The 227,736-nt window shown below is 63.3% G+C and carries 204 protein-coding genes, 1 other RNA gene and 1 riboswitch (1 of these 206 only partly in view); of the genes, 124 read left to right on the forward strand and 81 right to left on the reverse strand.

Annotation, left to right across the window (positions count from 1 at the left end; genetic code table 11):
• The first annotated feature begins 230 nt into the window (after positions 1–230).
• The 3 genes from ABDW57_RS09765 to ABDW57_RS09775 are packed head-to-tail and all read left to right on the forward strand — an operon-like array spanning position 231 to position 2,172.
• Positions 231–1,046 carry a crotonase/enoyl-CoA hydratase family protein gene (locus ABDW57_RS09765; RefSeq protein ID WP_343730015.1) on the forward strand — a complete coding sequence of 272 codons (816 nt, stop codon included), beginning with the start codon at positions 231–233 and terminating at the stop codon, positions 1,044–1,046.
• A gap of 32 nt (positions 1,047–1,078) precedes the next feature.
• On the forward strand, positions 1,079–1,615 hold the full coding sequence (locus tag ABDW57_RS09770; protein WP_343730016.1) for a dihydrofolate reductase family protein: 537 nt from the start codon (positions 1,079–1,081) through the stop codon (positions 1,613–1,615).
• Positions 1,612–2,172 carry a TetR family transcriptional regulator gene (locus ABDW57_RS09775; RefSeq protein WP_343730017.1) on the forward strand — a complete coding sequence of 187 codons (561 nt, stop codon included), beginning with the start codon at positions 1,612–1,614 and terminating at the stop codon, positions 2,170–2,172. The genes ABDW57_RS09770 and ABDW57_RS09775 overlap by 4 nt, the downstream gene beginning before the upstream one ends.
• Here ABDW57_RS09775 and ABDW57_RS09780 read toward each other — a convergent pair whose 3' ends face one another.
• A complete protein-coding gene (locus ABDW57_RS09780) occupies positions 2,173–5,235 on the reverse strand; it encodes a diguanylate cyclase (protein ID WP_343730018.1) in 3,063 nt (1,020 codons plus the stop codon).
• Positions 5,236–5,325: 90 nt separating this feature from the next.
• Positions 5,326–5,428: riboswitch (TPP riboswitch) on the forward strand.
• 74 nt (positions 5,429–5,502) lie between these two features.
• On the opposite strand from ABDW57_RS09780, the gene thiC reads away from it, so the two are divergent.
• The 11 genes from thiC to ABDW57_RS09835 all read left to right on the forward strand — a co-directional run bounded on the left by thiC (position 5,503) and on the right by ABDW57_RS09835 (position 17,972).
• Positions 5,503–7,386, forward strand: coding sequence for a phosphomethylpyrimidine synthase ThiC (gene thiC, locus ABDW57_RS09785; protein WP_343730019.1), 1,884 nt, complete (start codon positions 5,503–5,505; stop codon positions 7,384–7,386).
• A gap of 5 nt (positions 7,387–7,391) precedes the next feature.
• Positions 7,392–7,595, forward strand: coding sequence for a sulfur carrier protein ThiS (gene thiS, locus ABDW57_RS09790; RefSeq protein WP_343730020.1), 204 nt, complete (start codon positions 7,392–7,394; stop codon positions 7,593–7,595).
• Between the two features lie 11 nt (positions 7,596–7,606).
• Positions 7,607–8,386 (forward strand): thiazole synthase, encoded by a 780-nt coding sequence (locus ABDW57_RS09795; RefSeq protein WP_343730021.1) that lies wholly within the window; start codon positions 7,607–7,609, stop codon positions 8,384–8,386.
• On the forward strand, positions 8,383–9,252 hold the full coding sequence (locus ABDW57_RS09800) for a hydroxymethylpyrimidine/phosphomethylpyrimidine kinase (RefSeq protein ID WP_343730022.1): 870 nt from the start codon (positions 8,383–8,385) through the stop codon (positions 9,250–9,252). Before ABDW57_RS09795 ends, ABDW57_RS09800 begins: the two co-directional genes overlap by 4 nt.
• Before the next feature lie 18 nt (positions 9,253–9,270).
• The gene (gene thiE, locus ABDW57_RS09805) at positions 9,271–9,888 is read left to right on the forward strand and encodes a thiamine phosphate synthase (protein WP_343730023.1); all 618 of its coding nucleotides are present in this window, start codon (positions 9,271–9,273) and stop codon (positions 9,886–9,888) included.
• Between the two features lie 70 nt (positions 9,889–9,958).
• The gene (locus ABDW57_RS09810; RefSeq protein WP_343730024.1) at positions 9,959–10,591 is read left to right on the forward strand and encodes a response regulator; all 633 of its coding nucleotides are present in this window, start codon (positions 9,959–9,961) and stop codon (positions 10,589–10,591) included.
• A gap of 203 nt (positions 10,592–10,794) precedes the next feature.
• Positions 10,795–11,244: a response regulator gene (locus tag ABDW57_RS09815; protein WP_343730025.1), complete on the forward strand. Its 450-nt coding sequence runs from the start codon at positions 10,795–10,797 to the stop codon at positions 11,242–11,244.
• Between the two features lie 101 nt (positions 11,245–11,345).
• Positions 11,346–12,278: a Gfo/Idh/MocA family oxidoreductase gene (locus ABDW57_RS09820; RefSeq protein ID WP_343730026.1), complete on the forward strand. Its 933-nt coding sequence runs from the start codon at positions 11,346–11,348 to the stop codon at positions 12,276–12,278.
• A gap of 37 nt (positions 12,279–12,315) precedes the next feature.
• The gene (locus tag ABDW57_RS09825; RefSeq protein WP_343730027.1) at positions 12,316–13,422 is read left to right on the forward strand and encodes an S-(hydroxymethyl)glutathione dehydrogenase/class III alcohol dehydrogenase; all 1,107 of its coding nucleotides are present in this window, start codon (positions 12,316–12,318) and stop codon (positions 13,420–13,422) included.
• A gap of 81 nt (positions 13,423–13,503) precedes the next feature.
• Complete coding sequence (locus ABDW57_RS09830; RefSeq protein WP_343730028.1) at positions 13,504–15,504, forward strand: M56 family metallopeptidase; 2,001 nt, start codon at positions 13,504–13,506, stop codon at positions 15,502–15,504.
• Positions 15,505–15,677: 173 nt separating this feature from the next.
• Positions 15,678–17,972, forward strand: a complete 2,295-nt coding sequence (locus ABDW57_RS09835; RefSeq protein ID WP_343730029.1) for a UvrD-helicase domain-containing protein — start codon at positions 15,678–15,680, stop codon at positions 17,970–17,972.
• Here the strand turns inward: ABDW57_RS09835 and ABDW57_RS09840 are convergent.
• From ABDW57_RS09840 to ABDW57_RS09850, 3 genes are read right to left on the reverse strand one after another with little or no spacing between them, the layout of a single operon-like run.
• Positions 17,969–18,742, reverse strand: a complete 774-nt coding sequence (locus ABDW57_RS09840) for a BPSS1780 family membrane protein (RefSeq protein ID WP_343730030.1) — start codon at positions 18,740–18,742, stop codon at positions 17,969–17,971. The two genes, ABDW57_RS09835 and ABDW57_RS09840, sit on opposite strands and share 4 nt — an antisense overlap.
• Entirely contained in the window at positions 18,742–19,698 is a 957-nt protein-coding gene (locus ABDW57_RS09845) for a homoserine kinase (RefSeq protein WP_343730031.1), read from the reverse strand. The genes ABDW57_RS09840 and ABDW57_RS09845 overlap by 1 nt, the downstream gene beginning before the upstream one ends.
• 26 nt (positions 19,699–19,724) lie before the next feature.
• Positions 19,725–20,129 (reverse strand): hypothetical protein, encoded by a 405-nt coding sequence (locus ABDW57_RS09850; protein WP_343730032.1) that lies wholly within the window; start codon positions 20,127–20,129, stop codon positions 19,725–19,727.
• Positions 20,130–20,236: 107 nt separating this feature from the next.
• On the opposite strand from ABDW57_RS09850, the gene polA reads away from it, so the two are divergent.
• The 3 genes from polA to ABDW57_RS09865 all read left to right on the forward strand — a co-directional run bounded on the left by polA (position 20,237) and on the right by ABDW57_RS09865 (position 24,811).
• Positions 20,237–23,002, forward strand: a complete 2,766-nt coding sequence (gene polA / locus ABDW57_RS09855; RefSeq protein WP_343730033.1) for a DNA polymerase I — start codon at positions 20,237–20,239, stop codon at positions 23,000–23,002.
• A 96-nt stretch (positions 23,003–23,098) separates the two neighbouring features.
• Positions 23,099–23,980, forward strand: a complete 882-nt coding sequence (locus tag ABDW57_RS09860) for a dienelactone hydrolase family protein (protein WP_343730034.1) — start codon at positions 23,099–23,101, stop codon at positions 23,978–23,980.
• A 78-nt stretch (positions 23,981–24,058) separates the two neighbouring features.
• Entirely contained in the window at positions 24,059–24,811 is a 753-nt protein-coding gene (locus ABDW57_RS09865) for a ZIP family metal transporter (protein ID WP_343730328.1), read from the forward strand.
• Between the two features lie 40 nt (positions 24,812–24,851).
• Here the strand turns inward: ABDW57_RS09865 and ABDW57_RS09870 are convergent, their stop codons facing one another.
• From ABDW57_RS09870 to ABDW57_RS09880, 3 genes are read right to left on the reverse strand one after another with little or no spacing between them, the layout of a single operon-like run.
• Positions 24,852–25,706: a sulfurtransferase gene (locus ABDW57_RS09870; RefSeq protein WP_343730035.1), complete on the reverse strand. Its 855-nt coding sequence runs from the start codon at positions 25,704–25,706 to the stop codon at positions 24,852–24,854.
• Between the two features lie 10 nt (positions 25,707–25,716).
• Positions 25,717–26,640, reverse strand: a complete 924-nt coding sequence (locus tag ABDW57_RS09875) for a DMT family transporter (RefSeq protein WP_343730036.1) — start codon at positions 26,638–26,640, stop codon at positions 25,717–25,719.
• A gap of 9 nt (positions 26,641–26,649) precedes the next feature.
• Complete coding sequence (locus ABDW57_RS09880) at positions 26,650–27,750, reverse strand: aromatic ring-hydroxylating dioxygenase subunit alpha (protein WP_343730037.1); 1,101 nt, start codon at positions 27,748–27,750, stop codon at positions 26,650–26,652.
• Between the two features lie 301 nt (positions 27,751–28,051).
• On the opposite strand from ABDW57_RS09880, the gene ABDW57_RS09885 reads away from it, so the two are divergent.
• Genes ABDW57_RS09885 through dxs form a run of 3 tightly spaced genes read left to right on the forward strand, consistent with a single transcriptional unit; the run spans position 28,052 to position 31,086 of the window.
• Complete coding sequence (locus ABDW57_RS09885; protein ID WP_161057402.1) at positions 28,052–28,315, forward strand: exodeoxyribonuclease VII small subunit; 264 nt, start codon at positions 28,052–28,054, stop codon at positions 28,313–28,315.
• Positions 28,312–29,214: a polyprenyl synthetase family protein gene (locus tag ABDW57_RS09890; RefSeq protein WP_343730038.1), complete on the forward strand. Its 903-nt coding sequence runs from the start codon at positions 28,312–28,314 to the stop codon at positions 29,212–29,214. Before ABDW57_RS09885 ends, ABDW57_RS09890 begins: the two co-directional genes overlap by 4 nt.
• A complete protein-coding gene (dxs, locus tag ABDW57_RS09895; RefSeq protein ID WP_343730039.1) occupies positions 29,215–31,086 on the forward strand; it encodes a 1-deoxy-D-xylulose-5-phosphate synthase in 1,872 nt (623 codons plus the stop codon). It abuts the gene before it with no gap.
• On the opposite strand, the gene ABDW57_RS09900 is transcribed toward dxs, so the two are convergent.
• On the reverse strand, positions 31,073–32,266 hold the full coding sequence (locus tag ABDW57_RS09900; protein WP_343730040.1) for an SGNH/GDSL hydrolase family protein: 1,194 nt from the start codon (positions 32,264–32,266) through the stop codon (positions 31,073–31,075). The genes dxs and ABDW57_RS09900 overlap by 14 nt on opposite strands.
• Before the next feature lie 102 nt (positions 32,267–32,368).
• Here ABDW57_RS09900 and ABDW57_RS09905 point away from each other — a divergent pair, with 102 nt between their 5' ends.
• Positions 32,369–33,274 carry a LysR family transcriptional regulator gene (locus ABDW57_RS09905; protein ID WP_343730041.1) on the forward strand — a complete coding sequence of 302 codons (906 nt, stop codon included), beginning with the start codon at positions 32,369–32,371 and terminating at the stop codon, positions 33,272–33,274.
• 60 nt (positions 33,275–33,334) lie between these two features.
• A complete protein-coding gene (locus ABDW57_RS09910; protein WP_343730042.1) occupies positions 33,335–34,075 on the forward strand; it encodes a M48 family metalloprotease in 741 nt (246 codons plus the stop codon).
• Here ABDW57_RS09910 and ABDW57_RS09915 read toward each other — a convergent pair whose 3' ends face one another.
• Positions 34,076–34,630, reverse strand: coding sequence for a cob(I)yrinic acid a,c-diamide adenosyltransferase (locus ABDW57_RS09915; RefSeq protein WP_343730043.1), 555 nt, complete (start codon positions 34,628–34,630; stop codon positions 34,076–34,078).
• 6 nt (positions 34,631–34,636) lie between these two features.
• Positions 34,637–35,194, reverse strand: coding sequence for a suppressor of fused domain protein (locus tag ABDW57_RS09920; RefSeq protein WP_343730044.1), 558 nt, complete (start codon positions 35,192–35,194; stop codon positions 34,637–34,639).
• A gap of 101 nt (positions 35,195–35,295) precedes the next feature.
• Between ABDW57_RS09920 and ABDW57_RS09925 the strand changes: the two genes are divergently transcribed.
• Genes ABDW57_RS09925 through glcF form a run of 3 tightly spaced genes read left to right on the forward strand, consistent with a single transcriptional unit; the run spans position 35,296 to position 39,042 of the window.
• The gene (locus ABDW57_RS09925; protein ID WP_343730045.1) at positions 35,296–36,774 is read left to right on the forward strand and encodes an FAD-linked oxidase C-terminal domain-containing protein; all 1,479 of its coding nucleotides are present in this window, start codon (positions 35,296–35,298) and stop codon (positions 36,772–36,774) included.
• A 2-nt stretch (positions 36,775–36,776) separates the two neighbouring features.
• Entirely contained in the window at positions 36,777–37,826 is a 1,050-nt protein-coding gene (glcE, locus tag ABDW57_RS09930; protein ID WP_343730046.1) for a glycolate oxidase subunit GlcE, read from the forward strand.
• Positions 37,816–39,042 carry a glycolate oxidase subunit GlcF gene (gene glcF, locus ABDW57_RS09935; RefSeq protein ID WP_343730047.1) on the forward strand — a complete coding sequence of 409 codons (1,227 nt, stop codon included), beginning with the start codon at positions 37,816–37,818 and terminating at the stop codon, positions 39,040–39,042. The genes glcE and glcF overlap by 11 nt, the downstream gene beginning before the upstream one ends.
• Here glcF and ABDW57_RS09940 read toward each other — a convergent pair.
• From ABDW57_RS09940 to ABDW57_RS09955, 4 genes are all read right to left on the reverse strand, one after another.
• Positions 39,034–41,529, reverse strand: coding sequence for an EAL domain-containing protein (locus tag ABDW57_RS09940; protein WP_343730048.1), 2,496 nt, complete (start codon positions 41,527–41,529; stop codon positions 39,034–39,036). The genes glcF and ABDW57_RS09940 overlap by 9 nt on opposite strands.
• A 163-nt stretch (positions 41,530–41,692) precedes the next feature.
• Complete coding sequence (locus ABDW57_RS09945) at positions 41,693–42,178, reverse strand: glutathione peroxidase (protein WP_343730049.1); 486 nt, start codon at positions 42,176–42,178, stop codon at positions 41,693–41,695.
• Positions 42,178–43,314, reverse strand: a complete 1,137-nt coding sequence (locus ABDW57_RS09950; RefSeq protein ID WP_343730050.1) for a PilT/PilU family type 4a pilus ATPase — start codon at positions 43,312–43,314, stop codon at positions 42,178–42,180. The genes ABDW57_RS09945 and ABDW57_RS09950 overlap by 1 nt, the downstream gene beginning before the upstream one ends.
• Positions 43,315–43,420: 106 nt before the next feature.
• Positions 43,421–44,464: a type IV pilus twitching motility protein PilT gene (locus tag ABDW57_RS09955; RefSeq protein WP_343730051.1), complete on the reverse strand. Its 1,044-nt coding sequence runs from the start codon at positions 44,462–44,464 to the stop codon at positions 43,421–43,423.
• A 61-nt stretch (positions 44,465–44,525) separates the two neighbouring features.
• Between ABDW57_RS09955 and ABDW57_RS09960 the strand changes: the two genes are divergently transcribed.
• Both ABDW57_RS09960 and proC read left to right on the forward strand, forming a co-directional pair.
• Positions 44,526–45,230 (forward strand): YggS family pyridoxal phosphate-dependent enzyme, encoded by a 705-nt coding sequence (locus tag ABDW57_RS09960; protein WP_343730052.1) that lies wholly within the window; start codon positions 44,526–44,528, stop codon positions 45,228–45,230.
• Between the two features lie 3 nt (positions 45,231–45,233).
• Positions 45,234–46,055, forward strand: a complete 822-nt coding sequence (gene proC, locus ABDW57_RS09965) for a pyrroline-5-carboxylate reductase (protein WP_343730053.1) — start codon at positions 45,234–45,236, stop codon at positions 46,053–46,055.
• Here proC and ABDW57_RS09970 read toward each other — a convergent pair.
• The 6 genes from ABDW57_RS09970 to ABDW57_RS09995 all read right to left on the reverse strand — a co-directional run bounded on the left by ABDW57_RS09970 (position 46,052) and on the right by ABDW57_RS09995 (position 51,330).
• On the reverse strand, positions 46,052–47,182 hold the full coding sequence (locus tag ABDW57_RS09970; protein ID WP_343730054.1) for an SO2930 family diheme c-type cytochrome: 1,131 nt from the start codon (positions 47,180–47,182) through the stop codon (positions 46,052–46,054). The two genes, proC and ABDW57_RS09970, sit on opposite strands and share 4 nt — an antisense overlap.
• Positions 47,179–48,441, reverse strand: a complete 1,263-nt coding sequence (locus ABDW57_RS09975; protein ID WP_343730055.1) for a parallel beta-helix domain-containing protein — start codon at positions 48,439–48,441, stop codon at positions 47,179–47,181. Before ABDW57_RS09975 ends, ABDW57_RS09970 begins: the two co-directional genes overlap by 4 nt.
• Before the next feature lie 68 nt (positions 48,442–48,509).
• Entirely contained in the window at positions 48,510–49,013 is a 504-nt protein-coding gene (locus ABDW57_RS09980) for a hypothetical protein (protein WP_343730056.1), read from the reverse strand.
• 59 nt (positions 49,014–49,072) lie between these two features.
• Positions 49,073–49,411, reverse strand: coding sequence for a DUF883 domain-containing protein (locus ABDW57_RS09985; RefSeq protein ID WP_343730057.1), 339 nt, complete (start codon positions 49,409–49,411; stop codon positions 49,073–49,075).
• 73 nt (positions 49,412–49,484) lie between these two features.
• Positions 49,485–50,339, reverse strand: a complete 855-nt coding sequence (ubiA, locus tag ABDW57_RS09990; RefSeq protein ID WP_343730058.1) for a 4-hydroxybenzoate octaprenyltransferase — start codon at positions 50,337–50,339, stop codon at positions 49,485–49,487.
• Positions 50,340–50,394: 55 nt separating this feature from the next.
• The gene (locus tag ABDW57_RS09995) at positions 50,395–51,330 is read right to left on the reverse strand and encodes a hydrogen peroxide-inducible genes activator (protein WP_176646145.1); all 936 of its coding nucleotides are present in this window, start codon (positions 51,328–51,330) and stop codon (positions 50,395–50,397) included.
• 109 nt (positions 51,331–51,439) lie between these two features.
• Between ABDW57_RS09995 and ABDW57_RS10000 the strand changes: the two genes are divergently transcribed.
• Genes ABDW57_RS10000 through ABDW57_RS10020 form a run of 5 tightly spaced genes read left to right on the forward strand, consistent with a single transcriptional unit; the run spans position 51,440 to position 55,217 of the window.
• On the forward strand, positions 51,440–52,621 hold the full coding sequence (locus ABDW57_RS10000) for a PilT/PilU family type 4a pilus ATPase (RefSeq protein ID WP_343730059.1): 1,182 nt from the start codon (positions 51,440–51,442) through the stop codon (positions 52,619–52,621).
• Between the two features lie 2 nt (positions 52,622–52,623).
• A complete protein-coding gene (gene rfaE2, locus ABDW57_RS10005) occupies positions 52,624–53,103 on the forward strand; it encodes a D-glycero-beta-D-manno-heptose 1-phosphate adenylyltransferase (protein WP_343730060.1) in 480 nt (159 codons plus the stop codon).
• The gene (locus tag ABDW57_RS10010; protein ID WP_343730061.1) at positions 53,100–53,387 is read left to right on the forward strand and encodes a hypothetical protein; all 288 of its coding nucleotides are present in this window, start codon (positions 53,100–53,102) and stop codon (positions 53,385–53,387) included. Before rfaE2 ends, ABDW57_RS10010 begins: the two co-directional genes overlap by 4 nt.
• 59 nt (positions 53,388–53,446) lie before the next feature.
• A complete protein-coding gene (locus ABDW57_RS10015; protein ID WP_343730062.1) occupies positions 53,447–54,184 on the forward strand; it encodes an AraC family transcriptional regulator in 738 nt (245 codons plus the stop codon).
• A gap of 58 nt (positions 54,185–54,242) precedes the next feature.
• Entirely contained in the window at positions 54,243–55,217 is a 975-nt protein-coding gene (locus ABDW57_RS10020; RefSeq protein ID WP_343730063.1) for a DMT family transporter, read from the forward strand.
• Between the two features lie 108 nt (positions 55,218–55,325).
• Here ABDW57_RS10020 and trmL read toward each other — a convergent pair whose 3' ends face one another.
• Together trmL and ABDW57_RS10030 are read right to left on the reverse strand one after the other, a co-directional pair.
• Positions 55,326–55,796 carry a tRNA (uridine(34)/cytosine(34)/5-carboxymethylaminomethyluridine(34)-2'-O)-methyltransferase TrmL gene (gene trmL, locus ABDW57_RS10025; protein ID WP_343730064.1) on the reverse strand — a complete coding sequence of 157 codons (471 nt, stop codon included), beginning with the start codon at positions 55,794–55,796 and terminating at the stop codon, positions 55,326–55,328.
• A 16-nt stretch (positions 55,797–55,812) separates the two neighbouring features.
• Positions 55,813–56,622, reverse strand: coding sequence for a ComF family protein (locus ABDW57_RS10030; RefSeq protein ID WP_343730065.1), 810 nt, complete (start codon positions 56,620–56,622; stop codon positions 55,813–55,815).
• 96 nt (positions 56,623–56,718) lie between these two features.
• Between ABDW57_RS10030 and ABDW57_RS10035 the strand changes: the two genes are divergently transcribed.
• From ABDW57_RS10035 to ABDW57_RS10065, 7 genes are all read left to right on the forward strand, one after another.
• Entirely contained in the window at positions 56,719–57,642 is a 924-nt protein-coding gene (locus ABDW57_RS10035; RefSeq protein WP_343730066.1) for a methyltransferase domain-containing protein, read from the forward strand.
• Between the two features lie 341 nt (positions 57,643–57,983).
• Complete coding sequence (coxB, locus tag ABDW57_RS10040; RefSeq protein ID WP_343730067.1) at positions 57,984–59,207, forward strand: cytochrome c oxidase subunit II; 1,224 nt, start codon at positions 57,984–57,986, stop codon at positions 59,205–59,207.
• A gap of 16 nt (positions 59,208–59,223) precedes the next feature.
• Positions 59,224–60,813, forward strand: coding sequence for a cytochrome c oxidase subunit I (gene ctaD / locus ABDW57_RS10045; protein ID WP_176646155.1), 1,590 nt, complete (start codon positions 59,224–59,226; stop codon positions 60,811–60,813).
• A 2-nt stretch (positions 60,814–60,815) separates the two neighbouring features.
• Positions 60,816–60,923, forward strand: coding sequence for a cytochrome oxidase small assembly protein (locus ABDW57_RS10050; protein WP_218106232.1), 108 nt, complete (start codon positions 60,816–60,818; stop codon positions 60,921–60,923).
• 1 nt (position 60,924) lies between these two features.
• Positions 60,925–61,461: a cytochrome c oxidase assembly protein gene (locus ABDW57_RS10055; protein WP_343730068.1), complete on the forward strand. Its 537-nt coding sequence runs from the start codon at positions 60,925–60,927 to the stop codon at positions 61,459–61,461.
• Positions 61,461–61,655, forward strand: coding sequence for a DUF2970 domain-containing protein (locus ABDW57_RS10060; protein WP_176646157.1), 195 nt, complete (start codon positions 61,461–61,463; stop codon positions 61,653–61,655). Before ABDW57_RS10055 ends, ABDW57_RS10060 begins: the two co-directional genes overlap by 1 nt.
• Before the next feature lie 21 nt (positions 61,656–61,676).
• The gene (locus ABDW57_RS10065) at positions 61,677–62,546 is read left to right on the forward strand and encodes a cytochrome c oxidase subunit 3 (RefSeq protein WP_343730069.1); all 870 of its coding nucleotides are present in this window, start codon (positions 61,677–61,679) and stop codon (positions 62,544–62,546) included.
• Positions 62,547–62,587: 41 nt separating this feature from the next.
• Here ABDW57_RS10065 and ABDW57_RS10070 read toward each other — a convergent pair whose 3' ends face one another.
• Positions 62,588–62,794 (reverse strand): twin transmembrane helix small protein, encoded by a 207-nt coding sequence (locus ABDW57_RS10070; RefSeq protein ID WP_176646159.1) that lies wholly within the window; start codon positions 62,792–62,794, stop codon positions 62,588–62,590.
• 33 nt (positions 62,795–62,827) lie between these two features.
• On the opposite strand from ABDW57_RS10070, the gene ABDW57_RS10075 reads away from it, so the two are divergent.
• The 4 genes from ABDW57_RS10075 to cyoE are packed head-to-tail and all read left to right on the forward strand — an operon-like array spanning position 62,828 to position 66,230.
• Positions 62,828–63,559: an SURF1 family protein gene (locus ABDW57_RS10075; protein WP_343730329.1), complete on the forward strand. Its 732-nt coding sequence runs from the start codon at positions 62,828–62,830 to the stop codon at positions 63,557–63,559.
• Positions 63,531–64,160, forward strand: a complete 630-nt coding sequence (locus ABDW57_RS10080; RefSeq protein ID WP_343730070.1) for a cytochrome C oxidase subunit I — start codon at positions 63,531–63,533, stop codon at positions 64,158–64,160. Before ABDW57_RS10075 ends, ABDW57_RS10080 begins: the two co-directional genes overlap by 29 nt.
• A 5-nt stretch (positions 64,161–64,165) precedes the next feature.
• Entirely contained in the window at positions 64,166–65,320 is a 1,155-nt protein-coding gene (locus ABDW57_RS10085; protein WP_343730071.1) for a COX15/CtaA family protein, read from the forward strand.
• Between the two features lie 13 nt (positions 65,321–65,333).
• The gene (gene cyoE / locus ABDW57_RS10090; RefSeq protein WP_343730072.1) at positions 65,334–66,230 is read left to right on the forward strand and encodes a heme o synthase; all 897 of its coding nucleotides are present in this window, start codon (positions 65,334–65,336) and stop codon (positions 66,228–66,230) included.
• A 326-nt stretch (positions 66,231–66,556) separates the two neighbouring features.
• Here the strand turns inward: cyoE and ABDW57_RS10095 are convergent, their stop codons facing one another.
• Positions 66,557–66,823 (reverse strand): hypothetical protein, encoded by a 267-nt coding sequence (locus ABDW57_RS10095; protein ID WP_343730073.1) that lies wholly within the window; start codon positions 66,821–66,823, stop codon positions 66,557–66,559.
• Between the two features lie 76 nt (positions 66,824–66,899).
• On the opposite strand from ABDW57_RS10095, the gene ABDW57_RS10100 reads away from it, so the two are divergent.
• The gene (locus ABDW57_RS10100) at positions 66,900–67,493 is read left to right on the forward strand and encodes an SCO family protein (RefSeq protein ID WP_343730074.1); all 594 of its coding nucleotides are present in this window, start codon (positions 66,900–66,902) and stop codon (positions 67,491–67,493) included.
• A 3-nt stretch (positions 67,494–67,496) separates the two neighbouring features.
• Positions 67,497–68,534 carry an AI-2E family transporter gene (locus tag ABDW57_RS10105; RefSeq protein WP_343730075.1) on the forward strand — a complete coding sequence of 346 codons (1,038 nt, stop codon included), beginning with the start codon at positions 67,497–67,499 and terminating at the stop codon, positions 68,532–68,534.
• On the opposite strand, the gene ABDW57_RS10110 is transcribed toward ABDW57_RS10105, so the two are convergent.
• The 3 genes from ABDW57_RS10110 to nhaR all read right to left on the reverse strand — a co-directional run bounded on the left by ABDW57_RS10110 (position 68,531) and on the right by nhaR (position 71,743).
• A complete protein-coding gene (locus ABDW57_RS10110; protein WP_343730076.1) occupies positions 68,531–69,331 on the reverse strand; it encodes a transporter substrate-binding domain-containing protein in 801 nt (266 codons plus the stop codon). The genes ABDW57_RS10105 and ABDW57_RS10110 overlap by 4 nt on opposite strands.
• 29 nt (positions 69,332–69,360) lie before the next feature.
• Entirely contained in the window at positions 69,361–70,698 is a 1,338-nt protein-coding gene (locus ABDW57_RS10115) for a hemolysin family protein (RefSeq protein WP_343730077.1), read from the reverse strand.
• Between the two features lie 142 nt (positions 70,699–70,840).
• Positions 70,841–71,743 (reverse strand): transcriptional activator NhaR, encoded by a 903-nt coding sequence (gene nhaR / locus ABDW57_RS10120; RefSeq protein WP_343730078.1) that lies wholly within the window; start codon positions 71,741–71,743, stop codon positions 70,841–70,843.
• 101 nt (positions 71,744–71,844) lie between these two features.
• Here nhaR and ABDW57_RS10125 point away from each other — a divergent pair, with 101 nt between their 5' ends.
• The 4 genes from ABDW57_RS10125 (at position 71,845) to ABDW57_RS10140 (ending at position 74,873) form a co-directional block, all read left to right on the forward strand.
• Complete coding sequence (locus tag ABDW57_RS10125; RefSeq protein WP_343730079.1) at positions 71,845–72,894, forward strand: DUF475 domain-containing protein; 1,050 nt, start codon at positions 71,845–71,847, stop codon at positions 72,892–72,894.
• Positions 72,895–72,977: 83 nt separating this feature from the next.
• Positions 72,978–73,553: a TerD family protein gene (locus ABDW57_RS10130; protein WP_343730080.1), complete on the forward strand. Its 576-nt coding sequence runs from the start codon at positions 72,978–72,980 to the stop codon at positions 73,551–73,553.
• Positions 73,554–73,577: 24 nt separating this feature from the next.
• Entirely contained in the window at positions 73,578–74,276 is a 699-nt protein-coding gene (locus ABDW57_RS10135) for a TIGR00266 family protein (protein ID WP_343730081.1), read from the forward strand.
• 15 nt (positions 74,277–74,291) lie between these two features.
• Positions 74,292–74,873, forward strand: a complete 582-nt coding sequence (locus tag ABDW57_RS10140) for a TerD family protein (RefSeq protein ID WP_155463832.1) — start codon at positions 74,292–74,294, stop codon at positions 74,871–74,873.
• Between the two features lie 64 nt (positions 74,874–74,937).
• Here the strand turns inward: ABDW57_RS10140 and ABDW57_RS10145 are convergent, their stop codons facing one another.
• The gene (locus ABDW57_RS10145; RefSeq protein WP_343730082.1) at positions 74,938–76,257 is read right to left on the reverse strand and encodes a porin; all 1,320 of its coding nucleotides are present in this window, start codon (positions 76,255–76,257) and stop codon (positions 74,938–74,940) included.
• 195 nt (positions 76,258–76,452) lie between these two features.
• Here ABDW57_RS10145 and ABDW57_RS10150 point away from each other — a divergent pair, with 195 nt between their 5' ends.
• From ABDW57_RS10150 to ABDW57_RS10180, 7 genes are all read left to right on the forward strand, one after another.
• On the forward strand, positions 76,453–77,871 hold the full coding sequence (locus ABDW57_RS10150) for an MFS transporter (protein WP_343730083.1): 1,419 nt from the start codon (positions 76,453–76,455) through the stop codon (positions 77,869–77,871).
• Between the two features lie 15 nt (positions 77,872–77,886).
• Complete coding sequence (locus tag ABDW57_RS10155) at positions 77,887–78,705, forward strand: HDOD domain-containing protein (RefSeq protein ID WP_343730084.1); 819 nt, start codon at positions 77,887–77,889, stop codon at positions 78,703–78,705.
• Positions 78,706–78,793: 88 nt separating this feature from the next.
• Positions 78,794–79,531 (forward strand): FadR/GntR family transcriptional regulator, encoded by a 738-nt coding sequence (locus ABDW57_RS10160; RefSeq protein ID WP_343730085.1) that lies wholly within the window; start codon positions 78,794–78,796, stop codon positions 79,529–79,531.
• 133 nt (positions 79,532–79,664) lie between these two features.
• Positions 79,665–80,576 (forward strand): 5-dehydro-4-deoxyglucarate dehydratase, encoded by a 912-nt coding sequence (kdgD, locus tag ABDW57_RS10165; protein WP_343730086.1) that lies wholly within the window; start codon positions 79,665–79,667, stop codon positions 80,574–80,576.
• An 81-nt stretch (positions 80,577–80,657) separates the two neighbouring features.
• Positions 80,658–82,235 carry an aldehyde dehydrogenase (NADP(+)) gene (locus ABDW57_RS10170; protein ID WP_343730087.1) on the forward strand — a complete coding sequence of 526 codons (1,578 nt, stop codon included), beginning with the start codon at positions 80,658–80,660 and terminating at the stop codon, positions 82,233–82,235.
• A complete protein-coding gene (locus ABDW57_RS10175) occupies positions 82,223–83,101 on the forward strand; it encodes an SMP-30/gluconolactonase/LRE family protein (RefSeq protein WP_343730088.1) in 879 nt (292 codons plus the stop codon). Before ABDW57_RS10170 ends, ABDW57_RS10175 begins: the two co-directional genes overlap by 13 nt.
• Positions 83,102–83,103: 2 nt before the next feature.
• Positions 83,104–84,660: a glycoside hydrolase 43 family protein gene (locus ABDW57_RS10180; protein WP_343730089.1), complete on the forward strand. Its 1,557-nt coding sequence runs from the start codon at positions 83,104–83,106 to the stop codon at positions 84,658–84,660.
• Here the strand turns inward: ABDW57_RS10180 and ABDW57_RS10185 are convergent, their stop codons facing one another.
• From ABDW57_RS10185 to ABDW57_RS10215, 7 genes are all read right to left on the reverse strand, one after another.
• Positions 84,661–85,143, reverse strand: coding sequence for a hypothetical protein (locus tag ABDW57_RS10185; protein WP_343730090.1), 483 nt, complete (start codon positions 85,141–85,143; stop codon positions 84,661–84,663).
• A 41-nt stretch (positions 85,144–85,184) separates the two neighbouring features.
• The gene (locus ABDW57_RS10190) at positions 85,185–86,597 is read right to left on the reverse strand and encodes a pectinesterase family protein (protein WP_343730091.1); all 1,413 of its coding nucleotides are present in this window, start codon (positions 86,595–86,597) and stop codon (positions 85,185–85,187) included.
• A 71-nt stretch (positions 86,598–86,668) separates the two neighbouring features.
• Positions 86,669–88,507: a glycoside hydrolase family 28 protein gene (locus tag ABDW57_RS10195; protein ID WP_343730092.1), complete on the reverse strand. Its 1,839-nt coding sequence runs from the start codon at positions 88,505–88,507 to the stop codon at positions 86,669–86,671.
• 10 nt (positions 88,508–88,517) lie between these two features.
• Complete coding sequence (locus ABDW57_RS10200) at positions 88,518–91,097, reverse strand: pectinesterase family protein (protein ID WP_343730093.1); 2,580 nt, start codon at positions 91,095–91,097, stop codon at positions 88,518–88,520.
• Entirely contained in the window at positions 91,094–91,876 is a 783-nt protein-coding gene (locus ABDW57_RS10205) for a rhamnogalacturonan acetylesterase (protein WP_343730094.1), read from the reverse strand. Before ABDW57_RS10205 ends, ABDW57_RS10200 begins: the two co-directional genes overlap by 4 nt.
• A gap of 65 nt (positions 91,877–91,941) precedes the next feature.
• A complete protein-coding gene (locus tag ABDW57_RS10210; protein WP_343730095.1) occupies positions 91,942–94,665 on the reverse strand; it encodes a TonB-dependent receptor in 2,724 nt (907 codons plus the stop codon).
• Positions 94,666–94,874: 209 nt separating this feature from the next.
• The gene (locus ABDW57_RS10215) at positions 94,875–95,579 is read right to left on the reverse strand and encodes a FadR/GntR family transcriptional regulator (RefSeq protein ID WP_343730096.1); all 705 of its coding nucleotides are present in this window, start codon (positions 95,577–95,579) and stop codon (positions 94,875–94,877) included.
• 279 nt (positions 95,580–95,858) lie between these two features.
• Between ABDW57_RS10215 and garD the strand changes: the two genes are divergently transcribed.
• On the forward strand, positions 95,859–97,421 hold the full coding sequence (garD, locus tag ABDW57_RS10220) for a galactarate dehydratase (RefSeq protein WP_343730097.1): 1,563 nt from the start codon (positions 95,859–95,861) through the stop codon (positions 97,419–97,421).
• 20 nt (positions 97,422–97,441) lie between these two features.
• The gene (locus ABDW57_RS10225) at positions 97,442–98,248 is read left to right on the forward strand and encodes an NAD(P)-dependent oxidoreductase (protein ID WP_343730098.1); all 807 of its coding nucleotides are present in this window, start codon (positions 97,442–97,444) and stop codon (positions 98,246–98,248) included.
• Here the strand turns inward: ABDW57_RS10225 and ABDW57_RS10230 are convergent.
• Positions 98,236–99,144, reverse strand: coding sequence for a LysR substrate-binding domain-containing protein (locus ABDW57_RS10230; protein ID WP_343730099.1), 909 nt, complete (start codon positions 99,142–99,144; stop codon positions 98,236–98,238). The genes ABDW57_RS10225 and ABDW57_RS10230 overlap by 13 nt on opposite strands.
• A gap of 105 nt (positions 99,145–99,249) precedes the next feature.
• Here ABDW57_RS10230 and ABDW57_RS10235 point away from each other — a divergent pair, with 105 nt between their 5' ends.
• On the forward strand, positions 99,250–99,648 hold the full coding sequence (locus tag ABDW57_RS10235) for a RidA family protein (protein WP_343730100.1): 399 nt from the start codon (positions 99,250–99,252) through the stop codon (positions 99,646–99,648).
• Here the strand turns inward: ABDW57_RS10235 and ABDW57_RS10240 are convergent.
• The 3 genes from ABDW57_RS10240 to lepB are packed head-to-tail and all read right to left on the reverse strand — an operon-like array spanning position 99,641 to position 103,453.
• The gene (locus ABDW57_RS10240) at positions 99,641–101,980 is read right to left on the reverse strand and encodes a type II CAAX endopeptidase family protein (RefSeq protein WP_343730101.1); all 2,340 of its coding nucleotides are present in this window, start codon (positions 101,978–101,980) and stop codon (positions 99,641–99,643) included. The two genes, ABDW57_RS10235 and ABDW57_RS10240, sit on opposite strands and share 8 nt — an antisense overlap.
• Complete coding sequence (locus tag ABDW57_RS10245; RefSeq protein WP_343730102.1) at positions 101,977–102,717, reverse strand: ABC transporter ATP-binding protein; 741 nt, start codon at positions 102,715–102,717, stop codon at positions 101,977–101,979. Before ABDW57_RS10245 ends, ABDW57_RS10240 begins: the two co-directional genes overlap by 4 nt.
• 58 nt (positions 102,718–102,775) lie before the next feature.
• Positions 102,776–103,453, reverse strand: a complete 678-nt coding sequence (gene lepB / locus ABDW57_RS10250; protein WP_343730103.1) for a signal peptidase I — start codon at positions 103,451–103,453, stop codon at positions 102,776–102,778.
• 91 nt (positions 103,454–103,544) lie between these two features.
• On the opposite strand from lepB, the gene ABDW57_RS10255 reads away from it, so the two are divergent.
• Positions 103,545–104,339 carry a hypothetical protein gene (locus tag ABDW57_RS10255; protein WP_343730104.1) on the forward strand — a complete coding sequence of 265 codons (795 nt, stop codon included), beginning with the start codon at positions 103,545–103,547 and terminating at the stop codon, positions 104,337–104,339.
• Here the strand turns inward: ABDW57_RS10255 and ggt are convergent.
• The 7 genes from ggt to ABDW57_RS10290 all read right to left on the reverse strand — a co-directional run bounded on the left by ggt (position 104,336) and on the right by ABDW57_RS10290 (position 111,501).
• On the reverse strand, positions 104,336–106,060 hold the full coding sequence (ggt, locus tag ABDW57_RS10260) for a gamma-glutamyltransferase (RefSeq protein ID WP_343730105.1): 1,725 nt from the start codon (positions 106,058–106,060) through the stop codon (positions 104,336–104,338). The two genes, ABDW57_RS10255 and ggt, sit on opposite strands and share 4 nt — an antisense overlap.
• 11 nt (positions 106,061–106,071) lie before the next feature.
• On the reverse strand, positions 106,072–106,572 hold the full coding sequence (locus tag ABDW57_RS10265; protein ID WP_343730106.1) for a hypothetical protein: 501 nt from the start codon (positions 106,570–106,572) through the stop codon (positions 106,072–106,074).
• A gap of 153 nt (positions 106,573–106,725) precedes the next feature.
• Positions 106,726–107,607, reverse strand: coding sequence for an RNA polymerase sigma factor RpoH (rpoH, locus tag ABDW57_RS10270; protein ID WP_343730330.1), 882 nt, complete (start codon positions 107,605–107,607; stop codon positions 106,726–106,728).
• Positions 107,608–107,855: 248 nt separating this feature from the next.
• Positions 107,856–108,776 carry a permease-like cell division protein FtsX gene (ftsX, locus tag ABDW57_RS10275; RefSeq protein WP_343730107.1) on the reverse strand — a complete coding sequence of 307 codons (921 nt, stop codon included), beginning with the start codon at positions 108,774–108,776 and terminating at the stop codon, positions 107,856–107,858.
• Positions 108,773–109,429 (reverse strand): ATP-binding cassette domain-containing protein, encoded by a 657-nt coding sequence (locus ABDW57_RS10280; RefSeq protein ID WP_343730108.1) that lies wholly within the window; start codon positions 109,427–109,429, stop codon positions 108,773–108,775. The genes ftsX and ABDW57_RS10280 overlap by 4 nt, the downstream gene beginning before the upstream one ends.
• A 19-nt stretch (positions 109,430–109,448) precedes the next feature.
• The gene (ftsY, locus tag ABDW57_RS10285; RefSeq protein WP_343730109.1) at positions 109,449–110,486 is read right to left on the reverse strand and encodes a signal recognition particle-docking protein FtsY; all 1,038 of its coding nucleotides are present in this window, start codon (positions 110,484–110,486) and stop codon (positions 109,449–109,451) included.
• A gap of 70 nt (positions 110,487–110,556) precedes the next feature.
• The gene (locus tag ABDW57_RS10290) at positions 110,557–111,501 is read right to left on the reverse strand and encodes a MerR family transcriptional regulator (protein WP_343730110.1); all 945 of its coding nucleotides are present in this window, start codon (positions 111,499–111,501) and stop codon (positions 110,557–110,559) included.
• Between the two features lie 216 nt (positions 111,502–111,717).
• Here ABDW57_RS10290 and ABDW57_RS10295 point away from each other — a divergent pair, with 216 nt between their 5' ends.
• From ABDW57_RS10295 to ABDW57_RS10320, 6 genes are all read left to right on the forward strand, one after another.
• Positions 111,718–112,260 (forward strand): chalcone isomerase family protein, encoded by a 543-nt coding sequence (locus tag ABDW57_RS10295; RefSeq protein WP_343730111.1) that lies wholly within the window; start codon positions 111,718–111,720, stop codon positions 112,258–112,260.
• Positions 112,257–113,483: an MFS transporter gene (locus ABDW57_RS10300; protein WP_343730112.1), complete on the forward strand. Its 1,227-nt coding sequence runs from the start codon at positions 112,257–112,259 to the stop codon at positions 113,481–113,483. Before ABDW57_RS10295 ends, ABDW57_RS10300 begins: the two co-directional genes overlap by 4 nt.
• A 13-nt stretch (positions 113,484–113,496) precedes the next feature.
• Positions 113,497–114,057: a DUF3833 domain-containing protein gene (locus ABDW57_RS10305; protein WP_343730113.1), complete on the forward strand. Its 561-nt coding sequence runs from the start codon at positions 113,497–113,499 to the stop codon at positions 114,055–114,057.
• Positions 114,054–114,482, forward strand: coding sequence for a nuclear transport factor 2 family protein (locus ABDW57_RS10310; protein ID WP_343730114.1), 429 nt, complete (start codon positions 114,054–114,056; stop codon positions 114,480–114,482). Before ABDW57_RS10305 ends, ABDW57_RS10310 begins: the two co-directional genes overlap by 4 nt.
• A gap of 703 nt (positions 114,483–115,185) precedes the next feature.
• A complete protein-coding gene (locus ABDW57_RS10315) occupies positions 115,186–116,259 on the forward strand; it encodes a porin (RefSeq protein WP_343730115.1) in 1,074 nt (357 codons plus the stop codon).
• A gap of 71 nt (positions 116,260–116,330) precedes the next feature.
• On the forward strand, positions 116,331–116,864 hold the full coding sequence (locus tag ABDW57_RS10320; RefSeq protein WP_343730116.1) for a hypothetical protein: 534 nt from the start codon (positions 116,331–116,333) through the stop codon (positions 116,862–116,864).
• Here ABDW57_RS10320 and ABDW57_RS10325 read toward each other — a convergent pair whose 3' ends face one another.
• Positions 116,865–118,568: a thiamine pyrophosphate-binding protein gene (locus ABDW57_RS10325; RefSeq protein WP_343730117.1), complete on the reverse strand. Its 1,704-nt coding sequence runs from the start codon at positions 118,566–118,568 to the stop codon at positions 116,865–116,867.
• A gap of 118 nt (positions 118,569–118,686) precedes the next feature.
• Here ABDW57_RS10325 and rnpB point away from each other — a divergent pair.
• The 21 genes from rnpB (at position 118,687) to ABDW57_RS10430 (ending at position 141,829) form a co-directional block, all read left to right on the forward strand.
• Positions 118,687–119,020: RNase P RNA component class A (gene rnpB, locus ABDW57_RS10330), an RNA gene on the forward strand.
• Positions 119,021–119,031: 11 nt separating this feature from the next.
• On the forward strand, positions 119,032–120,516 hold the full coding sequence (gene glpK, locus ABDW57_RS10335) for a glycerol kinase GlpK (RefSeq protein WP_343730118.1): 1,485 nt from the start codon (positions 119,032–119,034) through the stop codon (positions 120,514–120,516).
• 597 nt (positions 120,517–121,113) lie between these two features.
• Complete coding sequence (gene mraZ, locus ABDW57_RS10340) at positions 121,114–121,542, forward strand: division/cell wall cluster transcriptional repressor MraZ (RefSeq protein WP_343730119.1); 429 nt, start codon at positions 121,114–121,116, stop codon at positions 121,540–121,542.
• A gap of 11 nt (positions 121,543–121,553) precedes the next feature.
• The gene (rsmH, locus tag ABDW57_RS10345; RefSeq protein ID WP_343730120.1) at positions 121,554–122,522 is read left to right on the forward strand and encodes a 16S rRNA (cytosine(1402)-N(4))-methyltransferase RsmH; all 969 of its coding nucleotides are present in this window, start codon (positions 121,554–121,556) and stop codon (positions 122,520–122,522) included.
• A complete protein-coding gene (gene ftsL, locus ABDW57_RS10350) occupies positions 122,519–122,794 on the forward strand; it encodes a cell division protein FtsL (RefSeq protein WP_343730121.1) in 276 nt (91 codons plus the stop codon). The genes rsmH and ftsL overlap by 4 nt, the downstream gene beginning before the upstream one ends.
• The gene (locus ABDW57_RS10355; protein WP_343730122.1) at positions 122,791–124,566 is read left to right on the forward strand and encodes a penicillin-binding protein 2; all 1,776 of its coding nucleotides are present in this window, start codon (positions 122,791–122,793) and stop codon (positions 124,564–124,566) included. Before ftsL ends, ABDW57_RS10355 begins: the two co-directional genes overlap by 4 nt.
• A complete protein-coding gene (locus tag ABDW57_RS10360; protein ID WP_343730123.1) occupies positions 124,563–126,119 on the forward strand; it encodes a UDP-N-acetylmuramoyl-L-alanyl-D-glutamate--2,6-diaminopimelate ligase in 1,557 nt (518 codons plus the stop codon). Before ABDW57_RS10355 ends, ABDW57_RS10360 begins: the two co-directional genes overlap by 4 nt.
• A complete protein-coding gene (gene murF / locus ABDW57_RS10365) occupies positions 126,119–127,504 on the forward strand; it encodes a UDP-N-acetylmuramoyl-tripeptide--D-alanyl-D-alanine ligase (RefSeq protein WP_343730124.1) in 1,386 nt (461 codons plus the stop codon). The genes ABDW57_RS10360 and murF overlap by 1 nt, the downstream gene beginning before the upstream one ends.
• 2 nt (positions 127,505–127,506) lie before the next feature.
• Positions 127,507–128,676, forward strand: coding sequence for a phospho-N-acetylmuramoyl-pentapeptide-transferase (mraY, locus tag ABDW57_RS10370; RefSeq protein WP_343730125.1), 1,170 nt, complete (start codon positions 127,507–127,509; stop codon positions 128,674–128,676).
• The gene (murD, locus tag ABDW57_RS10375) at positions 128,676–130,292 is read left to right on the forward strand and encodes a UDP-N-acetylmuramoyl-L-alanine--D-glutamate ligase (RefSeq protein ID WP_343730126.1); all 1,617 of its coding nucleotides are present in this window, start codon (positions 128,676–128,678) and stop codon (positions 130,290–130,292) included. Before mraY ends, murD begins: the two co-directional genes overlap by 1 nt.
• 2 nt (positions 130,293–130,294) lie before the next feature.
• The gene (gene ftsW / locus ABDW57_RS10380; RefSeq protein ID WP_343730127.1) at positions 130,295–131,515 is read left to right on the forward strand and encodes a putative lipid II flippase FtsW; all 1,221 of its coding nucleotides are present in this window, start codon (positions 130,295–130,297) and stop codon (positions 131,513–131,515) included.
• Entirely contained in the window at positions 131,512–132,579 is a 1,068-nt protein-coding gene (gene murG / locus ABDW57_RS10385; RefSeq protein ID WP_343730128.1) for an undecaprenyldiphospho-muramoylpentapeptide beta-N-acetylglucosaminyltransferase, read from the forward strand. The genes ftsW and murG overlap by 4 nt, the downstream gene beginning before the upstream one ends.
• On the forward strand, positions 132,576–133,967 hold the full coding sequence (murC, locus tag ABDW57_RS10390; RefSeq protein ID WP_343730129.1) for a UDP-N-acetylmuramate--L-alanine ligase: 1,392 nt from the start codon (positions 132,576–132,578) through the stop codon (positions 133,965–133,967). The genes murG and murC overlap by 4 nt, the downstream gene beginning before the upstream one ends.
• Positions 133,968–133,970: 3 nt before the next feature.
• Entirely contained in the window at positions 133,971–134,930 is a 960-nt protein-coding gene (locus ABDW57_RS10395) for a D-alanine--D-alanine ligase (RefSeq protein WP_343730130.1), read from the forward strand.
• 7 nt (positions 134,931–134,937) lie between these two features.
• Positions 134,938–135,735: a cell division protein FtsQ/DivIB gene (locus tag ABDW57_RS10400; protein WP_343730131.1), complete on the forward strand. Its 798-nt coding sequence runs from the start codon at positions 134,938–134,940 to the stop codon at positions 135,733–135,735.
• Positions 135,736–135,749: 14 nt separating this feature from the next.
• The gene (gene ftsA, locus ABDW57_RS10405; RefSeq protein WP_155462700.1) at positions 135,750–136,982 is read left to right on the forward strand and encodes a cell division protein FtsA; all 1,233 of its coding nucleotides are present in this window, start codon (positions 135,750–135,752) and stop codon (positions 136,980–136,982) included.
• 125 nt (positions 136,983–137,107) lie between these two features.
• Entirely contained in the window at positions 137,108–138,334 is a 1,227-nt protein-coding gene (gene ftsZ, locus ABDW57_RS10410; protein ID WP_343730132.1) for a cell division protein FtsZ, read from the forward strand.
• Positions 138,335–138,411: 77 nt separating this feature from the next.
• Positions 138,412–138,915, forward strand: a complete 504-nt coding sequence (locus ABDW57_RS10415) for a peroxiredoxin (protein WP_176646224.1) — start codon at positions 138,412–138,414, stop codon at positions 138,913–138,915.
• 41 nt (positions 138,916–138,956) lie between these two features.
• Entirely contained in the window at positions 138,957–139,646 is a 690-nt protein-coding gene (locus tag ABDW57_RS10420; protein ID WP_343730133.1) for a response regulator transcription factor, read from the forward strand.
• Complete coding sequence (locus ABDW57_RS10425) at positions 139,639–140,859, forward strand: HAMP domain-containing sensor histidine kinase (protein WP_343730134.1); 1,221 nt, start codon at positions 139,639–139,641, stop codon at positions 140,857–140,859. Before ABDW57_RS10420 ends, ABDW57_RS10425 begins: the two co-directional genes overlap by 8 nt.
• A gap of 67 nt (positions 140,860–140,926) precedes the next feature.
• Positions 140,927–141,829 carry a PHB depolymerase family esterase gene (locus tag ABDW57_RS10430; RefSeq protein ID WP_343730135.1) on the forward strand — a complete coding sequence of 301 codons (903 nt, stop codon included), beginning with the start codon at positions 140,927–140,929 and terminating at the stop codon, positions 141,827–141,829.
• Here ABDW57_RS10430 and ABDW57_RS10435 read toward each other — a convergent pair.
• Positions 141,823–142,599 carry a methyltransferase domain-containing protein gene (locus ABDW57_RS10435; protein WP_343730136.1) on the reverse strand — a complete coding sequence of 259 codons (777 nt, stop codon included), beginning with the start codon at positions 142,597–142,599 and terminating at the stop codon, positions 141,823–141,825. The two genes, ABDW57_RS10430 and ABDW57_RS10435, sit on opposite strands and share 7 nt — an antisense overlap.
• Positions 142,600–142,691: 92 nt before the next feature.
• Between ABDW57_RS10435 and ABDW57_RS10440 the strand changes: the two genes are divergently transcribed.
• On the forward strand, positions 142,692–143,468 hold the full coding sequence (locus ABDW57_RS10440) for a helix-turn-helix transcriptional regulator (RefSeq protein ID WP_343730137.1): 777 nt from the start codon (positions 142,692–142,694) through the stop codon (positions 143,466–143,468).
• Here ABDW57_RS10440 and ABDW57_RS10445 read toward each other — a convergent pair whose 3' ends face one another.
• Positions 143,469–145,475: a LamG-like jellyroll fold domain-containing protein gene (locus tag ABDW57_RS10445; RefSeq protein ID WP_343730331.1), complete on the reverse strand. Its 2,007-nt coding sequence runs from the start codon at positions 145,473–145,475 to the stop codon at positions 143,469–143,471.
• Between the two features lie 315 nt (positions 145,476–145,790).
• On the opposite strand from ABDW57_RS10445, the gene ABDW57_RS10450 reads away from it, so the two are divergent.
• Positions 145,791–146,633: a DMT family transporter gene (locus ABDW57_RS10450; protein ID WP_343730138.1), complete on the forward strand. Its 843-nt coding sequence runs from the start codon at positions 145,791–145,793 to the stop codon at positions 146,631–146,633.
• A gap of 18 nt (positions 146,634–146,651) precedes the next feature.
• Positions 146,652–147,587 carry a UDP-3-O-acyl-N-acetylglucosamine deacetylase gene (lpxC, locus tag ABDW57_RS10455; protein WP_343730139.1) on the forward strand — a complete coding sequence of 312 codons (936 nt, stop codon included), beginning with the start codon at positions 146,652–146,654 and terminating at the stop codon, positions 147,585–147,587.
• Between the two features lie 11 nt (positions 147,588–147,598).
• Here the strand turns inward: lpxC and ABDW57_RS10460 are convergent, their stop codons facing one another.
• The gene (locus ABDW57_RS10460) at positions 147,599–148,084 is read right to left on the reverse strand and encodes a DciA family protein (protein ID WP_343730140.1); all 486 of its coding nucleotides are present in this window, start codon (positions 148,082–148,084) and stop codon (positions 147,599–147,601) included.
• Between the two features lie 178 nt (positions 148,085–148,262).
• On the opposite strand from ABDW57_RS10460, the gene secA reads away from it, so the two are divergent.
• The 5 genes from secA to ABDW57_RS10485 all read left to right on the forward strand — a co-directional run bounded on the left by secA (position 148,263) and on the right by ABDW57_RS10485 (position 155,897).
• Entirely contained in the window at positions 148,263–151,046 is a 2,784-nt protein-coding gene (secA, locus tag ABDW57_RS10465) for a preprotein translocase subunit SecA (RefSeq protein ID WP_343730141.1), read from the forward strand.
• 45 nt (positions 151,047–151,091) lie between these two features.
• Entirely contained in the window at positions 151,092–151,247 is a 156-nt protein-coding gene (locus ABDW57_RS10470; protein WP_343730142.1) for a hypothetical protein, read from the forward strand.
• A 199-nt stretch (positions 151,248–151,446) separates the two neighbouring features.
• Entirely contained in the window at positions 151,447–151,947 is a 501-nt protein-coding gene (locus ABDW57_RS10475) for a SidA/IucD/PvdA family monooxygenase (RefSeq protein WP_343730143.1), read from the forward strand.
• A 407-nt stretch (positions 151,948–152,354) separates the two neighbouring features.
• Positions 152,355–154,967, forward strand: coding sequence for a glycoside hydrolase family 3 C-terminal domain-containing protein (locus ABDW57_RS10480; RefSeq protein WP_343730144.1), 2,613 nt, complete (start codon positions 152,355–152,357; stop codon positions 154,965–154,967).
• A gap of 18 nt (positions 154,968–154,985) precedes the next feature.
• The gene (locus ABDW57_RS10485) at positions 154,986–155,897 is read left to right on the forward strand and encodes an alpha/beta hydrolase (RefSeq protein ID WP_343730145.1); all 912 of its coding nucleotides are present in this window, start codon (positions 154,986–154,988) and stop codon (positions 155,895–155,897) included.
• Here the strand turns inward: ABDW57_RS10485 and ABDW57_RS10490 are convergent.
• From ABDW57_RS10490 to ABDW57_RS10500, 3 genes are all read right to left on the reverse strand, one after another.
• Positions 155,894–157,879: an ATP-binding protein gene (locus tag ABDW57_RS10490; protein WP_343730146.1), complete on the reverse strand. Its 1,986-nt coding sequence runs from the start codon at positions 157,877–157,879 to the stop codon at positions 155,894–155,896. The genes ABDW57_RS10485 and ABDW57_RS10490 overlap by 4 nt on opposite strands.
• Before the next feature lie 84 nt (positions 157,880–157,963).
• Positions 157,964–158,365 carry a hypothetical protein gene (locus ABDW57_RS10495; protein WP_343730147.1) on the reverse strand — a complete coding sequence of 134 codons (402 nt, stop codon included), beginning with the start codon at positions 158,363–158,365 and terminating at the stop codon, positions 157,964–157,966.
• 16 nt (positions 158,366–158,381) lie between these two features.
• Positions 158,382–159,599, reverse strand: a complete 1,218-nt coding sequence (locus ABDW57_RS10500) for a porin (protein WP_343730148.1) — start codon at positions 159,597–159,599, stop codon at positions 158,382–158,384.
• Between the two features lie 308 nt (positions 159,600–159,907).
• Here ABDW57_RS10500 and argJ point away from each other — a divergent pair, with 308 nt between their 5' ends.
• From argJ to ABDW57_RS10515, 3 genes are read left to right on the forward strand one after another with little or no spacing between them, the layout of a single operon-like run.
• Positions 159,908–161,146 carry a bifunctional glutamate N-acetyltransferase/amino-acid acetyltransferase ArgJ gene (argJ, locus tag ABDW57_RS10505; protein ID WP_343730149.1) on the forward strand — a complete coding sequence of 413 codons (1,239 nt, stop codon included), beginning with the start codon at positions 159,908–159,910 and terminating at the stop codon, positions 161,144–161,146.
• A 1-nt stretch (position 161,147) separates the two neighbouring features.
• Positions 161,148–162,017, forward strand: coding sequence for an ATP-binding protein (locus ABDW57_RS10510; protein WP_343730150.1), 870 nt, complete (start codon positions 161,148–161,150; stop codon positions 162,015–162,017).
• Positions 162,014–162,430 carry an NUDIX domain-containing protein gene (locus ABDW57_RS10515; RefSeq protein ID WP_343730151.1) on the forward strand — a complete coding sequence of 139 codons (417 nt, stop codon included), beginning with the start codon at positions 162,014–162,016 and terminating at the stop codon, positions 162,428–162,430. The genes ABDW57_RS10510 and ABDW57_RS10515 overlap by 4 nt, the downstream gene beginning before the upstream one ends.
• A 53-nt stretch (positions 162,431–162,483) precedes the next feature.
• Here the strand turns inward: ABDW57_RS10515 and ABDW57_RS10520 are convergent, their stop codons facing one another.
• The 4 genes from ABDW57_RS10520 to ABDW57_RS10535 form a co-directional block, all read right to left on the reverse strand.
• Positions 162,484–162,657 carry a DNA gyrase inhibitor YacG gene (locus ABDW57_RS10520; protein ID WP_176646248.1) on the reverse strand — a complete coding sequence of 58 codons (174 nt, stop codon included), beginning with the start codon at positions 162,655–162,657 and terminating at the stop codon, positions 162,484–162,486.
• 8 nt (positions 162,658–162,665) lie between these two features.
• Entirely contained in the window at positions 162,666–163,421 is a 756-nt protein-coding gene (gene zapD / locus ABDW57_RS10525) for a cell division protein ZapD (protein WP_343730152.1), read from the reverse strand.
• Positions 163,422–163,527: 106 nt separating this feature from the next.
• Positions 163,528–164,136, reverse strand: coding sequence for a dephospho-CoA kinase (coaE, locus tag ABDW57_RS10530; protein ID WP_343730153.1), 609 nt, complete (start codon positions 164,134–164,136; stop codon positions 163,528–163,530).
• On the reverse strand, positions 164,133–165,005 hold the full coding sequence (locus ABDW57_RS10535; RefSeq protein WP_343730154.1) for an A24 family peptidase: 873 nt from the start codon (positions 165,003–165,005) through the stop codon (positions 164,133–164,135). The genes coaE and ABDW57_RS10535 overlap by 4 nt, the downstream gene beginning before the upstream one ends.
• Positions 165,006–165,160: 155 nt before the next feature.
• Here ABDW57_RS10535 and ABDW57_RS10540 point away from each other — a divergent pair, with 155 nt between their 5' ends.
• Complete coding sequence (locus ABDW57_RS10540; protein WP_343730155.1) at positions 165,161–165,943, forward strand: histidine kinase; 783 nt, start codon at positions 165,161–165,163, stop codon at positions 165,941–165,943.
• On the opposite strand, the gene ABDW57_RS10545 is transcribed toward ABDW57_RS10540, so the two are convergent.
• The 7 genes from ABDW57_RS10545 to uraH form a co-directional block, all read right to left on the reverse strand.
• Positions 165,940–166,593, reverse strand: coding sequence for a response regulator transcription factor (locus tag ABDW57_RS10545; RefSeq protein ID WP_343730156.1), 654 nt, complete (start codon positions 166,591–166,593; stop codon positions 165,940–165,942). The two genes, ABDW57_RS10540 and ABDW57_RS10545, sit on opposite strands and share 4 nt — an antisense overlap.
• Positions 166,594–166,667: 74 nt before the next feature.
• Entirely contained in the window at positions 166,668–167,882 is a 1,215-nt protein-coding gene (locus ABDW57_RS10550; protein ID WP_343730157.1) for a type II secretion system F family protein, read from the reverse strand.
• A 10-nt stretch (positions 167,883–167,892) separates the two neighbouring features.
• Entirely contained in the window at positions 167,893–169,629 is a 1,737-nt protein-coding gene (gene pilB / locus ABDW57_RS10555) for a type IV-A pilus assembly ATPase PilB (protein WP_343730158.1), read from the reverse strand.
• Between the two features lie 131 nt (positions 169,630–169,760).
• Positions 169,761–171,041, reverse strand: coding sequence for an HlyC/CorC family transporter (locus tag ABDW57_RS10560; RefSeq protein WP_343730159.1), 1,281 nt, complete (start codon positions 171,039–171,041; stop codon positions 169,761–169,763).
• Between the two features lie 204 nt (positions 171,042–171,245).
• Complete coding sequence (locus ABDW57_RS10565; RefSeq protein WP_343730160.1) at positions 171,246–171,995, reverse strand: APH(3') family aminoglycoside O-phosphotransferase; 750 nt, start codon at positions 171,993–171,995, stop codon at positions 171,246–171,248.
• A gap of 1 nt (position 171,996) precedes the next feature.
• The gene (locus ABDW57_RS10570) at positions 171,997–173,490 is read right to left on the reverse strand and encodes a tetratricopeptide repeat protein (RefSeq protein WP_343730161.1); all 1,494 of its coding nucleotides are present in this window, start codon (positions 173,488–173,490) and stop codon (positions 171,997–171,999) included.
• A 20-nt stretch (positions 173,491–173,510) separates the two neighbouring features.
• On the reverse strand, positions 173,511–173,864 hold the full coding sequence (gene uraH, locus ABDW57_RS10575) for a hydroxyisourate hydrolase (RefSeq protein ID WP_343730162.1): 354 nt from the start codon (positions 173,862–173,864) through the stop codon (positions 173,511–173,513).
• A gap of 109 nt (positions 173,865–173,973) precedes the next feature.
• Between uraH and puuE the strand changes: the two genes are divergently transcribed.
• From puuE to ABDW57_RS10625, 10 genes are all read left to right on the forward strand, one after another.
• A complete protein-coding gene (gene puuE / locus ABDW57_RS10580; RefSeq protein WP_343730163.1) occupies positions 173,974–174,927 on the forward strand; it encodes an allantoinase PuuE in 954 nt (317 codons plus the stop codon).
• 7 nt (positions 174,928–174,934) lie between these two features.
• A complete protein-coding gene (gene xdhA, locus ABDW57_RS10585; RefSeq protein ID WP_343730164.1) occupies positions 174,935–176,404 on the forward strand; it encodes a xanthine dehydrogenase small subunit in 1,470 nt (489 codons plus the stop codon).
• Positions 176,405–176,415: 11 nt separating this feature from the next.
• Complete coding sequence (xdhB, locus tag ABDW57_RS10590) at positions 176,416–178,749, forward strand: xanthine dehydrogenase molybdopterin binding subunit (protein ID WP_343730165.1); 2,334 nt, start codon at positions 176,416–176,418, stop codon at positions 178,747–178,749.
• A complete protein-coding gene (gene xdhC / locus ABDW57_RS10595; RefSeq protein WP_343730332.1) occupies positions 178,749–179,717 on the forward strand; it encodes a xanthine dehydrogenase accessory protein XdhC in 969 nt (322 codons plus the stop codon). Before xdhB ends, xdhC begins: the two co-directional genes overlap by 1 nt.
• A gap of 31 nt (positions 179,718–179,748) precedes the next feature.
• Positions 179,749–181,056, forward strand: coding sequence for a guanine deaminase (gene guaD, locus ABDW57_RS10600; RefSeq protein WP_343730166.1), 1,308 nt, complete (start codon positions 179,749–179,751; stop codon positions 181,054–181,056).
• Between the two features lie 14 nt (positions 181,057–181,070).
• Positions 181,071–182,501 (forward strand): adenosine deaminase, encoded by a 1,431-nt coding sequence (locus ABDW57_RS10605; RefSeq protein ID WP_343730167.1) that lies wholly within the window; start codon positions 181,071–181,073, stop codon positions 182,499–182,501.
• A gap of 588 nt (positions 182,502–183,089) precedes the next feature.
• Positions 183,090–186,503, forward strand: coding sequence for a TonB-dependent receptor (locus ABDW57_RS10610; RefSeq protein WP_343730168.1), 3,414 nt, complete (start codon positions 183,090–183,092; stop codon positions 186,501–186,503).
• Positions 186,504–186,581: 78 nt separating this feature from the next.
• The gene (locus tag ABDW57_RS10615) at positions 186,582–188,261 is read left to right on the forward strand and encodes a bifunctional metallophosphatase/5'-nucleotidase (protein ID WP_343730169.1); all 1,680 of its coding nucleotides are present in this window, start codon (positions 186,582–186,584) and stop codon (positions 188,259–188,261) included.
• A 14-nt stretch (positions 188,262–188,275) separates the two neighbouring features.
• On the forward strand, positions 188,276–189,499 hold the full coding sequence (locus ABDW57_RS10620) for a phospholipase D-like domain-containing protein (RefSeq protein ID WP_343730170.1): 1,224 nt from the start codon (positions 188,276–188,278) through the stop codon (positions 189,497–189,499).
• Positions 189,496–190,533, forward strand: coding sequence for a S1/P1 nuclease (locus ABDW57_RS10625; protein WP_343730171.1), 1,038 nt, complete (start codon positions 189,496–189,498; stop codon positions 190,531–190,533). Before ABDW57_RS10620 ends, ABDW57_RS10625 begins: the two co-directional genes overlap by 4 nt.
• Before the next feature lie 15 nt (positions 190,534–190,548).
• Here the strand turns inward: ABDW57_RS10625 and ABDW57_RS10630 are convergent, their stop codons facing one another.
• Together ABDW57_RS10630 and ABDW57_RS10635 are read right to left on the reverse strand one after the other, a co-directional pair.
• Positions 190,549–191,463 carry a hypothetical protein gene (locus ABDW57_RS10630; protein WP_343730172.1) on the reverse strand — a complete coding sequence of 305 codons (915 nt, stop codon included), beginning with the start codon at positions 191,461–191,463 and terminating at the stop codon, positions 190,549–190,551.
• 25 nt (positions 191,464–191,488) lie between these two features.
• Positions 191,489–192,244: a DeoR/GlpR family DNA-binding transcription regulator gene (locus ABDW57_RS10635; RefSeq protein ID WP_343730333.1), complete on the reverse strand. Its 756-nt coding sequence runs from the start codon at positions 192,242–192,244 to the stop codon at positions 191,489–191,491.
• A gap of 68 nt (positions 192,245–192,312) precedes the next feature.
• Here ABDW57_RS10635 and ABDW57_RS10640 point away from each other — a divergent pair, with 68 nt between their 5' ends.
• Both ABDW57_RS10640 and ABDW57_RS10645 read left to right on the forward strand, forming a co-directional pair.
• Entirely contained in the window at positions 192,313–192,888 is a 576-nt protein-coding gene (locus ABDW57_RS10640; RefSeq protein WP_343730173.1) for an NUDIX domain-containing protein, read from the forward strand.
• Complete coding sequence (locus ABDW57_RS10645) at positions 192,885–193,241, forward strand: cytochrome c family protein (RefSeq protein WP_343730174.1); 357 nt, start codon at positions 192,885–192,887, stop codon at positions 193,239–193,241. Before ABDW57_RS10640 ends, ABDW57_RS10645 begins: the two co-directional genes overlap by 4 nt.
• On the opposite strand, the gene ABDW57_RS10650 is transcribed toward ABDW57_RS10645, so the two are convergent.
• The 4 genes from ABDW57_RS10650 to ABDW57_RS10665 form a co-directional block, all read right to left on the reverse strand.
• Positions 193,238–194,209, reverse strand: a complete 972-nt coding sequence (locus ABDW57_RS10650) for an ABC transporter permease (RefSeq protein WP_343730175.1) — start codon at positions 194,207–194,209, stop codon at positions 193,238–193,240. The two genes, ABDW57_RS10645 and ABDW57_RS10650, sit on opposite strands and share 4 nt — an antisense overlap.
• Positions 194,210–194,216: 7 nt before the next feature.
• Entirely contained in the window at positions 194,217–195,296 is a 1,080-nt protein-coding gene (locus ABDW57_RS10655; RefSeq protein WP_343730334.1) for an ABC transporter permease, read from the reverse strand.
• Positions 195,290–196,819 carry an ABC transporter ATP-binding protein gene (locus tag ABDW57_RS10660; RefSeq protein WP_343730176.1) on the reverse strand — a complete coding sequence of 510 codons (1,530 nt, stop codon included), beginning with the start codon at positions 196,817–196,819 and terminating at the stop codon, positions 195,290–195,292. Before ABDW57_RS10660 ends, ABDW57_RS10655 begins: the two co-directional genes overlap by 7 nt.
• A 73-nt stretch (positions 196,820–196,892) precedes the next feature.
• A complete protein-coding gene (locus ABDW57_RS10665) occupies positions 196,893–197,888 on the reverse strand; it encodes a BMP family ABC transporter substrate-binding protein (RefSeq protein WP_343730177.1) in 996 nt (331 codons plus the stop codon).
• A gap of 423 nt (positions 197,889–198,311) precedes the next feature.
• Here ABDW57_RS10665 and ABDW57_RS10670 point away from each other — a divergent pair, with 423 nt between their 5' ends.
• The 4 genes from ABDW57_RS10670 (at position 198,312) to pcp (ending at position 203,013) form a co-directional block, all read left to right on the forward strand.
• The gene (locus ABDW57_RS10670; protein ID WP_343730178.1) at positions 198,312–200,612 is read left to right on the forward strand and encodes a TonB-dependent receptor; all 2,301 of its coding nucleotides are present in this window, start codon (positions 198,312–198,314) and stop codon (positions 200,610–200,612) included.
• A gap of 68 nt (positions 200,613–200,680) precedes the next feature.
• Entirely contained in the window at positions 200,681–201,370 is a 690-nt protein-coding gene (locus ABDW57_RS10675; RefSeq protein ID WP_343730179.1) for a DUF969 domain-containing protein, read from the forward strand.
• On the forward strand, positions 201,367–202,323 hold the full coding sequence (locus ABDW57_RS10680; RefSeq protein ID WP_343730180.1) for a DUF979 domain-containing protein: 957 nt from the start codon (positions 201,367–201,369) through the stop codon (positions 202,321–202,323). Before ABDW57_RS10675 ends, ABDW57_RS10680 begins: the two co-directional genes overlap by 4 nt.
• Before the next feature lie 39 nt (positions 202,324–202,362).
• Positions 202,363–203,013: a pyroglutamyl-peptidase I gene (gene pcp, locus ABDW57_RS10685; RefSeq protein ID WP_343730181.1), complete on the forward strand. Its 651-nt coding sequence runs from the start codon at positions 202,363–202,365 to the stop codon at positions 203,011–203,013.
• Between the two features lie 4 nt (positions 203,014–203,017).
• Here the strand turns inward: pcp and ABDW57_RS10690 are convergent, their stop codons facing one another.
• From ABDW57_RS10690 to ABDW57_RS10705, 4 genes are all read right to left on the reverse strand, one after another.
• On the reverse strand, positions 203,018–206,857 hold the full coding sequence (locus ABDW57_RS10690; RefSeq protein WP_343730182.1) for an Ig-like domain-containing protein: 3,840 nt from the start codon (positions 206,855–206,857) through the stop codon (positions 203,018–203,020).
• Between the two features lie 89 nt (positions 206,858–206,946).
• Positions 206,947–207,846: a LysR family transcriptional regulator gene (locus ABDW57_RS10695; protein ID WP_343730183.1), complete on the reverse strand. Its 900-nt coding sequence runs from the start codon at positions 207,844–207,846 to the stop codon at positions 206,947–206,949.
• Positions 207,847–207,896: 50 nt separating this feature from the next.
• Positions 207,897–208,808, reverse strand: a complete 912-nt coding sequence (locus ABDW57_RS10700; RefSeq protein WP_343730184.1) for a pseudouridine-5'-phosphate glycosidase — start codon at positions 208,806–208,808, stop codon at positions 207,897–207,899.
• A gap of 3 nt (positions 208,809–208,811) precedes the next feature.
• Positions 208,812–209,942 carry a carbohydrate kinase gene (locus tag ABDW57_RS10705; RefSeq protein ID WP_343730185.1) on the reverse strand — a complete coding sequence of 377 codons (1,131 nt, stop codon included), beginning with the start codon at positions 209,940–209,942 and terminating at the stop codon, positions 208,812–208,814.
• Between the two features lie 214 nt (positions 209,943–210,156).
• Here ABDW57_RS10705 and xapA point away from each other — a divergent pair, with 214 nt between their 5' ends.
• From xapA to ABDW57_RS10740, 7 genes are all read left to right on the forward strand, one after another.
• A complete protein-coding gene (gene xapA / locus ABDW57_RS10710) occupies positions 210,157–210,996 on the forward strand; it encodes a xanthosine phosphorylase (protein WP_343730186.1) in 840 nt (279 codons plus the stop codon).
• 143 nt (positions 210,997–211,139) lie between these two features.
• Positions 211,140–212,333 (forward strand): phosphopentomutase, encoded by a 1,194-nt coding sequence (locus ABDW57_RS10715; RefSeq protein ID WP_343730187.1) that lies wholly within the window; start codon positions 211,140–211,142, stop codon positions 212,331–212,333.
• Complete coding sequence (gene deoC / locus ABDW57_RS10720) at positions 212,330–213,283, forward strand: deoxyribose-phosphate aldolase (protein WP_343730188.1); 954 nt, start codon at positions 212,330–212,332, stop codon at positions 213,281–213,283. The genes ABDW57_RS10715 and deoC overlap by 4 nt, the downstream gene beginning before the upstream one ends.
• Before the next feature lie 44 nt (positions 213,284–213,327).
• Positions 213,328–215,682 carry an aldehyde dehydrogenase family protein gene (locus ABDW57_RS10725; RefSeq protein ID WP_343730335.1) on the forward strand — a complete coding sequence of 785 codons (2,355 nt, stop codon included), beginning with the start codon at positions 213,328–213,330 and terminating at the stop codon, positions 215,680–215,682.
• A 108-nt stretch (positions 215,683–215,790) separates the two neighbouring features.
• A complete protein-coding gene (deoA, locus tag ABDW57_RS10730; protein ID WP_343730189.1) occupies positions 215,791–217,116 on the forward strand; it encodes a thymidine phosphorylase in 1,326 nt (441 codons plus the stop codon).
• Positions 217,117–217,223: 107 nt separating this feature from the next.
• Positions 217,224–217,631 (forward strand): cytidine deaminase, encoded by a 408-nt coding sequence (locus ABDW57_RS10735; RefSeq protein ID WP_343730190.1) that lies wholly within the window; start codon positions 217,224–217,226, stop codon positions 217,629–217,631.
• Positions 217,631–218,860: a nucleoside deaminase gene (locus ABDW57_RS10740; RefSeq protein WP_343730191.1), complete on the forward strand. Its 1,230-nt coding sequence runs from the start codon at positions 217,631–217,633 to the stop codon at positions 218,858–218,860. The genes ABDW57_RS10735 and ABDW57_RS10740 overlap by 1 nt, the downstream gene beginning before the upstream one ends.
• Here ABDW57_RS10740 and ABDW57_RS10745 read toward each other — a convergent pair.
• The 5 genes from ABDW57_RS10745 to ABDW57_RS10765 all read right to left on the reverse strand — a co-directional run bounded on the left by ABDW57_RS10745 (position 218,812) and on the right by ABDW57_RS10765 (position 223,438).
• Positions 218,812–219,276 carry a VOC family protein gene (locus tag ABDW57_RS10745; RefSeq protein WP_343730192.1) on the reverse strand — a complete coding sequence of 155 codons (465 nt, stop codon included), beginning with the start codon at positions 219,274–219,276 and terminating at the stop codon, positions 218,812–218,814. The genes ABDW57_RS10740 and ABDW57_RS10745 overlap by 49 nt on opposite strands.
• 174 nt (positions 219,277–219,450) lie before the next feature.
• A complete protein-coding gene (locus ABDW57_RS10750) occupies positions 219,451–221,412 on the reverse strand; it encodes a PQQ-binding-like beta-propeller repeat protein (RefSeq protein ID WP_343730193.1) in 1,962 nt (653 codons plus the stop codon).
• 90 nt (positions 221,413–221,502) lie between these two features.
• On the reverse strand, positions 221,503–222,264 hold the full coding sequence (locus tag ABDW57_RS10755; protein WP_343730194.1) for a LytTR family DNA-binding domain-containing protein: 762 nt from the start codon (positions 222,262–222,264) through the stop codon (positions 221,503–221,505).
• Positions 222,261–223,190: a histidine kinase gene (locus ABDW57_RS10760; RefSeq protein WP_343730195.1), complete on the reverse strand. Its 930-nt coding sequence runs from the start codon at positions 223,188–223,190 to the stop codon at positions 222,261–222,263. Before ABDW57_RS10760 ends, ABDW57_RS10755 begins: the two co-directional genes overlap by 4 nt.
• Positions 223,187–223,438, reverse strand: coding sequence for a hypothetical protein (locus ABDW57_RS10765; RefSeq protein ID WP_343730196.1), 252 nt, complete (start codon positions 223,436–223,438; stop codon positions 223,187–223,189). Before ABDW57_RS10765 ends, ABDW57_RS10760 begins: the two co-directional genes overlap by 4 nt.
• Positions 223,439–223,650: 212 nt before the next feature.
• Between ABDW57_RS10765 and ABDW57_RS10770 the strand changes: the two genes are divergently transcribed.
• The gene (locus tag ABDW57_RS10770) at positions 223,651–224,583 is read left to right on the forward strand and encodes a choice-of-anchor A family protein (protein WP_343730197.1); all 933 of its coding nucleotides are present in this window, start codon (positions 223,651–223,653) and stop codon (positions 224,581–224,583) included.
• Here ABDW57_RS10770 and ABDW57_RS10775 read toward each other — a convergent pair.
• On the reverse strand, positions 224,546–225,202 hold the full coding sequence (locus ABDW57_RS10775) for a TetR/AcrR family transcriptional regulator (RefSeq protein WP_343730198.1): 657 nt from the start codon (positions 225,200–225,202) through the stop codon (positions 224,546–224,548). The two genes, ABDW57_RS10770 and ABDW57_RS10775, sit on opposite strands and share 38 nt — an antisense overlap.
• Complete coding sequence (locus ABDW57_RS10780) at positions 225,190–226,617, reverse strand: PLP-dependent aminotransferase family protein (protein ID WP_343730199.1); 1,428 nt, start codon at positions 226,615–226,617, stop codon at positions 225,190–225,192. Before ABDW57_RS10780 ends, ABDW57_RS10775 begins: the two co-directional genes overlap by 13 nt.
• A gap of 177 nt (positions 226,618–226,794) precedes the next feature.
• Here ABDW57_RS10780 and ABDW57_RS10785 point away from each other — a divergent pair, with 177 nt between their 5' ends.
• Positions 226,795–227,736, forward strand: the 5' portion of a protein-coding gene (locus ABDW57_RS10785; protein ID WP_343730200.1) for an aspartate aminotransferase family protein. Its footprint extends 375 nt past the window's final position; 942 of the gene's 1,317 nt are visible here — the first part of the coding sequence; it begins with the start codon at positions 226,795–226,797; the stop codon falls past the right edge of the window.

Below are 227,736 nucleotides of genomic sequence, written 5' to 3' on the forward strand. Positions count from 1 at the left end.
CAGCTGGATGCTGAAAGAAGGTTTGCCGGCGTCGAGGGTGGCGGTGTAGTAACCGCGCGCTTCCCACTCGCTGCGCCAGAACTGTTCAATGTCGGCAGGCTCGAAAGACTTGGCTAATTCCATGATAGGGCAGATTTAATTTGCGAAAACAGCCATTATAGATGACGCAGCCCCTGCTGCGCATTATTGTGGCAGTGACAAAATGTTCGTAATGACAAGGAGGAGACCCTATGTCCAGCTTTGAAACGCTTACCTTGAGTATCGAGAACCATGTTGCGACGGTGCGCCTGAATCGGCCGGAGAAGTTGAATGCGATGAATGCGGCGATGTGGCACGATATCCGTGCCGCGTTCCGCCATGTCGACGAGACGCCGGAGATCCGCGTCGCCATCCTGGAGGGCGAGGGCAAGGCCTTCACCGCCGGCATCGATCTGCAGATGATGATGGGCGTCGGCGCGCAGGTGCGCGACGCGTGCGATGGCCGCACACGCGAAAACCTGCGCCGCGTGATTCTGGATTTGCAGGATACCCTGACCAGCCTGGAACGCTGCCGCAAGCCGGTGCTGGCCGCCGTTCATGGCGCGTGCGTCGGCGGCGGCATCGATTTGATCTGCTGCGCCGACATGCGCTATTGCTCGTCCGATGCGTGGTTCAGCATCAAGGAAATCGATATCGGCATGGTGGCCGACGTCGGCACCCTGCAACGCCTGCCGCGCCTGATCGGCGATGGCATGGCGCGTGAATTGGCCTACACGGCCCGCAAGTTCGATGCCGCCGAGGCCAGAGACATCCGCCTGGTGAACCGCGTGTTTGATACGCCGGAAGCGTTGCGTGCAGGCGTGCGCGAAATCGCCGCGACGATTGCGGCCAAGTCGCCGCTGTCTGTGCGCGGCACCAAGGAGATGATCAATTACGCGCGCGACCACTCGGTGGCCGATGGCCTGAACTACGTTGCCACCTGGAACGCCGCCATGCTGATGTCGGCCGACCTGCAAGCGGCCATGATGGCCGGCATGAGCAAATCCACGCCGACGTTCAAGAACTGAGGTAATATACGCTGTATATTATTGAGGTTGATATGACTACCGCCCACGTTTTCATCGCCACCAGCCTGGATGGCTACATCGCCCGGCACGACGGCGATATCGGGTGGCTGCTGCAGCGCGACGATCCCGCCGAGGAGCATGGCTACAACGACTTCATCGCCGGCAAGGATCTGATCGTCATGGGGCGCGGCTGCTATCAGAAGGTGCTGACCTTCGACCGCTGGCACTACGCGCTGCCGGTGCTGGTGTTGTCCCGGCAGCTGGCGGGCACCGCGGTGCCGCCGGCGCTGCAGGGCAAGGTGCGCTTTGCCGATCTGACCCCGCGCCAGGCTATGGCGGAATTGGCTCAGCAGGGCGTGCGCCGCATCTATCTTGATGGCGGACAGCTGGTGCAGTCCTTCCTGCGCGAAGGACTGGTGACGGACATGGTGATCACCACCGTGCCGGTGCTGATCGGTGGCGGGCGGCCCTTGTTTGGCGCGCTGCCGAACGATATCGACCTGAAGCTGGTGTCCAGCCGGGCCTTTCCCTCCGGCCTGGTGCAGTCGACTTATCTGGTGGCGCCGTGACCCGTCCGCGCGGGCGGCCGACGCCGGGCAGCGGCGTGTCGCGCGACGCGATACTGGCGGCGGCACTGGTGCTGCTGGATGAAGGCGGCGGCCAGGGCTTGACCATGCGCGCGCTGGCCCAGCGGCTGGGGGTGACGGCAATGAGTTTGTACCGCCATGTGGGTGATCATGCCGGTCTGCTGCGCATGCTGTCCGACCGGGTGTATGCGGCGGTGCTGGAGCAGCCGGCCGGGGAGGCCGGCGCCCTGGCGCACCTGCGCGGATTGCTGACACGCTACCACCAGGCAATCGCCAGCCACCCGCAACTGACGCTGGCGATCTTTGCCACGCCGGCGGCGTTTGCCGGCGTGACGCGCCAGATCACTGAGCAGTTGACGGCGCTGCTGGCCGTCATGACGGATCAGCCCGAGCTATGGCGCGACATCCTGGTCGATCATGCCCACGGCGCCGGCCTGGCGCTGGTATCGGCGCGCGGCGACGCCGCACAGGCCGAGTCCATGGCCGCGCGTTATCAGCAGGCGCTGGATGGTTTGCTGACGCGCCTGACGGCACCCTGATCAGGCGTCGTCGCTGGCCAGGCGCCAGGTGTTGCGGCCGGCGGCCTTGGCATGGTACAGCGCCACGTCGGCCCGCTTGTAGAGTTGCTCGTGGCTGTCGCCAATGCGGTGGATGGCGGCGCCCACGCTGGCGCTGATTTCGATCACGCTGGCACCGTGCGCCAGCGGCGCGGCCAGATTGACCAGGATGCGATCGCACACCGCGGCCGGCGTGCCGCTCTCCAGCGGCTGGTGCAGCAGCACGGCAAATTCGTCGCCGCCCAGCCGGAACACGCGGTCCGATTCGCGCACCGCTGCCCGCAGGCGCTCGGCGGCTGCCACCAGCAGGGCGTCGCCGGCGTCGTGGCCGAGGGTGTCGTTGATTTGCTTGAAGCGGTCGAGGTCGATCAGCAGCAGGGTGAAGGCAGCGCCGCCGCGTTCGGCCTGCGCCACCAGATGGCGCAGCTGGTCGTTGAACAGGCGGCGGTTGGCCAGGCCGGTCAGCGGGTCGCCATACGCCAGGGTCTCCAGCTGCGACTGGATGGTGCGCAGCTCGGAGGTGCGCGCTTCCACCATGCCTTCCAGTTCGCGCTGGCGGCGGCGCAGGTAGGCGGTGCGCATGTGCAGCAGGCCGGCGCCCAGCAGGATGGCGGCCGCGCCCATGGCCAGCCGCGCCAGCGGCTGCTGGTGCCACGCCGGCAGCACATGCACCGGCACCGCGATCGGCGCCGACCAGTCGCCATGGCGGTTGGTGCCGCGCAGCTGCAGCACATAGTCGCCGGGCGGCAGGTTGTTGTAGCTGGCGCGGCGCGCGCTGGCGTCGGTTTCCACCCAGTTGGAGTCGAAGCCCTTGAGCTGGTAGGCGTAGCGGTTGCGCTCCGGCGTGGCATAGTCGAGGGCGGCAAATTCCAGCGAGAAGCCGCGTTCGCGCGCGGCGGTGGTCACCGTCACCGGCGGCGCCTTGCTGCCCAGGCCGTTGTTGTAGATGGCGGCCGGGATTTCCTTGTCATTCAGCAGCAGGCGCGTCACCACCACCGGCGGCGCGTAGTGCGACACGCTCAGCGCCTGCGGCTTGACCACGCTGACCCCGGACAGGCCGCCAAATACCAGCTCGCCTTCCGCAGTGGCGGCGCCCGAGTTGGTCCAGTAAGTGGGGACCTGCACGCCATCGCTGGCGCCCAGCGCGCGGATGGTCAGCGCTTCCGGATCGATGCGCGCCAGGCCGGCGTCGGTGCTGGCCCACAGCATGCCCTCGCGGTCGAGCAGCAGCTTGTTGGCGCCGCTGTCGGGCAAGCCCTGCTGCATGCCGAGCCGGCGGAAGCGGCGCCGGCCGTCCGGGTCGGTGCGTTCCAGCATCACCACGCCGGTGCCGAAGTTGGACATCCACAACCGGCCGCGGCGGTCCAGCGCCAGGGAGGAAACATAGCCGGGCGGCAGCCGGTCCGGCGCGGCCAGATCGGTCGGGATGCGTTCGACCGCGTCCGGCGTGATCCGGGTCAGGCCGCTGCGCGTGCCGACCCACACATCGTCGCCGACCGGCAGCAGGGCGGTCACGCGGGTGTCGCCCAGTTGCTGATCTTCATGGCGCAGCAGGCGCGGTGCGGCGCCGGCCGGCAGGTCCAGCACCCACAAGCCGTCCAGTCCGCCCACCCACAGCGTGCGGCCGCTCTGCGCCAGCGCCCAGACTTCTTCCTCGTCGCCGCGGGTGGGCACCGGCACACGCTGAAGGTGGCGGCCATCGATGCCGGCGCGGTACAGGCCGTGCTGGGTGCCGATGTAGACTTCGCCGTCCGGTCCCGGGGTCAGCGCCAGCACGCGGCCAGGCAGGCCGGCGGCGGCCAGGCGGCCGGTGAGACCGCGGTAGGGATCGATGATGTCGATGCCGCCGCTGGTGTTGCTGAGCCAGAGCTGGCCGTCGGGCGCGGCCATCACGCTGGGCACGCTCAACACGTTGCCGCGGCCGGGTTCGGCGTGACGGATGGTGGTGATGGCGCGCGGCTGCGGATCGTGCTGGCTGATGCCGGACATGTAGGAAACAAAGATGATGCCGCTGCGTTCGCGCAACAGCGCCATGATGTCGTTGTCGGGCAGGCTGTCGGGGGCGTCGGCGCGGTGGCGGATGCGGCGCGTGGTATTGCTGCGCACATCGAGCACCACGATGCCGCCGTTGGCGCCATTGGTGCCCAGCCAGATTTCTTCCGGCCCCGCCTGGACGATGGCCGACACGCGTTCCGATTGCAGCGTCGGCTGGGGGCCGCTCTCGCGCACCGCCGCCGCGTCGCGCGCGTCGGTGCCGACCGCCAGGCTGAAGGCGCCGCTGGTGCGGGTGCCGACCCACAGCCGGCCGGCGCTGTCGCGCAGCAGCGCGGTGATGGCCAGGCCGGTTTTGCCGCCCAGCGCTATCTGCTGCGCGGGCTGGCCCGGCTTGCGCTGGAACAGGCCGCGGCGGGTGCCCAGCCACAGCGTGCCGTCGGTGTCGCGCAGCAGGGTATCGATGCCGCCGTCCGGCACGCTGGCGATATCTTCCATGCCTTGGCGGTTGAAACGGCCGTCGGCGCCCAGATGGTCGAGGCCGCGCCCGGTGGCCAGCCACAAGCCGCCCTCGCCGTCGTCGGCAATGGCGCTGACGCGCGGATCGCGCAGGCCGCCGGCGCCGGTACGGTAGCGCACAAAACTGTCGCGCGCGGCGTCATAGCGCGCCAGGCCGCCGGAACTCATGCCGACCCACAGGCGGCCCTGGGTGTCGATGTGCAAGCTCATGATGTAGCCGTCGGGCAGGGCTTCTTCGCGGGCGGCGTCGGCCGCATATTTCACCGGGCGGTTGCCGTCCCAGCGTACCAGCCCGGCCTGGGTGCCGAGCCAGAGAAAGCCCTGGCGATCCTGGGCCAGGCACACACCGCTGCTGACGTCGATGTGCATATTGTGCTTGAAGCTGGTATTCGCCTGGGCGGCCCAGCGCTCGCCATTGGCCGCCTGGCCCGGTGCCATCGACATGAACAGACACAGCAACAGGCACAGGGCGGCGGCGGCACGCGGCAGGCGCGCCCGGGAGGCGGGGCAGGGTGGAAAATTGCTGTGTGGCATGAAGACACTATACCTGAGTAGTCTGGCAAGCATGTGGGTTTTTTGCTACTGGAACCGGATGCGGTTATAATCGGCGCGCTGCCGCAAGGCGGCACACGCTAGGGGTCCTGCTGCGCATCTGCGCCGCGGGTGAGAAATACCCTCCGAACCTGATCTGGATAATGCCAGCGAAGGGAAGCTTAGGATAACGCCGCGCCACCGATCCATCTGCGCGCGGCGGTTGTCCAACCTCCTTTGCTGGCTCCTGTAGCCAAACAAAGGAGCCAAATGAACGCCAATCCGAAATTCATGTCCGCCACCGCCACGGTGGATGAGGCAGCCATCAAGCCGCTGCCCAATTCCCGCAAGATCTATGTGCCAGGCAGCCGTGCCGATATCCGCGTGCCGATGCGGGAAATCTCGCAGGCCGATACGCCGGCGTCGTTCGGCTTTGAGGCCAATCCGCCGGTCTATGTCTACGATACTTCCGGTCCGTACACCGATCCGCAGGCGCAGATCGATATCCGTTCCGGCCTGGCCGAAACGCCGCGCCTGCCGTGGATACTGGAGCGCGGCGATACCGAGGAGCTGGACGGCCCGACCTCGGACTACGGCAAGGCGCGCCTGGCCGATCCGGCGCTGGAAGAGCTGCGCTTCAATCTGCACCGCAAGCCGCGCCGCGCGCGCGAAGGCAGCAACGTCACGCAGATGCACTATGCGCGCCAGGGCATCATCACGCCCGAGATGGAGTTTGTCGCCATCCGCGAGAACCTGCGTCGCAAGGAGTACATCGAGAGCCTGAAGGCGTCCGGGCCGACTGGTCAGCGCCTGGCCGACCTGATGGGCCGCCAGCATCCGGGCCAGGCGTATGGCGCCAGCATCCCGGCCGAGATCACGCCGGAATTCGTGCGCGATGAAATCGCCCGTGGCCGCGCCATCATTCCCGCCAACATCAATCACCCGGAAGTGGAGCCGATGATCATCGGCCGCAATTTCCTGGTGAAGATCAACGCCAACATCGGCAACTCGGCGGTGACCTCGTCGATCGGAGAAGAGGTGGAAAAGATGACTTGGTCGATCCGCTGGGGCGGCGACACGGTGATGGATCTCTCGACAGGCAAGCACATCCACGAAACGCGCGAATGGATCATCCGCAATTCGCCGGTGCCGATCGGCACGGTGCCGATTTACCAGGCGCTGGAAAAGGTCAACGGCAAGGCCGAAGACCTGACCTGGGAGATTTTCCGCGACACGCTGATCGAACAGGCGGAGCAGGGCGTCGATTACTTCACCATCCACGCCGGCGTGCTGCTGCGCTATGTGCCGCTGACAGCCAAGCGCATGACGGGCATCGTCTCGCGCGGCGGCTCGATCCTGGCCAAGTGGTGCCTGGCGCATCACAAGGAGAACTTCCTGTACACGCATTTCGAAGAGATCTGCCAGATCATGAAGGCGTATGACGTGTCGTTCTCGCTGGGCGATGGCCTGCGTCCAGGCTCGATCTATGACGCCAACGACGAGGCCCAGCTGGGCGAGCTGAAAACGCTGGGCGAGCTGACGCAGATCGCCTGGAAGCATGACGTGCAGGTGATGATTGAAGGTCCGGGCCATGTGCCGATGCAACTGATCAAGGAGAACATGGATCTGCAACTGGAGCAGTGCCACGAGGCGCCGTTCTACACGCTGGGGCCATTGACCACCGATATCGCTCCGGGCTATGACCACATCACATCCGGCATTGGCGCCGCGCAGATCGGCTGGTATGGCACGGCCATGCTGTGCTATGTGACGCCGAAGGAGCACCTTGGTTTGCCGGACAAGAATGACGTCAAGGACGGCATCATCACCTACAAGATCGCGGCGCATGCGGCGGATCTGGCCAAGGGCCACCCGGGCGCGCAGATTCGTGACAATGCGTTGTCCAAGGCGCGCTTCGAGTTCCGCTGGGAGGATCAGTTCAATCTTGGCCTGGACCCGGACAAGGCACGCGAATTCCACGACGAGACGCTGCCCAAGGATTCGGCCAAGGTGGCGCATTTCTGCTCGATGTGCGGCCCGCATTTCTGCTCGATGAAGATCACGCAGGAGGTGCGTCAGTATGCGGAGGAGGGCATGCAGGTGAAGGCGGTGGAGTTCATCAAGAACGGCGCTGAGTTGTATAGCAAGGCCTGACGATCATGATTGAAATTGAATTGAACGGCGCACCGCATCAGGTGCCGCCGCAGCAAACCTTGCATCAGCTGATCGATGCCCTGGAGTTGACGGGGCAGGCGCTGGCGCTGGCGGTCAATCGCACCGTGGTGCCGCGCCAGCAGTGGCCTGAGCGTGTCCTGCGGGCGCAGGACAAGGTGGATATCGTGCGCGCCATCGGCGGCGGTTAATGGAGACGGATATGAGTGATGTGTTGAAAATCGCAGGCAAGGAATACCAATCGCGCCTGCTGGTCGGTAGTGGCAAGTACAAGGATTTGCAGCAGACGCGCGAGGCGACCGACGCGGCGGAGGCGGAGATCATCACGGTGGCGATCCGCCGTGTGAATATCGGCCAGGACCCGAAGGCGCCGTCGCTGCTGGATGTGCTGCCGCCTTCGCAGTACACGATTCTGCCGAATACGGCCGGCTGTTATACGGCCAGGGATGCGGTCTACACGCTGCAGATGGCGCGCGAGCTGTTGAACGGCCATAAGCTGGTGAAGCTGGAGGTGCTGGGCGACGAGAAGACCTTGTTCCCCAATATGCCGGAGACGCTGGTGGCCGCGCGCGAGCTGGTGAAGGATGGCTTTGATGTGATGGTGTACTGCAGCGACGATCCGATCCAGGCGCGCATGCTGGAGGATATCGGCTGCGTGGCGGTGATGCCGCTGGCGTCCCTGATCGGTTCCGGCATGGGGATACTGAATCCGTGGAATCTGTCGCTGATTATCGAGCAGGCCAGGGTGCCGGTGCTGGTGGATGCCGGCGTAGGCACGGCGTCCGATGCGGCGATTGCGATGGAGCTGGGCTGCGATGGCGTGTTGATGAACACCGCGATCGCCGGCGCGCAGGACCCGGTGCGCATGGCGCGCGCCATGAAGCTGGGCGTGCAGGCGGGGCGCGAGGCTTATCTGGCCGGGCGCATCGCGCGCAAGTTTGCGGCGTCGCCGTCGTCGCCAATGGCGGGCCGGCTGGCATGACCGAGGTTGCTGCCTCGCTGCCCGGTGGCCAGGCTGGCGGTTTCGCCGCAGGCACAGGCGCGGCGGATGCGCGGCCGTGCGTGCTGGTGTTCGCCGGCCTCGATCCGTCTGGCGGCGCCGGGCTGTCGGCGGATCTGCAGGCGGTGGCGGGGCAGGGGGCGCATGCGCTCACGGTCTGCACGGCGCTGACAGTGCAGGACAATGATCGCGTCTATGGCGTGCAGCCGGTGGCGGCGGACATGGTGCTGCGGCAGGCGCAGGCGCTGATCGACAAGTGCGCCATCAGCGCGGTGAAGATCGGGATTACCGGCAGCGCCGCCAATGCGCTGGCGATTGCGCAGGTGATCATGTGCCTGCGTGAGCGTCAGCCGGAGTTGCCGGTGGTGCTGGACCCGGTGCTGGCCAGCGGCCATGGCGATGTGCTGTCGCGCGATGATGCGGCAGCGGCGCTGGCGCCCTTGCTGCCGCTGGCGACGGTCATCACGCCAAACGGGCCGGAGGCGCGGACGCTCAGCGACGCCACGCTGCCGGACGCGCAAGCACAAGCCCTGCGCGCACGCGGCTGCCGCCATGTCCTCATCACCGGCGGTCACGGCGAGGGCGAGGAAGTCCTCAACCGCTGGTATGGCCCTGGCGCAAACCTGCCAGTGGCCGCCGTGCCGGCGGCTGGGGCGCGCGAGTGGCGCTGGGCGCGCCTGGCGGGCGAGTTTCATGGCAGCGGTTGCACGCTGGCTGCCGCCATCGCTGGCCAGCTCGCACTGGGCATGCCGACCGCCGTCGCGCTGGAAAACGCCCAGCTCTACACCTATCACGCGCTGCGCGACGCTTACGTCATTGCCGCCGGCCAGCGCATTCCTTTGCGATAAACAAAAGAGAGACACACCATGCAAGGACTTTACCTTGTCACCCCCAACTGGGACGACACCAGCCGCCTGCTGCAACTGACCGAACAAGCCATGCAGGCCGCGCCGATCGCGCTGCTGCAGTACCGCCACAAGGAAGCCGGCGCCGTGCTGCGCCACGAGCAGGCCGCCGCGCTGCAGGCCCTGTGCCGCCGTCACCGCGTGCCCTTCATCATCAATGACCACGTCGACCTGTGCGTGGAACTGGACGCCGACGGCGTCCACCTCGGCGGCACCGACGCCGAGGTGGCACAAGTACGGGCGCGGCTCGGCAAGCGCAAAATCATCGGCGCCTCCTGCTATGGCGACATGCGGCGGGCGCTGACCGCGCAGGACGCCGGCGCCAGCTATGTCGCCTTTGGCGGCTTCTACCCTTCGCGCGTCAAGCAGTACGCGGTCACCACACCGCCCACCATCCTCGACCAGGCGCGCGAGGTGATCCGCGTGCCCAACGTGGTGATCGGCGGCATGACGCCGCAGAACGCCGCACCGCTGGTGGCGCGCGGGGCGCACATGGTCGCCGCCATCAGCAGCGTCTATCAAGCTGAAAGTGTGGCGCAGGCGGTAAGGCAATTTCAATCGCTTTTCACGCAGCAATAAAAACGCTTGAAATCAGGGGGGATTTCAGTCTTATAATGGGGCGTTAGTATTAGCCCAAGGTTTCCGCCCCATGACTGCATCCACTCCTGCACAGAAGCGCCTGATCCTGATCGTTGACGACGACCCGCTGCTGCTCGACTTCCTCGGCGAAGTACTGGGCCATGCCGGCTATGACGTAGCCAAGGCTTCCTCGGCGGAACAAGCCCTGCAGTCCATCGCCCAGCGCGAACCGGACCTGGCTTTGCTGGACATCCACATGCCCGGCATGAACGGCCTGGAACTGGCCAAGCAGCTGCACGCCACCAGCTCGGTGCCGTTCATGTTCCTGTCCGGCCGCGGCGATGCTGACGCCGGCAAGCAGGCCGCCTCTTACGGCGCGGTCGGCTTCCTGGTCAAGCCGGTCGATGAAAAACACCTGATGCCGGCCTTTGCCGCCGGTCTGGCGCGCGCCGACGAGATCCGCCAGCTGCGCCGCACCGAACTCAACCTGAACGCCGCGCTGGCTGCCGGCCGCGAAACCAGTCTGGCGGTGGGGCTGTTGATGTGCAAATTCCAGACCGACCGCAACACCGCGTTCGAGGTGCTGCGCGACCACGCCCGCTCCAACCGCCGCAAGGTCAACGAGGTGGCGGACCAGCTGCTGGCGGCCGAGGAAACATTGAACAGTCTGCATGCGGCCTTCAACAACCGTCTGAAAAAGTAAACGTTCGGGGTAATTTTTCTTGTCCTAGAGCATTTTTGTTATACACTATCAACTGAGCGGCGGATCACGCGATCCGCCCGCCTCAACTGCGGCAGGGCCTCCAATCTGCATCTGCCGCTTCAATGGCCGCCTGCACCCTGCGCCAGACCGACCCTTCGGCCCAACTCCGCCGAGCTTATTCAGCTTTTCGAGCGGAGAATTCCATGACCAATGATTTCCCTGGCGGCCCCTATCGCCCATTTTCCGAAAACGGCGGCGCCATCGGCTTTTCCATTTTTGCCACGGCGCCGCGCGTGCTGCACGTCGACAGCGACCACGACGCGGCACTGGTGCTGGCTGCGCTGCTGGTGCCGGAAACCCAGGTGACCCATGTGCCGACCCTGGCGGCGGCCCAGGAATTGCTGCAAGCCGAAAAATTCGCGCTGGTGGTGCTGGACCCGGACCTGCCGGACGGCGACGGCGTCGATCTGCTGGCCGACCTGCGCGCCGGGCAGCACAATGCGCGCGTGCTGATGTATTCGGCGCGCCATCCGGAGCAGCATCACGCCGGCCACGCCTTCCTGCCCAAGCCGTGGACCTCGCCGCGCCAGCTGTGGCGCACCGTGTCCGACCTGCTGGGCATCGGCCCTGCGATGCCGGTTGAACCCCAATAATCGCAATATTGATAATAAATACTCGGTGACGCCGGTCCGCGCTTGTTGCGCGGCTGGTTGAGGTGATAGGCTGCCGGATCAACTCAATCAGGACCTCCAAGATGACGTCACCAATCAAACTGGCTATCGTTGGCGTGGGCAAGATCGTCTACGATCAGCACGTGCCGGCGATTCACGCCAACGCCGCCCATTTCACGCTGGTCGCCACCGCCAGCCGCAACAACACCATCGAAAACATCCCGAGCTTCCCGACCATCGAGGCGATGCTGGAAGCCCGTCCGGATATCGAAGCCGTGTCGCTGTGCATGCCGCCGCAGTACCGCTATGCCGCCGCGCGCAAGGCGCTGGCCGCCGGCAAGCACGTGTTCATGGAAAAACCGCCGGGCGCCACCCTGTCGGAAGTGGCCGACCTGGACGCCTTTGCGGCTGAAAAGGGCGTCAGCCTGTTCGCCAGCTGGCACTCGCGCTATGCGCCCGGCGTGCAGCCGGCCAAGGCCCACCTGGCCGCCAACGCCCCCACCGCCATGCACGTGATCTGGAAAGAAGACGTGCGCCAGTGGCACCCGAACCAGGACTGGATCTGGCAAGCGGGCGGCCTGGGCGTGTTCGATCCGGGCATCAACGCGTTGTCGATCGTCACAGAAATCCTGCCGTCGGCGGTGTTCCTGACCAAGGCCGCGCTGGAATTCCCGGAAAACCGCGATGCGCCGATCGCCGCCGACCTGCACTTCCAGGATGCTGCCGGTATCAGGGTGCATGCCGAGTTCGACTGGCGCCAGACCGGCCCGCAAAGCTGGGACATCATCGTCGCCACCGCCAGCGGCGAAGTGCGCCTGGCGAATGGCGGCGCGCGCCTGTGGATCAATGGCGCCGAGCAGGCGCTGGAGAAAGAAGCCGAGTACCCGTCGCTGTACCAGCGCTTTGCCGACATCATCCGCGCCGGCAAGTCGGACGTGGACGTGGCGCCGCTGCGCCACGTGGCCGATGCCTTCATGCTGGGCCAGCGCAAAGTGGTGGACGCCTTCCACGATTGATTTGTTATCATGATGTTCCCTCGCGAAAGGAACACTCATGAAAACCAAAGCAGCCGTTGCATGGCAAGCGGGCCAGCCCCTGACGATTGAAGAAGTCGAACTGGGCGGCCCGCGCGAAGGCGAAGTGCTGGTGGAAATCAAGGCCACCGGCATTTGCCATACCGATTACTACACCCTGTCCGGCGCCGATCCGGAAGGGATTTTCCCGGCGATTCTGGGCCACGAAGGCGCGGGCATCGTGGTGGACGTCGGTCCCGGCGTCAAGTCGCTGAAAAAAGATGACCACGTCATTCCGCTGTACACGCCGGAGTGCCGCCAGTGCAAATTCTGCCTCTCGCGCAAGACCAACCTGTGCCAGGCCATCCGCGGCACCCAGGGCAAGGGCTTGATGCCGGACGCCACCAGCCGCTTCTCGCTCGACGGCAAGCCGATCTTCCACTACATGGGCACCTCCACCTTCTCCAACTACATCGTGGTGCCGGAGATTGCGCTGGCCAAGATCCGTTCCGACGCGCCGTTCGACAAAGTCTGCTACATCGGTTGCGGCGTCACCACCGGCGTGGGCGCGGTGCTGTTCACCGCCAAGGTGGAAGCGGGCGCCAATGTGGTGGTATTCGGTCTCGGCGGCATCGGCCTGAATGTGATCCAGGCCGCCCGCATGGTGGGCGCGGACAAGATCATCGGCGTCGATATCAACCCGGCGCGCGAAGCAATGGCGCGCCAGTTCGGCATGACGCACTTCATTAATCCCAATGAAGTCGAGAATGTCGTGGACCACATCATCCAGCTGACCGACGGCGGCGCCGACTACAGCTTCGAGTGCGTCGGTAACACCACCCTGATGCGCCAGGCGCTGGAGTGCTGCCACAAGGGGTGGGGCAAGTCCATCATCATTGGCGTGGCGGCCGCGGGGCAGGAGATTTCCACCCGTCCGTTCCAGCTGGTGACCGGGCGCGAGTGGAAGGGCTCCGCGTTTGGCGGCGCGCGCGGCCGTACCGATGTGCCGAAGATCGTCGACTGGTACATGGAAGGCAAGCTCAACATTGATGACCTGATTACCCATCGCCTCAAGCTGGAAGACATCAACCAGGGCTTCGACCTGATGAAAAGTGGCGAGTCCATACGTTCAGTCGTGCTGTACTAAGCCCGAATGGATGTAGAAAAAAAGTTCTAGACAACGCGATCTAGATAATTTATTCTACATCCATCATTTGGGAGTGCGGCAATGGAACTACAACTCGCGACTTTAGTGCCGGCTACCGGCTGGGCGCTGCTGCACTTCGTGTGGCAGGGCCTGCTGATCGGCTGGGGTGTCACGCTGGCCATGCATGTGTTGCGCAAGGCGCGTCCGCAGACGCGTTACGCCGTCGCCTGCGGCGCCATGCTGCTGTGCCTGGCGTTGCCGTTGTCGGGCATCCTGATGCAGCTGGCCGATGCGCGCACGGTCCACGAGACTATTACCACCACCATCAGCAGCGATGCCGACGGCCAGCGCTCGGTGGCGTTGACGATCGCCGCCCCGGCCGCGCAGGCCGTCATCGGCAGTGCCACGCTGGAGGCGGCGTATGGCGTGCTGCGCCGGCAACTGCCGTGGATCGTCGGCCTGTGGCTGGCCGGCGCCGCGCTGATGGCGCTGCGGCTGGCGATCGGCCTGAAATGGGTTGCCGACCGCACCCGGCCGGACCAATACAGCACCAATCCCTACTGGCAGCGCCGCTTGTCCGAGCTGGCGCGCCGCTTCGGCATCGCGCAGCATGTGCGGCTGGGCGTGGCCGACAAGCTCGACAGCCCGATCACCGCCGGCTGCTGGAAGCCCGTGGTGCTGGTGCCGGTCGCGCTGGTCACCGGCATGCCGACCGATTTGCTGGAAGCGCTGCTGGCGCATGAACTGGCGCACATCAAGCGGCACGACTACTTCGTGAACCTCATACAAAGCGCGATCGAGATCGTGCTGTTCTATCACCCTAGTGTTTGGGCTATATCGCGCAGGATACGGATCGAGCGGGAACAAATCGCCGACGACCTGGCAGTCGAGATGGTCGGCCAGCCGCACAAGCTGGCGCAAGCCCTGTCGCAACTGGACCGCTTTCAGTTCGACACCACACAACTAGCCCATGCGGCTCACGGAGGAAATCTCATGTCTCGTATCAAACGCCTGCTGCGTCCCGATGTTGAACCGGTCAGCTGGAAGGTGGCCATGCCGCTGGCCGGCCTGCTGGCGGCCGGCGCCGTCCTGTATGCCCACGCCGCGCCGCAGCCACCTGAACCGCCAGCGCCGCCTTCGCCGCCAGCCGTGGTGGAGCCGGCCGCACCTGCGGCGCCACCGGCGCCACCGGCAGCGCCGGCCAAGGAGGCACGCGCCATCCCAGCCATCCCGGCAGTGCCGGCCACCCCGGCGCTGCCGGCGATTCCGGCGCCCCCCGCCGCGCCTGCGGTGCCGGCAAACGTGAAATTTGACCACGCCGTCATCAACGACGGACCGGACCGGGGCGGCAGCTACGCCATCGTGCGCAGCAATCAGGAAGCGATCACCGTTTCGGCCACGACCCAGGATATCCGCAAGGTGGCGGCGCTGCGTGAGAAGGTAAAAGGGAACTTCCTGTGGTTCCGTGATGGCGACAAGAGCTATCTGATCCAGGACCCGGCCGTGCTGGCCCAGATTGATGCGGTCTGGGTGCCGGTCAACGGCCTGGGTGAGCAGATGGATGCGCAAGGCAAGAAAATGGAAGCACAGGGCAAGATCATCAACGCCATCGGCGCCCAGATGGAAGCGGCCGCCAACCAGTTCAGCAAGCAGGCCGAGCGCGACGCCTCGGGCCAGCAGCGCCAGATGGAGCAGGTGGCGCGCGAGCAGGAAAAAGTGGTGCGCCGCATCGACCTGGCGGCGCGCGAGATTGCCGCGGACAACACCCCTGAAAAAGCCGCCGAGTTCCAGAAAAAAATGGCGCTGCTGCAGGCGGAGCTCGCCCCGCTGCAGAAGCAGATGGCGGAACACCAGCGCGCGCTGGCGACCAACAGCGCCAAGCTGCGCGAGCTGAACGGCCCGATGCAGTCGCTCAACCAGAAGATGGCCGAGGCCAGCCAGCCGATGGGCGATCTGAACCTGCGCATGGGCGAACTCAGCCGGAAACACGCCGACGCCGTGCGCGAAGCCGAGCGCGTGATGAAATCGCTGATGCAGCAAAGCCTGCAAAACGGCAAAGCCATCCCCGCCCCGTCCGCCTAAACTCCGGGGTCAAAACTCCGGGGTCAGGTCCGCCATTTCTACACGACCTCAGCTGTAGCGTCCCGCTACAGCTGAGGTCGTGTAGAAATGGCGGACCTGACCCCGGAGGCTGACCCCGGAGGTAGTCGAAATGGCGGACCTGACCCCGGAGGTAGTCCCGGTATAATCACGGGATGCAAAATCTTCTTCATAACCTCAACGACGAGCAGCTGGCCGCTGTTACCTTGCCGGCCCAGAGCGCCCTCATCCTGGCCGGCGCCGGCTCCGGTAAAACCCGCGTTCTGACGACCCGTATCGCCTGGCTGATTCAAACCGGTCAGGTGTCGCCTTCCGGCATCCTGGCGGTGACCTTTACCAACAAGGCCGCCAAGGAGATGCTGACCCGTTTGTCCGCCATGTTGCCGATCAATACGCGCGGCATGTGGATCGGCACCTTCCACGGCCTGTGCAACCGCCTGCTGCGCACCCATCACCGCGACGCCGCGCTGCCGCAGACTTTCCAGATTCTCGACTCGCAAGATCAGTTGTCCGCCATTAAGCGTCTGCTGAAGGCCCATAATGTCGACGACGAAAAGTTCCCGCCGAAAGATGTGATGTATTTCATCAACGGCGCCAAGGAGCAGGGGCTGCGCGCGCACGACATCGAGCCGTACAACGCCGACGAGCGCAAGAAGGTCGAGCTGTATCAGCTGTACGACGATCAGTGCCAGCGCGAAGGTGTGGTGGATTTTGCCGAACTGCTGCTGCGCACCTACGAGCTGCTGCTGCGCAACCAGCCACTGCGTGAACATTACCAGCAACGCTTCCAGCATATCCTGGTCGATGAGTTCCAGGATACCAACGACCTGCAGTACAAGTGGCTGAAGCTGCTGGCCGGCCACGGCGGCCAGAATGGCGGTGTGCTGTTTGCGGTGGGCGACGATGACCAGTCGATCTACGCCTTCCGCGGCGCCAACGTCGGCAATATGAGCGCTTTCGAGCGCGAGTTCAATGTTAAGAATCTGATCAAGCTGGAGCAGAACTACCGCTCGCATGGCCACATCCTGGACGCCGCCAACGTGCTGATCGCCAACAACAGCAAGCGCCTCGGCAAGAATTTGCGCACCGACGCCGGTCACGGCGAGCAGGTGCGCGTGTACGAGGCCAATTCGGACCTGTCCGAAGCGTCCTGGATTATCGAGGAAACCAAGAACCTCATCCACGACGGCGCCTCGCGCAGCGAAATCGCTGTGCTGTACCGCTCAAACGCGCAATCGCGCGTGATCGAGCACGCGCTGTTCTCGGCCGGCATTCCGTACCACGTGTATGGCGGCCTGCGCTACTTCCAGCGCGCCGAGGTCAAGCATGCCATTGCCTATCTGCAGCTGATGGACAATCCGCACAATGATTCGGCCTTCCTGCGCGTGGTGAATTTCCCGGCGCGCGGCATCGGCGTGCGTTCGATCGAGACCCTGCAGGCGGCGGCCGATCAGTACGGCATTTCGCTGTATGCGGCCGTGCCTTACGTCACCGGCAAGGCCGGCACCGCGCTGGCCGGCTTCGTCAAGCTGATCGAGGGCACCCGCTTTGAAACGCAGCAGATGTCGCTGCCGGAGCTGGTGCGCGTGGTGCTGGAGCAGTCCACGCTGCTGTCGCATTACGCGACCGAAAAAGAAGGCGCCGACCGCATCGAGAACCTGGAGCAGATGGTCAGCGCCGCCACCCAGTTCCTGTCGGAAGAGGGCTATGGACAGGGCGCGCCGGCGCATCTCGGTCCGCAGGCGCAGGCTGCCGCCGGCGCGGCGGTGGTCAACCAGGATGGCGTTGAGATCCTGGACGCCGATGCGCCGCTGTCCACCGTGATGTCGCCGCTGTCGGCGTTCCTGTCGCACGCCTCGCTGGAGGCCGGCGACAACCAGGCCACCATCGGCCAGGAAGCGGTGCAGATGATGACGGTGCATTCGGCCAAGGGCCTGGAGTTCAACAATGTTTTCATCACCGGCCTGGAGGAGGGCTTGTTCCCGCACGAGAGCAGCTCGCGCGAGCATGATGGCGTGGAAGAAGAACGCCGCCTGATGTACGTGGCGATCACGCGCGCGCGTCAGCGCCTGTACCTGAGCTTTGCGCAGACCCGCATGCTGCACGGCCAGACCCGCTACAACATGAAGTCGCGCTTCTTTGACGAGCTGCCGGAAGATGCACTGAAGTGGCTGACGCCCAGGGTGCAGCCAAGCTGGTTTGGTGCGAAGAAGTCGGCATGGGACGAGGCGCCGCTGGTGGGTTTGGACCGGGCGCTGGCGCAGCAGATTGCCAACAAGTCGTCCGGCAGCGGCTGGCGGATCGGGGAGTCGGTGGCCCATCCCAAGTTTGGCGAGGGCGTGATTGTCAATATCGAGGGCAGCGGCAACAACGCGCGTGCGCAGATCAATTTTGGCAGCGCCGGCATGAAGGTGCTGGACCTGAGCATCGCCAAACTGGATCGTATTTAAGGCTTGTCGAGATCGACCGTCGTCGGCGCGTCCGACGGCGCGCCGAACAGCTGGCGGTAGCCGGCGTACAGGCTGCAGTGCATCACCACCACCAGCATCAGGATGATGCTGAACACAGCGGCAAATGCCAGTTGCGGCGAACCAAACAACAGCAGCGGGATCACCCCCAGCAGCTGGCAGATCAGGTACAGCGACACCATCATGGTGGCAAAGGCCTTGAACTCGCGCAGCACCGTCATCACGCTGAAGAACAGCGCCTTGCCCAGCGCCATTTTCTGCCAGAAGATCAGCGGCGCGGCCAGGCAGGTCAGCATCCAGCCGCCCATGTAGATCAGCGTGGAGGCAAACACCGCACCGCGCATGCTGTCCAGCAGTCCGGGGTCCAGCTTGCCCGGGCTTTCATTGATCTGGCTGATGGCATCGGCGCCCAGCAGGTGCAGCACGATCAGCGCCAGTTGCAGCACCACCGCGTACACCACGCCCAGTTTCAGCAACTGGTTGCGCTGCGCCGACCTGAAGCCCGCCAGCAGCAGGTTGGGCAAGGCGCGCTTGCCGCTGTCGATGTCGGCGCAGCCCTGCAGCAGGGCCACGCTGAACAGCGGGGCCAGCAGGGCCGGCAGCAATACCCCCACCAGCGGCAGGATCGAGGACAGCAGCGATACGAACATGCAGCTGAACAGGATGGCCATCAGCGCGCCCGGCTGTTTGCGGAAGACCGCAAAGCCTTGCTTGACCCAGTGCCAGCCTGCGCGTGCGGGAAGCTTACTCATCAGAACAATCCCGGCGCCGGGGTGGCGATGCGTTCGCGCAGAATGCGCTCGAAGTGGGTCGGATCGTGCGGGGTCAGCATCTCGGCCTCGCGCGGACGGTAGTAGTCATACAGACGCGACAGCCAGAAGCGCAGGGCGCCGGCGCGCAGCATGGTCTGCCAGGCGTGCGTTTCCGCTTCGGTGAACGGGCGCACGGCGTGGTAGGCGTCCAGCATGGCGCGCACGCGCGCTTCGTCCAGCACGCCGGTGTCGAGGTCGATGCACCAGTCGTTGACGGTGACCGCCACGTCGAACAGCCAGGTGTCGCAACCGGCAAAGTAAAAGTCGAAGAAGCCGGTCAGGCGCTCGCCATCAAACATCACGTTGTTGCGGAACAGGTCGGCGTGCACCGGCCCGACCTGCAGTTGCTTGTAGTGGTCGCAGGCGGCAAAGGTTTCCTGGTAGTGCACTTCCGACTTCAGCAGTTGGGCCTTGTCTTCCGGAATGTAAGGCAGCACCAGCGGCGTGGTTGCGTGCCACCATGCCAGGCCGCGCAGATTCGGTTGCTGCAGCTTGTAGTCGAGGCCGGCCAGGTGCATGCGCGCCAGCATGGCGCCCACTTCGGCGCAATGCACCGGCTGCGGCTCCAGCTGCGAGCTGCCTTCCAGCTTGGTGACGATGGAGGCCGGCTTGCCGTGCAGCGCGGTGATCAGCTCACCCTGGTCGTTGGCGACCGGCGCCGGCACCAGCACGCCGCGGTCGGCCAGGTGGCGCATCAGGTTGAGGTAAAACGGCAGTTGTTCAAACGACAGGTTCTCGAAGATGGTGAGCACGTACTCGCCGCGCTCGGTCGTCAGGAAAAAGTTGCTGTTCTCGATGCCGGAACTGATGCCTTTGAGCCCGAGCGCTTTGCCGAGCGGGAATTGGGTGATCCACTGGGTGACATCTTCCAGCGATACCGGGGTAAAGACTGCCATGTGAAAGTGTAAAGAGTTCGGTCTGGTTATTTAACGGTGGGCGGAGGTGGCGGCGGCGCGTTGTTGTCCTGCGCGGCGTCTTCTTCCGGGGTTTTCTTTTTCTTCTTACCGATGTCGAATTCCAGCACGGTCCACTGCGGGCCGCGGTTGTTGCCGCTCATGGCGTCGCCGGGCAGGGCGGTGCCGACCGGGTGGTTGGGACGCAGGGTGTAGGTGCTGGGGCCGCTTTTGACGGTTGCTTCAACGACATTGCCGCTGTTGTCGCGTTTTTCGGTGATTTTGCCTTCCGCCCCGGGTTTGGCGGTGACAGTGATCGGATCGTCTGCGATTTCCTCGATTTTCTCCAGTTTCGGCGGCGCCTGGCTCGGGGTCGACTGGGCAAAGGCCGCGTGGGCGACCAGCGTCAGGAGGAGGAGTGAGATGCGCTTCATGATGGCTCGCCTTTAGCAGAGAAAAAGCTTTGGATTTTTTGTGTATGATCCATTGTAACACCTGCGATAATGTTGCATTAACGCGTCAGTTTTCTCTTATAGCATCTATGCAAAATACCCTCCTGTTAGTCGACGGCTCCAGCTACCTTTACCGCGCTTTCCACGCCCTGCCCGACCTGCGCAGCCCGGACGGCCACCCCACCGGCGCCATGCACGGCATGGTCAACATGCTGCGCCGCCTGCGCGCGGATTACCCGGCGGCCTACATTGCCTGCGTGTTTGACGCCAAGGGCAAGACTTTCCGTGATGATATGTATCCGGAATACAAGGCCACCCGCGCTTCGATGCCGGACGACCTGCGCCTGCAGATCGAGCCGATCCACGAGGCGGTCAAGGCCATGGGCTGGCCGATCCTGATGGTGGAGGGGGTGGAGGCGGACGACGTGATCGGCACCCTGTCGGTGGAGGCGTACAAGGCCGGCATGAACGTGGTGGTGTCCACCGGCGACAAGGACCTGGCGCAACTGGTCAATGACAAGGTCATGCTGATCAACACCATGACCAACGAGAAAATGGACGAGGCCGGCGTGCTGGCCAAGTTTGGCGTGCCGCCCAACCGCATCATCGATTATCTGACCCTGATCGGCGACACCGTCGACAACGTGCCGGGCGTGAGCAAATGCGGCCCGAAGACGGCGGTGAAATGGCTGAGCGCTTACGAGTCGCTGGACGGCATTATCGCCAACGCCGACAAGATTACCGGCGCGGTGGGCCAGAACCTGCGCGACGCGCTGGAGTGGCTGCCCAAGGGCCGCGAGCTGATCACCGTCAAGCTCGATTGCGACCTGAGCGGCCACATGGTGTCGATCACCGAATCGCTGATCGCGCGCGAGGAAGACAAGGAAGGCTTGCTGGCCTTCTTCAGCAAATACGGCTTCAAGACGCTGCTGCGCGAACTGGGCTCGGCGGCGGCCACCGGTGGCCCGGCTGCCACCGTCAAGGTCTCGCTGGATGCGCCGGTAGGCGGCGCCGCCTCCGCCAACGGCGACCTGTTTGCCGAACCGGTCGTGGCTACCTATGAAACGGTGTACACCGAGGAACAGCTGGACAAGTGGATAGAACGCATCAATGCCGCCGAACTGACCGCGGTCGACACCGAAACCACCTCGCTGGAACCAATGACGGCGCAACTGGTCGGCATTTCGTTGTCGGTGAAGGCCGGCGAGGCCTGCTACATCCCGGTGGCGCATGCCTACCAGGGCGTGCCGCAGCAGCTGGAGCGCGAGCATGTGCTGGCCAGGCTGAAGCCGTGGCTGGAAGACGCCACCAAGCTGAAAGTCGGCCAGAACCTCAAGTACGACAGCCATGTCTTCGCCAATCACGGGGTGTCGCTGCAGGGCATCCACCACGACACCCTGCTGGAATCGTATGTATTTGAATCGCACCGCTCGCACGACATGGATTCGCTGGCGCTGCGCCACCTGAACCACACCACGATTCCGTTCTCGGACGTGTGCGGCAAGGGCGCCAGCATGATCACCTTCGACCAGGTGGCGATCGAGCGCGCTACGGAATACGCGGCGGAAGATGCCGACATCACCCTGCGCCTGCACCAGAACATGATCGGCGAGGTGGAGAAGGACGAGAAGCTGAACTTCATCTACCGCAATATCGAGCTGCCGACCGCCGTGGTGCTGCAAAAGATTGAACGCAACGGCGTGCAGATCGACGCCGCGCTGCTGGAGCAGCAGTCGGGCGAGCTGGGCGCGCGCATCGCGGAACTGGAAGCCAAGGCCCATGAGCTGGCCGAGCAGCCTTTCAATCTGGGCTCGCCCAAGCAGATCGGTGAAATCTTCTTCGAGAAACTGAAGCTGCCGGTGGTGAAGAAGACCCCAAGCGGCGCGCCGTCTACCGATGAAGAGGTGCTGCAAAAGCTGGCCGAGGATTATCCGCTGCCAAAAGTGCTGCTGGAATACCGCAGCCTGTCCAAGCTGAAGTCGACCTACACCGACAAGCTGCCGAAGGGCATCAACAAGCAGACCGGCCGCGTGCACACCAACTACGCGCAGGCGGTGGCGGTGACCGGGCGTCTGGCGTCCAATGATCCCAACCTGCAGAACATTCCGATCCGCACCAAGGAAGGCCGCCGCATCCGCGAAGCCTTCGTGGCGCCGGCCGGTTCACACATCGTCTCGGCCGACTATTCGCAGATCGAGCTGCGCATCATGGCGCACATCTCGGAGGACGCCAACATGCTGCGTGCGTTTGCCGAAGGCGTGGACATTCACCGCGCCACCGCCGCCGAAATCTTCGGCGTGGCGCCCGAAGCGGTGGAGAGCGAACAGCGCCGCTACGCCAAGGTGATCAACTTCGGCCTGATCTACGGCATGAGCGCATTTGGACTGGCCAGCAATCTCGGCATCGAGCGCGGCGCGGCGCAGAGCTACATCGAGCGCTATTTCGCGCGCTTCTCGGGCGTGAAGCAGTACATGGACGACACCCGCCTGCAGGCGAAAGCGCGCGGCTATGTGGAAACCGTATTCGGCCGCCGCCTGTGGCTGCCGGAGATCAATTCGCCCAACGGTCCGCGCCGCCAGGGCGCTGAACGCGCGGCCATCAACGCGCCGATGCAGGGCACGGCGGCCGACCTGATCAAGCTGGCCATGATCGCCGTGCAGGGCTGGCTGGAGGCCGAGAAGCTGGGCACGCGCATGATCATGCAGGTGCACGACGAGCTGGTGCTGGAGGTGCCGGATGCCGAGCTGGAGCTGATCAAGCAAAAACTGCCGGAACTGATGGCCGGCGTGGCGAAATTGAAGGTGCCGCTGATTGCCGAAGTCGGCGTTGGCGCAAATTGGGATCAAGCACATTAACCCGTCGTCCCGGCGGGAGCCGGGACCCCTGCTGAGCGTGCTGAGTATGGACTCCGGCATTCACCGGCGTGACGTAACTTACTACGGAGGTAATGGATGAATGATTTGATGCGGGATGCGGAGAGTTTATTGGGCAAAGCGTTGTCGGACGGCGTGGACCGCCGCGACTTCCTCAAGACCGCCCTGGGCACCGGCTTTGCGGCCGCCACCCTGCCGGTGGTCGCACAAAACGTCATCAAAACCGATACCGCCGGCCTCACTGCCGGCACCATCACCATCCAGGTCAATGGCCAGAACGTGCCGGTGTACCGCGCCCAGCCGGAAGGCAAGACCGATCTGCCGGTGATCCTGGTGATCTCGGAAATCTTCGGCGTGCACGAGCACATTGCCGACGTCGCCCGCCGCTTCGCGAAGCAGGGCTACCTGGCGCTGGCGCCGGACCTGTTCATCCGCCAGGGCGATCCGACCAAGGTGGCCTCGATCGCGGACCTGCAGCGCGACATCATCTCCAAAACGCCGGATGCGCAGGTGTTTGCCGACCTCGACGCCGTGGTGGCCTGGGCCAAGGCCAACGGCGGCAATGGCGACAAGCTGGCCATCACCGGTTTCTGCTGGGGCGGCCGCATCACCTGGCTGTATGCGGCGCACAATCCTGCCATCAAGGCCGGGGTGGCGTGGTACGGACGCCTGAAGGGCGACGTCAACGCCAACTTTCCCAGGCACCCTATCGATGTTGCTGGCATTCTGAAGGCGCCCATCCTTGGCCTGTATGGCGCCAAGGACACCGGCATCCCGCTGGATTCGGTGGCGGCCATGGAAGCGGCGCTGGCCCTCGGCCCGAGCAAATCGCAGATCGTGATCTATCCGAACTCCGGCCATGCCTTCCATGCCGACTACCGCCCGAGCTACGTCGAGGCCGACGCGCGCGACGGCTGGAAGCGGACTTTGGCCTGGTTAATGCAACACAATGTCATTTGAGGGTACAATAACGGCCCGGCCTGTGGGGCCGGTTTCAGTACCAGAGGCTATAACATCGATCCCGTACTCGTTTCCATCATCCTGGCGACCACACTGGCTGGCGTAGTGAGCATCACTGCGGCGGCCGTGTTCTCGTTTACGCTGCTGTCCAAGGTGGTGGAGCGCATGGTCAGCCTGTCTGTCGGTATCATGTTGTCAACCTCCTTGCTGCACGCCTTGCCGGAAGCGTTTGAATCGCAGGCCAGCGCGCGCAGCCTGTTTGCCACCCTGCTGGGCGGCTTGCTGGCGTTCTTCCTGCTTGAAAAACTGGCCATCTTGCGTCATTCGCATCATCACGAGCATGACGGCCATCACCACCACCACGGCCACGACAAGCGCGAAGCCGGCAAGGCCGGCTGGATGATCCTGGTGGGCGACGGCATGCACAACTTCACCGACGGCATCCTGATCGCGGCGGCCTTCCTGGCCAATCCCGAGCTGGGACTGGTGACCGGCCTGGCCATCATCGCGCACGAGATCCCGCAGGAGATCGGCGACTTCATCGTGCTGCTGAACGCCGGCTTCTCGCGCACGCGGGCTTACGTCTACAACCTGCTGTGCAGCCTGCTGGCGATCGCCGGCGGCCTGCTCGGTTACTACACCCTGGACCGCGCCAGCAGTCTGATTCCTTACGTGCTGGTGTTTGCCTCATCGGGCTTCATCTACATCGCCGTGAGCGACCTGATGCCGCAAATGCAGCGCCGCGCCACGCTGCGCGAGTCCATTCCTCAGGTGCTGCTGATCGCTGCCGGCGTGGCCATCGTCGTCTTCCTTACCGGCGGCCGCCACTAAGCCTGTGCCGCCTCAGCGCCGCGCGCCGCCGCAAAGCGGCTTAGTTGGGACCGGTGGCGACCGGACGCGCCGGGTCGCCGACCCACTCGCTCCACGAGCCGGGGTAGAGGGCGGCGCCGGGCAGGCCGGCCACTTCCAGGGCCAGCAGGTTGTGGCAGGCGGTGACGCCGGAGCCGCATTGCATGATCGCCTTCGACGGCTCGGCAAACAGCGGCGCGAAGTCGGCCTTCAGCTGTGCGGCGTCCTTGAAGCGGCCTTCGGCGGTCAGGTTGTCCTTGAAGAAGCGGTTTTTGGCGCCCGGGATGTGGCCGCCGACAGGGTCGATGGTTTCATTTTCGCCGCGATAGCGGTCGTTGGCGCGGGCGTCCACCACGGTGCGCGCTTGCGTCGCCAGGTTGGCCACCACGTCGTCCACCGAGACCGTGGCCACCAGCGATGGCTTGTCGCTGATCGACCCGGCCGGGCGGCTCGCGGTCTGCGTCACCATGGCCTGGCCGGCCGATTGCCATGCCACCAGGCCGCCATCCAGCACCGCCACCGCCGGATGGCCCACCCAGCGCAGCAGCCACCACAGGCGCGCGGCAAACATGCCGCCGTGGGCGTCGTAGGCCACCACTTGCGTATCGTCATTGATGCCCCAGCCGCGCAGGGTGGCGATCAGCGCCGCGCGTTCCGGCAGCGGATGGCGGCCGCGGAATTTGCCGTCCGCACCCAGCTTGGCGCCCGACAGGTCCGTGTCCACATTGGCAAACTGCGCGCCGGCGATATGACCGATGGCGTAGCTGTCGCGCCCCGCGTTCGGATTCATCAGATCGTGGCGGCAATCGAGGATGACCCAGTTCGGATCGTCCAGATGCTGGGACAGGGTGGGGGCGTCGATCAGGGTGGTGTGCATGAATGGTTCCTTATACTTCGCTGGCGATAGGATCGGTAGAGGCAATGGCCTTACCGCGTTCGGTATTGCGGGTATTGTAGAACGTTGCGGCCATGCCCGACGCGAGAATGATGGCGATGCCCGCCCAGCTGTGCCAGTCGAACACATCACCGAAGATGAACACGCCCCAGATACTGGAGAACACGATGCCGGTGTACTGCAGGTTGGCCACCACCAGCGTGTTCCCAAGGCGGTAAGCGCGCGTCATGGCGATCTGCGCGCTGGTGGCGCACACGCCGATGGCCAGCAGCAGCAAGCCGCTGCGCCAGCTGGTGATCGGATGGAATTCGGGGCCGTTGCTGCCGCCGCTGAGGAACACGCCGACGATGCCGGCCGCCAGATTCATCACCGTGAAGTAGAACACCACGCGGTTCTCGGGCTCGCCGGCCAGGCCCATTTTGCGGACCTGCATGTAAGCGGTGGCGGTAATCATGCTGGAACCGAGCGCAATCAGGGCCGGCGTCAGCTGGTTGGCATTGAAGGCAGGGCGCAGCAGCAGGGTGACGCCGACAAAACTCAGCCCCACCGCCACCATCAGCGGCCATTTTACATCGCCGCGCGCATGCCACCAGCCCATGGCAAACAGCCACACGGCGATCCAGATCGGCGACATGTAATTGAGCGTCATGGCGGTGGCCAGCGGCAGCTGGCCGATCGAGTAGTACCACAGCCACAGCGAGATCACGCCGATGATGCCGCGCCACAGGTGGGCGCCCGGCATGGTGGTGCGGAAGGTTTCGCCAGACACTTTGATCATCGTACCGAGGGCGATCACACCGACCACGCCCCGGTACAAAACCAATTCAGATGTTGAGAATTCCACCGAGGCCAGTTTCACACACACACCCATGACGGCAAACATGAAACTGGCAAACAACATCCAAAGTGACTGCATCGTAAAACCTTATAAAGCCATTTTTCTACTGTACCACTCGTGGAAGTGCTGCATGCCGTCTTCCATCGGTGACTGGTACGGACCGCCGTCCGTTTCGCCGCGCGCCATCAGGGCTTTGCGGCCGGCGTCCATGCGCTGGCCGATTTCATCGTCCTCGATGCAGGTTTCCATGTAGGCCGCGCGTTCGGCCTCGATGAATTCGCGCTCGAACAGCACGATTTCTTCCGGATAGTAAAACTCCACCACGTTCTTGGTGCGCTGCGGGCCTTCCGGCCACAGGGTCGACACCACCAGCACGTGCGGATACCACTCGACCATGATGTTCGGGTACAGGGTCAGCCAGATGGCGCCATAGGGCGGCGGTTCGCCGCCGCGGAACTTCAGCACCTGCTCCTGCCAGTGCTTGTAGACTTCCGAGCCGGATTTCTTCAGGCCCTTGTGCACACCCACGGTCTGCACGCTGTACTCGCGGCCGAACTCCCAACGCAGGTCGTCGCAGGTGACGAAGCTGCCCAGGCCGGGGTGGAACGGCTCGACGTGATAATCCTCCAGGTAGACCTCAATGAAGGTCTTCCAGTTGTAATCGCAGTTGTGGACTTCCACGTGGTCCAGCATATAGCCGCTGAAATCCAGATCCTTGGTGACCGACAGGTTGTTCAGCTCCTGCATGACGTTGTAGCCGTTTTGCTCGAACAGCAAGCCATTCCAGCTTTGCAGCTGGGTCTTGGGCAGGTTCAGGCAAGGCGTTTCGGGGAAATGCGGCGCGCCGATCAATTCACCCTTGAGGTCATAGGTCCAGCGGTGCAGCGGGCACACAATGTTGTTAGCATTGCCACGACCATTGAACATCAGCGCCTGGCGATGGCGGCAGACGTTGGAGAGCAGTTCCAGGCCATTGGCGTTACGCACCAGCATGCGGCCTTCATTCTCGGCGGCAAGGGTGGCAAAATCGCCGACATTCGGCACCATGAGCTCATGTCCGACGTAGCGCGGACCGGCTTTGAAGAGTTGCTGCATTTCGCGCTGCAGTAGCGCTTCGTCGAAATAGACGTTAACCGGAAGTTGCGCGGTTGGCCGCGCTAGCTTGGCGTGGGTACCCAGATCGGACATCCAAACCCCCCTTAATTAAAAATTCAAACCAAGAAGAGACAGAATCCGTAAAGACGACCCGCATTCTTATGCGTTGAGGTGGTATTTAGGACAGAACCGGCGATTATACCGTCTTTTCAGCAATTCGGGGTCAGCTCTGTCATTCGGACACGACCTCAGCCGTAGGCGCGCCTACGGCTGAGGCCGTGTCCGAATGACAGAGCTGACCCCGAATTGCGATAAAATCCACTGTTGGCCTCTAATGTCCCACCGGATAAGGTGGTTTGTTCTAAAATATCGGGCTAAGATAACTGAGTGACCTATGTCTAAGAAATTAACCGCCGACGCGACAGCCGCCGCCCTTGCTCCCGCTTCGTTTGAGGAAGCGATGGCGGAACTGGCACAGCTGGTTGCACAAATGGAAGCTGGCCAACTGCCGCTGGAAGCCTCGGTCGCCGCCTATGCGCGCGGCTCGGAGCTGGTGAAGTTTTGCGCCGCCCAGCTGGAAAAAGTGGAGTCGCAAGTCAAAGTGCTGGAAGGCGAGATGCTCAAGCCATTCGTGGTCACCGGCGAGGGCGAACAATGAACGCCGCTTTCGAAGACTGGATGAAAACCGTGCAGGCCCGGTCGGAAAACGATTTATCCGCTTATCTGCCCGCCGCTGACGTTATCCCGGCCAAGCTGCACGAAGCCATGCGCTACGCGCTGCTGGGCGGCGGCAAGCGCGTGCGCCCGCTGCTGGTGTACGCCGCCGGCGCCCTGTTTGGCGCCGATCCGGCGATCCTGAGCCGCGCGGCGGCGGCGGTGGAAATGATTCACGCCTATTCGCTGGTGCACGACGATATGCCGTGCATGGACGATGATGAACTGCGCCGCGGCAAGCCGACGGTGCACGTGGCCTACGACGAGGCCACCGCGCTGCTGGTTGGCGACGCGCTGCAGTCGCAGGCTTTCCTGGTGCTGTCCGAAGCGCAGGGCGACGCCAACCCGGTGCCGCCTGCGCGTCTGGTGGCGATGCTGCGCCTGTTGGCGCATGCCTCCGGCTCGGCCGGCATGTGCGGCGGCCAGGCGATCGATCTGGATAGCGTCGGCATCAGCCTGACTTTGGAACAGCTGGAGCAGATGCATCAGCTGAAAACCGGCGCTTTGCTGCGCGCCTCCGTGGTGCTGGGCGCACTGGCTGGCAAGGAGTTGAGCGACGAGGAATTGAATGCGCTGAATGTCTACGCGCGCGCCATCGGCCTGGCGTTCCAGGTGGTGGATGATGTGCTCGACGCGACCGCCGATTCGGCAACGCTGGGCAAGACCGCCGGCAAGGACGCCGCCGATAACAAGCCGACCTATGTGTCGATTCTGGGTCTGGAACCATCGCGCGCACTGGCAGAAAAATTGCGGCTCGACGCGCACGCAGCGCTCGCGCCGTTTGGAGAAAAAGCTCTGCGATTACGCGAACTCGCGGATTTGATCGTGCAGCGGAAGGCTTAAATGAACTTGCTCGAAAAAATAGATTCCCCGGCCGATGTACGCAAACTGCCGTACAGCCAACTGACGCCACTGGCGCATGAACTGCGCGCTTATCTGCTCGATTCCGTGTCCAAGACCGGCGGCCACCTGTCGTCCAATCTGGGCACGGTGGAGTTGACGGTGGCGCTGCATTATGTGTTCAACACGCCGCATGACCGCATCGTCTGGGACGTGGGCCATCAGACTTATTCGCACAAGATCCTGACCGGCCGCCGCGACAAGATGTCGACCCTGCGTCAGCTGGGCGGCATTTCGGGCTTCCCGAAACGCGACGAATCCGAGTACGACACCTTCGGCACCGCGCACTCGTCGACCTCGATTTCGGCGGCGCTGGGCATGGCGCAGGCGGCCAAGATCAAGGGCGAGCATCGCCACGCGATCGCGGTGATCGGCGACGGTTCGATGACGGCCGGTATGGCGTTTGAAGCGCTGAACAACGCCGGCGTGCAGGACGACGTCAATCTGCTGGTGATCCTGAACGATAACGATATGTCGATTTCGCCGCCGGTGGGCGCGCTGAATCGCTATCTGGCGCGGTTGATGTCGGGCCAGTTCTATGCCGCCGCCAAGAACGTCGGCAAGTCGATGCTGCCTGGCCCGGTGCTGGAGCTGGCGAAGAAGCTGGAAGAACATGCGAAAGGCATGGTGGTGCCGGCCACGATGTTCGAGGAATTCGGCTTTAACTACATCGGTCCTATCGATGGTCACGATCTGGATTCGCTGATCCCTACGCTGCAGAACATCAAGCAGCTGAAAGGCCCGCAGTTCCTGCATGTGGTGACCAAGAAGGGCCAGGGCTACAAGCTGGCCGAGGCCGAGCCTATCCTGTACCACGGCACCGGCAAGTTCAATCCGGCCGAAGGCATCAAGCCGGCCGCCACGCCGGCCAAGAAGACTTACACCGAGGTGTTTGGCGACTGGCTGTGCGACATGGCCGCCGCCGACAAGAAGCTGGTCGGTATCACGCCGGCCATGCGCGAGGGTTCGGGCATGGTGCGCTTCGATCAGGAATATCCGGATCGTTATTTTGACGTCGGCATCGCTGAGCAGCACTCGGTGACCTTTGGCGCCGGTCTGGCGTGCGAAGGCCTGAAGCCGGTGGTGGCGATTTATTCAACCTTCCTGCAACGCGCTTACGATCAGCTGATTCACGACGTGGCGCTGCAAAATCTGGACGTGACGTTTGCGCTGGACCGCGCGGGGCTGGTCGGCGCGGATGGCGCCACGCACGCAGGCAACTACGATCTGGCTTATCTGCGCTGCATCCCGAATATGGTGGTGATGGCGGCGTCGGATGAAAACGAATGCCGTCAGATGCTGACCACCGGTTATCGCTACAACGGCCCGGCAGCGATCCGCTATCCACGCGGCGCCGGCGTTGGCGCGGCGATTGCGAAGGAGTTGACGTCGATTGAAATCGGCAAGGGCGAGATCAAGCGTCGCGGCCAGAAGATCGCGATCCTGGCATTTGGTTCGATGGTGGCGCCGTCGGTCGTTGCTGGCGAGACCCTGAACGCGACCGTGGCGAATATGCGGTTCGTGAAGCCATTGGACGTGGAGCTGGTGAAGCAGCTGGCCGCTGATCACGATTACTTCGTAACGGTGGAAGAGGGCTGCATCATGGGCGGCGCCGGTGCGGCTGTGGCCGAAGCGCTGGCCGCCGAGGGCATCGTCAAGCCTGTGTTGATGCTTGGCCTGCCGGACAAGTTCATTGATCACGGCGATCCTGCCAAGCTGCTGGCCAGCGTGGGCCTGGATGCCGCCGGCATCACCGCTTCGATCAAACAGCGGTTTGCCAGCGACGAGCCGCGGCTGGTCGTTAATAACGGCTGATGATCCGCGCTGCTTCGGCGGCGATTGCTTCGTAGCCGGCGTCGCCGGGGTGCAGGTGGTCGCCGCTGTCGTAGCGTTGCTGCATGCGTGACGGCTGGTCCGGGTCGCGCAGCAGTGCATCCAGATCGACTACTGCGTCGAATTCTCTGCTCTCCCTGATCCATTGATTGACTTGCCGGCGCACCGCGTCCTTGGCTGGCGTGTAGTAGCCGTCGATCTGCGTGCCTTCGAACGGCAGCAGCGTCGCGCCGATGATGCGGACCTTGCGCGCGTGGGCTTGGGCGATCAGTTGGCGGTAGGCGGCGATCATGCGATCGGCGGTCATCAGCGGCTCGTGTGGGGCAAAGATGGATTGCGGCCAGCCGATATCGTTAATGCCGATCAGGACGATGGCGGTGTGGACGCCGGGTTGCGACAGCACGTCCAGCTCAAACCGTGCGACGGCGTTGACGCCCATGCGGTTGCCCAGCAAGCGCGCGCCTGAGATGCCAGCGTTGACGATCGCCGTGCCGTGCAAGCGCGCCGCCAGATAATCCGGCCAGCGCCGATCAGCGTCCGGCGTCGAGCCATTGCCATCAGTGATCGAGTCTCCAAACGCCACCACCGCGCCGCCTGCCGCGGCATCGACCCAGATCGCGCTCAGCAGGGCGCGGCCGTGCAGCGCTTGTGCATCGGGCAGCGTGGCGGCGGCGGTCTGGTTGCCGGCGGCGATGCGGCCGGTTTGCTGCGCGCCCCAGTGGAACGTCGCCAGCGGTGCGCGCTCTGGCAGATACACGCTGATCGCCAGCTTTTCAAGCGCCGCCACCGGCATCTCGACCGCATCGCTTACCAACGGCGCGCCCGCCGGAATCACTGCGCCGTGCTGCCCGCCGAAAGTCAGCGCGATGTCCGCACTCGCCATGTCGCCCAAGTCGCGCGCGATACGCGCCTCACCGATCACGATCGGCTGCGCTCCGTAACGATTCGACAGCACCACCCGCACGCGCCGCCCGCCCACACTGATGCGCGCCGTTTCACGCACCGTCTGCCGCTCCAGCGCCGCAGGCACGCCAGTCGGCAGCACAAAAAACTGATCGCCCCAGGCCGCGTGCGGACTGGCCTGCCACGTTGCCACCCAATTCTCCGCCTGCACAGCCGAGACCACAACCGCGAACACGGCTGCAAAGACATATCGCTTCATGACGCTCTCCTTGATCTGAAAAACGCACGATAGGCCATTCCATATCACGGCGGAAGAGGGTAAAAATGACTATACTTCATTCAAATATGGAATGAGAAAAACATGGACACCATCCGATCACTACGCTGCTTCGTCCGCGCCATAGAACTGGGCAGCCTGTCAGCTGTCGCGCGCGAAGAGGACACAACCCAGCCCACCATCAGCAAACTGATGGCCTCCCTGGAGCGCGAACTCGGCGTGCGCCTGCTTGAACGCAGCACCACCAGCCTGCAAGCCACACCGCAAGGCATGCGCTTCTACCAGCGCGCTCTCGGCGTGTTGGCCGAGTACACCGAAGCCGTGGCCGAAGCACGCGGCCAGACCGAAACCCCGGCAGGCCTGATACGCATCAACGCTCCCGCCGCCTTCGGCCAATTCCGCCTCAATGCCTTGCTCGCGCCATTCCTGGCCGATCATCCCAAAGTCGACATCGAACTCATACTGGACGACCGCATGGTCGATCTGGTGAAAGAAGGCGTCGACATCGCCCTCCGCCAGGGCCACGATCTGCCGCCTGATGCAATCGCACGCCTGGCCGGCATCTCGCCGCGCCAACTGGTGGCCGCACCTGCCTACCTCAAAGCACACGGCACACCACGCCGGCCGCAGGACTTGTCGCGCCACGACTACATCCGTTTTGCCTGGCTGGCCGACGGCGACATGCTCACCCTGCACAACGGCGAACAAACCGAAACCATCCAGACCAAGGGCCGCTACCGCGTCAACAACGCACTGGCCATCCGCGAAAGCCTGGCTGCAGGCGGCGGCATCGGCCTCTGTCCGTTATGGCTGGTGCAAGACCTGCTCGACAAAGGAAAACTGGTGCGCGTGCTGCCAAAATGGCACGGCCAACCGCAGCCGCTGCACCTGCTGTCGCCATCGCGCCGCTACCAGCCTGTGCGCGTGCGCCTGCTGCTGGACTATCTCACTCAACAGATCGCGCTGCTGCCGGGATACAACGCCAGCTGATTTTCCTTGCTCCCGGCTCCAGGTGGCCTATATTGGTATAAACAGTTTATATCAAAGGCCATGATGAAACCGCTCCTTGCAAGCCTGCTATTGTTGGCAGCCAGCGCCTCGGCGCAGGTGCCGGAATCCGGCCGCTGGCAGGAGCTGACCTTCAACCCGGATGAGGTGGACGCCAGCATGGAAGACCGCTACATCGACCGCACTGTCGACCTGGCGGCAGCCGGCAAGCTTGATGAAGACCGCAAACTGCTGGCGCGCGTGCGCTACATCAGCGCAGAACTGATCCGCGTCGCTATTGAACTGAAACCGGAAGCCGCGCAATGGCAATGGGAAGTCCACACCACCAGCGATCCAGAAATCGATGCCATCTGCATGGCGGGCGGGAAGATATTGGTTGGCAGTGCCTTCGTGCGCCAGTTGGCGCTTACTGACGGTGAACTGGCCACCCTGCTGGCGCATGAAGTAGCCCATGTGGTGGCCGAACACCCGCGCGAAACCCTGTCCGAAGCGCTACTGCTCAACCGTTTCCCAGCCGTGCCGCTGGACGTGGTGGTGGCGCGGCTGGACAGCGACCTGTCGCTGCAAATCCGCTTGTCGCAATTATCCAGCCTGCAGGAATCCGAGGCCGATCAACTGGGTATGGTGCTGGCGCACCGCGCCGGCTGGGCGGCGGACGACATGGTCAGCTTTTATCGCAAGCTCGGAGAGGGTGAGCGGGCGGCGCTGGTGTCCAGCGCCTATCCCGCCAGCGCGTCACGCCTCAGCATGGCCAAGGGCATGGCACGCCTGTTCGGGGACTGATCAGCCGCGCTTGCGCTCATGCTGCCACAGCACGTCGCTGCCGCCGGCGTAGCGGTTCAAGACGCGCGACAGCACAAACAACAGATCCGACAAGCGATTCACATACTGGCGCGGATGCTGGTGGATGGTCTCCGCTTTGCCCAGCGTGACAATCGCGCGCTCGGCGCGACGGCACACGGTACGGCAGACATGCGCCTGCGCCGCCGCGCGCGAACCGGCCGGCAGAATGAATTCCGTCAGCGGCGGCAAAGTGGCGTTGTACTTGGCCAGCAGCTCGTCCAGACGCTCAACGTGCGCTTCCTTGATCATCTGATAGCCAGGGATGCACAACTCGCCGCCCAGATCGAACAGATCATGCTGGATGGTGACCAGTTCCTCGCGCAGATCGGCCGGCATATCCTCGCACAGCAGCAGGCCGATATGCGAATTCAGTTCATCCACTTCGCCAATCGAAGTGATGCGCACGCTGTCCTTGTCGGTGCGGCTGCCGTCACCGAGACCGGTGGTGCCGCCATCGCCGGTACGCGTGGCGATTTTTGAGAGTCGATTGCCCATGATGGATCAGCCTTTCGGTGCGATGCTGGCGCGGCGCGGGTTGTAGGGATCGAAGCCCGGCGTGTTCCAGAAATCCTGGATGCCCTTGGATTCGTACATCGGCACTTCCTCGTCGTACATCGGGAACAGGCCGGCTAGGAAGATGGTGCGGTCGGGTAGCTCGAACCTGATCTGCTCCTCGTTCATGAACTGGGGGCGATATACGAAGCAGGCGTTCATGGCGCTGTCCTTGGACATCGGCTGATCCAGCTTGAACGAGGCCTGGTAGTGGAACGAGCTATCGTTAAAGAACGATTGCGCGATGTAGGCGGCGGCGCTGCCCCAGCCGGTATCCTTGGTGTGCAGCGTGAAGCTGAGTTCCGGCTTGCCGTGCTTCCAATTCGGGTGGTTGGCATTGGAAAGGCCGCAGGTGACGGCAGTGAGCATGCCCTGCGCCGGGAAATCCTCAAAATAAAAGATCAGCATGCGCGGACGGTTATCCAGCGCCACCTGACCGATCCTGGCCTGTACGCCGAACCGTTCTTCCAGCGCCAGGAGCCAAGCCTTCTCGAAATTGTATTCCATACTCGTGTTCCAGTGGTTGTAGTAGCTGCGCCCGAAAGAATACAACAAATCAGCGTTTGTGCTTACAATTGTCTCAATCTGTGTTTTCAGGCGACTAACCCATGAACACTGTTTCGGATCTTGCTGCGCGGCGCGAGCGGGTGGCGGCGGCTTTGCTGCAGGTGCTGCCGGCGCGCGCTGTTTTGTCGGCGGTGGAGGATACCCGTCCGTATGAGTGCGACGGCCTTGCCGCTTATCGCCAGCTTCCCATGATTGTGGTGCTGCCCGATAGTGAAGAGCAGGTGGCGGCAGTGCTGAAGGTCTGCCGCGAGCTGGGCGTGCCGGTGGTGCCGCGTGGTGCCGGCACCGGCCTGTCCGGTGGCGCGATGCCGATTGCGGATGGCGTGGTGCTGTCGACTGCGCGCCTGAACCGCATCGTGCGCATGGATGCGTTTTCGCGGACGGCGGTGGTGCAGCCGGGCGTGCGCAATCTGGCGATTTCGGAAGCGGCGGCGCAGCATGGTTTGTACTACGCCCCCGATCCCTCCTCGCAGATCGCCTGCACCATTGGCGGCAATGTGGCCGAGAACTCCGGCGGCGTGCATTGCCTGAAATACGGCCTGACGGTGCACAACGTGCTGCGCGTTCGCATGGTGACGATCGACGGCGAGGTGGTGGAACTTGGCAGCGAGGCGCTGGATGCGCCGGGGCTGGATTTGCTGTCGGTATTTATCGGTTCCGAGGGCATGCTGGGCATCGTCACCGAAGTGACGGTCAGGCTGGTGCCCAAGCCTGCCACCGCGCGCGTGATCATGGCCTCGTTCGATGAGGTGGTGAAGGGCTGTCACGCAGTGGCGGCGCTGATCGCTGCCGGCATCATTCCGGCAGGCCTGGAGATGATGGACCAGACTTCCTCGCGCATGGTGGAGCCGTTTGTGAAGGCGGGCTATGACACCGATGCCGCCGCCATCCTGCTGTGCGAGGCCGATGGCACGGTGGAGGAGGTGGAGGAGGAAATCGCCCGCATGTCGGCGGTGCTGAATACGGCTGGTGCGATCGCCATCGCCGTGTCGCAGTCGGAGACGGAGCGGCTGAAATTCTGGTCCGGCCGCAAGAACGCCTTCCCGGCCGCCGGTCGCATCTCGCCGGATTACTACTGCATGGATGGCACGATTCCGCGCAAACGCCTGGGCGAAGTTTTGGCCGGCATTGCGGCGATGGAGGCCAGGTTCGGCCTGCGCTGCGCCAACGTATTCCATGCCGGTGATGGCAATCTGCATCCGCTGATTCTGTTCAATGCGAATATTCCGGACGAGTTCCATCGTGCCGAGGCGTTTGGCGCGGAGATTCTGGCACTGTGCGTGGAAGTCGGCGGCACCATCACCGGCGAGCATGGCGTCGGCATCGAGAAGATCAATTCGATGTGCGTGCAGTTCAAGCCTGCCGAATTGCAGGCGTTCTTCTCGGTGAAGCGCAGTTTCGATCCGCATGGTTTGCTAAATCCCGACAAGGCTATTCCCACGCTGAACCGCTGCGCCGAATTTGGCAAGATGCGCGTCAGCGGCGGCGTGCTGCCGTTCTCCAACCTTCCGCGTTTTTGAAGATGACTGTCTACGACGATTTCGCCGCCCGTATCCGCACTACGCAAACGCCGCTGCGCATACGTGGCGGCGGCACCAAGGACTGGTATGGCCAGGCGTTGAACGGCGAGGTACTGGATACGCGCGTCAACAGCGGCATTGTGTCTTATGAGCCGACCGAGCTGGTGATCACCGCGCGCTGCGGCACGCCGCTGGCCGAGATCGAGGCATTGCTGGCGCAGCACAACCAGATGCTGGCATTTGAGCCGCCGCGCTACGAGGGATCGACTATCGGCGGTGTGGTGGCCAGCGCGCTGTCCGGCCCGCGTCGAGCCTATGCCGGTGCGGTGCGCGACTTTGTGCTGGGTGCGGTGCTGATGGATGGCCGAGGCGAGATTCTGCGCTTCGGCGGGCAGGTGATGAAGAATGTGGCTGGCTACGATGTTGCGCGCTTGCTGGCCGGTTCGCTCGGCACACTGGGGTTGATACTGGAGGTGTCGCTCAAGGTGCTGCCGGTGCCGCTGCGCGAGGCCAGCCTGCGGTTTGAGATGAGCGAGATCGACGCGCTGCGCCGCTTGAACGAGTGGGCCGGGCAGCCATTGCCGGTGTCTGCCAGTTGCTGGCATCAGGGTGTGTTGTCGCTGCGCTTGTCGGGCGCGGATGCGGCAGTGGAAGCGGCGCAGCGCAAGCTGGGCGGCCAGGCGCTTGCCGATGGCGAGGCTGCGGCTTTCTGGGCATCCCTGCGCGATCAGACGCACGCCTATTTTAATGGCGGCTGCTTGTGGCGCATGTCAGTGCCATCGCATGCCAGTGCGATCATCCTGCGCGGCGAGCAGCTGATGGAATGGGGCGGTGCACAGCGCTGGCTCAAGGTGGATGACGCCGCGCAGGCAGACAGCATACGCCGTACAGTCGCTGCTGCGGGCGGGCATGCGACGCTGTTCCGTGGCGGCGGCAAGAATGTGGGCGTGTTCCATCCACTGGCGCCGGCGGTGGCGAAAATTCACGAACGGCTCAAGCAGTCGTTCGATCCGAACGGCATCTTCAATCCCGGGCGCATGTATGCAAACTAATCTGGCGGACTTCATCAAGAACACCCGTGAAGGTGAAGAGGCCGACGCCATCCTGCGCGCCTGCGTGCACTGCGGCTTTTGCACAGCGACTTGTCCGACCTATCAACTGCTGGGCGATGAGCTGGATGGGCCGCGTGGCCGCATCTATCTGATCAAGCAGGTGCTGGAAGGCGCCGAGGTGACTGCGAAAACGCAGACGCATCTGGATCGCTGTCTCACCTGCCGCAATTGCGAGACTACCTGTCCGTCCGGCGTGAAGTATGGACGGCTGGTGGATATCGGCCGCAAGGTGGTGGAGGATCGGGTGGCGCGTCCGCTGGGTGAGCGGATCAAGCGCAAGGTGCTGGTGGAAGGCCTGACGCGCAAGACCCTGTTTGGCGCGGCGTTGAGGGCTGGGCAGATATTCCGTCCGCTGTTGTCGCCGGCCTTGCAGGACAAGGTGCCGCAGCGTCAGGATGCCGGCGTGTGGCCGGCGCGCGAGCATGCGCGCAAGATGCTGGTGCTGGATGGCTGCGCGCAGCCGGCCATGGCGCCCAATATCAACGCCGCCACCGCGCGCGTGCTGGATGCGCTGGGCGTGCAGCTGATCGTCGCCTCACGGGCTGGCTGCTGCGGCGCGCTGCGTCATCATATGAATGAGCAGGAGGCAGCGCTGGATGACATGCGCCGGAATATCGACGCGTGGTGGCCGTATGTGCAGAACGGTGAAATCGAAGCGGTTGTCATGACCGCCTCTGGCTGTGGCGCCACCGTCAAGGAGTATGGTCATTTGCTGGCGCACGATCCCGCGTATGCGGACAAGGCGGTGCGCATTTCGGCGCTGACGAAAGACCTGAGCGAGATCATGCCGCAGTTTGAGGCGCAGCTGGCGCAGCGTGTGCATGTTGGCGACAAAGGGCGCGTCGCCTATCATCCTCCCTGCACGCTGCAGCACGGCCAGCAGATCCGGGGCAAAGTCGAAGGCGTGTTGCGTGCGGCCGGTATCGATGTGGTGCTGTGTGCAGAGAGCCACCTGTGCTGCGGTTCGGCCGGCAGCTACTCGCTGCTGCAGCCGGAGCTGTCGCTGCAACTGCGCGACCGCAAACTGGCCAACCTGCAAGACACTGGCGCGCACACCATCGTCTCGGCCAACGTCGGCTGCACCGCACACCTGCAATCGGGTACCGACACGCCGGTCATGCACTGGATCGAATTGATCGACAAAGCCTTAAATTAAAGCCAGCTGCGACGTGCCGCCCGCCGGTTCGGTATGCAGATTGAGGATGGGCGGCAGGGTGGCTGCAGCCTGCCACACCGAAGCCGTATCGAAGCTGGCTACCCACGACAGTACGTCATCCGCCGGCATCGGCCGCGCGATGCCATAACCCTGGGCCAGATCGCAGCCCAGCCGCATCAGCATGGCGCCGTGCTCGATGGTCTCGACGCCTTCCGCAATCACGCCAAGGCCAAACGAACGCGCTAGGCCAATCACCGCGCTGACCAGGTACAGATCATCGCGATCCACCAGCATATTGCGTACAAAGCTCTGGTCGATCTTCAGCACATCGGCCGGCAGGCGCTTGAGGTAAGACATGGACGAATAGCCGGTACCAAAATCATCCAGCGCAAAGCTGATGCCCAGCGCCTGGCAGTCCAGCATGATGCTGCGCACATGGGCGATATCGCTCAGCGCCGAGGACTCCAGGATCTCCAGCTCCAGCATGTGCGGCGGCACGTCCGGATATTCGGCCAGGATCGCCGTCAGGCGCTCGACAAAGTCATGACGCTGGAAATGGCGCGCGGCGATATTCACGCTGATGACCCAGTTGGCATCAAACGTGCGCCATGACTGCAGCTGGCACAGCGCCTCGCGCAGCACCCATTCTCCGATATCGACAATCACATCGCTGTGCTCAACGATCGGCAGGAACTCGCCCGGTCCGATGGTGCCGCGTTGCGGATGCTCCCAGCGCAGCAGCGCCTCCATGCCGATGATGCGGCCCTTGCGCATATCCAGTTTGGGCTGGTAGTACAGTACCAGCTCATTGGCGCGCACCGCGTTGCGCACCTCGGTGCGGCGGTTGTGATGGGTGCGTACCTGCTCATCCAGATCGGCGTCGAAGAAGTGATAACGGTTGCGGCCCGTGATCTTGGCCTGGTACAGCGCCTGGTCAGCGTGGCGCAGCAGCGAGTCCGCGCTGATGTCATTGCCGGTATAAACCGCGATGCCGGCACTGGCCGACATGTTGACCGCTTCGCCGTCGCAGACATAGTCGCGCGACAGGGCGGCCATCAGCTTGCCCATGGCGTAATCGATGGCGGCGCGGTCGTTCAGCTCCGGCAGCAGCAGCACGAATTCATCGCCCCCGAGGCGTGCCACGTAGTGGCGCTGTCCGGCGAAATCGTGCAGGCGGCTGGCGGCCTGCTTCAGGATCTCGTCGCCCACCGCCTGGCCCAGCGACTGGTTCACATGCTGGAAGTGATCAAGGTCGAACAGGCATACCGCCAGCAGGTGATTCTGTTCGCGCGCGCGCGCCACCTCCTGCTCGAAACGCATGGCCAGCGCCGCGCGGTTGGGCAAGCCGGTCAGGATGTCGTGATTGCTCTGCCAGGAAATCTGCTGCATCAGCTGGCGGCGCTCGGTCACATCGCGGAACACCAGCACCGAACCCTGAACCTCACCCAGCGGCGTGCGGATAGCGTTGGCGGTGTACTCCACAATGCAGGTCTGGCCCATGCGGTTGCGCAGGCTCTGGTTGCCCACCTTGACCACTTCGCCGCCGGCATAAATCGCCTTCATCGATTTCAACAGCGAGTGCTGGCCGAAGTTATTCGCCAGGACAAAGACCTGATGCAGCTCCATGCCGCGCGCGCTGGACGCCGGCCAGCCGGTCAGCTTCTGCGCCACCTCGTTAATGGTGTCGATCCGTCCGGTCAGGTCGGTGGTGATGACGGCGTCGCCGATCGACGTCAAGGTCACCTCGATGCGGTCCTTCTCCACCTGCAGCTGCTGCTGCGCCAGCAGGGTGCGCGTCAGCTGCGTGCTCAATTCGTTCTGGCTTTGCTGCAGCTTGTGCACCAGCGCCTGCACCCGTTGCGCCATGTTGTTGAAGGTACTGGCCAGCATGCGCGCTTCCAGCGTGCCGCTCACCGGCAGGCGCACATCGTGGTCGCCGTTCTGGAAGCGGTTGGTGGCATCGGCCAGGCGGCGCAGCATGCGCTTGTTGGCGAAGATGATAATCCCCAGCAGCGTATAGATGATGGTGACGTTGACCGCGGAGATCACTGCCTGCTGATGCACGCTGCGCCATACCTGGCCGATGGGCAGCGTGGGCTCAAAGCTCAGCGCCAGCGTGGCGTTACCCAGATCGATGCTGCGGTGGATGGCGCTGATGCGGCTGAAGCGCGGGAACCAGTCAGGATACTCCGCTGCCGCACGCACGCTGCGCAGTGCTTCAAGATGGCCGCCGGCGTAATCCAGGCGCGCCGCCGTGAGATCGGGATTGAGCAGCAGGGACGCCGACAGCGCCGCATCCATGGCGCCGCGATTCGGCGCGGCCAGGATCGGCAGCAGCGTCTTTTGCAGGTGTGCCGCCAGCTCGCCGGCGTCGCGCTGGTAGCGGGTCTCGGCGTAACTGGTTTCGGACTTCAGCATCAGGTGATAGCGCACGCCCACCACCACTGCGATGATGACGAAGATGGGCAGGAACAAGCGCGAATACATCCCCATCCGAAGCCACGGCGAGACTATTTTTCCTAACAAGGACATAGGCAACTGATGTGATAGGAACCAAAGCCCATTATTACGTAAAAGTTAAACTTTTTGACGTTTTTTGGAAAACGTTTTCAATTTTTTTCCCGTTGTCGTGGACATTTTGTTGCGGCGATTATTCCGCCAGCAGCTTTTCAATGTCCGCGATCAGCTCTTCCGGTTTGGTGGACGGGGCGTAGCGGTCGTAGACCGTGCCGTCCTTGCGGATCAGGAACTTGGTGAAGTTCCACTTGATGCCCTCGGTGCCGAGGATGCCGGGCGCGTCCTTCTTCAGTTTCTGGAACAGCGGGTGGGCATTGTCGCCGTTGACGTCGATCTTGGCAAACAGCGGGAAGGTCACGCCGTAATTCTTTTCGCAGAAAGCGCCGATTTCCCCGGCCTGGCCCGGCTCCTGTGCGCCAAACTGGTTGCAGGGGAAGCCCAGCACCTCGACGCCGCGGTCCTTGAACTGCTGGTACACCGCTTCCAGCCCCTTGTACTGCGGCGTGAAGCCGCACTTGCTGGCGGTGTTGACGATCAATAGCACCTTGCCCTGGTACTGGCTCAGGTTGACGGGTTGGCCGGACAGGCTGTCGGCGGAGAAGTCGAAAATAGTGTTCATTAGACGATACCCAAATGTTCGGTGCCGGCCGACAGGTCGCGGTTCTTCGCGGCCTTGCCTTCCAGCTTGATAGCCAGCCGCAGGTCGTTGACGGAGTCCGCGTTGCGCAAGGCGTCTTCGTAGGTGATGAGGTCGGCCTCGTGCAGGTCGAACAGCGACTGGTCGAAGGTCTGCATGCCGAGCTCGCGGGATTTCTTCATCAGCTCCTTGATCTCGTGCACCTGGCCCTTGAAGATCAGGTCCGAAATCAGCGGCGAGTTCAGCATGATCTCGATTGCCACCGCGCGGCCCTTGGATTCCTTCTTCGGAATCAGGCGCTGGGAAATCATGCCCTTCAGGTTGAGCGACAAATCCATCAGCAGCTGCTGGCGGCGTTCCTCGGGGAAGAAGTTGATGATGCGGTCGAGCGCCTGATTGGCGCTGTTGGCGTGCAGGGTGGCCAGGCACAGGTGGCCGGTCTCGGCAAAGGCGATGGCGTGGTCCATGGTTTCGCGGTCGCGGATCTCGCCGATCTGGATCACGTCGGGCGCCTGGCGCAGCGTATTCTTCAGCGCCACCTCCCAGTCGTCGGTATCGACGCCGACTTCGCGCTGGGTGACGATGCAATTCTTGTGCGGGTGGACGTACTCGACCGGATCCTCGATCGTGATGATGTGGCCGTAGCTGTTTTCATTGCGGTAGCCGAGCATGGCGGCCAGCGTGGTCGACTTGCCGGAACCGGTGGCGCCGACCATGATCACCAGGCCGCGCTTGGCCATCACCACATCCTTGAGCACTTCCGGCAGGCCGAGGTCTTCCAGCCTGGGGATCTCGGAGGTGATGGTCCGCAACACCATGCCGACCGAGCTCATCTGCACAAACGCCGAGACGCGGAAGCGGCCGATATCGCCGGGGCTGATGGCGAAATTGGCTTCCTTGGTCAGCTCGAAGCTGGCGGCCTGCTTATCGTTCATGATGGAGCGGGCCAGATCCAGCGTATGGGCGGCGGTCAGCACCTGTGACGACACCGGCGTCATCTTGCCATCGATCTTGATTGCGGGCGGGAAGCCGGCGGTGATGAACAAGTCCGAGCCCTTCTTCGCCAACATCAGGCGCAGCAGATCGAACATGAATTTGGAGGCCTGATCGCGTTCCATAATAATCCTTTCAATCCGGGGTCAGGTCCGTCATTTCTACACGGCCTCTGCTGTAGCGTACGCTACAGCAGAGGCCGTGTAGAAATGACGGACCTGACCCCGGAGTTTAGCCGGGGAAGTTTTCCGGGGTTTTGGCGGCGCTGCGGGCGGCGGCGGCGCTGATGATGTTGCGGCGGACCAGGTCGGTCAGGTTCTGGTCCAGGGTCTGCATGCCAACCCCGCTGCCGGTCTGGATCGCGGAGTACATCTGCGCCACTTTCGCTTCGCGGATCAGGTTGCGGATCGCCGGCGTCGCCACCATGATTTCGTGCGCCGCCACGCGGCCGGCGCCATCCTTGGTTTTCAGCAGGGTTTGCGAGATCACGGCCTGCAGCGATTCCGACAGCATGGCGCGCACCATTTCCTTTTCATCGGCCGGGAACACGTCGACGATACGGTCGATGGTTTTCGCCGCCGACGAGGTGTGCAGGGTGCCAAACACCAGGTGGCCGGTCTCCGCCGCCGACAGCGCCAGGCGGATGGTTTCCAGGTCGCGCAGCTCGCCCACCAGGATCGCGTCCGGGTCTTCGCGCAGCGCCGAGCGCAGCGCGTTGTTGAAGGACAGCGTGTGCGGCCCCACCTCGCGCTGGTTGATCAGGCATTTCTTGGATTCGTGCACGAATTCGATCGGGTCTTCAATCGTCAGGATGTGGCCGTACTCGTTTTCGTTGAGGTGGTTGATCATCGCCGCCAGCGTGGTCGATTTGCCGGAGCCGGTCGGACCGGTCACCAGCACCAGGCCGCGCGGTTTGAGCGCGAAGTCGGCAAAGATCTTGGGCGCGTTCAGGTCTTCCAGGCTGAGGATCTTGGACGGGATGGTGCGCAGCACCGCCGAGGCGCCGCGCTCCTGGTTGTAGGCGTTGACGCGGAAGCGCGCCAGCCCCGGAATCGCAAACGAGAAGTCGATCTCCAGCATTTCCTCGTACACCTTGCGCTGGCCATCGTTCATGATGTCATAGATCATGCCGTGCACGTCTTTGTGCTCCAGCGGCGGCAGGTTGATGCGGCGCACGTCGCCGTGCACCCGTATCATCGGCGGCAAGCCGGCCGACAGGTGCAGGTCCGAGGCCTTGTTCTTGACAGAGAATGCGAGTAGTTCGGAGATGTCCATTTATAATCCCTGCTGAATATTGCCCGAGTGGCCCAGTTTTAACGCTTTTGACTCGATGATTATGTCCCCGATCCGCCAGAACTTGCAAGCAATCACCGCGACAATTGTTGCCTCAGCCCAAGAATCGGGCCGGCAGCCGGATACGGTGCGGTTGCTGGCCGTGTCCAAAACCTTTGGCCCGGAGGCGGTGCAGGAAGCCGTGGCGGCCGGCCAGCGCGCCTTTGGCGAGAATTATCTGCAGGAGGGCCTGGACAAGATCCGCGCACTGAATGATGCCGGCGCGCCGCCGCTGGAGTGGCATTTCATCGGCCCGATCCAGAGCAACAAGACGCGCCCGATCGCCGAGCATTTCGCGTGGGTGCACACCGTCGAGCGCGAAAAGATTGCCGCGCGGCTGTCCGAGCAGCGGCCGGCCGGCATGCCGCCGCTGCAGATCTGCCTGCAGGTAAATATCAGCGGCGAGGCCAGCAAGAGCGGCGTCGCCCCGCAAGCAGTGGCGCAGCTGGCCCATCAGGTCGCCGCGCTGCCGAATCTGACCTTGCGCGGCCTGATGGCGATCCCCGAGCCGGCCGTGGCATTTGAGCAGCAGCGCGCGGCTTTCGCCCGCCTGCGCGCTCTGTACGAACAACTGCGGGCCGACGGGCTGGCGCTCGATACGCTGTCGATGGGCATGTCGGCCGACATGCGGGCGGCGATCTTCGAAGGCGCAACCATTGTGCGCGTCGGCAGCGCGATTTTTGGCGCACGAAACTACAACAAGGCTTGAGACATGAACATTGCATTTATCGGCGGCGGCAACATGGCCGCCGCCCTGATCGCCGGATTGGCCAACAAGTTGACCGATGGGGCCAACATCCATGTGGTCGATCCGAACGCGGACGCGCTGGCGCGCCTGCACCAGCAGTACGGCGTGACCACGGCGCCCGCCACCGACGCGGCAGTGTCGGCCGCCGATGTGATTGTGCTGGCGGTGAAACCGCAGAGCATGCGCGAGGTGGCGGCACAGTTGCTGCCGTTTATCGATCCGGCCAGGCAGCCGCTGCTGGTCTCGATCGCGGCCGGCATCCGCGGCGCCGATCTGTCGCGCTGGCTCGGCGGCTATGGCGCCATCGTGCGCTGCATGCCGAACACGCCGGCCCTGATCGGCATGGGCATCACCGGCATGGTCGCCATGCCGGGCGTGAGCGAAGCGCAGACCCGGGCCGCCGACGACATCCTGCGCGCGGTGGGCGAGACTGTCTGGCTGGATGACGAAGGCAAGATCGATGTGGTGACGGCGGTATCGGGCAGCGGCCCGGCCTATGTGTTTTACTTCATCGAAGCGATGCAGCAGGCGGCCGGAGAAATGGGCCTGAGCGCGGAGCAGGGCACGCAGCTGGCGCTGGCCACCTTTGCCGGCGCGGCGCAACTGGCGACCCGCAGCAGCGAACCGGTGTCCTTGCTGCGCGAGCGCGTCACCTCCAAAGGCGGCACCACCTATGCCGCCCTGACCAGCATGGAGGCCAGCGGCGTCAAGGCCGCCATCGTCACCGCCCTGAAAGCCGCCGCCGCCCGCGGCAAGGAGCTGGGCGACGAGCTCGGCGCCGCCTAGGTTTTGCTGTCGCAGCCTTGCTTCATGGCTGCGATCCATGCGCGGATCAGGGCTACGCCTTCCTTGTGGACTGAGCTGCGGCCCAGTTCCGGCATCATGACGCCCGGCTCGGCCGAGTTCAGGCGGTACAGCATGATGGAGTCGTCCGGCAGGCCGGGGGTAATGTCGTGGCTGCGGCCGCCCGTGCCGGCGCCCGCGGCGACCGGCGGTTTGCACAGGCCCAGATGCAGGTCGGCCGGTGCGCCCATTTGCAGATGCAGCGCGGTGGTGTTGGCCGCGCCTTTGTCGTTGTGGCAGTGGGCGCAGTTGATGTCGAGGTAGGCGCGGGCGCGGGCATCGACGCTTTGCGTGCTGTCATGCCAGTTGGCGTTGCGCGGCACGCCGTCTGCCGGCACGCCTTTCAGATAGCCCACGCGCACCAGGTAGTCCAGCTGGTTGGTGCTGACGCCGTCATACGTGTAGTTGCGGTTCAGGTGGCGCGCCTTTGGCCCGATCGGCTGGAACTGGCGCGACTTCACATCCGCCACATGGCAGGACGCGCACTGGTTGACGTTCGGCACCACGTAGGTCAGCTTGTTGCTGCGCTTGTCTTGGTGGATCACCTCCAGCGGAATCTGGTCGCCGGTGCGCGACAGCACGGCGTCGGTCTGCTCGGCATTCCACACGTAGGGCAGGGCGATCCAGCCGCTGGCGCGCTTCACCAGCAGGCGTGTTTCGATCAGGCGCACTTTGCTGGTGTCCAGCCGGTCGCCGTCGCTGTCGTAGGTGGCCAGCACGGTCTTGCCATCGGCGCCTTTGGGATAGTAGAAGGTCTTGCTGATGATGGTGCCGACCGGGAAATCAAAGGTGGCGTCGGCGTGGTAGGCCGCGCTCTGGCCTTTCGGCATCCACACCGTGCGCAGCTTGTGCGCGTAGTCGGTGAACAGCGGCGTGTTCAGGTCGTACGGCACCACATCCTTGTTGAGGTTCAGCTTGCCGCTGGCGACCGCCATCAAATGCCAGTCGCTGAGTTTGTCCGGATTGCCCGCGGCGATGAAGCTGACCGGCGCCTGGCTTTGCGTGCATGCCGTCAGCGCGAGCACGCACGCCGCCCCCAGCAGCGGACGCGTGAGGAAGGTCGGCATCATGACTGGGCGCCGAGTTGGGCGATGGTGACCGGCGGCAGCTTGGCCAGCGCGCAGCGGAACGGCGCGCTGTCCTTGCTTGGATTCTTGTATTTGTTGGGACCGTCGGCATTCAGCACGTCGGCATCTTTTTGCACGCAGATGCGCTGCTCGGCCGGCAGCACGCCTTTGACCATCAGCCTGGTATCGACGTAGCCGTCCCACAGCACGTCCGGCAGATGGCCGCTCAGGCCGTACATGGCGATCTTCAGCGCTTTCAGGTCCAGGCCATCCGGCGAATCGCCACCGCCCTTGAAGCGGTTGTCGTAGACATAGATCGCTTTCGGATACGGATCGTAGCCGGCCGCCACGCCTTTTTCGGTGTAGTAGCCGGTGGAGTGGTAGCTGGAAATGATGACGTTGGCGGTCTGGTTGTCGATCACGTCGTTGTCGAAAATCTCCACCTTGGAATTGGAGTTGATGACGATGCCGGAACCGGCCGGCACGCTGGCCACGGCCGTGCCCTTGGCGGCAAAGTTGCCGAGATTGTTTTTCTCGACCTTGTTCTTGTACACGCGCGTGCTGTGGCCGGCCTGCGACAGGTTGGGCATGTTGAACACCAGGATGCCGCCGGTGTTGTTGGTGGCGACGTTCTCGTAGACATCGGCATTGACGGTGTTTTCGATCTCGATCCCTGCCACATTGCCCTCGGCGCGCGAGCGGCGCACGATCACGCCGTTGGACTGGCCGACATAGATGCCGGCGTCGGACGCGCCGATCGCCACGCTGTCCTCGATCAGCACGTTTTTGGTCTTGACCGGATAGATGCCGTAGGCGCCATTGGTCACTTTCGGGCCACCGGTCCATTGCACCTTGACCTTGCGTACGGTGATGGTGTCGCCGTCATTGATCTTCAGGCCGTCGCCCTTGGAGTCTTCAATGGTGAGGTTTTCGATGGTGAAGCCGTTGCCATACACCAGCAAGCCTTCCGGCCCGGTGACCTGGCCTTTGAACGACAACACGGTTTGGTCCATGCCGGCGCCGCGGATGGTGACGCCGTCGCCGCGCAGGGTGAGGCCGGAGGTGAGGTGGTAGTTGCCGGCCGGGATGTCGATCACGCTGCCGGGCTTGGCGTCCAGCAGCTGCTCCTGCAGTTGCTTCTGGAAGGCCGCATCGGCGCTGACCTTTTCCGCCGATGGCGCCGGGCCGTCGGTCTTGGTGCAGGCGCTCAACAGCACGCCGATGGCACCATACAGTGCAATGACGCGTAACGCTCCGTTCATCTGCTGCCTCCCCTTCATTTTGGTTTTATGAAACGAGTATAACAGTATGTTTTGCGCGGTTACTTCAACTACATGCTGCCGCTTTTGCCGCGTTTGAGGTCGAGCGCGAGCGCCGCCTGGCGCAGCCGGCCGTTGCGGCGCAGGTAGGCAAATGCGGCGCGGGTGTCGTACATCAGCTGGTAATGGTAGTAGTTGATCTGCTCGGCCGCGACCAGGGCCAGCACACAGCCGGCCCACCACAGATCTTCCGTGGTGACCGCCGCGCTGCGCTGCGTGATCAGGGCCAGCACGGCGCCGATGCCGATCACATTGGAATATTTGAAGATCTGGTAAAGCCGTTGGAAACATCCCGGCAAGGGCTGATGCCGGGTCACGGTCTGCAGCTTCAGATGCCAGTACAGCGCGCCCTGCAGCAGGACATAGCTCATCAGCGCCGCGGCTGCGATGCGCAAGTCCCACGCCACCGGCCCCTCGGTCCTGCGCCAGTCGTTCCAGAACAGCAGCGGCAGGAACACGGCGCAGAAAGTCTCCGCATTGCGCAGATACTTTATCCGGGATTGTAGTGCGTGCATGTTTGCATCCTCGCTGTGTTGGTGCAGCGAGGATAGCATATTGGCAATATTGTGAGGGGTTATTTGCGGGACAGCAGCATGCCAACCACAACGCCCAGCGCGACGCCGATGCCGGCGGCTTGCCACGGATGCTCGCGCACGAAGAGATTGACGTTGTCGGCGGCGTCGCGGCTGTGGGCCAGGAAGCTCTCTTCCAGCTTGCGCAAGTCGCTGCGGGCGGTGCGCAGGGTGTCGTCAAAGCGGGCGCGGGTTTCGCTGCGGACGCCGGTTTCTTCGCCGGCGCTGTCCTGCAGCCATTTTTCCGCTTCGCCGATGGTGTGCTGCAGATCGTCCATCAGACGGTCGCGCACGGTCGCGCTGGCGGCCTGGGTTTCTGCGATGGTGTTGTTATGTTCCATGGGGGTGACCTCGTTAAAAATTAGCCAGTGTAAGTATCGACGATGTCACCGTTTTGCGCCTGCTCAATTGTGCTCAGCGTAGCGCGTAGTCCAGCGCCACGCCGGCAAAGATCACGCCGCCCAGCCAGTTATTGTGGCGGAAGGCGTAGAAGCAGGCGTCGCGCTCGCGGTTGCGGATCAGGGTGTAGTGGTAGCAGGCGATGCCGGCCGCCGCCGCCAGGCCGGCCACGAACCAGAAGCGCAAGCCCTGCTGCCAGCCGCACACCAGCAGAATCGCCAGGTGCAGCGCGTAGCACAGCATGATGATGGCGACGTCGTAGCGGCCAAAGGTGATGGCCGAGGTCTTGATGCCGATCTTCAGGTCGTCATCGCGATCGACCATGGCGTATTCGGTGTCATAGGCCAGGGTCCAGAAGATGTTCCCGATCAGCAGCAGCCACGCCAGCGGCGGCACCTGGTTCTGGATGGCGGCAAACGCCATCGGGATGCCGAAGCCGAAGGCAATGCCCAGGTAAGCCTGCGGGATGGCGAAAAAGCGCTTGAAGTAAGGATAGGTGCCGGCAATGATCAGGGCCGCCACCGACATCTGCTTGGTCAGCGCGTTCAGCGGCAGGATCAGGCAGAAGGCGATGATGGACAGGATGGCGGCAATTGCCACCGCTTCCTTGCCGCTGATGCGCCCGCTGGTGATGGGACGCTGCGCGGTGCGCTTGACGTGCTTGTCGAAGTCCTGGTCGGCATAGTCGTTGATGGCGCAGCCGGCCGAACGCATCAGCAAGGTGCCGAGCGTGAAAATCACCAGCAGGCGCCAGTCCGGCACGCCGTCGGCCGCCAGCCACATGGCGTACAGCGTGGGCCACAGCAGCAGCACGGTGCCGATGGGTTTGTCCAGCCGGATCAGGCGGAAATAGAGCTGCAGCTTGTTCATAGACGGCTTCAGAAGACAGGAAAGCGCTGATTATCGCAAATCCTGACGCCGGCCGTCACTGATCGGCGCAGAGCGTGGTGATGCCGGGCAGGTTGCACGATGCCACCACCTCGCACACGGCGTCGATGGCGGCCTTGCGGGTGAAGCTTTTCCGCCACACGATCACCACGCGGCGCGAAGGCACCGGTTCGTCGAAGGGGCGGAATTGCAGCATGCCGTCCTTGGCCGCCATGTCCGGCACCGAGGCGCGCGGCAGCACGGTCAGGCCGATGCCGCTGGCCACCATGTGGCGGATGGTCTCCAGCGACGAGCCTTCGAAGGTGCGCTGCATGCCATTGCCGGGCGCCGAGAAGCGTGCCATTTCCGGGCACACTTCCAGTACCTGATCGCGGAAGCAGTGGCCGTTGCCGAGCAACAGCATGTTCTCGGTCTTGAGGTCGTCGGCCGGAATGGTCTTGCGCTTGGTCCAGGGGTGGGCCGAGGGCATGGCCACCACGAACGGTTCGTCATACAACACTTGCATCGCCATACCGTGCTCCGGCAGCGGCAACGCCATGATGGCGGCATCCAGCTCGCCCTGGCGCAGCATCTCCAGCAGCTTGACAGTGAAGTTCTCCTGCAGGATCAAGGGCATCTGCGGCACTTTGTCGATCATGCCCTTGACCAGCGGCGGCAGCAGGTAAGGGCCGATGGTGTAGATCACGCCCAGACGCAGCGGGCCGGCCAGCGGGTCCTTGTTCTGCTTGGCGAGTTCCTTGATGGCGGCGGTCTGTTCGAGCACGCGCTCGGCCTGGGCGACGATTTGCGCGCCCAGCGGCGTGACCGAGATTTCGGCGCCGCCCCGCTCAAACAGGACCACGCCCAGTTCATCTTCCAGCTTCTTGATGGCGACCGACAACGTCGGCTGGGCGACGTAACAAGCTTCGGCCGCGTGTCCGAAGTGCTTCGCCCTGGCTACGGCGACGATATATTTCAGTTCGGTCAATGTCATGAATGTATTTGAACACACTCGATGCTGGGATGCAATAATGGTACGCCAAGTTGAGCTATTGTAGCGGAATGCTGTCGATATAATGCAGCGTATTCCTGAAAGGCGATGTATGTCCTCCACATTTGGTCCGGAAGAAGCGCAGGCGTATCTGCACAAGCTGCTCAAGGTCATGCACCATACCGGCGGCTCGGATTTGTTCATTTCCGCGGATTTCCCGCCCAGTATGAAGTCGCAGGGCGCCATGAAGCCGCTGAGCCAGCAGAAGCTGACCGGCAGCGTGACGCGCGCGCTGGCGCTGTCGATCATGAACGCCAGGCAGCAGGCCGAGTTCGAGACTGAACTGGAATGCAACTTTGCCATCTCGCTACCGGATGTCTGCCGCTTCCGCGTCAACGTCTTCGTCCAGCAGCAGAACGTGGCGATGGTGATCCGCACCATCGCCTCCGAGATCCCCTCGCTGGAAAAGCTGGCACTGCCGGAGGTGCTGAAGGACATCATCATGACCAAGCGCGGGCTGGTGCTGGTGGTGGGGGGCACCGGTTCCGGCAAGTCGACCACGCTGGCGGCGATGATCGACTACCGCAACGCCAATTCGGCCGGCCACATCATCACGGTGGAAGACCCGGTCGAGTACGTGCACAAGAACAAGGGCTGCCTGATCACCCACCGCGAGGTCGGCGTCGACACGCGCTCCTGGCACAACGCCCTGAAAAATACCCTGCGCCAGGCGCCGGACGTGATCCTGATCGGCGAAATCCGCGACACCGAAACCATGGAGCACGCCATCGCGTTTGCCGAGACCGGCCACCTGTGTCTGGGTACGCTGCATGCCAACAACGCCAACCAGACTATGGACCGCATCATCAACTTCTTCCCGGAAGAGCGGCGCAACCAGCTGCTGATGGACTTGTCGTCGAATCTGCGGGCCATCGTGTCGCAGCGCCTGATCCGCACCGAGGATGGCAAGGGGCGCAAAGCGGCGATTGAAATCCTGCTGAATACGCCGACCATTGCCGAGATGATCTTCAAGGGCAACTTCCAGTCGATCAAGGAAATCATGCAGAAGTCGCGCGAGCTGGGCATGTGCACCTTCGATCAGGCGCTGTACGAACTTTATAATAAAGGCTACATCGCCTACGAAGAGGCGCTGCGCAATGCCGATTCGGCCAACGGCCTGCGCCTGCAGATCAAACTGCACGGCGGGCGGCCGGAGCCGGGCGAGGGCGGCGGCGCGTTTGGCGCGCTGAGCATCGAAGAAGACCAACCTGAAGACGAAGACCCCAAGACCTGACTATGCCTCAATTTGAAGACAAAATTTGCACCCGCGCCGAACTGGCCGCACGTGTGGCTGCGTTGCCGAAGCCGGTGGTGCTGACCAACGGCGTGTTCGACATCCTGCATCGCGGCCATGTGACCTACCTGGCGCAGGCGCGCGCGCTGGGCGCGTCGCTGGTGGTGGCGGCCAACACCGACGCCTCGGTCAAGCGGCTGGGCAAGGGCGACGACCGGCCGCTGAACACCTGCGGCGACCGCATGGCGGTGCTGGCGGCGCTGGAGTCGGTCAGCCTGGTGGTGGACTTTGACGAGGACACGGCGCTGGAAGTGGTGCAGGAAGCGCGGCCGGACATCTACGCCAAGGGGGGGGATTACCAGATGGACGCCATCCCCGAAGGCAAGGCCGTGATTGCCTACGGCGGCGAAGCGGTGGCGATCGACTTCGAGCATGAGCGCTCGACCACCAAGCTGCTGGCCAAGGTGCGGTCGTTCAAATGAGGATCATCCTGATCCTGGTGGCGGTGCTGGCGTTCCTGGTGGCGCTGTGGGGGCCGCCGCTGATGGTGGCGCGCAGATACTGGCTGCGCGAGAACCCGTGGGCGTTCCGCAATCTGCGGTTCGTGCTGCCGGCGCAGTTGATCGCGGCGGTGACGCTGGCGTTTGCCGCCGAATTCTCCGGTCTGCGCAATCCGGCCGCGCTGATGGCGGGCGCCACCATCCTGGTGGGCCTGCTGGGCGCCGGCCTGCTGGCGCTGCTGGCCGTCTGGTCCGCCCGCCGCTAAATCCGGGGTCAGGTCCGTCATTTCTACACGAGCTGAGCTTTGGCGTTACACTGACCGGCATGACTTCCACCGAAATCGATCTGCGCAGCTACGGCCTTCCGTTTTCGGACGCACACGATTTCGCCCAAATGGTATTGCCGCTGAGCGGCAAGCTGACGCTGGATATCAACGGCAGTGGCGAGGTGCTGCACCCGTTGCGCGCCGCCTTCATCGCGCCCGGCCTGGTGCACACGCAGTTTTCGCACGAGCCGAATGCATCGCTGATCCTGGACTTTGACCTGGCCGCCGTGCCGGCCGAAACGGCGGGCCTGCTGGCGGCGCGGCCGTTCGCGCCGGTGAGCGCGGCCACGGCCAAACTGATCGACTTCATGGGCCTGCTGCAGGGGCAGGGCGCGGCCAGCGCCAGCGTGCTGGCCAACTGGACGCCGTTGCTGCTGGAATCGCTGACACAGCAGCCCCTGCGCCCGGCCTCGCGCCTGCAGGCGGCGCTGACGCAGTTTGAAGCCGCGCCCGGCCGTCCGTGGAATACCGGCAGCATGGCGCAGGTGGCCTGCCTGAGCGTAAGCCATCTGCACCGTGTGTTCCGTGAAGAACTCGACACCACCCCGCTGGCCTGGCTGAACGCCATGCGCCTGCGCTTCGTTTGCCGGCAGTTGGTGGAATCCTCGCTGCCGATCGCGCAACTGGCGACGCTGGCCGGCTACGCCGACCAGAGCGCGCTGACGCATGCCATGCGCCGCGCCATGGACACCACGCCGCTGGCTTACCGGCAGCAGAATCAGACAAAAATCCGCTAGTCCTGCACAATCCTTGCTAGCCGCCTGGCGCCACACTGTCTGCCGAAAGGAGACTGACATGTGGTACGGAGTTTTATGCGGCCTGACGGCCGGCGCCTTCTGGGGCATGATTTTTGTGATGCCGCGCTGGCTGGCGGAATTCTCGCCGGTGGAGCTGGCGCTGGGGCGCTATCTGGCGTATGGCCTGATCACGCTGGTGCTGCTGGCGCCGCGTTTGCGCCCGTTGCTGCGCCGGCTGACGCGCAATGACTGCCTGGTGCTGCTGCGGCATGCGCTGGCCGGGAACATCGTCTACTACCTGCTGCTGTCGACCGGGGTGCAACTGGCTGGCGTGGCGGCGGCGTCCCTGATTATCGGCTTGCTGCCCTTGAGCGTGACCTTGCTGGGGCGGCGTGATCACGGCGCGCTGCCGCTGCGCGCGCTGGCATGGCCGCTGGCGCTGGTGGTGGCGGGCATCGTCTGCATCAACATCGACGTCTTCAGCCATGCGAAAGCCGGCGGCCAGCCGTGGCCGATGGTCGCGCTGGGCATGCTGTGCGCGTTCGGCGCGCTGCTGTGCTGGACCTGGTACGCGGTCGACAACGCCCGCTTCCTCAAGCGCAATTTGCATTTCAGCGGCGCCGAGTGGTCCGGCCTGTATGGCATCAGCACGGGCGTGGTGGCGTTGGCGCTGGGCGCGGTGGTGCTTGCGCTGGGGGGCACTGGCGGGCCGGGCGAAGGCGGTGCGCAGCGCGACTGGCTGCGTTTCTGGATGATCGTCTCGGTAGTCGCGCTGGGTGCGTCGGTGATTGGCAACCAGCTGTGGAACATCGCCAGCCGGCGCGTGCCGGTCACGTTGTCCGGCCAGCTGCTGCTGTTTGAAACCCTGTTCGGCCTGCTGTACGGCTTTATCTACCAGCATCAAGCGCCACGTCCACTGGAACTGCTGGCGATCGTGCTGCTGATCGCCGGTGTGGCCGGCGCCGTGTGGCTGCACGCGCACCCCAAAATCGGGGTCAGCTCTGACATTCGGACACGCACGCAAGATGTTTGATGTATCTCAATACGTCAGGAGACGGCTGCAGCTGAGCGGGCGGTGAGGCGTTTTGCGCGCGATCAAACTTACACGCTGCGTGTCCGAATGTCAGAGCTGACCCCGAATTCAGGCACCGCCGGCGTAGCCGTTCTGGCGCCAGGCTTCGAACACGACGACGGCGACGGTGTTGGACAGGTTCATGCTGCGGTTGTCCGGACGCATCGGCAGGCGGATGCGCTGGGCCGGCGGGAAGCTTTCGCGCAGCGCCACCGGCAGCCCGGCGGTCTCGGAACCGAACACGAACACGTCGCCCGGCTGGAAGCTGCATTGCGCGAATGGCGACGACCCGTGCGTGGTCATGGCGTACATGCGCGCCGGATCGGGTTGGGTGTCGGCCAGGAAGGCGTCCCAGTCCTTGTGCACTTTCATGCGCGCGTACTCGTGGTAGTCAAGGCCGGCACGCTTGAGCTTGGAGTCTTCCAGCGGGAAGCCCAGCGGTTCGATCAGGTGCAGCTGCGCGCCGGTGTTGGCGCACAGGCGGATGACGTTGCCGGTGTTCGGCGGGATTTCTGGATGGACCAGGACGACGTGAAACATGCTCTTTTCTCTTTCTCTAATGTGGCGGCGTGCGCGCGAACACGAGGTTGCTCACGCACGCGGCGCCGTGGCGCTTCAATGTGGCCGCCAGTTCATGCAATGTCTGGCCGCTGGTCATGACGTCGTCAACGACGCCGATATGGCGGCCAGCCACCAGCGCAGCATCCGGCACCACGAAGGCGCCGGCGATGTTTTGCCGGCGCTGCTCGGGCGTGACGCTGCTCTGGGCGGCGGTTTCATTCACGCGCATGACCAATTGCGCATGCAGGGCGACACCCATGCTGCGCGCCAATGGCCGGGCGATTTCCAGCGCCTGGTTGTAGCCGCGTTCCGCCAGCCGCCGCGGCCCCAGCGGCACCGCACACAGCAGGGCGGGCAGGGTGTAGTCCGGGTGCGACAGCACGGCGTCGCGCAGCAGCCGGGCGCACAGCGGGGCCAGTGCCAGGCGGTGGCCGAATTTTAGCTGCAAGACCAGTTGGTCGACAGGTAAAGCGTAATCAGCCGCGACCAGCGTGCGGTCGAACGCCGGCGGATCGGCCAGGCACTTTCCGCACAGTCTACTGTCGGGGCCGTGTAGAAATGGCGGACCTGACCCCGGAGTACTGTCGAGGCCGTGTCCGAATGACAGAGCTGACCCCGAATCTGGCAGCGGGTTGGCGCAGCGCGGGCAGCGGACGAGGGCGGCGGCGGGGCCGAAGATTTGGGCCTCGCAGCCCGCGCACAACGCGTCGTCGCTGGCGCCGCCGCACAGGGCGCAGCTGTTCGGCAGCAACTGCCGCAGCAGGGCGCGGCCCCAGCTTGCCGCTCGGGCTATCTTGTCATTCATGCCACGCGGCCACGCCGAAAACCAGACCGGCAGCCGTCGCGATCGCGTGCAACCATGTACACTGCCGACATTATCGCATTACATTGATTCATCACCATGCAAGTCCCCGCTAATCCGCCCAAATTGAGCGCGCCCATCGATCTGGAGCGCGTCCGCCAGCTGTTTTCCCGCCCTGAACGTGTCGCGCCCGCCGATTTCCTGCGTCGTGAGGTATCTTCCCGCATGTTCGACCGGCTGGAATTGATTAAAATAGCGCCTCAGCGCGTTTTGGATGCCGGTTGCGGCACCGGCGCCGATCTGCCGTTGTTGCAAAAAGCTTATCCCGCCGCCCAGATCCTGGGCCTGGACGCCGCCCCAGCCATGCTGCGCGCCGCCCAAGCTCCCGGCGCCAGGTCGTCCTCGCTGAATCAGTTGCTGAGCAAGCTGTTGCCGTCCAAAAGCGGCGTCGATCTGCTGTGCGGCGATTTTGCTGACTTGCCACTGGGACCGAACTCGCTGGATCTGGTCTGGTCCAACCTGGCGCTGCACTGGCACCCGCAGCCGGACCGCGTATTTGCCGAATGGCGCCGCGTGCTGCGCGTGAACAGCCTGCTGATGTTTTCCTGCTTCGGCCCGGATTCGCTGCGCGAGCTGCGCAGTGCCTTTGCCGAGGCCGATCTGGCGCCGCATGTGCTGCCTTTCGTCGATATGCATGATTTCGGCGATCAGCTGGTGGAAGCCGGTTTTTCCACCCCGGTGCTGGACATGGAAACCATCACGGTGACCTATGACACGCCCAAAGCGTTGTTGTCCGACGTGCGCGCCCTGGGCGGTAATCCGCTGACGACATTGCGCCGCAGCATGATGGGCAAGGCGGCCTGGCAGCGTATGCTGGACACGCTGGAGCGTGGTCGTCGTTCCGATGGGAAACTCGGCCTGACCTTTGAAGTTATCTACGGTCACGCCTTCCGGCCCGCCCCCAAGCTGACTTCCAAGGGCGAAGCCATCATCCGTTTCGATCCGCCGCGCAAGCCGCGCTGAGAGGGGACGGTATGTTGCCATGCGGCGTAAGGTCCTGTGGCACACCCTAGTTGTGAAATCGATTATTTCTTGATGTGGCTCGTTTTTGTTCTATATAATCATTCACTAATTTTGCCAGCATGTCACGTCGCCAGCTATAAACCCGCGACGCCAGGCAAAATCAGGTTACATCGAGCACGAACGAGCAGTTGAATTAAGCAGAATCGAGCGTCGGCGTTGTCCCGTGGCAGGTTGCGGCACACACTGGCGTCAGTTGTTTAAGGAGCGTCGCCGGTTCAGTTCACCGATAGCCGGTAAGACGTTAAAAAAATATTTTAATTTCTTGGGCAGTTGGGGAAAACATGAAACATGCGAAGCGACTTCAAGCGTTGATGCTCGGATTGTCGATGCTGGCGGCCGGTCTGCCAGCGTGGGCAGCTGAGACCGCAGCAAGCACTGGCACCTACGCCGCCGCCACCGGCGGCACTGGCGGACCGGTCGCCAATGAACTGAACCTGCAACCTCCCGCCACCCAAATCGCTACCGAAGTCTATAGCCTGCACAACTGGATGATGGGCGTCTGCCTGGTCATTTTCATCGCTGTGTTTGGCGTGATGTTCTATTCCATTTTCAAGCACCGCAAGTCGCTCGGCCACAAGCCCGCCACCTTCCACGAATCCACCGCCGTCGAGGTGGCCTGGACCATCGTGCCGTTCCTGATCGTGATCGGCATGGCGCTGCCCGCCACCCGCACCGTGGTCGGCATGAAGGACACTTCCAACGCCGACATCACCATCAAGGTCACCGGCATGCAGTGGAAGTGGGGCTACGATTATCTGAAGGGCGAGGGCGAAGGCATTTCCTTCCTGTCCAACCTGTCCACCCCGCGCGCGCAAGTGGGCGCGCCGGGCTTTGCGCCGACCGAGAAGCGCGGCGACAACTATCTGATGGAAGTCGATAATGAGGTGGTGGTGCCGGTGCACCGCAAGATCCGCCTGATCACCACCGCCAACGATGTGATCCACTCGTGGTCGATCCCGGCCTTTGCCGTCAAGCAGGATGCGATTCCGGGCTTCGTGCGCGACACCTGGTTCAAGGCCGAGCACACCGGCACCTTCCGCGGCTATTGCTCGGAACTGTGCGGCAAGGAGCACGCCTTCATGCCGATCGTGGTGCGCGTGGTGACCGACGCCGAGTACAAGACCTGGGTCGACGGCAAGAAAAAAGAAATGGCCGCGCTGGCCGATGATCCTAACAAGACCTGGACCATCGATGAGCTGAAAACCAAGGGCGAAAAAGTCTACAACACCAACTGCGCGGTGTGCCACCAGGCCAACGGCAAGGGTGTGGCCGGCGCCTTCGCGCCGCTGGACGGCTCGGAAGTGGTGAATGGTCCCAAGGCGGAACAGATCAACGTTCTGCTGCACGGTAAGAAGAGCGGGAAATATCCCGCCGAAATGCCAGCTTGGAAGCAACTGTCGGATACGGATATCGCGGCTGTGATCACTTACACCCGCAATAGCTGGTCGAACAAGGCCGCCGAGAACATCGTTCAACCAGCCGAAATCGTGGCTGCACGTAAGTAATCAGGAGCGTTACAACATGAGCACGAGCACTTTGGATCACGCACACGACCACGATCACGCACACGACCATCCGCATGGCCTGTCGCGCTGGCTGTTCGCTACCAACCACAAGGATATCGGCACGCTGTACCTGTGGTTCTCCTTCGTCATGCTGCTGTCGGGCGGCGTGCTGGCGCTGGGCATCCGCACCGAGCTGTTCAAGCCGGGCCTGCAGTTCTTCCAGCCGGAGTTCTTCAACCAGCTGACCACCATGCACGGCCTGGTGATGGTGTTTGGCGCCATCATGCCGGCCTTCGTCGGCTTCGCCAACTGGATGATCCCGCTACAGATCGGCGCCTCGGACATGGCGTTTGCCCGCATGAACAACTTCTCGTTCTGGCTGCTGCCGCCGGCGGCGCTGCTGCTGGCCACCTCGTTCCTGGTGCCGGGCGGCGCCACCGCGGCCGGCTGGACGCTGTACGCGCCGCTGTCGACGCAGATGGGGCCGGGCATGGACATGGGTATTTTCGCCATGCACCTGATGGGCGCGTCGTCGATCATGGGCTCGATCAACATCATCGTCACCATCCTCAACATGCGCGCTCCCGGCATGACGCTGATGAAGATGCCGATGTTTTGCTGGACCTGGCTGATCACCGCCTACCTGCTGATCGCCGTGATGCCGGTGCTGGCAGGCGCCATCACCATGACCCTGACCGACCGCCACTTCGGCACCACCTTCTTCAACGCGGCCGCCGGCGGCGACCCGGTCATGTACCAGCACATCTTCTGGTTCTTCGGCCACCCGGAGGTGTACATCATGATTCTGCCGGCGTTCGGCATCGTGTCGCAGATTCTGCCAGCCTTTGCCCGCAAGCAGCTGTTCGGCTACGCCTCGATGGTGTACGCCACCGCGTCGATCGCGATCCTGTCGTTCATCGTCTGGGCGCACCACATGTTCACCACCGGCATGCCGGTGACCTCGCAGCTGTTCTTCATGTACGCCACCATGCTGATCGCGGTGCCGACCGGCGTCAAGGTATTCAACTGGATCGCCACCATGTGGCGCGGTTCGATGACCTTTGAAACCCCGATGCTGTTCGCGGTCGGCTTCATCTTCGTGTTCACCATCGGCGGCTTCACCGGCCTGATCCTGGCGGTGACCCCGATCGACATCCAGCTGCAGGATACCTACTACGTGGTGGCGCACTTCCACTACGTGCTGGTGGCCGGCTCGCTGTTCGCGCTGTTTGCCGGCTTCTACTACTGGTCGCCGAAATGGACCGGCCACATGTACAACGAGACCATGGGCAAGGCGCACTTCTGGCTGTCGCTGATCACCTTCAACATCACCTTCTTCCCGATGCACTTCCTGGGTCTGGCCGGCATGCCGCGCCGCTACGCCGACTACTCGGCGCAGTTCACCGACTTCAATATGATTGCCACCATCGGCGCGTTTGGTTTCGGCCTGTCGCAGGTGTTCTTCCTGTTTGGCGTGATCATCCCGACCATCCGTGGCGGCAAGAAAGCCGAAGCCAAGCCATGGGAAGGCGCGGAAGGCCTGGAGTGGACCGTGCCGTCGCCGGCGCCGTTCCACACCTTTGAAACACCACCGCAGTTCAAATAATCATGGCCAGCCGGAATAAACCGAACAATGTGCGCACCGCCCTGATCCTGGGCGGGCTGGCCTTGTTCTTCTTTGTGTCAGTGTTTGTCAAACGGATCTGGCTGAGCTGACATGGAAAATCGCGTCCTGCTGCGCAAGCTGATCATCATCGCGGTCGTGATGTTCGGCTTTGCGTATGCGCTCAACCCGTTCTACCGCCAGATCTGCGAAGCGCTGGGGCTGAACGTGCTGACGCAGAAGGATGGCACGGTGGAATTCGACAAGAACACGCAGGTGGATACAACCCGCGATGTGACCATCGAGTTCGACGGCAATGCCCAGGGACCATGGCGCTTCCGCCCCACGGTCAACAGCATGAAGGTGCATCCGGGCGAGCTGACCACGGTGATGTATGAAGTGGTCAACACGCAAAAGCGCGAGATGCATGCGCAAGCCATTCCCAGCTACGCGCCGCAAAGCGCGACGCCGTATTTCCTGAAAGTGGAGTGTTTCTGCTTCAAGCAGCAAACGCTGAAAGCGAATGAAGCGCGGCAGATGCCGGTGGTGTTTTACATCGATCCGAAACTGCCGAAGGACGTCAAAACCATCACGCTGTCGTACACCTTCTTCGAGGTGGGCGGCGGCCTGGTCAAGACGGCGGCCAACTGATGAGCAAGAAGCCCGGCTTCCTGTATTCGGTCAAGGCCGTGCTGTGGTCGTTTGTCGGCCTGCGCCGCAAGCGCGATTTCGATGAGGACCAGCAGGGCATGAACCCGCTCCACATCATCGTCGCGGCCTTGCTGGCGGTGGCTGTGTTCATAGGTTTACTGATAACTATCGTCAAACTCGTAGTAGCTCAATAAAAGTTGATTAGGGAGATGAAGATGAGTTCCACACATACGCACGGCGGCACTGCACCGTATTACTTCGTGCCCGGCCCATCGCGCTGGCCGCTGCTGGCGGGCATGTCCCTGCTGGTGACCATGGCCGGCGCTTCCGGCTGGGTCAATGACGCCGCGTGGGGGCCGGCCGCCAATCTGCTTGGCATCGTGGCCACGCTGATTGTGCTGTACTTCTGGTTTGGCGACGCCATCAAGGAATCCGAGGGCGGCTTGTACAGCCAGCGCATCGACCATTCCTACCGCTGGTCGATGGGCTGGTTCATCTTCTCGGAGGTGATGTTCTTTGGCGCCTTCTTTGGCGCGCTGTTCTACGCGCGCACCATCACCATGCCGTGGCTGTCGGACCTGGACCACAAGTTCATCTGGCCGGACTTCGCCGCCCATTGGGGCAATGTCGGCCCGGCCGGCACGGTGGAAGAGTTCAAGACCATGGGGCCGTTCCCGATTCCGACCATCAACACCGCGCTGCTGCTGACCTCGGGCGTGACGCTGACCATCGCCCACCACGCGCTGCGTGCCGGCCACCGCGCGCAAACCGCGATCTGGCTGTTTGCCACCATCCTGCTGGGCGCGGTCTTCATGGGTTTCCAGGCGTATGAATACCACCACGCTTACACCGAACTGAACCTGAAACTGACCTCGGGCATCTACGGTTCCACCTTCTTCATGCTGACCGGCTTCCACGGCTTCCACGTGACCATGGGCGCGATCATGCTGTCGGTGGTGCTGTACCGCGTGCTGCGCGGCCACTTCACGCCGGACCACCACTTCGCGTTTGAAGGCGCGGCCTGGTACTGGCACTTTGTGGACGTGGTCTGGCTGGGCTTGTACGTCGTGGTGTACTGGCTGTAAACTCCAGAGACACCAAAGCCGCACTCCGGTGCGGCTTTTTTTTATCCGGTGCGGATGCCGGTCGGGTGGATGTAGCCGAGCCGGTAGGCCAGCAGGATCAGCAGGAACAGGGTGATCGACAGCGCCACGCGCACCGCCAGCGCGCGCACGGTGTTGTTGCTGCGGCCCTTGTCGCGCATCAGGAAAAAGAATGCCGCCCCCAGGCTGCCGATGATCAGGATGAACGCGATGGCAACGGCAATTTTCATGGCATGAAGGAGCGGTGATTTGATCGAGGTTCCATTGTAATGGCGTTCCGCTTTAAATTGATTCCTTTCGTGGCCACGGTGCTGGTGGCGGCCCTTGGCATACAACTCGGCAACTGGCAAACCCGCCGTGCCGAACAGAAAATCGCGTTGCAGGAAAAGCTGGCGCAGGGCGCCCAGGCCGCGCCGCTGGTGCTGGACGGTGCGCCACTGGCGGCCGACGCGGTGGCCTACCGCCGCGTGACCGCGCGCGGCACCTTCGTGCGCAACTGGCCGGTCTATCTGGACAACCGTCCATATCAGGGCCGGGCCGGTTTCTACCTGCTGATGCCGTTTAAAATATCAGGCTCGAATATGCATGTGCTGGTGGCGCGCGGCTGGCTGCCGCGCGATCCGGCCGTGCGCGACAGGCTGCCGGCCTATGCCACCCCGGACGGCGAGGTGACGCTGCAGGGCGTGGCGCGCCTGAATGCAGGCCATGTGATGCAATTGGGCAGCGCACCGCCGCTGACGCCAAATGCCATCGTGCAAAATGCCGATCCCCTGCAACTGGCCAAGGACAGCGGCCTGACCATGCAGCCGTTTGTGCTGGAGCAGGGCGCCCCGGCCCAGCCGTCCGGCGACGATGCGCAGATGGTGCGCGACTGGCCGGCGCCGGCGCTGGGCGTGGAAAAACATCAAGGCTACGCCTTCCAGTGGTATGCGCTGGCGGCGATGGCGGTTATCTTTTTTGTAGCGAATGGATTCAGACGTGGAAAAACCAAGTAAGCAAGGCCGTGGGCGCTGGAAACTGTTCGCGGTGCTGGCCGTGTGCGCGGCGCCGCTGATTGCGTCATACTTCACTTATTACGTGATCAAGCCCAAGGGCGGCGTCACCAATTACGGCGCGCTGATCGATCCGCGCCAGTATCCGATCCCGGCCATGGCCAGCACCACGCTGGACGGCAAGCCGGCCAGGCTGGAGGACTACAAGGGCAAGTGGATCATGCTGAAGGTGGGGCCGTCCGACTGCCAGCAGGAGTGCCAGGACCAGCTGTTTGCCATGCGCCAGTTGCGCACCATGCAGGGCAAGGAAATGGGCCGCATCGAGCGGGTCTGGCTGATCACCGACGATCAGCCGCTGGACACCATGCTGCTGCGCGTCAACGACGGCACCCGCATGCTGCGCGCGCCGGCCGGCGTGCTGGAGAAGTGGCTGCCGCTGGAAAGCGGCGTGGCGGACAAGGCCGCTGATCATGTGTACCTGATCGACCCGCTGGGCAATCTGATGATGCGCTTCCCGAAAGGGGCGGTGTCCAGCGATATTGAAAAAGTGAAGCGGGTCCACAAGGACATCGCCAAATTGTTGAAGGCTTCGGCCATAGGTTAATTTGTATGCACCTCACTCTTGCACAAATGGCGGTCACGGCGCTGCTGATCGCGCTGCTGCCGGCCACCATCGTCTGGACTTCGTCGGACGCCAATAAATACCGCAAGCTGGTGTGGGTGAGCGTGTTTCTGACGTTTGACCTGATCGTGTTTGGCGCGTTTACGCGCCTGACCGATTCCGGACTCGGCTGTCCGGACTGGCCGGGCTGCTATGGCGCCGCCAATCCCTTCCTGGCCCATGAGCAGATTGTTGCCGCCGAAACCCTGATGCCGACCGGCCCGGTCACCGTGGTCAAGGCCTGGATCGAGATGATCCACCGCTACCTGGCCATGTGCATCGGCGTGCTGATCGTGGCGATGATGGCGCAGTCCTGGTATCAGTGGCGCAAGACGCGGCGCGTCGAATACGCGCCATGGATGCCGACCGCGCTGTTTTTCTTTGTCTGCCTGCAGGGCGCGTTTGGCGCCTGGACCGTGACCCTGAAGCTGCAGCCGGTGATCGTCACCATCCACCTGCTGCTGGGCATGGGCTTGCTGTCCATGCTGGTGTGGTACGGCGGCCGCCAGAACCACCTGATCGCGCCGCGCACGCTGGTGAGCGCCTCGCCGCCGGCCATGCGCAAGATCCGCATCCTGGCCGGCGTGGCGGCAAGCTTGCTGTTGGTGCAACTGGCGCTGGGCGGCTGGACCAGCACCAATTACGCCACCCTGGCCTGCACCGATTTCCCGCTGTGCGGCGGCAAGGTGGTGCCGGAGATGGACTTCGAGCACGGCTTCACCCTGTGGCGCGAGCTGGGCAAGACCGCTGCCGGCCACTACCTGCCATTCTCGGCGCTGACCGCGATCCACTGGGTGCACCGCAATTTCGGCTTCATCGTGGCGCTGGTGGCGGGCTATGCGGCCTGGCGCGCGTGGGGGCACGATGCCCTGCACAAAACCGCCCGTTACATCGCCCTGACGCTGGCGGCGCAGCTCCTGACCGGCGTGGCCACCATCTACCTGAGCTTCCCGCTGACCATCGCGGTGCTGCACAATGCCGGGGCGGCGCTGCTGGTACTTTTGCTGACCATGTTAAACTACAAGGCTAAGTACCAGTACGACATTGCAAAAAAAGCAGCTTCAGGCGCTTCGCATCCTCCCGCGTCGACGGTACGGCATTGAATAAGTTTCCCTCATGACCACGCAAACCGTAACCACCAAACACCAGAACCGCGCCTCGCAATTTTGGGCGCTGACCAAACCGCGCGTCACCATGATGGCCGTGTTCTGCGCCGTCATCGGCATGTTCCTCGGGACTGCGGATGGCTTGCCGTCGTTGTCGCTGGTGTTGTACGCCACCGTGGGCATCTGGCTGCTGACCGGCGCGGCGTTTGCCGTCAACTGCCTGGCCGAGCGTGAAATCGATGCGCGCATGGCACGTACCGCGCGCCGGCCGATGGCGCTGGGCGATATTTCCGTGCCGCAGACCGTGGTGTTTGCGCTGGTGATCGGCGGCGCCGGCATGTGGGTGCTGTACACGCTGGTCAATCCACTGACCATGTGGCTGACCTTTGTCACCTTCCTTGGCTACGCGATTATTTACACCATGATTCTGAAGCCGGCCACGCCGCAGAATATCGTCATCGGCGGCCTGTCGGGCGCGATGCCGCCGGCGCTGGGCTGGGCGGCGGTGGCCAACGATGTGCCGATGGAAGCCTGGCTGCTGGTCTTGATCATCTTCGTCTGGACCCCGCCGCACTTCTGGGCCCTGGCGCTGTACCGCCGCGATGACTACGCCAAGTCCGGCCTGCCGATGCTGCCGGTCACGCATGGCATGAAATTCACCCAGTTCCACGTCTGGCTGTACTCGATCGCCCTGGCGGCCACCACGCTGCTGCCGTACGCCGTGCGCATGAGCGGCCTGATCTATCTCGTCAGCGCCATCGTGCTGAACGCCGTGTTCCTGCGCCACGCCTGGAAAGTCTACCGCCACTACACCGACCTGATCGCCCGCAAAGCCTTCGCCTGGTCCATCATCTACCTCGGCCTCCTGTTCCTGGCCCTGCTGATAGACCACTACTTCAAAATCTGACGCGGAGCAGGGCAGCTTGGACAGTATTACTCCGATGTTGATTTCGGCGGTTGGCCTGGAACGGTCGCAGACCTTGAAATCATCGCCTGCAACGTGGCGGGAGCGCTAAGGCCGACTGAGAAAGCTAAAAGCGGGCGTAGCGTGGCCAGGCCTGCTCCCGCGAGCGGCCAGAAAATGAAGAATATCCAGAAGGCCAGGTTTTTTTGCGTTCGATCTGCCTTAAGTTTTTTGCTGTCCTCCCATAAGTTCATCATGTCCAAAATAAAACCTCCTGCTCCCGCAATTAGGACGAGCTGGGTGGTGGTAATGGGATCATGGGAAGCATGTCATACTCCGACTTTATTCGTGAGTGCGTCCATTAGCTTTTGAGTCCAAGGGGCGTCTCTCCGATATTTTTCTGTCGTTGTATAGAGCGTTTGCCCCTTTGGGTTGGGACGATAAGCGCGCAAAAAACCGTCGGCTGTCTCAAGGAGATGCACAATGGTTTCTGGCGTTATCCCAGTATCATCAGAGATGCCTTTCACCGTGCGCCACACGTATTTGGATTCGCGGATGGCGGTGAGAATTTTTTCTTTGGCGTCGCGTTCGTCCATGATGGCCCCCTCTAGCGGTATCATGCTGGTCAGACTCAGTTCAAGCTCAACAAGTTCAACCGAAAGACCATCGCAGATGAAAAAAGTTCTCGCCTTTGCCTTGATTGCTGTGTCCCTGCTTGCCGCTTGCGGCGAGAAGAAGGGGGAGGCGCCCAAGCCGGCGTTTCAAAGCACCGACCTGACCGGCGCGACATTTGCCAGGGACTTTGCGCTCACCGACCACAACGGCAAGCCGCGCACCATGGCGGATTTCAAGGGGAAAGTCGTGGTGATGTTCTTCGGCTATACCCAGTGCCCCGACGTCTGCCCCACCACCATGGCCGAAATGTCGGAAGTCATGACCCAGCTCGGCCCGCAAGCCGATCAGGTGCAGGTGCTGTTCGTTACCGTCGATCCTGAGCGCGATACGCAAAAGTTGCTGGCCGAATACGTGCCGGTGTTCGACAAGCGCTTCCTCGGCCTGTACGGCACGCCGGAGCAGACCGCCGCTGTCGCCAAGGAATTCAAGGTGATGTACAACAAGGTGGAAGGCAGCACCAAGGGCGGTTATACCATGGACCATACCGCGGCCAGCTATGTGTTCGACAAGCAGGGCAAGCTGCGCCTGCTGCTGCGCTCCGGCCAGGGCGTGGCGCCGGCTGTGCATGACATCAAACTGTTGCTGGGCTGATCCATGCAGCAGCGCTTCCAGCCCTTTACCCGTCTGGCCGCCATCATCCTGCTGGTGATCGGCTGCCTGATCGTGCTGCGGCCGTTCCTGGCCGCGATCCTGTTTGCGGCCGCCATCACCATCTCCAGCTGGCCGCTGTACCTGCGTCTGCTGGCGCGCCTGAAGCAGCGCCGCACCATCGCCGCGCTGGTGATGAGCATCGGCCTGACCCTGCTGATCATCGTGCCGCTGACGCTGGTTACCTGGAACATTGCCGACAACGCCTCCGATTTCTACGACCAGGTCAAGGCCGGTCTCGGCAGCGGCACGCTCGATCCGCCGGCCTGGCTGCGCGATATCCCGGTGGTGGGCGAGGCCGCCTACACCTACCTCGGCAAGCTGCTGCACAGCCGTGAGGAACTGCTGAACGCCGCGCGCAACCTGCTGGAGCCGGGCCGCCGCGTCCTGCTGGGCGGCGGCATGGTGCTGGGCAGCGGCGTGGCGCAGGTCAGCCTGGCCGTGTTCGTCAGCTTCTTCCTGTACCGCGATGGCGCGGCCATCCTGCAGGCGCTGGCCACCGGCATGGACAAGCTGATCGGCCAGCAAGCCGTTACCGTGGCCGACACCGTCAGCCGCACGGTGCGCGGCGTGATGTATGGCCTGCTGGGTACCGCGCTGGCGCAAGCCGTGGTGGCCGCCGTCGGCTTCCTGATTGCCGGCGTGCCGGCGGTGGCGCTGCTGTCGGTGGCCACCTTCCTGTTCTCGCTGATACCGGTCGGTCCGCCGCTGATCTGGGGCGGCGCCACCATCTGGCTGTTCAACCATGGCGACACCGGCTGGGCCATCTTCATGCTGGTGTGGGGCATGTTTGTGATCAGCGGGGTCGACAATGTGGTCAAGCCGATGCTGATCTCGCGCGGCAGCAGCCTGCCCTTCATCCTGGTGCTGCTGGGCGTGATGGGCGGCGTGCTGGCGTTCGGCTTTGTCGGCCTGTTCATCGGCCCGACCCTGCTGGCGGTCGGCCTCGGCCTGCTGCGCAACTGGACCGCCAACGAACTTTAAAAGTTCAGCAGCCTGGCGGCCAGTTCGGCGTCCAGATGGCGTTCGAAGATGCGCTTGAGCGTGCCATCCTCGCGCATGGCGCGGATGGTCTGGCGGAAGCGCATGGCCAGCGCCTCGTCGACGTGCTGGCGCGACAGGATCAGGCCGCCCACCACGGCATCCTTGGGCGGCGCCCAGTCCATGATGCGGTAGTTGCCGCTCATCTGCTCCTGCTTGAGCAGTGGATACCAGCCGGAGCTGATCGCCATCATGGCCTGCACCCGGCCTACCTTGAACAGGCGCAGCATGGCCTCGTAATCGGGCGCCTCGTACACCCGGCCCTTGGCGCGCAGGCGCTCCAGCCAGGCATCGTAGGCCTTGCCATGCTTGAAGGATTTGATCACGCCGATCTTGATGGCGGGATCGGCCAGGAAGTCGTCCATGCTGCGGATGTGGGCACTGACATCCTTTTGCAGCAGCACGTAATTGCGCTCGGACAGGTAGGGGATCACCCGGCCGATCTTTTCCCGCTCCGGCGTCGACACCGCCGACACCGACATATCGATGGTGCCGCCGCTCAGTCCGGCCCAGATGCGCACCCGCGAATCGGTGGAGGCCTCAATGGTGCAGCCCATGCGGCGCGCCACCTCGTCCACCACATCCTTGTCGATGCCGGTCCAGCGGCCATCGGCGGCCTTGTAGTACAGGGCGCCATATTCATAGAAAGCGCTGCGCAGGTGGCCGCAGGCCTGCTGTTCGGCGGCCGCCGTGGCGCTCAGGCCGAGCAGGGCGCCGCACAGGATCAATCGGGCTAACATGTCTCCTCCCTGGCGCCCCAGGGCGCCGGTCAGTCCTGATCGGCGTTATCCTCGGTATCGTCTTTCGGGATGACCTTGACCAGCAGGATACGCGGACCGTTCATTTTCTTGGCGACGATGTCAAAACCGCGGAAACTGATGCGTTGTCCCTGTTTCGGGATATCGCCCAGTTTCAGCATGATCAGGCCGCCCACCGATTCTACCTCTTCCAGGCCCAGTTCCTCATTTTCGATGTCGATGCCCAGGGTGCGCTCCAGCGAAAAGATCGGCAGGCTGGCCTTGCCGATCAGGGTGCCGTCCGGCTGCTTGAGCCAGTCGTTCTCGTTGAGGCGGAATTCGTCGTGGATCTCGCCCACCATGGCGCCCAGCAGATTGTCCAGCGTGATGAAGCCGACCGGGCGCTTGCCCTTTTCGCCGATCAGGGCAAAGTGCGGCGCGCCGTCGCGGAAGCGGCGGAACTGTTCCAGCGCCGGGGTGCGGGCGGAAATCGTCTCGACCGGGCGCAGGAAAGGCACCAGATCGGTAATCGGCTTGCCGGATTGCATGGCAAAGAACAGGTCTTTCAGGTGCACCACACCGAGCACCGTCTCGCCATCCTTGTCATAGTAAGGATAGCGGCTGAAGCGGTTGCGCAGCATGGTGGCCAGATTGTCGTTGAGCGAGCGCGCCGCATGCAGGCTGATCACCTCGTTAATCGGGCGCATCAGATCGGACACCGACAGGTCGCTGAAGTCCAGCGAGTGGGCCAGGATATTGCGTTCGTCCTGATTGAATTTTTCGCCCGGCTGGCTGGTGCGCAGGATCAGCTTCAATTCTTCCACCGAATAGTGGCTGTCATGGCCGCCTTTGCCGGCCAGGCCGGCCAGGCCCAGCACCATATTGGCGCTGGCGTTCAGCAGATAGATGAAGGGGTACATGGCCCAGTAGAAAGCGTACAGCGGGATTGCGCTCCACAGGCCGACCACTTCCGGCATGCGGATCGCCATCGACTTCGGCGCCAGTTCCCCGACCACGATGTGCAGGAAGGAAATCACGCCAAACGCGAAGATGAAAGCGATGCCGTGCACCAGCTCGGGCGAGGTGATGCCGGCCAGGGTCAGCAGCGGCTCCAGCAGGCTGGCGAAGGCTGGCTCACCGACCCAGCCCAGGCCCAGCGAGGCCAGCGTGATGCCCAGCTGGCAGGCGGACAGATAAGCATCCAGTTCGCCGTGCACCTTGCCGAGTATCCGCCCCTTGAGTCCCTGTGTCTTGGCGATGGCGCGCACCCGCGTTTTTCGCAATGTGACGATACCGAATTCGGCAGCGACGAAGAAACCGTTCAAAGCAACCAAAAAGATGGCGAGAACGACAAGCAGGAAGTTTTGCATAGGGGCCGAGCGGCGTGTTTCCGTAGTTGAAACCTGCATCTTAAACGATAATCCGGGGTCAGGTCCGCCATTTCTACACGTGCTCTGCCGTAAGCCCGCTTACGGCAGAGCACGTGTAGAAATGGCGGACCTGACCCCGGAGTTAGGCGAACAGGCCGCTGTGCACTTCGTTGAGGATGGCTTCAATCGCCGGGTGGGTGATCTTGCGGGCGTTGGAGATGGCGTAGAAGTGTTCGCGCAGTTCAGGGGCGTTGCCGACCAGTACGGCGCCAAACTGGTCTTCAATGTCCTGCGCCAGCGCGGACGGCGCAAAGAATAACCCTAAGCCGTTGCGGCCGAAGGTGTTGAGCATGGCGTTGTCTTCAAATTCTCCAACGATTTCCGGCCGCACTTCATGCTGCACCAGCCAGGCGTCGATGCGGCCGCGCAGGGCGTTGTTGCGGGTCGGTACCAGCAGCGGCGCGCCATCCAGACTGGCCGGGAAGTTGCGCCGGTATTTGCGCGCCAGGCGCGGCACGCCAAACAGTTGCATGTCGCTCTCGCCCAGCAGGTGGCTGAAGACTTTCAGGCTGCCGCCAGCGCGCACGGTGCGGTCGGTCAGCACTACGTCCAGCTTGCCCAGCGCCAGATCGGCCAGCAGGCTTTCAAATTCATCTTCCATGCACACCAGCCGCACTTGCGTGCCCATGCGCTGCGTCGCCTGCAGCAGGCGGTAGGCGATCAGCTTGGGCAGCGAGTCGGAGATGCCCACCGTCAGCCGCATTTTGCCGGTCTCGGCTTGCTCCAGCGCATCCTGCAACTGGCCGCCCAGCGCGAAGATCTGGTCGCAATAGCTGAGCGCCAGCTTGCCCGCTTCGGTCGGCACCAGCCGCCGTCCCTGCGGTTCCAGCAGCTGCTTGCCGATCGCTTGTTCCAGCAAGGCCAGTTGCATGCTGATGGTCTGCACCGCCAGCCCCAGACGCTCGGCAGCACGCGTGACACCGCCTTCTTTGGCCACCATCCAGAAGAAATACAAGTGCCTGAAATTGAGTCCGCTGTTTTTCATAGTTCGATTTTTACGAAGTAATACTTCAATTATCTTCTATTTTTCAAAGTGACGGTTTTCTTTACACTGCGTCCATCGATTGATAACAACGAGAGAAAACGATGAAGCATTTCAGGATTTCTTTCCTCGTCAGTTTTATCTGCCTTGGTTTGGCAGGCTGGTGGGGCTATGAGCTGGCAGGGTGGGGCGGCGCTTTGTCCGCCTTTGGCGTGGCGCTGATTCTGGCCGCCATGGAAGTGTCGCTGTCCTTCGACAACGCGGTGGTGAACGCCTCGGTGCTGAAGAACTGGGATGAATACTGGCAGAAGCTGTTCCTTGGCGTCGGCATCATCATCGCCGTGTTCGGTATGCGCCTGGTGTTCCCGCTGGTGATTGTGGCGGTGGCTGCCGACATGAATGTGTTGGATGTGTGGACCCTGGCGCTGAATGATCCCAAGACGTATTCGACGCACCTGACCAATCACCACGCCGAGGTGGCGGCATTTGGCGGCATGTTCCTGCTGCTGGTGTTCCTGAACTTCCTGCTGGATTCGGAAAAGGAAACGCACTGGCTGGGTAACTTCGAGAAGAAGCTGGGCTCGCTGGGCCGCATCTCCTCGATCTCGGTGATGCTTTCGATCGGCGTGCTGCTGGCCTGCATGGGCCTGGTGGAAGAAGGCCAGAAGCTGGTGGTGCTGATTTCCGGCCTGTGGGGCATCCTGATCTACGTCGGTGTCGACGGCATCAGCAGCCTGCTGGAGAAGGAGGAAGAGGGCGGCGGCAATGTCGGCGAGATGGTCAAGCGCGGCGGTATCGGCGGCTTCCTCTACCTTGAAGTGCTGGATGCCTCGTTCAGCTTTGACGGCGTGATCGGCGCCTTCGCGATCACCACCGACGTTGTGATCATCATGCTGGGCCTGGCGATTGGCGCGATGTTTGTGCGCTCGATGACGATTTATCTGGTGAAGAAAGGCACGCTGGACAAGTTCCTGTACCTGGAACACGGCGCCCACTACGCGATCGGTATCCTGGCCGCGATTATGTTGGCCAGCATGAAGTTCCATGTGCCTGAGATCTTCACCGGCCTGATTGGTGTGGCGTTTATCGCGGCTTCGGTGTGGTCCTCGGTGCGCCACCGCCGTCAGCAGGAAGCGATCGCCGTCACGGCGTAAAGAATCCGGCGGGCCGTTTTATACGGACAACGGCCCGCCCCTTGTAGTACCCAAGTCCGGTTTTCATTTAAGGAGCATTACAAATGGCAATCAGTCTGCAAAAAGGTGGCAACGTTAATCTGAGCAAGGAAGCGCCCGGCCTGACCAAAATTGTGGTCGGCCTGGGCTGGGACGTGCGCAGCACGGACGGCAGCCCGTTCGACCTGGATGGCTCGGCCTTCCTGCTGAAAGTCGATGGCAAGGTGCGCAATGACAGCGACTTCATCTTCTACAACAACCTGAAATCGTCCGACCAGTCGGTGGCCCACTCGGGCGACAACCGTACCGGCGCCGGCGATGGCGACGACGAAACCGTCACCATCGACCTGACCAAGGTGCCGGCCGATGTGGAGCGTATCGCGATCTGCGCCACCATCCACGAGGGCGACGCCCGCCGTCAGAACTTCGGCATGGTGCAGAAGGCTTTCATCCGCACGGTCAACGGCGCTAGCAACACCGAGATCGCCCGCTACGACCTGTCGGAAGACAGCTCGACCGAGTCGGCCATGATCTTCGGCGAGGTGTACCGCAACAACGGCGACTGGAAGTTCAAGGCCGTCGGCCAGGGCTTCAAGGGCGGCCTCGGCCCCCTGGCCGGTTCGTTCGGCGTCGGCGTTTAATGCACAGGAAAGGACTCGTTAATCATGCCTGTATTTACGATCACTGGTGACTTCGATCCCTTCCTCCATGTGTCGCTGCGTCAGGGAGAAAAAATCTACTGCGAATCGAACGCCATGGTGATGATGGAAGAGGCGCTGGAACTCAAGGGCAAGATGACCGGCGGCATCGGCGCCGCGCTGATGCGGCGCTTTGCCAACGGCGAGTCCTTTTTCCAGCAGCACATCGAGGCGGTGCGCGGCAACGGCGATTGCCTGCTGGCGCCGACCTTGCCGGGCGCGCTGCAGATCCTCGACGTCGGCCACAACCAGTACATGCTGAGCGACGGCTGTTTTGTGGCCGCCGCCGACAGCGTGGAGCTGAAGGTGCGCACGCAAAATGTCGGCAACGCGCTGTTTGCGCAGAGCGGCGGTTTCTTCATCACGGAAACCAGCGGCGTCGGCCAGGTGGTGGTGTCCGGCTTCGGCGGCATCTCGGAACTGGAAGTCGAGCCGGGGCGCGACGTGATTATCGACAACGCCCACGTGGTGGCCTGGGACAGCCGGCTGCGCTACGACATTTCGATGACGACCAGCAGCAGCGGCGGCTTCCTCAGCAATCTGGTGAACAGCCAGACCAGCGGCGAGGGCATGGTGCTGCGTTTTTCGGGCAAGGGCAAGATCCTGATCTGCTCGCGCAACAGCGCGGCGCTGCAATCGTTCCTGATGCGCCAAAGCGCACAGTAATCAATAGGAGTAACTATGTCAGTCAATTTAAGCAAGGGCCAGAAGATCTCTCTGGAGAAGGAAGCCGGCGGCGCACTGGGCCGCGTGACCATGGGCCTGGGCTGGGACGCCATCAAGAGCAAGGGCTTCCTCGGCTTTGGCAGCAAGACCGAAGCGGTCGATCTGGACGCCTCGTGCGTGCTGTTCGACGAAGGCCACCGTCCGGTGGATGTGATCTTCTTCCGTCAGCTGAAGAGCAAGGACGGCAGCGTGGTCCACACCGGCGACAACCGCACCGGCGCCGGCGATGGCGACGATGAGCAGATCAACGTCGACCTGAATGCGGTGCCGTCGAATATCAAGAGCCTGGTGTTCACGGTGAATAGCTTCACCGGCCAGACCTTCGCCCAGGTGGAAAACGCCTACTGCCGTTTGCTGGATGCCGCCAATGGCCGCGAAGTGGCGCGCTTCAACCTGTCGGTGCAGGGGCCGCACTCGGCACAGATCATGGCGAAGGTCTATCGCCACAACGGCGAGTGGAAGATGCATGCAATCGGTGAGAACGGCAATGGCCGTACCTTTGACGATCTGCTGCCGCAGATAGCCACTCACCTGTAAAACAAGTTTCGCGCTGTGTGTTTTAAGCGGAGCACTGTACCGGCAGTGCCCCGCTTTTTTTTCGTCAGAAGGAGTGACGGATGCCCAGGCTGAGCATGGTGGTGCGGGCGTCGATGTTCTGACCGGCGCCGGAGAACAGCGGCACTTCCTGGGTGCCAAGCGGGATCAGGATGGCGCCAGGGCCGCCGGCCAGCGGCAGCGGGGTAGCGCTGCTGACCACCACGTTGCCGCGTTTGTCCTTGATGCCGCCGAAGCGGGTGTACAGCGCGGTGCGCTTGGAGAAGTTGTAGTCCACGCCCAGCATCAGGCCGCGATCCTTGCCCTTGGTGTAGTTGGTGAAGTAGGTGTGCAGGAAGGCCGCGGTCAGGTCGAACGAGCCGACCGGATGCTTGATGGTGGCGGTCCAGGTGCGCACTTCCGGATCGGTGTTGCCGCGCAGCGAGAACTGGGCGTTGTGGCCCGCCACCGCGATCGAGGTGCCGACGCCGGGGAAGGTGTACTTGGCCGCCGCCATGAAGGAGGTGAAGCGCTCGCCGAAGAACAGCGGCACCAGGGTGGTGCCCGACACCACGCCGATCGGCACGCCGTCGAAGTTGTTGCGGTGGTAGGACGCCAGTGCCACCAGTTCGTCGCTGCGGTAGGCGACCATGGCGCCGGCAGTCTTGCCGCGGCCGCTGGCGGTTTCGGCGCCGGCCGTCAGGCCGCCGACGATCTGGCCGGTGGTGCCGCTGGCAACCGGGGTCGACGAGGTGGCCACCGAACGCGCCGCGCTGATGCCGCTGCCGATGCCGGAGTTGGTGGCGTAGGAAGCGATCGCGGTCCACGGGCCTTGCTTGATGGCGTAGCTGATCTGGTTGTCCTGCCAGGTCTGCACCGTGTTGACCACCAGGCCGGCGGCCAGCAGGTCGGTGCTGCCGATCGCTTCCGGCGTCACCAGATAGTAGGAGATCAGCATCGGGCTGGCCTGGCGGCCCAGCTTGACTTCACCGACCGGCGTGGTCAGGCCGACATAGGCCTGGCGGCCGAACAGACGGTTGTCGTTGGCCTGGCCGCCGTTGTCGATGGTGACGCCGCCTTCCAGCACGAACAGGCCGCGGTAGCCGCCGCCCAGGTCTTCCACGCCGCGGAAGCCGATATTGCTCTGGCGCGTGTGCGATGGGGTCAGGCGGGTGGTGACGGTGGCCGGGGCGGCAATGCGGTTCGGCACCGGCGTGGTGCCGCTGACGCCAAACAGGGTGCCCTGCACATTGCCCTCGCCCTTATCAATACGATCGAGGCCTACGTCGAGCGTGCCGTAAATTGTGACCGAAGATTGCGCGACAGCGTGACCCGAAAGGAAGGCAAGCGCGGACAGGCACGCTGCGTAGGCGGCAGTTCTCTTCATGTGGTTGTCTCCGATGTTAGTGTTGTAGCTCGACTCTATAGCAGTGGGCCGAAAATAGCACGAGTGTTCATCTCAAACGTGGCATGAAATACACACTTGCCTATCCGTACGCGCGCTAGCGTTTTGCTAGTCAGCGTGCGGAAACTTCCGCCGTGCGTCACAATGCGCGTTCGGACAACGCGGCAAGGGCAGCTTATGCAAGGCAGTACGCGCACGCCGGCTGACAGCAAGTGGATTGCCTTGCTGGTGGCGGGCGCCTTCTTCATGGAGAACCTGGACGGCACCGTCATCACGACGGCAGTGCCGGACATGGCGCATGCGTTTGGCGTGGCGCCGCTGGCGCTCAACGTCGGCGTCAGCGCCTATCTGCTGACCTTGGGGGTGTTCATCCCGATCAGCGGCTGGGTGGCCGAGCGCTTTGGCGCACGCCGCGTGTTTGCCGCCGCGCTGGCCATCTTCACGCTGGCCTCGGTGCTGTGCGGGATGGCGCACGGCCTGACGGAATTTGTCTGGCTGCGCGTGCTGCAGGGCGCGGGCGGCGCCATGATGGTGCCGGTCGGCCGCCTGGTGGTGCTGCATAACACGCCCAAGGAAAAGCTGATCGGCGTGATTGCCACGCTGACCTGGCCGGCGCTGGTGGCGCCGGTGCTGGGGCCGCCGGTGGGCGGCTTCATCACCAGCTATGCCTCGTGGCGCTGGATTTTTTATCTCAACCTGCCGCTGGGCCTGATCGCGCTGGCGCTGGCGTGGCGGCTGATTCCTGATCAGCGCGCAGCGCAGCAGCGGCCGTTCGACTGGCCCGGCTTCCTGCTGAGCGGCAGCGCCTTGCTGCTGCTGACCTGGGGCGCGGAAGTGACCGGCGGCCAACATCCGGACTGGCGCGAGGCCGGCGCCTGCCTGGCGCTGGGGACGCTGCTGCTGGCGGCGCTGGGCTGGCATTTGCGGCGCGCCGCGCATCCGCTGATCGATCTGTCGTCGTTCGCAATTCCCACCTTTGCCATCACCATCGTTGGCGGTTCGCTGTTCCGCATGGCGATCGGCGCTGTGCCTTTCCTGCTGCCGCTGATGTTCCAGTTGGGCTTCGGCCTGGACGCCTTCCATGCCGGCCTGCTGGTGATTGCCGTCTTTGCCGGCAACCTGATGATGAAGCCGGCCACCACGCCGATCCTGCGCCGCTTCGGCTTCAAGCCGGTGATCCTGGTGAACGGCTTGGCCAACGTCAGCGCGCTGGCCGCCTGCGCCTTGCTGACGCCGTCCACGCCGGTGTGGCTGATCGCGGCCGTGCTGTTTGCCGGCGGCCTGACGCGCTCGATGCAGTTCAGCGCCCTCAACACCATTGCCTTTGCCGATGTGCCGCAGCCGCGCATGGCGGCGGCCAACACGCTGTTCAGCACCGCGTTCCAGGTGGCGCTGGGCCTCGGCATCGCCCTCGGCGCGAGCGGCGTGCGGCTGGGGCACTGGGGCGCGCAGGCGCTGGGCATCAGCCACTGGCCGGCCATCGATTACCGCCTGGCTTTCCTGCTGGTGGCGCTGGTCAGCCTGCTGGGTCTGGCCGATGCATTGCGGCTTGCTAGCAACGCCGGCGAACAAGTTGCCAAAGGCGCGGCGCGTTAGCGCTATAATGTTGCCATGGAAAAACTAAAAGACTTCTCGGAAATCGTCAGCCAGGCCGCACGTGGCGAGCTGGTTTTTCCAACCAGCGTCAATGCGGCCTTGCGCCTGCAACTGGCGCTGGCCGATCCCGATTGCGAAACCGACGATGTGATCCGCAAGGTGCTGGGCGAGCCGCTGCTGGCCGCGCGCACCGTGGCGCTGGCCAACGCGGCCGTGTTCAACCGCAGCGGCGTGCCGGTCACCAGCGTGCGCGCGGCGGTGCAGCGGGTCGGATATCGCAACCTGTACACCATGGCCGCGGCGATGGTGGTGCGCCAGTTCGGCGCCCGCCTCCGCGACGAGCAACTGCGCCGCCAGGCTGACCAGCTGTGGCGCCACACGGCCCACGTGGCGGCGCTGGCGCGCGTGATCGGCGCCAGACTGACGTCCACCGATCCCGACACCGCGCTGTTTGCCGGCATCGTGCACGAGGCTGGCGGCTTCTATCTGCTGTCGCGCGCCGACGAGATGCCGGGCCTGCTGGACGACCCGGCCGAGTGGATGGGCGCGGCGCAGGAAATCATCTCGCGCGAGATGATGAAGAAAATGAACATTCCCGAGCCGGTCAGCCAGGCCATCGTCTCGCTGCGCGGCGCCACCCTGACGCCGCCGCCGCTGGGCCTGCGCGACACGCTGCTGCTGGCCAAGCGGCTGGCGCCGGTGCGCTCGCCACTGGCGGCAGGGCAGGACAGCCCGTCGCTGAGCGGCTTTATCGACGACAACGCGCTGCTCGACCAGATCCTGCTGGAATCCGCCGACGAGGCTGCCTCCATGAGCGCGGCGTTGCTGGTATAAGGCCGATTTGTGGCAAAAATGATGTTGTAGATATAATCCACGCGCCAATGCGTGTATTCTATCGTCGTCATACAACAAACTATCGCCCATGAATCAGCTCGTCCCAGCCGCCGCCCCCAAGAAAAAGCATCGCAACCTCGCCCAGGGCGTGGTGGAGAGCTTTACCGCCAGCATCCAGGCCGGCACGTTGAAACCGGGCGAGAAGCTGCCGACCGAATCGGTGATCATGGAAATGCATGGCGTCAGCCGCACCGTGGTGCGCGAGGCCATCTCGCACCTGCAGGCCGCCGGGCTGGTGCAAACCCGCCACGGCATCGGCACCTTTGTGCTGGAGCCGCAGCCGGCCAATATCTTTGCCGCCGACACCATCCGCACCATCGGCGATGTGTTGTCGATACTGGAGCTGCGCATCAGCCTGGAGACCGAGGCGGCCTGGCTGGCCGCCACCCGCCGCAGCGATGAGCAGGTCGAGCAGATGGATGCCGCGCTGAAACGCATCGTCGCCTCGCAAAACCGCCAGGGGGCAGTGGAGTCGGACAAGGCGTTCCACCTGCTGATCGCCCAGGCCACCGGCAACCGCTATTTCGTCGATATCCTGAGCGATCTCGGCAATACCATCATCCCGCGCGCGCGGCTGGACTCGGCGCAGCTGGCGCATGACGATCCGGTGGCTTACCAGGAACGCGTCAACCGCGAGCATGACGACATTTATAACGCCATCCTGCGCAAGGATGCGGAAGCGGCCCGTGCCGCCATGCGCACCCACCTGAGCAACAGCCGCGAACGCCTGCGCCGCGCCCAGCAAGAGGCCAGCACCGCGCAGTAACGTTAAAGCAACGCGATTCGACGGTTGTGGTTAAATCGCTTGCTTCCAATCGCATCTAGTTGTACGATGTCATACAACACGACACGCAATGTCGTCCTCATCCTCACCCCAGACGTCAATATTGGAGACTGTAATGCAACCGAATGACCTGAAAAAAATCCTTTCCTCCGGCCTGCTGTCTTTCCCGGTCACCGACTTTGACGCTGAAGGCAACTTCCGCAAATCGACCTACATTGAACGTCTGGAATGGCTGGCGCCGTACGGCGCCAGCGCGCTGTTCGCCGCCGGCGGCACCGGCGAGTTCTTCTCGCTGACCCCGCAGGAATACCCGGAAATCATCAAGACCGCGGTGGACACCTGCCGCGGCCAGGTGCCGATTCTGGCCGGCGTCGGCGGCCCGACCCGCGTGGCTGCCGCTTATGCGAAAGAAGCAGAAAAAGCCGGCGCGCAAGGCCTGCTGCTGCTGCCGCACTACCTGACCGAAGCGTCGCAGGACGGCCTGATCGCCCACGTGCAAGAGGTCTGCAAGGCCACCAACCTCGGTGTTGTGGTCTACAACCGCGCCAACTGCCGCCTGAGCCCGACCTCGCTGGCCATCCTGGCCGACCGTTGCCCGAACCTGATCGGCTTCAAGGACGGCATTGGCGACATCGAACTGATGGTGTCGATCTGGCGCAAGCTGGGTGACCGCTTCAGCTACCTGGGCGGCCTGCCGACCGCGGAAGTGTACGCAGCGGCCTATAAGGCGCTGGGCACCCCGGTGTATTCGTCGGCGGTGTTCAACTTCATGCCGAAACTGGCGATGGACTTCTACCACGCGGTGGCCTCGGACAACCACGCCGAACAAAACCGCATGATCGACGAGTTCTTCCTGCCATACCTGGAGATCCGCAACCGCAAGGCTGGCTACGCCGTCTCGATCGTCAAGGCCGGCGCCAAGCTGGCGGGCCACGATGCCGGTCCGGTGCGCGCACCGTTGACCGACCTGACCGCCGAAGAAACGGATATGCTGCATAAGCTGATGCTCAAGCAAGGCGCCCAATAATCGGTTAAGCTATTAGTTGAATCGAAAAACAAATTCAAGCGCGGCCTCGTCCGCGCTTTTCACACATGAGGAGCCGCAAAAATGCAAGTCGCAGGAGAAATGATTATTGGCCGCACCGCCTTCGTTGGTAAAGAAGGCACTGTCAAGGCCGTCGACCCGTCGCGCAATGTGGAAATCGAACCAGCGTTCGGTTTGGCCAGCACCGCCGACCTGCAACGCGCCGCCGAGCTGGCCAATGCGGCGTTCGACGTGTACCGCGCCACCGGCCTGGAACAACGTGCCAAATTCCTGGAAACCATCGCTGACCGCATCATGGATCTGGGCCCGACCCTGATCGAGCGCGCCATGCAGGAAACCGGCCTGCCGCAAGCCCGCCTGGAAGGCGAGCGCGGCCGTACCGTGGGCCAGCTGCGCCTGTTCGCGAAAGTCGTGCGCGACGGCCGCTTCCAGAGCGCCACCCTGGACAGCGCGCTGCCGGACCGCGTGCCGGCACCGCGTCCTGACCTGCGCCTGCGCAAGATCGGCCTGGGTCCGGTTGCCGTGTTCGGCGCCTCCAACTTCCCGCTGGCGTTCTCGGTGGCCGGCGGCGATACCGCCTCGGCACTGGCGGCCGGCTGCCCGGTCATCGTCAAGGCCCACTCGGCCCACCTGGGCACCTCGGAACTGGTCGGCAAGGCGGTAGCCAAAGCCGTGGAAGAGTGCGGTCTGCCGGAAGGCGTGTTCTCGATGCTGATCGGCTCCGGTCAGACCATCGGCCAGAACCTGGTGGCGCACCCGTTCATCAAGGCGGTCGGCTTCACCGGCTCGCGCGCCGGCGGCGTGGCGCTGATGCAAACCGCCGCTGCCCGTAAAGAACCGATCCCTGTGTACGCGGAGATGAGCTCGATCAACCCGGTGTTCCTGCTGCCAGGCGCGCTGGACAATCCTAAGCTGCCGCAAGCGTTTGCCGATTCGCTGACCCTGGGTTCGGGCCAGTTCTGCACCAACCCGGGCCTGCTGATCGGCCTGAAGTCGGACAAGCTGCAAGCCTTCGTTGACGCTGCCGCCGGCACCATCGGCGCCAAGCCAGCCACCACCATGCTGACCCCGGGCATCCACAAAGCCTACACCAGCGGCGTCAAAGGCCTGGCTGGGGTGGAAGGCGTGCAGCAGGTTGCCGCCGGCCAGACCAACGATCTGCCATGCGGCGCGCAAGCGTTCCTGTACCAGGTTGAAGCCAAGCGCTTCCTGAACGATCCGGCGCTGGAAGGCGAAATCTTTGGCCCGACCTCGCTGCTGGTGGTGGCTGAGAACGAAGAAGAACTGCTGGCCGTGGCCGAGCACCTGGAAGGCCAGCTGACCGGCGCCGTGCACGCTGCCGCCGACGACAAGGCGCTGGCCACCAAGCTGCTGCCGATCCTGGAGCGCAAAGTGGGCCGTATCCTGTTCAACGGCTTCGGCACCGGCGTGGAAGTGGCGCACGCCATGGTTCACGGCGGCCCGTTCCCGTCGACCTCGGACAGCCGCACCACCTCGGTGGGCGCGTCGGCCATCGACCGCTTCCTGCGTCCAGTGTCGTACCAGGACGTGCCGGCCTACCTGCTGCCGGAATCGCTGCAGGACGCTAACCCGCAGAAGATCCCGCGCGTGGTGAACGGCGACCTGGTATGGAACGCGTAACAGGCGTTCAATGCACGGTGGGCGAAAGCCCGACGTGGAGCGCGGCCGAAGGCGCGTGGTACTGGGTCGATATCCCGGCCAGGCGCGTCTGGCGCCTGGCCGGTTCGAGCGGCGCCGCGCGCTATTGGGACAACGCCGAGATGGTCGCCTGCGTGGCGGCCAAGGCTGGCGGTGGACTGATCGCGGGCATGGAAACCGGCATCTTCAGCCTTGAACTGGGCGCGGGACAAACCGCGACTGCGCTCAAGCTGGCGACGCCGGCCTCCGGCCTTGGCGAAGGCATGCGCTTCAACGATGGCCGTTGCGACCGTCAGGGCCGTTTCTGGTCCGGCACCATGTTCATGGACATGAGCGCGGCGCGCGCGGTGGGCCAGCTGTATCGCTACGATGCGGCGCGCGGCATTTCGGCGCCGATGGTGTCCGAGCTGCTGACCCAGAACGGCACGGCGTTTTCGCCGGATGGCCGCACCATGTATCTGTCGGATTCGCATCCGCAGCGGCGCATGGTGTGGGCCTTCGATTACGATATCGCTGACGGGGTTCCGAGCAACCGCCGCGTGTTTGCCGATATGACCGGCGAAACCGGCCGTCCGGACGGCGCCGCGGTCGATGCCGACGGCTGCTACTGGGTGTGCGGTAACGATGGCGGCTATATCGCACGCTTCACGCCGCAGGGCAAGCTCGATCGCCGGGTCGAAGTGCCGATGCTGAAGCCGTCCATGTGCGCCTTTGGCGGCAAGGATCTGGACACGCTGCTGGTCACTTCCATCGTCTCCGGCAAGCCGGAAGATGCGGAGTGGGGCGGTTCGGTGGTGATGCTGAACGTTGGTGTCAAAGGCGTGGCTGAAACGCCGTTTGGAGCATGATCATGGGGCGGATACTGCTACGGTGTCTGCCCTTTTTGTTTGCGGCCTTGCTGGCCGCGTGCAGTACCGTTCCGCGCGAATACCAGAATCCCATTATTCACGCCGACTATTCCGATCCGGATGTGATCCGCGTCGGCGATCAGTACTATCTCGTTTCCTCAAGTTTTAACAACGCGCCGGGCCTGCCGCTGCTGCAGTCGCCGGACATGGTCAACTGGACCCTGGTCGGTCATGCCTTGCCACAGCTGGTGCCGGCCGACGTATTCGCCAGGCCGCAGCATGGCAAGGGCGTGTGGGCGCCATGCCTGCGCTACCACGACGGCAAGTTCTGGATCTTCTATCCCGATCCCGATTTCGGCATCTACGTGATGACCGCCAAGGATTTCGCCGGCCCCTGGAGCGCGCCGCACCTGCTGGCCGCCGGCAAAGGCTTGATCGATCCAACGCCGCTGTGGGATGACGACGGCCAGGCCTACCTGCTGCACGCATGGGCCAGGAGCCGCGCCGGTTTCGCCAATGTGCTGACCCTGCGCCGCATGGCGCCGGACGCCAGCCGTCTGCTGGACGACAAAGGCACCGTCATCATCGACGGCAACAAGCTGCCCAAGTACACCACGCTGGAAGGACCGAAGTTCTACAAGCGTGATGGCTACTACTACGTGTTTGCACCAGCTGGCGGCGTGGAGTTTGGCTGGCAGTCGGCTTTCCGTTCGCGCAGCATCTACGGGCCGTATGAAGACCGCATCGTGATGGCGCAGGGCAGCTCGCCGGTGAATGGTCCGCATCAGGGTGCATGGGTGCAGACGCCGCAGGGCGAAGACTGGTTCATCCACTTCCAGGACAAGCGCGCTTACGGCCGTGTGGTGCATTTGCAGCCGATGATCTGGCGCGATGGCTGGCCGCTGATCGGCAAAGACGTCGGCGGTGCTGCCGGCGAGCCGGTGCTGCATTACCGCGTGCCGGTGTCCGGTGGCGTCAGCGCCGCGCCGCCCACCAGCGATGAATTCAACGGCGCCGCGCTTGGTCTGCAATGGCAGTGGAATGCGAACTGGCAGCCCTCGTGGTACGCGCTGGGCGACGGCAAGCTGCGTCTGTTCAGCCAGGCGCGTTCCGGTAATCTGTGGGACGTGCCGTCGCTGCTGCTGCAAAAGCTGCCGGCCGAAACCTTCACGGTGACCACCAAGGTTGACGCCTCCGGCCTGTCCGACGGCGGCGTCGCAGGCCTGGTCATGTACGGCGCCGACTACGCCTGGCTCGGCACCCGCCGCAGCGACGGCCGCACCCAGCTGGCGCTGGTCAGCTGCTATAAGGCCGACGCCAACTGCCACGAGCAGCAGGAAGCCGGCGTCGAGCTGCCATTGCCGCAAGTCTGGCTGCGCATGCAGGTGCTGGCGGGCGGCGTCACCCAATTCTCCTACAGCGTCGACGGCACCAGGTACACACCGATCGGCGCCCAGTTCACCGCCAAAATGGGCCGCTGGGTCGGCGCCCAGATGGGCCTCTTCAGCGCCGGCCCCGCCGGCCACGCCGACATCGACTTCTTCCGCGTCAGCCCGTGATTATTGCTTCTTGAGGGTCATCTTGAATTGGGTGACCCATTTGTCTTTGAGGTACATTTCGCTGACGGCTTCGTAGGCGTCGGTGTGGACGCTCCAGTGGGCGCGGTAGGGCAGGGTTTGGCCGCCGGCGATGTAGTGGGCTTCGGGGAATTCCAGGCCACTGATCGACGGCTTCATGGTGCCGCGGCTGTAGCCGCCGGTGTTTTCGACGTACAGGTAAGCCACCGCCTTGGCGGCGGAGTCGTAGTAGTAGATGGTCTCGCCCACATAATCCGGCTTGCCCGGTGCGCGCACGGTGTGGATGTCGCGCAGCGCCTGGCCATCGAGCGCCCACGAGAAGCAGTGTTCGTCGGTCTGCTTCCCGCCGGGGAATTCACCCTTCCAGCAATGCCCGGCCAAAAAAGCCATCGGTTTGAGCGCCTCCGCAGGCGCGGCCTGGACGGCAGTGGAAGCGAACAGCAATAGCGGGAGCAGTGGACGCATGGCAGTCCTCTCAATGTCATTCCGGCCAGTATATGCCAATCTCAGTGCCGCGCCCAGTCGCCTAAAACCCACGCTGGATTGCTGTAGTTGCGGATGGTCTGCGCATCCTTTTCCATGGTCAGCTGGCGCGATGCGGGATGGCGCTGGCTCACATCGACCGGCGTGCCGTCCGCATTGCGGCTGTTGTATTCCCAGAAGCGCACATTGGCCGTGTCGCCATCGATCTGTCCCCAGCCCGCAGGACTGATGCCGCTCAGCGTGGCGTTGATCAGCACCGCTTCCGCATACGGATAGTTCTTGCCCTTGTTGGCCGGCAGGCGTGCCAATTCAGTCTGGCCGCCGATCGCGGTGAAGCGGCAGTCGACAAACACATTGCCGTGGTTGGTGGCCGGATTGCGTATCCACATGAAGGCGTGCCGCGACTGGATGTCGCAACGTTCAAAGAATGCCGGTCCGCGGCCCAGAATGGTGTCGCCATGGCCGACCACTTTCACGCCGGGGAGGTAAGTGCTGCCGTTGACCTGCAAGGCATCGCCCGAGCCGATGACGGTGGTGTTGGCGACGATGTTCTCGGCGCCGGTAATCAGCAAGCCCTCGGCCTGGCCGGCGAGCGTGGTCTCCAGCGTCAGATCGCGCAGGTGTACAGCCTTGACGTTATCCGCCGCGAAGGCCGCGCGGCGCGAAGGGAATGTGCCCGCCACTTCATTGGTGCTGATATTGGGCGGATGCGGATTGAAGACTTCATTGTTCGCGTAGTGAATACGGACCTTGTCGCGCTGTTCGCCCTGCAGCGTGATGTTGGACTTGTTGCGGAAGTAGACGATTTCCTCGTAGTCGCCATTGCGCACAAAGATGGTGACGCGGCGTACCGGATGGTCGGGCACGTAATCCAGCGCGCCCTGCACGGTGTTGAAATCTCCGGTGCCGTCCGCACTGACCACCACACGCTGCGCGTCTGCCGCAGGCCCGCCCGGCCTGGTGCTGAACTCCCACGCTTTCACCGCATGGCCAAACACGGCATCGTCAATCTGCACCCGATAGCGCTTGCCGTATTCGAGCAGATTGTTGTGTGGGTAAATCGTCGCCGTCTTGTCGCGCACAATCACCGGATGAAAGTGGAAGCCATCGGTAAAGCCGCCGATGATGGTGAGCTGGTACTTGCCGGCGTCACCCGGCTCGGCGCCGGCAGACGGCGTGCCGGCCTTGGTGTTGGCGTTGGTTGCGCGCGGGCCGTCGGCGTAGACGTAGGGCGTGCTCAGATAGGGCGCCGCAGGCAGCTTGGTGCGCTCGGTCGGGCCAGCGGGAATGCTGAGGTCCAGCGCGTCCACCAGCCTGCCGCTGGCGGCATCATAGATGCGTATCAGGCCGGATGTGCCGAGCACCGGCGGCTGGTCGAAGCGCAGCACCAGATGCGTGTCCGGATTGACCTGCTGGGCGCCGTGCGCGGGCTGCACGGACGTTATCGCTGCACCCACCGGAGCGGCAGCCGCGGTCAGTATCAGCGCCCACAGCGCGCGCGCCGCCATTATGCCGACAACACCGTGTTATGCACCTTGCCGCCAATGGTGACGTTCTTCAGCGCCAGATTCTTGACGTTGTAGAGGAACCATGGCGACGCACTGTTCACCGGTGTGCCGAAATCGCAATCGCTGATCGACACATTCGTCACCGGGAATACCGGTGGCGCCGGCTGCGGGCCGTTGTAGTCCGAAGCCACCGGGCCAAGAATCACGATCGCCTGGAAGCAGGACGCAGTCTTGCCATCCTTGGTGACGTTGCCGGCCTTGATGTTGGATATCTGGATATTGTCGACCACCGGCGGACGAATCCGCACATTGTCGCTGATCGGCGTGTAGTCGCAATCGAAGGTGACGATGGCGCCGGCCGCCGTGGCTACTGTCTTCGACTGGATCGGAGAACCCGGCAGCGACGCATAGAACGACGGCGAAATCTGCACGCCATTCGGCACTGTGCAATCACGCACGTAGAAGTTACGCAGATAGCCGCCGCGATTCATATTGGTCTTCATGCGAATCGCCGTGTTGAGCGGATTGGTTTTCCAGTTGGCGTTCTCGAACACCAGCTTTTGCGCGAACACGTTCTGGATGCCGCCAGCCATCTCGCTGCCCAGGGTCACACCGCCGTGGCCACTGTGCATGATGCAGTTCTGGATGACGATGTTTTGCGACGGCCCGTACTGCGTGTCGAGATCCTTGCCGGCCTTGATGGCGATGCAGTCGTCGCCGGTATCGAACGTGCAGCCTTCCACCAGAACGTGATCGCAGGCTTCCGGATCGAAGCCGTCGCTGTTAGGGCCGTGGCTGTGCATCTCCACATTACGGATGACCAGATTGCGGCAGTGGACCGGGTGGTGCTGCCAGAACGGCGTGTTCTGTACGCGGTAACCTTGCAGCAGCACGTTGGTGCAGCCGATCAGCTGAATCATCGGCGCACGCAGATAGTGGCCAACGCCGAAGATGCGTTTGGACAGCGGCACGCCCGCTTCCGACAGCGCCGGCAGATACTGCGCGTCCGAACGCCATTTATCGCCTTCGCCTTGAATCAGCACGCGCTCCGCCTCGGTCAGTGCCGGCGCCACGGTGGCCAGCGAGACCGGATTCAGTGGATTGACCGTGTTCTCCGACATCTTGCCGGCTTTGAAGTTGGGCGTGGTGCCCTGGCCGATGGAGTTGATGGTTTTCTGCTTGCCCTTCCAGGTCCACCAGCAGTCGCCGGCATCGTTGAACGGCACGCCGCCCTGGCCGTCGAGAATCGCGGTCCAGTCGTCGCCGGTGAGGGCGATATTGTCCTGGCCGTAGGCGTACACCATCGGCGAGTAGTTCAGGCAGTCGTTGCTCTGCCAGCGCGAGATGGTCAGCTTGCCATGCTTGCCGCAATCGATATCGCCATACTTGGCGAAGTCCGCTGGGTTGTGGCTGAAGTAGACGTGCGCGCCCTTGTTCAGGTGGACGTTCACGTTCGACAGCAGCACGATAGGGCCGGCCACGAACCAGTCGCCGGCCGGAATCACCACGCGGCCGCCGCCGGCGTCATGGCAGGCCTTGATGGCGGCCTTGATGGCGGCGTAGCAGTCCGGCGCATCGGCAGCCGGCGTGCCCAGTTCTTCCTGGTCTTCGTGCGAGATCCATGCTTTCACCTTGGTCAGCTTACAGGTCCTGGCGCCAAACGCGGTGATGTTGAAGTCTTCCTTGCGGAACCTGGGCGGCTTTGAGACGTGGTCGATGATGGCTTGTGCCTGCAGCCACGGGTCGGGTGCAGTAGCCGCAACGGCCGGCAAGCCGAACGACAGGCCCGCTGCCGGCAAGGCTTTCATCAGGTTGCGGCGTTGGTTATTGATGGTCATGCTGTAGTCCTTATTCATCTGAATTGTTGAACTCACCGAGGAAAACGTCGGGTGGCGAAGGCGGCGCGGTGTAGCCGAGATCCTTGACGGGATCGATGCCGGCTTTAATCAGGTTGTTCCAGTGGTCGTCCGAGCTGTATTGGGCCGGGCGGTAGGAAATGGTGCCTTTCTTGTTCCAGTCGGACCAGGGCTGCTGTTTGTTGATGTGCGCGCCGATGCGCGAGTTCAGCACCACCATCTTGCCGACCGCTTCCAGCGACACGCGCGCCACCGTTCCGGTCGGTGCCTTGTAGCCGTTGGTCGGGCCATAGGTGCAGCTATAGCCTTCCACTGGCAGCGGCGCGTATGGTGTGCAGCGGGCGCTGTGGAACCACTGGCGCAGCAGATAGAAGTTGCCGGTCTTCGCACCTTCGTGCGTGAAGCGCACATTGTCGAAGACGAAACCGTATTTGCTTTTTACATGCGTGTCCGGTGCGGTGACGTACGACACGCCACGGTCGCCCAGCGTGCGGATCTCGCTTTGGTGGAAGTAGGCGGTGCTGTCGCCGAAGATGAAATCGACATCGCCTTCGATATAGGATTTGTTGAAGAAGCTGCGCACCGTGCTGCCGGGTTGCGGTGATTTGAGGAACAGCGTGTCCTGGAAGCCGATCAGGCGGACGTTTTCGAATTGCGCCTTGTCGGCGCTATCCACGCTCAGCGCGATCGCCTGGTGGTGGATGTTGTTGATATTGGGGAGCGCTTCCGCGCGGGCGTTGCCGGTGTCCTTGTTGTAGCCGTTTTCAAACGTGATGTTACGTGCCTGGAAGCCGCTGTTCTGCGCCCAGACGGTTTGCGTGCCGAAGGTGCCGATTTGCGCGCGGTCCTTGATGCTGGCGTACATCGCCTGCACCGCCGGCGCGGCCTTGACGAATTGCGCGCCATGCTGCGCATCGTAGGCGGCGCCGGTGACCGATGCATCCAGCCTGGCGGTGATGCGCGTGGCGGCAGCATCCTTGCCTTCGCCGTACAGCGTGATGGGCGCGGCGGAGGCCGGAATATAGACCAGCTCCGGATAGACGCCCGGCTTCACCAGCATGTACAAGCGCTTGCCGGCGCTGTCCAGCACCGCGCGGCTGACGGCTTCCTGCACCGTGTTGAAGATGCGGACGCCGTCAGCGCGCGCGGCCTTGTCGACGATGTAGTCCGGGGTGAAGGCCGCGCCCCTGGCCAGCGGATCGGACAGCGGATCCCAGGGATCGATGGTTTCCTTGCCGGCCACGCCGACGTATTTCAAGACCTCGCTGTACGCATATTGCCTTGCCTGCTCCAGCGTCAGTTGCGGGCGTGTGCTGGCCGCTGTTTCGGGGAAGGGCGCGAAGCGGTTGGCGCAGGTGCTGGTATCGACGGCGCTGATTGCCTCGCCAGCCAGGTTGGCATATTCGATCTTGCGGTCTGCCTTGCCGGCGATGCTGACGTTGCGCAGTCTGGCCAGCACCGGACGTTGTTCGTCGTAGCCCTGCACGCTGACGCGGCCCGGCGTGACGCTATGCACGTCGTCGAAGCTGATGTTGGTGTAGACCGGAATCAGCGTGCCTTCGGCCTTGCCGTCGTAGCGGGCGCCGATATCGATCGGCGTTTTCACATTGCGCAGGCAGACGTTGCGATAGCTGACCTGATCCACGGCGCCGCCGCGCGAGACGTCGCTCTTGATGCGCAGGCCGGAGGTGGTGCCGTCCATGCTCAGGTCTTCCACCAGCACGCGGCGCACGCCGCCATTGGTTTCGCTGCCAATGGACATGCCATGGCCGCTGTAGAAGCGGTTGTGCAGCACGGAGATGTTCTCGGTGGGCCCGTTGTTGCCGGCCTTGATGGCGATGTTGTCGTCGCCGGTGCGGATATGACTGTAGGCGACGGTGACGTTGCGCGAAGAGATGGGATCGATGCCGTCCGTATTGCGCGCGGTGGCTGGCGTGTCGATCCGGATGCCCCAGGCGGTGAAGCCATCCACTTTGTTCAGCGTGACGTGGAAGTTGGGCGAGTTGTGCAGGGTGATCTTGTGCAGCGTGATGTCCTGCGAATTGGTGACCTCTATCAGGCGCGGCACGTTCTGGCGCGCGTCTTCCTTCTGTGCGCGGCGCGCCAGCTGCCACCATGATTCGCTGCCGCCTTCGACCACGCGGCCGCCCTGGCCGTCGATGCTGCCTTCGCCGTAGATGCCGCTGGCTCTGGCATTGTCGATGGTGATGAAGGGTTTGCAGCCGCGTCCCTGTTTGTCGACGGTGCCGCAGGTGTTGGCGCCACGGTCGTACAGTCTGGGATTCGGACTGGCTTGCAGCACGGCGCCGGCGTCAAGCAGCAGACTGACGCCGCTGCGCAGCCTGAGCGGACCGGAGACGAAGCCGCCGGTCAGGCGCACGGCGCGGCCTGCGGGGCATTGGTCGATGGCGGACTGGATGCGCGCGGTGTCATCGCCGGCTGCCGCCGCTGCGGTCAGCACGGTGCATGAAGGGGGCGCGACCGGCTCATTGACCTTGCGCGTGTCTTGCGCTTGCGTGGCGCCGGCGGCCAGCAGCAGCGCCAGCGCGGCCGGGATGCGATGACGCGTCACTGTTCGTTCTCCGGCTTGAACTGGCCGGCCAGTTCGGGAATGGCGCGCTTGAGTTCTTCCATCACCATGCGCGAGAAATAGGCCGCGCCTTTGGGCCCGACGTGGGTGCGGTCGAAGGCAGTTTTGGCGGCCCCCGCGACTTCCACTTTACCGGCGGCCGGCGCCGCGCCATAGTCGGCGGGACGCGGCACCATGGCCAGCGTGTCCGCCTCATCCTGGCCCATGGCCTGCACGGCGGCGTAGCTGTCCGCGTTCAGGTCCAGCAGCGGTGTTTTTTGCGCGGCCGCGGTGGCGCGGATGACGTCAGCCCAGGGGCCAAGATTGTTCTCCAACACGCCATCCTTGAAGGTGCGGCGGGTCAGCGGCGTGACCAGCACCGGCACGCCGCCCAGCGCTTTTACTTCCTGCGCATAGCGTGCCATGTTGACGGGGAATTCGGTTTTCAGATCGGTCGAGCGCCCGGGCTTGCCCGGCTGGTCGTTGTGCCCAAACTGGATCAGCACATAGGTGGCCCGGTAGGCGGCCGCGCCGCGCAACAGGCCTTCCACTTCATCCCAGCGGCCTTCGGCGCGGAAGCTGCCGGAACTGCGCCCGCCTTTCGCCAGGTTGATGCAGGTGTTGGCGCGATTGACGCGCGCGCAGAAAGCGTCGCCGTAACCGCTGCTGTTGGCCATGGTGGAATCGCCGACCAGGATGAAGCGGACAGGCTTATCGGCCGCGTGCACGCCGCCGGCCAGCAAGGTGGTTGCGGCGGCGAGGCAGGTAATCAGGGTTTTCATGGTGAGGTCCCGGCAAAAAAAAGGCGCCGGCCGTGGTTCCGGTCCGGCGCCCCTACTCAGGCGGATTAGAAGTTGTAAGTCACACGTACATTGTAGGCGCGGCCGATCGGGCTGGCGGCGCTGCTCAGGTAACCAAAGCTATACAGGCTGCTGTTGGTTGCTGGCGGCGGCGCGTTGAACAGGTTGGTGATGCCAGCCACCACTTGCATGTTCTTGAAGCCGTTGTAGGTCGCGGTGTAGTTCCATTGCTTGTACGAGTTGATGTTGCGCCAGTACTGCTTGGCCACCAGATTCTGGTCGGTGTATTTCGAGTTGTAGTTCTGGGTCAGCTGCATGTTCCAGTTACCCTTGGCCCAGTTCAGCTTTGCCGTATGCTTCCAGCGATAGGTGATGATCGGGAAGCTCGACGTGGTGCCGTTGCTGGCCAGGCCGAACTGGCCGATGTTCGACACGAACGGGCTGCCTGCATACAGCTGGTTGTCGAACTGGGTCAGGTAAGTACCGTCGATCGACACCTTGAAATCACCGTACGCGGTTTTCGGGAACGAGTACGAACCCGACACGTCCACACCAGCTGCCTTCTGGCCACCCAGGTTCATGGTGGTGTTGTTGATGTAGTTGATGGTGCGGTCGGCGTTACGCACGAAGTACGACGCATACTGCTGCGGGTACAGGAAGTAAACCTGCTCCGGCAGGTTGGCCAGCATGTCGGTCATGCGGATGTTCCAGTAGTCCAGCGAGATCATGCTGTTCTTGATCGGTTCCATCACCACGCCCAGCGTGTAGCCTTTCGACTTTTCCGGTTTCAGGCCGGCGTTGGAGCCGGTCTGCTTGGGCAGGGTGGTGTTGCAGACGGTCGAAGCCACGTAGCCCGGCAGCGCGGTGCCGGTGCCGGCCACGCCCGGGGTGCCGCCAGGGCACAGTACCGGATCGTCCCACTTGGCGGCGGTCAGGCCGGTGGCGCCCGGCAGGCGGTAGCCGTAGGCGTCGAACAGGGTCGGCGCGCGGAAGCCGGTGTTGGCCGAACCGCGGAACATCAGTTGCTTGCTAGGCTCCCAGCGGAAGCTGATCTTTGGATTGACGGTGGTGCCGAAGTCGCTGAAATGGTCGGCACGCACGGCGCCGTTCAGTTCCAGGGTCTTGGTGATAGGCGCGTTGATCTCGGTGAACACCGCGGCCACGTTACGCGCACCTTCGCCGTGCGATGGGCTGGTGTTGGCATAGGTGACGTCGCTGACCACGGCCAGCTTGGTGTCCTCGGTGGTATCGCGGTGCAGGTCGGCGCCGATTGCCAGTGCCAGCGAACCGCCTGGCAGTTCGGTCAGGGCGCGGCTGGCGGTGATGTCGATGCCGGTGAAGGTCGACTTCGAGGTACGGTTCTTGGCGCCGTCCACGCTGATCGAATCCAGATACGCCTTGCCTTCGGCATCCTGCAGGCCGAATGGATTCAGCTTGCCGTTTTTCAGACCGTCCAGCAGGCCCTGGCCTTTGACGTAGCCGTCGTAGTAGTAATTGTCGCGGTTCGAGATACCGATCACCAGGCCGGCCTTGTAGTCCCAGCCTGCCAGCGTGCCTTCATCGCTGACGGCCAGGCGCTGGTTCAGCTGCACGTCCTTGGTGGTGGCCAGGCCCAGGTCGGCCACGGCCCAGGTCAGGGTCAGTGGCGCGCCGTTCAGGCCTGCCACGGCAGGCACGCCGCCGCTGCCGCCTGGATACCATTTGCTGGTCGACGGCAGGATCGGCGCTACGCCATTGACGGCCAGCGCATTGGTCGGGTTGCGGGTGGCCTTGATGAATTCTTCGCCGCGCGAGTAGTCGACGCTGATCACGTGGTCTTCGCTGATCTTGTAGTTGCCGCGGGCGTAGAAGGTGACCTGCTGGTTGGCGTACAGCGCGGTGCCGTATTCATTGGCATCCAGTACGCACGTGCCTTTCTGGCCGACGATGGAGTACGGCGCCAGGCAGCCGCTGGCCGCGTAAGGGTTCTGCGCGTTCTTGTTGGTTGGCGTGGTGAAGTTGGCCGGGGTGGCGTTGCCGCCGGTGCCCAGGGTCGGCGCGCGACCCAGTGCGGTCAGTTTTTCTACCGAGCTCAGATAAGCGCGATCCGATGCGGCCAGGCGCGAGCGCTGGTGTGCGTCGATGGTGGCGTAGAAGCTCCAGCCATCGCGTTCCAGGTTGCCCTTGCCCCAGGTGGCAGTCAGGCGCTGTTCGTCGCCGCCGCCTTTTTTCTCGGGCTGCACGGCTTGTGCGGTCAGCTGCGTGCCTTCGAACTGGGTCTTGGTGATGAAGTTGACCACGCCGCCGATGGCGTCGGAACCGTAGATCGAAGAGGCGCCGTCGCGCAGCACTTCAACGCGGGCGATGGCGGACATCGGAATCACGTCCAGGTTGGCGTAGCCGTCGGCAATCGCCTCGTTGGCCAGGCGGCGGCCGTTCAGCAGTACCAGGGTGCGGTTCACGCCCAGGCCGCGCAGGTTGATGTTGGTGCCGGAGCCGGCGTTCGATGGCGCCAGCGAGGCCGATTGCGGCAGCGCCATCATGAAGTCGGCCAGGGTGGTCATGCCTTGCTTGACCAGGTCCTCGGCTTTGACGGTGGTAACAGGCAGCGATGCTTCATTGGCGACGCGCTTGATGCTCGAACCGGTCACTTCGACGCGGGTCATGTTGGCATCGTCGCTGGCGTTTTGCGCCGCTGCCTGGTTGGCCAGTGTCAGCACAGCCAGGCTAATGGCGGACAGCAGCAGGCGGGGTTGTGCGGAACGTTTCTGGACCGGGTGCTCGGACTTCATGGTGTTGTCTCCTTCGTCTCTTGAATAAAGTTATACGCTGCGCTGAAAAGCGCCGGCGTGAGTGGAGCACCTCGCGTACTCCGTGCCGCTAAGACGAGGGCCGCTGCGCTGCCTGCGCAGCCGGGCCGAGGTCGAGTCGGTCGATAACTTGATTGCTTTATTGACGCGGCCGGCATCGAGGCCGGACCTGCGTTTGCTACAGATACTGTCTAGCCGCGCGAGAAGGTACGGGTCACGCGCTCCAGGTGGGCGCGCATGGCCTTGCGCGCCGCGGCCGGATCGTGGGCGGCAATCGCCTCCAGGATGCGGCGGTGGTCCTTCAGCGTTTCCTGACGCAGTTCCTCGGTCTGGAAATGTTCCTTGAGCTTGTGCCACAGGCGGCCGCGCTGATCCCACAGGTAGTTCAGCGATCCAACCAGCGCGCTGTTGCCGGTGGCGCGCGCAATGGCCAGGTGGAAGTTGCGGTCGGCCTGCTCGTTGCTTGAATAATTGGCGTGGTGTTTTTCCATCTCCACCACCGCTTGCAGGATGGCGTCGATGGCGCTGTCAGTAGCCACCCGGGCGGCAATCGCGGCGATCTCGGATTCGATCAGGCGGCGCGCGGACAGCACTTCAAAGGGACCGGGGCCGGCTTCCGGCAGGTCGGCTTCGGCCGGTTCCGGCAGTTCGCTGACGTACACGCCGGAGCCGCCGCGCACTTCGATCACGCCGCCCAGCTCAAGGGCGATCAGGGCTTCGCGCAGGGAGGCGCGGCTGACGCTCAGCTTGGTGGCCAGGTCGCGCTCGGACGGCAGGCGCTCGCCGGCGGCGATGTTTTCGTTGCGGATCAGTTCCTGGATGCGGTCAGCCACCACGCGGTACAGGCGCGGCTCGTGGGCATTGCTGTCGGCAGGAAGTGCGGTCTTTTTCAGCATCGGTGTCTCGTCTCTTTTGTGGCTTATTGATTTGCCATCTGGTCAGGCCATTCTAAGGTGGTCAGACCAAATACGCAATGTGGACTAGCCAAATTAATTTTTAAATGGCATACTGAATTCATCGGGCAGCCGTCTGCGCCCCATGTCAACCAGGTCTCTTCCCTAGGAAACATGCGGTTTTCAGACTGTGGCGCGCAGGCCACAACGCAGAGATGGCCGGCCAACAACAGAAGTGGTCAGACCACTTTTCGAGACTAAAAAACAACGTAGGAAAGCCAGATGACCACTCCCGCCAGCGCAAACACTCCGCGCTACATCCTCATGCACGACAACGATAACGTGGCGATTGTCGTCAACGACGGCGGCCTGCCGGCCGGCGCTGTGTTCCCCAATGGCTTGGCGCTGCTGGAAGCGGTCCCGCAAGGCCACAAGGTGGCGCTGCGCGACCTGGCCAAGGGCGACCGCGTGATCCGCTACAACGTCACCATCGGTTTCGCCGCCAAGGATCTGCCGGCCGGCAGCTGGCTGGCCGAGCACAATGTCGAGATGCCGGCCGCGCGCGAGCTGGAAGGCCTGCCGATTGCCACCGTCAAGCCGCCGCCGATGGAACCGCTGGAAGGCTATACCTTCCAGGGGTATCGCAACGCGGACGGCAGCGTCGGCACGCGCAACATCCTGGCGATCACCACCACCGTGCAATGCGTGTCGGGCGTGGTGGAGTTTGCGGTGGAGCGCATCAAGCAGGAACTGCTGCCGAAGTACCCCAACGTCGACGACGTGGTGGGGCTGGAGCACACCTACGGCTGCGGCGTGGCGATTGACGCGCCGGGCGCCAACATCCCGATCCGCACCATCCGCAATATCGCGCTGAACCCCAACTTCGGCGGCCAGGCCATGGTGGTCAGCCTTGGTTGCGAAAAGCTGCAGCCGACGCGCCTGTTCCCGAAAGGCTCGATCCCGATCCAGAACGCCGGCGGCGCCGATCCGGGCCTGGTCTGTCTGCAGGACGCGCAGCACGTCGGCTTCATGTCGATGATCGAATCCATCATGAAGCAGGCCGAAATCAATCTGGCGGAACTGAACAGGCGTCAGCGCGAAACCGTGCCTGCCTCCGAACTGGTGGTGGGCGTGCAGTGCGGCGGCAGCGATGCCTTCTCCGGCGTGACCGCCAACCCGGCGGTGGGCTTTGCCACTGATCTGCTGGTGCGCGCCGGCGCCACCGTGATGTTCTCGGAAGTGACCGAGGTCCGTGACGGCATCGACCAACTGACCTCGCGCGCCACCACGCCGGAAGTGGCCGAGGCCATGATCCGCGAGATGGAGTGGTACGACAATTACCTGACGCGCGGCGGTGTAGACCGCAGCGCCAACACCACGCCGGGCAACAAGAAGGGCGGCCTGTCCAACATCGTTGAGAAAGCCATGGGCTCGATCGTGAAGTCGGGCAGCGCGCCGATTTCCGGCGTGCTGTCGCCGGGCGAAAAGCTGACGCAGAAAGGCCTGATCTACGCGGCCACGCCGGCCAGCGATTTCATTTGCGGCACGCTGCAAGTGGCGGCCGGCATGAACCTGCACATCTTCACCACCGGCCGCGGCACGCCGTACGGCCTGGCCGAAGTGCCGGTGATTAAAGTCGCCACCCGCAACGACCTGGCGCGCCGCTGGCACGACCTGATGGACGTCAACGCGGGCCGCATCGCCAGCGGCGAAGCCACTATCGCGGAAGTGGGCTGGGAGATGTTCCAGTTGATGCTTGATGTGGCCAGCGGCCGTGAGACCTACGCTGAAAAGTGGAAACTGCACAATGCACTGGTGCTGTTCAACCCGGCCCCAGTGACCTGATAACAAGAGAAGAGACTAACATGGCAAAACCATTCAAACGACTGCTGCTGACCGGCGCCGCCGGCGGCCTGGGTAAAGTTCTGCGCGACCGCATCAAACCCTGGGCGGATGTGGTGGTGCTGTCCGATATCGCCGACATGGGCGAAGCGCGCGAAGGCGAAGAAATCGTGCAGTGCGACCTGGCTGACAAGGCCGCGGTGATGAAGATGATGGAAGGCGTGGACGCGGTGCTGCACTTTGGCGGCATCTCGACCGAGAACACCTTCGAGAACATCATGCACGCCAACATTCTCGGCACGGCCAACATCTATGAGGCTGCGCACAAGAAGGGTGTGAAGCGGATCATCTTCGCCAGCTCGAACCACACCGTGGGCTTCTACCGCAACACCGACTACATCGACGCCACCGCGCCGACCCGTCCGGATTCGTTCTACGGCGTGAGCAAATGCTTTGGCGAGCAGCTGGCCAGCTACTACTGGGACCGCACCGGCCTGGAAACCGTCAGCCTGCGTATCGGTTCCTCGTTCCCCGAACCGAAGGACCGCCGCATGATGGTGACGTGGCTGAGCTACGACGATCTGGTGGAGGCGCTGCGCCGCTCGCTGTTCGCGACCCGCGTCGGCTACACCATCCTGTTCGGCATGTCGGACAACGAAGTGGCGTGGTGGGACAACAGCAAGGCCTCGCACCTGGGCTACAAGCCGAAAGACAGCTCGTCGCAGTTCGACGCCAACTTCCCGGACAGCGGCGAATATCCGGACAAGAACGCCTCGGTCACCTACCACGGCGGCGCTTTCGCGCTGGCCGAGGTGCGCTACAAGGACTGAGTAGCTTTAATCAACTCGTCGATCCACGCGATGAACACGCGCAGCCGGGAGCTGAGATGGCGGTTCTGCGGATAGGCGAGGTACATCGGCATGGGGGGGAGCTGCCAGTCTTCGAACAGCGGAACCAGCTCGCCTTGGGCTAGATGCGCCTCAGCCATATAGCGCGGCATCCAGAGCACGCCCATGCCGGCGAGGCCTGCCGCCAGATAAGCGTTGCCGTCGTCGGCGGCGACGACATAACGGCCTTTTAACTCAAACGACTCCTCCCCGCGCCGTAGCGGCACGGGGGCAACGGTGCCGCTGCTGGAGCGCAGGAAGCCGACCATGTGGTGCGGCGCCTGTTCCAGATCCTGTGGATGCGCGGGCGTTCCGGCAGCTTGCAGATACCCCGGCGAGGCATAGGCCCCGAGCCGCAGGTCCACGATACGCCGTGCAACCAGCGATGGTTCGGTGATTTCGCCGCCGCGCAGCACACAATCGACGTTGTCACCGATGACATCCACCGTGCGATCGCTGACGCCCATGATGACCTGGATCTCCGGATAGCGCCGATGAAAGTCGGGCAGTGCCGGCATCAGCAGCAGGCGTGCAAAAGGGCTGGGGACGTCAATGCGCAGGCGTCCGCGCGGTATCGCCTGTTCGCCGGCGAGGACATCATCCGCATCTTCCAGATCGCCCAGCACGCGCACCACGCGGTCGTAATAGGCTGCGCCTTCCGGCGTGACCTTGACCTGCCGCGTGGTGCGGTTGAGTAGCTTGACCTGCAGCCGCGCTTCCAGCTGCTGCACCAGTTGCGACACGGTGGTCTTGCTCATGTGGAGCGTCTGCGCGGCCTTGGTGAAGCTGCCGGCTTCCACCACGCGCACGAATGCCAGCAAAGTATCGAATCGGTCCATGGGAGTTGATTGTTTGGGATCGCCAAACAGTCATTGTACGACTTGCCTGTTTATCGCGCCGTGACGGCTGTTTAAAGTCTGGTCATCACCAACAAGGAGTTGATCATGACTGTACGCGATGTTGTTTTTCCACCGGGCCGACAGGCGTTGTATGAGCGTAACCGCTATTCGCCGGCCATTCGTTCCAATGGCCTGTTGTTTGTCTCCGGCCAGGTGGGCAGCCGGCCGGATGGTTCGCCGGAACCGGAACTGGAGGCGCAGGTGCGGCTGGCATTCCAGAATCTGAATGCGATTCTGGCCGCCGCCGGCTGCACCTTCGATGATGTGATCGACGTTACCGTTTTTATGGTCGATCCGGCTTCCACCTTTGAGCGTGCCTGGCCTATCGTTCAGGAGTTCTGGGGCGCTGCGCCGCATCCTACATTGACCGGCATTGGCGTCACCTGGCTGTATGGCTTCGACTTCGAGATCAAGGTGGTGGCGGCGCTGCCCAAAGTCAGCTGAAGTACTGGCTGCCGAGGACGACGGCGTTGTATGTCGCGTGCACCAGCATCGGCGCCAGCAGGGTTTTGCTGCGCTCATAGGTCCAGGCGGCGCACAGGCCCAGCACGAATACCGGCAGCATTGATAGCGGCGGGTGCACCACCGCGAAGATGGCGGCGCTCATCACCATCGCCGGCACGGCGTTCATCGAACGGCGCAAGCCGCCGTAGATCAGGCCACGGAAGATGAATTCCTCGCACAACGGCGCCGCCACCACGGCCAGCGCCAGTATCCAGCCACGCGAGCCACGGGTTGCGGCGGCGGCTTTTGCGATTTCCGCCCACAATGCGGTGTGCTGGATCGCCATCATGTAGGCTATGCCGGCGGCGCAGGCGGCAGCAGCGGCAATCGCCGCGTTGCGCAGCGCCACGCCCCAGTTCATGCCGCGCACGATGGCCGGCACGCCGGCCGCCTTGCTGCGCCAGTACACCAGCCGCATCAAGCCATACACGGTCACCCCGGCGATGCTGAAGGCGACGGTGACTGCCTGCAGGCTTATCTTGTCGAAGAACAGCAGCACAAAGGCTTGCAGGATGAAGAAGGCGGTGGCGGCAATCAAACCGTCGGCGGTGGAGACGCGCGCCGGCGGCGCGGCGGCCGGATCGAGCAGGTAGGGCAGGGAGTCGCGCGCCTTCTGCCACAGGGCCAGCGCCATCGATGCGGTCAGCACCAGCACCACCAGTTTTTGCGACCACACGCTGGTGTAGATCGACCAGGTATAGAAGCTGGCCAGCAGCATGTAGAGATAGACGTACGTCGGCCGTACGCGGGTGCGCACGTCCACTGCCTGCGGATCGCAGGCGAATACGCCCAGCGAGACGGCGATCATCGAGTAAATCGGAATGCCGGCAATCACGCTCAGCACCAGCACCAGCTGGGTCCATTCAAAATGCGTGGTGTAGTAGCCGGTGATGGCCAGCACCACGGCCGGATAGGCCATGGTCAGCGCGCCCCACAGCTGCGCCTTTTCCTTCAATATGCTTTCGATCGAGCGCGGCACGGTGTACAGCAGCCACAGGACATGGCCTTCATTGTTGAGCGTCTGGAAGGCGGACAACATCAGCACATAGACGCCAAGGCCAAAGGCGATCGCTGCGGCCAGCGTGTGATGTTCACCCAGCTCGCCCAGGCTATTCAGCTTACCGTTGAAGACCATCTGGCTGCCGATGATGATTACTGGCAGCAGCAAGGTCTGGAACATGAAGTTGCGATCGCGGCTCAGCAGGCGCAGCTCGCGGCGCTTGATGGGCGAGACCACGGTGGCCAGCCAGGCGCGTGGTCCGGCTGCGCTGACGGTGGTTGGCGATACGCGGCGCGCGCTTTCGCGCTGGCCCGAGTTGACCACGCCGTGACGCAGCTGATGACGCAACAGCGCCATGCCGGCCCACATCAGCAGCGCCGTTTGCGCCAGCAGCAGTGCGACGCGGGCGGCCAGTTGCGCACCGTCCTGTGCCTGGATCGCTTGCAGTATCAGCCCTGGCGGCGTCCAGCTGACCCAGCCCGGAAACGCGCGCGCCCAATCCATGGCGAAGCCGTTCGCCTGCGGCATGCCGAGCGCCATGACGAAGTAGATCAGCGGCAGATTGAACAAGCCGGTCACCGCCTGCATGTTGCGCAGCTGCGCAGCCGGGAGCCACATGCGCAGGCCGGTGTCGGCCAGCGTGTGCAGCATGGCCGCCAGCGGCAGCAGCGTAGCGCTGGCCAGCAGCGCGACCGGCAGCACACTCCACGCATGGCCCGAGTGCCAGGCGATCACCCCGAACGCCGGCAGCAGCGCGAACCAGCCCGCGAGGTTGCTGGCGCTGCGTTCCAGCACGCGGCCCCACAGCAGCGTGCCGCGCTCCACCGGCATGGTCACCAGCCATTCCAGATCCCAGTCCGGCTGCGCCATCTCCTTGTTCCCAAGCGGCATAAGCACGGCGATGAAGAACAGGATGCTGACCTCCATCGTCAGGCCATGCAGCAGCGGTGCGGAAAACGGCGCGGTGGCCAGTTCCTCGGCGGCGGTGTCGTGATCGACATGGACATCGCCTTCCTTGTCGATGTAGCGGCATTCGCTGGCTGCATCGAGGTGGCACTGCATGTTGACCACCACGTTGTTGGACATGCTGACAAACGAGAAGGTCATGAAGACCATGGTCAGCGCCGTCAGTATCCACAGGTTGCTGCGCTTGGCGGCGATGCCATCGCGCGGACTTTTCTTCTTGAAGCGGAACAGGTTATTGAACAGCATATTGCGCTGACGCGTCAGGCGCATCCGCGTCATCAGCCAGATGGTTTGCAGCACGCTCATTGCGCCGTCTCTTCCGCGGCTTCGTCGGTAATCTTGAGGAACACGTCTTCCAGCGAGCCGCTGGCCGAGGACTCGGCGCGGATTTCATCCAGTGTGCCGGTGGCCACCAGTTCGCCGCGGTGAATGATGCCGACGCGGTCGCACAGCTTTTCCGCCATGTCCAGCAGGTGGGTCGAAACAAAGATGGTGACGCCGCGCGCCGCTGCCGCCAGCAGCCGCTCCTGCACGTCGCGCGAGGCGCGCGGATCGAGGCCGTTGATCGGTTCATCCAGGATCAGCACCGCCGGATCGTGGATCAGCGCGCAGGCCAGTCCCAGGCGCTTCTTCATGCCGAGCGAGTAGTTGACGGCGTAGTCTTCGCCGGCTTCCTGCAAGCCGAATTCCGCCAGCAGGCGCGTGCTGCGCTCGGCCGCTTCGGCACGGGGGAAGCCGTGCATTTCGCCGACGAATTGCAGGATCTCGCGTCCGCGCAGGTAGTCGTAAAAGATGGGGGTGTCGGGCAGGTAGCCGACCCGGCGTTTTACCTCGGCCGGCTCGGCGTGGCAATCCAGGCCGTCGATCAGCACGTGGCCGCCGCTGGGCACCAGAATGCCCATCATCATGCGGATGGTGGTGGTCTTGCCTGCGCCGTTGGGACCGAGGAAGCCGAACACTTCGCCGCGCTGCACTGTCAGCGACAGCGGCTTGACGGCGTTGAAGCTGCCGTAGACTTTGGACAGGCCTTGAAACTCGATCATGAGGACACCAGCAATGTTATGAATTTACTACGCCATCATAACACTGCTGGTGCGCGTGCTACTGCTTTGGGTAGAGGCTCATGCCAAAGCGTTCGGTGCGCGGCATCCAGTTGCCGGTGATGTCGGCCGATGCCAGCACGCGTTCGGCGCGGCCGATCAGCAGGGCGCGCGGCACCAGGCCGATGTAGCGCGAGTCCTCGCTGTTGTCGCGGTTATCGCCCAACATCATGTATTGGCCGGGCGGTACGACGATGGCGTCGAAATCGCGGCGCGCCTTTACCTGCGGGAGAAACTGGATGGCGTGGCTGCGCTGGCCCAGCGACTCATCGACCCGCACTGCCGCCAGTTCGCCCACGCCCTGGACGTTTTCGGTGGCGTGGCTGATGGTGCTGTAGCTGGCCGGCTGGCCGTTGATGATGAGCTGCTCATTGCGCATTTCCACGCGGTCGCCGGGCAGGGCGATCACGCGCTTGATCAGACGCGTGCCGTTCACTGGCGAGGAGAAGGTGACGATGTCGCCGCGCTGCGGTTCGCCGGTCGGGCTGATGACGATGTCGGTCAGCGGCACCTTGACGTTGTAGGCCAGGCGGTTGACGAAGACCACATCGCCTTCCAGCAGGTTGGGATGCATGGAAGAAGACGGGATGGGATTCCAGTCGGCGACCGCGGTGCGGAAGATCCCGAACAGCATCAGGAACATCAGAAAACCCTTGTTGGCGCGCATCCAGTTTTTCATGTCTTCTCCCAAGTGGTTGATGGCGAGTCAATAAAGCCAGCGCTAATATTGTGACCGCATTCTTAATCATGGCTTAGCTGCCGGAGCGATTATGAAACCCAACGATCTGCCATTCCCTCACGCGCTTGCTGCCGTCACGCACGGCAATCCGTATCCCTATTACGACGCGCTGGCAGCCTCGCAAGGCTGGCATTTCGATCCCTGCCTGGAAATGTGGGTGGCGGCCAGCGCGGAGCGTGTGAACGAAGTGATGGCGCATCCCGACTGCGCGGCGCCGGCACCCGCAGCCATCGCCGGCGCCGATCCGCACGCCGCGCGCGAATGTGCGCAACTGATCGGCCGCCGCCTGTGGCGGGCCGACAAACTGTCGCAATGGATGATCTGCGTGCCGGAGCTGGCGATGGCCGGCGCCGGTGGCGGTACGCATTTGCCGGCGCTGGCCTATGAGGCCGCGGCGGGACTGATCGGCAATAGCGTGCTGGCCCTGCTGCGCGAGCCGGAAGAGGAACGCAGCGGCCCGCAGGACATGGAGGCACTGCTGTGCGCCGTCAGCCGCTTCGATCCGCCGGTGCAGAACACGCGCCGCATGGTCACGCGCGATTGCGAAATCGGCGGCGTGCAGCTGAAAGCAGGTCAGAAGATTTTGCTGCTGCTGGCAGCCGCCAGCCGCGACGCCCGCAGCGATGGCTGCAGTTATGGCCTGGGCTTTGGCGCAGCGGCGTGCCCCCATCACGCGCTGGCTTGCGCGCTCGCGGCAGGGGCCTTGCAGGGCATGCTGACCGCCATGCGCGACCAGCGGCAAGGCCCGACGCTGCAGGCCTGGTTGCAGACGCTCAGCTGGACTTATCGCTCTTCGTCCAGCCTGCGCATCCCGCAATTCGTTTAGTGCGCGCTTTTTTGTACCAGCGCGCTGCCGACGCCGTGGCGTTTGCCTTCGCTGACCGCCGTCACCGTGCCGTCGGGATTGAACACCAGTGCATTGGCCGCGCCGATTTCTTCCGGCGTCTTGCTCCAGTGCTGACCGGTCTTTTCCAGTGCCTGCGCCTGTGCACTGCCTACGAAGCCCGGTTCCACATCGGTCGCCATGCCATTGCGCTCTGACAGGCGCGGCGCGTTCAGCGCATCCGGCATTGACATGCCGAGATCCACGTAGTTGAAGATGGTCTGCATCACGGTGGTGATGATGGTGGCGCCGCCTGGGCTGCCGATCGAGAACGCCGGCTTGCCATCCTTGAAGGCGATGGTGGGCGACATGCTGCTGCGCGGGCGCTTGCCGGCTTCCGGCACGTTGGGCGAAGGACCGGAAAAATCGAAATCGGTCATCTCGTTATTCAGCAGGAAGCCATAGCCCGGCACCACGATGCCGCTGCCGCCCCATGATTCAATCGTGTAGGTGTAGGAGACCACGTTGCCGTCCTTGTCGGAGACGGTGAGGTGGGTGGTGTGCGCCCCTTCCGCCAGCAGCTTGTTGGCGTTGGGACGCAGCGGTACGCTGACGTCGTTCTGGAACGGATAAGGGTCGCCTGCCGGCGCCTGCACGCTGGCCTGCACCGGATTGATCAGCTCACGGCGGCGCGCGGCGTAATCCTTGCTCAGCAGTCCGGCCACTGGCGCGTCGACATATTCAGGATCGGCCAGGTAAGCGTTGCGGTCGGCGAAAGCCAGGCGGCTGGCTTCCAGATACAGGTGTTCTGCCTTGGCGCGCGGCAGCGATTTGAGGTCGTAGCCTTCCAGGATATTCAGCGCCTCGGCCACCGCCACGCCACCGCTGCTGGGCAGCGGCATGCCGTATAAATCATAGCCGCGATAGGTGCTGTGCACCGGCTGGCGCAGGCGCGCTTCGTAGTTGGACAGGTCGGCCAGCGTCATGCTGCCGCCGTTGGCATTGACCGTGTCGGCCACCGCGCGCGCCAGTTTGCCGGTGTAGAAAACCTTGACGCCGCCGGCCGCCAGCTCGCGGTAAGCCTTGGCCAGGTCCGGATTGCGCAGCATGGTGCCGGCCGGGATGGCTTTGCCATTGCGCAGGTAGAGCGCCGCCGTGGCGGGAAATTTGGCAAACTTGGCCTCGTTGCCTTGCACCAGGCGCGAGAAGTTGTCATTGACCTTGAACCCTTGCGTGGCCACCCTGATCGCCGGCGCCAGCACCTGCTTGAACGACATCGACCCATAGCGGTCCAGTGCCTCGTGCCAGCCGCGCACCGTGCCTGGCACGCCGACCGAGCGGCCGCTGGCCAGCACTTCCTCGAAATCGAGTTCCTTGCCGTCTTTCAAAAACACGGTGGGCGTAAAGCTGGCTGGCGCCGTTTCGCGGTGGTCAATGGTGATCACGCGCTTTTCCTTGGCCAGGTAAATCACCATGAAACCGCCGCCGCCGATGCCGCAGCTGAACGGATCGGTCACGCCCAGCGTGGCGGCGGCCGCCACCGCCGCATCGACCGCGTTGCCGCCTTGGTTCAGGATGGCGATGGCCGCTTGCGAAGCCGGTTCGCTGATGGTGGCCACGGCGCCGCCGGTGCCGGTGGCAACCGGGGTCTTGGCGGCAGCCGGCAGCGTCAGGGAAATCAGGATCGAGGAAACGAGTACGGTGCGCGGCAGTCTGGTGGTCATGTGGACAAGGTTTAAGGTGGATTAATGTTGCTCACCTTTAAGCTTACCTGATAATCCGGCGTGGTTTCATTTTTCGACGGCGCCTGCTGCGGCGTGAAGCCGGCCAGCGTGAAACTGAGGCCGTTGCGCGTCACGCTGGGCGTGCCGTTGGGCATGTTGTCCGACAGCACAAAGTTGCTGGCGCTGCCGTCCGGCTGCTGCAGCGCGAAGCTGAAGCTGATGTAGCCGGCCCAGACGCACACCGCGCCCTCACGGCAGCGGCTGTCATTGACCCGTTCCAGCCGCAGCACCGGAGCGGACGGCGCCACGCTGGCGCCGCCGTTGGCGGTGGCGGCCGGCGTAATCATCACGCTGCTCCCCTGTCGCAGCACATAGGTTTGGGTGAAGGCGGCCGGCGCACTGCTGCGCTTGACGCCGGCGACGCTGCTGGTGCTGCCACAGGCGTGCAGCGCGGCCATGACGGCCACCAGCAGCGGCAGCACAATCAGCTGCCGCAAGATGGTTGTTTTCATCGGAGACTCCTGCATCCTTTGCCAGCAAGCTTAACAAAAAGACCACGCGGACGGCGCACGAACGGCACGCCATCAGCGCCATGTCAAAGGACGGGTAAAAAAAATGCCGCGCGGCGCAGGCGCCGGCGGCATTCCGGGGAGAGTGGTGACGGCTTACACGTAGGCGGCCAGGGCGCCTTTCATTTTCTTCAGCGCGGCGGCCTCGATCTGGCGGATACGCTCGGCCGAGACGCCGAATTCGTCCGCCAGCGTGTGCAGCGTGGCGCCCGAACCGTCGTCGTTGGCCAGCCAGCGCGCTTCGATGATGCGGCGCGAGCGGGCGTCCAGCTTGCCCAGCGCTTCTTCCAGACCTTCCGACTGCAGACGGGTCACCTGTTCGGCTTCCAGCACGCGGGTCGGCTCCGACGCTTCGGACGACAGGTAGGCGATCGGCGCGAACTTGTCGTCTTCGTCATCGGTAGGCGATTCCAGCGCGATGTCACGGCCGCTCAGGCGGGTTTCCATCTCGATCACTTCCTCGCGCTTGACGTCCAGCGTCTTGGCCAGCTGGTCGATCTGGGCCGGGGTCATGGCGTCCAGGCCTTGCTTATGGCTGCGCAGGTTGAAGAACAGCTTGCGCTGGGCCTTGGTGGTGGCCACTTTAACCAGGCGCCAGTTCTTCAGGATGTATTCGTGCATCTCGGCCTTGATCCAGTGCATGGCGTACGACACCAGGCGCACGCCCTGATCGGGGTCGAAACGCTTGACCGCCTTCATCAGGCCGATATTGCCTTCCTGGATCAGGTCGCCATGCGGCAGGCCGTAGCCCAGATAGCCGCGCGCGATCGAGACCACCAGGCGCAGGTGAGACATCACCAGCTGCTGGGCGGCGCCGAGGTCGGCTTGCTCCTTGAGGCGCTTGGCCAGCGAGATTTCTTCTTCGTGCGTAAGCATCGGCAGGCGATTTACGGCCGAAATATAGGCATCCAGGTTCCCCAGGTTGCCACTAAACCCGAGTCCCAGAGCACTGTTTTTTGCAGGTACCACGGACATCATCGTCATTTTCGTTTCCTTCGCTTGAGATTGCTTATGAGCACTAACGTACTCTGTCGAACATATATTAGCACTCTCTGTCGATGAGTGCCAATCATCCGATTTCTATGGGCTTCATAGCAAAAATACTATGGAGATTTCTGTTGTATTAGAATGCGCGATGGATCTTAGGTCTGGCTTAACGATGAAAAACATCCTAAGCCCGGCAGCAGCGCCGCTCCGTGCGCGCACGCACGGAGCGGGCATGGGGATTAGTTCAGGCGGGCGGTATGGCGCTTGACCGAGAGGCGGGCGCCGATCAGGCCGAGGCCGGCCGACAGGGCCAGCAGGCCGGCCACCGCCAGCGGCGGCAGCGGCGCCAGCTGGAATTCCGAGGCGTATAACCTGGCAAATTCGGCAATCGCGGTGTTCAGCGGGCGCAGCGCCAGCGTCACCGCGCCGAGGGCGACCCCGCCGGCGCACAGGCCCAGCAGGGCGCCGGTGTAATAGAAGGGACGGTGGATGAAGCTGTCGGTGGCGCCGATCAGCTTGGACACCAGGATTTCCTCGCGCTGGGTCATCACCTGCAGGCGGATGGTGTTGAAGATCACCGCCACCACCACCGTGCCCAGCGTGGCCGCCAGCAACAGCAGCGCCAGGCGCAGAATATTCAGCAGCGCGGCCAGGCGCTTGACCCAGGCCGAATCGACCTGCACCGTATCGACGCCGGCCAAAGCGCGGATCTGCCCGGCCAGCGCATCGACGTCGCCGCCGGCCTGGGCGTTGCGGAAGGCGTCCAGTTTCACCACGTAGCTGTCCGGCAGCGGATTGTCGCCCAGCGTGGCCAGCACGTCGGCCAGGCCGTTCTTGTCCTTCAGGTTATCCAGCGCTTTTTCGCGCGGGGTGAAGATGATTTTGGCCTGCTTGTCCTTCACCGTCTGGCGCAGCAGCACGGCCAGGCCTTCGGCCTGTTCGCGCGGCGTGTCCTGCTTCAGGAATACGCTGATTTCCGGATCGACCGACAGCGTTTCCGACATCGGGCGCACATTGTCCAGCAGGGTCACGCCCATGAAGGGCAGGGCCAGCGCAATCGCCACCACCAGGATATTGAACAGGAAACCACCCGGCGAGCGGCGCAGATGCACCAGCGCGGCAGCCAGCGCGTAGCGGTGTTGGCGGAACCAGTACGTCATGCCGCCACCTCCACCTGGCCCTGGTTGAGATGGATGACCCGCGCGGCGGCATCCAGCATCACCTCGTCGTGGCTGGAAATCAGGCAGGTGACGCCGACCGAGTTGAAGGCTTTCAGCGCCTCCAGCACCTTGTTGGCGCTGGCGCGGTCGAGGTTGGCGGTCGGCTCGTCGGCCAGAATCACCTGCGGCCGGTTGACGATGGCGCGTGCGATCGACACCCGCTGCTGCTCGCCGCCCGACAGGGCCAGCGGCTGCGCATCGGCGCGGTCGCCCAGGCCGACTTTATCGAGCGCGGCGCGGGCGCGCTGTTCGGCCTGGCCGTGGGCGGCGCCGGTCACCAGCAGCGGCAGCATGACGTTGGCCAGCACGCTGCGGTCGGTCAGCAGGCGCTGCTGCTGGAAAATCAACCCCAGGTTGCGGCGCAGAAAGGGCACCGCCACCGGCTTGATGCGGCTGATGTCCTGGCCGTTGACGATCACCTGCCCGGAGCTGGGGCGCTCCATGGCGGCGATCATTTTCATCAGGGTGGATTTGCCGGCGCCGGATGGGCCGGCGAGGAAAACCAGTTCGCCTTTATTGACCGTCAATGACACGTCGCGCAGCGCCGTCACATCGGAAGAGTATTGTTTGGAGACGTTCCGGAATTCGATCATAGAGGTCTGGTGAGGTGAATTAGCCAAGCAGTGCTTCTACAAATTCGGCAGCCACGAACGGCTGCAGGTCTTCAATCTTTTCGCCCACGCCGATGAAGTACACCGGCACCGGCCGCACGCGCGCAATTGCCGCCAGCACGCCGCCCTTGGCGGTGCCGTCCAGCTTGGTGATCACCAGGCCGGTCAGCCTGAGGGCGTCGTCGAAGGCTTTCACTTGTGCCAGCGCATTTTGCCCGGTATTGCCGTCGATCACCAGCAGCGTTTCGTGCGGTGCGCCGTCCATGCCCTTGCCGATCACGCGCTGGACTTTTTTCAGTTCTTCCATCAGGTGCAGCTGGGTAGGCAGGCGGCCGGCGGTGTCGACCATGACCACGTCCACGCCCTTGGCTTTGCCGGACTGGACGGCGTCAAACGAGACGGCGGCCGGGTCGCCCGAGGCTTGCGAAATCACGGTGATGTTGTTGCGCTGGCCCCAGACCATCAGTTGCTCGCGGGCGGCGGCACGGAAGGTGTCGCCGGCGGCCAGCAGCACCGACTGGCCGTGGGTCTGCATATGCTTGGCCAGCTTGCCGATGGTGGTGGTCTTGCCGGCGCCGTTGACGCCGGAAATCATCATCACGGTCGGGGTGTGGCGGCCCAGTTCGAACGGGCGCTGCAGCGGCGTCAGCAGTTCGATCAGCAGTTGCTTGAGGGCGGCCTTGACGGCGGCCGCGTCCAGCAGCTTGTCTTCCTTGACCTTGCGCTTGAGCGCATCCAGCAGATAGGTGGTGGCGTCGACGCCGGCGTCGGACATCAGCAGGGCCGCTTCCAGTTCATCGTACAGGTCGTCGTCTATCCTGGCGCCGACGAACAGGATGGACAGGTTGTTGGAAGTTTTGGACAGGCCGGCCTTCAGGCGCGACATCCACGACTGCTTTTGCGCCGGCTCTTCAATCGGCAACAGGTCGGGCAGGGGGGCGGATGCGACGGGCGCCGCAGGCGCGGCGGGAGTAGGGGCGACGACAGGCGCCGCAGGCGCTTCGGGAGCGACAGGTTTTTTCTTGAAGAAACTGAACATGATGTGTAAGTGGGGGTGCTGGCCAGCACAAACTTTGCTTATTTTACCAGAGCGCAGGCGCGCCCCGTGCTCAGCCGGCCGACAGCACCGCGTTGCGCGCGCGCCATTCGGCAATCGCGCCGGCCAGTTCGGCCAGTTCAAACACGCGCACGTAAGCGGGGCGGCGGCGCTTGAGCGCGGCGTTGCTGCCGCCGGCCCACAGCTCGGCGCAGCCGGCCAGGCGCATGTGCAGTTCCGCCAGGCCATCCAGCGCCTGGCGCGGATTCATCGCCACCGAGAATGACAGCGCGATGATGTCCACCCGTTGCACCCGTGCTGCCTCCACGATATCCAGCAGCGGCGTCTGCACGCCCAGTGAAATGCATTGCGCGCCGTCGGCCACGCACATGGCCTCGGCCATCAGCAAGCCCAGGCCATGACGTTCCTGCGGCAAGGTGGTCAGCAGGATGCGCGGCGTGCCGATGTTGCTGGCATTCGCTTGCGGCATGGCGAAAATCGCGCTGCGCATCACCACCGTCAGCGACTCGGTATATAAATGCTCTTCAAACGTGGCCAGTTGGCCGGCGGCCCAGGCTTCGCCGATCAGGGTGGTCAGCGGCGCCACCAGCTCGATCACGAAACTCTTCAGACCCATCATCAGCAGCGCCTGCGACAGCTTGCGGCGCAGCGCTTCCATTTGATGGCTCTTGCACAAATCGAGATAGGTTTGCAGCTCCGGCGCCGGCGCCTGGTTGCCGCTCTTGCCGGTGGCCTTGCCGGTCAGCGCCTGCAATTCGTCGGTGCTGTATTGAATCACTTTGCCGGGGCGAAAACCGAGGTCGATCAGGCGTTTCACCAGCCGCAGCTTGTGCACCTGTTCGATCGGGTACACCCGCTCGCCGTTCGGGTCGCGCAAGGGCTGCGGGAAGTCGTAACGGCGTTCCCACACGCGCAAGGTTTCCTTCGCCACGCCGGTATCGCGCTCAACGTCGCTGATCGTGCTAGGAACTGTTTGTGAGGGGACTTTGTTTGTCATTAGGGTTGGCACATGGTTTAGGTGCACGGTGAATCGCCCTGCATTCTACCTGCGTTTTTCGTATGAAAACACCGCATGCAAGTTGCGTTTGAGCCCGTAAAACTTTCAGTAAAGACCTTGTCTAAGACACACAGTTGACATCCAGAACTATTTAACTGAATATCGTCTTTACCCCTCGTTTGTCTAGGACAAAATATTTCTTCCTGGTGAAAAATAATGAAGCCAACTGTTGCAATCAGCGGTGTGCTGACCGTTCTATTATGCGCTTCCTTGCACGCGGCGGAAGCGCCGGCCTATGTTGCGCAGGAATTGCCGGCGCCGCGCCTGAGCGGGCAGGGCGTGTACACCTGGTTTGGCTTGAAGATTTATGCCGCCGAGTTGTGGGTCGGGCCGCAGGGCTATGCCAACGATGCGGCGCCGTTGGTGCTGGAGCTGCGCTACGCGCGTTCGCTGGACGGCCGCAAGATTGCCGAAGCCAGCGTGGAGCAAATGGCCCACATCCAGGCCGGCAGTGAAGCGCAGCGCGCCGCCTGGCTGGCGCAGATGAAGGCCATCTTCCCGGACGTGCAGGATGGCACGCGGCTGGGCGGCGCCTTGCTGCCGGGGCAGGGCGTGCGCTTCTACCGCGACGGCAAGCCGCTGGCCACCGTGTCTGATCCGGCGTTTGCGCGCGCCTTCTTTGGCATCTGGCTTGATCCCGCCACCAGCGCGCCCAAGCTGCGCACCGCCTTGCTGCGCGATGCAGCCGCCCGGCCGTGACCGCGCGCGGCCTGTTGTTCTATGGTCTGTTCGGCATGCCGCTGGCGATGCTGGCGCTGCCCATCTATGTGTATGTGCCGCAGTTTTATGCGCAGCGCGGCAGCCTGACGCTGGCCGTGATCGGCAGCGTGCTGCTGGCGGCGCGCACGGCCGCGGCCTTCATCGATCCGCTGCTGGGCTGGTGGATCACGCGTTCCGGCGGCGCTTATGCGCGCTTTGTGGCGCTGGCTTTGCCGCTGCTGCTGCTGGGCTATGGCGCGTTGTTTCATCCGCCGGCGCAGGGCGGCCAGCTGGCCTGGTTGCTTGCGGCGCTGATGCTGGTCTACCTGGGCTTCGGCCTGGCCACCATTGCGCATCAAAGCTGGGGCGCGGCGCTGACCCAGCGTGCCGGCGAGCGCGCGCGGCTGGCGGCGGTGCGCGAGGGCTGCGGCCTGCTGGGCGTGATGACCGCCGCCGCCGTGCCGGCGCTGGCCGGCTACGATGCGCTCAGCATCAGCTTTGCCGCCATTCTGCTGCTGTCCGCCGCAGTTCTGCTGTTCAAGGCGCCGCGGCCGTCGGCCGTCACGCAGTCGGCCGCGCATGCGGTGCCAGGGCCGGGCGCGATGCTGCTGCCGTTTCGCCAGCCGCGTTTTCGCTGGCTGTTCGCGGTGCTGCTGGTGAACGGCGTGGCGGCATCGATCCCGGCCACGCTGTTCCTGTTCTTTGCTGAAGACCGGCTGCAACTGGGCGCCAATGCGGGCCTGTTCCTGCTGCTGTATTTTGCCAGCGCCGCCGCTTCCATGGCGGCGTGGCCGGCCATTGCCGCGCGCATCGGGGAAGCGCGCGCCTGGATGTTCAGCATGCTGATGACGGCCGCTGTTTTCATCTGGGCTTATGGCCTGGGCGCCGGCGACCTGATTGCGTATGGCTGCATCTGCGCCTTGTCCGGCCTGGCGTTGGGCGCCGACCTGGCCTTGCCGCCGGCGCTGCTGGCCGCCACCATTGCCCGCGCCGGCGACAGCGGCCGGCGCGAAGCGGCTTATGTCGGCGTGTGGAACTGGGGCGTGCAGATGACGCTGGCGCTGGCCGCCGGCGTGGCCTTGCCCGCGCTGGAGTGGCTGGGCTATCGCCCCAACACGCAGCACGGCCTGGCGGCGCTGTCGTTTGCCTATGCCCTGCTGCCTTGCGCACTGAAACTGCTGGCCGCCGCCATCTTGTGGCGCGCCCCTTTGCACGATGATTGAACAGGAGAACATCATGAACTTGACCCGTCTCTGCGCCGCCGCCCTGCTGACCGGCGCCACGCTGCTGTCCGGTTGCTCGGCGCCGGTCACGCCGGACCACTACGTCCAGCAATCGCCCAGGCTGGATATCGAACGTTATTTCAACGGCACGCTGGATGTGCATGGCATGTACCAGGACCGCAGCGGCACCGTGCAGAAACGCTTCACGGTGCTGATGCGTTGCCACTGGGCCGACGGCGTCGGCACGCTGGACGAAGATTTTACTTACGCCGATGGCAGCAGGCAGCGCCGCGTCTGGACCTTGCGCCGCACCGCGCCCGGGCGCTACACCGGCACCGCGCCGGACGTGGTGGGCGAGGCCACGGTGGAGGTGGCGGGCAACGCCATGCGGCTGCAATATGTGTTGCAGGTGCCATCGGACGGTAAAATCTACGACGTGAATTTTGACGACTGGCTGTACCTGATCGATGACCGCGTGATGCTGAACCGTGCTTCCATGAGTAAATTTGGCTTCGGCCTGGGCAGCCTGACTGTCGCCTTCAACAAACGCGATGAGCCGCAGGTGCGTCCATGACCGCGCCGGCGCTGGCGCGCCTGATTGCCTTCTACGAAACGCTGACCCCGTCCACGCTGGGCCAGATCGGCAACATTTACGCGGCGGAGGCCCGCTTCAAGGATCCGTTCAATGATATCCAGGGCCATGCCGCCATCACCCGGGTGTTTGAACATATGTATACGCAGCTGCTGGAGCCGCGTTTCGTGGTGTTCGAGCGGGTGGCGCACGGCGAGCAAGCCTTCCTCACCTGGGAAATGCGCTTCCGGTTCCAGCGCTGGCCGGGCGTGCCGCAGGTGATCCGCGGCGCCACCCACGTCCGCTTCAACAGCGCCGGCCAGGTGGTCGAACATCGCGATTACTGGGACGCGGCGGAGGAGCTGTACGAGAAGCTGCCGCTGGTCGGCGGGCTGATGCGATGGCTCAAACGGCGTGCCAATCGCTGACATGTGAAACGATTTCATGCACCAATCAGGTGCGCATTAGCAAGAAAATGCACGATTTTGTCTCCTCAATACAACAGGTAGCAATTTCTTACAATTCGGTAACCTCATGCAACTTGCTGCAGCTTTTACAAAATTTACTACACAAGTAAAGGTGTAATACTAGGAGCAAAGTTGGTTTTCGGGCCATTTCGCTGGATAAAACTGCCGAACAAACTCCGGAGTTGTTAGCTTATTACCATTTGGTAGGGGCGAGCGCGCGGGGTGTTCAGTATAAAATAGCGCCAGAAATAGCAATCTGGCTATTTTTACTTGGTCCGACGAAGAAGTGGTACATCCACCGTGTTCGACGTGCGGAAACCCGGCCCGTTTCGCTTGATCGGCAGGAAATATTGCGATGCGGTAAAATACCGCTGCTTTCGAAAACGACAAGATGGAAACCTGTTCAGTATGAATAGTTTTACACTTGTTGAAGTTTCTAAGCATCAGTATAGTGCCGCCTCCGGCGCTCCACGAGAGTGTCGCGACAACGCCGGCGTAGATTGATCGGCCGCATGACAGTGAACGCATCCCTCTAAACCGGGGTGCACAGTGGCAGCTGGGGAGTTTGCCCTCACGCACAACAGGCTAACGCCGAGCAGCACCGAACACGCCGTACTACTTACTGGCTTAATTTTCACAGCAACACAACTGAAGGAAACACGTAATGAAAAAATCCCTTATCGCTATCGCCGTACTGGCAGCTACCAGCTCCGCTGCATTCGCTCAATCGAACGTCACCATCTACGGTATCGTAGATGCAGGCATCACCGCGGAACGCGGTGGCGCAGCTGGCAGCGTCAGCAAAGTCACCAGCGGCGCCGCTTCGGCCTCGCGTATCGGCTTCAAAGGCACCGAAGATCTGGGTGGCGGTCTGAGCGCGATCTTCAAACTGGAAACCGGCGTGCGCGTTGACGACGGCACCCTGGACAACACCACCAGCACCCTGTTCAACCGTGAAGCCTACGTTGGCCTGTCGTCGAAAACCGCCGGCAGCCTGACCCTGGGCCGTCAGTACACCCCGTACTACGAAACCCTGCGTGACGTGGGCGATCCATTCGCCATGGGCTACGCTGGTACCGCCAAAAACCTGTTCCCAGTTGCCAGCTTCATGACCCGCAACTCGAACGCCGTGGTCTACAAATCGCCTAACCTGGAAGGCTTCACCGCCGCTGTGTCGTACAGCCTGGGCGAAGTTGCTGGCGACGCATCGGCGACCCGTCAAGTTGGCGGCTCGCTGGGCTATGCTAACGGTCCTCTGAACGTTGCCGTTGCTTACAACAGCAAAAACAACGACACCGCGACCCTGAAAACCGCCGGTGTGGGCCACAACGCCCTGATCGCTGCCAACTACGACTTCAAAGTGGTGAAAGTGTTCGGCGCCTACTCGAAAGACAAGGGCCTGAACAGCGCTCCTCTGAACGGTTCGGCAACCGCCTACGGCTACACCTTCGGCGCGTCGCAAGACAGCACCGACGCCCTGATCGGTCTGACCGCACCAGTGTCGGAATCGGGCACCGTGATGGCTTCGTTCATCCGCAAGAACGACAAAGAAGTTGCTAACCGCGACGCTGACCAGTGGGCAATCGGTTACAACTACGCTCTGTCGAAGCGCACCAGCACCTACGTTGCTTACGCTAAGATCAAGAACAAAAACGGCGCAGGCTACACCGTTGGTAACAACACCGAAGCCGGTTCGGGCGACAAAGCCTTCAACCTGGGTCTGAAACACTCGTTCTAATCTGATTTAATCAGGTTTAGAATCCACAACGGCTGCCTGGTGCAGCCGTTGTTCTTTTCTGAAAGCCGATCATGTCCCGACGTGTTCTATTTGCCGGCGCCATCCTGCTGGCCTCCTGCGCAGTGCTGGCGGCACCCAAGAAGCCGGCCAAACCGGGGGCGCTGCCGCGCTACGGCATGCTGGTGTTTTCGGATTTGTGCATCCATCCCGACAGCGGCGAGTTCGGCGGCCAGCGCATCACCCTGCAGCGCTTTGCCGAAGTCGATACGGTGCTGTACGAATATACCGCCGGCGGCCTGAGCTGGCCGGTGGTGGCCAGCGACGTCACCATCGATCCGCGCGGCCAGCAGTTTTACTTCACGGTGCAGCCGCCCGATGAGGACGAGCGCACCATCAGCGGCAAACTGGCCGACAACGGCAAGACGCTGGTGCTGGAGGGCGGCTATTGCGAAGACCAGTCGGTGCCGATGCGGCTGCCGCTGGTGACCGACTTCAGCCGCAAGGCCGGCACCTGCCGCGCCTGCCCGGTGCCGAAAATGAAGAAAGAGCAGGAACACGACAAGCCGGTGATCGACACCGGCTCCACCACCACGGCGGCGCTGTAATTATCTGGCGGCCCTGGCCGCTTCGGCGGTCTTGCGGATGGTCTCCAGCGTTGCGCCCGGCGTGATCAGGTTGCCGTCGTAGCGCAGCTCGATCACGGCCGGCAGCTGCTTGTCGCGCGTGAAGGCCAGCGCGCGTTCCAGCGCCGGCGCAAACTCTGCCGTTTTATTGACCACCTCACCGGCGCCGCCATAGGCCACGGCCAGCGCGGCAAAGTCCGGGTTGTGCAATGTGGTGCCCGACACGCGGCCCGGATACTCGCGCTCCTGGTGCATGCGGATGGTGCCGAACATGGCGTTGTTGAACACGATGATGATCACGCCGGCCTGGTACTGCACGGCGGTGGCCAGTTCCTGGCCGTTCATCATGTATTCGCCGTCGCCGGCGAAGGTGATCACGGTGCGCGCCGGATCGATGATCTTGGCGGCCACGCCGGCCGGCACGCTGTAGCCCATGGCGCCGCTGGTCGGCGCCAGCTGGGTGCGCATGCCGCCGTAGCGGTGGAAGCGGTGCGCCCAGGTGGCATAGTTGCCGGCGCCGTTGGTGATGATGACGTCATGCGGCGCCAGCTGGTCGATCTGCTGCACCACTTGCCACAGGTCGAGCGGCGCCTTGCCGTCCTGGAAGATGGTGGGCTGCTGCTGCCACGCCGCGTAATCGGCGCGCGCTTCGGCCACGCTGCCTTGCCATGCCGAGGCATCGACCGGCGCCATGGCGGCCAGCATGGACGCCACTTGCGGCATGCCGCTGTTGATCATCAATTCCGCCTGATAGACGCTGCCCAGTTCCTCGGCATCGGCGTGCACATGGATCAGGCGTTGCGCCGGCACCGGCGCTTGCAGCAGGGCGTAGCCGCTGGTGGTCATCTCGCCCAGGCGCGGGCCGATGGCAAGAATGACGTCGGCGTCACGCACGCGCGCCGCCAGTTTCGGGTTGATGCCGATGCCGACGTCGCCCACGTAGTTGGGGTGCGCATTGTCCAGCAGATCCTGGAAGCGGAAAGCGCACGAGACCGGCAAGTGGTTGGCTTCGGCAAAGCGCTGGATGTCGGCGCAGGCTTGCGCACTCCAGCCGCCGCCGCCCAGCAGGACCAGCGGTTTCTGGGCTGTGGCCAGCAGGGCGCGCACGCTGTCGAGCTGCGCCGCCGAAGGCGAGGCTTGCACCGCCTGGTAGCTGCGGGTGTCGGCCACGCTGGCCCGGGTGGTCAGCATATCCTCCGGCAGCGCCAGCACCACCGGGCCGGGGCGGCCGCTGGTAGCGATCTGGAAGGCGCGCGCGATATATTCAGGCATGCGGTCGGCGCGGTCGATCTGCGTCACCCACTTGGCCATCTGGCCGTACATGCGGCGGTAGTCGATTTCCTGGAACGCCTCGCGGTCGATAAAGTCGCTGCCGACCTGGCCGATGAACAGGATCATCGGGGTGGAATCCTGGAACGCGGTGTGCACGCCGATCGAGGCATTGGTGGCGCCCGGGCCGCGGGTGACGAAACAGATGCCTGGCTTGCCGGTCATTTTGCCGTAAGCGTCGGCCATGAACGCGGCGCCGCCTTCCTGGCGGTTGATGATGAAGCGGATATCGGAATCGTGCAGGGCGTCGAGCACGTCCAGATAGCTTTCGCCGGGTACGCCGAAAGCGGTGTCCACGCCGTGGATCTTCAGGGCGTCGACCAGGATCTGGCCGCCGGTGCGGGATGGTTGCGTCATTATGGTGGGCCTCGTGGGTGAATTATCCGAGCATTCTACGGCGCTGCGGGGAGGGCGGCTTTTGGAATGGCGACACCAAATTTCAGATTTGGAGGCGCGGGCTGGTACAATAGCGGCCGATGCAAGCCAGACAGCCGCTGGTCAGTGCGTAAGGCCTGACGGGAGGAAGGTCCGGACTCCATAGAGCGGGGTGACGGTTAACGGCCGTCCGTCGAAAGTCCGCAAGGATATAAGGCGAGGAATAGGGCCACAGAGACGAGCGTATTAAGTTACGGTGAAACGCGGTAACCTCCACCTGGTGCAATTCCAAATAGGCACGCGATGATGTTGCTCGCGGAGCGTGCGGGTAGGAAGCTTGAGCGCTGGAGTAATCCAGCGCCTAGAGGAATGGCTGTCATAGCGCAGGTTCGCCTGTGCCGTAACAAAATCCGGCCTATCGGCTTGCTTCAACTAATTACACGAGATGAAAACATTCATTCTCGCCCTGGACCAGGGCACGACCAGTTCGCGCGCCATCCTGTTTGACCATCAGGGCCAGATTTGCGGCTGCGCGGCCCAGGAGTTCCCCCAGCATTTTCCCCATCCCGGCTGGGTCGAGCACGACCCGATGGATATCTGGCACAGCCAGCTCAACGTTGCCCGCAAGGTACTGGCCGACAATCACATCGATCCGCATCAGGTGCTGGCCATCGGTGTCACCAACCAGCGCGAGACCACGGTGGTGTGGGACCGCAAGACCGGCGAACCGGTCGCACCGGCCATCGTCTGGCAGGACCGCCGCACCGCCGACCTGTGCGACGCCCTGCGCGCCGACGGCAAGGCCAGGAAAATCACCGACATCTCGGGGCTGGAACTGGACGCCTATTTTTCCGCCACCAAGCTGAAATGGCTGCTCGATAACGTGCCCGGCGCGCGCCAGAAGGCCGAGCAGGGCGGGCTGGCGTTTGGCACGGTCGACAGCTGGCTGGTGTACAAGCTGACCGGCCAGCACGTGACCGACGTCAGCAACGCTGCCCGCACCATGCTGTTCAACATCCACCTGATGCGCTGGGATGCCGATCTGCTGCACCTGTTCGGCATCCCGGAAGCGATGCTGCCGCAGATCGTGTCGTCGAGCGAAGAGGTGGGCACCACCCATCACAGCCTGTTCGGCGCGGCGATTCCGGTGGCCGGCATTGCCGGCGACCAGCAGGCCGCCACCTTTGGCCAGGCCTGCCACCAGCCGGGCATGGTCAAGAACACTTACGGCACCGGCTGCTTCATGCTGATGCACCTGGGCCGCCATCCGGTGGCCTCGCACAACCGGCTGCTGACCACGGTGGGCTGGCGCGTCGATGGCGCGACCGATTATCTGCTGGAAGGCAGCGTCTTCATGGGCGGCGCCACCGTGCAGTGGCTGCGTGACGGCCTCGGCATCATCCAGTCTTCCGCTGAGGTGGAAGCGCTGGCGGCCAGTGTGCCCGACAGCGACGGCGTGTTCATGGTGCCGGCCTTTGTCGGCCTGGGGGCGCCGCACTGGGACGCCTATGCACGCGGCGCGCTGTTCGGCCTCAGCCGCGGCAGCACCCGCGCCCACATCGCCCGCGCCGCCCTGGAAGCCATCGCCTACCAGAGCGCCGAACTGATGGCAGCGATGCAAAAAGACGCCTCCACGCCGCTGGTTGAAGTGCGCGCCGACGGCGGCGCCGCCCGCAACGACCTGTTGATGCAATTCCAGGCCGACCTGCTGGGCGTGCCCGTGGTCCGCCCCGAAGTCACCGAGACCACCGCGCTGGGCGCCGCCTATCTGGCAGGCCTGGCGGTCGGCTTCTGGGACACCCAGGAAGAAATCGCCGCCCAATGGCACTGCGAACGCCGCTTTGACCCCACCATGTCCGCCGACCGCCGCGCCGAGCTATTGGCCCGGTGGTCGCGTGCAGTGGAGCGCTCGCGCAATTGGGCAAATTAGCCTCCTCCAGAGGCGTATAATGGCATCGGTCAGCCCGTGGTGCAGCGCAAAATTTGTATAGACAAGTTATGCCGTGGGCGTGGTGTTGAAGTAAACGTTGAAGTTGGTTGTGGCTGTTTTGTGAAGGTTCCTCATTCCTCTTGAGCGCGCTGCTGGTGCGCCATCTGGCTTTTCCCCTCTCGATTACCCGCGTTTCCATCCCATTTTTTGGCGTTGTCTATTTGATACTGCAATGTTGGCGAATTGCAACTTTATGCCTTTCGTTCAATTTTTTTATATGGGTATTTGCGCGGGCAAACACATGGGTACAACTGAGGTTACACCTTCACAACCTTTCATAAGTACTTAATTTATTGGGCTATTTTGTTTCTAGCCGGCTTCAAGGAATCGCGCTAAGTCCTTAATTTCATTACTAAAATCCCCGTTTCGATTGGCTGAAACCGCTTGACCACTATTCTTGCATCCTCTAAAGTGGGCATCTGTGTGAAAAAGTGTCTTTTTGTGGGAAATTTTGCCTGACTTAGCAGACAGGGAAGATGAAAACAACTAGCCAGTTTTTTATGCTCCGCTAACCATACAGAGGTAAAAGGTAACCACGTGTTTCAAGGCGCGTCCGCAATCAATCTCGATGCCAAAGGCAGGATGTCCATCCCTGCCAAGCATCGTGACGTGCTCTCGATCCAGTGCGAAGGCCGCCTCACCCTGACGCGCCACCCCGACGGCTGCGTCATGCTGTTCCCCCGTCCTGTGTGGGAACAACACCGTCAGCAGATCGCCGCCTGGCCCATGCAAGCGCGCGCCTGGCAACGCATTTTCCTCGGCTACGCCACCGACGTGGAAATGGACACCGCCGGCCGCATCCTGATCTCGCCCGAACTGCGCGCCGCCGTCGGCCTGGACAAAGAGGTCATGATGATGGGCATGGGCTCGCACTTCGAGATCTGGGACGCCGCCAAGATGGCGGAAAAAGAGCAGCAGGCTCTTGAAGCCGGCACCCCCGATGTACTCGCCAATTTCTCTTTCTAAGGCCCCGTCACATGAACACGACAACGGTGCCTGAATTCCAGCATCGCACGGTGCTGTTAGACGAAGCGGTTGCTGCGCTGGCGCTGGATGGCGCGCGCGCCAACGGCGTGTTCGTCGACGGTACCTTTGGCCGTGGCGGCCACTCGCGCCTGATCCTGTCGAAGCTGGGCGCCAACGCCCGCCTGATCGCTTTCGACAAAGACCCGCAAGCCATCGCCACCGCCGAACAAATCACGGACCCGCGCTTCACCATCGTCCACGACAGCTTTGCCACCATGCGCGAAGCGCTGGCGGAGCGCGGCATCGACAAAGTGGACGGCATCCTGCTCGACCTCGGCATCTCCTCACCGCAGGTGGATGATGCCGCGCGCGGCTTCAGCTTCCGCAACGACGGCCCGCTCGACATGCGCATGGATACCACGCGCGGCATGTCGGCGGCGCAGTGGCTCGCCACTGAAACCGAACAGACACTGGAAAAGGTGATAAAAGAATATGGGGAAGAACGGTTTGCTTTTCAGATTGCAAAGGCGATTGTTGCTCGCCGGGCAGTCGAGCCAATTTCAACCACACGACAGCTTGCCGGCATCGTGGCAGGCGCGGTCAAGACTCGGGAAAAGGGCAAGGATCCGGCAACCCGCACATTTCAGGCTATCCGGATTTTCATCAATAAAGAGCTTGAAGACCTTGAAGTCGGTTTGAACCACGCTTACGACAGCCTGGCGCCGGGCGGCATCCTCGCCATCATCAGCTTCCACTCGCTGGAAGACCGCATGGTGAAGCGCTTCTTCGCGTCCAAGGCCAACGTCGAGCAGCCGGACCGCCGCCTGCCGATCCGCGCGGTCGACCTGCCGCAGCCGGAACTCAAGCTGCTGTCCAAGATGAAGCCATCCGACCGCGAGGTGGATGACAACCCGCGCGCCCGTTCGGCGGTGATGCGCGTGGCGCGCCGTCTGCCTATCCCTTCGGTGGAGGGCGCATGAGCAACAAGATCAACCTGGTGCTGACGATCTTGCTGGTGGCTTGCGGCCTGTCGCTGGTGAACGCCCAATACCAGGCGCGCCATCTGTTCATCGAGCTGGAACGCGCGCAATCGCAGGCGCGCCAGCTGGATATCGAATGGGCGCAGCTGCAGCTGGACCAGTCTACGCTGGGCAAGCACGCGCGCATCGAGGAGATCGCGCGCCGTGATCTGAACATGACGCCGCTGACCGCGGCGCGCACCCAATACCTGACGCCGGAGCACGCAAAATGAGCCGCGGCAGCAATCTGAACACCTCGCGCGTGGCTGCCGCCAAGGGCGTGGCCTTCTCCCGCAGCCCGGTGCTGGCAGTGCGTCTGCCGACCTGGCGTTCGCGCGTTGTGCTGTTCGTATTGTTTGCCGCCTTTGCCGCACTGGCTTGCCGTGCCCTGTGGCTGCAAGGCCTGTCGACCCAGTTCCTGCAAAAGCAGGGCGAGATCCGCTATGCGCGCACGCTGGAACTGCCGGCCACGCGCGGCAAGATCACCGACCGCGATGGCCAGGTGCTGGCATCCTCGGTGCCGGTGAAAGCGATTTGGGCGATCCCGGACGATGTGCAGGAAGCGCCGCCGGCCAAGCTGAAACAGCTGGCGAAACTGCTCGATATGAGCGACGCCGAGCTGCAAAAGAAGCTCGATTCCGACCGCAATTTCGTCTACCTGAAACGCCAGGTGGAGCAGGACGTGGCCGACCAGATCACCAAGCTTGGCATCGAAGGCATCCAGACCCGCAAGGAATACAAGCGCTTCTACCCGCAGGGTGAAGTGGCGACCCACGTCGTCGGTTTCACCAACGTGGAAGACCAGGGCCAGGAAGCGATGGAGCTGGCGCAGCAGAAAACCCTGCAGGGTGTGCCGGGCAGCCGCCGCGTGATCAAGGACCGCCTGGGCCGCATCGTGGAGGATATCGAGTCGGTGCGCGAGCCGCACGACGGCAAGGACCTGACGCTGTCGATCGACAGCAAGATCCAGTACATCGCCTTCACCCAGATCAAGGACGCGGTCGAGAAGTTCAAGGCCAAGGCCGGCGCCGCCGTGGTGCTGGACGTGCACACCGGCGAGGTGCTGGCGCTGGCCAACTGGCCAAGCTACAACCCGAACGACCGCTCCAAGCTGACCGGCGAACAGCTGCGCAACCGCGTGATGACCGACACCTTCGAGCCGGGATCGTCGATGAAGCCATTTCCGGTGGCGATGGCGCTGGACGCCAAGAAGATCACGCCGCACACCATGTTCGACACCGGCAATGGTTCGATGGTGATCGGCGACCGCGTGATCCACGACACGCATCCGCATTACATGATCGATGTGCAGACCATCATCCAGAAGTCGTCCAACATCGGCACCACCAAGATCGCGTTCGGCATGCCGGCGCAGGATCTGTGGGAGATGTTCACCAAGCTCGGTTTCGGCCAGCAGCCCAAGTGGGGCTTCCCTGGCGCCGTGGCCGGCCGCGTGCGTCCTTACAAATCGTGGCGTCCGATCGAACACGCCAACATGAGTTTTGGCCAGGGTATTTCGGTCTCGCTGATCCAGCTGGCGCGCGCCTACATGGTGCTGGCGCGCGATGGCGACATCATTCCATTGTCGTTCCAGAAGGTGCATGAAGCGCCGCACGGCACGCAGGTCATCAGCCCCAAAACCGCCGCCGAGATGCGCGAGATGCTGGAAATGGTGACGCAGCCTGGCGGTTCGGCCGTCAAGGCGCAGGTGCCGGGCTATCGCGTCGGCGGCAAGACCGGTACGGCGCAGAAGTTCATCGGCGGCCGCTACTCGCACACCAAATACATAGGTAACTTCGTCGGCATGGCGCCGATGTCGGACCCACGTTTCATCATCGCTGTGATGATCGACGAGCCAGGCGGCCCGTTGACCTACGGCGGCGACGTGGCCGGTCCGGTGTTCTCGGCGCTGGCCGCGCAGGCACTGCGCGCCAAGAACGTGGCGCCGGACTCGGACCTGACCCATATCATCATTCCTGAATCTGCAGCACAGGGGAACATGTGACGACTTCTACTTTCGACCCATTGGCTTTCGCAGCCGCGATCCGCAAGCTGGCGCCTACGGCGAACCTGGCTTCGGACTCGCGCCGCATCAAGCTGGGCGATGTGTTCTTTGCCTATCCGGGCGATGCCGGCGATGGCCGTAGTTATATTGACAGCGCCATCGAGCAGGGCGCGGCGTTGATCGTGCTCGACCCGAACGGCTTTGCCTGGAACGACAAATGGACCGTGCCTTATCTGACGGTCGAGAATCTGAAGCGGAACGCCGGCCTGATCGCCCACGCTTTCTACCAGCAGCCGGATGCCGGCATGTTCACCGTGGGCGTCACCGGCACCAACGGCAAGACCTCCAGCGCCGTGTGGCTGGGCCACGCGCTGTCGCGCGCCGGCGAGCCGGCGGCGGTGGTGGGCACGCTCGGCGTGGGCGTGTTCCGTCCGCGCGGCGATGTGGAATACGATGTCACCGGCTACACCACGCCGGACGCGGTGCTGCTGGCGCGCACGCTGGCCGACCTGCGCGAGCAGGGCGCGGCTTCGCTGGCGATTGAAGTGTCGTCGATCGGCCTGGATCAGGGCCGCGTGGCGGGCATGCACTTCGACGTCGCCCTGTTCACCAACCTGACGCGCGATCATCTGGACTACCACGGCACCATGGAAGCCTACGAGGCGGCCAAGGTCAAGCTGTTCGAGTGGCCGGGCCTGAAAACGGCGGTCGTCAATCTGGATGATCCGGCTGGCCTGCGCCTGATTGCGCACCTGAAGTCGCGCACTCCGCTGGCCGGCAATATTCCGCTGATCGGCTACACCCTGCGGGACGGCGCCGCGCAACCGGATATCGACGGCGTACTGATGCTGCGCGGCAGCCAGCTGCGCGCCGGCCGCAGCGGCGGCACCGAATTCCATCTGGACTGCCCGCTGGGCGTGGCGCTGGTGAAGACCCACCTGGTGGGCGCCTTCAACATCAGCAACGCGCTGGGCGTGATGGGCGCTGTGATCGCCAGGGGCCTGGGTCTGCGCGCCGCCATCGAAGCGGTGGAAGGACTGGAGCCCGCGCCGGGCCGCATGCAGCAAGTCGGCGGCCATGATGCGCCGTTGATCGTGATCGACTATGCGCACACGCCGGATGCGCTGGAAAAAACCCTGGCCGCGCTGCGTCCCGTGGCGAACGATCGCGGCGGCCAGCTGTGGTGCGTGTTCGGCTGCGGCGGCGACCGCGATCCGGGCAAGCGTCCGCAAATGGGCAAGATCGCGCAGGCTGCGGATCATGTGCTGGTCACCAGCGACAATCCGCGCAGCGAAGATCCGCATTCGATCATCGAGCAGATTTTGGCCGGCATGGACCAGAGCAATCCGGCATCGACGGTGCAGGCGCTGGACGACCGCGCCGCCGCCATCCTGTCGGCCATCAAGCACGCGGCCAAGCCGGATGTGATTCTGCTGGCCGGCAAAGGCCATGAGCCGTATCAGGAAATCAAAGGCAAGAAGCTGCCATTCTCCGACGCCGATCATGCGCAACTGGCGCTGTCGGCCCGCTTAACCATGATGAGGACGAATTAATGCGTGCAGCAGTCGCACAAATTCTGCCTTCTCTGACCGGCGCACGCTTGGTGAACGCCGGCGATGTCGTATTCGACGGCGTCTCGACCGACAGCCGTAGCGTAGCCGCAGGTGCCTTGTTCGTCGCTTTGCGCGGCGAAGTGTTCGATGCCCATCACTTCCTGCCGCAAGTGGCGGAGAAGGGCGTCGCCGCGGTCGTTGTAGAGGAAGTGCCGGAAGGCTTTGCGCTACCGGCCATCGTTGTGCCGAATACGCTGGTGGCGCTGGGCCAGATCGCCAACTGGTGGCGCAGGCAGTTCAACGTGCCGGTCATCGGCGTCACCGGCAGCAACGGCAAGACCACGGTCAAGGAGATGATCTCCGCGATTCTGGCCGCCGCTTACGGCGACGAAGGCCGCCTCGCCACGCGCGGCAACCTGAATAACGAAATCGGCGTGCCGCTCACGCTGTTCCGCATGGATGCGCAACAGCAGGCAGCGGTGATCGAGATGGGCATGAACCATCCTGGCGAAATCGGTCGCCTGGCCGCCATCGCCGGCGCGAATATCGCCATGGTCAACAACGCCCAGCGCGAGCATCAGGAATTCATGCACACGGTGGAAGCGGTGGCGCGCGAGAACGGTTCGGTGCTGTCCGCGCTGCCGACCGACGGCGTGGCCGTGTTCCCGTATGGCGACGAGTTCACGCCGGTGTGGGAAGAACTGTCGGCCGGCCGCCGCCTGCTGCGCTTCGGCCTGACCAAGGACGCGGAAGTCAGCTGCACTTTCCGCGCCAGCGATTTCGAAAGCGAGATGTTCATCACCATCTGCGAGAGCGAGGCCGACACGCGCCAGTTCTTCGTGCGCCTGCAAGCGGCTGGTGAACACAATGTGCGCAATGCGCTGGCGGCAGTGGCGTGCACCTATGCCGCCGGCGTGCCGCTGGAAAAAATCAAGCTGGGACTCGACACCTTCGCGCCGGTCAGCGGCCGTCTGCAGAAGAAGCAGGCGGTCAATGGCGCCGTGGTGATCGACGATAGCTACAACGCCAATCCGGATTCCGTGCGTGCCGCCATCGACGTGCTGTCGAAAGCTGCCGCGCCGCGCGTGCTGGTGCTGGGCGACATGGGCGAAGTCGGCACCCAGGGCCGCGAGTTCCACGAAGAGATCGGCGCTTATGCGCAGGACAAGGGCATCGAAACGGTGCTGGTAACAGGTGAGCTGGCAGCGCATATCCAAGGCGCCAGGGTTCGCCATTTTGAAAACTTTGGCGATTTGCTGTCTGCGGTGGACGCAGCGGTGTCGCCTGATGCAACTGTATTAATCAAGGGCTCCCGTTTCATGAAGATGGAGCGGGTCGTGCAGCATTTGATTGGGTCGCAACAAGCTAACAAGGAAGGTCACTAATCATGCTGCTCTGGCTCGCGCAATTTTTCCAGCAGGACGTCGGGTTACTCCGCGTCTTCAACTTCATCACGTTCCGCGCGGTGTTCGCCACCGCGACGGCGCTGTTCATCGGTCTGGCCGCCGGCCCGTTCGTGATCCGCAAGCTGACCGCGATGAAGTATGGCCAGGCCGTGCGTACCGATGGCCCGCAGACCCACCTGAAAAAGCACGGCACGCCAACCATGGGCGGTGTGCTGATTTTGATTTCGATCGCCATCGCCACGCTGCTGTGGTGCGACCTGTCGAACCGCCTGATCTGGCCGGTGCTGATCGTGACGCTGGGCTTTGGTGCGGTAGGCTGGGTGGATGACTACCGCAAGGTGGTGTATCAGGACCCGGAAGGCATGCGCTCGCGCGAGAAGTATTTCTGGCAGTCGCTGGTGGGGATCGCCGCTGCGCTGTACCTGGGTTTCTCGGTGTCGGCCACCAGCACCGCGCAGGTGTTCGAACTGTTCTTCGCGTGGGTGCGTTCGGGCTTCGAGATGGATCTGCCGCCGAAGGCTGACCTGATTGTGCCATTCTTTAAGACCATCAGCTATCCGCTGGGCGTGTGGGGTTTCATCGCGCTGACCTACTGTGTCATCGTCGGCTCGTCCAACGCCGTTAACTTCACCGATGGCCTGGATGGCCTGGCCATCATGCCGACGATTATGGTCGGTTCGGCACTGGGCCTGTTCGCTTACCTGACCGGTAGCGCCACATACTCGAAGTATCTGTTCATTCCGCACATTCCGGGCGCGGGCGAATTGATCATCTTCTGCGGCGCGCTGGCTGGCGCGGGCCTGGCCTTCCTGTGGTTTAACACGCACCCGGCGCAGGTATTCATGGGCGACGTCGGCGCGCTGGCGCTGGGCGGCGCGCTGGGAACTATTGCGGTGATTGTGCGTCAAGAGATTGTGTTGTTCATCATGGGCGGTATCTTCGTTGCCGAGACGGTGTCGGTGATGATTCAGGTGAGCTGGTTCAAGTACACCAAGAAGCGCTATGGCACCGGCCGTCGCGTGTTCCTGATGGCGCCACTGCACCACCACTTTGAACAAAAAGGCTGGAAAGAGACCCAGGTTGTCGTGCGCTTCTGGATTATCACGATGATTCTGGTACTGGTTGGACTCTCGACGTTGAAACTGCGCTGATGATCTACGAAGGCAAAAACGCACTGGTACTAGGGCTGGGGGAATCCGGCCTGGCGATGGCGCTGTGGCTGGCCCGCAGCGGCGCGCGCGTGCGCGTGGCCGATACGCGTGAGGCGCCGGATCGTCTGCCGGCATTGCAGGCGGCCGTGCCGTCGGCGGAATTCGTCGCCGGGCCGTTTGGCGCCTCGCTGCTGGAAGGTGTCGACTTTGTGGCCGTCAGCCCAGGCCTGGCGCCGGGGCGCGAGCTGAAGGAGATCGCACCGGCCGCCGCTGCCGCCGGCATCGAAGTGTGGGGCGAGATCGAATTGTTCGCGCAGGCGCTGGAGTGGCTGAAGGAGTCGCGCGGCTACGCGCCGAAAGTCATCGCCATCACCGGCACCAACGGCAAGACGACCGTGACCACGCTGGTCGGCCAATTGTGCGAGCGCGCCGGCAAAACCGTGCGCGTCGCCGGCAACATCAGCCCCGCCGCACTGGACGTGCTGCGCGAGGTGCTTGACGCTACCCCGGCCCCGGCCCCCGGCTCGGACGACGTCGACGCTCCCGCCGCCGGGCAAGCCGCTGCCGCCCCGGCCGCCGCGTTGCCATCCGCGCTGCCGGAAGTCTGGGTGCTCGAACTCTCGTCCTTCCAATTGCAGACCACCTTCACGCTGGAAGCCGACGCGGCCACCGTGTTGAACGTGACGCAGGACCACCTCGACTGGCACGGCGACATGCCATCCTACGCCGCCGCCAAGCACCGCGTCTTCGCCGCCAACACCGTGCGCGTATTGAACCGCGACGACGCCACCACCATGCGCATGGCCAGCGCCACCGGCCATAACGTGACCTTCGGCACCGACGCGCCAACCCTGCGCGACGACCTTGGCCTGAACAACGAACGGGGCGTGCTGTGGCTGGCCACCGCGATCCCGGCCGAAGAAGAGGGCGAGCCGAAAAAGCGCAAGAAAAACGACCCGCCGCCACCGCCGGTGGAATGCATCGTCAAGAACCTGATGCCGGCCGACGCCCTGCAAATCCGTGGCATCCACAACGCCGCCAACGCCTTGGCCGCGCTGGCCCTGTGCCGCGCCATCGACCTGCCGCTGGCGCCGCTGCTGCACGGCCTGCGCGAATACCGCGGCCAGCCGCACCGCGTGGAACTGGTCAGCGCCATCAACGACGTTGAATACTACGACGACAGCAAAGGCACCAACGTCGGCGCCACCGTGGCCGCGTTGAATGGCCTGGGCAAGGCCTTCACCGGCGACAACCAGCGCCTGCTGGTCATCCTGGGCGGCGACGGCAAAGGTCAGGACTTCGCGCCACTGGCCGAACCGACCTCGCGCTACGCCCGCGCCGTGCTGCTGATCGGCCGCGACGCCCCGCAAATCCGCGCCGCGCTGGAACAGGCCGCGCGCGAGCAGGGCGCCGAGCTGCCGTACGTGATCGAAGACTGCGGCACCGACCTGCCGCAAGCCGTCAAGCGCGCCAGCGAACTGGCGCAAGCCGGCGACGCCGTGCTGCTGTCGCCCGCGTGCGCCAGCATGGACATGTTCAAGAACTACGCGCATCGCGCCCAGGTGTTCATCGACACCGTGCGCGACATCGCGCTCGACGCCGGACAGGAGCTCTGAACATGGCCCTCCAGCTGCCATTCCGCTTTGGTTCCAAGTCGGCTGAAACGCCGATGGAGAGCCGCGCGCGGCAGTCCAAGATGATGGAATACGACCAGCCGCTGGTCTGGGTCACGCTGTTGCTCATGCTGCTCGGGATGGTGATGGTGTACTCCGCCTCGATCTCGCTGCCGGATTCTCCGAAATTCGCCAACTATGCGCGCTGGCAGAACACCTACTTCCTGCAGCGGCAGATGATGTTCATCGCCGTTTCGCTGGTGGTTGGCCTATTCGTCTTCCGCATCCGCATCGCGGACCTGCAGAAAGCCGCGCCGTATCTGTTCATCGGCACGCTGGTGCTGCTGGTGCTGGTGCTGATTCCTGGCGTCGGCGTGGTGGTCAACGGCGGCCGCCGCTGGCTATCGCTCAAGGTCTTCAACGTGCAGCCGTCCGAGCTGATGAAAGTGGTGGCCGTGCTGTACGCCGCCGACTACACCGTGCGCAAGCAGGAATACATGCACAAGCTGACCAAGGGCTTCATGCCGATGGCGGCGGCGGTCGGCTTTGTCGGCCTGTTGCTGCTGCTGGAGCCGGACCTGGGCGCCTTCGGCGTGATCGTCTGCATCGCCATGGGCATCCTGTTCCTGGGCGGGATCAACGCCATCTGGTTCGGCGGCATCGGCGCTGTGCTGGTGGTGATCTTCGGCTCCATCATCGCGCTGTCCAAGTTCCGGCGCGAACGCTATTTCGCATACCTCAATCCGTGGGAAGAAGACAATGCGCTGAACAAGGCCTACCAACTGACCCACTCGCTGATCGCCTTCGGGCGCGGCGAGATTTTTGGCGTTGGGCTGGGCGGCAGCGTGGAAAAACTGCACTACCTGCCGGAAGCGCATACCGACTTCCTGCTGGCGGTGATTGGTGAAGAGCTGGGCCTGGCCGGGGTGCTGGTGGTGATCGCGCTGTTCTACTGGATCATCAAGCGCGCCTTCGACATCGGCCGCCAGGCCATCGCCATCGACCAGACCTTTGCCGGCCTGACGGCCAAAGGCATCGGCATCTGGATCGGCGTGCAGACCTTCATCAATATGGGTGTGAACCTGGGCTTACTGCCAACCAAGGGCTTGACCCTGCCGCTGATGAGCTATGGCGGCACGGGCGTTGTAATTAACTGCATCGGGCTCGCGATCCTGCTCCGGATCGACTACGAGAACCGGGTCCTGATGCGTGGTGGCAGACTATGAAACGATTAATGATTATGGCGGCCGGTACCGGCGGTCATATTTTCCCCGGCCTGGCGATCGCGCAAACCATGCGCGCGCGCGGCTGGGAAGTGAGCTGGCTGGGCACGTCCACCGGCATGGAGCAGGATCTGGTGCCGAAGAGCGGCATCGCGATGGACAGCATCAACTTCACCGGCATGCGCGGCAAAGGCCTGAGGCACACGGTGAGCGGCGCCTTCAAGATGGTGAAGGCGTTTGCCGACTGCTTCAGCTTCATTGGCCGCCGCAAGCCGGACGTGGTGATGGGCATGGGCGGCTACGTGACGGTGCCGGGCGGCTTCATGGCCCGCCTGCGCGGTGCGCCGCTGGTGCTGGTGAACGCCGACGCGACGCTGCTGTTGTCGAACAAGACGCTGGTGCCGGCGGCATCGCGCGTGTGTTTCGGCTTCCCGGCCAACTTCGGCAGCGCGGCCGGCAAGGCGGTCGTCACCGGCAATCCGGTGCGCAAGGAGATTCTGGACATGGCGCCGCCGGCACAGCGTTTCGCCGGCCGCGAAGGCCCGCTGCGGATTCTGGTGGTGGGCGGCAGCCTGGGCGCGAAAGCGCTGAATGATGCGTTGCCGGCGGCGCTGGCGCTGATCCCGGAGGCACAGCGTCCGCAGGTGACGCACCAGTCGGGCAAGAAAAACATCGATGCGCTGCGCGCCTCCTATCAGCAGGCCGGCGTGACGGCCAACGTGGTCGACTTCATCGACGACATGGCGGCGGCCTACAGCGCAGCGGATCTGGTGATCTGCCGCGCCGGCGCCATCACCGTGTCCGAGCTGACGGCGGCGGGCGTGGCCAGCGTGCTGGTGCCGTTCATGGCATCGACCACCAGCCACCAGCGCGACAACGCGCAATGGATGGCGAAACAGAAAGCGGCGATTCACATGCCGCAAACGGAATTGAGCGCGCAAGCGGTTGCGACGCTGTTGGAAACGCTGACCCGCGCATCCTGCCTGGCCATGGCCACGGCGGCACGCGAAGTCGGCAAACGCGACGCGAATGACGCGATCGCGCAAGTATTGGAGCAGTTGGCATGAAACACAAAGTACAGAACATACACTTCGTCGGCATCGGCGGCAGCGGCATGAGCGGCATTGCGGAAGTGCTGCTGACGCTGGGCTACACCGTCTCCGGCTCGGACCTGGGCAGCAATGCTGTCACCCAGCGTCTGGCCGACATGGGCGCGACTGTGTATCAGGGCCACGCGGCAGAAAACATCGGCAAGGCCGATGCCGTCGTGACCTCGACCGCTGTACAGCAGGACAATCCTGAAGTCGTTGCAGCACGCAGCCGTAAAATTCCTATCGTCCCGCGCGCGGTGATGCTGGGCGAGTTGATGCGCCTGAAGCGCGGCATCGCCATCGCCGGCACCCACGGCAAAACCACCACCACCAGCCTGGTGGCTTCGGTGCTGGCGCAGGGCGGCCTCGATCCGACCTTCGTCATCGGCGGCCGCCTGACCGCCGCCGGCGCCAACGCCAAACTGGGCACCGGCGAATACCTGGTGGCGGAAGCCGACGAATCGGACGCCTCGTTCCTGAACCTGACGCCGATGATCGAAGTCATTACGAATATCGACGCCGATCACATGGAAACCTACGAGCACGATTTCGAAAAGCTCAAGCAGGCTTTCGTCCACTTCACGCACCGCCTGCCGTTCTACGGCCGCGCCATGCTGTGCATCGACGATCCGCATGTGCGTTCGATCCTGCCGCACGTGACCAAGCCGGTCACCACCTACGGCTTTGCCGAAGACGCCGAAGTGCGCGCCGTGAACGCGCGCGCGGTGGGCGTGGAAATGCACTTCACCGTCAAGCAGGAAGGTTATCCTGACCTGGACGTGGTGCTGAATCAGCCGGGCATGCACAACGTGCAGAACGCCTGCTCCGCCGTCGCCATCGCACGCGAGATCGGCATTGAGGACAGCGCAACGCAGGCCGGCCTGGCCGGTTTTGCCGGCGTTGGCCGGCGCTTCACCAAGTACGGCGACGTCGCCATTCCAGGCGGTGGCGCCTTCACGCTGGTGGACGACTTCGGCCACCACCCGCTGGAAATGGAAGTGACCATGGCTGCCGCGCGTGCCGCCTATCCGGGCCGCCGCCTGGTGCTGGCGTTCCAGCCGCACCGTTTCAGCCGCACGCGCGATCTGTTTGAAGACTTCGTCAAGGTGCTGGGCACGCCGGACGTGCTGGTGCTGGGCGAAGTGTACGCCGCCGGCGAGGCGCCAATCGTGGCCGCCGACGGCCGCGCGCTGGCGCATGCGCTGCGCGCACGCGGCAAGACCGAACCAATTTTTGTTGAGGCCATCGGCGATATGCCGGAGACCATCATGGGCGTGGTGCGTGACGGCGATGTCGTCATGACCATGGGCGCAGGCTCGATCAGCGGCGTCCCAGCCAAACTGACTAATTATCCAAAGGTCTGAATCGTGAGCATCCTCAATCCACAAGACGCAAAGGCATTCGGCAAGGTCGGCGTGCTGTTTGGCGGCCGCTCGGCGGAGCGCGAAGTGTCGAACATGTCCGGCTCCGGCGTGCTGGCCGCGCTGCAGGGCAAGGGCATCGACGCGCATGCGTTCGATCCCGGTCAGCGTTCGCTGGCAGAACTGGCGGCGGAAAAATTCGATCGCGTGTTCATCGCGCTGCACGGCCGCTTCGGCGAAGACGGCAGCCTGCAAGGCGCGCTGGAACTGCTGGGTATTCCTTACACCGGCAGCGGCGTCACCGCCAGCTCGGTGGGCATGGACAAAATCACCACCAAGATCATGTGGCTGCACCATGGTCTGCCGACGCCGCGCTATGCGGTGCTGAACGCGCAGTCGGACCTGGCCGCCGTTGCCGCGGATCTGGGCCTGCCGCTGATCGTCAAGCCCCCGCATGAAGGTTCGACCATCGGCATCACCAAGGTGACCGAGGCTGCCGGCTTCCAGGCCGCCTACGACAAGGCCGCCGCGCTGGACGACTCGGTGCTGGCGGAAGAATTTGTCACCGGCCGCGAATTCACGGTCGCCATCCTGGGCAGCGGCGCCGGCGCGCGCGCGCTGCCGATCGTGGAGATCGTGGCGCCCGAAGGCAATTACGACTATCAGAACAAGTACTTCACGGACGATACCCAGTATTTCTGCCCGGCCGCGCTGCCAGACGCGCTGACGGCGGAGATGCAGCGCATCGCCGTGGAAGCGTACCGCGCACTCGGTTGCGAGGGCTGGGGACGCGTCGACGTGCTGCTGCGCGAACGCGACCAGAAGCCTTTCCTGCTGGAGGTGAATACTTCGCCCGGCATGACCAGCCATTCGCTGGTGCCGATGGCGGCGCGTGCGGAAGGCATCAGTTACGAAGACCTGTGCGTTGAGATTCTGCGCAGCGCGCGTCTGAAGATGAAGGGATAAGCAGTAGATGTGGCATGACGTGAAGGCTTTGAATGCGACCGCCAGCACCTTGTTCGTGCTGACCGTGTTGGCATGCATAGCATCCGGCGTGTGGTGGGTGTCGCAGCGTCCGATGTTCAATCTGCGCACTATTCGTATTGAAACGATGAGCGGTGACGAAGAGCTGAAGCACGTGAACCACCTGACGCTGCGGAACAACGCGCTGGGCCGGATCAAGGGCAACTTCTTCACCACCAACCTGGATGCGGTACGCCAGGCGTTTGAGTCGGTGCCATGGGTACGCCGCGCAACCGTGCGGCGCGAATGGCCGGACCAGCTGATCGTGGCGCTGGAAGAGCATGAGGCGCTGGGGACGTGGGGCGAGGATGGCCGGCTGTTGTCGACCAAGGGCGATGTGTTCACCGCCAACCTGGCCGAAGCGGAGGAAGACCACGCGCTGCCGGCGTTTGACGGGCCGGAAGGAAGTGAGAAGGAAGTGCTGTCGCGGTACGCCGAGTTGCGCAACTGGTTCGCGCCACTGAAGCTGATACCGCAGGCGTTGTCGCTGTCCGGGCGCTATGCGTGGACGGTGACATTGGATAACGGAATGAGCGTGGCGCTGGGCCGGGAACAGACCAGCACCACATTGAAGGAAAGGGTGGACCGCCTGGTGGGGATTTATCCGCAGCTGGTGGAGCATCTGCCGAATATAGACACGATAGACATGCGGTATCAGAACGGTTTGGCGCTGAGCGCGCAGGGATTGAAGATTCTGGCGGAAGGCGCCAAACCGAAACCGAAAAAAACGGCACCAAAGCATAACTAGCAGGCAGAAAAGAAATGACTAAAGACGCGAAAAACCTGATCGTCGGCCTCGATATCGGCACCTCCAAGGTGGTGGCCGTGGTGGCCGAAGTGATGGGCGATGGACGCCACGAAGTGATCGGCCTGGGCCAGCACGAATCGCGAGGCCTGAAGAAGGGCGTAGTGGTCAACATCGAAGCGACCGTGGAATCGATCCAGCGCGCGCTGGAGGAAGCGGAGCTGATGGCCGACTGCAAGATCCGCAATGTGTATGCGGGCATCGCCGGCAGCCATATCCGCAGCTTCAATTCGAGCGGCATGGTGGCGATCAAGGACAAGGAAGTGACGGCGACCGACGTAGCGCGCGTCATTGAAACGGCAAAGGCGGTTAACATTCCGACCGATCAGCAGCTGCTGCATACGGTGCCGCAAGAGTTCATCGTCGACAGCCAGGAAGATGTGCGCGAGCCGATCGGCATGAGCGGCATCCGCCTGGAAGTGAAAGTGCACATCGTGACCGGCGCGGTGTCGGCGGTGCAGAACATCGTCAAGTGCGTGCGCCGCTGCGGCCTGGAAGTGTCGGACCTGATCCTGCAGCCGATGGCATCGGCCGATGCGGTGCTGACCGGCGACGAGAAGGAACTGGGTGTGGTGCTGATCGATATCGGCGGCGGCACGACCGACGTTGCGGTGTTCTCGGACGGCGCGATCCGCCACACGGCCGTGATCCCGATCGCCGGCGACCAGATCACCAACGACATCGCCATGGCGCTGCGCACCCCGACCACGGAAGCGGAAGAGATCAAGATCCGCTATGGCGTGGCCAAGCAGGTGCTGGCCGATCCGGGCGAATCGCTGGAAGTGCCGGGCCTGGGCGACCGCGGTCCGCGCAACCTGTCGCGCCAGGCGCTGGCGGCGGTGATCGAGCCGCGCGTGGAAGAGCTGTTCGCGATGGTGCACCAGGTGGTGCGCGAGTCCGGCTACGAAGGCGTGCTGTCCTCGGGCATCGTGCTGACCGGCGGCACCGCGATCATGCCGGGCATGGTCGAAATGGCGGAAGACATATTCCTCAAGCCGGCGCGCCTCGGCACGCCGGATTACCGTGGCCAGCTGGCCGACGTGGTGCGCAGCCCGCGCTACGCGACCGTGCTTGGCCTGCTGTTGGAAGCGAAAAAGCAGTATCTGCGTGGCCACATCGTCACGCGCCAGGATGGATCGGTGAAGGCAGTTTGGCAGCGCATGAAGGAATGGTTCCTCGGGAATTTCTGAGGTCGAAACGAAGCTAGTACGAAACAACTAAATTTTTTATATTAAACCGCAGTTTTCAATCCCCAGTTCTCCTACAATTATGAGGACTGGCGCTTGAAAACCGCATTCTGATAGGGAGTTACATCATGGAGTTCGATATGGTCGATAACGCAGCTTTGGGTACTGTCATCAAGGTCGTCGGCGTCGGCGGTGCGGGTGGCAATGCGGTGCAGCACATGATCAACAAGGGCATGTCGGGCGTGGAGTTCATCGCCGCGAACACCGACGCGCAGGCACTGGCCACGTCCAAGGCCGACAACATCATCCAGATCGGCGATACCGGCCTGGGCGCCGGCATGAAGCCGGACGTCGGCCGCAAGCTGGCCGAAGAATCGCGTCAGCGCATTGAAGACGCGCTGCGCGGCGCGCACATGGTCTTCATCGCTGCCGGCATGGGCGGCGGCACCGGCACCGGCGCCGCACCGATCGTGGCGGAAGTGGCCAAGGCGCAGGGCGCGCTGACCGTGGCGGTGGTATCGAAGCCGTTCTCGCACGAAGGCCAGAAGTGCATGGACATCGCGGACGAGGGCCTGGAGCAGCTGTCGGCCAACGTCGACTCGCTGATCGTGATCCTGAACGAGAAGCTGGAAGAGATCTACGAAGACGAGTCGCTGATCGAATGGCTGCAACACGCTGACGATGTGCTGAACAACGCCGTTGCCGGTATCGCGGAGATCATCAACGTGCCAGGCCACATCAACGTCGACTTCAACGACGTCAAGACCATCATGGGCGAGCAGGGCAAGGCCATGATGGGCACCGCCACCGCTTCCGGCGTGGACCGCGCACGCATCGCCGCTGAACAAGCGGTGGCGTCGCCGCTGCTGGACGGCGTTGACCTGTCGGGTGCGCGCGGCGTGCTGGTGAACGTCACCGCATCGCGCGGCCTGAAAGGTAAGGAAATCAAGGAAGTCATGGCCGCTGTGCGCGCGTTTGCCGCACCGGATGCCTCGATCGCGCAAGGTATCGCTTACGACGACGACATGGGCGACAACATCCGCGTGACCGTGGTGGCCACCGGCCTGGGCAAAGCCAAGAAGCATGTGCAACTGGTTCCTCAGCAGATGCTGCGCACCGGCACCCACAACAGCCCGATGATGCCATCGGCTGCCATGGGCGGCGCAGCGGCGGCGCAAGGCCTGTCGATGGGCGCGGCCGGCGGCATGGGCGGCGGCGCATCGCCAGCCTTCGACGGCATGAAGGCACCGGCTGTATGGCGTCGCGAGTCGGCCTCGGAACAGGTGCGCGCGATGGAGAAAAACGGCATGGAAACCTACGACATTCCAGCTTTCCTGCGCAAACAGGCCGATTAAGGCATACTTCGGGTTCTATCCGAGGGAAGAGCCGCACCTTGGTGCGGCTTTTTTATTTTTATAAAAGGAGTTTATCCATGACCATCAAGATTGGTGACAAGCTGCCGGAAGGCACCCTGTCCGAATTCATCGAAACCGAAACCGAAGGCTGCTCGCTGGGCCCGAACACCTTCAACGTGCAGGATCTGGTCAAGGGCAAGAAGATCGCCATCTTCGGCCTGCCAGGCGCTTACACCCCGACCTGCTCGGCGCAGCACGTGCCGGGTTACGTCAAGCACGCCGCCGAGCTGAAAGCCAAGGGCGTGGATGAGATCTGGTGCATCTCGGTCAACGACGCCTTCGTCATGGGCGCGTGGGGCCGCGACCAGAAAGCCACCGGCATCGTGCGCATGATGGCCGACGGTAACGCCGCTTACTCCAAAGCACTGGGCCTGGACGCCGACTTCAGCAAGTTTGGCATGGGCACCCGCTCGCAGCGCTACTCGCTGCTGGCGGTGGACGGCGTGGTCACCCAGCTGAACATCGAACAAGGCGGCAAGTTCGAAGTCTCCAACGCTGAAACCCTGCTGGGTCAGCTGTAATCAACAGGACGGCGCTGCGGCGCCGTTTTTTCTGACGCACGATGAACCGCAGCCCGCTGACCATCCTCGTGGTGGAAGATCACCCCACCATCGCCCGCCAGGTCGTGGATTTCCTGGACGGCATGCAGTGGCAGACCGACCATGCGGCCAGCGGTGCGCTGGCCATTGAACTGGCCACGCGCGAAACCTATGACGTGGTGCTGCTCGACCTGAATCTTCCCGATATCGATGGGCTGGAGGTGTGCCGCGCCATCAAGACGCGCGCAGCGCGCAATGTGCCGGTGCTGATGCTGACCGCGCGCGACGCCTTCGAGGACAAGGCGAGCGGCTTCAGCGAAGGCGCCGACGACTATCTCACCAAACCATTCGACCTGCGCGAACTGGCGCTGCGCTGCGAAGCACTGGCGCGGCGCGGACAGCTGCATCTCGACCAGGAGATGCGCGTCGGCGCGCTGACGCTGCTGCTGCGCGAAAGGCGCGCGCTGTACCAGGGCGTGCCGCTGACGCTGACACACGCCGGTTTCAAGCTTTTGCAGGCAATCTGCAGCGGCTATCCGCATGCGGTGCCGCGCTCCACGCTGATGCATGCGCTGTGGGGTGCCGATCCGCCGGACAGCGACGCGCTCAAGTCGCATATCTACGCGCTGCGCAAACAACTGGAGTCGGCCGGTGCGCCGAAGGCGATTGTGACGATACCGCAGCTGGGCTACCGGCTTACGCTCGATGTTTAGCTCGATCCGGCAAGGCTTGTTTGCCGCGCTGGCCGGATTCACAGTGCTGATTTGCCTGTGCTACACCGGCCTGGCGCTGGTGATCTCGTATGTGACGGAAGACATGCTGGTGGATCGTTTGCTGGAGCGCGAAGCGGCCGCGATGACGACGCACTTCCGCCAGCATGGCGAACTGGCCGCACCGCGTGATGAACTGATTCGCGTCTACCGCGACGCCGCATCGCTGCCGCCGGAAGTGCGCGCACGGGTTGCCGATGGCCGCGAACGGGCCGAGATCTCTACCGGCAGCGGCCCGCATTACCACCTGCGCGCGCTCGACCTGCCCGGTGTGCAGCGGGTCTATCTGCTGGCCGATGCACGTCCGCTGCTGGTAGTGTCCAGATTGTTCCAGGAGGTTGGCGGTTTTCTGACGGCGGTTGCGCTGGGCCTGATCGCGCTGGCGCTGCTGCTGGCGTACTGGCTGTCACGACGGCTGGTCGCGCCGCTGCAGGTGCTGGCGCATGAGGTACGCAATCTGGCGCCGCGCAGTGCCGGCGCGTTCAGCGCGGCGCAGCGGCGCGACGAAATCGGCTACCTGGCGCAGAAGCTGGGCGCCACCATCGCCGATTTGCAGGCCGCATTGGATCGCGAACACGCGTTCACGCGCGACGTCAGCCACGAATTGCGTACGCCGCTGACGGTGATGAGCAACACGCTGTCGCAGGCGGCATCGCGTCCGCTGTCGGCGCAGGAAGTACAGCAGCTGCAGGCCGGCGCGGTGGAGCTGGGCAATACGATCAACCTGCTGTTTGCGCTGGCGCGCGCCGGACATATCGACAGCGAGGCCTTCGATCTGCGCGGCTGTATCGAGGAGAGCTTGTTGCGTCTGCTGGACGGCGACTCCGACGAGGACCGGTTGGCATTGCACTTGCCGGACCGGCTGCAGGTGGTGGGTAATCGGCACCTGTCCATGCTGCTGGTGAATAACTGCGTCAGCAATGCATTGTTTCATGGCGCTCCGGGCTCGCGTTTGTCGCTGTCGTTTGCGGACGGCGTGCTGGCAATGGAGAACACGTTCGATCCGTCACGGCCTGCGGCGACGCAGGGCTTCCAGCATGGTCAGCAGCTTCTGCGGCGTATCGCGGAAGCCATGCACTGGCAGATCAGCTTCCATGCAGCCGGGGCCACGTACCGCGTCGAAATAGCGCCAATCCGCGCGCCGATTTCACCTTAGTTTCACCTGCGTTTTTCTATGCTGTGTGCTCCGTTACTATTTATGGGGACACATCATGAGAGCATTTTTGACGTTGATTTTTCTGGCCTGCACAGTGCTGCCGGCGTACGCGCAGGTCAAATCGCTGGTGCACAAGGATGAAAAGCGGCGCTATCTGGTCTACACGCCGGCATCGTATGAAAGCCAGCCTCACAAGGCTTTTCCGCTGGTCTTCAATTTTCATGGCAGCGGCATGACCATGGCCGAGCAAATGCTGTACACACAGATGAACCGCGCGGCGGATCGTCACCAGTTCATCGTGGTCTACCCCCTGGGCGTCAAGCAGGATTGGAACGTCGGCTTTGGCATGTCCTACCTTGAAGGGACCGACGATATCGGCTTTGTCGAAGCGCTGCTGGCAAAACTCAGGCAGGATTACCGGGTGGATGGCCAGCGGGTATATGCCACCGGATTGTCGCGCGGTGGTTTCTTCACATTGCGCATCGCCGCCGAGTTGCCGCAGCTGTTCGCGGCGGTGGCATCGGTGGGGGGGCCGATGCCGGAGCCGGTAGTGCAGCACCACACCAGGCCGGGCAGGGTCGGCGTACTGCTGATTCACGGCACGGCCGACCAGGTGGTGGCCTACGGCGGAAAGCCGGGCGGCTACCTGTCAGCACCGGACAGCTACCGCTATTGGGTAAAGCGCAACGAGCTTGCCGCAACCGCCGTCAGCCAGCGCACCGTCGGCAGCGCGGATGTCACCCTGCAGGAGCAGGGCAACGGCAGGCAGCGCGTGGCGTTACTGACCGTCAAAGATGGCGGCCACACATGGCCTGGCGCCGATCCATTCAACGTTGGCCTCCCCATCGGCAAAACCACCCGTGACATTGACGCCAACGAAATCATCTGGCAGTTTTTCGCCCAGCACAGCCGCCGGGCGCCGGCCGGTAAACCGGATGACGCCGGGGATAATCAAGACCAGCCTCAGTAGATATCGCCAAACCCGTGCCGGGCCTTGAACAGTGTCGAATCGATGGTGAAGGAGTCGTCGGCCTGCACGGCGAAGTAGTCGCGCGTTTCCTGCGGTGCGCTGCGGAACAGGCTGCGGATGGCGGTCACGCGCTCGGCCGGCGTGCGCATGCGCGCGGTCCACTCGTCGAATTTCATGTGCAGTTTCCAGTCTTTAATGCGCTCGCTTTCAAAACCGGCCTCGCGCAGCATGTGCTGCCACTCCGAGGGACGGTAGTCGCGCACGTGCGAGCCATCACGCAGCAATTCCACCGCTTGCAAGGTGGTGTCGTGCAGCGGCGATTCCGGCGCGGTGATGTCGATGATGACCAGCACGCCCTTGGGTTTCAGCACGCGCTTCACCTCGCGCAACGCGGCCGGCACGTCGAGCCAGTGATGGGCCGAGAAGCGCGTCACCACCATGCAGAACGATGCATCGGCAAACGGCAGGCTGGCGACATTGCCCTGTTGCGTACTGATGTTCTGCAAGCCGCGCTCCTGTGCCGCGTCCGCCACCACCGCCAGCATCTCCGGCGAGAGGTCAAACGACGTCACCGATTGCGCCACCGGCGCCACCGCAAAGCTGGCGTGGCCGGCGCCGCAGCCCAGATCCAGCACCACCGGCCGCTTGCCCAGCCCGGCCGCGATTGCGCGCAGCATGGCCAGGTCCGCGCCTTGCGCATGGACGGTGCTGGTCAGATAGGCGCTGGCGGTATTGCCGAACTGTTGGGCGACAACGGCTTGCTGTTGCATGATGTTCTCCTCAAGATGGGTAAGTCAGTGCAGAATAGAAGCGTTTTTATCCTGTAACAAGACAAGGATTTATCCTGGTATAAGGAACTACCATGCAAACCAAGCTCGGTGAATTTATCCGCGCCCATCGTGAACGCACCACACCGCAGAGCGTCGGCATGCCGGCTGGCGGCCGCCGCCGCACGCCCGGCCTGCGCCGCGAAGAACTGGCGCAGCTGTGCGATGTCAGCCCGACCTGGCTGACGTGGCTGGAGCAGGGCCGGGGTGTCGCCGCCTCCGGCAAGCTGCTGGCGCGCATGGCCGAGGTGCTGCATCTCACGGCTGCCGAGCGCAGCTACCTGTTCAGCCTGGCTGAGCGGCTGGACCCGCAGCACGACGACGGCGCGGCTGATGCGGAAGATTCGCTGCAAGCCATGGTTGACGCCATCGACGGCCCGGCCTACATGCTGGACCGGCAATGGGATGCGGTGGCATGGAACGACCACGCATTGGCCCTGTTCGGCGGCTGGCTGGACGTGGAAGAGGCGGCGCCGGCGCGCCCCAATCTGCTGCGCTTCATGTTCCGCAGCGCCGCGGCGCGCGGCCTCATTGTGGATTGGGAAGACCGCGCGCGCCGGCTGGTGGCGGAATTCCGCGCTGACATCGGCAAGCACGCCAGCGATGCGGCGCTGGCCGCGCTGATCGCGGAATTAGCAACAGACAGCGCCGAATTCCGCGCCCTGTGGCAATCGCAGGACGTGGTCAGCCGGGAGGGCGGCCTGCGCCGCTTTCACCATCCGCGCGCCGGGGAACTGGGTTTCAACCAGGTCACCCTGCATCTGTCCCAGCGGCATGACCTGAAGCTGGTCATGCTGCTGCCGGAACGCTAATCAGCTGCGGCGCGCGGTCAGCCACTGGCTGGCCGGCAGCGCGCCGCTGGCGATGCGCACTTCGCCGATATTGCCGAAGAAACCGTCGGCGCGCTGGCCATCCCACGAGCCGCCGCCCACCACCCATGGCGACGCCGGCGACAAGGTCGCGATCCCCGCCACGTTGCTGCTGTTGCGCAGCACCGGTGCTCCTTCCACATACATGACGGTGTCATGCGTGGCGGGATCGTTGACGATGGCGATGTGTACCCAGTTGCCGGCGATGATCTCGCCGGACCAGCTGGCCATCGCATCGCGCTGGCCGCTGACGTCCGGCACCACTTCCCATTGCACTTCGCGCAGGCTGGAAATGGCGAACAGCAACGGCGGCGATTCCGGGTCGCCGCCGATGAAGCCGGCCAGGTCGCCGCGCTTGCCGTCGCGCGTCATGATGTTCATCCACGCATGCCTGGCCTTGTCCCACGCCGGGTTGATCTTGATGAAGGCTTCGATCGTGTAGCCGGTGCTGGCGAAGGTTTGCGCGTTGATGGCGGCCGTGGCGTCGGTCACGAAGTAGCTCAGGCGCGGGGCGTTCTTGTCCGTGTTCAGGAAGCTGACCGAGCCGGGCGCCGACGACAGGCGGTGATGGTCGCTGCTCCAGACAATGTCGCCGGCGGCGGCGCCGACGATGCCGCCCTGGTTGAGCTGGTCGCGCGTCAGCGGATTGGCGCCGGTGACGTCGGCAATCCGCGTGCCCGGCGCGACCGGCGCGCCGTCCGTGCCGCCGTAGAAGCGCCAGTGGGCCACCGTCGAGGCGACTTTCGGGTAGTCGTCGCTATCCTTGGGCAGGACCGGCGCCACCACGGTCGGCTCGGTGTAGCCCTTCAGCACCAGCGCCTTGGCCTGCTCGATCAGCGAAGCGGCGACGGTGGCCTTGCCGGCGCTGAACGTCGGATTGAAACGGGCGAAGCGCTTGGCGAAATTCATGTCGATGGTGAAGCTGTGGTTAGGCTCGGTCAGCACGGCGCGGTCAAAGGCGTTCAGCGTTTCGGCCGGCTTCATCGGCACCCACGGCGAGAACGACAGGACCTTGATCTGGTTGTTGGTCAGGTCGAACTCGTACAGGCGCATCAGGCCGTTGCCGCCCTGGTAGGCCATCTGGTAGTCGACCACCATTTCCTCGACCGCGTTGCCGAAGTCATTGGTCTTGGTCAGGCGCGCGCCGCCGTGGTGGTGGCCGTTGAGCGTCATGAAAATCTGATCGTTATCGCGGATCAGCTTGTCCCACAACATCTTGCCGTAGCCGGTTTCCAGCGGGCTGACCGCGTCCGGCGCAATATTCAGCAACTGGTGGTTGACCAGGATGGCCGGCAGCGTCGGATGATCGGCCAGCACCTTGCGTGCCCAGGCGATGCCGGCGTCGGAGATGCGCCATGACAGCGACAGCACCAGGAATTGCTGATCCTGCGCCTTGAAGATATGGTACTCATGGAAACCGGTGCTGTCGCGCGCGCCAAAGGTGGCCTGGCGTTGCGCGCGCCGGGTGCCGAACCATTGCAGATACGGTTCGTTGGCCAGCACGCGCTGGGTGTCGGTGCCCTTGGTGGGATCGCTGTCGTAATCGATGTCGTTCAGCACGTCGTGGTTGCCGGCCAGGATGGAGTAGGGAAGCTTGGCCGCCTCCAGCACCTGCATGGCGCTGTCGGCCACCTTCCATTGCTCCGGCTTGCCGACCTGATCGACCACGTCGCCGAGGTGGATCAGGAACGGGATATTCAGCGCCTGCGCATTGCGCGCCACCCAGTTGGTCTGGGCCGCGTACGGTTCGTTGCCATAGTGCCGTTGGTATTGATTGCTTTCGGACGAGGTCGCGTAGCGGGAATAAAACTGAGTGTCCGGCAATACCGCCAGCGCAAAACTGGAAATTTGCGTGCTGGGCGGGGTGGTTGCGCTGCTGCTGGGGGCATCGCCGCCGCAGCCGGCCAGCAGGCCGCCGACCGACAAGCCGGAAGCCGAGGCCAGCCCCATCTTCAGCAGCGCGCGGCGTTGCGGCAATGGCGCTTCAGCAGGCGAAAGTGTAGGCGGCGTGTGGTCGGCGCGGGCGCCGTGGTTGACTGGTTTTTTCATTTGACGCTCACCGAAATGGAAAAGCGTACAAATTACCGTTTGATGGTGACATGCATATGACAAGTTTCTACGGTCGGCAGGGCTGGGGCGCGCTTGCTATAATCACCACGACCGGACACAACCCGGTCCTGGCTCCCGACGTCGCCATGATGACGTTTTCCGCATCAGGAGCATCCCCTGTCCAGCCGTCACGAAAACCTGCGCAGCATCTACGCGATGCTGATTGCCGTCGCCATGTTCTCCTTCATGGATACCACCATGAAGCTGCTCTCCGCCCACTATCCCGCCACGCAGGTCACCGCCATGCGCGCGCTCAGCTCGCTTCCGCTGCTGTGCTGCTACATGCTGTATCGCGGCGCTTTCCAGGGCATCTTCCGCGTGCGCTGGCCGATGCACCTGTTCCGCAGCGCGCTGGGTATCGGCATGCTGACCATGTTCGCCTTCGGCCTGAGCATGCTGTCGCTGGCCGAGGCGTATTCGATCTTCTTCATCGCACCGGCGCTGATCACTGCGCTGTCGGTCTTCGTGTTGAAGGAAAAGGTGGGCGTAGGGCAGTGGGTGGCCATCGTGGTCGGCCTGATAGGCGTGCTGGTCGTGCTGCGGCCCGAAGGGACCGGTTTCCTGTCGATCGGCGGCCTGGCGATCCTGGGCGCGGCGGCCTGCTATGCCATCGCCGCTGTCGCCAGCCGCGTGCTGGCGCGCAGCGATTCCAACGAATCGATGATGTTCTGGTATCTGATCCTGATGTCGGCCGGCGGCCTGGCCATGTCGCTGCAAAAATGGGTGCCGGTGCGCGCCGAGGATGGCTGGGTGCTGCTGGCGCTGGCCATCAGCGGTTTCCTCGGCCAGCTGGCCATCACCCGCGCGTTCAGCTCCGGCAAGGCTTCGGTGGTGGCGCCGTTCGAGTACACGGCGCTGGCCTGGGGCGTGGCGATCGACTGGCTGCTATGGCAGGTGCTGCCGGATGGCTACACCCTGCTGGGCGCCGGCATCATCATCGCCAGCGGCATTTACCTGGTGCGGCGCGAAGCAGTGCATGTTGAAGCCGAGCATCCCTAATCACGCTATAATCGTCCGATGCTAAAACAACGCACTATCAAAGAATTGGTCCGCACCACCGGTGTCGGCCTGCACTCCGGCACCAAGGTCGAGCTGACCTTGCGTCCGGCCGCGCCGGATACCGGCATTGTGTTTCGCCGGGTGGACCTTGATCCCATGGTGGAGTTCCCCTCCAGCGCCATGGCGGTGGGCGATACCCGCATGGCTTCGGTGCTGGTCAAGGATGGCGCGCGCGTGTCGACCGTCGAGCACCTGATGTCGGCCTGCGCCGGCCTCGGGATTGACAATCTGTACATTGAAGTCAGCGCCGAAGAAATTCCTATCATGGATGGCTCGGCATCGTCCTTCGTCTTCCTGTTGCAGCAAGCCGGCGTGCTGGAGCAGCCGGCCGCCAAGAAGTTCATCCGCGTGCTGAAGCCGGTCGAAATCCGCGAAGGCACCGGCGACAAGGAAAAATGGGCGCGCCTGCTGCCGCACGACGGCTTCAAGCTGGACTTCTTCATCGAATTCAACCACCCGGCGGTGGATGGCACGCAGCAGCGCGCCCATGTGGATTTCGGCGACGTCTCCTACGTGCACGACGTGGCGCGCGCACGCACCTTCGGCTTCATGCAGGACGTCGAAATGTTGCGCGGCATCGGCCTGGCACGCGGCGGTTCGCTGGAAAACGCCATCGTGATGGACGAGTACCGCATCCTCAATTCGGACGGGTTGCGCTATGAAGATGAATTCGTGCGCCACAAGATCCTGGACGCGATTGGCGACCTGTACCTGGTCGGCCACCCGCTGCTGGCCAGCTACGAGGCCCACAAGTCCGGCCACGCGCTGAACAACCAGCTGCTGCTGGAACTGCTCAAGCATCCGGATGCTTACGAAATCGTCACGTTCGAGAGCAACGACGTGGCGCCGCAATCCTATGTGCGCCAGATGGCGCGTGAGTGGGCGCTAACTTAATCTCACCTGGCTTAGCCGCCGCCGGCGCGGCGCCGGGCCACCATGGCCTTGACCGCCTCGATCAGCGCGCTGTTCTGCGCGCTGGCTTCCAGTTTCTCGCTGAGCTCGTCAAACGCCTCGACTGCGGCTGGCGGCAATTCCAGCGAGCGCATCTTTTCCTTGATCTGGGACGGCTTGGTCATTTGCACCTTCAGCTTCACGCCCCGCACCTGCCAGCCGCGCTGCGCCAGCGTTTCTTGTAACTTTGGCAATTGTTGCTTCAGCTTGGCCGCCAGCGCGGTGGTCGGCAGCGACAGCACCAGCTGGCCGTCCTCAAAGGCCAGGATCTCGCAGTGCTTGAACATGGCCGGCAGGCAGTGGGCGCAGTCTTTTTGCAGGCGCGCCATGCGCTCGACCGCCGGCAGCAGGGCGGCCATGCGGTCGTTGCGGCGCAGGAAATCGGTGGCTTCCACTGCCGTGCGGCGCTTGAGCGAAAGATTGGAGGAGTTGAAACGCATGCGGCGAAACATATCACAGCGCCCCAAAATCGTCACCACCGGTTAAAATCGATTGATTTTGTGACATTGTGTACGGTTGGGCTATTGTTATATCGGCCAATAACCCAATGTAGCTCCGGACGCGTGATAAAATCACCGTCTTTTGTCGTAGTCGAACCCTTTAACGGCCATATTAAGCATGTCTTTTCTGACCAAGATTTTCGGCAGCCGCAACCAGCGCCTGCTCAAGCAATACCAAAAAACGGTACGCGAGATCAATGCGCTCGAACCGGCCATGGAAAAACTGTCGGATGCCGAGCTGCAAGCCAAGACGCCGGCGTTCAAGGAACGCATCGCCAATGGCGAAACGCTGGATCAGCTCCTGCCGGAAGCGTTCGCAGTCTGCCGTGAGGCCTCGAAGCGCGTCATGAAGATGCGCCACTTCGACGTGCAGATGATCGGCGGTATGGTTCTGCACTACGGCAAAATCGCTGAAATGGGCACCGGCGAGGGTAAAACCCTGACCGCGACCCTGCCAGCCTACCTGAACGCGCTGTCCGGCAAGGGCGTGCACATCGTCACCGTCAATGACTACCTGGCCCAGCGCGACGCCGAGACCATGTCCAAGCTGTACGGCTGGCTGGGCCTGAGCACCGGCATCAACCTGTCGCAGATGGCGCACGCCGACAAGCAGCAGGCCTACGCCTCGGATATCACCTACGGCACCAACAACGAATTCGGCTTCGACTACCTGCGCGACAACATGGTGTTCGACGCCAAGGACCGCGTGCAGCGCGTGCTGAACTTCGGCATCGTCGATGAAGTGGACTCGATCCTGATCGACGAAGCGCGTACCCCGCTGATTATCTCCGGCCAGGCCGAGAACCATACCGATCTGTACTACAAGATCAATGAAGTGCCGCGCCTGCTGACGCTGCAGATCGGCGAAGAAACCCCGGACGGCAAAGGCAAGATCGAAGTGCCGGGCGACTACACCAAGGACGAGAAATCGCACCAGGTGCTGCTGACCGAAGCCGGCCACGAAAAAGCCGAAGCCATCCTGACCAAGATGGGCCTGCTGCCGGAAGGCGCCTCGCTGTACGACTCCGCCAACATCACGCTGGTGCACCACCTGTACGCGGCGCTGCGCGCGCACGCGCTGTACTTCAAGGATCAGCACTACGTGGTGCAGAACAATGAAGTGGTGATCGTGGACGAATTCACCGGCCGTCTGATGACCGGCCGCCGCTGGTCCGACGGCCTGCACCAGGCAGTCGAGGCGAAAGAGGGGGTGAAGATCCAGAACGAGAACCAGACCCTGGCCTCGATCACCTTCCAGAACTACTTCCGCATGTATGCCAAGCTGGCCGGCATGACCGGGACCGCCGATACCGAAGCCTACGAATTCCAGGAAATCTACGGTCTGGAAACCGTGGTGATTCCGCCCAACCGTCCGTCGCAGCGTAAAGACCGCCAGGACCAGGTGTACAAATCGGCGCAGGAAAAATACAACGCCATGATGCTGGAAATCCGCGAGTGCTACGAGCGCGGCCAGCCGGTGCTGGTGGGCACCACCTCGATTGAAAACTCCGAGCTGCTGTCCGGCATCCTGACCAAGGCCGGCCTGCCGCACAACGTGCTGAACGCGAAACAGCACGCCCGCGAAGCGGAGATCATCGCCCAGGCCGGTTCGCCCAAAGCCATCACCATTGCCACCAACATGGCCGGCCGCGGTACCGACATCGTGTTGGGCGGTAACGTGGAAAAACAAATCCAGTTCATCGAAGCCAACCCGGACCTGAGCGACGCCCAGAAAGCCGAGCAGGCGCAAAAACTGCGCGACGGCTGGAAAGCGCTGCACGAACAAGTGGTGGCCGCGGGCGGCCTGCACATCGTCGGCACCGAACGCCACGAATCGCGCCGCGTCGACAACCAGCTGCGTGGCCGCGCCGCCCGTCAGGGCGACCCGGGCATGTCGCGCTTCTTCCTGTCGCTGGACGATCCGCTGCTGCGCATCTTCGCCGGCGACCGCGTGCGCGCCGTGATGGACCGCCTGAAAATGCCGGAAGGCGAACCGATCGAAGCGGGCATTGTTTCGCGCTCGATCGAATCGGCGCAGCGCAAGGTGGAGGCCCGTAACTTCGACATCCGCAAACAGCTGCTGGAATACGACGACGTCGCCAACGACCAGCGTAAAGTGATCTACCAGCAGCGTAACGAGCTGCTGGAAGCAACCGACATTTCGGAACTGATCCAGTCGCTGCGCCACGGCGCCTTCACCGACCTGGTGCGTGAATACGTGCCGGCGGAATCGGTGGAAGAGCAGTGGAACATCAAGGGCCTGGAAGCCGCGCTGGCCGCCGAATGGCAGCTGGACTTGCCGCTCAGCGCCATGCTGGAAAAAGAGCCGGACCTAAACGACGAAGAAATCCTGGAGCGCGTGCTGGCCGCGGCCGATGCGCTGTACCAGTCGAAAGTGGACATCGTCGGCAAGGAAGCATTTGGCGGCTTTGAGCGCAACGTCATGCTGCAATCGGTGGACTCGCACTGGCGCGAACACCTGGCGGCGCTGGACCACCTGCGTCAGGGCATCCACCTGCGCGGTTATGCGCAGAAGAATCCGAAGCAGGAATACAAGCGCGAAGCGTTTGAACTGTTCGGCCAGATGCTGGACATGATCAAGAATGAAGTCGTCAAACTGATCATGACCGTGCGCATCCAGTCGCGCGAAGAGATCGATGCGGCGGAAGCGGCGATGCAGCAATCGCACGTGGAAAACGTCAGCTACCAGCACGCCGACTTCAACCCGAACGCGGCCCCGGAAGAACTGCTGGCGCCGCCGCAATTCACCGGCCTGCCGAAAGAGCTGCAGGGCCTGAGCGGCGAGCAGCTGATGGAACTGGGCCTGAAAGTCGGCCGCAACGATCCCTGCCCGTGCGGCAGCGGCAAGAAGTACAAAGCCTGCCACGGCAAGCTGGCCTGAAACAAAAACGGAGCTTCGGCTCCGTTTTTTACATTGGATGCGACTATGTCTAAAGCAAACTCCGCCCAGCCATCAATTCCCGCACAGGATGAGCCGGTCCAGATTGCTGTGATTGGCGGTGGTCCCAAGGCGGCTGCCATCGCCGCCAAGGCGTGGGCTTTGCGGGAGCGCGGCGTAGCCGATATCCGTGCGGCTGGTTAACGACCAGAATAAATGGCGGATCAAGGGTAAGACGTTAGCGGGAAGCATTGCTACCCATCCTATAAGATTCGATGCCGCAGTTGTTACTGGTCCAGGACCGGCAAAGCAGCTTCCGCTCACTAACAGGGGCGCCCCGGTCCCTGAGAAAATCTTTAACGGCCAGGATTTCTGGCAGCGGCTCAAAGAGGTCTAGGCCTGTTTGAAACAGGCGGCGAGAGACGAAAAAGAATATGCAAACTCGATTGTCATTGTCGGCGCAGGAGGTACCGCCGCTGCGATTCTTGCGTGGCTAGTCTCGAATGGTGCGCGCGATCTCTCGATTCAAATGGTGGCCAGCCAAGCCTCGCTCTATACACGAGTGGATAGCGTGTTTGAGAACCAGCTTTTTAGCGATGAAGCTCAATGGCCTACCTTGTCATCAACGAGCCGTCGGGCCTTCTTTGACCGGTTGAATAGAGGAGTGGTGTGGGCCACGGTTATGGATCGTGTTTCGTCCGCCAGCAGATTCAAGCTGGTTGATGGCCGGGCGCGGAGGGTCGTAGTCCGCGGTCCTGACGACATAGCACTGAAAGTACGTCGAGGCGATGGTGACAATGTCACACTGCAGGCCTCGATGCTGATTGATTGTTCAGGTTTCGATGCTTGGTGGTTCTCATCCTTGATCGCTGGTCTGCCGGCCGCTTCGTACCGAGGCCTTTGATAGCCGAACCAGTAAAAATGATCTGCTACTGAGGTATTTGCGCTTGGGAATGGAGATGGCAAAGAGGCAGCAAGTCGCCGAGGCTGCTTTCAAGCCAGCCCAACCAGTTGCCAAGACAGCCAAGCCAAATGCCAAGACATCCCAACCAGTTGCCAAAGCAGCAGCCGAAGCGGTACGCAAGGTAGCTGCAAAGCCAGTGACCAAGGCAGCCGTCAAAGCAGCGCCTAAACCGGCAACTCCCGCGCGGGCCGCGTAATGATATCCGATTTGATATCGGCTTCCATCAAAAAGTTATTGGTTGATTAGTAACTTTCGCTTTACATTTCCATGGCAAGAATTCGGACGACCGAATCACGCTCAAAAATGTTACCGCAAACATTTTTGAGTCTTATAACATGGAGACTAACATGGCGAAAAATATTACCCGGTGCGGAGCATGGCTGCTGGCCGCGCTGATGCCCCTGCTGGCCCACGCCGACCCGCGCGCCGACGCCGATGCGCGCGCCCGCGCGCTGGTGGCGCAACTGACGCTGGAGGAAAAGGCCCAGCAGTTGCTGAACGTGGCGCCGGCCGTGCCGCGGCTGGGCATTCCCGCCTATAACTGGTGGACCGAGTCGCTGCACGGCGCGCTCGGGCCGCTGCCGACCAGCAATTTCCCCGAGCCGATCGGGCTGGCGGCCAGCTTTGACGCACCGCTGGTGCAGCAGGTGGCCGCCGCCATCAGCACCGAGGTGCGCGCGCTGCATACGCTGGGGCGCGAGACCGGGCACCTGGGCCGCATCGGGACGGGGCTGAACACCTGGTCGCCCAACATCAACATCTTCCGCGATCCGCGCTGGGGCCGCGGGCAGGAAACCTATGGCGAAGATCCGCAACTGGCTGCGACGCTGGGCGTGGCCTTCATCCGCGGCATGCAGGGGCCGAATCCGGAGCTGCCGGATGTGGTCGCCACACCCAAGCACTTTGCCGTGCACAGCGGCCCGGAATCGACGCGCCACGTGGCCGACGTGTTCGTCTCGGCGCATGATCTGGAGGATACCTATCTGCCGGCCTTCCGGGCCGCGATCGTCGACGCCAAGGCCGGCTCCATCATGTGCGCCTATAACCGCATCAACGGCCAGCCGGCCTGCGGCAGCGAGCTGCTGATGAAGCAGCACTTGCGCGACGCCTGGGGCTTCAAGGGGTACGTGGTGTCCGACTGCGACGCCGTGACCGATATCTCGGAGCAGCACAAGTACGCCCCCGATCCGGCCGCCGCTGCCGCGGTCGCGCTCAAGGCCGGCACCGACAACGAGTGCAATACCAAAACCCTGGGCAGCAATGTGCCGGACCTGGGCGCGCGCTACCGCGAGGCCTGGCAGCGTGGCCTGATCAGCATGGGGGATATCGACCAGGCCTTGGTGCGCCTGTTCTCGGCGCGCTACCGCAACGGCGACCTGGCCGGCCTGCCGCAGCGCGCGGTCCATGCCGTGCCGGTCAGCGCGATCGGCACGGCAGCGCACCAGCAGCTGGCGCTGGAGTCGGCCACCAAGAGCCTGGTGCTGCTGAAGAACGATGGCGTGCTGCCGCTCAAGCCGGGCCTGAAGCTGGCCGTGATCGGGCCGCTGGCCGACGCCACCCGCGTCCTGCGCGGCAATTACTCGTCGACGCAATCGGCGCCGCCGGTATCGGTGGTCGATGGCTTGCGGCGCGTGCTGCCGAAGGCGCAGATCAGGCTGGTGCCAGCCGGCGCTTCGATCACCGATGGCGACCCGGTGCCCACGTCGGCCCTGCAGACGCCGGACGGCAAGCCCGGCCTGCGCGTCGAATACTTCAACCGCAAGGATGGCAGGTACGACAGCAAGCCGGTGGTCGCGCGCGTGGAGCCGGCGCTGGCCTCGCAGGCCTTGCAATTGAAGGCCGTGGCAGACGAGCACAGGGTGCAATGGAGCGGCTACCTGGTGGCGCCGGAGAGCGGCACCTACCGCCTCGGCGTCAGCGGCGTAAAGGGCACGCTGACGGTGGGCGGCAAGCCGGCGGTCGAGGCCACCACGTATTCGCAATGGGCCGAGCCGCTGAAGCTGCAGGACGTGCAGCTGGAAAAAGGGCAGCGCTATCCGCTGCACTTCTACGCCGAGACCGGCGGCAGCGGCGTGCCTGGCCTGTTCTGGAAGCGCATCTCCACCAATCCGGACGCTGATCTGGCCGCCGGCGTGGCGGACGCCGATGTGGTGGTGGCGGCGGTGGGCCTGACCTCCGACCTGGAAGGCGAGGAGATGGCGATCAAGGTGGAAGGCTTCTCCGGCGGCGACAAGACCTCGCTGGACCTGCCGCCCGATCAGCGCCACCTGCTGGAACGCGCCAGGGCGCTGGGCAAGCCGCTGGTGGTGGTGCTGATGAACGGCAGCGCGCTTGATCTGTCGTGGGCCAGGGACAACGCCTCCGCCATTCTGGAAGCCTGGTATCCCGGCCAATCGGGCGGCCTGGCGGTCGCCCATGTGCTGACCGGCCGTGCCGATCCGGGCGGCCGCCTGCCCTTGACCTTCTACAGCGGCCTGGCCGACCTGCCGCCGTTTGACGACTATGCGATGCAGGGCCGCACCTATCGCTACTATGCCGGCAAGCCGGTCTATCCCTTCGGCGCCGGCCTGAGCTACACCAGCTTCAGCTATGCGCCGCTGCAGGTGGCCGCGCAGGATGGCGCCGCCGAAAACGGCGTGGTGGTCACCACCGAGATCACCAACACTGGCGCCCGCGCCGGCGATGACGTGGCGCAGCTGTACCTGACGCCGCCGTCATTTGAAGGCGCGCCACGGCTGGCGCTGCGCGGCTTCCAGCGCGTCTCGCTGAAAGCCGGCGAGCGCCGCCAGATCAGCTTCCGCCTGTCGCCGCGCGACCTGAGTTTTGTCACGCGTGACGGGGTGCGGCAGCTGATGCCCGGTCAGTACAAGCTGAGTGTCGGTTCCGGCCAGCCGGGCACCGGCGCGGCGGCGCAGGAGGGCACGGTGGTATTGAATCGTGCAGTGGTACTTGAAAAATAACGTTAAAGGAGACATACCATGATGAAGAAACTCGCTTTGGCGCTGGCGCTGGTCAGTGCGGCCGCCATGGCCCAGGACGACAAGATGACGCCGATCGCGACGCCGGCCCAGCCCAACGCCATCACGCTGAACACCGGCCCGCTGCCGGACGCCAAGGCGGCGGAAAGCTGGCACCGCCAGTATGGCAGCCTGTTTGCCCGCAACGTGACGGTAGCGACGCTGACGCCGTTCCTGCCGGAGGCCGCCAAGGCCACCGGCGCGGCGGTCATCGTGGCGCCGGGTGGCGGCTTCCGCACGCTGTCGATGAATAACGAAGGCTGGGATGTGGCCAGCGCGCTGGCCAGGCAGGGCGTGGCGGCCTTCGTGCTGAAATACCGCCTGCTGCAAACGCCGGCCGACATGGAAGGCTTCAACCGCGAGATGACCAAGCTGTTCTCGGCTGGTCCGCGGGTGGCCAACACGCCGCCGAAGGAGGCGCCATCGGTCACCTACGCGCCGCAGATCGCCGACGCCCGCGCCGCCTTTGCGCTGGTGCGTGCGCGCGCCAAAGAGTGGCATGTGGACCCGGACCGTATCGGCATGATCGGCTTTTCCGCCGGCGCCATGCTGACCATGGCCACCACGCTGTACGGACAGGATGCCAGGCCGGCCTTCATCGCCAATATCTACGGTCCGTTGTCGAGCATGACGCCGCCAGCCGATGCGCCGCCGCTGTTTGTGGCGCTGGCGGCCGATGATCCCTTCTTCGGCAGCAGCGGCTATGGCCTGATCGACAGCTGGCGCGCCGCCAAACGGCCGGTGGAGTTCCACCTGTTCGAGCAAGGCGGCCACGGTTTCGGCATGTATCCGAAGACCACCACCAGCACCGGCTGGTTTGACGCCTATGCGCGCTGGCTGGCCATGCACGGCTACCTGGCGCGCAAGAACTAAGGGCGTTGCGGAGCGGCGCGCGGCAGCAGCATGCGCACCGCGGTGCCGATGCCGGGCGCGGAATCGATGGTGATGCGCCCGCCCAGTATGCCGGTGACGATGTTGTAGACGATGTGCATGCCCAGGCCGGTGCCGCCCTGGCCCATCTTGGTGGTGAAGAAGGGATCGAACACGCGCTTCAGCACGTCGTCCGGCATGCCGCTGCCGTCGTCGCTGAACATCAGTTCGATGATGTCCTCATCCACCACCTCGGCGCGCACGGTGATGGTGCCGCTGTCGCGGTGTTCAAACGCGTGGTTGATGGCGTTGTTGATCAGGTTGTTCAGGATCTGGTACAGCGCGCCCGGATAGGAATCGAACACCATGCCTTCCGGGATTTGCAGCACCACCTCGCATGGCACGCGGCGCAGGCGCGGCATGTAGGTGGCGATGGTGTCCTGCACCGCTGCCAGCAGGTCGAAGCGGCGCCGCTGGTCGTTGGTCTGGTCCACCGCAATCTGCTTGAATGACGAAATCAGTTCTGCCGCCTTGTGCAGCGAGCCGGAAATCAGTTCGCTGGCCATGCGCATTTCTTCCAGATGCGCGGTCAGCTCGGAGCGGCGCAGGGCACCGGCGGCAACGTGGGTGTCAAATTCCTGCACGCGGTCGCGCAGGGCGGTGGAGGCCAGCAGGCTGTTGCCGATCGGCGTGTTCAGCTCATGCGCGATGCCGGCCACCAGCGATCCCAGCGACGCCATTTTTTCCGACGCCAGCAATTCATCCTGCGTATGCTGCAGCGTCTGCAGCGCCGCGCTGAGGTCAGCGTTGGCCCGCTCCAGCGCGGCCGAGCGTTCGCGCACGCGCGTTTCCAGCGAGACGTTGAGGTCCTTCAGTTCGCGCTTGGCGTTCAATTCCTCGGTCAGGTCCAGCAGCGCCCAGATGATGGCGCCCTTGCCATCCAGCGTCAGCGACGACGACCAGATCGCCACGCTGCCGACGCTGCCGTCGGGCAGCAGCACGCCGGCAATCGCGCCATGCACGGCGCCGTCGTCACGGTACATCTGCCAGATGCGCTCGCGCTCGATCGGGCTGGCCCAGAACGTCACCTCGTCGCTGCGCTTGCCCACCAGTTCGGTGGCGGCCGGGCCGAAGGTCTGCACCAGCGCGCGGTTGGCGGCCATGATGCGGCCGTCGCGGTCGGACACGGTCAGCGGCAGCGGCGCCATGTCGAACAGGGTCTTGAAGCGCGCCTCCGATTCGGACAGCCGCCGCTGCGATTGCTCCAGCTGGGCGATGCGCTCGCGCAGCGTGGCGCTCATGGCGTTCAGGGTGCGCGTGAAGACGGCAATCTCATCGTCGCCATGCACCGGCAGCGCCTTGCTGTAGTCGCCTTGTGCGATCTGTTGCGAATCGCCGGTCAGCGCTGCCAGCCGCCGGCCTATGCCTTGGGTGAAGACGTAAAACATCAGCATGCCGACCGCAAAGCCGATCAGCGAAATCAGGCCGCCCTGGATCAGCACCTCATCGCGCGCCTGCTTCAGATCCTTGGTGCTGAGGCCGAAGTTGATGCTGCCGATGCGGTTATCCTTGAGCAGCAGCGGCGAGCGCGCATGCAGGGTGCTGTCGCTGATCAGGGTGCGCACGCCCTTGAGGCTGGTGCCGCCGCCTTGCCGCAGCGTGACAGGCAGCGGCACATCGCGCTTGCCGGCGGCAATGATGGGTTGTTCGCGGTCGTCGAGGACGGTGATGTAGCGCAGGAAGCTGTCGTCCGGGTCGGACAGCATTTCGGCCAGATAGCTGTTCAGCTCGGGCAGGCGCCCGCGCACGGCGTAGGGACTGAGGGAGAGGTTGAGCGTTACCGCGTATTCCTGCGCCACCCGTTCGGCGTTGGTGTTCACCGCATGGTTCATCAGGCGCTGGCTGTTCCAGATCAGCACGCCGACCACCAGTGCCTGGATCACCGCGCTGAGCATCAGGAACTGCGCGCGTAACGAAAGACTCAAAACGTTCACTCCTTGTATGGCGTAGGCCAGGAGCGCACGCGCCTGCCGCGCGGATGACGCGGCAGGCTGGCAGGGCGACCTGGGTTAAGGCAGGGTCAGGATCACTTTTACCGTATCGTCAACTGCCGATTTATCAATATACCCGATTGCTTTTGGATCGGCAGCAACTGCTTTCTTCACCTCGGCGCTGTTCGGATACTCCTTGGGCGGCGTGGCTTTGCCGGTGAACACCAGCTTGGACCACAGGGCCTTGACCTGGGCCGCGTCCTTGTCCGCCACCTTGTGGTAGAACTCGTTGCGGATGGCCGAGCCGTCCGCCTGGTCCACCGGCGTGAACAGGTTGGATTTGCCCAGGAAGAATTGCGAAGCCTGCTCCGAGAACATGCGCGTGGCCGGGTTCTGCTTGCTGACGATGACGACGATTTCCGCTGCCGAAACCTGCATGGCGAAGGCGGACAGCACGAGAGCGCTCAATACTTTTTTCATGGTGGTAGTCTTCCGATCAGAATACGAAGTCCAGGCCGGCAGCGACCACGGTGACGTTCTTGTTATAGCCGGCAGCCGGCACGTTGATCAGCTGGCCCGATTTGGCGCCCGGCTTCACGCGGTCCACCTGCACCTTGAGTGCCAGCTGCTTGGCGAAGTCCCAGCGCACGCCGACGATGTCGGAGGTCTGCTCGGAGGAAGCCAGCAGGTTGGTGACGCCGGCGTTCAGGGCCGGGATCTTGGCCAGCGCGGCCGGCTTGGTGACCGAGCTGCCCGCGCCCTTGGCCGAAGCGTGCGCGTAGTACGGCAACACTTTGCCGAAGCGGTAGCCGAGCATGGTGTACCAGGCGTTGGTATCCGGCAGGTAGACCGCTTCCTTGGCGCGGCGCTGGGCGTATTCGGCCTGGCCGACGAAGTTGTTCCAGTCCATGGTGCCGCCGATCGAGGTGAAGGCGATCTTCTTGCCGGTCTTGAAGCTGATGTCCGAGGCCAGCTGGCCAAAGCCGAGGCCGGTCAGGGTGGTGGTCAGGGCGTTCACCGGTTGCAGGTCGTTGATCTTCATGTCGGCGCGCGCGTGGGCGAAGCGCAGCAGGAAGGGGCCGTATTCGCCGGCCACGCTGAAGCCGGCGGCTGGCGCGCGGTAGGTGGCGGTCGAGCCGGCGCCGGAGGACACGAACAGCTTGCCGCGGCTGACGCCGACGAAGGCTTGCGCGGTCACGTTCAGGTCGCCGATGGCGTGCTGGTAGTTGATGTCGGCGCCGTCCGAATTTTCAATCGGCGCCTGGCCGTACATCTCGATCGGCGGACGCATCATGGTGTTGGCGTAGCCGACGTTCTGGTAGTCGGAGATCAGGAAGGTCGGCACCACCACGCGGCCGACGCGCACCGAGACTTCATCGTTGATGCGGGCTTTCAGGAAGGCCCAGGTCAGGTCGGTGGTGAAGGTGTGCTCGGTGGCCTTGCGGGTCAGCACTTGGGCGGTGCCGGACAGCCAGTCATTGATCTTGTAGGTGGCTTGCAGGCCGAGGTTGGTGTCCAGGCCGAGGCGGGCGCTGTCGCCCACGCCGTCGGCTTGATTGTAACGCGCGAATTTGGCTTCGTCGGTATTGCTCTTGGCCACGCCCAGCGTGCCGAAACCACTGATGCTCAGATTGCCGTCATCGAGGGCGCCAGCGTGCGCCTGCATGGCGGCGGTGGCAGCGATTACGGCAGCGACTAACAGTTGCTTTTTCATGTGTTCAATCCTAGGGGTTATTGTTGGTGTGACGGGCTTGACCGTCTTGTGAGTGTCTTGCCAATGCGGGGATGGGGCATTCGGGTATAACCTTAGACTAATTTCCTCAGAGCATGAAATAGAAAAACGTTAAACCGAACGACTGTACTAATTTTTGTGGTTTTTATGCAAAAATCCCTGTAAAAACAGCACGTTGTACGACATCTCTCCAGTAAGTTTTTAATAAATTTGCTGTTCTGTCACCCAAGCGCTCGTGCTCGCAAGGCATTACAATAGCGGCTCCCTTTTCCACCCACGAGATCACGAATATGGCCGTCAATTCCCCCCTGCCCATTGCCTCCGAACTGAAGCCTGTTGCCGGCGTTGAGATCGGCTTTGCCGAAGCCGGCATCAAGAAGCCGAATCGCAAGGATGTGCTGGTGATGAAGCTGGCGCCGACCGCCACGGTGGCCGGCGTGTTCACGCTGAACCGCTTCTGCGCCGCGCCGGTGCAGATCGCCAAGGCCCACCTGGAAACCGCCAGGACCAGCGGCAAGCCGATCGCCGCGCTGCTGGTCAACACCGGCAACGCCAACGCCGGCACCGGCGAGCTGGGCCTGTCGCTGGCGAATGAAACCTGCGTGGCGCTGGCCGCGCAGCTGGGCGTGGATGCGGCGCAGATCCTGCCGTTCTCGACCGGCGTGATCCTGGAGCCGCTGCCGGCCGCCAAAGTGATCGCCGGCCTGCCGCAAGCCATCGCCGGCCTGAAGGCCGACAACTGGTACAACGCCGCCGAAGCCATCATGACCACCGACACCCAGCCGAAAGCCGGCTCGCGCACCGTCACCATCGGCGGCCATGCGGTGACCATGACCGGCATCTCGAAAGGCGCCGGCATGATCAAGCCCAACATGGCAACCATGCTCGGCTATCTGGCGTTGGACGCCAAGGTGGCGCAGCCGGTGCTGGACCAGCTGGTCAAGCACGCCGCCAACCATTCGTTCAACTGCATCACCATCGACGGCGATACCTCGACCAACGACTCCTTCATGCTGATCGCCACCGGCGCCGGCGCGCTGGAGATCACCTCGGTCGATCAGCCTGAATACGCGCAGCTGCGCGACGCCGTGACCGAGCTGTCGCTGTTCCTGGCGCAAGCCATCGTGCGCGATGGCGAAGGCGCCACCAAGTTCATGAGCATCATCGTGGAAGAGGGCGCCAGCGTGGAAGAGTGCCGCAAGATCGCTTACTCGATCGGCCACTCGCCGCTGGTGAAGACCGCCTTCTTCGCGTCCGACCCCAACCTGGGCCGCATCCTGGCCGCCATCGGCTATGCCGGCGTCGACGATCTGGATGTGTCCAAGCTGAACCTGTACCTGGACGATGTGTGGGTGGCCAAGAACGGCGGCCGCAATCCCGACTACAAGGAAGAGGACGGCCAGCGCGTGATGCAGAAGAGCGAGATCGTGGTGCGCGTCAAGCTGGCGCGCGGCAGCGCCGCTGCCACCGTGTACACCTGCGACCTGTCGCACGATTACGTGTCGATCAACGCCGACTACCGTTCGTAAGATGTCGGCCGCACTGGAACAATTCCTTGCGCGCGCCGAGGCGCTGCTGGCGCGCGTGGAAGCCATCCTGCCGCCGGCCGCGCCGCAGACGGCGTGGGACCGCGGCTTTGCCTTCCGCTGGCGCAAGCGCGCCAACGGCCCGGGTTATCTGCAGGCGGTGGCGCATGTGTCGGACATCGCGCTGGACGACTTGCAGCACATCGGCCCGCAGAAGGAGCAGATCGAGCAGAACACGCGCCAGTTCGTGTCCGGCAAGCCGGCCAACAACGTGCTGCTGACCGGCGCGCGCGGCACCGGCAAATCGTCGTTGATCAAGGCCTGCCTGAACCAGTTTGCCAAGGACGGTCTGCGTTTGATCGAGGTGGACAAGTCGGATCTGGCCGAGCTGCCGGATATCGTCGACCTGGTGGCCGAGCGGCCGGAACGCTTCATCATCTTCTGCGACGACCTGTCGTTTGAAGAAGGCGAGAGCGGCTACAAGGCGCTGAAGGTGGCGCTGGATGGCAGCATCTCGGCGCAGTCGGACAATGTGCTGATTTACGCGACCTCGAACCGCCGCCATCTGCTGCCGGAGCGCATGTCCGACAACATGAGCTACAAGCATGACGAGGACGGCGACCTGCATCCGGGCGAGACGGTGGAAGAAAAGATTTCGCTGTCCGAGCGCTTTGGCTTGTGGCTGACCTTCTATCCGTTCAAGCAGGATGATTATCTGGCGATTGTCGGCCACTGGCTGTCGTCGCTGGGCTGCAGCGAGCAGCAGATTGCGGACGCGCGCGGCGATGCCCTGCGCTGGGCCTTGCAGCGCGGCTCGCGGTCGGGCAGGGTGGCGTGGCAGTTCGCCAAGGACTACGCGGGGAAGCTGGCATGAGCAAGCCGGTGGACGTGGCAGTCGGCGTGCTGATCAAGCCGAACGGCGACCTGCTGCTGGGCCAGCGCCCGGCCGGCAAGCCGTATGAGGGGTATTGGGAATTCCCGGGCGGTAAAGTCGATCCTGGCGAGACCATCCTGGAGGCGTTGAAGCGCGAGTTCGTGGAAGAACTCGGGCTGACGATTCATTCCGCAGAAGAGTGGTGCGGCGTGGAGTACGTGTATCCGCACGCGCATGTGCGGCTGCATTTCTTCATCAGCCGCGACTGGTCGGGCGAGCCGCAAAGCCTGGAAGGGCAGGCGTTCGCCTGGCAGGGTACGGTGGGGGTGGAGCCGCTGCTGCCAGCCACGATTCCGCTTCTGGAATGGCTGGAACAACTCCGTCATTCCGGCGCAGGCCGGAATCCATGTTGAGCATGCGGGCTGTGGAGGCGGCTTATGGATCCCGGCTTGCGCCGGGATGACGTTCACTCTTCGTCGTGAGCGTCCTTGGGCGGCGCGACCGGGATGACGTATTTTTCCTCGGCCCAGGCGCCCAGGTCGATTTTCTTGCAGCGTTCCGAGCAGAACGGGCGGAACTTGTTTTCCGGCTTCCACTCCACTTTCGCGGAGCAGGTCGGGCATTCAACAACAGTGACCATTTGAATCTTCAGAAGTTACAGAGGGTAAGCTCGAATGGTACATCATCTTCCAGCGGCTTGGGTTTCAGGTCGCCGCCCTGTGAGGTGAAGCGCACCCACAGCATGTATTTGTTGGCCGAAATCTCCGGAATCGCACCCTGCGATTCATCCAGGGTCAGGCGCAGCATCTGATACACCTTCCCCTGCAGCATCTGCTGATAGCTGCCGGCCACCGCGATCATCTTGACCGGGCCGCCTGAATCGCGCAGCAGACGCAGCACCAGGCCCAGCGCATCGAACAGCGGCGCCAGCGGCGCGAACCAGGTGATGATGTCGTTGAAGCGCTGCTCTGCCGGACGCTGCTGCCAGGCGTAGTAGGACGGCAAATCAAACTCGCAGGCGCCGCCCGGAATGATGGTGCGGCCGCGGATGCTCATCAGCCATTCGTTGTCGCGCACGTTCTGGCCGGTCTTGCCTTGGGCGGCCACCAGCGCGCTGCTGACGCCGTCGAGCTCGTTGAGGATGGCGTGCAGGGTTTCAGCCTGTACATTGGGATTCATGCGGTAGCCCAGCAGCGTTTGGCGCTGGCGCTCCAGTTCTTGCAGCAGGTCGGATTTCAGGTCGGCGCGGCCGGCAACTTCCAGCATGTCGAAGATGGTGGCCAGCGCAACGTGGTGCTGCATCGGATGTTCTTGATGCACAAAGAACTTGAATTTCTCGTACAAATCCTCCAGGCGCAACAACGTGCGGATGCGCTCGTTGAAAGGATATTCGTAGACGATCAAAATAACATCCCTCTATAGATGGACCTGCAAAGAATTCTCGTGATTTTGAAGCAAGCCAAGCAAAATTACAAACGTTGCGAAGGCATTATTGCCTTTCCACGCCAAATTACCAGCGAATTTGCAGATATAAGGCGTGCAAACGGTCGACTTGCGCCTCCAAAGCGTCGATTCCTGCATTATTGACAATGACATCATCGGCCGCCGCCAGCCGTTCGGCCCGGCTGACTTGCGCCGCCATGATGGCGCGCACCTGCGCTTCCGGCAAATTGTTACGCGCCATCACGCGGGCAATTTGCACTTGTTCCGGACAGTCTACCGCCAACAGGCGCGTGACCCGTGCACGCCACGTTCCGGATTCGATCAGCAGCGGCACGGCGTAGATCACATACGCGCCGCTGGCGGCAGCGCCGGCCGCCAGTGCGGCATCGCGGATGCGCGGATGCAGGATGGCTTCCAGCCGCGCCTTGGCGCCGGCGTCGCTGAACACCAGCTGGCGCATGCGGGCGCGGTCCATGGCGCCGCTGTCGTTGATGAACTCGGGGCCGAACTCGCTGAGGATGGCCTGCATGGCGGGACCATGCGGCGCGGTCATGCTGTGGGCGATCAGGTCGGTGTCGACGATGCTGGCGCCGCGCGCCGCAAACATGTCGGCCACCGTGCTCTTGCCGCTGCCGATGCCGCCGGTCAGGCCGATGGCAAATGGTGGCCGGCTCATGGATGGACCACGTTCATGGTGAAGGCCGACAGCGGGCCGCCGTACAGCAGGGCGATCAGGCCGGCCGCGGCCAGATAGGGGCCGAACGGAATCGGGTTATTGCGGCCGCGTTTGGCAAACACGATGAGGGCGATGCCCACCACCGCCCCCACCACCGAGGACAGCAGGATGATGGTCGGCAGCATGGCCCAGCCCATCCACGCGCCCAGCGCAGCCAGCAGCTTGAAGTCGCCGTAGCCCATGCCCTCCTTGCCGGTGGCCAGCTTGAACAGCCAGTAAATCGACCACAGCACCAGATAGCCGGCCGCCGCGCCGATCACCGCATCCTGCAGCGGCACGAAGGTGGCGTTGACGTTGATCAGCAGGCCGGCCCACAGCAGCGGGAAAGTGAGGTCGTCCGGCAGCAGCTGGGTGTCGGCGTCGATGAAGGTCATGGCGATCAGCGAATACAGGAAGAACAGCGCCGACAGGCCGGCCCAGCCGCTGCCCAGCTTCCACACCACCAGCGCCGACAGCGCGCCGGTCAGCAGCTCGACGGCTGGATAGCGGGGCGAGATCGGCGCCTTGCAGTTGCTGCACTTGCCGCGCAACACCAGCCAGCTAAACACCGGAATGTTTTCGGCGGCCGTGATCTGGTGCTTGCAGTGCGGGCAGGCCGAGCGCGGCGCCACCAGGTTGTAGCGCCCGGTGTGCGGGGCCGGTTTGCCGCTTTCGGCCGCCACATAATTATCCGACTCGCGCTGCATCATGATCGGCAGGCGGTGGATCACCACATTCAGGAAACTGCCGAACAGCAGCCCGAACAGGCCGGCAATCAGGCTGATGGCGAGGTCGCCGGCGGCGGCGAACAGCAGGGTCGATTGCAGCATGGGCGTCAATAATCGTTAATCGTCACTGGCCCATATTAAAGCATTACGGCAACATTGCGGGCGCTTTTTCGGCGCTCCCTTATACCGTCGGGGGGATGGCAAAAACATTGGAACAATGGCAAGGTGGCAGATCTGTATTCCGCTCGGAGCGCTCCTTGTCATCGACACCGTTATTCTTGCTGCTCGGGCTATTGCTGGCGTGTTCGGCGTTCCTGGCCGCCTTTCTGCTTTGCGTGCGCCGCCTGCGGCGCGGCTACGAGGCGCGCATGCGCCTGCTGGCTGAACGCGAGCGCGTGGCCACCAGCCTGCACGACACCCTGCTGCAAAGCATGCAGGGCATGATCCTGCGTTTCCAGGGCGTGAGCCACCGGCTGGCGGCGGACCATCCGGAGCGCGTCACCATCGAAAACATCCTCGACCAGGCGGACGAGGTGCTGGCCGAAGGGCGGCACCAGATCCTGGCGCTGCGCATGCCGGTAGTGTACGGCGACAACCTGAGCCAGGCACTGGCGGCCATCGGCCAGTCGCTGCGGGACAACTTCAACACGCCATTCCGCATGGTGGTCAGCGGCAAGCCGGCGTTCATCAACGGCGACAGTGGCGAGGAAATCTACGGCATCGCGCGCGAAGCGCTGTACAACGCCTTCCAGCATGCGCAAGCCGCCAACGTGGAACTGGAGCTGGTGTATGGCTGCGAGTTCTTCGTGGTCTACATCCGCGACGATGGCAAGGGCATGGACCAACCGCCGCGCGGCCTGGCTGGCATGCGCGCGCGCGCGGCCCGGCTGGCGGGCACGCTCGAAGTGCTGAGTTTGCCGGAGCAGGGCACCGAGGTCATCCTCAAAGTGCCGGGCGAAGCGTGCTACCAGGCGCCGCGCCCGCGCGGCTGGCGGCACTGGCTGACGGCATGGCTGGGGCGCACCGAAACCCAAGCTTAGTTGACCAGCGGCCGCGGCCGCGACCGCATGCCGATGATGCCGCGGCCCAGCGCGATCAGCACGGCGTGGGTGCGGTCGTTGGCTTGCAGCTTGCCCATCAGATTCTTCATGTGCACCTTCACGGTTTCCTCGGCGATGCACAACTGGCGGCCGATCAGGCGATTGCTCTTGCCCAGCGCCGCCAGCTCCAGCACCTGGATTTCGCGCGGCGTCAGCGTATCGCCGGGCAACTGGCGCGCCACCGCCCTGACCAGCAGCGGCGGCACGTGGCGCTGGCCGGCGTGGATGGCGCGCATGGTGTCCAGCATCTCGCGCCGGGCCGCGCTTTTCAGCAGATAGCCGGCGGCGCCAGCCTTCATGGCGCGCATCACCAGGGCATCGCCCTCGTAGGTGGTCAGCACCACGATGGCGGCGTGCGGGTACTCGTTGCGGATGATCTGGGTGGCTTCCACCCCATCCAGGTCGGGCATCTGGATATCCATCAGCACCAGGTCGGGACGCAGGCTGCGGTACTGCGCAATCGCTTCCCGCCCGCCGGCGGCCTCGGCCACCAGGCGGAAACCGGCATCGCTGGCCAGCACGCTGGCGATGCCCTGGCGGAACACCGGGTGGTCATCCGCCGTCATCACGGTGATCGGAACCTGGTCCATAAGGCTGTCACTGCTGAGGTGTGGAAAGCATTACAGTGCCACAAGCGTGACAGCTTTTCTATAACTCCGTGGGGTTATACCACCGAGCCCAACTTGAATATCGGCAAGTACATGGCCACCACCAGGCCGCCGATCAGCACGCCCAGGATCACCATGATGGCCGGCTCCATCAGGCTGGACAGCGAAGCCACCGCCTCGTCCACCTCTTCCTCGTAGAAATCGGCCACCTTGCCCAGCATGGCGTCCAGCGAGCCGGACTCCTCGCCGATCGACACCATCTGCGTCACCATATTCGGGAACACCTCGGCATTCTGCATGGCCACCGTCAGGCTGGTGCCGGTGCTGACCTCGGTCTGAATCTTGCGCGTGGCGTCGAGATACACCGCATTGCCGGCCGCGCCGCCGACCGAGTCGAGCGATTCCACCAGCGGCACGCCGGCCGCAAACATGGTCGACAGCGTGCGCGTCCAGCGCGCCACCGTGGCCTTGCGGATCACTTCGCCAAACACCGGCAGCTTGAGCAGCAGCCGGTCCATGAAGCGCTGCATTTGCAGCGAGCGCTGCCAGGCACGGAAAAAGAAATAAATCGACGCGAACAGGCTGCCGAAGATCAGATACCACCACTGCACGAAAAACTCCGACAGCGCCATCACAAACAGCGTCGGCGCCGGCAGATTGGCGCCAAAGCTGGTGAACACCTCCTTGAAGGCCGGCACCACCCAGATCATGATCACCGCCGTCACCACGAACGCCACCGCCAGAATCGACACCGGATACATCAGCGCCGACTTGATCTTGGCCTTCATGGCCAGCGTTTTTTCCTTGTAGATGGCGAGGCGGGTCAACAGGTCCTCCAGAATCCCGGCCTGCTCGCCGGCGCCGACCAGATTGCAGAACAGCGGATCGAAATACAGCGGGAACTTGCGGAACGCCTGGTTCAGGCTGGTGCCGGTTTCGATATCGGCGCGCAAATCCATCACCAGCTTGGAGACCGCGGGATTGGCGTGGCCCTTGCCGACAATGTCGAACGATTGCAGCAGCGGCACGCCAGCCTTCATCATGGTGGCCAGCTGGCGGGTGAACAGGGTGATGTCCTTGTCGGTGACCTTCTTGCCGGAACGGTAGACCTTCTTCTTGACCTTGGTAACCATGATGCCCTGGCGGCGCAGGGTGACATTCACCACCGCCTCGCCGCCGGCGCGCAGCTCGCCGCGCACGGTCTTGCCGGTTTTATCCTTGCCCTCCCAGGCGAAGACCGATTCCTTGACCTGATTGCCCGATGTCGCCATGATGGTTGTCCTATTCGTTGGTGCAGCCCAGCACTTCTTCCAGGCTGGTCAGGCCCGCCTTCACCTTGACCAATCCGGACTGGCGCAGCGACTTCACGCCTTCCGCCTCGGACTGGGCGGCGATCTGCATCGAGTTGCCGTGGGCCAGTATCAAGGCCTCGATCGCCGGCGTGATCGGCATGATCTGGTAAATGCCGACCCGTCCCTTGTAGCCGCCGCCGTTGCAGCGCTCACAGCCGACCGGGCCGTAGGGTTTCCAGCTGCCGTCCAGTTCTTCGGGCTGGAAGCCGGCCTTGATCAGCAGGTCCGGCGCGATTTCGACCGGCTGCTTGCAACTGCACAGGCGGCGCGCCAGCCGCTGGGCGGTAATCAGGATCACCGACGACGCGATGTTGAACGGCGCCACGCCCATATTCATCAGGCGGGTCAGGGTGGATGGCGCATCGTTGGTGTGCAGGGTGGAAAACACCATGTGACCGGTCTGGGCCGCCTTGATGGCGATGTCGGCGGTTTCCAGATCGCGGATCTCACCGACCATGATGATGTCCGGGTCCTGGCGCAGGAAGGACTTGAGGGCCACCGGGAAGGTCAGGCCGGCCTTGTCGTTGACGTTGACCTGATTCACGCCGGGCAGATTGATCTCGGCCGGGTCTTCGGCGGTGGAGATATTGATGCCGGGCTTGTTCAGAATATTGAGGCAGGTGTACAGCGACACCGTCTTGCCCGAGCCGGTCGGGCCGGTCACCAGCACCATGCCGTAGGGGCGCTGGATGGCGTCCAGCAGCAATTCCTTCTGATCGGGATCGTAGCCGAGACTGTCGATACCCATCTGCGCCTGGGTGGCATCCAGAATCCGCATCACCGTCTTTTCGCCAAACAGCGTGGGCAGCGTGGAAATGCGCAGATCGATGGTCTTGGTCGGCGACACGATCAGGCGCATGCGGCCGTCCTGCGGCACGCGCTTTTCCGAGATATCCAGCTTGGCCAGCACCTTGATGCGCGAGACCAGCTTCTCCTTGATTGAAATCGGCGGCTGGGCGTGCTCGATCAGCACGCCATCGACGCGGAAGCGGATACGGTAAAACTTTTCAAACGGCTCGAAATGCAGGTCGGAGGCGCCCATGTTGACGGCGTCCATCAGCATCTTGTTGAGGAAGCGCACCACCGGCGCATCCTCCACCTCATTGGCGGCCGGGTCGGCCGCATTGGCGGTGGTGCTGGCATCCTCTTCCTCGGCAAACTGGATGTCCGCCTCTTCGCCGGCCAGCTCGGCAATGCTTTGTTCGCTGCTCTTGTTGATGCGGGCCAGCAGCAGCAGCAGGGCGTCGTGCGCCACAATGACAGGCTCGACGGTGGACTCGGTCTGGAACTTGATCTGGTCCAGCGCCTGCGTGTTGGTGGGATCGGAAATGGCGACCGACATCTTGTTGCCGCGCCTGGCCAGGGCGATCACGCGCTGCGCCTGCATCAGCTTGTTGTCGATGACCTTGGGCGGCAGCGCCTCGATATTGAGCGCGCTGACATCGAGCAAGGGATAGGCAAAGGTCTCGGCGCAGAAGGCGGCCAGCGCCTTCGATTCAATCGCGCCGCTGGACAGCAGCACATCGATGAAGGCCAGCTTGTCGGCCACTGACTTTTTTTGCAAAGTCTCCGCCTGGGCGGCGGACAAACGGCCGGCCTGCATCAATGCCCTCGCCAGCCCCGGCATCGGGGTGCCTGGCGCTGCGTTGGGGAGGACTGCTGCCATAGTCGCGTCTGTCAGGTTGGAGGAGGGCGATCAGGGAATGATGCTCTCAGGCATTATTTTTGTAAAGCCCGTGCAACAATTTTACTCCGCTCTGTTGTGTGCGCCCACGCGTTTGCCTGCTTTTACAGCCGCTAAGCGGCGGCGGGGCGTCGCAATTTGACGACTTTGATGGCTTGATCGTGAACTTGCACCACCTCGATGATGCACTGGTCGATCTTCAGGCTGATGGGCGCGTCTGGAATTTCTTGCAACAATTCCAGCAGCATCCCGTTCAGGGTCTTGGGGCCGTCGAGCGGGAAGTTGAGGCCGAGGCGCTTGTTGACATCGCGCAGCGGGGTAGCGCCGTCCAGCAGGCACTCGCCGTGGGCGTCCCAGCCGAAGCTGTCGGCCTTGGCGGCGGATGGGGTGGAAGTGGTGAACTCGCCGATCATCTCCTCGATGATATCGTCGAGCGTGACCAGGCCCTGCACCTCGCCGTACTCATCGACGATGATGCCGAGGCGCTCCTTGTTTTCCTGGAAGTACTGCAACTGCGTGAACAGGCGGGTATCCTGCGGGATGAAGTAAGGCGTGGTCAGCATCGCGCGCAGATCGTCGTGGGTGATCTCATCTTCCTGATTCAGCAGGGCGACCGCCTTGCGCACGTGCAGAATGCCAACGATGCGATTGATCTCGCCCTCATAGACCGGCAGCTTGTTGTGATAGCAGGTGGTGAGTTCGCGCATGATCTCCTCGACCGACATTTCCAGATCGAGCGCCTCGACTTGGGCGCGCGGCGTCATGATGTCCTCGACCGAAATGGTTTCCAGGTCGAACAGATTGAGCAGGATGCTCTTGTGCTTTTGCGGAATGAAATTACCGCCCTCCAGCACGATCGAGCGCAGCTCTTCCGGCGACAGGCGGGGGTCATGCGCATGCGAGCCGGCCTTGATGCCGAACACCTTCAACAGTTGCGACACGAACAGATTCACAAACCAGATCATCGGCTTGGAGAGCGACATCAGCGGCTTGAGCACCATGCTGGTCGGCAGCGCAATTTTCTCTGGGAAAGTCGCGCCGATCACCTTGGGCGAAATTTCCGCGAACACAATCAGCAGAAACGCCACGCCGCCGGTGGACAGGGTGATGACGTTGTCATCGTGGCCGAAGGCCTGGATGGCGATCGAAGTCACCAGCGCGGTGGCGGCGGCGTTAAACAGCGTATTGGCGATCAGCACCAGCGACAGCAGCTTATCGGTGCGCTCAAGCAGCCACAGCGTCGTGATCGCCCTACGGCTGCCGCGTTTGGCTTCATGGCGCAGGCGATAGCGATTGGCCGCCATCAAAGCGGTCTCCGCCATCGCGAAAAAGGCGGAACAAAGAATCAGAAGAAAGAGTGCAAGAAATTGCACCCAAAAGGGCACGGTATCCAAGGGGGATAGAGGAGTGGGGAATAGCCTTGGATTCTAAGGGAATGATGCGATGTGTGCAAGTTTGCAATTCGGGGTCAGCTCTGACATTCGGACAGTTAACGCTAACGTTTGATCTATATCAATGCGCAAAAATGCCGGAATTTGCGTATTGAGCTACATCAAAGATTGGGTGCGCGTGTCCGAATGTCAGAGCTGACCCCGAATTTAGAACAGCTCGTCGAGTTGTTCGAAGAACTCGCGCTTGGCCGGGTGGTCTGCGGGCAGGAGCTGGGCGGCGAGGTCGTCGGAGATGTCTTCGCGCAGGTTGCGGTGGGCGAAGGCGATGTCCAGCCAGCGGTCGGCCTTGCCGCCGCGGCCAAGGTCGATGAAGTGGAGCTGCTCGCGGTCGTCGATGAAGATGTTGCTGTCACCAAGGTCGCCATGCGAGAACACCAGCTCTTCTGCAGGCATGGTGGCGTGCAGGCGTGTCAGCAAGTCTTGCGGCGTGGCGATGCCAGGCCAGGCGTCGAAGTCGTAGTCTTGGTCGATCAGGCCCCGGCTGATCAGGAATTCCAGCTCGCGCAGGCGCACCGCGGCGCTGGAGTCGAACGGGCAATCGGCAATCGAGATCGCTTGCATTTGTCGCAGCGCTTCTTTGAATAACGCCAGCGCGCGCTGCTCGTCTTCCAGATGCGCGGCCAGCGGCAGGCCAGGGACGGCACGGGTGATCATGTATGCCTGCTGCTCGTCCTGCGCGGTCAGCACCACTTCCGGCACGTTCACTTTACCCGACAGCCATTGCAACACCGCAGCCTCGCGCAGCACGCTATAGGTGGTGTCGGCGTAGATCGCCGGAGAGGCCTTGAGAAAATAATGTTCTTTCCCGCGCTGGAAGCGGTGCACGGTGCACGGCGATTCGCCAATTTCGTCACGCCGCAAGACAGCGTCGCCAATGAATTGCTTGATTGCTTGCATATTATCTCGTCATGATGACCGCATGCGCGGCGATGGGAGCACCGTTTTCCTGGCGTGCTTCCATGGCCTGGGATGCGAGGATGGTGAAGCCGCTTGCAGCGGCCAGCCGCTGCATGTAAGCCAGCGTGTGGGCGTAGCGGTTGGACGGCCGCAGCACGTAATCGGCGCCTTCGCCGGCTTCCACCGAGAAGCAGAAGCGGCCGCCCGGGCGCAACGCCGCATGCACGGCGCGAAACACTGGTGCCAGGTCGCCGATGTAGACGAAGACGTCGGCCGCCACCGCCAGGTCGAATGCGGCTTCGTGGTTGGATAAATAGCCGGTCAGGTCGTCGCAGGTCAGTTCGTCGTAAAGGCCTCGCTCGGCGGCCTTGTCCAGCATCTGTTGCGACAGGTCGACTCCAGCCAGCTTGCGCGAGTACGCACGCAGATAAGGTCCGCACAAGCCGGTGCCGCAGCCCAGGTCCACGGTTGCCAGGTCGCCCGATGGCGCGACATGCCGCAACAGCGCGTCCAGCACGGCCGGTGTTTTGTAGCCGAGTACTTCGGTCAGGTGCTGATCGAAGTGGTTGGCGTATTGGTCGAACAGCGAGCGCACGTAGTCGCTCGGCAGCGCGGCCGGCGTTTCGCCTTCGCCCACCGATGCCAGGGCAAACGCGATCGTCTCGGGGTTGTCGCCATGCGCCAGCGCGGCGCGGTAGGCGGCGATGGCTTCTTCGCGCCGCTCCAGCGCGCGCAGGGCGTTGCCGCGATGGTAGTGGGCCAGCGCGTAATCGGGACGGTGCTTCAGCGCCTGGTCGTAGCTGTCCACCGCCGCGCCAAACTCGCCCAGCCGGTGCAGCGACATGCCTTGCGCGCTGTATGCCTCCGCCCAGCCGGGACGCAGGTGGATGGCGCGGTCGAAGCTTTCCACCGCTTCCGGAAGATAGCGCAGGCAGTGCAGCGCATTGCCGCGCGCCAGCCAGGCATCGGCGTAGCGCTCTTTGATGTTGAGCGCCTCTTCTGCCGCGCCCAGCGCGTCGAGATAGCGGCCCATGTCCTGCAGGACGATGGCGCGGTTGCAGTGCGCTTCCGCATAATCGGGCTTGAACTGCAAGGCGCGCTGGTAGCTGTCCATGGCTTCATTCAGCCGCGCCAGCCGGCGCAGCGCGTTGCCGCGATTGCTCCACGCTAGCGCATAGGAAGGATTCAGCGCGAGCGCGCGCTCGTGGCTGGCCAGCGCTTCTTCGGCGCGACCGGCGTCCAGCAAGGCGACGCCAAGGTTGCAGTGCGCGTTGGCCTGCGTGGCATCGATCTCCAGCGCGCGCGAGATGAGGTCTATGGCGCCGCCGGCATCATCCTGCTGGCGCGCGATTACGCCCAGCAGATGCAGCGCATCGAACTGGCGTGGATTGAGTTCCAGGACTTGCCGGTACAGCGCTTGTGCCGGTGCCAGCCGACCCTGCTGGTGCAGTTCGACGGCTTGTTGAAGTAGGGATGCGGCCAATGATTCAGTCATAGTGCCCGCATCTTATCAAATCAGCTGCCGCGATAGGTCGAATAGGCCCAGGGAGACACCACCAGCGGCACGTGATAGTTCTGGTCCGCATGCGCCACGCCAAACGCCAGCGTCACCTCGTCGATAAAGCGCGGCTCCGGCAGCGCCACGCCCTGCGCGGCAAAGTAGTCGCCGGCGCTGAATACCAGCTCGTATTTGCCCTGTTTCAGTGCATCGCCCTCCAGCAGCGGGGCAGAGCAGCGTCCGTCGGCATTGGTGACGTCGGTCTTCAGCAGCGTGCGGCCTTGCGCGCCCACCGCATATAAAGCCAGTTTGACGCCGGCGCCCGGCTTGCCCTGCGTGATGTCGAGAACGTGCGTACTGAGTTTGCCCATGATTGGTCCTATATTTGCTTGTGACAGGTATCTATTGTCGAAATCATATACCGCCATGGACGTAGGCATATATGATTAGAGATATATTACCCATAGACTTGCCAGCGCCATGACCACTTACGACAATTACCCGCGCGATCTGATCGGCTACGGCCCGAAGCCGCCGCATGCCCAGTGGCCGGACAAGGCCCGCATCGCCCTGCAATTCGTGCTGAATTATGAAGAGGGTGCGGAAAACAGCGTGCTGCACGGCGATGCCGGTTCCGAGACTTTTTTGTCCGAGATCATCGGCGCCGCTTCGTTCAGCAATCGCCACATGAGCATGGAGTCGCTGTATGAATACGGTTCGCGCGCCGGGCTGTGGCGCGTGCTGCGCATGTTTGAGGAGCGCAAGCTGCCGTTGACGATCTTCGGTGTGTCGATGGCGTTGAAGCGTCATCCGGAAGCGGTGGCCGCGTTCCAGGAGCTGGGGCACGAAATCGCCTGCCATGGCCTGCGCTGGATCTCGTATCAGAACATGGACGAAGCTACCGAGCGCGCGCATATGAAGGAAGCAGTGGAGATCATCCGCGAACTGACCGGCAGCGCGCCGCAAGGCTGGTACACCGGCCGTGATTCGCCGCAGACCCGCCGGCTGGTGATGCAGCATGGCGGCTTCCGCTACGACTCCGACTACTACGGCGACGATTTGCCGTTCTGGCAGAAAGTGGACTTCACCAATGCGCAAGGCCACGCGGTGAGCGAGCCGCAACTGATCGTGCCGTACACGCTGGACACCAACGATATGCGCTTCGCCGCTGCGCAAGGCTTCAATTCCGGCACGCAGTTCTTCGATTATCTGAAGGATGCTTTCGATGTGTTGTACGCCGAAGGCGATCCGAATGGCCTGGATCAGCCGAAGATGCTGAACATCGGCCTGCACTGCCGCCTGGTTGGCCGTCCGGCACGCGCGGCCTCGCTGGCGCGCTTCCTCGACTATGTGCAGCAGCACGACAACGTCTGGATCACGCGCCGTATCGATATCGCTGAACACTGGCGCAAGACGCACCCTTTTGCAGAATGAGATTGTGATGTCTGAACCGATTCGTTTTTACTACCGTGGCGCAGTACAGGAAATCCATAACGCCGCCCCGACCCGCACCGTGCTTCAGCATCTGCGCGAGGATCTGCATTGCACCGGCACCAAGGAAGGCTGCGCCGAGGGCGATTGCGGCGCCTGCACTGTGGTAGTGGGCAGCCTGAATGCGCAAGGCCGGCTGGAGATGAAGGCGGTGAACTCCTGCATCCAGTTCGCGCCTACGCTGGACGGCAAGGCGTTGTTTACGGTCGAGGACATGCAGCAACCGGACGGCACGCTGCATCCGGTGCAGCAGGCGATGGTGGAGTGCCATGGCTCGCAATGCGGTTTCTGTACGCCGGGCTTTGTGATGTCCTTGTGGGGCATGTATCTGGACAAGGATGGCCAGCCGGCGCAGCGCAAGGAGATTGACGACTGCCTGTCCGGTAATCTGTGCCGCTGCACCGGCTATCGCCCGATCATCGATGCGGCGCATCGCATGACCGAGCTGCCGAAAGTACCGTTCGACCGCGCCGCGTTGACGCAGCAGCTGCAGGCCTTGCAGCGCGAGGCCGGTTCGACCTATACCGCGCAAGGCCGCTCCTTCCACGCCCCGCGCACGCTGCAGGAGCTGGTGGCGCTGCGTGCCGCGCATCCGGAAGCGACGCTGCTGGCCGGCTCCACCGATATCGGTCTGTGGGTGACCAAGCAGATGCGCGAACTGGGCGACATCATTTACCTTGGCCACGTCACGGCGCTGCAAAGCGTGCAGCAGAAGGACGGCATGCTGGAAATTGGCGCGGGTGTGTCGCTGAACGATGCATACGAGGCCCTGTGCGCGCTGTATCCGGCGGAGCTGGGCGAGTTGTGGCAGCGCTTTGCCTCGCTGCCGATCCGCAACGCGGGCACGCTGGGCGGCAATGTCGCCAACGGTTCGCCAATTGGCGATTCGATGCCGTGGCTGATCGCGCTGGGCAGCGAGGTGGTGCTGCAAGGCCCGTCCGGTCAGCGTGTGCTGACGCTGGAAGCGTTCTATCTCGATTATCAGAAAAAGGATCTGCAGGCCGACGAGTTTGTGGCCGCCGTGCGGGTGCCGCTGCCGCGCGCGAATGTGCAGTTCCGTACTTACAAGCTGGCCAAGCGCTTCGACCAGGATATCTCGGCGGTATGTGCGGCGTTTTCCTTTACGCTGGATGGCGACACGGTGGTCGACGCGCGTATCGCGTTTGGCGGCATGGCGGCCACGCCGCGCCGCGCGCCGCGCGCGGAGGCTGCGCTGACCGGCTTGCGCTGGAATGAAGCCAATCTGCGCGTGGCGATGGATATGCTGCAGCAGGACTTCGCGCCGCTGTCGGATATGCGCGCTTCGAGCACGTATCGCATGCAGACGGCGCAGAATCTGCTGCGCCGCTTCTGGCTGGAGACGCGCGCCGATGCGCCGCTTGCGGCCGATGCCGTCAACGCCTTCGCTTGCCGCGCCTGAAAGGAGCCATCATGAATCAACCCGTTGCTCCAGCCGCGATTACTGCGACTGACTGGAAAGCGGTCGGCGTCGCCCGTCCGCATGAATCGGCCGAGCTGCATGTGCTGGGCCAGGCCACTTACACCGATGATATCCCCGAGCTGCAAGGCACGCTGCATGCGGCGCTGGGGTTGTCGTCCAAGGCGCATGCGCGCATCACGGCGATGGATCTGGCGCCGGTGCGCAGCGCACCGGGCGTGGTGGCGGTGTCCACCGCTGCCGATATCGTCGGCACCAACGATTGCGGCCCGATCATCCACGACGATCCTATCTGGGCGGTGGAGGAGGTGATGTATGTCGGCCAGCCGATCTTCATGGTGGTGGCGGACTCGCACGACAACGCGCGCCGCGCCGCGCGCAAGGCGGTGGTCACTTATGAGGAACTGCCGGCCATCTTCACGCCGCAGGAGGCCAAGGCTGCCGGCTCTTACGTGCTGCCGCCGATGCAGCTCAAGCGCGGCGACTATCAGGCTGCGTTTGAGGCCGCGCCGCGCGTGGTGAAGGGGCAGTTGTTTGTCGGCGGCCAGGAGCAGTTTTATCTGGAAGGCCAGATCGCCTACGCGATCCCGAAGGAAGATAACGGCCTGCTGGTGCAGTGCTCGACGCAGCACCCGAGCGAGATGCAGCACGTGGTGGCGCATGCCATCGGCGTGCATTCGCATAAGGTGCAGGTTGAATGCCGCCGCATGGGTGGCGGCTTCGGCGGCAAGGAGTCGCAGTCGGCGTTGTGGGCGGCTTCGGCGGGCATTGCGGCGGCCAGGTTGCGCCGTCCGGTCAAGCTGCGCGCGGATCGTGATGATGACATGCTGGTCACCGGCAAGCGTCACTGCTTCTACTACGAGTATGAAGTCGGTTACGACGACAGTGGCAAGATTCTGGCCGCGAAAGTGGATATGACTTTGCGTGCGGGCTTCTCGGCGGATTTGTCGGGACCGGTGGCGACGCGGGCTGTCTGCCATTTCGATAACGCTTACTATCTGTCCGATGTGGATATCCGCGCCGGCTGCGGCAAGACCAATACCCAGTCGAATACGGCTTTCCGTGGCTTCGGCGGTCCGCAGGGCGCGATTGCGATCGAGTACATCATCGATGAGATCGCGCGCAATCTGGGGCGTGATGCGCTGGATATCCGCCGCCTGAATTTCTACGGCAAGACGGAGCGCAATGTCACGCCGTACGGGCAGGAGATTGTCGATAACGTGATCGAGGCGCTGACGGCGGAGCTGGAGCAGACCAGCGAGTACCGTGCGCGCCGCGAGGCGATTAAGGCGTTCAACGCCACCAGTCCGGTACTGAAGAAGGGTATCGCGTTCACGCCGCTGAAGTTCGGTATTGCGTTCAACGTCACGCATCTGAATCAGGCCGGCGCGCTGGTGCATGTGTATGTGGATGGTTCGGTGCTGGTCAATCATGGCGGCACGGAGATGGGGCAGGGCATCAACACCAAGGTGATGCAGGTGGTGGCGCATGAACTGGGCGTGGATATGTCGCATGTGCGCGCCACGGCGACCGATACCAGCAAGGTGGCGAATACCTCGGCCACGGCGGCATCCACCGGCGCGGACTTGAACGGCAAGGCGGCGCAGGATGCGGCGCGGCAGATTCGCGAGCGGCTGGCGGCGTATGCTGTCAGGCTGTATGGCGATGAGGATGGGCAGCCGGTGCGCTTCTTCGATAATCACGTTCATGTGAATGGCCATCAGGTGTCTTTCCCTGAGCTGGTGCAGAAGGCGTATCTGGCGCGGGTGCAGTTGTGGTCTGATGGGTTCTATGCCACGCCGGGATTGCACTGGGATCCGAAGACGATGAACGGTCATCCGTTCTCGTACTATGCTTATGGTGCGGCGGTGTCGGAGGTGGTGGTCGATATCCTGACCGGCGAATGGAAGCTGCTGCGCGCGGATGCTTTGTATGATGCCGGACGTTCGCTGAATCCGGCCATCGATATTGGTCAGGTGGAGGGCGCCTTCATTCAGGGCATGGGCTGGCTGACCACGGAGCAGTTGTGGTGGAACGCGGCGGGCAAGCTGATGACGCATGCGCCGTCCACCTACAAGATTCCGGGGATTTCGGATTGTCCGGAGGATTTCCGCGTCAGGCTGTTTGATAACGGGAATGTGGAGGACAGCATCCATCGCTCGAAGGCGGTGGGTGAGCCGCCGTTGCTGCTGCCGTTCTCGGTGTTCTTTGCGATTCGCGATGCGATCTCGTCGGTCGGCGGGCATCGTGTGAATCCGCCGTTGAATGCGCCGGCGACCAGCGAGGAGATTTTGCGGGCCGTGTCCGCGGTGGAAATGGCGGCGTGATGAATGAGTGGCTGACAGCGCAGGTGTCGGAGCCGGCGGTTTTGGTGACGGTGGCGATCGTGGAGGGCTCCGGTCCGCGCGAGCCGGGCGCCAGGATGCTGGTGACGGCGCGCGGCCAGCATGACACGATAGGCGGCGGACATCTGGAGATGTGCGCGATCGAGGTGGCGCGTGCGATGTTGAAAAGCATGGCTGCGGCCGGAGAGGACGAAGCGCACGCGCGGCTGGAGCGGTATGCGCTCGGCCCGACGCTGGGCCAATGTTGCGGCGGCGTGGTGCATCTGGCGTTTGAGCTGGTGACGCCGGCACTGGCCGAGGTGCTGGCCAGTCTGCGCGCGCGCCAGCGCGAGGACAGCTGGCGGCTGAGCGCCATCGACGGCCCGGCCGTCTCGCTGTTGCTGGGCGGAGAAGACGCGGCAGGCGCACCGGCGGTCGATCGCGCGCGCGGCACGCATGTCATGTGCGACGACAGCGGGCGGCGCTGGCTGGTGGATGCCTGCCTTGCGCCGCGTGCCCATCTGGTGCTGTTTGGCGCCGGCCATGTGGGCGCAGCCATCGTGCGCGTGCTGGGGGAGCTGCCCTGCACCGTCACCTGGGTCGATGAGCGCGAGGATATGTTCCCGTCCGCCGTGCCTCCCAACGTGCGCGTCGAGGCGACTGACACGCCGGAAGCCGTGGCAGCCGAGGCGCCGCCGGGGGCAAGCTATCTTGTGATGACCCACAGCCACGCACTCGACCAGCGCATCACCGAAGCCATTCTCGCGCGCGAGGACGTCGGCTGGTTCGGTCTCATAGGCTCCGACACCAAGCGCGTACAATTCGAGCGCCGCATGGCCGCGCGCGGACTGGCGCGGGACCGCATCGATAAAATGGTCTGCCCTATCGGCCTGCCCGGCATCACCAGCAAGCTCCCAGCCGCCATTGCCGCCTCCGTGTGCGCGCAATTGCTGATGGTGTGGGAAGCGTAAGATTCGAATTCAAGATTCAAGAAAGACCAATATGACCTCCAACCTGCAAGCCTACCGTGGCAGCTTGCTGCACTTCCTCGCCGATCCGGCGTTCAGCGACAACGCGCACGACTGGCAAGAAGACGGCCTGCTGATCATCGAAGACGGCAAAGTCAAAGCGGCCGGCGATTACGCCAGTCTGCACGCCACGCTGCCGCCGGGCGCTGTGGTGCACGATTACAGCGGCAAGCTGCTGATGCCCGGCTTTATCGACACCCATCTGCACTATCCGCAGACCGACATGATCGCCTCGCCGTCGGAAGGCCTGCTGCCATGGCTGGAGACCTACACCTTCCCATCCGAGCGCCAGTTCGAGGACAGCAAGCACGCCGCCAACGTGGCCGACTTCTTCCTCGATGAACTGCTCCGCTGCGGCACCACCACCGCCATGGTCTACTGCACCGTGCACCCGCAATCGGTGGATGCCTTCTTCGCCGCCAGTGAACAGCGCGGCCTGCGCATGGTCGCCGGCAAGGTGATGATGGACCGGAACTGCCCGGACTTCCTGCGCGATACCGCCGAATCCAGCGCGCGCGATACCGAAGCCCTGATCCAGCGCTGGCACAAGCGCGGACGCTCGTTGTACGCCATCACCCCGCGCTTTGCGCCCACCTCCACCGAGGCACAGCTGCAGCTGGCCGGCGAACTGGCGCGCGCCTATCCGGACACCTTCATCCAGACCCACGTCTCGGAAAACCAGGCCGAATGCGCCTGGGTGCGCGAATTGTTTCCCAACTCGCGCAGCTACATCGACGTCTACGACAGCCATGGCATGATGCGCCCGCGCGCCATGTACGGCCACTGTATCTGGCTCGATGAGCGCGACCGCCAGCGCATGGCCGAAACCCGCTCCGCCGCCGCCATCTGCCCGACCTCCAACCTGTTCCTCGGCAGCGGCCTGTTCGACTTCGAACGCGCCGATGACGCGGGCGTGCTGCTTTCGCTGGCCACCGACGTTGGCGGCGGCACTTCCTTCTCCATGTTGCAAACGATGAATGAAGCCTATAAAGTAGCGCGCTTGAAGGGCAGTTATCTGCCGGCGCTGCGGATGTTTTATCTCGGCACGCTGGGCGCCGCGCGCAGCATGCAGCTGGAAGGCACGATCGGCAATTTCGCGCAGGGGGCGGAGGCGGACTTCATCGTCATCGATCCGCAGGCCACGCCGCTGCTGCAACGCCGTACCGCGCGCAGCGGCAGCCTGGAAGAACTGCTGTTTGCACTGGCCCTGCTGGGTGACGACCGCGCCATCGCCGCCACCTATGCCGCCGGCCGTCAGGTGCATGCCCGCGAATCGATTTGACTAAGGAAGCTCACATGAAGAACAACATCAAAGCCATCGCCCTGGCTGCCGCCATGCTGTGTACCCTGCCGCCAGTGCAGGCGCGCGACACCAACGCCAACGAGGAAGCCACCAGGCGCCACTTCGCTACGCTGGTCGCGCCGGGCAAGGAGCCCAAGCTGGCCGAGCTGACCATGTTCTTCACCATGATGCCCAAGGGCGGCGACCTGCATCACCACTACTCGGGCGCGATCTACGCCGAGCAGTATCTGGAGTGGGTGGACAAGGAGGGCCTGTGCGTCAACAAGACCACCTACACCATCGAAAAGAGCAAGCCTGCCGGCGCCTGCGTATCCGGTCAGGACGTCATGAACGACAACACGCTGCTGGCCAATCTGCTGCAGCGCTGGTCGGACAAGGACTTCTACAACCACGGCGCCGTGCAGTCGCCGCCGGATCGCCAGTTCTTCGACACCTTTGCCTACTTTAACCCGGTCTCCTCGACCAACACCGCCGATGGCCTGCAGCGCCTGAAGCAGCGCGCCATCCAGGAAAACCTGAGCTACATCGAAACCATTTTCGAGATCGCGCCGATCGCCAAGGACGATGACTTCGACAAGAAAGCGCTGGTCGGCGGCGTTACCGAGGCCGATTTTGCCGCCCTGAGCGCCAGGCTGGATCAGGATCAGGCCTTCCAGGGCTGGATCGCATCCTACATCGCCAATGTGGACAAGGCGGGTGCCGGCATCGATGACGAGCAATTCACGCTGCGCTACCAGCCGTTTGCGCTGCGCTTCCTGTCGCCGTCGCAGGTGTATTCGCAGATCGTGTCGAGCTTCAAGCTGGCGTCCAGCCATCCGAAGATTGTCGGCGTCAACATTGTTGGCCAGGAAAGCGTGCACGTCTCCATGCGCGACTACGCGTTGCACATGCAAATGTTTAAATTCCTGAAGTCAAAATATCCAGGCGTGAAACTGGCGCTGCACGCCGGCGAGCTGTCGCTGGGCATGGTGCCGCCGGAGGGCCTGACCTTCCACATCAAGGATGCGATCGAGGTGGCCGGCGCCAGCCGCATCGGCCATGGCATGGACATCGCCCACGAAAGCAATCCGCTGGCCATCATGAAAAAAATGCGTGATGCGAAGATTCCGGTCGAGGTAAACCTCAGCAGTAACGACTTTATTTTAGGGATCAAGGACCAGGCCCACCCGGTTACCCTGTACCGTAAATATGGCGTGCCGTATGTGCTGTCGACCGATGATGCCGGCGTCTCGCGTAATAATTTGTCCGGCGAGTACGTGCTGTATGCCGCCCGCTACCAGCCGGATTATGCCGAAGTCAAAAAACTGTCATATGACAGCATCCGCTATTCCTTCCTGGCCGAGGCCGACAAGCAGCGTCTTTTGAAGGCATTGGACGGCAAGTTCGCCAAATTCGAGGCCGAGATCGCCAAGGCCGGCCGCTGAAAAACCACGGCGTTTGTGGTGTGTAACCCACAAACGCCGCGTTTGTTACAAACTCCTTCCCATTCCAGCGCTATTCTACGTGCTGTCATAAAACGCAATAATTATCAAAAGCAAGTCTTTTTCTGACCATTGTGTGGCCTCCTTGCGACATAAATTAGTGTCTGTGCTCAGTCTTTTTGTGTATTTGATAATGAATGGATTTCATACAGGCAATGGTGACTTATAATTCTGCCCGCCTGTTGTCAGCCTGATACGTGCGTCATGTTTTTGTGACCAGCTTATGACTTATTTATACGTTTAACGTCTTAATGTATAAATTAAATCGTATTTGTCACGCATTTTTCCTTGCCTCATAGTTCACGGAAATGATCCAAAAAGGCAAGATTTTCGCCTTCTCAATGCCCTTGTTGATGTCACAAAGTTGTCATAAACACGTCATGGCCCTGACATATTTGGTCGTTACACTCACCCGCTGCCCTTGGCACGCCGGGATTTGACGGCCCAGACCAGTTGCAGCAAAAGTAAAGAGGGAAATACCTGCCACCCGCAGGGTTCCATATAACTATTAGTCTTTTTTGAGGTTATACAATGATCAATCATAAACGGCTCAAGCTGACGCAAATTGCGCTCAGCCTGTCTGTCGCCCTGGCGGCAGCACCGGCCTTCGCGCAGAACACCACCTCGGCAATCGGCGGCCGTATCGTCGCTGCCGACGGCAAGCCGGCAGCCGGCGCACTCGTCACCATCGTGCACAAGGAATCCGGTTCGGTCACCACCGTGGTGACCGATGCGGATGGCCACTACGTTCAGCGCGGTCTGCGCGCGGGCGGCCCGTACACGATCACCATCAGCAAGGATGGTGTCACTGAGAAGCGCGAAGAGATCTATACCCAGCTGGCGGATACCGCCAACGTCGACGCCACCCTGGGCGCACCGGCGATCCAGTCCGTGACCGTGGCCGGCTCCGCCGCCCGTTCCGAGATCTTCTCCAAATCGAACATGGGGTCGGTCACCTCGATCAACGCGACCCAGCTGCAGGCGCAAGCGTCGATCAGCCGCAACCTGCAAGACTACGCCCGTGCCGACCCACGCGTGGCGCAAACCGACAAGGGCCGCGGCGAAATGTCCGTGGCAGGCCAGAACAGCCGCTACAACACCCTCACCATCGACGGCGTGTCGGTCAGCGACACCTTCGGCCTGGCCGCCAACGGCAGCCCGACCTACAAGCAACCGATCACCATCGAAGCCATCCAGTCGGTACAGGTCAACGTTGCCAACTACGACGTGACCCAGAAGGGCTACACCGGCGGCAACATCAACGCAGTCACCAAGTCCGGTACCAACACGGTCAAGGGCAGCGTGTACTACGTGTTCCGTAACGACAAGCTGGCCGGCGACCGTTACAACATCACCAACGATACCTACAGCGCGCCGCCGCCATCGAAAGAAATCACCAAGGGTGGTAACGTCGGCACCCCGCTGATCGCCGACAAGCTGTTCCTGTTCGCCAGCTGGGAAAAAGTGGAATCGTCGCGCGCGGGTCCGGCCTTTGGCCCGATCGGCGGCGGCCTGTCGACCGTCGGCATCACGCAATCGGCCATCGCCTCGGCCCAGTCGATCGCCCAGAGCAAGTACAACACCGACATCGGCACCACTGCCACGCCTTCCGGTTCGCGTCTGGATCTGAAAGACCAGCTGGTCAAGTTTGACTGGAACATCAACGACAACCACCGCGCCATGTTCCGCTATGCGAAGACTTCGCAGACCGAACCGCAATACGGCGCCACCACCTCCAGCAATATCGCGCTGTCCTCGGTGTACTACCAGCAGGCCACTTCGATCGAAACCAAGGTTGGCCAGCTGCTGTCCGACTGGACCCCGAATCTGTCGACCGAGTTGAAAATCTCCAAGCGCGACTTCGACTCCGTGCCAGCACTGGGCCTGAAAGCGCCGCTGATGACGCTGCGCTTTAGCGGCCCGCTGCCGGCCGGCACCCCAGCCGGCGTGTCGACCGCTGACCGCAGCATGAGCTTCGGTACCGACAACAGCCGCCAGATGAACATTCTGGGCACCAAGACCACTGACTTGTACGCCGGCGCCAACTGGTCGCGTGGCGATCACGAGATCAAGTTCGGTTCGGACTACGCCAAGAATGAGATCTACAATGCGTTCCTGCAGAACGTGTGGGGCAACTACACCTTCTCGTGTATCGACAACATCGCCTACAGCTTCATGGCGACCGGCATGAAGTGCGGTTCCGCCAGCAACGCCGACATCGAGAAAGCCGTGCTGGAAAACTTCCAGCGAGGCCGTCCTTCGAGCTACAGCCTGCAGGTGGCCAATCCAGGCCTGACCGTGAACGACGCCGTGTCGCAATTCACGATGAAGGACACCGGCGCCTTCGTGCAGGACACCTGGACCATCAACCCGCGCCTGACCATCACCGGCGGCGTGCGTGTGGACTACACCGGCGTCGATGGCCGTCCGCTGCGTAATACCTTCGCGGCCGCTGCTGCCGTGCCGGGCAATGCAGCCACCAACACCCGCGCCACCGGCGGCTTCGGCCTGGATAACACCGTCACCTTCGACGGCCAGAAGCTGTTCCAGCCGCGCATCGGCTTCAACTACACGCTGGATACCGCGCGCAAGACCCAGATCCGCGGCGGCGCCGGCCTGTTCCAGGGCGCAGCGCTGGGCGTGTGGCTGTCCAACCCGTTCTCCAACACCGGCGTGCAGACCCGCACCATCGGTTGCGGCGGCAGCTTTGCCACTTGCCCAACCGCCGATGGCCTGCTCAGCGTCGATCCAAACAACCAGCCAACCAACTTCGCCGGCTCGACGCCTGCCATGAAGGTGGACGCGCTGGCGCCTGGCCTGCGTCAGCCATCGGTATGGAAGTCGAACATCGCCTTCGAAACCGAACTGCCATGGTATGGCCTGGTGATGAGCGGTGAATACCTGAATGTCCGTGCCAAGGATGCGATCTACTATCAGAACCTGAATCTGGGCGTGGCGACCAAGACCGGTACCGACGGCCGTCCGCTGTACTACACCGCCGCTGGTTACAACCCGATCTGCTGGGGCGCGACCGGTTCGTCGATTTCGACTTGCAGCGCCGGCACGGTGCGTACCAAGTCGCTGAGCAACTCCGCCTACACCGACGTGCTGGTGGCGACCGGCACCAAGGATGGCGGCAGCAGCGTTGCCACCCTGTCGCTGAGCCGTCCGCTGACCTCGGGCCTGGGTTGGTCGATTTCGTACTCGTACACCAGCGCCAAGGAAGTTTCGCCGCTGACCTCGTCGACCTCGTCGTCCAACTACAGCGGCCGCGCTTCGTTTGATCCGAACGAAAACGTGAACGCCAACGCCGCCTATCTGGTCAAGGACCGTATCAACGCCCTGGTCAACTTCCAGAAGCGTCTGTGGGGCGCGTACAAGACCACCTTCGGCGTGTTCTATGAAGGCCGTTCCGGCAAGCCATACAGCTGGACCGTCAACAATGACTTGAACGGTGACGGCCTGGCCGGCAACGACCTGATGTACATCCCTTCGGCGCCAGGTTCGGGCCAGGTGGTGTTCTACGGCGATACCGCCACCAGCCACGCCAACGAAGACAAGTTCTGGTCTATCGTAAACAGCAACTCGATCCTGAAAAAATCGGCGGGCGGCGTAGTCGGTCGTAACACGGCCTTCTCGCCATGGACCAACAGCTTTGACCTGCGTATCTCGCAAGAGCTGCCTGGCTTCTGGAAGGGCCACAAGTCGTCGTTCACCTTTGACATCTTCAACTTCGGCAACCTGCTGAACAAGAAATGGGGTCACATCAACGAGATGCCATTCCTGGGCTCCGGCGGCAACATCCGTACCTTTGTTGACTACCAGGGTCTGGACCCAAGCGGCAAGTACATCTACCGCGTACGTGACGTGAAGGCATACGACGTCAAGCAGTCCATTGGTGAATCCCAGTGGTCGGCACAAGCGACCTTCCGCTACGAGTTCTAATCTCGTCATCTGTAACGTAGTGAATCAAAACGGCTGATGGCAACATCAGCCGTTTTTTTATTTGTACAATACGCGACTATGAATAAATACCTGAGCCTGATGGCAGTAGCGGCGCTGGCGGGCTGCGCATCGCGGCAGCCCGCGCCGCTGGATGTGAAAGAAATCCAGCTGGTGGCCCTCAACGATTTCCACGGCAATCTTGAAGCCAGCAAGTACACCTGGGACAGCGTGAACGGCGGCGAGCGCGTGATCCAGGCCGGCGGCATCGATACGCTGGGTGCGGCGCTGCAGGCGTGGCGCAAGCAGGACCCCGAGCTGCTGCTGGTCGGCGCCGGCGATCTGATCGGCGCCAGTCCCGCCATCTCCGCCATGTGGGCCGACGAGCCCACCATCGGCGCCATGAACCTGCTTGGGCTGCGCGCCACCTCGGTCGGCAATCACGAATTCGACCAGGGCCGCATGGAACTGCTGCGTCAGCAGAAGGGCGGCTGCGTGTCGCCGCGCGCCGACAAGGCCTGCAAATTCGCCGGCAGCTATGAAGGCGCGCAATTCCAGTACCTGGCCGCCAATGTGATCGACATGGTGACGCGCAAGCCGGTGCTGCCGGCGTATAAGATCGAGACCGCGCATGGCGTGAAGGTGGGCTTGATCGGCACCGTGCTGCGCGAGACCGCTGAATCGGCGCTGGCCTCCGGCATCGCCGGCCTGGAGTTTGTCGATGAAGCGGACGCCATCAACCGCCAGCTGCCGGAACTGCGCCAGCAGGGCGTGGGCGTGTTCGTGGTGCTGATCCACCAGGGCGGCCGCACCACCGATAAATTCGACCAGCAGGACTGCGCCAATCTGAAAGGGCCGATCGTGGATGTGGTCAGGCGTCTCGACCCCGCCATCCGTGTGGTCATCAGCGGCCACTCGCACCAGGGGTATCTGTGCAAGGTGGACGGCCGGCTGGTGACGCAATCCGACATGGGCGGGCATGTGATGAGCCGCATCCGCCTGACCGTGGACACCAGCACCAACAGCGTGCGCGACGTCGCCGCGCGGCAGGAGGTCATGGTGCCCGGCACCTGGCCGGCCGATCCGGCGCTGGACGCCTACCTGAAGCAGGCCCGCGCGCGCAGCACCGCGGCGTTGGCGCAGCCGATTGCCACGCTGGCGGTGCCCAGCGTGAAGCGCGAGAAGGACCTGGCGCACGAATCCGCGCTGGGCGATCTGGTGGCTGACTCCATGCTGTACGCCGGCCGCGCCTACGGCGCCCAGATCGCGCTGCAGAATCCGGGCGGCATCCGCCAGGATCTGGATACGGCCGCCGGCAACCGCGTCATGCTGGGCCACGCCATGGCCGTGCTGCCGTTCGGGAATGCGCTGGTGGCGATGAATCTGCGCGGCGCGCAAATTGTCGAGCTGCTGGAGGAGCAGTGGCTGGGCGGGCGCGATGCCAAGCGTGGCTTCCTGCAGGTGTCGGAAGGCTTCAGCTACGCCTGGGACGCCAGCCAGCCGGAAGGCCGCAGGATCGTGCCGGGCAGCGTCAGGCTGCATGGCGCGCCGCTGCAGATGGACAGCAGCTACCGCGTGGTCACCAACAACTTCCTGGCCGAAGGCGGCGATGGGTTCCCCACCTTCACCAAGGGCAGCAACCGCACGCCGACCAATGTGCGTGATATCGATGCGCTGACCAGTTACCTGATCAGGCGCGAGCAGGATCAACGACCCGCCGGCGCAGCCGCACCGCAGAAGCGCTACCAGCGCGTGGAATAAACCAAGGAGTGTTCATGCGTCAAATCGTACTTTCCGCCGTGGTGGCAGCAGCCGTGCTGGCAGCGCCGGCGCGCGCCGAGTTTTCCATCCCCGGCTATGAGCTGGTGCAGACCGCGCCGGTCGAAACGCCGCTGCACAGCGATGACCTGCGCAGCGCGGCGCAGGTGTGGACGGAGTTGTTCGATAACGCCAAAAGCGAAATCGTCATCGGCCAGTTCTACGCCGTGGTCAAGCCGGGCAGCGTGTTTGAAAAAGTGGTGCAGCGGCTGGAAGCCGCCGGCAAGCGCGGCGTGAAGATCCGATTCCTGCTCGACCAGAAGGGCATCGGCCTGTCGGAACAGCCGACCATCGAGCGGCTGAAAGCGATTCCGAACCTGGAATTCCGTGTGTTGGATTTCAATAAGCTGACCGGCAACGGCATCATCCACGCCAAGTATCTGGTGGTGGATGGCGCGACTGCCTATGTCGGCAGCCAGAACTTCGACTGGCGCTCGTTTGAGCATATCCACGAAACCGGCTTGCGCATCACCGATCCGAAAGTGGTGGCGCAGGTGCTGGCCATCTTCAACCAGGACTGGCGCGCGCAGGCGCTGACCTCACAGGGCCAGATCGCACCAGTGCTGAACGTGCGCACCGCCTTGGCGGACATTCACCAGGACGCCTTCCTGCTGTCCAGCCCTAACCAGTACAACCCGGCCGGCGTGGGCGATTCCGAGACCGGCCTGCCGGCGCTGCTGGCGGAAGCGAAGAATGAAGTGCGCATCCAGCTGCTGGACTACGCGCCATTGAGCTACGGCCCGAAGGGCATGCGTCCTTACTACGCGGTGATCGACAACGCGGTGCGCGCGGCGGCCCAGCGCGGCGTCAGGATCAAGCTGATGGTCTCCAACTGGAACCTGGAAAAGCCGGCGCAGGCTTACCTGAAAAGCCTGGCCGTGCTGCCCAATGTGGAGATCCGCGTGGTGACGCTGCCGGTGGCGTCGGGCGGCTTCATTCCGTTTGCGCGCGTCATTCACAGCAAGACCATGGTGATCGATAATCAGATCGCCTGGGTTGGCACCAGCAACTGGAGCGGCGGCTACTTCGACCTGTCGCGCAATCTGGAAGTGGTGATGCGCAACGAGAAAATGGCGCAGCGCCTGGCGGCCTTGCAGGAGCAGACCTGGAGCTCGTCGTATGCGCAAGTCCTCGACATCAACAAGCAATATCCGAAACCGTCGAAAGGCAGTCCTGAATGAAGAAGCTCGCATGCATCCTGGCGCTCAGCGGCGCCTTCGTTTCGTTGAACGCGCACGCGTGGGGCAATGACGGCCACCGCGCGGTGGGCGCGATTGCCGATCAGCTGATCAAGGGCAGCAACGCCGAGAAGCAGGTGCAGGCCTTGCTGCTGCCGGGCGAGAGCCTGGCCAAAATCGCCACCTGGGCCGATTGCGTGAAGGGCACTTACTGCGGCCCGCAAACCGAGGAGATGCTGGCCTACACCACCGCCAACCCGCTGCATGCCGAGTACCACTACACCGACGTGCCGTATCAGCTGCCGCGCTACGAAGACCACGGCGTCGGCACCACCGACCACGATATCGTTCAGACCCTGAAGCAGTGCATCGCGGTGCTGCAGGGGAAGGGCGACGCAAACACCAATCCACACAACTTCACGCCGCGCCAGGCGCTGCTGATGCTGACGCACCTGAGCGGCGATATCGCGCAGCCGTTGCACGTCGGCGAGGGCTACGTCGGCAAGCGTGGCGGCTTTGTGGTGCCCACGCAGCAGCAACTGGACGACAAGGAAGCCTTTGGCACGCAGGGCGGCAACAATCTGCTGCTGGACGATGCCAGGCTGGTGGCCAACAGCGCGCGCCTGATTCCGCCGGACGATAAGCCGGTGACGCCGCAAGCTACGCGTGCGTTCCATTCGTATTGGGATACCACGGTGGTGAACTACGCCTTCCGCCGCATCGGCGCGCGCACGCCGGAGCAGTTTGCGCAGCTGGTGATTGCCGAGCGTCCGATCGTGGCGGCCAGCAGCGGCGATCCGGTCACCTGGCCGTATCAGTGGGCCGACCAGACACTGACCGTGGCCAAGCTGGCGTATGCCGATGCCGTCCCCGGCAAGATGGGCCAGCAGACCAGCAAGACCACCGGTGAGTTGTACAACGTGTGGCCGTTGACCGTGCCGGATGATTATCCGGTGCCATCGTCGGCGGCTGCCAAGGCACAGCTGACTACGGGCGGCTACCGCCTGGCGGCGGTGCTGCAGGCCATCTGGCCGTAACCCGTCGTTCCCGCTCTATTTTCCCGTCAGAGGATTGAACCAGAGTTCGCTGCGCGACAGCGGCGTCTCTGGCGTCAGGTGCGGGTTATCGATTTGCAGCACGCGCCGCTTGTGCAACTGGCCGGCCTTGATGCTCGCGCCCTTGTATTGCTGGAACAGGGCGTTCAGCGAGCCATCCTTGATCATCATCTCCATGCCGTCCGTGATGCGCTGCGCCAGCAGCTTGCCTTCCGCATCGCGCCGGGTGAAGAAATACAGCGGCAGCGGATAGCGTAACAGCAAGGTGGGTTCGATTACCATGTGCGGATAGGCGGTCTGGCGCTCCTTGAACTCGCGCTGAGCCTCATCGATCCCGCGCGAGAAAAAATCAAAACGCCCGGTCGCCAGCATGGCAAACAGGCCCGGATAGTTGGTGCCTTCAACCACCGGGACGCCGGCATTGCGCAGGATCGGCACATCGACCCAGTCCTTGCCCTGGCCGACACGCAGCTTGCGCAAATCATCCAGATTGCGCACGGCGGCAAAGCGCGGCAGGTCGTCGTCGCGCACCAGGAACAGGCGGTAGCCCAGCAAGCCGCGGTCGATGGGCAAGCGCACCGGAAGATATTGCCGTTCCAGTTCGGGCGAGGTGGCGCGGGCGAACACGTTGATGCGCCCGCCCGGCATCAGCAGTTCCTGCGCCACGCGTTGCGGCGACATGGGGTGGGTAGACTGATGCAACTCAAACGGGCCATAACGCGGCTCGGTCTTTTGCAGCGCCACGCGCAGCACTGCCCAGTCGTATTCATAGCGGCTGTCCACATCATCCAGGCTGGTGAGCGGGTAGACCACGCGCGTGGTGGCGCCGGCACTACAGCCGATGACAAGGCACACGGCCGCCAGCAGCATGCTGCATGCCGTGCGCGCGGTAAATGCATCCAGTGTCGTCATCCCGCTAGTTTGCCACATTAAACGTCTACGCCCTAGTGATGGCGATCCCCATGGCGCGGTACGGGGCGACCAGCGCTTCCGTCACGTCGCCGCTGACCACGATGGCGCTCACCTGCGATAGCGGCGCGATCTGGTAGGGCGAGGCGGTGTCCAGTTTCTCCGGCGAGGCCAGCACCACGGTGCGCTGCGCCATGTTGCTGATGGCGCGCTTGATGCCCGCTTCATCGTAATCGCCGGTGCTGATGCCGGTTTCCGGATGCAGGCTGCACACGCCCATGAAGTAGATGTCGGTGCGGATTTGCGCGATGGCTTCCAGCGCGCTGGGACCCATGGCCACGATGGAGTGCTTGAACAGGCGGCCGCCGATCAGGATCACTTCAATGTGCGCATGCTCCACCAGTTCCACCGCCACCGACGGGCTGTGCGTGACCACCGTGCAACGCAGGTCCGGCGGCAGGGCGCGCGCCAGCTGCACGGCGGTGGTGCCGCCGTCGATGAACGCCACCTGCCCCGGCGCGATCATGGCGGCCGCCGCGCGCGCGATGGCCGGCTTGGCGTCGCTGGAAATCTGCTGGCGTTCAGCGAACGTGCCGAGCGCCGGCGAGGCGGGCAGGGCGCCGCCATGGACGCGCTTGAGCAAGCCCTCGCTGGCCAGCTCGCGCAGGTCGCGGCGGATGGTGTCCTCCGACAGCCCCAGTTCCTCGCTCAGCGACTTGGCGACGATTTGACCGTCCTGGTGCAGGCGGGCCAGCAGCAGTTCTTTGCGTTGACGTGTCAGCATATGCATGAATTTTCTTGATATTGCACGATATTGCATGATATCGTAAATAAACGCAATAGGAGAACCCCATGCCCGACGACCGCATCCGCATCCAGAAAGTAGAAGTGCTATCCGACGATTGGTTTTTGCTGCAAAAGACCACCTTTGACTACCGCCGCAGCGACGGCAGCTGGCAGCGCCAGACCCGCGAGACCTACGATCGCGGCAACGGCGCCACCATCCTGCTATACAACCGCGCGCAGCGCACCGTGGTGCTGGTGCGCCAGTTCCGCTTCCCGACTTATGGCAACGGCCATGACGGCTTCCTGATCGAGACCGCCGCCGGCCTGCTCGACCAGGCCTCGCCGGAGGAGCGCATCAAGGCGGAGGTGGAGGAGGAAACCGGCTACCGCGTGGGCGAGGTGCGCAAGGTGTTTGAAGCCTTCATGAGCCCTGGCTCGGTGACGGAGCGCCTGTACTTCTTCGTGGCGGAATACGACCCGGCCACGCGCGCCGGCGCCGGTGGCGGCGTGGCGGAAGAGGGCGAGGATATCGAGGTGCTGGAACTGCACATGGACCAGGCCATGCAAATGATGGCCGACGGCCGCATCGCCGATGGCAAGACCATCATGCTGCTGCAATACGCCGCGCTGCATCTGCTATGAAGACCTGTCTGCTCGTGCTGCTGCTGTTGGCTGGACAGGCCGCCGCCGGCGGCGATCCGAAGAACGGCGCCTTGCTGTTCCGCCGCTGCGCGTCCTGTCACGCGGTGGGGCCGTATGCCAGCGCGGGCTATGGGCCGCAGCTGAACGGCATTGTGGGCCGGCGCGCGGCGTCCACCAGGGACTACAAGTATTCCGAGGCGATGAAGAAGTCGGGATTGACGTGGGATGAGAAGACGCTGGCGGCTTACCTGCGGGCGCCGCATGATGTGGTGCCGGGGACCAGCATGCGCTTCTGGGGCATCAAGGATGAACAGCAGGTCGCCGACCTGCTGTCCTATCTGAAGACGCTTTAACGCGATTTCACGAACGGCGTGCCGAGGGCTTTCGGCGCCACCGATTTGGCCATCAGGCCGGCCAGCACGATCACGGTCAGCACGTATGGCACCATCTGGATCAGTGCGCCCGGCAGGCGGCCGACCACCGGCAGTTCCACGCCTTCGATCTGGATCTGCACGGCGGCGAAGAAGCCGAACATCAGGCAGCCGAGGAAGGTGTGCAGCGGACGCCAGTTGCCGAACACCATGGCGGTCAGCGCCAGGTAGCCGGCGCCGGCCGACATGTCGCGCAGGAAGAAGCCGCTCTGCACGATGGCCAGATAAGCGCCCGACAGCGAGCACAGTGCGCCGGCGATCAGCATGGCGAAGTAGCGCTGGCGCTCGACGTTGACGCCGGCCGCGTCGGCCGCGTGCGGGTTCTCGCCGCAGGCGCGCAGGCGCAGGCCAAAGCGGCTGTGGTAGACGATCCAGTGCACCAGCGGCACCAGCAGGAAGGCCACGTACACCAGCACCGAATGGCCGCCGATCAGATGCGCGTACAGCCAGCCGATGAAGGGAATACCCTCAACCGCGGCGGAACCGGGCAGCACCACGTCGAACAGGCGCGCCGAGCCCAGGTCCGGCGTGCGGCCGCCTTGCTGGAAGATGTACTGCGCCACCACGAAGGTCAGGCCGCTCATGGCGATGTTGATGGCGATGCCGGCCACCAGCTGATTGCCCTTCTGCGAAATGGCGACGTAGGCCTGCAGGGTAGCCAGCAGCACCGACACCAGCATGCCGGCCATCACGCCGTACCAAGGATTTTGCGTGGTAAATGCGACAGCCGCAGACACGAAGGCCGAGGCCAGGATCTTGCCTTCCAGGCCGATGTCGATCACGCCCGAGCGTTCCGCGAACAGGCCGGCCATGCCGGCGAAAATCAGCACCGGCGCGTTGCGCACGGTCGATACCAGGATGCTGCCGATATGGAGATCGTCAAAAGTCATATCGTTCTCACTTCTTGAATTTGAGCGCTTTGGCGATCGCCGGCGCGTACAGGTTTTCCATCGCGCCGCAGAACAGGATGATCAGGCCCTGCACCAGAATGACCATCTCCGGCGGGATGTTCTGCTTTTCCAGCGACAGGTCGAAGCCACCTTGCGTCAGCGCGCCAAACAGCACCGCCGACAGGAAGATGCCGACCGGGTGCTGGCGGCCCATCAGCGCGATCGCGATGCCGATGAAGCCGGCGCCGCCGACAAAGTTCAGCGACAGGTAGTGGGTCGAACCCATGATGGAGTTGACCGAACCCAGGCCCGCCAGCGCGCCCGAAATCAGCATGACGATGATGATCATCTTGCTGATGCGGATGCCGGCGTAGTGCGCCGCGTGCTGGTTCAAGCCGGTGGCGCGCAGCTTGAAGCCCCACGCCGAACGCGATACCACCACGCCGTAGATCACCAGCGCAATCAGCGCCAGGAAGAAGCTGATGTTGAGCGGGGTTTCGCCCAGCACCGGCAGCCACTGGTTCAGGCGCGGCATCTCGGCGGCGGCGGCAAAGGCGCGGCTGGCCGGATTCTGTTCGCCGGCCGGGATCATGTACTTGACGATCACGAAGTTCATCAGCGAGGCGGCGATGAAGTTGAACATGATGGTGGTCACCACCACGTGGCTGCCGCGCTTGGCCTGCAGGTAGCCGGGCAGGAAGGACCACAGCGCGCCGAATACGGCGGCGCCGATCACGCCGCAGGGAATCAGCACCCACACCGGCAGCGAGCTGTCAAAGCCCAGCATCACCAGCGTCAGGCCCAGGCCGCCGACATACATCTGGCCTTCGGCGCCGATGTTGAACAGGCCGGCCTGCATGGCGATCGATACCGCCAGCCCGGTGAAGATGAAGGTGGAAGCGTAGAACAGCGTATAGCTCAGGCCTTCCGGATTGACCACCGCGCTGTTGACCAGGATGGCCAGCGACTCGGTCGGGCTTTCGCCCAGCAGATGGATCACCAGTGCCGTCACCAGCATGGCGGACAGCAGGTTCAGTACGGGCATGACAAACGCAGTGGCCCAGCGTGGCAAGTCTTTATTCATGATTTATGCATGCCCCCCATCAGCAGGCCGATACGGGTGGTGTCGAATTCTTCAATTTTCAGTTCGCCGGTGATGCGGCCGCCGCACATGACCAGAATGCGGTCCGCCAGCGCGCGCACTTCTTCCAGCTCCACGGAGACCAGCAGGATCGCCACCCCTTCATCGCGCAGCTTGAGCAGCTGGGTGTGGATGCTCTCGATGGTGCCGATGTCGACCCCGCGCGTCGGCTGGCCCACCAGCATCAGCCTGGGCTGCGCCAGCACTTCGCGCGCGATCACCACTTTCTGCTGGTTGCCGCCGGAGAGCAGGCCGATACGCAGGTCGTGGTTATTCGGACGGACGTCGAAGTTGCGCATCAGGTCCGCGCAGCGGGCGGCGATGGCCTTGAAGTCGAGCAGGCCCCATTTGTTTTTCAGCTTGTCCTGGTAGCCGAAGATGGTGTTGTGCATGACCGAGAAGGCCTTGATCACGCCATCGCGCAGGCGGTCTTCCGGCACGTGGCCGATGCCCAGTTCGCGGAAGGTGCGCGGCAGGCCGTCGGCATCCGAGCGGCCCTCGAACGGCAGCGCCTTGCCGAGGAACTCCAGCTTGCCGGACGACGGCAGGCGCATGCCCGACAAAATCTCCATCAACTCGCTCTGGCCGTTGCCGGAGACGCCGGCAATCGCCACGATCTCGCCGGCGCGCAGCGTGAAGCCGATATCGGCCAGCAGCTTGACGCCCTGGTCGTCCAGCAGTTGCAGCCCTTCGACCTGCAGCACCGGCGCGCCCGGATTGTAGGGCGCGCGCGGCAGGTTGTTCTCGATCGGACGGCCAACCATCATATTGGCCAGGTCTTCCTTGGTGGTGCCGGCGGTCGGCACCGCGCCGATCACGCGGCCGCCGCGCATCACGGTGACGGTGTCGGTGATGTCGAGGATCTCTTGCAGCTTGTGGGTGATCAGGATGATGGTCTTGCCCTGTTCCTTGAACAGGCGCAGGATTTCAAACAGCGATTCGGTTTCCTGTGCGGTCAGCACGGCGGTCGGTTCGTCCAGGATCAGGATGTTGGCGCTGCGGTAGATCTGCTTGAGGATCTCCACCCGCTGCTGCGCGCCCACCGACAGGTCGTGGATGGTGGCCAGCGGATCGACGTCCAGACGGTAGCGGGCGCAAATCTCGCGCAGTTCCCGCTCCACGCGCGCACGGTTGGCTTTCAGCTTGAAGCCGCCCTCGCTGCCCAGCATCACGTTATCCAGCACGGTCATGTTCTCGACCAGCATGAAGTGCTGGTGCACCATGCCGATGCCGAGCGCGATCGCTTCCTGGCTGTTGTGGATGCGGCGCGCCTGGCCATCGAGCAGGATCTCCCCGCCGTCGGCGCGGTAGTATCCGTACAGGATGCTCATCAGGGTCGATTTGCCGGCGCCGTTCTCGCCCACCAGGCCATGGATGGATCCCTTGGCGATGGTGAAGCTGACGTCCGTGTTCGCTTTGACCGCTCCGAAATGCTTGGAGATGCCGCGAAATTCTACTGCTGGCTGCATAGGATTAAATATTTAAGTAAAACGCGCCGCACGGGGCAAATCCCCGGCGGCGCGCTCAATGTTCAAACAGATTTTAGACCGGGCAGGCAGCGCCCGAACGAATATCGATGACCTTGACCTTGCCGTCGATAATATCCTTGCGCGCGCCGGTCACACGCTTTTCGATTTCCGGCGTGATCAGCTTGCGGTTGTTGTCGTCCAGCGCCCAGTCGACGCCGCCTTCCTTCAGGCCCTTGGCGGTGACGCCGGCCTTCCAGGTGCCGTTCTTCATTTGCATGAAGGAGTCATACACGGCGTTGTCGACGCGCTTGACCATCGAGGTCAGCACGCTACCTGGGTACAGGTGGTTCTGATTGGAATCGACGCCGATCGCCAGCTTGCCTTTTTCCTTGGCGGTCTGCAGCGTGCCCAGGCCCGAACCGCCGGCCACGGCAAACACCACGTCGACGCCGCGGTCGAATTGCGAGCGCGCCAGTTCACCGCCCTTGGCCGGGTTGTTCCACGAATCCGAAGTGGTGCCGACCATGTTGGAGGTCACTTCGACTTTCGGGTTGACCGCTTTCGCGCCTTGCGCATAGCCGCAGGCGAAGGTGCGGATCAGCGGGATGTCGACGCCGCCGATGAAGCCGATCTTCTTCGACTTGGAGGCCATGGCCGCGGCCACGCCCACCAGGTAGGAGCCTTCTTCTTCCTTGAAGGTGATGGAGTTGACGTTGGCGCCTTGCGCCACGCCGTCGATCAGCACGAAGCGGACTTTCGGGAATTCCTTGGCGACCTTTTGCACGGCCGCCTGCTGGGCGAAGCCGATGGAGGCGATCAGGTCCAGGTTCTTGCGGGCGAGGCCGCGCAGCACCTGTTCCGCCTGGGTGTCGCTGGAGGCTTGCACCTCGATGAAATTGATGTTGGTTTCCTTCTTGAAGCGCGTAGCGCCTTCAAAAGCGGACTGGTTAAACGACTTGTCGAACTTGCCGCCCGCGTCATACACGATGCCCAGCTTAGGGTCAGCCGCGGACGCGCTGGCAGCGATAAACAGCGCTGCAACGGTCAAACTAAGTTGTGAAAGTTTCATGAATAGGCTCCTGGAAGATCGATATTGTATATTTTTATTGGCCGTAACATGTAATTCCTGTTTTGGGGCCTTCATGTCGCACCGCAACAACAACTTGCGCCGAATTAAATATTTTTATCTTGTTGCTTTTTTGTCCGTTTGGACAAAATTCCGCCGCCGCCATTCTGCCGCCCTTGCTCCAGTTTCATAGAGCAACGCGCGCCATGCCCCGCCACCCGGGCGATCCGTCACTATGCCCCAGTGCTGATATGTACGACAAATTCGTTTTTTCTTACGTATTTATATAAAATCGATATGAATCAATGCCAAATTTTTCCGTGCTAGCATGATTGGTAATTTGTATATCGATATGCGGAATTGTTCAGGCTCGATACACATTTGATAAGAAAAACACCGACTACACAATCTAAGGGAGCAGGACATATGAGCAAGCAACGTAGTTATGCAGTGCGATCGCTGATCGCCCTGGCCGTCGCCAGCGCTTTCCCGCTGCATTCGGCGTGGGCAGCCGAAGCCGAGGCGCAGGATGCCCCGGCCGCCAGCAAGGACCAGCTGGAAACCGTGATCGTGACGGCCCAGCGCCGCGCGGAAAACATCAAGGACGTGCCGATGTCGATCGCCACCCTGAAAGGCGACAAGCTGGACGTGCTGACCTCGGGCGCCGCCGACATCCGCTTCCTGGCCGGCCGTTCGCCGTCGGTCAACGTCGAATCCGACTACGGCCGTACCTTCCCGCGTTTCTACATCCGCGGCCTGGGCAATACCGACTTCGACCTGAACGCCTCGCAGCCGGTCGGCCTGGTGATGGACGACATCGTCCAGGAAAACGCCATGCTGAAGGGCTTCCCGGTGTTTGACGTCGACCAGGTCGAGGTGCTGCGCGGTCCGCAGGGCACGCTGTTCGGCCGTAACTCGCCAGCCGGCGTGATCAAGTTCGACTCGGCCAAGCCGGTGTTCAAGACCGAAGGCTATCTGCAGCTGGGCGTGGGCAACTTCTCGGCCAAGACCGTGGAAGGCGTGTTCAACGTGCCGGTCAGCGACACCGTGGCGCTGCGCTTCTCGGGCACCAGCCAGCACCGCGGCGACCGCGTGCACAACACCAACCCGAACAAGAACACCGCTACCCAGGACTTCGAAGGCTACGGCGACAACGCCTTCCGCCTGCAGGCCCTGGTGCAGCCGAACAAGGACTTCAGCGCGCTGTTCAACTACCATGAGCGCGACTACCATGGTTCGGCCACGCTGTTCCGCGCCAACATCATCAAGAAGGGCACCAACGACCTGGTGGATGGCTTCGACTACGGCTCCTACCCGACCGACGGCGTCAACTACCAGAAGCTGGAAACCAAGGGCGGCAATATCCGCCTGAAGTACAACCTGAACGACATCACGCTGCACTCGATCACCGGTTATGAAACCCTGAAGTTCAACAGCCGCGCCGACGTCGACGGCGGCTATGGCGCCGTGTTCGCGCCGCCATCGGGCCCGGGCTACATCCCGTTCCCGGTCGAGACCGCCGACCTGCTGCCTAACCACAAGCAGTTCTCGCAAGAGTTCCGCGCCGAGTCCAACTACACCGGCCCGCTGCAGTGGATCGGCGGCCTGTACTTCTTCGACGAGAACATCCAGATTGACAGTATCAGTTTCAACTCCTTCGCTCCGGGCAATCCGCAAAATGTGCCGTACGCGATCCAGTACCAAAAGTCGAAATCGTGGGCAGTCTTCGGCTCCCTGAACTACACCGTGACCGACAAGTTCAAGATGCGTGCCGGCCTGCGTTACACCGACGACAAGAAGGACTTCTCCGCCGCGCGTACCGACTACGATTCCACCAACAAGCTGGTGACCGTTGGCCACGAACGGCACAGCAAGTCGAACAACCTGAGCTGGGATCTGAGCGGCACCTACGAACTGGACAAGAACACCAACCTGTTCGCCCGCGTCGCCACCGGGTATCGCGCGCCGTCGATGCAGGGGCGCCTGAACGGTCTGGGTGACGAGCCTTCGCAGGCAAACGCCGAGAAAGCGCTGTCGTTTGAAGCCGGCGTCAAGCAGGACCTGTTTGACAAGCGCGCGCGCCTGAGCGCGGCCGTGTTCCAGTACCGCGTGAAGGACAAGCAGCTGACCGCCGGCAGCGGCTCGATCAACATGAACCGGCTGATCAACGCGGACAAGGTCACCGGCCAGGGTCTGGAACTGGACTTTCAGGCCAATCTGGGCGGCGGCTTCAGCGGCACGCTCGGCTATAGCTACAACGACACCGAGATCAAGGATCCGAGCCTGTTCGTGCAGTACTGCGGCAACTACGGCAATAACCCAACCCATGCCAGCGGTTGCTCGCCGTCCAATATGAACACGGCCGTGCCGGGTACCTCGCTGATCAACGGCAACCCGCTGCCGCGCGCGCCGAAGTCGCAGGCCAACTTCACACTCAAGTACAGCACCGAAGTGGCCAACGGCGAGTTCTATGCCTATACCGACTGGACCTACCGCAGCAGCTACAACTTCTTCCTGTACGAAGCGCCTGAGTACAAGGCCAAGCCGCTCACCGAAGGCGGCGTGCGCCTGGGTTACAAATGGGGCGACGGCAAGTATGAAGTGGCAGCCTTCGGCCGCAACATCACCGACAAGCAAGTCATTATCGGCGCGATCGACTTTGACAACCTGACCGGCATGCTGAACGAGCCGCGCACCTGGGGTGCGACCTTCAAGGTCAACTTCTAAGCCGCGCTTTGCTTTAGAATCCCCGCACACCGCAAGGTGTGTGGGGATTTTTTTATTCGGGAGCCGGAATGGAACATACCGTCGTCAACCTGTGGCCGCTGCTGGGCGTGGCCGTCATCATCGCCGGCTTCGCGCTGCGCGCTCATCCCGTGCTGGTGGTGATTGCCGCCTGCGTGGTCACCGGCCTCGCCGCCGCCATGCCGATGGAGCAGCTGCTGGCCACCCTGGGCACGGCCTTCGTCAAGACCCGCAACCTGCCGCTGATACTGCTGCTGCCGATTGCCGCCATCGGTCTGCTGGAGCGGCACGGCCTGAAAGAGCACGCGCAAGCCTCGATCGCGCGCATCCGCTCGGCCACCACCGGCCGCCTGCTGATCGTCTACCTGGCCATCCGTGAACTCAGCGCCGCCTTCGGCCTGACCAGCATCGGCGGCCACCCGAACATGGTGCGCCCGCTGATCGCGCCGATGGCGGAGGGCGCGGCCGAGGTGCGCTACCCCAACGTGCCGCAGGAGATGCGCTACCGCATCCGCGCCATGGCCGCCGCCACCGACAACGTCGGCCTGTTCTTTGGCGAAGATATCTTTGTGGCCTTTGGCGCCATCGTGCTGATGCAAACCATCCTGCGCGGCGAAGGGCTGGACGTCGATCCGTTGCACATGGCGCTGTGGGGCATACCCACTGCGGTGTGCGCCTTCATCATCCACTCGTGGCGCCTGTACCGCCTGGATGCGCAGATCGCCCGGAGCGTGAAATGATCCTCAAGCTCGACTACTTTTATTACGTGCTGGGGGCGATGCTGCTGATGGTGGCGTGGATGGCGCTGCGCGACCGGCATAACCCCAAACGCTATAGCAGCGCCCTGTTCTGGGCCCTGTACGCCGTGGTCTATCTGGCCGGAGAACAGCTGCCGCCGGTGGCGGCCGGCGTGCTGATGGTGGCGATGGCGCTGATCGCCGGCTTCGGCGGCGTGGCGCTGGGCCGCTACGGCGACCGCACGGCGCAGGAACGGCGCGCCAGCGCGCAGCGCCTCGGCCACAAGCTGCTGATTCCGGCGCTGATGATCCCCATCACCACCGTGATCGGCTCCACCCTGTTCAAGGACGTCAAATGGGGCGAGCTGTTCCTGCTCGATCCGAAGAACCTGACCCTGGTCAGCCTGGGCTGCGGCTCGCTGTTTGCGGTGGCCACGGCTTGCTGGCTCACGCGCTCGACGCCGGTGCAGGCCATGCGCGAGTCGCGCCGCCTGATCGACCACCTGGGCTGGGCGGTGGTGCTGCCGCACATGCTGGCGGTGCTGGGCCTGCTGTTCACCGAGGCCGGCATGGGCAAGGCGGTGGCGCACGTGGTCACGTCCTACATCAACATGGACATCCGGCTGGTGGCGGTGGCGGTGTACTGCATCGGCATGGCGCTGTTCACCATCATCATGGGCAATGGCTTTGCCGCTTTCCCGGTGATGGCCGGCGGCGTCGGCATTCCGGTGCTGGTCGGCGTGTACCACGCCAACCCGGCGGTGATGGCGGCGATCGGCATGTTCAGCGCCTACTGCGGCACGCTGATGACGCCGATGGCGGCCAACTTCAACATCGTGCCGGCCGCGCTGCTGGAACTGCCGGACAAAAACGCGGTGGTAAAAATGCAAGTGCCGACAGCCTTGCCGCTATTGTTAGTAAATATTACTCTGCTTTATTTTTTGATGAATCTGTGAGACGCTTTCGGACTAAAGCATCACCGCGGAGCAGTCAAGATGAAAAAGATAATATTGTTAACGGGCTTCGAACCGTTTAACAAGGAGACCATCAATCCCTCGTGGGAAGCCGTGCGCCAGCTGGATGGCTGGCATGAAGGCGAGTTCGTGGTCCATGCGCGGCAGCTGCCGTGCGTTTTTGGTCATGCGCTCAAGGTGGTCCATCAGGCGGTGGAAGAACTGCAGCCCAGCATCGTGATCGCGGTGGGCCAGGCTGGCGGGCGCGTCGACCTGTCGATCGAACGGGTGGCCATCAATGTGGACGATGCGCCGATTCCGGACAATCAGCAACGCCAGCTGGTGGACCAGCCGATCGTCAACGGCGGCCCGGCCGCCTACTTCTCCACCTTGCCGATCAAGGCCATCGTGCACGAGCTGCGCGAGGCGGGCTTGCCGGCCTCGGTGTCGCAGACGGCCGGCACTTTTGTGTGCAACCACGTGTTCTACGGCCTGATGCACCAGGCGCACGAGTGGGGCACCACCATGCGCGCCGGCTTCATCCACATTCCTTACCTGCCGCAGCAAGCGGCACGTCATCCGGGCACCGCCAGCATGAAGCTGGAAGATGTGGTGGAGGGCTTGCGCATCGCCGTCCGCACCACGCTCGCGCATACTGTCGATGTGCGCGAGGCGGGTGGCCTCACGCACTAAGCGATTACAGCAAGATAATCGCCGACTCGGCCAGCGAGGTCACGCCAACCAGCGTTATCTCGTGGCCTGCGCCGAAGTCGATCACGAAGTTCTTCCCATCCACGTGGCCGAGCGACAGCACGTCGGCAACGCTGTCCAGCGGCCGGCCGTTGTAGTCGTGCGCCAGCAGCAAGTGGTCGCCGCCGGCGGCCGAGAAGCCACTCACCTTGATCGCACCGGCTTCGCTGTTCAGCAAGAAGCTGTCGGCCGCGCTGGTGCCGGCCAGTGACTGGCCGGTCGCCGTTGGATCGATGACCAGGTTGAGCGCGCCCGACGCCAGCGATATATTGCCCGCCACGTCGGTGGCCTTGGCGGTCAGGCTGTGCGTGCCAGTCGCCAGCGATAGCGTCGAGGCGATCTTCCACGCGCCGTTGTTGTCGGCAAGGGCAGTACCCAACAGCGTGTCGCCGTCGTACAGCGCGACGATGGCGTTGGCTTCGGCCTTGCCGCTGATGGTCGGCGTGCTGATGGCGGTCTTGTTGTCGGTGTTGGACGCGCCGCTGTCGAGAATCGCCAGCAGGTTCAGCGCGGTCGGCACGTTAGGCGCCTTGTGATCGACCGTCAGCGACAGCACCGGGGATGCGCCGGAGACGTTGCCGGCGATATCGGTCACCTTCACCGTCAGCTTGTGCGCGCCCGCCGACAGCGTCTTGGAGGTGATGCTCCATGCGCCATCGTCGCCTGCCAGTGCGGTGCCGACCAGCGTGCTGCCATCGTACAGCGCGACGCTGGCGCCGGCCTCGGTCGCGCCGCTGACTTTGGGCGTGGCGATGTTGGTGACGCCGTCGCTTTGCGAGCGGCCGCTGTCGGACTGCGTATCCAGTAGCGGCGCAGCCACGCCCTGCACGGCCTTGGTATCGACGGTGACCACCAGTTCCGCCGAGGCTTGCGAGACATTGCCTGCCGCATCGGTCGCCACTGCCGTCAGGTGATGTTCGGCGTCGGCCAGCTTGCTGCTGGTGATGCTCCACACGCCGCTGCTGTTGGCGGTGGTCTTGCCGACCACGGTGGCGCCGTCGTACAGCGTGACCGCAGCGCCGGCTTCGGCCTTGCCGGCGATGACCGGCGCTCCAACGTTGGTGATGTTGTCGGTATTGGACACGCCCTTGTCGGTAGCGGCCGCCAAGTCCAGCGCGAACGGTGCAGCGGTCGTGGTATCGATGGTGACCTTGAGCGCGGACGAGGCGAGCGACGTATTGCCGGCGACGTCGGTGGCGGTTGCAGTCAGATTGTGCACGCCGTCGGCCAGCGCTTCGCTGGAAGTGATGCTCCACGCACCATTCTTGTCGGCGATGACGCTGCCCAGCAGGGTGGCGCCGTCGTACAGCGCGACGATGGCGTTGGCCTCGGCCTTGCCCGACACCACCGGCTTGGTGACGCTGGTGAGGTTGTCGGTGGAGGACGCGCCGCTGTCGGCGGCCGCCGCCAGGTCCAGCGCGGCCGGCGCCGATGGCGCCTTGATGTCCACGGTGATGACCAGTGCGGCCGAGGCGTTCGACACATTGCCTGCTGCATCGGTGGCCTTGGCGGTGAGGTTGTGTGCGCCGGCAGCCAGCGCCTTGCTGGTGAGGCTCCATGCGCCCTGGTCATTGGCCACGGCGGTGCCGATCACGGCGCCGCCATCATACACGGTCACGGTGGCGCCGGCTTCGGCGGTGCCGCTCAGGTGCGGCGTGGCGACGTTGGTGACGCCGTCGCTGTTTGAGCGGCCGCTGTCGGACAGTGCGTCAAGTACCGGCGCGCCCATGTCCGGCAGCCTGGTATCGATGGTGACCACCAGTTCGCCGGACGCAGCCGACTGGTTGCCGACGGCGTCCAGTGAGACCGCCGTCAGGTGGTGGACGCCATCGGCCAGCTTGCTGCTGGTGATGCTCCACGCGCCGCTGCTGTTGGCGCTGGCTTTGCCGACTTGCGTGGCACCGTCGAACAGCAGCACCGTGCTGCCGGCCACCGCCTTGCCGCCAATGGTCGGCGTGGCCAGGCTGGTCAGGTTGTCGCTGTTCGACCCGCCCTTGTCGGAAGTGGGGTGCAGGTCGAGCGCGGTCGGGGCGGCGTCGGCCGTGCCATCGGTGGTCACGCTGAGCGCGGCCGAGGCTTTCGAGGTATTGCCTGCCACATCAGTGGCGGTGACGGTGAAGCTGTGCTTGCCGTCGGCCAGCGTGCTGGCGGTAATGCTCCATGCGCCCTTGCTGTCGGCCACGGTGCTGCCGACGGCGGTGGCGCCGTCATACAGCGTGATGGTGGCGCCGGCTTCGGCCTTGCCGGCCAGGCGCGGCGTGGCGTTGGCCGGCGAATCAAGCCTGGGCGCGGGCGGCGCGTTGGGCGCCTTGGTGTCGACGGTGATGATGGTCTCCGGCGAACGGCCGCTGAGGTTGCCGGCCTGGTCTTCGGTGGCGACGGCGATGTGGTGCACGCCATCGCTCAGGTCGTACAGGACCGAGGACCAGTCGCCATTTTCGGCAACCGACGCCTGCAGGTATTGCTCGACGCCATCCACATACACATGGACGATGGCGTAGTGGTCATTCTCCGTTTGGCCGAAGATGGCCAGGGTGCTGACGTTGGTGATCTGGTCGCTGTCGGAACTGCCATAGTCGTCGCGCGCATCGAGTGCCGGCTTGACGGTGGCGGTTGCTGGCGCCTTGGTATCGATGGTCAGCTCCAGCGTGCCGGATGCCGGCAAGGCGTTGCCGTTGCCGTCGGTGAACTGCGCCACCAACTGGTGCTGGCCGTCGGCCAGCAGCTTGCTCGGGGTGATGGTCCAGATGCCGTCGGCGCCGGCGACACCGGTGCCGATGACGTCCGCGCCGTCGTACAGCACCACGCTGGTGCCGGCCGCCGCCGTGCCGTAAATGCTGGGTTTGGTGTGATTGGTGGTCTGGTCGTAGCCGAGGCCACTGTCCGACTCGTAGACCAGTTTAGGCGCGTTGGTGTCGATGTTGAACGTCAGTGGGCTGGCAAAGCTGTAGTTGCCCGCCAGGTCGGTGCTTTGCACCAGGATCTTGTGCGAACCGTCGGCCAGCGGCCTGGCCGGGATGATCGACCAGTGGCCATTGCTGTCGGCCACGGTGCTGCCGATCTTGGTGTTGCCCAAGAAGTAGTCCGAGTCGTAGACCACGATTTGCGCGCCGGGTTCGGCGGTGCCGGTCATTTCCGGCGTGGCGGTGTGAGTGACTGTGGCGGTGTCGCCGTCGCGCGGCGCCAGCGCCACGCTGGAAGGCTGCGGCTTGGTGGTGTCGATGGTGAGCTGCATCGGTGTCGATGGCGCCGAGGTATTGCCGTCGCTGTCGTGCTCGATGATGCTGATGGTGTGCACGCCTTCGCTCAGGATTTCGCCGCGCGCCGACCAGTTGCCGTCGGCGTCGACCGGCGAGCCGAACTTGCCCTTGACGCCATCGATCACCAGTTCCACGAACGAGCCTGGTCTGGCGGCGCCCACGTACACCGGCAGCGCGACCGAGGTGACGTGATCGGTGCTGGAGGCGCCGGTGTCGGTGTCGAAGCCCAGCCCCACCTCGAGCGGCGCGGCGATCGCGGAGTTGGGCGTGGCGTCGGCCGCGGCGGTGATGTCGACGTAAAGCATGTCCGAGCGCACCGAGATATTGCCGGCCACGTCGGTGGCAACGGCGGTGATGGCGTGCAGGCCATCGGCCAGCTTGTCGGTGGTGGTACTCCAGATGCCGGCGCCATTGGTGACGGCGAGACCGACCATGTCCTCGCCATCGTACAGGGTGACGTAGGCGCCAGGTTCTGCGCGGCCGGTGATCGTCAGGCGGTTTTGGGTGCTGGTGCTGATGGTCGACATGTGGCGGGCTCCGGTTGAGAAATTCACAACATGTTGCCACACGTAAATTCAAATTGCAAAAAATAGTTACAAAGTTTACTACTTGCTTGCTAGCCAGCCGGATTCAGGATATTCAGGAAGGCGCGTACCACCGGCGCATCGTCGGTGGTGGTGTAGGTGATGTACAGGTTGGCCGAGGGCGGGTTGCTGCGGATCGGGACGAACACCACGCCCGGCCAGCCGATGCGGCTGGTGGTTTCCGGGATCAGCGTCACGCCCAGGCCGGCACCCACCATGGCCAGCAGGGTTTGCGGCTCGGACGCTTCCTGGAAGATGGTCGGCTGGAAGCCGGCGTTCACACAACACTGGATCAGGTAGCGCGGGAAGGATGACTTGTCGAGCGCCAGCGTCAGCATCGGTTCGTCGGCAATGTCGATCAGTTCGATGGCTTCCTGCTTGGCCAGCGGGTGATGCTCGTTCAGCGCCACGCACACGTCTTCGCGGAAGCACAGTTCCTGGCGCAGGTTGTCGTTCTTCAGATCGTCCTCGTCCAGCCTGGGCTCGCGCCAGAAGCCGACGTCGATCTGCTTGGCGCGCAGGGCTTCGTATTGCAGGGTGGGGCCGAGTTCGTGCAGGGTCCAGGTCACGCGCGGGAACTTGGTCTGAAATTCTTCCAGCAGGCTGGGGATCGGTCCCCACATGGCCGAGCCGACGATGCCCACGCGCAGGCGGCCGACCTCGCCGCGGTCGATCTGGCGGATGGTGTCGATGGTCATGCGCATCTTGGCCAGCAGTTCGGCGGCTTCATTCATCAGCGCCTTGCCGGCCACCGTCAGCTCGAAGGTGCGGGTGGTGCGGGCAAACAGCTTCACACCAAGTTCGCTCTCCAGCTTCATGATCTGCTGGCTGAGCGGCGGCTGCGAGATGTGCAGCCGCTCGGCCGCGCGGCTGAAGCTTTTTTCTTCGGCCACGGCCAGGAAGTACTTGAGTTGTTTCAGATCGATGGACATGACAGGCCTCGAAAGTTGGCCCGTCATTCCGGCGCAAGCCGGAATGACGGTCAGGTGCGTTGCATGGACACCGCCAGCGCGGCGCCGCAACGGGCGTTGTTCTTCACCAGTGCGATGTTGGTGGCGAGGCTGCGGCCTTCGGTCAGCGCCTTGATGCGCGCCAGCAGGAACGGCGTCACGTTCTTGCCGGTGATGCCTTGCTGATCGGCTTCCTGCAATGCCTGTTCAGTGATGCGGTCGATTTCTTCCTTCGGCATGGCCTCCGCAGCCGGCACCGGATTGCTGACCACCACGCCGCCTTTCAGACCCAGCTGCCACTTGGTGTGGATGAAGGCCGCCTGTTCGGCCGGGGTATCCAGCTGGAAGTCGGCACTGAAGCCGCTCTCGCGCGTGAAGAAGGCCGGGAAGCCGCGCTGGCCGACGCTGACCACCGGCACGCCGTGCGTTTCCAGGTATTCCAGCGTCAGGCCGATATCCAGAATCGATTTCACGCCGGCGCACACCACCGCCACCGAGGTGTGGGCCAGTTCCTGCAGGTCGGCCGAGATGTCGAAGCTGGTTTCGGCGCGGCGGTGCACGCCGCCGATGCCGCCGGTGACAAACACCTGAATGCCGGCCAGCTCGGCGCAGATCATGGTGGCGGCCACGGTGGTGGCGCCCAGCTTGTTCTGCGACAGCACGTAAGGCAGGTCGCGGCGGCTGACCTTGATCGCATCGGTCGACGTGCCCAGCAGTTCCAGCTGCTGGTCGGACAGGCCGACGCAGATCTTGCCGCCGATGATGGCAATGGTGGCCGGCACGGCGCCGCCGTCGCGGATGATTTGCTCCACCTCGCGCGCCATCTGCACGTTCTGCGGATATGGCATGCCGTGCGAAATGATGGTCGACTCCAGCGCGACGATCGGTTTGCCGGCGGCGCGGGCGGCAGCCACTTCCGGCGAGAACAGTAAGAATTGGTGCATGGTTTATCCTTTATTCGGGAACAGCGGGGCGTTCATATCAAAGTCGTGTATTTCGTCGAGCACGTCGGCGGCCAGCACCGGCGATACCGTCTCCGGGCTTTCCAGCGTCATGGCCGCCACCTTCAGGCCGCGGCGGCAGGCCAGCGTCAGGTCGGCGCTGCCCTGGTACAGCGACCAGCAGACGGCGGCCGAGAATGCGTCGCCGGCGCCGGTGACGTCCACCACGTCCACCTGGTGCGCCGCCAGCCATACCAGCCCGCCGTCGCGCGTGTGGTACACGCCCTGGCTGCCGCAGGTGACGATGACATCCTGCGCGCCTTGCGCCTGCACCTCGCGGCAGGCGGCGCGCACGTCGGCCTCGGTGGGCAGGGCGCGGCCGGCGCGGGTTTCCAGTTCGCCGCGGTTCAGGATCAGCAGACGCAGGCCGCGCAGGTCTGGCGGCAGGCGCGCCATCTTCGGCTGCGACACTGCCACGATCACCAGCGGCACATTGTCCTGGCGCGCGCTGTCCAGCAGCGTGGCAATGCTGTCGGCTGGCAGGTTGAGGTCGGCCACGGTCATGGCGGCGGCCGCGCGCTGCGGCTGGCGGCTGGCCAGGAATGCGGGCGTGATGCGGTCGTACAGGGCCATGTCGGCCAGCGCCACCACCAGTTCGCCATTGTCGTCCAGTATGGCGGTGTAGGTGCCGGTGGCGGCATCCTGCAGTTTGAGGCTGCCGCGGGTGTCGATGCCGGCGCGCTCGGCGTATTCCTGCAGGCTGCGGCCGGCGCCGTCGTCGCCCAGCGCGGTCAGCAGCGCGGTCGGCAGGTTGAGGCGGGCCAGGTTCTCGGCAATGTTGCGCGCCACGCCGCCGTACACTTCCTCGGCGGTGGCCGGATTGGAAGTGCCCAGCTGCATGGCGGCAATGGTGCGCAGCTTGCGGTCCAGGTTGGCAGCGCCTATGCACAGCACCGGACGCTTGTCCGGCAGCACGTAGGCGCGGCCCAGCAGGCGGCGTTCACGAATCAGGCCGGCGATGTGGCCCGCCACGGCCGAGCGAGACAGGCGCAGCTCGACCGCCAGGTCTTGCTGGGAGATGAAGGGGTTGGCGCGGATCAGCTGGTAAAGCTGTTCCTTTTTGGAGGAATCGGTCACGGTCGTGGCCTCGTTAAAACAATTGTCTTTAATGGTAAACATTTGTCTTTAAGCCGTCAATGGCGTGGGTCTGGCTCAGTTTTCCTTGGTTTATAATACTCCTGATTTATATGAATTTTATATAAATGGCTAAGAAAAATGGTATTTGCCATACATATGGACGATGATGCATAGTGTCAGCTTCCCCAGCCACATCAAAAATCAGAGGATTTCCATGTCTAATAATTCCCCATTCCAGGCCGCTGACATTATTCGCTCCCGCCTGCCGGCCGATTTCAAGCCGCGCGTGGCGATGATTCTCGGTTCGGGCCTGGGCGTGCTGGCGGAACAAATGACCGACGCCGTCACCATCAGCTACGACCAGCTGCCGGGCTTCCCGATCTCCACCGTGCACGGCCACGCCGGCGAACTGGTGATCGGCACCCTGGCGGGCGTGCAGGTGGTGTGCATGAAGGGCCGCGGCCACGTCTACGAAGGCTACGGCCTGGGCGTGATGACCAGCGCCGTGCGCACCATGAAGCTGCTGGGCTGCGAAATGCTGTTCGTGACCAATGCCGCCGGTTCGCTGCGCACGGAAGTGGATGCCGGCTCGCTGGTGGCGCTGACCGACCACATCAACTTCCTGCCGGGCACGCCGATGATGGGCCCGAACGACGAGCGCTTCGGCCCGCGCTTCTTCAGCATGGCCAACGCTTATGACGCTGAGCTGCGCGCGCTGCTGCACACCTCGGCCAAAGAGAAGAACGTGACGCTGCATGAAGGCGTGTACATCGCCTACGCCGGTCCCAATTTTGAAACGCCGGCCGAGATCCGCGCCTTCAAGACGCTGGGTGCGGACGTGGTGGGCATGTCGGTGGTGCCGGAAGTGGTGTCGGCCCGTCACTGCGGTTTGAAAGTGGTGGGCGTGTCGGCCATCACCAATCTGGCGGAAGGCCTGTCGCCGTTCCCGCTGTCGCATGAGCAGACCCTGAAATACGCTGCCGTGGCGGCGACCTCGCTGGTGGAAGTGATCCTGGGCTTCCTGGGCAACGTAGCGAAAACGCCGCAGGCGTAATATGTTTGAGGGGCGGCGATGCCGCCCTTTTTTGTTAGCCCCGTCATCCCGGCGTATGCCGGGATCCATAGAACGCCTGCCTGCAAGCGAAGTATGGGTCCCTGCCTGCGCCGGGACGACGGCGGGGCGGAAATGGAGTGATCATGAAACGCGCATTTATCCTGCTGCTCGATTCGTTTGGCCTGGGCGCCACGCCCGACGCGGCGAAGTACAACGACGCCGGCGCCAACACTTTCGGCCACATCGCGGAGCAAGTCGCCAACAGCGGCAAGCCGATGTCGCTGCCGACCATGGAAAAACTCGGCCTGACCGCCGCCGCGCATCTGGCCAGCGGCGAATGGGCCGCCGGCTTCACCCAACGCGAAGGCTTCACCGCCGCCTACGGCGCCGCGCGCGAGCGCTCGACCGGCAAGGATACCCAGTCCGGCCACTGGGAAATCGCCGGCGTGCCGGTGGAATTCGACTGGGGCTACTTCCCGAAGACCGTGCCATCGTTCCCGGCCGAGCTGACCGCCAGGCTGCAGGAGCTGGCCGGCGTGCCGGGCTTCCTGGGCGACTGCCACGCATCGGGCACGGAAATCATCAACCGCTTCGGCGATGAACACGTCGCCAGCGGCAAGCCGATTATCTACACCTCGGCCGACTCGGTGCTGCAGATCGCCGCGCACGAGGAATCGTTCGGCCTTGAGCGCCTGTACGAAGTGTGCGAGATCGCCTTCAAACTGGTTGAGCCTTACAACATCGGCCGCGTGATCGCCCGTCCTTTCCTGGGCGCGAACGGCAACTACACCCGCACCACCAATCGCCACGACTACGCGGTCGCGCCACCGGCGCCGACGCTGCTGGACCACGTCAAAAACGATGGCGGCGAAGTGATCGCGCTGGGCAAAATCAGCGACATCTTCGCGGCGCAAGGCGTGTCGCGCGTGGTGAAGGGCAAGGACAATATGGCGCTGTTCGACGCGCTGCTGAAAGTGCAGGACGAAGCCGGCGACAAGTCGCTGACTTTCGTGAACTTCGTCGACTTCGACCAGGCCTTCGGCCACCGCCGCGACGTCAACGGCTATTCGAACGCGCTGCACGAAATGGATGCGCGCCTGCCGGACTTCATCGCCAAACTGAAGGAAGACGACCTAGTGGTCATCACCGCCGACCATGGCTGCGATCCAACCTGGCCTGGCTCGGACCACACACGCGAGCATATTCCGATGATCTTCTTCGGTCCCAAGGTCAAAGCGCAATCGCTGGGCATTTCTGAAACCTTCTCCGACATCGGCCAGACCCTGGCCCATCACCTTGGCGTCAAGCCACTTTCGAACGGAAACAATCTGTTATGAGCGACTTCAAACGCAACCAAGCGGTCCCTCTGGACCTGGGCTGGATCAACCACATCAAGGTGAACAAGTCCGCCGCCGACCGCCGCGCCGCCAGTCTGGCGAACCGCCGCACGGTGAAGAAGGAATACCAGGCCGCGTGGCTGATCAAGGCCATCGGCCTGATCGACCTGACCACGCTGTCGGGCGACGATACGCCGGGCCGCGTGGAACGCCTGTGCCGCAAGGCGCTGCGCCCGCTGCGCGCCGATCTGGTGGAGGTCATGGGCCTGCAGGACTACCAGCTGGCCACCGGCGCGGTGTGCGTGTACCACGAGATGATCAAGCCGGCGGTGGAAGTGCTGCAGGGCCGCCTGCCGATCGCCGCCGTGTCGACCGGCTTCCCGGCCGGCCTGACCAGCATGGAAACCAAGGTGCGCGAGATTGAATTGTCGGTGGCCGCGGGCGCGACCGAGATCGATATCGTCATCACCCGGCAGCACGTCCTGACCGGCAACTGGCAAGCGCTGTACGACGAGATGCTGGCTTACCGCAAGGCCTGCGGCGAAGCGCACGTGAAAGCGATCCTGGCGACCGGTGAACTGGTCACGCTGGAAAACGTGGCCAAGGCCTCGTGGGTGTGCATGATGGCTGGCGCGGACTTCATCAAGACCTCGACCGGCAAGGAGCCGGTCAACGCCACCATCCCGGTGTCGCTGACCATGGTGCGCGCGATCCGCGATTACCACCAGCAGACCGGCTTCAAGATCGGCTACAAGCCAGCGGGCGGCGTCAGCACGGCCAAGGCCGCGCTGCAGTACCTGACCCTGATGAAGGAAGAACTGGGCAACGAGTGGCTGGAGCCGCACCTGTTCCGCATTGGCGCATCCAGCCTGCTGACCGACATCGAGCGTCAGCTGGAACACTACGTGACCGGCAATTACTCGGCCGCTCACCGCCACGCGCAACCATAATTACGGAAACCGTCATGCCAACCATCAAAGAGATCCTCAACACCATGGAATACGGCCCAGCACCGGAAAGCACCAAAGAAGCGCAAGCGTGGCTGGAGCAGCGTGGCCGCCAGTTCGGCCTGTTCATCAACAATGAATGGAGCGCCGCTGGTGAGCTGTTCGCCTCCATCAATCCGGCCGATGGCAGCAAGCTGGCCGACCTGACCCAGGGCACCGCCGCCGACGTCGATCGCGCGGTCGCCGCCGCACGCGGCGCGCAGCCGGGCTGGCAGGCATTGGGCGGCCATGGCCGCGCCAAGGTGCTGTACTCGATCGCACGCCTGATGCAAAAGCACGCGCGCCTGTTTGCCGTGCTGGAAACGCTGGACAACGGCAAGACCATCCGCGAAACCCGCGACGTCGACCTGCCGCTGGTGGCACGCCACTTCTACTACCACGCCGGCTGGGCGCAACTGCAGGCCGAAGAATTTGCCGATTACCGCGCCGTGGGCGTGGTCGGCCAGATCGTGCCGTGGAACTTCCCGCTGCTGATGCTGGCGTGGAAGATCGCGCCGGCGCTAGCCGCGGGTAACACCGTGGTGTTCAAGCCCGCCGAATTCACCTCGCTGAGCGCGATGCTGTTTGCCGACATCTGCGTGCAGGCCGGCGTGCCGGCGGGCGTGGTCAACATCGTCACCGGCGATGGCCGCGTGGGCGAAGCCATCGTCAAGCACGAAGGCATCGACAAGCTGGCCTTCACCGGTTCGACCGAAGTGGGCCGCCTGATTCGCCAGGCCACCGCCGGCAGCGGCAAGAAGCTGTCGCTGGAACTGGGCGGCAAGTCGCCATTCATCGTGTTTGAAGATGCGGACCTGGATGCAGCGGTTGAAGGCCTGGTCGATTCGATCTGGTTCAATCAGGGCCAGGTGTGCTGCGCCGGCTCGCGCCTGCTGGTGCAGGAATCGGTGCAGGAGAAATTCCTGGCCAAGCTGCGTGCCCGCATGGACAAGCTGACTCTCGGCTCGCCGCTGGACAAGTCGATGGACATCGGCGCGCTGGTCGATCCGGTGCAGAAGCAGCGCATCGAAGGCCTGGTGCAATCGGCGCGTGACGAAGGCTGCACCATCTACCAGCCAGCGTGCGAATTGCCGGCCGACGGCTCGTGGTTCCCGCCAACCCTGATCACCGGCGCCTCGACGTCGGCCGCCGTGGCGCAGGCTGAAATCTTTGGCCCGGTACTGGTGGCGATGAGCTTCCGCACCCCGCCGGAAGCGGTGCAACTGGCGAACAACACCGTGTACGGCCTGGCCGCCTGCGTGTGGACCGAGAATATCTCGCTGGCGCTGGATGTCGCGCCTGCGATCAAAGCCGGTGTTGTGTGGATCAACACCGCCAACCAGTTCGACGCCGCTTGCGGCTTTGGCGGCTACCGCGAATCCGGCTACGGCCGTGAAGGCGGCCGCGAAGGCATGTACGAATACCTGACCGCCAAGGCGGAAGACGCGCGTCCGGCCGCGCCGGTGATCGCGCCGAAGGCCAAAGCCAAAGCCGCCGCACCGGCAGCGGGCGGCGCTTTCGCCATCGACCGTACGGCCAAGCTGTACATCGGCGGCAAGCAGGCGCGCCCTGATGGCGCCTACAGCCGCGCGATTCATGGCGCTGACGGCGCCTTCATCGCCGAGGTGGGCGAGGGCAATCGCAAGGACATCCGCAACGCCGTGGAAGCCGCGCACAAGGCCACCGGCTGGACCAAGGCCACCGCGCACAACCGCGCGCAAGTGCTGTACTACATCGCTGAAAACCTGGCCGCGCGCGGCGAGGAATTCGCCGCCCGCATCGCCGCCATGACCGGTTCGAAAAACGCCGAGAAGGAAGTGCAGGCATCGATCGAGCGCCTGTTCTACTACGCCGCGTGGGCCGACAAGTACGACGGCCTGGCGCATCAGCCGCCGATGCACGGCATTACCGTGGCCCTGAACGAGCCGCTGGGCGTGATCGGCATCGTGTGCCCGAACGAGGCGCCGCTGCTGGGCTTTATCTCGTTGGTGGCGCCGGCCATTGCGCTGGGCAACCGCGTGGTGGTGGTGCCGTCGGAAGCACATCCGCTGTCGGCCACCGATCTGTATCAGGTGTTCGATACCTCGGATCTGCCGGGCGGTGTGGTCAACATCGTCACCGGTTCGGCCGATGAACTGGCGCGCACGCTGGCATCGCACTCGGATATCGATGCGGTGTGGCGTCACGACGGTTCGGCCGAAGGCTGCGCCGAAGTCGAGCGCCTGTCGGCGGCTTCGCTGAAGCGTACCTGGGTTGGCGGTGCAAAAGGCCGCGACTGGTACAGCACCGCGCAAGCGGGCGGCCGCGCTGTGCTGGCGCACGCCTCGCAAGTGAAAAACATCTGGATTCCTTACGGCGTCTGACCCCACCCCCGTCATTCCCGCGCAGGCGGGAATCCATGGAACGCCGAATCCGGACGCTCAGCATGGGTTCCCGCCCGCGCGGGAACGACGTTTTATACGGGAGAATTTATGTCCTACCTACCCCAAGAAATCATCCGCAAAAAGCGTGACGGTGGCGTGTTGTCGGCCGAAGAGATTCAGTTCTTCGTCGGCGGCATCACCTCCGGCCGCGTGACCGAAGGCCAGATCGCCGCGCTGGCGATGGCAGTCTATTTCAAGGACATGAACATGGACGAGCGCGTGGCCTTCACCCAGGCCATGCGCGATTCCGGCGAAGTGCTGGACTGGCGCTCGCTCGATCTGAACGGCCCGGTGGTGGACAAGCATTCCACCGGCGGCGTCGGCGATGTCGTCTCGCTGCTGCTGGGGCCCATGGTCGCAGCCTGCGGCGGCTACGTGCCGATGATTTCCGGCCGTGGCCTCGGCCACACCGGCGGCACGCTGGACAAGTTCGACTCGATTCCCGGCTACACCACGGTGCCGGACAACGCCTTGTTCCGCAAGGTGGTGAAGGAAGTCGGCGTGGCCATCATCGGCCAGACATCGTCGCTGGCGCCGTCGGACAAAGTCTTCTACGGCGTGCGCGATGTGACGGCGACAGTGGAATCGGTGGCCATGATCACCGGCTCCATCCTGTCGAAGAAACTGTCGGCCGGCCTGGATGCGCTGGCGATGGACGTGAAGGTCGGCAGCGGCGCCTTCATGCCGACCTATGAAAAATCGGTGGAGCTGGCCGAGAGCATCGTCAAGGTCGGCAATGGCGCCGGCATGATGACCTCCGCCATCCTGACCGACATGAACGAATCGCTGGCGCCTTACGCCGGCAACGCGGTGGAAGTGCGCGGCGCGATCGATTACCTGACCGGCAAGTCGCGTCCTGCGCGCCTGCACGAAGTGACGCTGGCGCTGTGCGCCGAGATGCTGGTGCTGGGCAAGCTGGCCGCCGACGAAGCGGAAGCGCGCGCCAAACTGCAAGCCTCGCTGGACAGCGGCGAAGCGGCCGAACGCTTCGCGCGCATGGTGACGGCATTGGGCGGCCCGGCCGACCTGATGTCGAACCCGGACAAGTACCTGGAGCGCGCACCGGTCATCGTGCCGGCGCCGGCGCTGACCTCGGGCTATGCTGCGTCAACCAACTGCCGCGACATCGGCCTGGCGGTGGTGTCGCTCGGCGGCGGCCGCCGCCGTGCTGCCGATGCCATCGACTACGCGGTCGGCCTGACCGATCTGGTTGGTCTGGGCGATAAAGTGGAAGCCGGCCAGCCGCTGGCGATGGTGCACGCGCGTACGCGGGAAGCGGCCGAACAGGCCATTCGCGAAATTCAGGCGGCTTACCGTCTCGCTGATGCTGCACCGGCAGCCAACCCAGTCATCTACCGGACCATTCGCCCGTAACCAAACCACCGTCGTCCCGGCGAAAGCCGGGACCCATGCCGAGTCAGCATGGACCGCAGCTGCGGACCATCCGCTTGCGCCGGAATGACGGCTCTGAGACGATTGATATGAATAAACGAGAACTGATTGCCGAAGCCGCCGCCGCGCGGCTGAAGGCTTACGCACCATACTCCAACTTCAAGGTGGGCGCGGCGCTGCTGACCAACGACGGCAAGGTGTTCCACGGCTGTAACGTGGAAAACGCTTCCTATGGCTTGTGCAATTGCGCCGAGCGCACCGCCCTGTTCAGCGCGCTGGCTCATGGCTACAAGCCGGGCGATTTCGACCAACTGGTGGTGATCGGTGAAACCGACGGTCCGATCGCCCCATGCGGCGCCTGCCGCCAGGTGATCCTGGAACTGGGCGGCAACGAGCTGCCGGTCCTGCTGACCAACCTCAAAGGCGACATCTACGAGACCACCGCCGCCGCGCAACTGCCGAATGCCTTCGGCGGTCAGGATCTCAAGAAGAAGTAATGGCGCTCAAGAAGACGATTGATGTGCAGGCAGCTGTCGCCATCGCGGCGGCGGAGGCGATTGCCGCCAAAACGCAGGGTACCTTTGGCGTTGGCGGCCTGATGCTGGACCAGCACGGCAACGTGCTGCAATCGCTGCACAACAACGTCGTCAAGAATGGCCTGATCTTCGACCCCACCGCGCATGGCGAACGGCAGTTGATCGACTGGTACTACGCCGAGCACGCCAAAGGCCGCGAACTGCCGGCGCCGCAGGACATCACCATCGTCACTTCGCTCGATCCGTGCTGCATGTGCGCCGGTGCAATCCTGGCGGGCGGCTTCAATGTGGTGGTGGCCGCGCCCGACAAGAATGCCGGCATCAACCACGACAACAGCGCCAGCTTCAACGCGCTGCCGGCTCCCCTGCGCGAACAGGCCGGTGCCAGCTTCAGCTATCCTGCCATCCTTGGTTCCTCGCTGTACGCGCGCGCCAGCACCGGCGCCACGCCGAAGTCCTTCTTCATCGGCAAAACCATCTCCGAACCGACGCAAGCCCTGTGCTCACTGGTGTTCGAAGCCACCTCGGCCGAGGTAATGGAAATGTTCAACACCGACCTGCCGCAGGAGGTGCTGAAGGATCCGGCCACGCTGCCGGCCGGCCACGCCATTGTTTCCGCGCTCAAGCAGCAGTACCCGGACGCGCTGACTTACCGCTGCACGCCGCACCAGCCGGATGCCGGCCTGGCGCCGTTCCTGAAACAGGCGATGGCGCGCGACCGCGAACATGGCGGGGCAGGGGACGCGGTCGCTTTGCTGGATTCCTTCGGCAACCTGCTGTTGTGCATGCCGGGGCGCATGACGCACTCGGGCATTCGTAGCGCCTTCATGGAAACCACACGCGCTTATGCGCAGCTGCGCTACAAGCTGATGAACGGCGCCACGCCGACGCAGCAGGAAGAAGTGCGCCACTACCTCGGGCATCCGAAAGACGGCACCTTCGTGTTTGCGCGCGGACCGGATGCGGGCGCGGTCAGCTTCATGAACCTGGGCGCCTACGGCTCCACCATGGAAGGCCCGCTGCCGCTGAAGAACCCGGCGCAATTCCAGTACGTGCTGCCATCGTTGCCGGAGGCCGACCTGGCCGCCATCTGCGCCGCCCTGCCGCCGCTCTACCGCAGCATCATCCGCATCCGTCCGACTCAGGCGGCCGATGCCGCGCTGGTTGCCGCGCTGTCCGACGAAGCGTAAGGGTCGTAAGTGCCGATGCTCCAGATGTGGCCTTCGGGGTCGGAGCAGGTGAAGCCGCGGCCGCCGTAGTCTTCGTTCTTGATGTCCAGCAGGATGCGGCCGCCGGCTTCCAGCACGCGGCCATACACCAGGTCGGCATCATTCACCACCAGATAACTGCTTTGCGTGACGAAGCCGCCGATGTCCTGCGGCTGCTTTAACAAGCGTCCATAGTCCGTGTCGAATGCCGAGCCCAGCATGACCATGCTGTTACCGAAAGTGAGCTGGGCGTGGGCGACGCGGCCATCTTCCTCAGGCACCACGAACTGGACTTCAAAGCCCAGCGTGCTGCACAGCCAGTCGATGGCGGCATGGGCATCGCGGTAGCGTAGGCACGGTATGACGCTGCAAGGGGTTTGCTTGGCAATGCTGGACATGGTTGGCTCTCCGGTGGGCGGGTGCAAACAGATTCGATTGATTGCACGGAGTGTGGTTCGGCGCCGCAATGGGCCAACGCATGTGTATTGATGTCGCTCAAAGGAACGCGTCGCGCATTGCTGAAAGTCTTAATATGAACCAGACTTCCGGCAATGGCAACGCGTTTCTTGGCTTTACTGCAGATTTACAGCGGCAATTTTCTGCTGTGCAACGATGTACAGCACGCCGCGGTTGGAAATCGCTAGCGTGCCGCCCAGCGGGTAAGTCCACACGGTTTTCTGAGTGGCCAGATCGATCGCCAGCGTGTTGGTGCTGTTGCTGACAAACGCCAGATTGCTGGTGACGATCACGTTGTCGTAGCGTTCGGTGAGGCTGGCAACCCATTGCGCGTTGCCGGTAACTGGATCACGCGCTTCCAGCACGGTGCCGTTGGCGTGCAGTACATACAGCGCCTTGGCGCCGAGTGCCGGTTGGCCGGTGACACCATTGCCTTGCAGGTACCAGGTGATGGCGCGGGTATTCAGGTTGAGCGCGGTCAGGGTGCCGGCGTTGGCGGCATACAGCATGCCGTTGCCCAGCACAACCGAGGTGTTGACCCAATTGGAGCCAGAGCGCGGATCGGCCACCGTATAGGCGGTCTCGCCGGTTGCGCTGTTCAGGACATTGAAACTGCCGCCGATATAGGTATAGGCATACTGGTCGTCCACCGCCGGGGTCCAGCCATCAACCTGTGCCAGGCCGACCGCCCACTGCGGCGTACCGGTGCTGCCATCGTATTTGGCCATGCCGCCGTAGTAGCCATACTCTGTGTAGACGGCGCCGTTGTAGATGGTTGGCGCCATATAGTTTTCCCACTGGGAACTCATGGCCTGCTTGGCCAGCAGCTTGCCGTCGCGCTGATCGAAGATCCACAGGTAGGAATCCTGATGGCCGGTGGAGGTCACGTAGACTTTGCCGTTGGCGGCGGCAGGCGGATTGACGCGATGCAGCGTGCCCAGGTCAACGCTCCATACCGTTTTGCTGGTGTCTTCGCTGATCGCTTGCAGCGTCCATTTGCCGAACCGCGTGCCCAGCACAGCGTAGATGGTATTGCCATCGATGGCGATGGTGCTGCTGTACTGGTCCGTGGTCGGGAGGTTGAAGCGGCGGGTGAAGTTGGCTGGCTTGACGGTGGCGGCGATCGCACCGGTGTGGCCGGCGTTGCCTTGATGGGTGCTCCAGGCTGGCACGCCGGACAGCGCCGACAGCGCTTTCAGGTTGACCGTTGGCGTGACGGTCAGGCTGAGCGGAATTTTCCATGGCGAGCCGCTGACCGGCTTGCTGCAGATGGATGGATCGTCCTGGCATACGCGCACTTCCAGCGTGCTGCTGTATTGCCCCGTTGCCAGATTGCCGTTGAGCGGCAGGTCGATGTTGTAGGTTTTGTCGGAGCTCCACGTCAACGTGCCGCCACCATTGCTGAGCAAGCCGCTTTTCTCGAACACGCCGATTTGCGCTTCGCCCATGATGCTGCGGCTGGCCGTGGCGTTAAACCGGAAGCTGAGCGGTTCGCCCTGCGTGAAGCTGTAGGCATAGGCCGTTTTGTCGAACTGCAGACTGACCGGCGCCGGCGGAGGCGGCTCGGTCGGGGTAGTCGGCGTGGTTGGCGTGGTCGGGGTGGTTGGCGTCGTCGGCGTGGTTGGCGTCGTGTCCGGCTTGACGTTGACCGTCAGCGGGATGCGCCATGGCGAGCCACTCAGCGGTTTGTTGCAGACTGCGGGATCATCTTCACACAGCTTCACCACCAGCGTGCCGGTCCGGGTGCCGGCCGCCAGCAGCGGGCTGACGTACAGGGTGGCTGTGTAATCGTAGCCGCCACCGGACAGGTCGACCTGGGTGGTGATCAGGCCGGTCGCTTCGACGATGGCGATATTGAAATTCTGGCTGAAGGTTTTACTGGCGTGGGCGCTCACCGTGAAAGCCGTCGATTGGCCCTGAACCGCATCGACAGTGACAGGATTGGGCGTGAAGCTCAGCCAGCTCTGATCGCCGGTCGCTCCGCCGCCAGAGGAACCGCCGCCAGAGGAACCGCCACCACCACCACCGCAGGCGGAAAGTAGCAGGGCACTGGCAATCAGCGCAACGCAAGATTTCAATATCTTCATTATATTTGTTCAGCAGAAATAAATAAAACCGAGATTTTACCTCCTTATTTGCAGAATTAATAATTATTTCTTTACATCGATTTACATCTGTTGGAATAAATGCGCATGCCCACGGCTGACTTCCAACAATTCCGGGAAGTTGCGGATGCGGACCATTTGCCGTCCGCGCAAATCGCGCGTGACTTCCTGAATCGCATCCACCCGCACCAGCGTCGAGCGGTGGATGCGCCAGAATTCGTTTGGATCGAGCTCGTCCGCCAGCTCCTTCAGCGTTTTGCGGATCAGGACTTCGGACTGTTCGGTCTGCACGCGGGTGTATTTTTCATCGGCCTGGAAGAACAGCACTTCGCGCGTGGAGATCATGCGCAGGTTGGCGCCGACCACGGCCTGGATCCAGCGCAGGTATTCCGGTTTGGCCGCCGGCTTGCTGTGATGCGATAGCAGCTGGCTCAACTGACGTTCGATATTGGTCGGCTGCTGGCCGATGCGGGCCTGCAGGCGCGCGCAGGTGGTCTTCAGGCGTTCGCCGCCGACCGGCTTGAGCAGGTAATCCAGCGCGCCCTGTTCAAACGCTTCAATCGCATACTGGTCGTAAGCGGTGACGAACACCAGGTGGCAGCGGTTGAACAGCATGCGCGCCGCTTCGATGCCGGACATGCCCGGCATGCGGATGTCGAGGAACACGATGTCCGGCTGATGCTGGCCGGCCAGCGCCACGGCCTCAATGCCGTTGGCGGCTTCGGCCACGATCTCCAGCGCCGGCCAGACGTCCTGCAGGCGGCTGCGCAGTTGCTCGCGCATGCCTTCTTCATCGTCGGCGATCAGGGCGGTGGGACGGTTCATTTCGCGCTTCCTGCAAAAATATCGGGGGCGTAAGGCACGCGGATGCTGGCACGGGTGCCGCCGGTCAGCGGCGCCTCGATCACCAGCTGGGCGCGGGTGCCGTACTGGATGCGCAGACGCTCGCGCACATTGGCCAGGCCGAGGCCATCGCTGGAGAAGGGATTGAAGCCGACGCCGTCGTCCACCACATCCACCTGCAGCATCTGGTTGTCCACCGAGGCGCGGATGTCGATGCGGCCGCCATCGATCTTGGGTTCCAGGCCGTGCTTGATGGCGTTTTCGATCAGGATCTGCAGCATCATCACGGGGAAGGTGGCGCTGGCCATCTCCTCCGGCACGTCGATCGACACCGCCAGCCGCGAGCGCATGCGCGCCTGCATGATGGCCAGGTAGGCGCGCGACATTTCAATCTGCCGCCCCAGCGTGCCGGCGCCCTTGGCGCGCATCTGCGGCAGGGTGGCGCGCAGGTAGTCGATCAGGTTCTGGTGGATGCGCGCCGCTTGCGGCGGATCGGTTTCGATCAGCTGGCCGATCAGGGCCAGGGTGTTGAATAAAAAGTGCGGCTCAACCTGGGCCTGCAGCGCCGCCATGCGCGCCTCGACCACGCGCCGTTCGATGCTTTCCTCGTCGGCGTGGGATTCGGCGTGGCGCGCCTCCAGCTCCGCCTTGCGCTTGCCGCCGGCCAGCACCTTCAGGGCCAGCGACACCGCGATAAAGCCCCAGGCCTGTTTGTTCACATTGAACAGCGAGGCTGAGAGAATCAACAACAACAGCCAGATAATCAGCAGCTTGCGCCATTCCACCTGCGCCAGCCAGTCAAAGAAATGCCACCACACGTTGACTGCGGTTTCGCCGATCTCGCGGATGATGTCGAGCAGGCTTTTGGCATTGTTGTAGCCGGCCTGGGCCAGCCGATTCTTTTTCATTCAACGTGCTCCTGATGGCGCTGGTTGCGACGGCCGCAGATCACGGTGGCGCCCACCGCGAGTTTAATCAACATGAAGAAGGCGAACAGCACCAGTGCAAGCGGCAGGATGGAGCAGATGAACGCCAGCACCAGCGCCGCGCCCAGCAGTGCCGGCGGCGACATGCGGTCGATCAGGCGCACGCCATAGCGCAGCGTTTGCTTGAAGGCGTGGATGATTTCGTCGATCAGGGTGTTCAGTTTGCTCATATTGCATCTCCATCAGAGTGATTGCGATGGGATCACTGTAACAAAGCCCTTCCGGCAGCCGTAGCGGATTCCGATCAACTGCGCTTTGGCGGGGATAGCCGGTGATTGTGGCGGATAAATGGCACTTTGGGTGCTGTAGAATAATTCCGCAAGGAAATAAAATGGGATTTGTGATATCCTGAGGGTAATTTAAATTTCTATAGGGTAATTTCATGAGCGCTGCTATCAAAACCGCTGCCGCCGCCGCTGTGCTGTCCGCCGTCGCGATGGGGAGCGCCCACGCCGCAGTGCTGGATCTGAGCAAGCTGGTTGGCGGCGCCAACGTCTATTCCTTCACCAATTTCAGCGCGCCCAGCGCCGACGTGCAGGGCGCGGTGGTGGCGGCCGGGAATGTCTCGGTCAGCTCGTATTCGATCAACGACAAGAACAAGGATGCCTACGGCCATTACTCGCTGATCGCCGGCGGCAATTTCACCCTCAATGGCGGCGACGTCTTCAACGGCGACGCTTACGTCGGCGGCAAGACCAAGCTGACCAGCGCAACCACCGCCACGCCGGTCCAGAGCGGCAAGTCGCCGGTCAATTTTGCGGCTGTGTCGTCCTCGCTGACCCAGACTTCCAAGGCGCTGGACCAGCTGAAAACCACCGCCCAGGCCGAGGAAAAATGGGGCGGGGTTTACCTCACCGGCAGCAACAAGGCAGTGGAAGTCATCGACATCAATGCCAGCTGGCTGAAAAACAGCACTTATTACGACTTGAGCGGCTTTGCCAAAAACGCCACCCTGATCGTTAATGTCAGCGGCAATTCGGCGCTGTTCCAGGGCGGCTACTCGGCGTTTGACGGCTACAACGTGCTGTTCAACTTTGCCGACGCGACCTCGCTCAATATCAACACCGGCGCCAACCTCAGCATCCTGGCGCCCAAGGCCGCGGTGAACGGCGGCCAGGGCGTCATCAACGGCAACGTGGTGGTCGACTCCTGGGCTTCGCAGGTGCAAATCAACTCCGGCAACTTCTTCAAGGCCGCCAATGTGCTGGGCTTTACCCAGCCGGTGCCGGAGCCGGAAACCTATGCCATGCTGCTGGCAGGCCTGGGCGTGATCGGATTCATGGCGCGTCGCCGCCAACAGGCTGCGGCACGCTGATCGCCGCCAGCACCATGTCGACGATGACCTTCTCGGCATCGTCGAAATCCTTTTTCGTCAGCTGTTTGCGGTTCAGCACCAGCGCCATCTGGGCCGAGAAGTCCGCATAGGACTGCGTCATTGCCCAGATCGCAAACAGCAGATGCGTCGCATTCACCGGCGCCATCTTCCCCGCCGCGATCCACTGCTCGAACACCTCGATATCCTTGCGCACCAGCGGCACCACGCGGCTCTGTATCTGGCCGCCGTACAGGGGCGCGCCGCTGATCACTTCCATCGCATACACGCGCGAAGCCCAGGGATTCTCGCGCGAGAATTTCAGTTTGGCCTGGACGTAGGCGCGCAGCACTTCGCGCGGGTCCTGGTCGGCGTCGGCCAGACTTTCCATGCGTGCCAGCCACTCGTCCAGCACTTCGTCCAGCACGCGCTGATACAGCGCCTGCTTGGTGGGGAAGTAGTACATCAGGTTTTGCTTGGACAGGCCGGCATTCTCCGCCACGGTGGCGATGGAGGTGCCTTCGTAGCCGCACTCGGCAAACACCCGCACGGCTTCGGCGGTGATCTCGGCTTCCAGCTTGTCGCGGTTGAGCAGGCGGCGATTGATTTTTACTGTCGGCATATGTGCCTCAGGAAGGTTTGCAGTTGTGGGTGGTCTGCGTAAGCTACGTTGAAGCGGAACCAGATCGATTCCGGCGCGCGCAGCATGAAGAAGTCGCACGGCGACAGCAGGATGCCGTGCTTGAGCGCCTGGTCGGCGATGATTTTTCCATTCCATTCAGCGCTGGGGGCGTCGTGCCAGCCGGCGCTGACGAACATGCCGCCGCGCGGCCGTGCCAGCAAGGTCATGCCCACTTCGCGCAGGCTGGCCATGGCGCGTTCGCGGCCGGCGTCCAGCTGCGTCACCAGCTTGTCCACCATGCGCCGGTAGGGGCGGGCGGTGATGGCATGGTAGACCGCGCGCTCGTTGATCTCCGAGGTGGTCAGCCCGGCCAGCATTTTCACGCGCAGCAGCTCCGGGATCAGCGAGGATGAAGCGCAGATCGAGCCGACCCGCAATACCGGCGACAGCGTCTTGGAAAAACTGCCGACGCGGATCACGCGCCGCAGTCCATCCATGGCCGCCAGCGAAGCTTCGCCGCGCGGCGCCAGCTCGCGGTAGATATCGTCCTCCACCAGCCAGAAATCGAACTGCTCGGCCAGTGCCAGCAGCCGGTGCGCCTGCGCCACGCTGAGCGAGGTGCCGAGCGGATTTTGCAGCACGGTGTTGACGAACATGAGCTTGGGCTGGACTTGCGCGGCCTGCTGCGCCAGCGCGTCCAGATCCAGCCCGTTCTCGCCGCGCGCAATGCCGACCGCGATGCAGCCGTGGTGGCGGATCAGCGACAACAGATTGCTATAGCCGGGATCTTCCACCAACACGGTGTCGCCCGGCTTGGTCAGGGTGCGCAGCACCAGGTCGAAGGCGTGGGTGGCGCCGTGGGTCAGCAGGATTTGCTCGGCTTCCACCGGGAACAGTTCACCGCTCAGCGTGGCCGCCATCTGCTGGCGCAGGGTGGGGAAGCCGAGCGGATGGCCGTAGCCGCGCAGGCGGTTGGCCGGAATGCGCATGGCCTGGCGCACGGCGTCGAGGATGGTGTCCTCGCCATACCACTCCGGCGGCAGCCAGCCGGCGCCTACCGGCAGCGCTTCCGAGACGCCGGAATACAGGTCGGGCGTGAGCGCGTCAATGGCGTTGGGGATGATGTGCAAGGCGGCCGGCAGCAGCGTGGCCGGCACCTCCTGGCGGGCGACGAAATAGCCGGAGCCACGGCGCGACGACAGCAGGCCCAGCGTCACCAGCCGGTCGTACGCTTCCACAACTGTAAAGGTACTGACGCCATTACACTTGGCAAATTGCCGCACCGAGGGCATCTTAGTGCCTACGCGCAACTCTTTGCTGCCAACCATGGCGCTGATGGCCGTCACGATCTGATCGACCAAGCTACCCTTCTGCCTGCGCTCGATAGCAACGCAGGGCCAGTTTCCTTCTTCCATCCTCAACTCCAAAACTGTAGTGTTTTTGTTGCCAGTACGGTTGGACAGTTTGATGAATTGTGTATCTGTGCCATAGTTGTCCTGCTGTCTATTATTGCATCATCATTTTGCCAACTGGTAAATTTTTTTACGGTTTGTCAAAAAAATCCGAAAGCAGTTGTTTCATAGGAGATGTGCATGAACGAGTCCCGACCAGAATCGATGGCGTCCTTCTGGATGCCGTTCACGAACAACCGCGATTTCAAGCAGCATCCGCGCCTGCTGGTGTCGGCGGAAGGCATGTACTACAAGGACGTGGACGGCCGCAGCATCCTGGACGGCACCGCCGGCCTGTGGTGCGTGCCGTGCGGCCACGCGCAGCCGAAGATTGTCGCCGCCGTGCGCGAGATGGTCGGCCAGCTCGACTTCGCGCCGACCTTCCAGATGGGCCACCCGGCCGCTTTCGACCTGGCGGAAAAGCTGATGGAGTACACCAACCATCGCTACGGCCATGTGTTCTACACCAACTCCGGTTCCGAGGCGGTGGACACCGCGCTGAAGATCGCGCTGGCGTATCACAAGGCGCGCGGTGAAGCCAGCCGCACGCGCTTCATCGGCCGCGAACGCGGCTATCACGGCGTCGGCTTTGGCGGCATCTCGGTCGGCGGCATCGCCGGCAACCGCAAGCCGTATGGCGTGATGCTGCCGGGCGTGGATCATCTGCCGCACACCCACAATCTGGAGAAGAACGCCTACACGCGTGGCGAGCCGGAACACGGCGCCAACCTGGCCGATGAACTGGAACGCATCGTTGCGCTGCACGATGCATCGACCATCGCGGCGGTGATCGTCGAACCGGTGGCCGGTTCCACCGGCGTGCTGATTCCACCGAAAGGTTATCTCAAGCGACTGCGCGAGCTGTGCACCAAGCACGGCATCCTGCTGATCTTCGATGAGGTGATCACGGGCTTCGGCCGCCTGACCACGCCATTCGCCGGCGACTACTTCGACGTTGAGCCGGACATGATGACCACCGCCAAGGGCCTCACCAACGGCACCATTCCGATGGGCGCGGTGTTCAGCAAAAAGCATATCCACGATGCCTTCATGGATGCGCCGGCCGGCATCGAGCTGTTCCAT

The organism is Duganella sp., assembly GCF_039595735.1.
Taxonomy (GTDB): Bacteria; Pseudomonadota; Gammaproteobacteria; order Burkholderiales; family Burkholderiaceae_D; genus Rugamonas.

Excerpts from the sequence above, each read along its gene's own strand:
- ABDW57_RS09765 (WP_343730015.1), top strand. The coding sequence starts at position 231 with ATGTCCAGCTTTGAAACGCTTACCTTGAGTATCGAGAACCATGTTGCG.
- ABDW57_RS09770 (WP_343730016.1), top strand. The coding sequence starts at position 1,079 with ATGACTACCGCCCACGTTTTCATCGCCACCAGCCTGGATGGCTACATC.
- ABDW57_RS09780 (WP_343730018.1), bottom strand. The coding sequence starts at position 5,235 with ATGCCACACAGCAATTTTCCACCCTGCCCCGCCTCCCGGGCGCGCCTG.
- thiC (WP_343730019.1), top strand. The coding sequence starts at position 5,503 with ATGAACGCCAATCCGAAATTCATGTCCGCCACCGCCACGGTGGATGAG.
- thiS (WP_343730020.1), top strand. The coding sequence starts at position 7,392 with ATGATTGAAATTGAATTGAACGGCGCACCGCATCAGGTGCCGCCGCAG.
- ABDW57_RS09795 (WP_343730021.1), top strand. The coding sequence starts at position 7,607 with ATGAGTGATGTGTTGAAAATCGCAGGCAAGGAATACCAATCGCGCCTG.
- ABDW57_RS09800 (WP_343730022.1), top strand. The coding sequence starts at position 8,383 with ATGACCGAGGTTGCTGCCTCGCTGCCCGGTGGCCAGGCTGGCGGTTTC.
- thiE (WP_343730023.1), top strand. The coding sequence starts at position 9,271 with ATGCAAGGACTTTACCTTGTCACCCCCAACTGGGACGACACCAGCCGC.
- ABDW57_RS09810 (WP_343730024.1), top strand. The coding sequence starts at position 9,959 with ATGACTGCATCCACTCCTGCACAGAAGCGCCTGATCCTGATCGTTGAC.
- ABDW57_RS09815 (WP_343730025.1), top strand. The coding sequence starts at position 10,795 with ATGACCAATGATTTCCCTGGCGGCCCCTATCGCCCATTTTCCGAAAAC.
- ABDW57_RS09820 (WP_343730026.1), top strand. The coding sequence starts at position 11,346 with ATGACGTCACCAATCAAACTGGCTATCGTTGGCGTGGGCAAGATCGTC.
- ABDW57_RS09825 (WP_343730027.1), top strand. The coding sequence starts at position 12,316 with ATGAAAACCAAAGCAGCCGTTGCATGGCAAGCGGGCCAGCCCCTGACG.
- ABDW57_RS09830 (WP_343730028.1), top strand. The coding sequence starts at position 13,504 with ATGGAACTACAACTCGCGACTTTAGTGCCGGCTACCGGCTGGGCGCTG.
- ABDW57_RS09835 (WP_343730029.1), top strand. The coding sequence starts at position 15,678 with ATGCAAAATCTTCTTCATAACCTCAACGACGAGCAGCTGGCCGCTGTT.
- ABDW57_RS09840 (WP_343730030.1), bottom strand. The coding sequence starts at position 18,742 with ATGAGTAAGCTTCCCGCACGCGCAGGCTGGCACTGGGTCAAGCAAGGC.
- ABDW57_RS09845 (WP_343730031.1), bottom strand. The coding sequence starts at position 19,698 with ATGGCAGTCTTTACCCCGGTATCGCTGGAAGATGTCACCCAGTGGATC.
- ABDW57_RS09850 (WP_343730032.1), bottom strand. The coding sequence starts at position 20,129 with ATGAAGCGCATCTCACTCCTCCTCCTGACGCTGGTCGCCCACGCGGCC.
- polA (WP_343730033.1), top strand. The coding sequence starts at position 20,237 with ATGCAAAATACCCTCCTGTTAGTCGACGGCTCCAGCTACCTTTACCGC.
- ABDW57_RS09860 (WP_343730034.1), top strand. The coding sequence starts at position 23,099 with ATGAATGATTTGATGCGGGATGCGGAGAGTTTATTGGGCAAAGCGTTG.
- ABDW57_RS09870 (WP_343730035.1), bottom strand. The coding sequence starts at position 25,706 with ATGCACACCACCCTGATCGACGCCCCCACCCTGTCCCAGCATCTGGAC.
- ABDW57_RS09875 (WP_343730036.1), bottom strand. The coding sequence starts at position 26,640 with ATGCAGTCACTTTGGATGTTGTTTGCCAGTTTCATGTTTGCCGTCATG.
- ABDW57_RS09880 (WP_343730037.1), bottom strand. The coding sequence starts at position 27,750 with ATGTCCGATCTGGGTACCCACGCCAAGCTAGCGCGGCCAACCGCGCAA.
- ABDW57_RS09885 (WP_161057402.1), top strand. The coding sequence starts at position 28,052 with ATGTCTAAGAAATTAACCGCCGACGCGACAGCCGCCGCCCTTGCTCCC.
- ABDW57_RS09890 (WP_343730038.1), top strand. The coding sequence starts at position 28,312 with ATGAACGCCGCTTTCGAAGACTGGATGAAAACCGTGCAGGCCCGGTCG.
- dxs (WP_343730039.1), top strand. The coding sequence starts at position 29,215 with ATGAACTTGCTCGAAAAAATAGATTCCCCGGCCGATGTACGCAAACTG.
- ABDW57_RS09900 (WP_343730040.1), bottom strand. The coding sequence starts at position 32,266 with ATGAAGCGATATGTCTTTGCAGCCGTGTTCGCGGTTGTGGTCTCGGCT.
- ABDW57_RS09905 (WP_343730041.1), top strand. The coding sequence starts at position 32,369 with ATGGACACCATCCGATCACTACGCTGCTTCGTCCGCGCCATAGAACTG.
- ABDW57_RS09910 (WP_343730042.1), top strand. The coding sequence starts at position 33,335 with ATGATGAAACCGCTCCTTGCAAGCCTGCTATTGTTGGCAGCCAGCGCC.
- ABDW57_RS09915 (WP_343730043.1), bottom strand. The coding sequence starts at position 34,630 with ATGGGCAATCGACTCTCAAAAATCGCCACGCGTACCGGCGATGGCGGC.
- ABDW57_RS09920 (WP_343730044.1), bottom strand. The coding sequence starts at position 35,194 with ATGGAATACAATTTCGAGAAGGCTTGGCTCCTGGCGCTGGAAGAACGG.
- ABDW57_RS09925 (WP_343730045.1), top strand. The coding sequence starts at position 35,296 with ATGAACACTGTTTCGGATCTTGCTGCGCGGCGCGAGCGGGTGGCGGCG.
- glcE (WP_343730046.1), top strand. The coding sequence starts at position 36,777 with ATGACTGTCTACGACGATTTCGCCGCCCGTATCCGCACTACGCAAACG.
- glcF (WP_343730047.1), top strand. The coding sequence starts at position 37,816 with ATGCAAACTAATCTGGCGGACTTCATCAAGAACACCCGTGAAGGTGAA.
- ABDW57_RS09940 (WP_343730048.1), bottom strand. The coding sequence starts at position 41,529 with ATGTATTCGCGCTTGTTCCTGCCCATCTTCGTCATCATCGCAGTGGTG.
- ABDW57_RS09945 (WP_343730049.1), bottom strand. The coding sequence starts at position 42,178 with ATGAACACTATTTTCGACTTCTCCGCCGACAGCCTGTCCGGCCAACCC.
- ABDW57_RS09950 (WP_343730050.1), bottom strand. The coding sequence starts at position 43,314 with ATGGAACGCGATCAGGCCTCCAAATTCATGTTCGATCTGCTGCGCCTG.
- ABDW57_RS09955 (WP_343730051.1), bottom strand. The coding sequence starts at position 44,464 with ATGGACATCTCCGAACTACTCGCATTCTCTGTCAAGAACAAGGCCTCG.
- ABDW57_RS09960 (WP_343730052.1), top strand. The coding sequence starts at position 44,526 with ATGTCCCCGATCCGCCAGAACTTGCAAGCAATCACCGCGACAATTGTT.
- proC (WP_343730053.1), top strand. The coding sequence starts at position 45,234 with ATGAACATTGCATTTATCGGCGGCGGCAACATGGCCGCCGCCCTGATC.
- ABDW57_RS09970 (WP_343730054.1), bottom strand. The coding sequence starts at position 47,182 with ATGATGCCGACCTTCCTCACGCGTCCGCTGCTGGGGGCGGCGTGCGTG.
- ABDW57_RS09975 (WP_343730055.1), bottom strand. The coding sequence starts at position 48,441 with ATGAACGGAGCGTTACGCGTCATTGCACTGTATGGTGCCATCGGCGTG.
- ABDW57_RS09980 (WP_343730056.1), bottom strand. The coding sequence starts at position 49,013 with ATGCACGCACTACAATCCCGGATAAAGTATCTGCGCAATGCGGAGACT.
- ABDW57_RS09985 (WP_343730057.1), bottom strand. The coding sequence starts at position 49,411 with ATGGAACATAACAACACCATCGCAGAAACCCAGGCCGCCAGCGCGACC.
- ubiA (WP_343730058.1), bottom strand. The coding sequence starts at position 50,339 with ATGAACAAGCTGCAGCTCTATTTCCGCCTGATCCGGCTGGACAAACCC.
- ABDW57_RS09995 (WP_176646145.1), bottom strand. The coding sequence starts at position 51,330 with ATGACATTGACCGAACTGAAATATATCGTCGCCGTAGCCAGGGCGAAG.
- ABDW57_RS10000 (WP_343730059.1), top strand. The coding sequence starts at position 51,440 with ATGTCCTCCACATTTGGTCCGGAAGAAGCGCAGGCGTATCTGCACAAG.
- rfaE2 (WP_343730060.1), top strand. The coding sequence starts at position 52,624 with ATGCCTCAATTTGAAGACAAAATTTGCACCCGCGCCGAACTGGCCGCA.
- ABDW57_RS10010 (WP_343730061.1), top strand. The coding sequence starts at position 53,100 with ATGAGGATCATCCTGATCCTGGTGGCGGTGCTGGCGTTCCTGGTGGCG.
- ABDW57_RS10015 (WP_343730062.1), top strand. The coding sequence starts at position 53,447 with ATGACTTCCACCGAAATCGATCTGCGCAGCTACGGCCTTCCGTTTTCG.
- ABDW57_RS10020 (WP_343730063.1), top strand. The coding sequence starts at position 54,243 with ATGTGGTACGGAGTTTTATGCGGCCTGACGGCCGGCGCCTTCTGGGGC.
- trmL (WP_343730064.1), bottom strand. The coding sequence starts at position 55,796 with ATGTTTCACGTCGTCCTGGTCCATCCAGAAATCCCGCCGAACACCGGC.
- ABDW57_RS10030 (WP_343730065.1), bottom strand. The coding sequence starts at position 56,622 with ATGAATGACAAGATAGCCCGAGCGGCAAGCTGGGGCCGCGCCCTGCTG.
- ABDW57_RS10035 (WP_343730066.1), top strand. The coding sequence starts at position 56,719 with ATGCAAGTCCCCGCTAATCCGCCCAAATTGAGCGCGCCCATCGATCTG.
- coxB (WP_343730067.1), top strand. The coding sequence starts at position 57,984 with ATGAAACATGCGAAGCGACTTCAAGCGTTGATGCTCGGATTGTCGATG.
- ctaD (WP_176646155.1), top strand. The coding sequence starts at position 59,224 with ATGAGCACGAGCACTTTGGATCACGCACACGACCACGATCACGCACAC.
- ABDW57_RS10050 (WP_218106232.1), top strand. The coding sequence starts at position 60,816 with ATGGCCAGCCGGAATAAACCGAACAATGTGCGCACCGCCCTGATCCTG.
- ABDW57_RS10055 (WP_343730068.1), top strand. The coding sequence starts at position 60,925 with ATGGAAAATCGCGTCCTGCTGCGCAAGCTGATCATCATCGCGGTCGTG.
- ABDW57_RS10060 (WP_176646157.1), top strand. The coding sequence starts at position 61,461 with ATGAGCAAGAAGCCCGGCTTCCTGTATTCGGTCAAGGCCGTGCTGTGG.
- ABDW57_RS10065 (WP_343730069.1), top strand. The coding sequence starts at position 61,677 with ATGAGTTCCACACATACGCACGGCGGCACTGCACCGTATTACTTCGTG.
- ABDW57_RS10070 (WP_176646159.1), bottom strand. The coding sequence starts at position 62,794 with ATGAAAATTGCCGTTGCCATCGCGTTCATCCTGATCATCGGCAGCCTG.
- ABDW57_RS10080 (WP_343730070.1), top strand. The coding sequence starts at position 63,531 with ATGGATTCAGACGTGGAAAAACCAAGTAAGCAAGGCCGTGGGCGCTGG.
- ABDW57_RS10085 (WP_343730071.1), top strand. The coding sequence starts at position 64,166 with ATGCACCTCACTCTTGCACAAATGGCGGTCACGGCGCTGCTGATCGCG.
- cyoE (WP_343730072.1), top strand. The coding sequence starts at position 65,334 with ATGACCACGCAAACCGTAACCACCAAACACCAGAACCGCGCCTCGCAA.
- ABDW57_RS10095 (WP_343730073.1), bottom strand. The coding sequence starts at position 66,823 with ATGGACGAACGCGACGCCAAAGAAAAAATTCTCACCGCCATCCGCGAA.
- ABDW57_RS10100 (WP_343730074.1), top strand. The coding sequence starts at position 66,900 with ATGAAAAAAGTTCTCGCCTTTGCCTTGATTGCTGTGTCCCTGCTTGCC.
- ABDW57_RS10105 (WP_343730075.1), top strand. The coding sequence starts at position 67,497 with ATGCAGCAGCGCTTCCAGCCCTTTACCCGTCTGGCCGCCATCATCCTG.
- ABDW57_RS10110 (WP_343730076.1), bottom strand. The coding sequence starts at position 69,331 with ATGTTAGCCCGATTGATCCTGTGCGGCGCCCTGCTCGGCCTGAGCGCC.
- ABDW57_RS10115 (WP_343730077.1), bottom strand. The coding sequence starts at position 70,698 with ATGCAAAACTTCCTGCTTGTCGTTCTCGCCATCTTTTTGGTTGCTTTG.
- nhaR (WP_343730078.1), bottom strand. The coding sequence starts at position 71,743 with ATGAAAAACAGCGGACTCAATTTCAGGCACTTGTATTTCTTCTGGATG.
- ABDW57_RS10125 (WP_343730079.1), top strand. The coding sequence starts at position 71,845 with ATGAAGCATTTCAGGATTTCTTTCCTCGTCAGTTTTATCTGCCTTGGT.
- ABDW57_RS10130 (WP_343730080.1), top strand. The coding sequence starts at position 72,978 with ATGGCAATCAGTCTGCAAAAAGGTGGCAACGTTAATCTGAGCAAGGAA.
- ABDW57_RS10135 (WP_343730081.1), top strand. The coding sequence starts at position 73,578 with ATGCCTGTATTTACGATCACTGGTGACTTCGATCCCTTCCTCCATGTG.
- ABDW57_RS10140 (WP_155463832.1), top strand. The coding sequence starts at position 74,292 with ATGTCAGTCAATTTAAGCAAGGGCCAGAAGATCTCTCTGGAGAAGGAA.
- ABDW57_RS10145 (WP_343730082.1), bottom strand. The coding sequence starts at position 76,257 with ATGAAGAGAACTGCCGCCTACGCAGCGTGCCTGTCCGCGCTTGCCTTC.
- ABDW57_RS10150 (WP_343730083.1), top strand. The coding sequence starts at position 76,453 with ATGCAAGGCAGTACGCGCACGCCGGCTGACAGCAAGTGGATTGCCTTG.
- ABDW57_RS10155 (WP_343730084.1), top strand. The coding sequence starts at position 77,887 with ATGGAAAAACTAAAAGACTTCTCGGAAATCGTCAGCCAGGCCGCACGT.
- ABDW57_RS10160 (WP_343730085.1), top strand. The coding sequence starts at position 78,794 with ATGAATCAGCTCGTCCCAGCCGCCGCCCCCAAGAAAAAGCATCGCAAC.
- kdgD (WP_343730086.1), top strand. The coding sequence starts at position 79,665 with ATGCAACCGAATGACCTGAAAAAAATCCTTTCCTCCGGCCTGCTGTCT.
- ABDW57_RS10170 (WP_343730087.1), top strand. The coding sequence starts at position 80,658 with ATGCAAGTCGCAGGAGAAATGATTATTGGCCGCACCGCCTTCGTTGGT.
- ABDW57_RS10175 (WP_343730088.1), top strand. The coding sequence starts at position 82,223 with ATGGAACGCGTAACAGGCGTTCAATGCACGGTGGGCGAAAGCCCGACG.
- ABDW57_RS10180 (WP_343730089.1), top strand. The coding sequence starts at position 83,104 with ATGGGGCGGATACTGCTACGGTGTCTGCCCTTTTTGTTTGCGGCCTTG.
- ABDW57_RS10185 (WP_343730090.1), bottom strand. The coding sequence starts at position 85,143 with ATGCGTCCACTGCTCCCGCTATTGCTGTTCGCTTCCACTGCCGTCCAG.
- ABDW57_RS10195 (WP_343730092.1), bottom strand. The coding sequence starts at position 88,507 with ATGACCATCAATAACCAACGCCGCAACCTGATGAAAGCCTTGCCGGCA.
- ABDW57_RS10205 (WP_343730094.1), bottom strand. The coding sequence starts at position 91,876 with ATGAAAACCCTGATTACCTGCCTCGCCGCCGCAACCACCTTGCTGGCC.
- ABDW57_RS10210 (WP_343730095.1), bottom strand. The coding sequence starts at position 94,665 with ATGAAGTCCGAGCACCCGGTCCAGAAACGTTCCGCACAACCCCGCCTG.
- ABDW57_RS10215 (WP_343730096.1), bottom strand. The coding sequence starts at position 95,579 with ATGCTGAAAAAGACCGCACTTCCTGCCGACAGCAATGCCCACGAGCCG.
- garD (WP_343730097.1), top strand. The coding sequence starts at position 95,859 with ATGACCACTCCCGCCAGCGCAAACACTCCGCGCTACATCCTCATGCAC.
- ABDW57_RS10225 (WP_343730098.1), top strand. The coding sequence starts at position 97,442 with ATGGCAAAACCATTCAAACGACTGCTGCTGACCGGCGCCGCCGGCGGC.
- ABDW57_RS10230 (WP_343730099.1), bottom strand. The coding sequence starts at position 99,144 with ATGGACCGATTCGATACTTTGCTGGCATTCGTGCGCGTGGTGGAAGCC.
- ABDW57_RS10235 (WP_343730100.1), top strand. The coding sequence starts at position 99,250 with ATGACTGTACGCGATGTTGTTTTTCCACCGGGCCGACAGGCGTTGTAT.
- ABDW57_RS10240 (WP_343730101.1), bottom strand. The coding sequence starts at position 101,980 with ATGAGCGTGCTGCAAACCATCTGGCTGATGACGCGGATGCGCCTGACG.
- ABDW57_RS10245 (WP_343730102.1), bottom strand. The coding sequence starts at position 102,717 with ATGATCGAGTTTCAAGGCCTGTCCAAAGTCTACGGCAGCTTCAACGCC.
- lepB (WP_343730103.1), bottom strand. The coding sequence starts at position 103,453 with ATGAAAAACTGGATGCGCGCCAACAAGGGTTTTCTGATGTTCCTGATG.
- ABDW57_RS10255 (WP_343730104.1), top strand. The coding sequence starts at position 103,545 with ATGAAACCCAACGATCTGCCATTCCCTCACGCGCTTGCTGCCGTCACG.
- ggt (WP_343730105.1), bottom strand. The coding sequence starts at position 106,060 with ATGACCACCAGACTGCCGCGCACCGTACTCGTTTCCTCGATCCTGATT.
- ABDW57_RS10265 (WP_343730106.1), bottom strand. The coding sequence starts at position 106,572 with ATGAAAACAACCATCTTGCGGCAGCTGATTGTGCTGCCGCTGCTGGTG.
- rpoH (WP_343730330.1), bottom strand. The coding sequence starts at position 107,607 with ATGATGTCCGTGGTACCTGCAAAAAACAGTGCTCTGGGACTCGGGTTT.
- ftsX (WP_343730107.1), bottom strand. The coding sequence starts at position 108,776 with ATGACGTACTGGTTCCGCCAACACCGCTACGCGCTGGCTGCCGCGCTG.
- ABDW57_RS10280 (WP_343730108.1), bottom strand. The coding sequence starts at position 109,429 with ATGATCGAATTCCGGAACGTCTCCAAACAATACTCTTCCGATGTGACG.
- ftsY (WP_343730109.1), bottom strand. The coding sequence starts at position 110,486 with ATGTTCAGTTTCTTCAAGAAAAAACCTGTCGCTCCCGAAGCGCCTGCG.
- ABDW57_RS10290 (WP_343730110.1), bottom strand. The coding sequence starts at position 111,501 with ATGACAAACAAAGTCCCCTCACAAACAGTTCCTAGCACGATCAGCGAC.
- ABDW57_RS10295 (WP_343730111.1), top strand. The coding sequence starts at position 111,718 with ATGAAGCCAACTGTTGCAATCAGCGGTGTGCTGACCGTTCTATTATGC.
- ABDW57_RS10305 (WP_343730113.1), top strand. The coding sequence starts at position 113,497 with ATGAACTTGACCCGTCTCTGCGCCGCCGCCCTGCTGACCGGCGCCACG.
- ABDW57_RS10310 (WP_343730114.1), top strand. The coding sequence starts at position 114,054 with ATGACCGCGCCGGCGCTGGCGCGCCTGATTGCCTTCTACGAAACGCTG.
- ABDW57_RS10315 (WP_343730115.1), top strand. The coding sequence starts at position 115,186 with ATGAAAAAATCCCTTATCGCTATCGCCGTACTGGCAGCTACCAGCTCC.
- ABDW57_RS10320 (WP_343730116.1), top strand. The coding sequence starts at position 116,331 with ATGTCCCGACGTGTTCTATTTGCCGGCGCCATCCTGCTGGCCTCCTGC.
- ABDW57_RS10325 (WP_343730117.1), bottom strand. The coding sequence starts at position 118,568 with ATGACGCAACCATCCCGCACCGGCGGCCAGATCCTGGTCGACGCCCTG.
- glpK (WP_343730118.1), top strand. The coding sequence starts at position 119,032 with ATGAAAACATTCATTCTCGCCCTGGACCAGGGCACGACCAGTTCGCGC.
- rsmH (WP_343730120.1), top strand. The coding sequence starts at position 121,554 with ATGAACACGACAACGGTGCCTGAATTCCAGCATCGCACGGTGCTGTTA.
- ftsL (WP_343730121.1), top strand. The coding sequence starts at position 122,519 with ATGAGCAACAAGATCAACCTGGTGCTGACGATCTTGCTGGTGGCTTGC.
- ABDW57_RS10355 (WP_343730122.1), top strand. The coding sequence starts at position 122,791 with ATGAGCCGCGGCAGCAATCTGAACACCTCGCGCGTGGCTGCCGCCAAG.
- murF (WP_343730124.1), top strand. The coding sequence starts at position 126,119 with ATGCGTGCAGCAGTCGCACAAATTCTGCCTTCTCTGACCGGCGCACGC.
- mraY (WP_343730125.1), top strand. The coding sequence starts at position 127,507 with ATGCTGCTCTGGCTCGCGCAATTTTTCCAGCAGGACGTCGGGTTACTC.
- murD (WP_343730126.1), top strand. The coding sequence starts at position 128,676 with ATGATCTACGAAGGCAAAAACGCACTGGTACTAGGGCTGGGGGAATCC.
- ftsW (WP_343730127.1), top strand. The coding sequence starts at position 130,295 with ATGGCCCTCCAGCTGCCATTCCGCTTTGGTTCCAAGTCGGCTGAAACG.
- murG (WP_343730128.1), top strand. The coding sequence starts at position 131,512 with ATGAAACGATTAATGATTATGGCGGCCGGTACCGGCGGTCATATTTTC.
- murC (WP_343730129.1), top strand. The coding sequence starts at position 132,576 with ATGAAACACAAAGTACAGAACATACACTTCGTCGGCATCGGCGGCAGC.
- ABDW57_RS10400 (WP_343730131.1), top strand. The coding sequence starts at position 134,938 with ATGTGGCATGACGTGAAGGCTTTGAATGCGACCGCCAGCACCTTGTTC.
- ftsA (WP_155462700.1), top strand. The coding sequence starts at position 135,750 with ATGACTAAAGACGCGAAAAACCTGATCGTCGGCCTCGATATCGGCACC.
- ftsZ (WP_343730132.1), top strand. The coding sequence starts at position 137,108 with ATGGAGTTCGATATGGTCGATAACGCAGCTTTGGGTACTGTCATCAAG.
- ABDW57_RS10415 (WP_176646224.1), top strand. The coding sequence starts at position 138,412 with ATGACCATCAAGATTGGTGACAAGCTGCCGGAAGGCACCCTGTCCGAA.
- ABDW57_RS10420 (WP_343730133.1), top strand. The coding sequence starts at position 138,957 with ATGAACCGCAGCCCGCTGACCATCCTCGTGGTGGAAGATCACCCCACC.
- ABDW57_RS10425 (WP_343730134.1), top strand. The coding sequence starts at position 139,639 with ATGTTTAGCTCGATCCGGCAAGGCTTGTTTGCCGCGCTGGCCGGATTC.
- ABDW57_RS10435 (WP_343730136.1), bottom strand. The coding sequence starts at position 142,599 with ATGCAACAGCAAGCCGTTGTCGCCCAACAGTTCGGCAATACCGCCAGC.
- ABDW57_RS10440 (WP_343730137.1), top strand. The coding sequence starts at position 142,692 with ATGCAAACCAAGCTCGGTGAATTTATCCGCGCCCATCGTGAACGCACC.
- ABDW57_RS10445 (WP_343730331.1), bottom strand. The coding sequence starts at position 145,475 with ATGGGGCTGGCCTCGGCTTCCGGCTTGTCGGTCGGCGGCCTGCTGGCC.
- ABDW57_RS10450 (WP_343730138.1), top strand. The coding sequence starts at position 145,791 with ATGCTGATTGCCGTCGCCATGTTCTCCTTCATGGATACCACCATGAAG.
- lpxC (WP_343730139.1), top strand. The coding sequence starts at position 146,652 with ATGCTAAAACAACGCACTATCAAAGAATTGGTCCGCACCACCGGTGTC.
- ABDW57_RS10460 (WP_343730140.1), bottom strand. The coding sequence starts at position 148,084 with ATGCGTTTCAACTCCTCCAATCTTTCGCTCAAGCGCCGCACGGCAGTG.
- secA (WP_343730141.1), top strand. The coding sequence starts at position 148,263 with ATGTCTTTTCTGACCAAGATTTTCGGCAGCCGCAACCAGCGCCTGCTC.
- ABDW57_RS10470 (WP_343730142.1), top strand. The coding sequence starts at position 151,092 with ATGTCTAAAGCAAACTCCGCCCAGCCATCAATTCCCGCACAGGATGAG.
- ABDW57_RS10480 (WP_343730144.1), top strand. The coding sequence starts at position 152,355 with ATGGCGAAAAATATTACCCGGTGCGGAGCATGGCTGCTGGCCGCGCTG.
- ABDW57_RS10485 (WP_343730145.1), top strand. The coding sequence starts at position 154,986 with ATGATGAAGAAACTCGCTTTGGCGCTGGCGCTGGTCAGTGCGGCCGCC.
- ABDW57_RS10495 (WP_343730147.1), bottom strand. The coding sequence starts at position 158,365 with ATGAAAAAAGTATTGAGCGCTCTCGTGCTGTCCGCCTTCGCCATGCAG.
- ABDW57_RS10500 (WP_343730148.1), bottom strand. The coding sequence starts at position 159,599 with ATGAAAAAGCAACTGTTAGTCGCTGCCGTAATCGCTGCCACCGCCGCC.
- argJ (WP_343730149.1), top strand. The coding sequence starts at position 159,908 with ATGGCCGTCAATTCCCCCCTGCCCATTGCCTCCGAACTGAAGCCTGTT.
- ABDW57_RS10510 (WP_343730150.1), top strand. The coding sequence starts at position 161,148 with ATGTCGGCCGCACTGGAACAATTCCTTGCGCGCGCCGAGGCGCTGCTG.
- ABDW57_RS10515 (WP_343730151.1), top strand. The coding sequence starts at position 162,014 with ATGAGCAAGCCGGTGGACGTGGCAGTCGGCGTGCTGATCAAGCCGAAC.
- ABDW57_RS10520 (WP_176646248.1), bottom strand. The coding sequence starts at position 162,657 with ATGGTCACTGTTGTTGAATGCCCGACCTGCTCCGCGAAAGTGGAGTGG.
- coaE (WP_343730153.1), bottom strand. The coding sequence starts at position 164,136 with ATGAGCCGGCCACCATTTGCCATCGGCCTGACCGGCGGCATCGGCAGC.
- ABDW57_RS10535 (WP_343730154.1), bottom strand. The coding sequence starts at position 165,005 with ATGCTGCAATCGACCCTGCTGTTCGCCGCCGCCGGCGACCTCGCCATC.
- ABDW57_RS10545 (WP_343730156.1), bottom strand. The coding sequence starts at position 166,593 with ATGGACCAGGTTCCGATCACCGTGATGACGGCGGATGACCACCCGGTG.
- ABDW57_RS10550 (WP_343730157.1), bottom strand. The coding sequence starts at position 167,882 with ATGGCGACATCGGGCAATCAGGTCAAGGAATCGGTCTTCGCCTGGGAG.
- pilB (WP_343730158.1), bottom strand. The coding sequence starts at position 169,629 with ATGGCAGCAGTCCTCCCCAACGCAGCGCCAGGCACCCCGATGCCGGGG.
- ABDW57_RS10565 (WP_343730160.1), bottom strand. The coding sequence starts at position 171,995 with ATGCAAGCAATCAAGCAATTCATTGGCGACGCTGTCTTGCGGCGTGAC.
- ABDW57_RS10570 (WP_343730161.1), bottom strand. The coding sequence starts at position 173,490 with ATGACTGAATCATTGGCCGCATCCCTACTTCAACAAGCCGTCGAACTG.
- uraH (WP_343730162.1), bottom strand. The coding sequence starts at position 173,864 with ATGGGCAAACTCAGTACGCACGTTCTCGACATCACGCAGGGCAAGCCG.
- puuE (WP_343730163.1), top strand. The coding sequence starts at position 173,974 with ATGACCACTTACGACAATTACCCGCGCGATCTGATCGGCTACGGCCCG.
- xdhA (WP_343730164.1), top strand. The coding sequence starts at position 174,935 with ATGTCTGAACCGATTCGTTTTTACTACCGTGGCGCAGTACAGGAAATC.
- xdhB (WP_343730165.1), top strand. The coding sequence starts at position 176,416 with ATGAATCAACCCGTTGCTCCAGCCGCGATTACTGCGACTGACTGGAAA.
- xdhC (WP_343730332.1), top strand. The coding sequence starts at position 178,749 with ATGAATGAGTGGCTGACAGCGCAGGTGTCGGAGCCGGCGGTTTTGGTG.
- guaD (WP_343730166.1), top strand. The coding sequence starts at position 179,749 with ATGACCTCCAACCTGCAAGCCTACCGTGGCAGCTTGCTGCACTTCCTC.
- ABDW57_RS10605 (WP_343730167.1), top strand. The coding sequence starts at position 181,071 with ATGAAGAACAACATCAAAGCCATCGCCCTGGCTGCCGCCATGCTGTGT.
- ABDW57_RS10610 (WP_343730168.1), top strand. The coding sequence starts at position 183,090 with ATGATCAATCATAAACGGCTCAAGCTGACGCAAATTGCGCTCAGCCTG.
- ABDW57_RS10615 (WP_343730169.1), top strand. The coding sequence starts at position 186,582 with ATGAATAAATACCTGAGCCTGATGGCAGTAGCGGCGCTGGCGGGCTGC.
- ABDW57_RS10620 (WP_343730170.1), top strand. The coding sequence starts at position 188,276 with ATGCGTCAAATCGTACTTTCCGCCGTGGTGGCAGCAGCCGTGCTGGCA.
- ABDW57_RS10625 (WP_343730171.1), top strand. The coding sequence starts at position 189,496 with ATGAAGAAGCTCGCATGCATCCTGGCGCTCAGCGGCGCCTTCGTTTCG.
- ABDW57_RS10630 (WP_343730172.1), bottom strand. The coding sequence starts at position 191,463 with ATGACGACACTGGATGCATTTACCGCGCGCACGGCATGCAGCATGCTG.
- ABDW57_RS10635 (WP_343730333.1), bottom strand. The coding sequence starts at position 192,244 with ATGCTGACACGTCAACGCAAAGAACTGCTGCTGGCCCGCCTGCACCAG.
- ABDW57_RS10640 (WP_343730173.1), top strand. The coding sequence starts at position 192,313 with ATGCCCGACGACCGCATCCGCATCCAGAAAGTAGAAGTGCTATCCGAC.
- ABDW57_RS10645 (WP_343730174.1), top strand. The coding sequence starts at position 192,885 with ATGAAGACCTGTCTGCTCGTGCTGCTGCTGTTGGCTGGACAGGCCGCC.
- ABDW57_RS10650 (WP_343730175.1), bottom strand. The coding sequence starts at position 194,209 with ATGACTTTTGACGATCTCCATATCGGCAGCATCCTGGTATCGACCGTG.
- ABDW57_RS10660 (WP_343730176.1), bottom strand. The coding sequence starts at position 196,819 with ATGCAGCCAGCAGTAGAATTTCGCGGCATCTCCAAGCATTTCGGAGCG.
- ABDW57_RS10665 (WP_343730177.1), bottom strand. The coding sequence starts at position 197,888 with ATGAAACTTTCACAACTTAGTTTGACCGTTGCAGCGCTGTTTATCGCT.
- ABDW57_RS10670 (WP_343730178.1), top strand. The coding sequence starts at position 198,312 with ATGAGCAAGCAACGTAGTTATGCAGTGCGATCGCTGATCGCCCTGGCC.
- ABDW57_RS10675 (WP_343730179.1), top strand. The coding sequence starts at position 200,681 with ATGGAACATACCGTCGTCAACCTGTGGCCGCTGCTGGGCGTGGCCGTC.
- ABDW57_RS10680 (WP_343730180.1), top strand. The coding sequence starts at position 201,367 with ATGATCCTCAAGCTCGACTACTTTTATTACGTGCTGGGGGCGATGCTG.
- pcp (WP_343730181.1), top strand. The coding sequence starts at position 202,363 with ATGAAAAAGATAATATTGTTAACGGGCTTCGAACCGTTTAACAAGGAG.
- ABDW57_RS10690 (WP_343730182.1), bottom strand. The coding sequence starts at position 206,857 with ATGTCGACCATCAGCACCAGCACCCAAAACCGCCTGACGATCACCGGC.
- ABDW57_RS10695 (WP_343730183.1), bottom strand. The coding sequence starts at position 207,846 with ATGTCCATCGATCTGAAACAACTCAAGTACTTCCTGGCCGTGGCCGAA.
- ABDW57_RS10700 (WP_343730184.1), bottom strand. The coding sequence starts at position 208,808 with ATGCACCAATTCTTACTGTTCTCGCCGGAAGTGGCTGCCGCCCGCGCC.
- xapA (WP_343730186.1), top strand. The coding sequence starts at position 210,157 with ATGTCTAATAATTCCCCATTCCAGGCCGCTGACATTATTCGCTCCCGC.
- ABDW57_RS10715 (WP_343730187.1), top strand. The coding sequence starts at position 211,140 with ATGAAACGCGCATTTATCCTGCTGCTCGATTCGTTTGGCCTGGGCGCC.
- deoC (WP_343730188.1), top strand. The coding sequence starts at position 212,330 with ATGAGCGACTTCAAACGCAACCAAGCGGTCCCTCTGGACCTGGGCTGG.
- ABDW57_RS10725 (WP_343730335.1), top strand. The coding sequence starts at position 213,328 with ATGGAATACGGCCCAGCACCGGAAAGCACCAAAGAAGCGCAAGCGTGG.
- deoA (WP_343730189.1), top strand. The coding sequence starts at position 215,791 with ATGTCCTACCTACCCCAAGAAATCATCCGCAAAAAGCGTGACGGTGGC.
- ABDW57_RS10735 (WP_343730190.1), top strand. The coding sequence starts at position 217,224 with ATGAATAAACGAGAACTGATTGCCGAAGCCGCCGCCGCGCGGCTGAAG.
- ABDW57_RS10740 (WP_343730191.1), top strand. The coding sequence starts at position 217,631 with ATGGCGCTCAAGAAGACGATTGATGTGCAGGCAGCTGTCGCCATCGCG.
- ABDW57_RS10745 (WP_343730192.1), bottom strand. The coding sequence starts at position 219,276 with ATGTCCAGCATTGCCAAGCAAACCCCTTGCAGCGTCATACCGTGCCTA.
- ABDW57_RS10755 (WP_343730194.1), bottom strand. The coding sequence starts at position 222,264 with ATGAACCGTCCCACCGCCCTGATCGCCGACGATGAAGAAGGCATGCGC.
- ABDW57_RS10760 (WP_343730195.1), bottom strand. The coding sequence starts at position 223,190 with ATGAAAAAGAATCGGCTGGCCCAGGCCGGCTACAACAATGCCAAAAGC.
- ABDW57_RS10765 (WP_343730196.1), bottom strand. The coding sequence starts at position 223,438 with ATGAGCAAACTGAACACCCTGATCGACGAAATCATCCACGCCTTCAAG.
- ABDW57_RS10770 (WP_343730197.1), top strand. The coding sequence starts at position 223,651 with ATGAGCGCTGCTATCAAAACCGCTGCCGCCGCCGCTGTGCTGTCCGCC.
- ABDW57_RS10775 (WP_343730198.1), bottom strand. The coding sequence starts at position 225,202 with ATGCCGACAGTAAAAATCAATCGCCGCCTGCTCAACCGCGACAAGCTG.
- ABDW57_RS10780 (WP_343730199.1), bottom strand. The coding sequence starts at position 226,617 with ATGGAAGAAGGAAACTGGCCCTGCGTTGCTATCGAGCGCAGGCAGAAG.